The organism is Mycolicibacterium sp. XJ2546, assembly GCF_053483195.1.
Genome location: NZ_JBEFRW010000008.1, coordinates 1 through 227,459 on the forward strand (window position 1 = coordinate 1; position 227,459 = coordinate 227,459).

Sequence of the window (227,459 nt, forward strand, 5' to 3'; positions counted from 1 at the left end):
GCTCCGCTCGGCGTCATCACCCGCCTACGATCCATAAATGGCCGAGGTCACGTCGCGCTCGCGGCTGAGTTCCTGGATGTACGCGTTGCGCACCACCAACCCGCCGCCGGACGCGCGCATCGATTTCGTCACCCGCTGGCTGGTGGTCACCCGCGCGGCCGTCTTGCCGATGACGCTGTTCGCCGGGTTGGTCGCGGCGTTGCTGGCCATCGGACAGCCCGGCCTGGACTGGCGCTGGCTCACCCTCGCCGTCGTCGGAATCGTGCTGGCCCACATCGCCAACAACTTGATGAACGACCTCTACGACACCAGCACCGGGCTCGACGAGGCCACCTATCCGCGGGCGTTGTACGCGCCCCATCCGGTGCTGTCCGGACTGGTCAGCAAGCGCACCCTGGGGCTGTCGATCCTTGCGGTGAACCTCGCCGACCTCGCGATCCTCGTCGTGCTCACCTGGGCGCGCGGATGGCCGGTCCTGGCGTTCGGCCTCGCCGGGTTCGTGCTGTCCGTCGCCTACACCGCGCCCCCGCTGCGGCTCAAGAAGCGCGGCCTCGGCGAACCCGATGTGCTGATCGTGTGGGGCCCGCTGATGGTGTGTGGCACCTACTACTCGGCCGTCGGCTCCGTTGGATGGGACATCGTGCTGGCCTCCATCCCGTACGGCCTGCTGTGCACGACCGTGCTGATGGGCAAGCACATCGACAAGATCCCTTACGACGAACCCCGCGGAATCCGCACCCTGCCCGTCATGCTCGGCGCACCCCGCGCCCGCACCGCGACCCTCGCAATGCTCGTGGGCTTTTACGTTCTGGTCGCGGTCGCCGTGGCCGTCGGTGCGATGCCGTGGCCGGCGCTGCTGGTCCTGCTCGCGCTGCCGCGGCTGGTCAAGCTGTGGCCATACTTTCGGCGCCCGCCGCCCGACGAACCGCCGCCCAACTTCCCGGTGTGGCCGCTGTGGTACGCCGCGCTCGCTTGGGTGCATGTCCGGTTGGCCGGCGCGCTGCTGGTCGTCGGGCTGGCGATCGGCGCGGTGCTGCGGATCGTCTAACTTGGAGGCGTGCGGCTCCTGCTGATCGCAGATACCCATGTTCCCAAGCGGGCCCGCGACCTGCCCGAGCGTGTGTGGGACGAAGTGTCGAAGGCCGACGTCGTGGTGCACGCGGGTGACTGGGTGGACGTCTGGCTGCTCGACAAGCTCGAGAAACGGGCCAAGCGTCTGGTCGCGTGCTGGGGCAACAACGACGACGCCGAGCTGCGCCGTCGCCTTCCCGAACGCGCCGACGCCAACCTCGGCGGGCTGCGTTTCACCGTCGTGCACGAGACCGGCGCCGCGACCGGCCGCGAAGCCAGGATGGCACGGCAGTACCCGGACACCGACGTGCTGGTGTTCGGCCACAGCCACATCCCCTGGGACACCACCGCCAAAACCGGTCTGCGCCTGTTGAATCCGGGTTCACCCACCGACCGGCGACGCCAACCGTTCTGCACCTACATGAGCGCGCGGGTCGCCAACGGCGCACTGTCCGACGTGCTGTTGCACCCGCTCGACCGTCATGCGTGACCGGCCCGCCCGCGTCGCCGACGTCCACGAGATCGCGTCGCGCATGCCGCACACCACCCGCGTCGAGGGACCGAAGGGCAACCCGATCTACCAGGTCGGCGCAAAGTCGTTCGTGTTCTTCCGCACGCCCCAACCCGACGCCGAGGACCCAGACACCGGCGAACGCTACACCGACGTCATCATGATCTGGGTGGAGTCAGAGGCCGACAAGATGGCGTTGATCCAGGACCCGAACTCGCCGTTCTTCACCACCGACCGCTTCGACGGGCACCTCTCAGTCTTGGTGCGCGCCAGCCGGTTACGGGAGATCGGACGCGTCGAGCTGACCGAGCTCATCCAGGACGCCTGGCTGTCGCGGGCGTCCAGGCGACGCGCCGACCGCTGGCTGGCCGAACACCGTCTTTAGCGCGTCACGTTGGCGTGCGACGCGCCGCAGATGAACACCGCCATCCGCGCGGGCGTGTCGCCCGGGTTCTTCCAGCGATGCCGGGTGCCGTTCTGCACGACGGTATCGCCCGGACCCAAGGTCACCTGGGCGCCGTCGTCCAGTTCGAGGACGACGGTGCCCTCCAGCACCACCTCGAAGTCGATGGTGTCGGTGGTGTGCATCCCGGGATCCGAGGGATCCAAGTAGCCGAGCATCCCCGGCAGCACGTCTTCCATCTCCGCCAACCCCGTCTCGATATCGAGCGGCTGGGCTTCGGCGCCGAGCGACGGCGGCAGCGTGAGCATTGCGAACCGGAAGCCGCCGATGGGCGGAAAGTAACTGTGCCACTGCGGCAGCGAGCCATCGCCAGGAAACTCCGGTGCCTTGTCGCCACCCCACAGCTGGTGAAACTCGGCCCCCGGCATCAACATCGGGCGGGCGGGCTGCACCGTGTCGTCGCTGACGAATACCGACTTTCCAGCTGCATCATGGCCGGTCACCACTCGGCGTATGTCCATTGGTGCAGTGAACCATCCACCGGATGCATATTGTGTCGACATGGAACAGAAACCGCCGACCGCGGTCATCGTAGTGGAAGCTGATCCCGACATCGAGGACGATGACCGTCCGGCTCTGGCTCGCATAGCCATGGCACGCTGGCCTCACTCATGACCGATCGCATAACTGTCTCAACCAGTACCGCACCAAAGTTGATGCATTCGGTTTGGCAAACCGTGGCGTAGCGTCGCCCGGACTAGCATCGCTAGATAAACGCGCCATTGGTATTCGGACCAGCCCAGGCCCAGCGCAGGATCCAATCTCGCTACTACAGAGCTAGGCGGAACTGCGGCCTAATCTAAAACTAATGGTATAAGGTATTTACGTCAACGCACAGGTGTGCCTACTGTGTTCGGAGATCTCGCTCCTGTGGCGTCGGTGCGGTGTTCCCGCGGTCGTCATGTACGCGGCTCGGAGTCGAATGCCGAAACTGTCGGGTCGGCCGAGAGCGGGCACCGTCGCAGACGACCTGGGGCTGGTTTTGGAACGCGACGGCTCGATGTGAGTGTGATGACCCGCCCCCATTTCGAAGGGAGACGTTGTGACCTGGGCATCGGTGGAAATGCCATTGAATGGCCTGAGAATCGTCGACATCACTTCGGGGGAGGATGCTCAGACCACGCGCTTGCTGGCAGACCTCGGCGCCGACGTCGTCAAGGTTGAACCGCCCGAAGGATCACCTGAGCGCCTCAGTCTCCCGTCGATCAACGGCAACACTGTCGGCTTCGCGTTGCACAACGCGAATAAGCGCAGTGTCATATTCGATCCTGTATGCGAGGACGATCGGCAGCGTTTCCTCGCATTGGTTGCCGACGCCGACATCGTCGTTGATAGCGGAAAACGCGACCAGTCCACTCTATTTGGGCTGTCTGGCATGGAGCTGTCGGATCGGTTCGAACACCTCGTCGTGATGTCGATGACCGACTTCGGCCAAGACGGGCCTCGCGCGGATTGGTTGGCCGATGATCCTGTGCTGGTGGCGATGTCTTCGGTGCTCTCGCGATCCGGGGCGCCCGGCGGGCCACCGATTTTGCCGCCGAACAGTCTTGCCTCATCCACCGCTGCCGCTCAAGCGGCTTGGGCAGTGCTCGTCGCGTATTACCAACGGTTGCGGACCGGCCGGGGCGACTACATCGACTTCTCACGCTACGAGGCGGTTCTTCAAGCACTCGATCCGCCGTTCGGCGCCCAGGGGCAAGCCGCTGCGGCGCGCGGACTCAGCACGGCCCGCCGCGGCCGACCTAATAACCAGGATGCCTACCCAATCTTTTCCTGCCGCGACGGCTGGGTCAGGATCTGCATCCTCGCGCCACGACAGTGGCGCGCGATGCGCTCCTGGCTGGGAGAGCCGACGGAGTTTCAGGACCCCAAATACGACAGCATCAGCGCTCGCGCGATCGACTTCCCTCGGCTTCGGATACTGATCGCTGAACTGTTCGCCTCGCAGCCGGGAGAAGAATTAGTCGCCCAGGGTGCCTCACGGGGAGTGCCTGTGGCGGCGATTCTTGCACCGGCGGACGTCGCGTCATGTGAGCACTTCATTTCCGTATCAGCGTGGACCGATGTCGATATGGCCGACGGCACGACCATCACCGTCCCCGACGGATGCACGGTCATCGACGGCACCCGCGCCGGCGTTCGTTGGCTGGCGCCGCAGCCCGGAAATGCTGCGTCCACATGGACAGAACGGCCGCGAGCGATGCTTTCCGCAGACCAACCGTCGCGACCGCTGAGCGGTCTGACAGTGCTCGACCTAGGCGTCATCGTCGCCGGTGGTGAACTGGGCCGACTATTTGCCGATATGGGCGCAGAAGTCATCAAGATCGAAAGCCCGACGTACCCTGACGGGCTGCGGCAGGCGCGGCCGGGCCAGATGATGAGTGAATCGTTTGCGTGGACGCACCGTAATCAATTGTCACTTGGGTTGGACATGCGAGCCAAGGGCGGAGGCGACGTGTTCAGCCGGCTGGTGAGCCAGGCTGACATGATCTTCGCCAACTTCAAACCGGGAACGCTGACTTCCCTTGGCTTTTCGTTTGAGGCGCTGCAGCAAATCAATCCGTGCGTCATCCTGACTGAGAGCAGCGCATATGGCGACGTTGGTCCCTGGAGCACCCGGCTCGGATATGGACCGCTGGTGCGCGCATCTACCGGCATAACCCAGCTGTGGGCCACGGAAGACCCCGCCGACCCGGACTCGCAATACCCGTTCTCCGACGCGGTCACCGTCTACCCGGATCACGTCGTCGCTCGCCTGGCAGCGATTGCAACGTTGGCCGTATTGATCCGACGCCGCAGCACCAGCCGCGGCGCACACATCCACATATCGCAAGCCGAGACCGCGATCAGTCAACTCGGTGTGCTCTACGCGACGGCTTGGGCTCGCAACGCAGGAACCGCGGTTGTCGAAGACCTCACTTTGCGCGGTGTCTATCCATGTGCTGGGGATGACGAATGGTGCGTCGTGACGATCGCTTCCGACGATGACTGGAACACGGTGACGACAGCACTCGGCGCGTGCGAGCTTGCGGAGGAACCGCACTTCGCCTCGATGTCGGATCGCTGGCAGCACCAGACCCGGATGAAGGCGTTGCTGGCTGATTTCACAGGGCGATTCGACGCCACTGCCCTGGCGGATTCGCTGCAACGCGGAGGCGTGGCGGCTGCGCCCATGCTGCGCGGAACCGACATCCTCGATGAGCCACAGGTACGTGCCCGCCGCCTCTATTCCGAGATGACGCATCCGCTGTTCGACGTAGCCCTGCCGACCGAAACCGGTCCGGCAAAGTACCGCCACATACGGCCGGTCGATCTGCGCCCCGCCCCGCTGCTCGGGGAGAACACCGTTGAGGTGTGTCAGCGACGGCTCGACATGGATAGCTCAGAACTGGACCGTCTGATCTCTGACGGCGTGCTTTTCGCCGCGAAACGGCCCACCCCCACCGACGAGGAACAGCCGGCATGACTCAGTCGCCCACAGCTGCTGACACCGCTCGACTCTTCATCGGCGGGGCTTTCCGTCCCGCCTTGAAGACAATCCCAGTGACCGAGGCCGCTACCGGACAACTCCTCGCCGACGGCCCGTGCGCAACCGAATCTGACATCGACGACGCAGTCGCCGCGGCCCACGAGCGTCCGGCCGAACAGTGGAGGACCGCCCCGCCGGCAGAACGTGCCGCGGCACTCAACCGCTTCGCCGCAGCATTGCGCTCGCGCGCTGCGGATACCGCCACGCTGGTCTGCCGTGAGAACGGCATGCCGATCACCCTGTCGCGACCGGTAAACGGCGTTTTCCCGGGTGCGCTCGTTGCCTACTACGCAAAGATGATCAAGGAGTGGAATCCCGAGGAAATCCGGTCGGCACTGGTGGGCCACACCATTGTGCGCCGCGAACCGGTGGGCGTGGTCGGAGCGATCACACCGTGGAACTATCCACAGTCCATCGCGATCATGAAGATCGCCCCCGCGCTGGCCGCCGGCTGCTCCGTCGTGCTCAAAGCCGCCCCCGAGACCGCACTGGACGCGCTCATCTTCGCCGAAGCCGCGGCGGACGCAGAACTACCGGCGGGCGTACTGAACATTGTGCCTGGCGATGCAGCGGCGGGGGCGCATCTGGTCACCCACCCGGGCATCGACAAAGTCGCTTTTACCGGATCCACGAATGCCGGCAGGCTGATTGGCGCCGAATGCGGCCGGTTGATCAAACCGGTCACCCTCGAACTCGGCGGGAAGTCCGCAGCCGTGGTCCTCGACGACGCCGACCTCGAAGCGACGATCGCGGGCCTGCGCACGGTCTCGTTCGCGAACAACGGCCAAACCTGTCATCTCAGCGCACGCATCCTTGTCCCGCATTTGCGATACGCTGAATTCATCGGTGCGATAGGTGATTTAGCAAACGGTATGAAGGTCGGGGATCCTCTCCACGACGACACTGAGATCGGACCACTAGTCAGCGCACGCCAGCGCGACACGGTGCTGGAGTACATCGAGATTGGGCGTGAATCAGAGGCGCGCCTGATCGCCGGCGGATCGGTTCCCTCCGATCAGCCGCGCGGATGGTTCGTCGCGCCCACCGTCTTCGCCGACGTCGACAACCAGAATCGCCTTGCCAGGGAAGAGATCTTCGGGCCTGTCGTGACGATCACGCCATACGGCGACGAAGCCGAGGCGATCCAACTCGCCAACGACACGGAATTCGGTCTCGCTGGCACCGTCTGGTCACAGAATGATGCTCGCGCCCGCGACGTCGCACGGGCCATGCACACCGGCTCGGTCGGAATCAATCACTACCAACTCGACATCCGATCACCCTTCGGCGGAGTCAAATCCAGTGGGTTGGGACGCGAACTCGGCCCCGAGGGTCTCCAGGCCTACCGAATCACCAAGTCGATGTACTGCGCCGGCCCGATCGCGCGATAGGCGGTTCGTCACCGACCACGCTGCGTCCTGTTCACCTCTGCGCGAGGCCGACCGCGTCCGGTGCGGTGAACCACATCCCGGAGGGGTCGATACCGTAATGGTCCACGATGTGCGTCGGCATGGCCCGCGGCGGCGAATTCTCAAGCAGGCCTTTGGCTGGGCGGCCGTCCAGGGTGAAACCGGCCAGGGCGTGCACGCAGAACTTGCCGTGAAGGAATGGATAGATGCCCTCCGGACCTCGTGTCCGGCCGGTGAGCCTGAACACCCGACCGTCCTCGTCCCGTAGTTCGGCGTCACAGGCACTCGGCGTCAGCCAGTCGTCGCGGATTGAGTAGCCGGTCGAGTACTCGTTGTCGAGCTTGCGCAGCCGGCCGTCCCGCGCGGCGTAGCCGATGATGTTTCGCGTTTGGCCGTCGGCCGCCAGAACGGGGAAGGCCTGCACGAAGTTGTTTTGGTCCGCGCAGGCGAAAATCCACTTCGAGGCTGGGAAGTGGTTCTTTCGCTCACCCCAGCTGTGGTCCATGTAACCGAAGGCGTCGATCTCGACAACGCCCCGGCCGCTTTCCACGCTGCCGACGGCACGACCGATGGAGTTGTAGTGTCCTCGGGCGAAGCCCACCGTTCCCACGGCTGAATGAACCGAGATCGGCCAGAAGAACGGCGTCCACTCGACCGCCAGCTGATATGTGGGGTGGGTCGCCCGGATGCGGTAGCGCCGCATCGGCTCGATCACCTCGAATTGCAGCCGGTCGACCTGACAGTCGTTGACGGGTGCATCGGGGATCGATCTGCCCGCGACGAAGCTCCGGTCCAACAGGTCGAGCGGTTCCGCCGAGGTGAACAGGTACGCGTTTGCTTGCCCGAGGTTGGGGTGGATTCCGATGCGGTAATAGCCCAGGACGCCGGAGCCCGGATCGCAGATGGTGAAGAGGCTGCTTTCCTGAAACCACACAGATTCGGTGGGCGGGTGGTTGACGTGGTCTTCAGTCGGGGCCGCTTGGAAGTCTGCGCTGATATCCAGGCTCATGGTGACAGCTCCTCGAGTCTGTTCCGGTCCTCGGTGGTGATGATGGGCGCCAAGGCGTCGGTGGCACCACCCCGGCCGTAGGGATCGCGCAGTACCGCCTCCACCAAGCGGGTCATTCGGGCAGGTTTGGGATCCTCGACACCCGGGTTATGGGCACTGCGCACGATCGTCGCGACCGCTGCGCGCACGAGAACCAGCACCCGGTAGTAGCAGATGCTGTCGTAGTCGATTCGGAGCCCGGAGACCCGCGCATATCGGGCATACCATTCGACGAGATCGTCGTCTTTTCGCAGGAAGCACTTGCGGAACCAGATCCAGGCCAGATCGTCCATCGGGTCGCCTACGTGACTGGCCTCCCAATCGATCAGTCCGGTGATCTCGGTGTCGAGATGCAGGAAGTTGCCGGGCCCGGTATCGCCCTGCAGCAACGCCGTGCGCTGCACATGTGCCGGGATGTATTGGTGGAGCCAGTCAAATGCCCGCCGCAGGACAGGTTCGCCGGATCCGAAAATTTCGAAGGAGCGCTGGTGGTGTCGCAGGTCCAAGAGAGCGTGTTCGGCGACGGTGGTCGGCTGTTCCAGTTCGGTGCCGAGCACGGCAGGATCGATCTCATGGAGTTCGACGATGGCGGCGATGAAGTTGTCGATCGTCCGCGCACGGGCAACGTCGTCGACGAACTCGAACGCCGCGGTGCCGGGCAGCCGTGTGATGAGGATCGTGTTGCCGTCCTCGGAAACCGCCGTGACGTCCGGCGTTGGGACGGCACTACCCTGCAGTGCGGTGAGGATGGCGGCTTCCCGGCGGAGGGTGAACGCGGTGCCTGTGAACGTGCCACGGCCGGTCTCCTGGCGCGCGACGTATTCGACGCTGTCACCTGTGCTGTTGCGTCCGGACACGATCCAGATGTTGCGGGAACGGCCGATCGGTTCTGGACGACTGAACCGCAGGTCTTCGAGATCGGTGACCTCGAAAATCCACTGCCGCAGGGCGGGTGAGGCCTCGTGGGCGGTGAGTTGATGGTGCACGTCAGCCCTTCTCTTCTCAGCGGACCCGGGGGAACTGTTCGGCGAGGTGCAGGTACTGGGTCCGGATCGCGACTTTCGAGATCTTGCCGGTGGCCAGCCGGGGCAGCGGTTCCTGCGCTAACACGACGTAGCGGGGAATCTTGTAATCCGCCAAGGCCTTTGCGCACTCCGCGATGATCACCGTCTCGGTCACCCCGTCCCTCGCGTGCACGATGGCGGCGGGGGTTTCGCCGAACTTCGGGTCGGGGGCGGCGATGACCGCGCACTCCACGACGCCGTCGATCGCACCCACCACCTGCTCCAGCTCGACGGGCGAGACGTTGATGCCGCCCGTGATGATGACGTCCTTCATCCGGTCCACGAAGGTGATGCGGCCCTGTTCGTCGACGGTGCCCAGGTCGCCGGTGTGCAACCAGCCATCCCGGAACGTCTCGTCGTCGATTTCGGACGCGTCCCAGTAGCCGGGCGCGACGCAGGGGCCGCGTACCACCAGCTCACCGGTCTCGCCTACCGCCGCGTCGGTTCCGTCGGCCCGGACGACTTTGACGTCGGTGAACACGTTTCCGATCCCGCAGCTGTCCGGGTGCTCGCGGAACTCGTGGGCCAGGGTGGCGGTGGCCGTGCCGCCCGCCTCGGTCATGCCGTAGATCTGGCGAAGCGCTACCTCCTTCTCGGCCCACCGCTGTAGCAGCGGCACGGGCACCGGTGCTCCGCCGACGATGGCCGTCCTGATCGACGACAGGTCGGCCGCGGCGAATTCCGGGGTCGATGCCATCTGCTGGTACAGCAACGGCACCCCGAAGAGGGCCTCAACGCGGTGTTCCTCGATCAGCCGAACTGCCCGGGATGGCACCAGCTCGCGCTCAATGACCAGGGTCCCTCCCAGCACGGTGGACATCAGTACGCCGAAGATCAGCCCGGGCAGGAACGCGAGTTGCACCAGAACGATCGAGGTTGATCCACTGTGGAACCCCTCCTCCACCAGTGATGCCTCGAACACGATGTTCAGCAGGCTGCGGTTGGTGAACACGACACCCTTCGACCGCCCGGTCGACCCGCTGGTGAAGATGATCGCCGTGGGCTCGTGCTCTTCCCGGTCGACCCGGAAGGTGCTCACCCCGCCATCGCGGAGTTCCTCGATGGTGTGGAAGGACACCAAGTTCAGCGGTGCACCCATGTCGCTGGTCTCGGTGACGATCTCGGTCAGCGTATCGTCCGCGATCACAACCGCGGCACCGGCGTCGTCCAGTACTTTGCGAAGCTCGGTGGGCGTGAAGCGGTTGTTCAACGGGACCAGAACCGCGCCGGCCTTCATCACCCCGAGGGCCGCGACGGGCCATACCGGGCTGTTGCGGCCGATGAGGCCGACCCGGTCGCCAGTGACGACGCCGCTGCTGCGCAGATCTTCGGCAATGCGGCTCGACCAGTGTTCGACGGTAGCCCAATCCAGGGTGGTGTCATCGAACACGAACGCCGGGGTGGTGGGTTTGGTCCGCGCCCACCACGACAGGGCGGACCCGATCGTCGCACTCATCGACGACGTTCCCGACCCTCGGCGACAACAAGCGCGCCGCCATCGAAAGCTACCGACATAGCTACCGACATTAGGTAATGCGGGGCGTGACAGCGGGTGCCGCGCGAGATTCGGGTCATGGCGTAGCGGTCCGCGTGGAAGCGCTGCGGGCATCGACGGCGTCAGCTGTCATGTCCGACGGGGCAGGACCGTCTCCGAGTGGCCGGAGGCCGCTTTGTCCGTCACCGAGCCGGTCACCGATGTAGGTGTGGAAGAAATGCAGCGGAGCCTCGTTTCGACCGACGATGGTGTCGGTGAAGGAATGGTTATCGACGCCCTTCTGCACTCGTCGGGCCACCCCCCAGTCCTCGGTGTATCCGACTTGGAGGAACCGCTGCCAGTTCTCCTCGACGTAGGAGTCGTGTTCCTCCTCGGAGGCGAACATATCGGGGCCAGTCAGGATGCGGATGTGCGTGAGGGAACGCTGAGGGTCCCCTGACGGGTGCGGTTCGATGGTCCAGACCTCGAAGTGCCTGCTTTGAAATACCAGGAAGGTATTCGGCAGGAGTAGGTAATTGGGGAACAGGTATTTCGACGGGTTGTCGGCCACGGTGTCGAGGTCGGCCGAGACGATGCTTCGTTTGCTCATCACCAGCCGGGCCGCGGCCGCCGAGAAGGTGTCGAAGACATACACGTTGTTGTTGATGTATCGCCCGACTGTCTCCGGGTGCACGAACTCCGGGTGGTACGGGTCGAGGATCCCGTCCGCGACGACCTTCCAGTTCATCGCCTCATCGAAGGTCTCGTGCCGCACAAGGCGCCATTCGGCGAGCCGGTGTGCATCGAACTCAGCGTCGAGCGCACCCAGCCGCTCGCCGAGGTCGGGCATCTGCCCGCCCGGTGACGGCACCGCCCAGATGAAGCCGTGCCGCTCCGCCACGGGGTAATCCACCAACCCCCACATGCGTTTCTCCATCGGGACGAAGCTGTCGAAATGGTGTGGGACACGCGAGAGTCGACCGTCCTGTCCGTACCGCCAGCCGTGGTAAGGGCAGACGAACGTGTTGGCGACACCGCAGCCGCCGTCCTCGACGAGTTGGGCGCCCCGGTGCCTACAGGCGTTACCCATCGCCCTGACGCTTCCGTCCGGCTGACGCACCAACAGCAACCGGACTCCCAGGAGGGTGACCGCCAGGTAGCTACCGGGGCTCGCAAGGTCGGAGCTCCGCGCAGCAAGCACCGGCTCCCGGCGCAGCAGCTCGGTCAGCTCGCGCTGGCCCCGCTCTGCATCCGTGTAGTGGTCGACAGGAACAAGCCACAGGTCGTCAAGGTAGGTCGTCGTCTTGTCGAGGACGAGCTGACGAAGCCGACGAAGCAGATCGAGCTCGGTCTCCGGACGCATCATTACCTCAATCATCACTGAAGGTAGCGCTCGACCCGCATTTTCCGGGGCGGCCACACCGATTTTATCTAATGGCTTTCGTTATACGTGGGACGTGGGGACGGCGTCAAGCGCTCGCGCAGCACGGGGCCCATCGCCACCAAGTGTGCGAGAATCTAACGGGAGATGGTTAAGAACATCGGAATCAGCACGGGCCAAGGAGGATCGGGATGGCACGGCCAAGCAAGCCGCTGATCAGCCGCGAGGCGACGGTCAAGGCGGCCCTCGCCCTGATCGATGCGGAGGGTCTTGACGCGCTGAGCCTCCCTCGACTGGCGCGGGAGCTCCACGTGAAGGCACCCTCGCTCTACTACCACTTCAGCGACAAGGACGAGGTTCTCGCGGCCGTGGCCCGGGCGGTCGTTGCCAAGACGGTTGTCCCTCGCAAACCTGCGCAGCCCGACTGGTTTCCGTGGTTCACGCAACTTGCGATGAACGTCCGCGAAGCGGTGCTCCGGCACCGCCAGGCAGCGCCGATCCTTCTGCGCCACATGCCACGTGAACTGCTCACCGACATCTACGAGGATGCCGCGGTGTACCTGGTCGAGTGCGGAGTGCCGATGCCGCTTCTCGCCCAGATCCTCGACGGCCTGGAGAAACTCACCCTGGGATCGGCCATCGCCGAGGCGATGGACTCCGTCTCGCGCTGGCGGTTCCGCTTCGAACACGCCGATCCGGGACGCCACCCCGTTCTCACCGCCGCCAGCGACGCCAACCGTCTGACGTCGAAGCAGATCTTCGAGAGAACGGTCCGCAGTTACCTGCTCGGCGTCGCGTCGTTGGGCTTCATCTCCCCCGTTGCTGCTCAGGACGCCCGGGCTGTCCCGGGTGCCTGACCCGCAGCCTCGGACTGGGCGACGCTTCGAGAGGCGGGCGTCCGTCGACCAGCGCACGTGTTGACGTTGGCGAACACGCGTCTATCGGTCCAAATTCGGTGGAGTGTCGCCGCTTTGGGGCTCGCTCGGTGGCGGCGTGTCATCGGCCACAGGCCAACACCGGCCCTTCCCTAGACAGATTTACCTAAAGGCCATAGGCTCGCGGGGCACCCACGATGACGCGCCGGTGGTGATCGCCGACCGGCCCGGCCGTCCGGATGGAAGGAGCTCTGGCATGGGTCGACTCGAGGGCAAGGTCGCGTTCATCACCGGGGCCGCCCGCGGACAGGGCCGCTCGCACGCCGTCCGATTCGCGGAGGAGGGCGCCTCGATCGTCGCGATCGACATCTGCCAGCAGATCCCGACCGTCTTCTACCCGATGGCTACCGCCGATGACCTCGACGAGACCGTCGCTCTGGTCGAGTCTCTCGGTGCTCGCATCGTGGCGAAGGTGGCCGATGTGCGGGACCGCGCGGCATTGCAGGCGGCTTACGCGGCGGGGATCCGGGAGTTCGGACACATTGACACGGTGCTGCCCAACGCCGGAATCATGCCGGTGATCAACGAGGGCGAACAGCGACAGGCATGGTTCGACGTGATCGACACCATGCTGACTGGCGTGTGGCAGACCGTGGAGGTCTGCTTGCCCGCGATGATCGAACGGGGGCAAGGCGGATCCATCCTGATTACCAGCTCGGCGGCCGGCCTGTCGAGCATCGGGCTCAATACGGCGCCCGGCACGGCCGCGTACTCGGCCGCCAAGCATGGCGTCGTCGGGCTGATGCGGCTGTATGCCTCGCAGCTGGCGAAGCACTCGATCCGAGTGAACACGGTGCATCCGACGGGGGTGAACACGCCGATGATCGTCAACGAGCCGTACGGAGCATTCTGCGAGGAGTTCCCTGAGATCGCGGGAAGCCCGAACTACCAGAATCCGATGCCGGTCGAGCTTGTCGAACCGGTCGATGTGAGCAACGCGCTCGTCTATCTCGCTTCGGACGAGGCTCGATACGTCACCGGTGTGACGTTTCCGGTCGACGCCGGCTACCTCAACCGCTAAGGACTGCCGTGGATCTTCGTGGCGAACTATTGATCGATGGCGTGTGGCGCACACCTGTGTCCGCGGTCCGCATTCCGGTTGTGTCGCCCAGCACCGGCGAGGTGATCGGGCAGGCGCCGGACGCTGACGCGGAGGATGTCGACCGTGCGGTTCAGGCGGCGCGCCGTTCGCTTCACCTGGGCGAATGGCGAAACGCATCAGTCGATGAGCGGGCGGCAGTGCTCGATCGCGCCCTCGACCTGCTCATGCCCCGCAGCGCCGAGATCGCTGCGCTCGTCACCTCGGAAATGGGCCTGCCGATCACGTACGCGGGTGTCCAGATTCCCGGGGCGCTGGGGGTGGGGAGATACTTCCTCGACACCGCGCAGAGAATTCCCGCCACCGAGGTACTGCGCACATCGTGCGGCCCGGCGGCGGTGCTGAGGGAGCCGGTGGGGGTCGTCGCTTCGATCGCGCCGTGGAACGGCCCGTTCAACATGGCCGTGGCAAAGATCTGGCCCGCTCTCGTGGCCGGATGCAGCATGGTTTTCAAGCCCGCGCCTGAAACACCTTTGGACGGATACCTTTTGGCTGAGGCGCTCGTCGACGCGGGGCTTCCGCGCGGGGTGTTCAACTACGTCACCGGAGACGCTGACGCCGGGCGAGCGCTGGTCGCACATCCCGACGTGGACAAGGTGAGCTTCACGGGCTCGACCGCGGTCGGCCGTGAGATCGGACGGCACTGCGCGACGAGGTTCGCACGGGTACAGCTGGAACTTGGTGGCAAGTCCGCGGCGATCGTGCTTGACGACGCCGATCTCGAAACGACGATGACGGGCCTGGCCACCGGATCGTTCTTCAATACGGGCCAGGTGTGTGCTTCCTACAGCCGGGTGCTTGTCCCCCGCGGCCGATACGACGAGATCGTCGGTGCACTAGTGGCCACGGCGGAATCGTTTGTGGTGGGCGACCCTTTCGACCCGCAGACGACCATGGGTCCGCTCGTGTCGACGCGCCAGCGCGAGCGGGTGCTCGGCTACCTCGAGATCGGCCGGAGTGAGGGCGCGACGCTGGCGACCGGCGGCCAGATCCCGGACGGGTTCGAGCGGGGAGCGTTCATTCAGCCCGCGGTGTTCGTCGGCGTGCACGGTGGGATGCGCATCGCTCAGGAGGAAATCTTCGGTCCGGTGGCGTGCGTGCTGTGCTATGACACCGTGGACGAAGCGGTCGCGATCGCGAACGATTCAGACTATGGGTTGCATGGCGCCGTATTCACCACCGACCCGGGCCGCGCCGCCGAGGTCGCCCACCGGGTTCGGACCGGGACATTCAGCGTCAATTCCTTCACATACAACCCTGAGGCGCCATTCGGTGGGGTGAAGAGCTCTGGCATCGGTCGCGATACCGGCCCCCAGGCGGTCGAGTCGTACTACGAGCTCAAGACGGTCAACCTCACCGAGGACACGATTGCGCCATTCCTATGACCGCCAATGCGTCCCGCGTCGGCTGCGTGTACTCAACGACCGTTGGTACAGCATGAGAGCGAGTCGCCGATACGATCAAAGCTGGCCTGCTGCCGGGTATTCCAGGATTAAACTATGTATGTTAGTTTTATCTCGCGGTGGACGGCACACTCGTCGTCGTTTGTCGTGTTGCGCGTGACCGCCGACCGAACAGGAGCGACCCATGGGGACCACGATGGCTGATCTCGACCCGGACCTCGTCGTGGATTTCGACGTCTATGACCCCTCGGTCACCATGCCGATCGACCGAATGCAGGAGACGACCGCCGCGCTGGCCGAAATCGGACCGTTGGTGTGGTCGACCGCGCACGGCGGACACTGGCTCGTCACCTCGTACGAGCTTGTGCACACCATCCTGCGCGACCCCGAGACGTTCTCCAGCTACCCAACCAACCTGGTCAACTCGAGCCAGGGCAGGCTTCTCCCAATCGATTTGGACCCACCGGAGCACACATCGTTCCGACGGGCTCTGCAGCCGCTGTTCAACCCGAGCCGGATGAAGGCGCTCGAGCCGCAAATCCGCGAGATCGTCATCGAGCTTATCACCTCCTTTCAGGCGGACGGTCGGGTGGAGTTCGTCGAGCGGTTCGCCCACGAGTTGCCGACCCGCGTGTTCCTGGCGCTGATGGGCTGGCCGTTGGAGCACGCACACCGCTTCACCGAAGCCACCGAGATCGCGTTGAACGGGCGACCGGGAGACACACCCGAACAGGCGGTGGAATCGCGCACCGAAGCCGTCTTCGGCATGTTCGGCTACTTCATGAACGTCATCGCCGAGCGTCGGGCCGCGATGCAGTCCGGTGACGCCTCATCCGCCGACGTCACGAACGCGATTATCAGTACAGAGGTCCTCGACGCCGATAGCGTCGAGCGGCCGCTCACCGACGACGAGCTTGCCCGGATGTTCTTCCTACTGCTCATGGCGGGTCTGCACACGACCCAGGGCTCACTGTGCTGGATGATGCTGCACCTGTCGCAGAACCCCGAGGAACGCGGCCGGATCATCAGCGATCCGACAGCCATCCCCGTCGCGGTCGAGGAGGTCCTCCGCTATGAAGCCGCAATCTCGATGGGTCGCCGGGCCCTGCGCGACGTCGAGATCGGTGGCGTGCGGGTGCGGGAGGGGGACCAGCTGCTCATGTTGTTGTGCGCGGCGAACCGGGACGCGGCGGAGTTCGCCGAACCGAACCGACTGGACGTCACGCGAACTCCCAACCGGCACCTCGCGTTCGGGTCCGGGCCGCATCGCTGCCTGGGGTCGCACCTGGCCCGACAGATGCTGACTACGGCGTGCGAGGAGTTGCACGCGCGGATTCGCGACTACCGGCTGGACCCACAGGACCCGCCGGTCGTGGTGCCCAGCCAGGTGCGGGGATTCGCGCGAATGCCGTTGCTGTTCACGCCCGTTGCCGCGGGCTGACCCGCGCCGAACGAAAGGAGCGGGAATGTTTCAGCGACTCACGGTGGACCGTCGGTACTGCGCCGGGCACGGGCTCTGCTATGGCACCGCCCCGGATCTCGTCGGGTCCGACGAGCAAGGAGATCCGGTCATTCTGGTCGATCCGGTGCCGGTGAGCCGGCTCGACGTGGCCCGCCGGATCGTCGAGCTGTGCCCGGAACGGGCGCTGGCCCTGGAACCTGTGCAACCGAGCTGATCCAGGCTTCGCAGCGGGCTGGCGGTCGGTGACAAGCGCAGCGCCGCAGCCGCTTCACAGCGTCGCCGCGGAGCCCAACACGGTCGCGCTCACCAGTGGCGCCATCGGACCACCGAGCAGCAGGGAGACGTCGGGGGTGTCGACCTGGTTTGCCGAGGTACCTCGGATCTGCCGTACCGCCTCGACGGCCAGCCCGATCCCATGCACGAACCCGTCCGCGATGTTTCCGCCCGATGTGTTGACCGGCAGTCGCCCGTCGGGAGCGCGTAGGTTGTCCACCGTCATGAACTCACCCGCCGCGGCACCTGATGGGCATAGCCCGAGGTCGATCATGGCGGCGACTGCGGGCCCGGTGAAGTTCTCGTACACCTGCGCGACGTCAACCTCGCCCGCACTGACCCCGGCGGCTTCCCACAGTCGCGACACCATGGCCGGATGGAAACCGGCGCTGCTGTAAGGCTCGTCGTTCTCCAGCTGCTCGCTCCAGTTCGGACCGGCGCCCTGCACTCCAGCGAGCACATAAGCGGGGGGCCGGGCGAAATCTTTCGCGCGTTGCGTCGCTACCACGAGCAGGGCGCTCGCGCCGTCGTTCTCACGCGAACAGTCGTAGAGCCGCAAGGGTTCTGCGACCCAGCGCGCGTCCGCGTAAACGTCGGGGGTGAGCGGCTTGTCGTACGCGATGGCGTCCGGATTCTGTTGGGCGTGCAGGTAGGACACCTCGGCCAGCGCCTCCATGGCAGAGCGCGGTACGCCCTCCGCCTGCAGCATCCGCTGTGTGCGCAACGCACAGATCTGCGCAGGCGTGACGATGCCGTGCGCGGTGAGCAGCGGCGGGAAGTGACCCTTGCCGTAGCTCTGCCTCCCATCGTCGGCCTCGGTGATACCGCGGTACACCGCGATGCACTCGGCTTGCCCGGTGACGACGGCGGCGGCCGCCTGGTTGATCGCGGCGGCGACGCCGCCTCCTCCGCCGCCCCAGACCATGCTGGACCAGCGCATCTCGCGCACACCCAACGCGGCGCCAACCGCGAGGCCTTCGTTGAGGTCGTTGGCGTAGGAGACGAATCCGTCGATGCCGCGGGGGTCTGCGCCGGCATCAGCACACGCGGCGAGGATCGCCTTGAGGACGAGCGTCAGCGCGGACTCGGGGCTGGTCCCTCGTTTGTGGTAAGGCGGGCTGGCAATGCCGACGACCGCCGCGGCACCCCGCGACCCTTGTGTTGCAGCCATTTCAGTCCCTTCCCTGCCGGCTCGCGCTCAATCGCCAGCGCAGCACTGGCCAGCCGCCCTCAGGCGCTACCTCGATCTCGGCCTCGACTCGTTGTCCGAGCCGCGGATCCACACCGTCGGCGTCGAGCAGCACGCCGAGCAAGCGTCGACCAGCCGCCAGGGGCAATTCGGCCAGCACGGTCACGAACGGCAGGTGCCCGGAGAATTCCGGTGCGAACGGATGCCACGTTCGAGTCCAGGAGTACACCAGTCCGGTCGGCTCGACCGCTTTCCACGACACCTCAAAGCTGTGGCAGCGGGCGCAGATCGGGCGATATGGCCAGATCCAGTTCGCGCAATCGCGGCACTGTGGCATTCGTAGTTCCCCGTTACGCAAGCCTTCCCAGTGCGGCGCGTCATGACCATCCTCAGCGGGACCGGCGCTGCTCATCCTCGGCGGCGTAGCGGGCATGTTCCGGACCTGGGTGACTCGCCAGCCCTCCGGTAGCCGGGTCCAGCGCGAGCGCAGCACGGTCCGTGACCCGTCCGACGCGGTGTACCGGATGAGGGCGGCGAACAAGCCGTCATCCTGAGGTTTCAGGTCGACCAGTTCCGAGGACACGAGACGGCGCGGCAAGGACGCCGATGCGATCAGCTGTGCGACCCGATCTGCACGGAAATCGGCGAGGATCGCCGTGTTGTCACCGGCTGCGACGTTGCTGCCGTGCCGTTCGACGATCTCGACGAGGTCGGGCGGAACTCCTGGAAACACTCTTCCCTCCACAGTGGTTATCCGTCGGTTCGACAGGCTGCGTGGTTCTGCGTGCAGGCACGCCGGCTATTACCTAGGCGTCTTAGGTACCGTGCCGCATCTGGAACGCGACGACTGACGGGTTCCCTCATAAGTCGAGCCGCAATCGTGGCGTCAGGCTTCGTGATACGCACACGAACATGCAGTCGTCGCACGCCCGCTCCTCCTCGGTCAGGACCGCGTCGCGATGATCTGGAACGCCGTCGAGCACGCGCGTCTCGCAGGTGCCGCACGTGCCTTCCCGGCACGAGACGGGCACGTCGATCCCCGCCTCGTGAAGGACGTCCACCACGGTGCGATTCGCGGGGACATCGAGTGTCTGCCCGCTCTTCGCCAACTCGATCTCGAACGCGGATTGGTCGCGAGTGTCGTGAGCTGCGGCGCGGAAGCGTTCGACGTACAGCGTCCCGGCAGGCCATGCCGCACACCGCTCCTGCAACGCGGTGAGCAGTGACTCCGGGCCGCACCCGTATACGGCTGTATCGGTGACGGGTGTGCCGAGCTCCTTCCCAAGGTCGATCAGACCGAACTCGTCCTGCGGCCACACACAGACATGTTCGCCGTAACCGCTTGTCAATTCGTTTCGGAACGCCATCGATGATCGTGACCGCCCGCCGTAGAGCAGTCGCCACGGCCGCCCCGAGGCGTGCACGGTCCGCACCATCGGCAGGATTGGCGTGATGCCGATTCCGCCGGCGATGAACAAATAGCGTTCGGCGTCCACGAGTGGGAAGTGGTTTCGCGGCCCCCGCACGGTGACCGTGTCGTCCTCGTGCAAGGAGTCGTGCACGCGGGCAGAACCGCCACGACCGGCCGGCTCACGCAACACCGCGATTTCGTAACGCGACCTGTCGCGCGGATCCCCGCACAGCGAGTACTGGCGGAGAACGTCATCCGCTAAAACCAGGTCGATGTGTGCCCCTGCAGTCCACTCAGGCAGGTCGATGCCCGCGGGGTCGATGAGGACGAAGTGCGCAACTGATTCAGCGACGTAGTCCTTCTTTGCGATCGTCAGCTGGAGCTGCCGCTCGTTCGACTGCATGAGAAGCTACGCCTCACTATCCGCTCGGATCCTGTCAACAAAATATTAATCTATATCCTATAGATAAATCCAGCGCTGAGGGCGCCCCGTTCTGTCGGGAGCGGCACGTGAACCGCGAGCAACCCCAGGCGGTGAGGGGTGGTCAACGCCCGAAGGTGATCACTGCCGACCGAGGCGGGCTGCGCTCGGCATGCGATGCTTCGCGGCGCGACTCGCGACGCGACCAAAATCGCCAGGGGAGAGTGGCTTTCACGCCGGAAAACGAGTCGGAGGTCTATCTTCACCGACTAGCCCGACGGCGGCGTCAGCATGCTCTGCCAGGTCTTCTTTCCGCTGTTCGGCGCCAGATCGGATTGTTTGTAGACGCGTCCGTCCGGTCCCAAATAGGTGCCCGTAGCGGGGTCATAGGTCGCTGTCGCGATCGGTGATTCCGGCTCGGGAAGTACCGGCGGCGCGTTCGGTGCGGGGTTCGCTGCTGGCGCGGGCCCGGGCGGGGCCTGGGGGATGTCTTGACCCGACAACGTCGCGTTGGGGTCGCCTTTCCAGTTGAACCCGTCGTTGAGCGGCTCGTACTCCTTATCGCTGTTGCACATCTTCGCGGTAGGGGCGCGCTTGCCGGGCTTGGTCATGCACGGCAAGTTGCGTGCGCCGCGGACTGCGTTCCAGGAGTCCTGGGGGATACGGCAGTACAGGGCGTCGGCGGGTCGATCAGGGGTATCGGTCAACGAGGGCGTGCGTTGCTGTTGCGCCGGAAGGTATCCGGTGGTGCACGGCGGTGGCAGGTTGATATTCAAGTTGAACGACAGGACCTCGCCGGGATGTTTGGTATCGCGGTTGGCCACCGTGCCGGCCTGCATGGCCTGCACCCCCATCGGCACCAGAACGAGCAACTGCTCGATGCCGGGGTGGTACGTCAGTGCCAGGTGGCCGATTCCCGCGAGGTTGGACATCAGCACCGGCACGCTGGGCTGCAATCGATCCACCAGCTGACGCGCCTCATCGGCGGCATTGCTGCCGTGTTGAATGAGGCCTCGGACAGCGCCGTCTTCGGACTTCACCTGCGCGGTGAGAGCGGCCATTTTGGCCGCCCACGTGTCGATGGAGTCCGCCGAGTGAGCTTGGGAGTCGAGAAGTGGCTTGGAGTGATCGATGAGGTTGATCAACGGATCCAAACTCTCACGCGCATCGATCGCCAGTTGTGTGGAACCGTCGACGACTCGGGAGATATCTGGACCTAGACCACCTACCGCCGTGTAGCTTTCATCGATCACCGTCTTGAGGTTGTCTTTTGGTATGGCCAGAAGCCCGCGGTTGGCTGCGTCGAGCAAACCACCGATATCCGGCGGTACCGACGTGTTGTCGATGCCGATGACATCACCGTTCTTCAGCGGAGCGGCGGCTCCGCGTGGCACCAACGCCACATACTGCTCGCCGATTGCCGAGGTGCTGTGAACCTCGGCCTCGAGGTCGGTGGGGATCGCCACATCCGAACGCAGCGACAGCACGGCATCGACACCGTTGGGCGTCAGGCGAACAGCGGTGACCCGGCCGACCTTGGTACCGCGATAGGTGACGTTGGCGGTCTCGTACAGACCGCCCGCCTGCGGCAGTTGAATCGTCACGGTGTAGCGGCCGACGCCCAGCATGGTGGGCACTTTGATGTAACCGAAGATCATCACCGCACCGGCGACGGTGGCCACCGCAGCGAAGATCGCCAGCTGAATCTTGATCCACTTGTTCAGGCGCATGGTTACGGACCTTGGTCGAGTCGGTAGGGAACCACCAGCGGATTGGCAGCCGTGTAGGGACTGGGCAGCTGGCCAATCGTGCGGCCCCATTGCATTTCCAACTCGGTGAGGTCACCCTCCCATCGGGTTCCAGTGAAGAGGTTGTTGTCGATTCGGCTCAGGGTCAGGTCGGCGATAGCGGTCATGTTGGCGTAGTCGCCGCGGATCCAGTTGTCCAGAGTGGCCTTTGGCCAAGGGAAGGTGCCCAGAAAGTCCAGCGATCGGGTGAGATCGGGCCCCGCGTCGGCGAGCGACTGCAACACCGGGGCCACCTGTTGGAGCTCCTTGACCAGGTTCTCTTTGCTCCTGTTGGTGGTATCGGTGGCCAGGGCACTGAACTTCCCAAAGGCATCGGCTGCGTCGACGAGATGGCCCCGTTGTTCAGCCAGCACAGCCAACGCGTCGGGGATCGCGCGGATGGCTTCGTCGAGTACCGGCTTCTGGTCGGCCACCTGGCTCACCAGACCGTTGAAGCTCTCTGTCGCCGAAATGATGTCGTCGGTCTGGTGGTGCAGATGATCGACGAATTGGTCGAGTTGTTTGATCAGCTCGCGCAGATCGGTCTCGCGGTGGGCGAATGCGGTAGCGAAAGCTGCAGTGATGTCCTGGACTTGCCCGATGCCGCCGCCGTTGAGCATCAGCGATAGCGCCGCCAGTGTCTGATCGGTGCCAGGATAGGCGCCGGAACTTTCCAGGGGGATCAGCGAGCCCTCATGCAGCTTTCCCCGCCGGGGAGCGTCCGTCGGCGGCGCAAGTTCGATGTGCAGCGAGCCCAGCAAGCTGGTCTGCCCGACCATGGCGGTGGCGTTCGCCGGCAAGTCGACATCCCCGTTGAGTCTCATCGTGACCAGGGCGTGCCAACCTTGGCGCTCGATCTTGGTGATCGTTCCAACATTGGCGTCTCCGACGCGTACACGTGAATTCGGCTGGATATATCCGACATCGGGCAATTGGGCTTGCACGGTGTAGGAACCGGCGCCGCGGCCCTCGGTGCCAGGCATCGGTAGCGAGTTCAGACCGTGCCATTCGCAGGCTGTCGTGCTGGCGACGATGACGGCGAGGGTGCCGGCGATGGTGCGCCATCGCCGTCCCGCGTCGGAGCGGGTCACGATCCACCTCCCGGGATCATCATTCCGGGCAGGCCGGCTGCTGGGTCGGTGTGCTGTGTTTCTCGTGCGGCATTGGAAACGTCGGGCGCCGTCGGTGCTTCGGCAGCCAGCGGCGCACCGTCGGGTGCATCCGGCGATCTGGCCGGCGGCGGTGTCGCCGGCGGTGTTGGCCGAAAGTCAGGCCGCAACCAGTCCTCGGAATACGTCAGCTCATTGGGCCGTGCGGATTCACCGACGAAGTAGTTCATGCCCAGGGGCGGGAAGTTGAACTGCCGGTTCTTCATGATGGGCGCGAGGTATTGGACACAAAGCTTGGCCGATTGCTCAGCGTTCAACCGGGACGCTGCCTGAATTGCACCGCACAAGAACGAGATCGGGTTCGCAAAGTTCTGCAATGTCAGAGCCCCGGTGATTCCTTGTTGGGTTGGTTGGTAGATGTTGATGAAGTTCTGCAAGGTGTTGGGAAACAGGTGCAGTGCCTGTTCAACTTCGTCGATGCTGTCGTGAATAGCGGAGGTGACCGACGCCAGCTTGTCGGTGGTGGTGCCTAACGCTTCTCGATTTTCGGAGATGAAGCTGGTCGTGTCACCGACCACATCGTTGAGGTTCTTGATCGCTGTGCCGACCGAGCCGGGGGATGAGTCCAAGGCAGCGGTCGCTGCGGCGAAGTTCGCGTTGAGTTGCTGCAGCAGCGCCGAGCTGTCCTGCAGAGCAGAAACCACCACAGAAAGGTTTCTGACCGTGCCGAAGATGTCGTTGCTGTGATCGCCGAGTGCTGAAAACGCTTGCGACATCGTCTTGATCGTCTGGCGCAGGTCGACACCCTGACCGCGCAGGTTGTCTGCTGCGGTGTCGATGAAGGCACCAAGCGTGCTGACCCCACCCGGTTGGGTGGGCTGCAGGGCATCGGTCAGCTTTTCCAGCTGCTGGCGCAGGTCGTCCCATTCCAGGGGAACCGCGGTGCGGTCCTGGTTGATCACGGCGCCGTCGGTCATAGCGGGCCCGCCGGTGTAGGCCGGTGTCAGCTGGATGGCACGTGCGGTGACCAGCTGTGGTGCGATGATCGCCGCCTTCGCGTCGGCAGGTACCCGATATTTGTCCTCGACCCAGAAAGTCACCTTGGCGTGCAGCGGCTGGGGATCGATGCTCTCGATTCGGCCGACGCGAACGCCGAGGATGCGGACCTCATCGCCCGCGAACAGTCCGTTGCTGTTGTCGAAATAGGCCACAACGTACGCGCGGTTGAGCGCACCGATCACGCGGGACTGCAAGGTCATGCCGCCGACGATCAGCAGCGCGAGCACCACCGCGAGGCCGTTACGCAACTTTCGTGACCTCATCGCGGTCCTCCATCAACAGCGTTGGCATCGGGAATGGACGCCTGGTCAGTGGTTGGTGCGGCCGGCGAGGCTGCCGGCGGTCCAGGCGGAGGCCCGCCAGGTGCCGGCGCAGGTGCGAGTTCGCGATACGGGTAGCAGCCGGGCCCTGGCAAGGCAATTCCGGGCGGGCCGCACTGCTGGTCATCGGGATTGCCGGTGATGGCGTCGGGGATCGTCAACCGGGGCTCTCCTGCTTGACCAGTGCGCGGGAACGGCACGGGCATCGCCGGCACGGCCCGCTGTCCCGTTTGCGGATCGGTGCGCTCGGAGGGCAACAACACGTTGGGATCCAGACCCAGGTCCTGGAATGCTGCGTCGATGAAAGGCTGGATGAATTGGCCGGGCAAGAGGTTTGCGATGTACGCCTTGAAGAACGGCCCAGAGGCCACGGATTCGCCCAACGACATTGCGTACTGGTTGAGGTACGTGATGGCCTCCTGCAACCCGGCCTTGTGGTTGTCAACGATCGAGAGGACGACATTGAGCTTGTCCAGGGCCGGCCGCAGCTGCGTCCGGTTGTCGCCGATGAACCCCTTCAGCTGCACCGCCATCGCCGACAGGTTGCCCGAAATCTGTGCCAGCGCATCGGTCTGCGTTCGCAGCGCAGCAAGCAAGGCGTTGCTGTCGGTCACCAGCTTGGCCACCTCTTCTGCTCGGTCAGACAGCACTTCGGTGGCCTTGCTGGTGTTGGACAGGAGCTCGCGCAGCGCGGCGTCGCGGATGCTGAGCGTCTGGGTGAAGCGGCCGACACCTTGCACCGCTGCTTTCAACTCAGGCGGGGACTCTTTGAACGTGTCAGCAAGAGTCGCCAACGATTCCGAGACCGCGGCGGTGTCCAGGCCGTCGATCGTGGCTGACAGGTCCCCGAGGGCATCCGGCAGCTGATAGGGCGCCTTGGTGCGCTCGAGGGGGATCGCCTGGTCGAGGTGGCCGTCACCGCGGGGAGTGATTTGGAGGACCTTGGCTCCGAGCAGGCTCTTGGTCCGGATATTGGCTTCGCTCTGCTGTCCAAGGCGGATGGTTTTGTCGATGTCGAATTTGACGAGTACCCGGGCCGCGTCCAGGTCGACCGACGACACCTCGCCGACGCGGTACCCCGCGACCTCCACTGCCGCGCCCGACTGCAAGCCGCCCGCTTCGCTGAAGTAGGCCGCGTATTCCTTGGAGTCACCGAGGAAGGGAATCTTGTTGTATTGCAGCGATACCCCGGCCAGTCCCACGACGGTGATGACGCCGACGGCACCGATGACGAAGTGATTGCGTTCTGCGAATGATTTCACTTTGGTGCACACCGCCCGGAGGCCTGGCCGACCAGCTTGACGTATACCGGCTGCCCACCCTTACCGTTGACTTTGAGAATCAGGTCGCAGAGGTAGAAGGTGAAAAAGTCACCCATGATCCCCAGGCGGCTGAGCACCTTGTACGAATGGGGAAGGGTCTCAAGGTAATTGTCGAACCATTCATGGTCGGCTGCCACGATCGAGGTCACCCGGTCGGTTTGGCCGACCGTGTCGTTGAAGGGTTGACGTGCCTGGCTGAGCAGGTCGGCGATCGACGCTGCCGCCGAGTTGGTGTAGGCAACTGAATTGGTGATGTCGGTCTTGCGGGCGGAAAGTCCGTCGACCAACCGCGACAGTGAGTCGACGACCTTGCCAAACTGCTCGTTTTGTTCGCCGAATGTCTTCATAACGGCGTTGAGGTTGTCGATGACCTGGCCGATCAGCTCATCGCGGTCGGCCAGCGTACTGGTAACCACCGCGGCCTGGCTCAGAAAGGAGTTGATGGTGGCGCCCTCGCCTTGGAAGGCGCCGATCAATTGGCTTGCCAGCGCGTTGACTTGCTGCGGATCCAACGCGCGGAAAAGTGGCCTGAAACCGCCGAGCAGCGTATCCAGGTCAAGCGCCGGCTCGGTATTGGCCGTGGGGATGGTCCCGCCGGGGTTGAGTTTCCGTTGCTCACCACCGTTTCCCTCGCTCAGTGCCAGATAGCGGTCACCGATGGGGTTCTCCCAGCGGACGGCGACGTTGGTGGACGTCGTGAGAACCGCCGTCGGGTCGGTGGTGAACTCGACGAGAGCCCGGGACGCATCGGTGACAGCGATGTGCTTGACCTTGCCGACTTCGACGCCGGCGATACGGACGAAATCGCCCTCTTTGAGTCCGCTGACGTCAGCGAACTCTGCTCGGTAGGTCTGCTCGCTGGAGAATCTGAACTGCGAGAAGACACCGTACAGTACGAATGTCCCTGTCAGACAGATGATCACGAAGACGACGAAGCCGATCGTCGCGCGTCGGAGATTGTCATGCACGGTCGAGTGTCCTCGGCTTCCTGATCACGGTGACGGGGGAGTGGCTGGCAGCGGTGCCGGCGCGGGAGCCGGCGGCGGCGCCTCGGGAAGCCCGGGATACAAGGGCGTTCCGTCGGCCGCGTACCACGGAGCGCCGTATGGCGGCCCGCCCGGGTCCGGCGGGGGCGGGCCGGGCGCGGGGCCGGGCATGCACCTGCCGACGTGCGGTGGCTCGGGAATGGCGCGCGTGACGGGGAAGTAGTCCACCGAGCAGAGCTGTCCAATGCCGGGGTTGGGACGCCAGTCCAGGCCAGTGCCATACCCGGTGTCGGTGACGAGCTGACGGACCGGGAAGTTCTCGGCGACATCGGGCAGCGAACCGCAACTCGGCTTGCCCCCGGGTCCGCCTTTAGCTGCCACCTTGGGGAGGTTCTTCGGATAGGTGTACAAGTCATCGCCGACCGAGATACCGGCATCCAGGAGGGCGGTGCGGCCGTTCCCTCCGAACCACTCGCCCGCGACGTCGAGGTACACCTTTGCTCCCTTGACGGTGCAGGTGAGCGTGGGGTTGTACTTCAGCAGCAGAGCAGTCGTTGGCTCGAGAACATTGACGGCGTCCACGATGGTGTCCTTGCTGCCGGCCAGCAGGTGAATGCCGCTGTTGGAGAAACCCGAGATGTTGAGCAGCAGCGCGTCCAGGTCCTTGGCGTTGTCGGTGATCGTGGCGCTGGTGGTGGCGGCCGCGTCGAGGGTGGCCATGATGTTTTGGGCGGCGGCGCCGTAGGCGTCGCTGAATCCTTTAAACGAGCGCCAGTTTTCTTTGACAGCGTCCATGCGTGGATTGACCGCCTGCAGAACCTGAAGGGCGTCGGTGGTCGCTTCGCCCATCTTTTCGCCTTTGCCGCGGACGCCCTCGGACAAGGCGGTGAGCACGGAATTGAGTTTGGCCACATCAACTTGGTCGAGGATGCCGACCAGGCTGTCGAAGACCGTGTTGACTTCTGTGCCCACGTTGCGGGACTGCAGTACCGCCCCGGCCGTCAGCCGTGCTCGACTCGGATGATCGGGGACTATGAGATCGACGTACTTGGCGCCGAAGGCCGTAGTGGCCTTGATCTCTGCCTGCACATTCGCCGGAATCATGTCGACTTGGTCAGGAATGATCTCCAGTTCGAGACCGACCGGCCGCCGCCCACCGGCGACGCCGGCGACGCGGCCCACTTCGACGCCGCGCATCTTGACTTTCGCGCCGGTCTCCATGACCAGACCCGTGCGATCCGACGTCAACGTGACCGGCAGGTAGTCCCGGAACGCACCGGCGAATGATGCCAAGCAGGCCGCGACCAGCGCAGTGATCGTCGCGAAAAGCGCTGCAGTCCAGCATAAGAAATGGATCCTTCGGTCCTTTTGCTCCTGGTTCATCGCGCTACCCCGACAGGTGGAAGTTGCCGGACTGCCCGTAGATGGCCAGTGACACGAACAGGACGACCAACACTGCCGAGATCATGGATGTGCGCACCGCACGGCCGACCGCTTCGCCGACCCCCGCCGGTCCGCCGGACGCGTTGAAACCGTAGTACGTGTGCACCAGCATGATGACGATCGCCATCAGCACTGCCTGGAAGAACGACCAGATGATGTCGACGGGATTGAGGAACGTGTTGAAGTAGTGGTCATACACGCCGCTGGACTGTCCGTACACCACGGTGGTGCCCAAGCGGGCCGCCGTGAAGGCCGTGATCATGGCGACGCAGTACAAAGGCATCACGACGATGACCCCAGCGATGACGCGGTTAGAGGCCAGGTATGCGATGGCGTGAACGCCCATCACTTCGAGGGCATCGATCTCTTCGTTGATTCGCATGGCACCGAGTTGGGCAGTGGCCCCGGCGCCGATGGTCGCCGCCAGCGCGATACCGGCGATGACCGGTGCGATGAGTCGGACGTTGAAGAACGCTGATGCGAACCCGGTGAGGGCTTCGACACCGACGTTGGCGAACTGGTTGTAGCCCTGTACTGCGACGAGCGCACCCGTCGACAACGTAAGGAATCCGACAATCACCACGGTTCCACCGATGATGGCCAGTGCGCCTGTGCCGAGGCTCATTTGGGCGATGAGCCGGACCGTCTCCGTCTTGTAGTGGACGAGCGCGTCGCGGATCGCGCTGATGGTGCGGAAATAGAACTGAGCCTGAGCGCCGATCCGGACGAGGCCACTGATCTGGCTGTCGAACGCTCTCTGCAGGCGCGGATGGAGGCTGCTGGGCATAGCGGTGCTCATAGGGTCACCTTCACTCCGACGGCGGTGGCGATGATGTTGATGGCGAACAGCGCAACGAATGTGTAGACGACCGTCTCGTTGACGGCGTTACCGACGCCTGCTGGCCCGCCGCCCACGGAAATCCCTTTGTGACAGGCAATTAGCCCTGCAGCGAGTCCGAAGAGCGTCGACTTGATCAACGAGATCGTCACGTCCGGCGCCTTGGTGATCACCGTGAGACCCCCGATGAACGAACCCGGCGTGACGTGCTGGATGAACACGGAGAAGACGAAGCTACCGATCAGCCCGACGAGGATCACCACCGATGACAACAACGTGGCCACGGCGGTGGCTGCCAACACCCGCGGCACCACCAGAGCCTGAACCGGATTGACGCCCATCACGCGCAGCGCGTCGAGCTCCTCGCGGATGGTGCGCGCTCCGAGGTCAGCGCACATCGCCGTGGCCCCCGCACCAGACACGACCAACACCGTCACGACAGGTCCGATCTGGGTGACCGTTCCGTACGCGGCACCGGTGCCCGAGTAGTCGGCAGCACCGAATTCGACCAACAAGATGTTGAACGTAAAGATCATCAACACCGTGAAGGGGATAGCCAGCATGAGCGTCGGCAAAAGCGAGACGCGAGCGATAAACCAGGATTGCAGCAAGAACTCGCGCCACGCGAAAGGCCGCTTGGGCAGTAGCACCAGTACGTCGAGCGCCATGGCGAAGAATCCGCCCAAGGCGCGCACCGGCTTGGCAGACTTGGCCGAAGATACCTGGGCCAGCCGAGTAGGTAGACGGGTTCCTTTGAGGACCGAGCGAACCCCCGCCGGCGACTCGACCCCAGCAGGGTCACTGACGCCGTGCATCGTCACCCCGCAGTGTCCGTCGGTGTTGACGTGCGCCCGCGCCGGCAGGCGTTTCCCCGGAGTGGCCTGCCGCCGACCTGAACGACGACTCGCCAGAGAGCGCGACCCTTCGGATCGGTCCTGCATCAGTCGGTTGGCTGATGTTCGTGATGATGATCTCCTCACGCGAGATAGCGCTGTAGCCGTGGCTTTTGATTGAGTCCAGCACAGACGGGCGGGTCGAACTGACAATCGTTGGGTCGCTTGCCGTCGCTGCGGCGTGGCATCCAATCAGCCGGCTGCTCTCCTTTGCTTCGGTTGTGCGAGCGTCCCGGCGCGCGCCCGCTATGGCGTCGCTGCGCCCCACCGAGGCCGCGACTGTGACTCAGGCCACTGAGTCGAGTAAACCTTACCCATATAGATAAAAATGGTCAATCACAAACCATGAGGCATTAGGTTTCTGGGGTGAAGCCAAATCGAAAGGCGTTGCCGGAGTGGGTGGCATCCGTACGGTTACCATCAATCACCGCTGGGAACGACCTTCCGAAGGGAGTGCGGGACTGATGGGTCACCCTGCAGGACCTGTCGACCTGGGCAGCCCAACTGGCCGCCATGTCCGGTGACCTGAGCGCAACCATCAGATAGGAGGTCCGAGATGCTCGCGACGTGTCGGTCTGTGTTGACGAGGAAGCGAATCACGATCGTCGGGGTGGCCCTTTTTGCGGGTGGTCTCTTCACTGCGGTGCCGGCTGCTCACGCTGATCAACCTGACGATCGGTGTTCGCCGAGTGAGTCGATTCTCTGCTACTTCTTTCCGATCGCTCCCAACCTCGAGGGCGACATCGATATGACCAAAGACCAGCCGCCGGTCGACCCCTCGCTGCCAGATCTCCCGCAGGCGAGTCTGGCCGAACTTTGCGTGAACAAATGCATGTGACATGCCATGCGGTGGCAGTCGGCCAGAACATCACCGTGTTCATAGGCATGGGCGGCTCGCAGAACCGTTGGCAGTACGACGATCTCCTTCTGGATCATCCCGGGCAGCTTCTCTCCATATTGGCAGGCGCGTGCTCCAGTTCCACGGCGGGCTGTTCGTTGGTGCAGTGAACCACTCCCGCGCCGATGCGCGGGTACATATTGTGTCGACATGGAACAGAAACCGCCGACCGCGGTCATCGAATCCGCCCACCGGCAACAATTCATCGACCTGCCTTTCGGCGACACCGCAGACTTCGACGACGCCGACCGCGGATTCCTTGCGGCGCTGAGCCCCTGCGTGATCAAGGCGGCCGACGGCACCGTCGTGTGGGACAACGACGCCTATGCATTTCTGGGCGGTGACGCGCCGACGTCGGTGCATCCCAGCCTGTGGCGGCAAAGCCAACTGTGCGCCAAACAAGGGCTGTATGAGGTCGTCGAGGGTATCTACCAGGTCCGCGGATTCGACCTGTCCAACATCAGCTTCATCGAGGGCGACACCGGCGTCATCGTCATCGACCCGTTGATCAGCACCGAAACCGCGGCCGCCGCGCTGGCACTGTATCGGGAGCACCGCGGAAATCGTGCCGTCAGCGCTGTTATTTATACCCACAGCCACGTCGACCACTTCGGCGGCGTGCTCGGCGTCACCACCCAGGCCGACGTCGACGCCGGCAAGGTCGCGGTCATCGCGCCCGAACACTTCACCGAACACGCCGTGCAGGAAAACGTCTACGCCGGAACGGCGATGGCGCGGCGCGCCACCTACATGTACGGCACCCAACTGCCGATCGGCGTTCAAGGCCAGGTCGGATGCGGACTGGGCCAACGCACTTCGACCGGTGAGGTGGCGCTGATCGTGCCGACCGTCGACATCACCCGCACTGGCGAGACCCACACCGTCGACGGCGTCGAGATCGAGTTCCAGATGGCGCCCGGCACCGAGGCGCCCGCCGAGATGCACTTCTACTTCCCGCGCTACCGCGCGCTGTGCATGGCCGAGAACGCCACCCACAATCTGCACAATCTGTTGACCTTGCGAGGGGCGCTGGTGCGCGACCCGCACGTGTGGGCCGGCTATCTCACCGAGGCGATCGACGCCTTCGCCGACCGCACCGACGTGGTGTTCGCGTCGCACCACTGGCCGACGTGGGGACACGACCGCATCGTGGAATACCTTTCGGTACAACGCGATCTGTACGCCTACCTGCACGATCAGACGCTGCGGCTGATCAACCAGGGCCACACCGGCGTCGAGATCGCCGAGCAGTTCCAGCTGCCGCCCGCGCTGCACAAGGCCTGGCACACCCACGGCTACTACGGTTCGGTCAGCCACAACGTCAAGGCCGTCTACCAGCGCTACATGGGCTGGTTCGACGGCAACCCCGGCCGGCTGTGGCCGCATCCGCCCGAGACGATCGGACCTCGCTACGTCGAGGCGATGGGCGGTGTCGACCGCGTCGTCGAACTCGCCACGGCCGCCTTCGATGACGGTGACTACCGCTGGGCAGCAACGCTTCTTGATCACATTATGTTCACCGACGAGAACCACCGCGACGCCCGCTCGCTGTACGCGGACACGCTGGAACAGTTGGCCTACGGCGCGGAGAACGCCGTGTGGCGCAACTTCTTTCTGTCCGGCGCCACCGAGCTTCGCGACGGTAACTTCGGCACCGCCACCCAACCGACCTCCCCGACCCTGTTGGGGCAGCTGACGCCCGAGCAGATCTTCGACAGCCTTGCGCTCAATGTAAACGGTCCTCGCGCGTGGGATCTCGATATCGCCATCGACGTGACGTTCCTCGACGCCGGCACGAACTACCGGTTGACGTTGCGCAACGGGGTGCTGGTGCACCGCGAGGTACCTGCTGATCCGGCCACCGCGCAGGCCACCGTCGCGCTCGCCAACAAGCTGCGGCTGCTGGCACTTGCCGTCGGCGACAACGACTCCCCGGGTCTGGAGGTGACGGGCGACACCGCGGCGCTGGAATCGCTGATCGCCGCGGTGGACCGGCCCGACCCGGCGTTCGACATCGTCACGCCCTAAGGAATGCCGCCGTCGACGCGGATGATCGAGCCCGACGTGTAGCTCGACGCGTCGGACATCAAAAACAAAGCGGCGCCGATGATTTCGGGCGGGTTGCCGAGTCGCTTCAACGCGAAGTGCTGTGCCCCCTTGGTCGTCGCGGGGATGTCCCAGGCCTTGCTGATGTCGGTGAGGAACGGGCCCGGCATCAACGTGTTGACTCGCACCGTCGGTCCATAGGCCAGCGCGAGACCCTCGGTCAGCGCGTTGAGCCCGGCTTTGGCGGCCGAATACGGCAATTGCGCCGGCTGCGGACGGCGTGACCCGCTGGAGCTGACGTTGATGATCGACCCGCCGCCGTCGGCAACCATCCGCTCGCCGACCAGAGCGGACAGCCGGAACGGGCCCTTCAGGTTGAGGTTGAGCACCGAGTCGAACAGTTTCTCGGTGACCGAGGTCAGCGATTCGTACAGCGGTGACATGCCCGCGTTGTTGATCAGCACGTCGACCTTGCCGAACTGCTCATAGGACGCGTCGACCAACCCGTCGAGCTCGTCCCAGCGCCCGATGTGCACCTGATACGGGAACGCCTTGCGCCCCGTTGCCTCGGCGATCTCCGACGCGGTGGCCACACACGAGTCGTACTTGCGGCTGGCGATGACGACGTCGGCGCCGCACTGCGCGGCGGCGAAGGCCATTTCGCGGCCGAGGCCCCGGCTGCCGCCGGTGACCAACACCACCCGATCGGTCAAATCGAAAAGTTCGTCGGCAAATCCCTTGTCGGACCCCATCGCTCTATGGTGTCACGGTGCAGTTGCTACTCATCCGGCATGCGTTGCCGCATCGCAGTGAGCCGGGCCAGGGTTCGGACCCCGACCTGTCCGAAGACGGCGTCAAGCAGGCGGCGCGGCTACCCGATGCGCTCGCGCGGTTCCCGATCACCCGGCTGATCAGCAGCCCGCAGCGCCGCGCGCACCAAACCGCGCAACCGGTCGCTGACGCGCTGGGGCTGCCCATCGAGATCGATGCGCGGCTGGCCGAATATGACCGGGACCTGGCCCACTACATCCCGATCGAGCAGATCGCCGCTGAGTTCCCCGAGGAGCTGGCCCGGCTGGCCAGCGGACACCTGCCCAGCAGCGTGGACGAGGGCGCGTTCCTGGACCGCGTCAACGAGGCCGTCCGCGACGTGGTGGCCGCGGGCAACCACGAGGACACCGTCGCGGTGTTCAGCCACGGTGGCGTGATCAACGGGCTGCTGCACACCATCCTGCGCACCGAGAAGGTGCTGTGCGTCAACGTCGACTACGCGGGCGTCACCCGGCTGCTGTCCTCGCGCGAGGGCCCGCTGTACGTGGCCTCGGTCAACGGCACCGAACACGTATGGGATCTGCTGCCGCGGAATCTTCGGTGGTGAGCGCTTGCGCGAACCGCCCATCCAGGCAGGTGGTAGACAAAGGCGGTGACTACACCGTCCCGGGAGGGGCTCGACCTGCAGGCCCTCGACCGCCATCTTCGTTCGGTCGGCATACCGCGCGCCGGTGAGCTGCGCGCCGAGTTGATCGCCGGCGGCCGCTCCAACCTGACGTTTCTGGTGCGCGACGACGCGTCGCAGTGGGTGCTGCGACGGCCGCCGCTGCACGGACTGACCCCGTCGGCGCACGATATGGCCCGCGAGTACCGCGTGGTCGCCGCGCTGGCCGACACCCCGGTTCCGGTGGCGCGTGCGGTGACGATGCGCAACGACGACGCCGTGTCCGGCGCACCGTTTCAGATGGTGGAGTACGTCTCCGGCCGGGTGGTGCGTTACGCCGACGAACTCGAGCAGCTCGGCGACCAGGCCGCGATCAGCGACTGCGTCGATGCGCTGATCAAGGTGCTCGCCGACCTGCACTCAGTGGACCCCGAGGCGGTCGGGCTCGGCGATTTCGGCAAGCCCAGCGGATATCTCGAACGCCAGGTGCGGCGCTGGGGCGGCCAGTGGAAACTCGTGCGCCGCGACGACGACCCGTGCGACGCCGACGTCAAACGTCTGCACGATGCCCTGGCCGGGGCGATTCCGCCGCAGAGCCGCAGCTCGATCGTGCACGGCGACTACCGCATCGACAACACGATGCTCGACGCCGACGACGCCACGACGGTGCTGGCCGTGCTGGACTGGGAGATGTCCACGCTCGGCGACCCGCTCAGCGACGCGGCGCTGATGTGCGTGTACCGCCACCCGATGTTCAACGTCATCCACGCCCGCTCGGCGTGGGCGTCACCGCTGATGCCCGAGGTCGACGACCTCGCCAACCGCTATGCGGTGGCCTCCGGCCAGTCCCTGGACAATTGGGATTTCTACATGGCGCTGGGCTGCTTCAAGGTGGCGATCATCGCCGCGGGCATCGCCTACCGGGCCCGCATGGGCGGCGGCGTCGCCGACGACACCGACCGGGTGGACCAGGCGGTGGGCCCGCTGATCGCCGAGGGCCTCAAGACGCTGGCCTAAGCGCGGCGGGTTGCCACAGCCATTCCGCGAAACGTACGTTAGCGCGGCCGCCTCTCACACTTTTCCGCGTTAACGTACATCTCGCGAACGTGTCGGTGTGCGGATGCAATATTCGCGCGTGGAAGACGTCCTTCTGGGCAGCGAAGCACTCGCCAAAGGCAAGCTCGCTGGGGAAACGCCAGAACTAGCTGCGGGAGCCTAGGTTTTTCTTGGCGGCGCGGCGCAACTGCACCATGCGCGCGGTGCCGATCGCGACGGTCAACAGCCCGCCGCACACCGCGGCCAACAGGATCGCCACGCCCACAGGCAGATTCCACTCCCATGCGAAAAAGTGGATCGTGGTCGTGTCGGTGTTCTGCATGATGAATACCAGCAGCACGATCAGGATCACGAACCCGGTGATCAACGCCGCCCACAACGCCGCGGCCCGGGTGAACTTCACCGCGGACTCCGGGTGCACGAGGTACTCACCGGCGGTGCCCGTAGCTTCTGCCGGAGTTCCCCGCGAGGGCTCCTGGGCAGGGTCGGGTAACGGCCGCTGCGCGGGATCGCTGGTCATGACTCCATCTTCACCCTTTCCCGCGGCGAATGAAACCACCAGTCGATAGTGTCGGCCGAACGATTACGCCGAAAGGACCCGAGAGGATTTGGGCATGCGCAACGTCGGCAGGTGGAGGGTGGCCGTCCTGGCGTTGCTGTTCGGGCTGGTAAGCACCACGGCCGCGTGCGGCAGCTCCAACCCGCTCGGCGGGGGAACCGTCTCCGGTGACCTCAAGACGATCATCGTCGGCTCCGCGGACTTCACCGAAAGCAAGATCCTCGCCGAAATCTACGCTCAAGCCTTGGAGGCCAACGGCTTCACGGTGTCACGCCAGTTCGGCATCGGCAGCCGCGAAACCTACGTACCCGCCGTCCGGGACCACTCCATCGACCTGATCCCCGAATACACCGGTAACCTGCTGAACTACTTCGAGCCCACGTCGACGGTGACGAAACCCGACGCGATCGTCCTGGCCCTGTTGCGGGTGTTGCCCGGCGACCTGTCGATGCTGCCGCCGTCCCAGGCCGAGGACAAAGACACCGTCGCCGTCACCCGCGAAACCGCCGAGAAGTGGAACCTCACCACCATCGGCGATCTGGCCCCGCACGCTGCCGAGGTCAAGTTCGGCGGGCCGTCGGAATTCCTTGACCGCGCCGAGGGCCTGCCCGGGCTCAAGAAGAACTACGGGCTCGACATCCCGCCGGGCAACTTCGTCTCGATCAACGACGGCGGCGGCCCGGCCACCGTGCGCGCGCTGGTCGACGGCACCGTCACCGCCGCCAACATCTTCAGCACGTCACCGGCGATCCCGCAGCACGACTTGGTGGTCCTCGAGGACCCGAAGAACAACTTCCCGGCCGCCAACGTCATGCCGTTGGTCAGCTCGCAGAAGAAGTCCGACGAGCTCAAGACGGTGCTGGATGCGATCTCGGCCAAGCTGACCACCGAAGCACTGATCGAGATGAACAGCGCGGTCACCGGAAACACCGGCGTCGACCCCGACGAAGCGGCCCGAAAGTGGGTTCAGGACAACGGCTTCGACAAGCCGGTGAGCGGATGATCGTCTTCGACCACATCACCAAGAAATATCCCGACGGCACCCTCGCCGTCGACGAGCTCACTCTGGAGGTGCCCACGGGCACGCTCGCGGTCTTCGTCGGGCCGTCGGGCTGCGGTAAGACCACCTCGATGCGGATGATCAACCGGATGATCGAGCCGACCTCGGGCACACTCACCGTCAACGGCGACGACGTTGCCGCCGTCGACCCCGTGAAGCTGCGCCTTGGCATCGGCTACGTCATCCAGAGCGCCGGCTTGATGCCGCACCAACGCGTCGTCGACAACGTCGCGACGGTGCCGGTACTCAAAGGCGAAACCCGCCGCGCCGCACGCAAAGCCGCGCTGGACGTCCTCGAACGCGTCGGGCTGGACCCCGCGCTGGCCAACCGCTACCCCGCCCAACTGTCCGGCGGCCAACAACAACGCGTCGGGGTGGCGCGGGCGCTGGCCGCCGACCCGCCGATCCTGTTGATGGACGAACCGTTCAGCGCCGTGGATCCCGTGGTCCGAGAGGAGCTGCAAACTGAAATCCTGCGGCTGCAAAGCGAGTTGCACAAAACCATCGTGTTCGTCACCCACGATATCGACGAGGCCATCAAGATCGGGGAGAAGATCGCGGTGTTCGGCCGCGGCGGCGTGCTGCACCAGTACGACGCGCCCGCGCGGCTGCTGTCCAATCCTGCCAACGACTTCGTCGCCGGGTTCATCGGCACCGACCGCGGTTACCGTGCCCTGCAGTTCCGGCACTCCAGCGGCCTTCCGCTGCACGACATCCGCTCCGTTGGCGAAGCCGACATCGATGCGCTCACCCTCGGCCCGACCGACTGGGTGCTGGTGACCAAAGACGACGGAACCCCGTATGCGTGGATCGACGCCGACGGGGTCGAACTGCACCGCAACGGCAGCCCGCTCTACGACAGCACCACCGCCGGCGGATCGCTGTTCACCCCCGAGGATTCGCTGCGCCAGGCGCTCGACGCCGCGTTGTCGGCACCCTCGGGCATCGGAGTAGCCGTCGACGCCGACGGTAAGCCGCTCGGCGGTGTGCTGGCCGCCGATGTGCTTGCCGCGCTCCAACAGCAGAGGGGTAGCTGATCCACTACCTGCTGACGCACCTCGACACCGCGTGGGAGCTGACGATCATCCACGTGCGGCTGTCGCTGATCCCGATCGTGTTGGGGTTGTTGATCGCCGTACCGCTGGGCGCGGTGGTGCAGCGGACCACCTATCTGCGGCGGCTGACGACCGTCACGGCGAGCATCATCTTCACCATCCCGTCACTGGCGTTGTTCGTGGTGCTGCCGTTGGTCATTCCGACCCGGATCCTCGACGAGGCCAACGTCATCGTCGCGCTGACCCTCTACACGTTCGCGCTGCTGGTGCGCGCGGTGCCAGAAGCCCTGGACGCCGTACCCGACGCGGTGCGTGACGCTGCCACCGCGGTCGGCTACCGGCCGCTGATCCGGATGCTCAAAGTCGAACTGCCACTGTCGGTTCCAGTGCTCATCGCCAGCCTTCGCGTCATCGCGGTCACCAACATCTCGATGGTGTCGGTCGGCTCGGTGATCGGCATAGGCGGCCTGGGCACCTGGTTCACCGAGGGCTACCAGGCCAACAAGAGCGACCAGATCGTCGCGGGCATCATCGCGATCTTCGTGCTGGCGGTCATCGTCGACACCCTGATCATGCTCGCGGGCCGGGCATTGACGCCTTGGACACGTGCGTCGCGCACCACGCGCATCAGCCGCGCCGACCGCATCAAGGCGGTCGCCGGATGAGCCCGATGACCTTCCTTACCGACGCGCTGGCATACATCTTCACCGCCGCCAACTGGGGCGGGTCGGCGGGACTGGCCGCGCGCATCTTCGAGCACGTGGAGTACACGGTGCTCGCGGTGTTCTTCTCCGCGCTGATCGCCGTGCCGGTCGGGATGCTCATCGGCCACACCGGGCGGGGCACGTTCGTCATCGTCACCGGGGTCAACGCGCTGCGGGCCTTGCCGACGCTAGGTGTGTTGCTGCTCGGGGTGCTGCTGTGGGGGCTCGGGTTGGTGCCGCCGACCGTCGCGCTGATGCTGCTGGGCATCCCGCCGCTGCTGGCCGGCACCTACGCCGGCATCGCCAACGTCGACGCCGCGGTCGTCGACGCCGCCCGCTCGATGGGCATGACCGAACGCCAGGTGCTGCTGCGCGTCGAGGTGCCCAACGCGCTGCCGCTGATCCTCGGCGGGCTGCGCACCGCCACGCTGCAGGTCGTGGCGACCGCGACCGTCGCCGCCTACGCCAGCCTCGGCGGCCTGGGCCGCTACCTCATCGACGGCATCAAAATCCGGCAATTCCACATCGCGTTGGTGGGCGCGTTGATGGTCACCGCGCTGGCGCTGATCCTCGACGCCGCGCTCGCGTTCGCGGTTTGGGCGTCGGTGCCCGGTTCCGGGCGGCTGCAGAAACTGCGCCGCATGCCGCAGCCCTTTCTCGGCGACGAGGTCACGCTCGAATCCCGTCAGCGCACGCCCGCCCACGACACCGCGACCGGCCCGTCGGAGCCGCGGTACGGACGAGGGGACCCGTCGCTTACCGTAGAGGGGTGAGCGATGCAGGCGGTTCCGACGCAGCCCAGAGCGCATGGCCGGCGATTCTGACATGGCAGTCGCACGATGTGGCCCGCATGGAATCGGTCAGGGTGCAGCTGTCCGGCAACCGGATCAAGGCCTACGGCCGCATCGTCGCCGCCGCGACGCCGTCGCACCCGGCGTTCTCAGCCTCCTACAACCTGATCACCGACGAGGCGGGAGCCACCAAGCGGCTGTCGCTGACCGTCACCCTCGCCGAGCGTGAACGCCAGCTGTCGATCGCCCGCGACGAGGAGAACATGTGGCTGGTGCAGGACCACACCGGGCAGACGACCCGCGCGGCCTTCGATGGCGCACTCGACGTCGACGTGATCTTCAGCCCGTTCTTCAACGCGCTACCGATCCGCCGCAGCGGCCTGCACCAGCGCTCGGACTCCGTGTCTTGTCCGGTGGTGTACGTGCGGCTGCCGGAGGTCTCGGTGGACGCCGAAGTCATCAGCTACTCCAGCGCCGCCGACGGGATCAAACTGCACACGCCGGTCGCCGACACCACGATCACCGTCGACGCCGAGGGCTTTCCCCTCGACTATCCCGGGTTGGCAACGCGGATCTGATCACCCCGCCCGCGCGGCCCGCGGCGGCCAGTTCCTCACGCCAGCCTTGCTCTCCGATGGCGATCGTGACGATCTCCGGCCGGTCGAAGCTGTCGTAGCGCACGCGCGCGGCGTGCCCCGCGTCGACCAGATCGCTCAACGGCTGGTTCGCCGCCAGCGCGTCGCGCGCATGGCTGAGCAGCCCCAGCGTGCGCTCCAGCACCGGCACCAGTTGATCGGCGTTGGCCTCACACATCGCCCGCACCAGTTCCGGCGCGGTGGCCGCCACCCGGGTGCCGTCCCGAAACGATCCTGCCGCCAGCGCGAACGCCAGTGGCGCCTCGCCCGCGGTGACGGCCAGCGCCTCGGCGAGTAGGTGCGGGAGGTGTGAGATGGTGGCCGCGGCGGCGTCGTGTTCGTCGGAGCGGGCCGGGACGACGAAAGCGCCGCAGTCCAGCGCCAGCGCCATCACCTCGGCCCAGACGTCGGTTCGGACATGGTCGTCGACGCTGAGCACCCACGGCGCGTCGGCGAACAGGCGGGCGTCGCCCGCGGCCCAACCGGACTGCGCGGTCCCTGCCATCGGATGGCCGCCGACGAAGCGGTCCAGCAGCCCGAACGAGCGGACTTCTTCCAGCACAGCACTTTTCACGCTGGTGACGTCGGTCAGCGGGCACTCGGGGGCGGCGTCGCGGACATGCCCAAGCATCAGCGGCAGTGCCGGCACCGGAACGGCCAGTACGATCAGCGCGTTGCGGTCAGCCGCGCGGGACAGCGCGGCATCGATGTCGTCGGTGGCGTCGTAGCCGTCGGCCTTGGCGGCCTGGACGGAATCCAGTGAGCGGTTGTAGCCGAAGACCTCCCGGTCGGCAGCCGCGGCGGCGCGCATCACCGAACCGCCGATCAGTCCCAGGCCGACCACGCAAACGGGCGTCTTCGTCACCCGTCAAGGTTGGCACATCTTCTGGCATCGGCCGATGTCAGGCTCCGTGCGGTTCCTGGTAAATGGCCTGGTCGGCGACTACCGTAAGCCGACATGGGAGCACAGCGTGCGCCGGCACGAGAGCAGGCCGATATGCCGGACGGCTTCGGCGTTGCGGTCGTGCGCGAGGACGGTAAGTGGCGTTGCGCGCCGATGCGTCGTACGGCTTTGACCAGTTTAACCGCAGCCGAGACCGAGCTGCGCGAAATACGCAGTGCCGGAGCGGTGTTCGGGCTGCTGGATATTGATGACGAGTTTTTTGTCATCGTCCGCCCCGCCCCATCGCGAACGAGGCTGCTGCTGTCGGACGCCACCGCGGCGCTCGACTACGACATCGCCGCCGAGGTGCTCGAGGAACTCGACGCCGACATCGGCCCGGAGGACCTCGACGAAGCCGAGCCCTTCGAGGAGGGCGACCTCGGTCTGCTGTCCGACGTCGGGCTGCCCGATGCGGTGCTCGGGGTGATCCTCGACGAGACCGATCTGTACGCCGACGAGCAGCTGGGCCGCATCGCGCGCGAGATGGGTTTCGCCGACGAGCTCTCGAAGGTGCTCGAGCGCCTTGGCCGATAGGCGATTTGTGTGCGTTTTGTTGCGCACACCGCTCGTGAACGCACACAAATCGTGAAGACGGACGAGGAGCTCATCCGCGACGCGCTGGCGGCGGCGCGCGGTGCCGGCCCCCGCGACGTGCCGATCGGCGCGGTGATCGTCGCGGCCGACGGCACCGAGTTGGCGCGGGCGGCCAACGCGCGTGAAGCGCTGGGTGATCCCACCGCGCACGCCGAGATCGTAGCGATGCGGGCCGCAGCGACCGCGCTGGGCGACGGCTGGCGGCTGGCGGGCACCACGCTGGCGGTCACCGTCGAACCCTGCACGATGTGCGCGGGAGCGCTGGTCATGGCGCGGGTGTCGCGGCTGGTGTTCGGGGCGTGGGAGCCCAAGACCGGGGCGGTGGGCTCACTGTGGGATGTGGTGCGGGACCGACGGTTGACGCACCGGCCGCAGGTGCGCGCAGGTGTGTTGGCCGACGAATGCGCGGCTCCGCTGGAGCAGTTCTTCGCCCGACAGCGATGAGCGCTTGCGCGAAGACCCGACGGCACGAGTTGGAATAGGAGGGCGGGCGCCCGGTAAGCTGCCACACGGTGGCGTGTCCGAGCGGCCTAAGGAGCACGCCTCGAAAGCGTGTGACGGGTAACCCCCGTCCGAGGGTTCAAATCCCTCCGCCACCGCCAAATTCTTCCCAACCGCGCCGAGCGCACGCTTTATTGACGTGAACGCCGGGAAACAGCGTGAACAACCGTACTTTCGGCGTGCGGCGGATCCGAGCGCTATTGTCTGAACCGTCACTAAAGAAGGGTCAGGACGGCCACGGTGACCAACGTGGGAGGCCTGGTTACTGATGCGTGCGCTTTACGACCCCGAGTCGACGGGCGGGAACGTGGTGTCGAAAGGCGGCAGTAGCCGGCCGTTCGCGGTGCTTCTCGTCGAAGACGACCGGGCCGACGCGGTGTTGGTCGAGGAGCTGGTGCGCGACGCCAACGCGACCATTGAACTGACCTGGGCCAAAACGATCGAACAGGCCGAGCAGGAACTGGCCGTGGCCCGGCCCGACTGCGTGCTGCTGGATTTGAACCTGCCCGACGCCGAGGGCATCAAGGCGCTGGACCGCATCACCAAGCGCGACGTCACGCTGCCGATCGTCGTGCTGACCGGCCTGCACGACGAACACTTCGGCGTATCCGCGCTGGCCGCCGGCGCCCAGGACTACCTGGTCAAAGGTCGGGTCGAACCCGAGGCGCTACACCGCGCGCTGCTCTACGCGATCGAACGGAAACGCGCCGAACTGACCGCCGTCGAACTGCACGCCAGTGAGTTGCGCGCCGAGGAAAACGCCCGCCTGGAACGGGGCCTGCTGCCGTCTCCGCTGCTGTCGGACGACCCCGGTGTCGACATCGTCGCCGAGTACCGGCCCAGCCGTCAGCACGCCCTGCTCGGCGGCGACTTCTACGACTTCATCCAGACCCCCGACCGCACCGTGCACGTCATGGTCGGCGACGTGGCCGGTCACGGCGCCGACGAGGCCGCGCTTGGTGTGGCGCTGCGGATCGGCTGGCGCGCGCTGACGTTCGCCGGCCTGCGCGGCAACAAACGGATGCGGGAACTCGAACGGATTCTGAGCACCGAACGGCCCGGCTCCAGCATCTTTGCCACCGTGCTGTCCGTCGCGATGGAACCGCGCGGGCTGGGGTTCGACGTGGTGTCGGCCGGCCACCCCGGCATGTTGCTGCACGGTCCGGACACCGTGGAGTGGCTCCAACCCGAATGTGGACCCGCGCTGGGCCTCAACGGCTACGAATGGCCGTTGAACCGCTTCGAACTGCCGCCCGGCTTCGGTCTCGTGCTGCTCACCGACGGCCTGTTCGAAGGCCGCTCCGGACGCGGCAGGGAGCGCATCGGTGAGGAGGGCCTGCTCACGCTGGCGCGGGGTTACGCCCACCTGCCGCCCGCCGAGTTCGTCAACGCGCTGATCGACGACGTCGAACGGCGTGCGCAATCCGTCGGCGGTATCAGCGACGACATCGCGGTCGTGCGGGTCGCGCGAACGGCGACGGAATGAGATGGCAGCCGACCGTTCAGGGCTGGCAGAACCTGGTGCTCACGATCATGGGCATCGTCGTGCTCGCCGGTGCGATCGGCGTCGTGCTGTTACTGGACCGAACTGACGAGGCCGAGCGGCGGCTGACCGAAGAGATCCAGCCCGCCCGCATCGCGGCCTACCAGCTGCAGGCCGCGTTGCGTGATCAGGAGACCGCGGTTCGCGGATACGCGATCGCCGCCGACCCGCTGTTCCTCGAGCCGTACTACGCCGGCCGGAATGTCGAACACACTGCGGAACAAGAGATCCGGAACTATCTGGGCAGCCGGGCCGAACTGCTCGCCGACCTCGACGCCGTCGAGCAGGCCGCGGCGACGTGGCGGTCGTCCTACGTGGAGCCGCTGCTCAACAGCGTGCAACCGGGTACCCCGGACGTGCCCGACACCCTGTTGACCGAGCGCGGCAAGGCGCAGTTCGACGCGCTGCGGGGGTTGTTCGAGGTACAGAACCAAAACCTGTCGCAGACGCGGCAGGAAGCCGTGGACCGAATCGTCCAGATGCAGACGTGGCGTGACGCCATCCTGGTCGTGTTGGCGGTGGCCATCTTTTTGACCACGATCGTGCTGGCGCTGCTGGTTCGGGCGGCGGTCACCCGCCCGCTGGACGGGCTCGCGCGTTCGTGTCGGGTGATCACCGACGGCAACTTCGACGAGAAGATCGTGCCGCGTGGGCCCAGGGACATCCGCGCCATCGCCGCCGACGTCGAGGACATGCGTCAGCGGATCATCACCGAACTCGACACCACCCGGTCGGCCCAGGTGCAACTGGCCGAACAGGCCCTCGACCTACAGCGCTCCAACGCCGAGCTCGAGCAGTTCGCCTACGTCGCGTCACACGATCTGCAGGAGCCGCTGCGCAAGGTGGCCGCCTTCTGTCAGCTGCTGGAAAAGCGGTACGGCGACCAGCTCGATGAACGGGGGCAGGAATACATCCAGTTCGCCGTGGACGGCGCAAAACGGATGCAGGTCTTGATCAACGATCTGCTGACGTTCTCCCGGGTGGGTCGGCTCAACGCCACGACCGACGAAGTCGATCTGGACGATATGTTGGACACCGCGCTCGGCAACCTGTCCACCGTCATTGAGGAGACCGGCGCCCAGATCGAGCGTCGGGGACAGCCCCTGCCGCGCATGATGGGCGACCCGACCTTGCTCACGATGCTGTGGCAGAACCTGATCGGCAACGCGGTCAAGTTCCACCGCGAAGGGCTCACCCCCCGCATCGTCGTCGAATGCGAAGAGGGCGCAAACGAACATGACGGTGCGTGGCTGATCACGGTGACCGACAACGGGATCGGTATTCCAGAAGAATTCGCCGACAAGGTGTTCGTGATCTTCCAACGTTTGCATGGCCGCGACGTCTACACCGGAACGGGTATCGGCCTGGCATTGTGCAAGAAGATCGTGGAGCACCACGGGGGCAGCATCTGGATCGACAGCTCCTTCACCGGCGGAACGAGGTTTCGCTTCACCATCCCCATCGCTGTCGACGAACCCGTCGCAGCCACATCGGAAGGATCCACCCAATGACGGAAGGCCGCGCCATCGACGTGCTGCTCATCGAGGACGATCCGGGCGACGAACTGATCACCCGAGAAGCGTTCGAACACAACAAAATCAAGAACAACCTGCACGTCGCCCGCGACGGCGAAGAAGGGCTGGACTTCCTCTACCGGCGCGGCGCCTACCAGGACGCACCGCGCCCGGACCTGATCCTGCTGGACCTGAACCTGCCCAAATACGACGGGCGCCAACTGCTGGAGACCATCAAGTCCGACGCCGATCTCAGCCACATCCCGGTCGTCATCCTGACCACGTCGGCGGCGGACGAGGACATCCTGCGCAGCTATAAGCTGCACGCCAACGCCTACGTGACCAAGCCCGTCGACCTCGACCAGTTCATGACCGCGGTGCGCCAGATCGACGAGTTCTTCGTTCAGGTGGTGCGGCTGCCGGGCCGCTGAGCCTCGTCGGCGACGCTGTCCAGTGCGAAGGTGATGCGCACGGTGGTCCCGGCCGACGTGCGCTGGAGGTCCACGTCCTCGCTGATCGCCGCCATGATCGGCAGGCCCCGTCCGCGGGTGGTGGGCTGAGTGGGTGGGGTGCGCCAGGTGCCGAAGTCGGCGACGCAGATCGCAATGCACCCGCCCTCGGATGCCGGCTGAACCGACGCCTCGATCTCGATCAAGCCGGGCTCGCCGTCGCGGTAGGCGTGTTCGATGCAGTTGGTGCAGGCCTCGTTGACGGCGAGCACGATATCGGCGGCGACGACGCCTGAGACGCCGAGCGATTCGAGCCAGGCGGACAATCGGAGACGGATCTCGCCCAGCTGATCCGCTGTTGCCGGCACCTCGAAGCGAAGTGGATCCGGCAGCCGGCGCTGCGCATCGATACCCACGCCCGTCGTTGTACCCGCATTGGACCGATAACTCACGTAGGCCACGCGCCTAGGCGGAACTCCTTTTAGAACGGCACGCTGTAGTCGGAGGTCCACGCACCGCCGATGCAGCTGAGCGGCACCCCGTCGGGTGACTGCGCGACGCCGTTGTCCTGACCGCACGGCAGCCGAATGGGCCGGACCCCCACCAACGGCGGCGACGCGATCCAGGTGCGTTCGGCACTGCAGGCCAGCGTGTTGCCCGCAGCATCGAGGCCGAAGTTGTACCGGGTGTTCGCAACACAGGGCTCGCCTTCGGCGGCGGTGTGGTCGACGTAGGGGACACAACCGGCGCCGTCGCAAATTTGGGGTAACGCCGGTGCGGTCGCCGCGGTCATCAACGGTGCCGACACGAACCCGCACGCCATCGCCACTGCAGCTATCAGCCTCATGTCCTTAGCGTATGTGCAGGACAGAGTCCGCGGGAACGGAATAGGCTGACAACCCATGAAGCTCGCCATTACCGCCATCGCAACCGCGGGAGCCGCCGCCGCGGTGGTCGTCGCCCCGACCGCCAACGCCGACACCGTCGCCTACCTCGTCAACGTGCACGTGCGTCCGGGCTACAACTTCCCCAACGCCGAGGCCGCCATCGGCTACGGCAACAGCATCTGCGACCGGGTCGCGAACAAGATGGGCTACGGGGAGCTCGTCGAACAGGTCAAGGCCGACTTCCACACCACGGACTACTACCAGGGCGCCTACCTGATCAACCAGGCGGTCAACGAACTGTGTCCCGCGCAGGTCTGGCAGCTGCGGCAGTCCGCGGCCGGCTACACGCTGCCGCCCGCCTGAGCCGGATAGCACAACGGCGGCGCCCCACCGGGACGCCGCCGTCTGTCGACCATGCCCTACGGGCAGCTGACCTCGATCTCGAACGGCTTGTTCACCGGCTCCAGCGGGTTGGCCATGTCCACACCCGTGGCGGTGCCGGAGATCTTGTAGGTGTCGCCGTCCTTCTCTACCTGGGCGTCACCCTGACCCGTTCCCGACTGGAAGCCCAGCGTCACCCCGTTGACGTTGCCCAGCCCCACCGACTGCACGGTCGGAGAATCCCCTTCGCTGACCACCGCGCCGATACCGGTGGTCGCATCACCGATCGCGATGTTGGTGTTGCCGCCCATGGAACTGCACACAACGGTGCCCTGAACCTCTTGGTCCTGTCCGTCGATGGTGACGGTTGTCTTGCCCTCGGCGGCCGCAGCCGTCGACGTCTCACCCGTGGTTTCGGATTTTTCGTCGCCCGACCCACAGCCGGAAAGCCCCGCGATGACGATCGCCGCGCTCCCGACGGCAACCAGGAATCCAACCTTCACGACAGTTCTCCTTTTTGTTGTCGTGACCCGTCAAGATCGGCGGATCATCTCGGTCAGTATGGTTTGCGCCCTCAACAAGATCACCGGGTTTTGCCGAAAAAAATTCCAGCTGCGACGGTTCGACCTGCAGCGACGTCAGCAGGCGACCTTGATGGAGAAGGTGCCGGGAACCCGGAAACTCGGGTTGTCGGTGTCGAAACCGTCGGCGGTTCCGGTGATCTCGTAGGTGCGGCCGGTCATCGAGACGTCGGCGGTCGTGTCGCCGAGCCCGGCGTTGTAGCTGCCGGTGAACCCGCCGACGTTGTTGATGCTGACGCTCTCCGCGGTCAGCTCGCCCCGGTTGGACACCATCACGGTGACCCCCGAGGTCTGGTCGCCGGTGGTGATCGTCGTCAACGGTGCGGTCGTGGAGCACTGCACCGTCTTGGTGAGTTCGGGCTCCTGCCCGTTCACCGCGACCTGCGCGTTGCCCGCGACCAGTTCACCGGGTCCCGGTTCGTACTCTGGCGGGTCCGACGAACACCCGGCCAACACCAGCAGGGCCGCACCGCCAAGCAGAAGAATTCTCACAGTGCAGAATCTACGGCGTGACCGCGCCGAATACCGCGAAGCCGAGCGACTCGTCGGCGCCGTTCTTCACTATCGAGGCCGAATTGCCGGGTCGGCTCGGGCGCGCAGGCACGATCCGCACCAGCCACGGCGATATCCACACCCCGGCGTTCATCCCGGTCGGCACCCAGGCCACCGTCAAGGCGGTGCTGCCGGAAGCCGTGAAAGACCTCGGTACCCAAGCCATCCTGGCCAACGCCTATCACCTGTATCTGCAGCCGGGCCCCGACATCGTCGCGGAGGCGGGCGGACTGGGTGCGTTCATGAACTGGCATGGTCCGACGTTCACCGACAGCGGCGGGTTTCAGGTGCTGTCGCTAGGCGCCGGGTTTCGCAAGGTGCTCGCGATGGACACCGACCGGGTGCAGGCCGACGACATCATCGCCGAAGGCAAGGAGCGGTTGGCCGCCGTCGACGACGACGGCGTGACCTTCCGTTCCCATCTGGACGGCTCCACCCACCGGTTCACCCCGGAGGTGTCGATCGAGATCCAGCACCAGCTGGGCGCCGACATCATCTTCGCGTTCGACGAGCTGACCACGCTGGTCAACACCCGCGGCTATCAGGAGCAGTCGGTGCGGCGCACGCACGCGTGGGCGCTGCGCTGCCTGGCCGAGCACCAACGGTTGGCTGCCGCCAACCCGGACAAGCCGCGGCAGGCGTTGTTCGGCGTCGTGCAGGGCGCGCAGTACGAGGATCTGCGCCGCCAGGCGGCACGCGGGCTGGCCGAGCTCGACTTCGACGGGTTCGGCATCGGCGGCGCGCTGGAGAAACAGAACCTGGCCACGATCGTCGGCTGGGTGAGCAGCGAACTGCCCGACGACAAACCCCGCCACATGCTCGGGATCAGTGAGCCCGACGACCTGTTCGCCGCCGTCGCCGCCGGGGCGGACACGTTCGACTGCGTATCGCCGTCGCGGGTGGCGCGCAACGCCGCGGTGTACTCGGCTACCGGACGTTACAACATCACCAACGCCCGCCATCGCCGCGACTTCAACCCGATCGACGCCGAGTGCGACTGCTACACCTGCGCGCACTACACCCGGGCCTATCTGCATCACCTGTTCAAGGCCAAAGAGCTGCTGTCGGCGACACTGTGCACGATTCACAACGAGCGGTTCATCGTGCGGCTCGTCGACCAGATCCGCGCGGCGATCCGGGTGGGGGAGTTCGACGAATTACGCACCCACGTGCTGGGCCGCTTTTACAGGTGACGCCTCCTTCTGGCGCGAACGTGGGTTACCCGCACGTCCTGACCGAAGAAAGCGTGCATTGCGCCCACACTCGCGCCGAAGAGGCGGCGAGAAGGGGGCCGAGAAGAAGCACTACCCCGGCCGGTAGATCCACGGCTGCCGGGGCATCCGGGCGGGGTCGAACACGGCCAGCAGCGCGTCGAGATTTGTCGCTGTCGGCCACCCCAGCGACCCGGCGATCTGCTGCAGCGCCCGCTTCACGCCGATTTCGGCCAGCGTCACCGCGCCGTCGCGCTTGGCCAACCGCGCGCCGTCCTCGTTGAGCACCAGCGGCACATGGGCATACGTCGCCTCGGGATATCCCAGCAGCCTGGCCAGATACGCCTGCCGCGGCGAGGACGGCAACAGGTCGTCGCCGCGCACCACCTGATCGATGCCCTGCGCGGCGTCGTCGACCACTACAGCCAGGTTGTAGGCCGCCACCCCGTCTCCGCGTCGCACCACGAAGTCGTCGACGATGCCGGTGTAGCGCCCGTGCAACACATCGTCGACGGTGTAGGAGAACGCGTCGGTGCGCAACCGCAGCGCGGGCGGTCGGCCGGTCTGTTCACGCCGTTGCCGTCGCTGCGCATCGTCGAGGTCGCGGCAGGTCCCCGGGTACGCCCCCTGCGGTGCGTGCGGGGCACGCGGCGCCTGAGCGATATCTCTTCTGCTGCAATAACATTCATACAGCAAGTTGCGCGAGTCCAACGAGGCGATGACGTCATCGTAACGCTGTGTGTGCTCGGACTGCCACTCGGCCGGACCGTCCCAGGTCACCCCGATCGCGGCCAGGTCCGCGAGTTGCCGGGTGGCGATGTCGCCTGAGGTTCGGTCATCGAGGTCCTCGATACGCATCACGAAGCGACGCTGGGTGGAGCGCGCGAACAACCACGCGAGCACCGCGGTGCGCAGGTTGCCGATGTGCAGGTCCGCCGACGGGCTCGGGGCGAACCGACCAGCGTTCATCCGCGCAATCTATCGGGATCCGCTCATGCGCAGCGGGGCAGGTGCCCGCCAATATTGCGATTCCGCAACCTTCGCCGTTCGCCGGCGTAACGGGCGTGTGGCGGACCGTTTTGGGGTATGAACGGATACGTCCAGCGATGGACAGCCAACAGAACAATCGGCGTGGCCTGTGGTGTCGATGGCAACCGGCCGGAAGCCGTGACGACGGAGACGAGAACTCATGGACGGCAGCGACTCCGAACCCTCCGCCCAAGCGCCGCACCCGGCAGCCGAGCAGGAACAGTCGCCGGCCGTGCTGCGAAAGGCCATCGGCGCCTCAGCAGTCGGCAACGCGACCGAATGGTTCGACTACGGCCTCTACGCCTACGGGGTCACCTATATCTCGACGGCGATCTTCCCCGGCGACGGCGCCACCGCCACCTTGCTGGCCCTGATGACGTTCGCGGTGTCGTTCCTGGTCCGTCCGCTGGGGGGATTCATCTGGGGACCGCTCGGTGACCGGCTGGGTCGGCGACAAATACTGGCGATCACCATCCTGCTGATGGCCGGCGCCACGTTCTGCGTCGGGCTCATCCCCAGCTACGGGGTGATCGGGATGTGGGCGCCGACCCTGATGGTGGTGCTGCGCATGATCCAGGGTTTCTCCACCGGCGGCGAGTACGGCGGCGCGGCGACCTTCATGGCCGAGTACGCGCCGTCGCGCCGCCGGGGGTTGATGGGCAGCTTCCTGGAGTTCGGCACGCTGGCGGGCTTCTCGGCGGGCGCGCTGCTGATGCTCGGATTCTCGCTGGTGCTCACCGAGGACCAGATGAACGTGTGGGGGTGGCGGCTGCCGTTCCTGGTGGCCGCACCGCTCGGTCTGATTGGCCTGTACCTGCGGACCCGGCTGGACGAGACCCCGGTGTTCAAGGAACTCGAGACCTCGGGCAAGCAGGAGAAGAGCATCGGCGCCGAGTTCAAGGATCTGCTCGTCCAATATTGGGGACCGATTTTGCGGCTCGGCGGCCTGGTGGTCGCACTCAACGTGGTGAACTACACGCTGCTCAGCTACATGCCGACCTACCTCGAGATGTCGATCGGGTTGTCGAGCAACATGTCGCTGGTGGTGCCGATCTTCGGCATGCTGTCGATGCTGATATTCCTGCCGTTCGCGGGTCTGCTGTCGGACCGCATCGGACGCAAACCGCTGTGGTGGATATCGCTGATCGGTCTGTTCGCCGCGGTGGTGCCGATGTTCATGCTGATGTCGACCGGCCCGCTCGGAGCCGTCATCGCCTTCGCCATCCTGGGCCTGCTCTACGTCCCGCAGCTGGCGACGATCTCGGCGACGTTCCCGGCGATGTTCCCCACCCAGGTGCGGTACGCGGGATTCGCCATCGCCTACAACGTGTCGACGTCGATCTTCGGGGGCACCGCACCGGCCATCAACGACTGGATGATTCTGCAGACCGAGAACACCCTGATGCCGGCCTTCTACATGATGGCGGCTTGCGTGATCGGGATGATCGCGCTGATCAAGGTGCCCGAGACCGCGCGCTGCCCGATCGGCGGTACGGAGATCCCCGGCACCCCGGAGGCGCCCCCGCCCGTCGACTACGACCGCGAGCTCAGCCCCGCCTGAGCTACAGGACGGCGCTCAACGCATCAGACCAGATGTCGGCCGCCTCGTCGACCTGCTCGGCGGTGACCACCAGCGCCGGAATGAACCGCACCACCTGGCCCCACGCTCCGCACGTCAGCAACAGCAGCCCGCGCCGGGCGGCCTGCTGCTGCACGGCCGCCGCCGCCGTCCCGTCGGGCTTGCCTGCGGCGTCCCGAAATTCGACGCCGATCATCAGACCCAGACCGCGCACGTCGGTGATCGCGTCGTACTTGTCGGCGACCGTGCGCAGTGCCTCGCGCAACTGCACGCCCCGGTCGGCTGAGTTCTGCACCAACTGTTCGTCGGCGATCACGTCGAGGGTGGCCACCGCGGCCGCGCACGCCACGGCGTTGGCGCCGTAGGTGCCGCCTTGGGAACCGGGCCAGGCCTTGTCCATCAACGCCGACGACGCCGCAATGCCCGACAGCGGGAAGCCGGAGGCCAATCCCTTGGCGGTGACCACGATGTCGGGCCGGGCGTTGAAGTGGTCTCCGCCCCAGAACCGGCCGGTGCGCCCGAAGCCGGTCTGCACCTCGTCGACCACCAGCAGGATGCCGTGTGCGTCCGCGCGTTCGCGCAGACCGGCGAAGAACCGTTCGTTGGCCGGCACGTAGCCGCCCTCGCCGAGTACGGGTTCGACCAGGAACGCGGCGGTGTCGGCGGGTGCGCTGATCGTCTGCAGCACATAGTCGAGTTGGGTCAGCGCGAAGTCGGTGGCCTGGTCGACCGGCCAGCCGAAGTGGCCCGGGTCGGGGAACGGCGCGACGTGCACACCGGCCATCATCGGTGCGAACCCCGACCGGAACCTGGTCCCCGAGGTGGTCAGCGACGCCGCGGCCACGGTGCGTCCGTGGAAGCCGCCGTGGAACACGATGACGTTGGGGCGGCCGGTGGCCTGCCGCGACAAGCGCAGCGCCGCCTCGACGGCTTCGCTGCCGGAGTTGGCGAAGAACAGCCGGTCCAAGCCGGACGGCAGTACCTCACCCAACCGTTCGACGAGGGTGAGCAGCGGCCGGTGCATGACGGTGGTGTACTGGCCGTGGATCAACGTGGCGACCTGGCGTTGAGCCGCCTGCACCACGTGCGGATGGCAGTGCCCGGTGCTGGTCACCCCGATACCCGCGGTGAAGTCCAGGTAGCGTCGACCCTGCTCGTCGTGGAGGTGCACGCCCTCGCCACGCGCCGCGAGCACGCCGGTGGCCTGCTTGAGAATTTGCGAGAGTTCTGCCACGACGCGCCCCTTGCCGATGGAATAGTAGATTGTCGACAATCAGACTACCGTCGCACCGCCGGGACGAAGGGGAATTGCCGTGATCGATGCCGTTGACAAGCGCCTGTTCATCGGCGGCAAGTGGGTCGACGCCGCAGCACACGCCACCTTCGACGTGGTCGACCCCGCCACCGGCGACACCCTGTGCGCCGTGGCCGACGCCTGCCCGGCCGACGGTATGACGGCGCTGGAGGCCGCGGTCGACGCGCAGCCGGAGTTCGCCGCGACGCCGCCGCGGGCGCGCGCCGACATGCTGATGGGCGCCTTCGAGCTGTTGCACGCGCGCGTCGACGATCTGGCGCTGTTGATGACACTGGAAATGGGCAAGCCGCTACCCGAAGCACGCGGTGAGATCGCTTACGCCGCAGAGTTTTGCCGGCACTTCGCCGAAGAGGCCACCCGCATCGACGGCGGTTACCAGACGGCGCCTGCCGGGGGCGCACGGTTTCTGATCACCCGTCAGCCGGTCGGGCCGTGCCTGCTCGTCACGCCGTGGAACTTCCCGATGGCGATGGGGACCAGGAAGCTGGGACCCGCGATCGCGGCGGGCTGCACCAGCGTCGTCAAGCCCGCTCACCAGACGCCGCTTTCGATGCTGGCGCTGATGGAGATCCTCGATGAGGTCGGCGTACCTGCCGGCGCGGTCAACTGCGTGACGACAACGCAGGCCGGTGCGGTCATGGAGCCGTTGATCCGCTCCGGGCTGGCCCGCAAATTGTCGTTCACCGGCTCGACGCGGGTGGGCCGGGTGCTGCTCGAACAGTGCGCGCAAAAGGTGCTGCGGACCTCGTTGGAGCTCGGCGGCAACGCACCGTTCATCGTCTTCGCCGACGCCGATCTCGACGAAGCCGTCGACGGCGCGATCGCGGCCAAGATGCGCAACATGGGTGAGGCCTGCACGGCGGCCAACCGGATCTACGTGCACGCGTCGGTCATCGACGAGTTCGGGCGCCGGCTGGCCGAACGGATGCGCGCACTGACCGTGGGCCGCGGCACCGACGACGGCGTGGACGTCGGCCCCTTGATCGACGCCGCCGCGCTGCGCAAGGTGGAATCCCTCGTCGACGACGCCGTCGGGCGCGGCGCACGCGTGCTGACCGGCGGATCACCGATGGGCGGGGCCGGCTTCTTCTACGCGCCGACGGTGCTGACCGGCGTTCCGCGCGACGCGAAGATGGCCGCCGAGGAGATCTTCGGCCCCGTCGCCGCGCTCACCCCGTTCGAAACCGAGCAAGAGGTGATCACCGCCGCCAACGACACCGAATACGGTCTGGTGGCCTACGTGTTCACCAACGACCTGCGACGGGCGTTGCGGGTCGCCGAGGCGCTCGAGAGCGGCATGGTCGGCCTGAACCAGGGCGTGGTGTCCAACCCCGCCGCGCCGTTCGGCGGCGTCAAGCAGTCCGGTCTCGGCCGCGAGGGCGGTGCCGTCGGCATCGACGAGTTCCTGGAGACCAAGTACATCGGCATCGCTTTGAGCTAGCGGGTCAGCCGCTCGATCAGCCGGTCGACCGCATCCTCCATGTGCGCGATCAGCAGCTTGTCGGACAGTTGCACATCGCCCGACCTGATCGCGCTGGCCAGCGCCTGGTGCTCGACCACCCGGTCGTTCGGGCTGTCGTAGGTGTCGGCCAGCGCATGCACGCACATCCGGGTCTCGACCAGGTAGGTCTGGTGCATCCGGGACAGCCGCGGGCTGTCGGCCAGCTCCACCAGCCGTTCGTGAAAGCGGATATCGGCCTCGCTGCCGTCCTCCACATCGGTGGCCTCGGCCATCTCCTCGACGATGGCCAACAACTCGTCGCCGGCGGCGGCGTGGTCGCGCAGCATCAGGATCCGCCGGGCCGCGGCGCGTTCGATGGCCTCGCGCGCCAGGTACATGTCGGAGGCCTCGCCAGGGGTCATGTCGATGACGAACACGCCGCGGTTGCGGATCGCGATGAGCAGCCCCTCCTGGGTCAGGCGCTGCATGCCTTCGCGCAGCGGCCCGCGGCTCACGCCGAGCTTGCGGGCCAGCTCCGCCTCACCCAGCTGGGTGCCCGGTGCCAGCTCCCCGTGGGCGATCGCCTGGCGCAGCTTGTCGGCGACGATGCTGGGCGTCGACTCCTGCTCGACAGGTGCGATGAATTCGGTCACCGGGCCTCCTCGAACAGGCTTCCCATCCCGGGGATCGCCGGTACCTGTCCCGTCAACCGAAGCCCCTTCCAGACGGTGACCTGGTTGGCGGTCAGCACCGGCTTGCCGACGGCGGCCTCGAGGCGGTCGATGATACCGAGCGTGTGCATCGCGGTGTCGGGCACGAGCATCGCCTGCGCGTCGGGATGGTCTGCGGCGGTGACCATTTCGACCACTCGTTCGGGCGCAAGGGTGCCGACCTCGGCGGCGGTGATGATCCCGTGGCTGCCCATCGCCACGACGTCGACGCCGTCGGCGCACAGAAACTCGACGAAATGCGCTGCGACGTCATGGGGATAGGATGCCGCCACCGCGACCCGGCTGATGTTCAGGTGACGCAGTGCATCGACGAACGCGATCGACGTCGACGATGCCGGAACACCCGCGGCCGCAGCAACTTTCGCGACCTGATGTCGTGCGCCCTGTGGTCCGAACACGAAACTGCCCGAGGTGCACGCCCACATCACGGCCTGCGGGCGCGAACCCGCGAGTTGGCTGACCCCGTCGGCGAGGCGTTCGGTGCTGCCGAGATCGAGCAGCGCGTCCACCCGGTGGGCGTCCTCGCCGACGGAGGTGATGACGACGGGCAGGCGCACGTCACCGGCCCGGGCCTCCAGCGTGGTGAAGTCGTCCTCGGCGCTGTGCCCGGGATAGAGCAGTCCTACGGTCGCCATACAGGTCCCCTCTGCTGCTGAGCGGTGTCGATGGGCAGATTGTCGACAATGTTAACAACCGGCATTTGCCGGCCCCGGGTTCGAGGCGGATTCGTTACGCCTCGAGCAGCCGCTGGCCTGGGCCCACGGCTTTGCGGCCGGCCACCCGCAGGGCCGCCCACATCGTCACCTGGTTCGCGGTCACGACCGGCTTGCTCAGTTCGGCTTCCAGCCGGGCGATCAGGTCATATGTTGGCAGGTTTGTGCAGCTGATGACGACCGCCTCGGCGTCGGGCACGTCGGTGCTGTGGACCAGCTCGGCAGTTTCCTCGTAGGGCACCGCCCAGATGTTCGAGGTCAGCCCGAGCCCGGATGTCGCGACCACCTCCAAACCGGCCTCCATCAGGTAGCTCGTCAACCCGATGGTCAGGTCGGCGGTGTAGGGGGTGACGGTGGCGACGCGGTGCACCCCGAGGTGCCGCAGCGCGGCCAGCATCGAACCGCTGGTGGTCACCGCGGCCGGCGCGCCGGCCGCCTGCATCGCCGCGACCAGCGCGGACTCGCCGGCCATCCCCTTGACGAAGCTGCCTGCCGTGCAGGCGTAGGCGGTTACCAACGGCGCGACCGCGAGCACGTTGGCGGCACCGGCGACGACGTTGTCGGCGTCCGAGACGTGCACCGCCATGTCCACGGTCACCGGCAACGGGGCGTATCGCAGCCGGGTCACGTAGAGGCTGACATCGTCGGGCACCCAGCGCCACAATTCGCGGTCCAGGGCGAAGTCATACGGTGTCACAACACCTATGCCGACCTGCTGCAATGGTGGGCGCGGCACCACTTCCCCGAGCGTCATTTCCACAGTGTGAGGCCAGAACGCCCATCCGGCAACAGATTGTTGACAATCATACGGCGTGTCCTTAGCCTTCGGGGCGTGTCGACCACCCGCGAGAGCGACCTGATCGCTGCGCGAGGTGGTTCATCTGGGCAGGTCAGACAGAATTTTGGGGGCTTCGAACGGCCCGTGGTCGCGGTGTTGTGCGCCAACGATTCGGACCGCCCACCGGGTCTGGCCGATCTGCCCGTCGAGTTCCGGTATTGCACGGTCGCCGACCTCGCCGAAGCGGTGCAGGGGGCGCGGGCGTTGCTGCTGTGGGACTACTTCTCCACCGCGGTGCGCGACGTCTGGCGGCAGGCGCGCACCCTGGAGTGGATTCACGTCACCGCCGCCGGGGTCGACACGCTGCTGTTTGACGAGCTGTGCGTCTCCGATGTGGTGGTGACCAACGCGCGCGGCGTCTTCGACCGCCCGATCGCCGAGTATGTGCTCGGCGCCGTGCTCGCGTATGTCAAGGACAGCCGCACCAGCTTCACGCTGCAGCGCGACCGGCACTGGCGGCACCGGGAGACCCGCGGCATCGCCGGCAGCCGGGCACTCGTCGTCGGCACCGGCGCAATCGGCCGGGCGATCGCCCGGCTGCTGCGGGCGGCGGGTATGCAGGTGCGCGGTGCGGGCCGGGTGGCCAGAGCCGACGACCCCGACTTCGGCGAGGTGGTCGCCACCGGCGACCTGGCCGCCGAGGCCGGCTGGTGCGATCATCTGGTGCTCGCGGCGCCGCTGACCGACTCGACCCGTGGCCTCGTGGACGCGGCGGTGCTGGCCGCGATGAAACCCGACGCGCACCTGGTGAACATCGCCCGCGGAGCGATGGTCGTCGAGTCGGCGCTGCTGGACGCCCTGGCAGCAGGCCGCATCGGCGGCGCGACGCTCGACGTGTTCGAGACGGAGCCGCTACCGCCCGACCATCCGCTGTGGGAGGCCCCGAACGTGACCATCACCCCGCACATGTCCGGTGACCTGGTCGGCTGGCGCGAGACGCTGGCCGAGCAGTTCGTGGCCAACCTGCGGCGCTGGCTGGCCGGCGAGCCGCTCGCCAACGTGGTGGACAAAGAGCTCGGCTACGTGCCCACCGGCGGCGCGCGATGATCCCGACCGCTGCCGAGCTGGTGCAGGGATACCGCAGCAAGGCCATCTCGCCAGTAGAGGCCACCCGAGATGCGTTGGCCGCCATCGAATCTCATGATGCTGCGGTGAACGCCTTCGTGCTCGTGGACGCCGAGGGCGCCCTGGCGGCGGCCAAGGCGTCGGAGGCGCGCTGGCATGGCGGCGAACCGCTCGGCCCTGGCGACGGGGTGCCGACGTCGATCAAAGACGCGCTGTGGACCAGGGGCTGGCCCACCCTGCGCGGCAGTTGGCTCATCGACGCCGCGGGCCCGTGGGACGAGGACGCCCCGAGCGTCGCGCGGTTACGCGAGACCGGCGCCGTGCTGCTCGGTAAGACGACGACGCCGGAGTACTCCTGGAAGGGCGTCACCGACTCACCTCGCTACGGGGCGACCGGCAACCCGTGGGACCCCACCAAGACGGCGGGCGGATCCAGCGGCGGCAGCGCGGCGGCCGTCGCGCTCGGAATGGGGGTGTGGTCGGTGGGCACCGACGCGGGCGGGTCGGTGCGCATCCCGGCGGCATTCACCGGGACCGTCGCGCTGAAGCCCACCTACGGGCTGATCCCTGCGTATCCGCCCAGCCCGTTCGGCACCCTGGCCCACCCCGGCCCGATGACCAGGACCGTCAGTGACACCGCGGCGCTGATGGATGTGATCACCGGGTTCGACGCGCGCGACTGGGCGGCGATGCCGACACCGGCGGAGTCGTTTCTGGTCGGCCTCGACGACGGCGTCGCGAGTCTGCGGGTCGCGTTCTCCCCGAACCTCGGTTTCGTGCGCAACGACCCCGAGGTCGACGCCGCCGTGCGGGCCGCGGTGAGCGTCCTGGCCGATGCCGGCGCCCGGGTCGAGGAGGTCGACCCGGGTTTCGCCGACCCACTGGACGCCTTCCAGGTGTTGTGGTTTTCCGGTGAGGCGAAGGTGCTGCAGGGCTACGGCGCACTCGACGACACCTGGGCTCAGCGGGTCGACCCCGGGCTGCGCCGCACCGCCGCGATCGGCGCGAAGTTCTCGGCGTCGGAGTACCTGGACGCGATGGCGGTGCGCATGCGGCTAGGCGAGCTGATGGGCCGGTTCCATCAGAGCTACGACGTGTTGGTCACCCCGACCCTGCCGCTGCCTGCGTTCACCACCGGCGCCGACGTGCCGGACGGCTGGCCGTCACCGGACTGGGCCAGCTGGACGCCCTACACCTACCCGTTCAACATGACCCAGCAGCCCGCGCTGAGCGTGCCCTGCGGCTTCACCTCGGCGGGGCTGCCGGTCGGGCTGCAGATCGTCGGGCGCCGGCACGCGGACGCGCTGGTGCTGCGGGTGGGCCGCGCGTACGAGGCGGCGACCGACTGGCATCGGCGCACCCCGGAACTGATCGCACAAGGAGTTCGATGAGCAGGCTGATCACCGTGTCCCTGGACAAGCGGGGCGTGAGGTGTGTGGCGCGGTTGCTCGACGCCGCTGCCCCACGCACCTGCGCGGCGGTGTGGGATGCGCTACCGGTATCGGCACAGGTGTTCCACGGCAAGTACGCGCGCAACGAGATCTACACGCTGCTACCGGGTTTCGCCGACGTCGACCCCGGACCGGAGAACACCACGGTGACCCCGATCCCGGGAGACCTGTGCTGGTTCACGTTCAACTCCGATCAGCTCGGCAACCCGGCCTACGGCTACGAGAACACCACCGGCACCGGCACCACCGGTGCGATCGTCGACCTCGCGTTGTTCTACGGGCGCAACAACCTGCTGATCAACGGCGACCAGGGGTGGGTGCCGGGCAATGTGTTCGGCGCGGTCATCGAAGGTCTCGACGAGATGGCCGACGCCTGTCAGGACCTGTGGATGGGCGGGGTGCGTGGCGAGACGCTGAGCTTCGCGCGCGCCTGAAGCACTCGCGGCGTCACACCGGCTGCAGGCTGATCGGTTCCTCGCTCTCCCCGGGGTCGGGGTCGCCGCAAGAACCGGGCTCCCACGCGTAACGCAGGCTTCCCGCCAAGCTCGCCGGATCGAACGAGTACGTCAGATCGGCCGGGCCGGTGCTGCCGTCGGCGCACAGACGTCCGTTGAAGACATCGTGGCGCTCGACGAGCCACGGGCCGTCGGCCTGCCTACGGATCTGAGCGATCATCCCGGTGGAGCTCGAAACCGTTCCGCCACAAAAGCCTTCGGCATTGCACTGCGAGGTGATCGACCACGTGTTCGTCGTCGGTCCGTTGACGAACCGGTACTCGCCGTCGAGTCGCCCGTCCGCCCATGCCGGGCTCGCCAATCCGATGGCGGCGCCGGTGAGCGCCACCGCAGCGACCGTCGCGGGTCTGATCACCATGACGCCAGCATCACACGTCCGGCTCGCCGGCATCGCCGCCCAACCCGGGCACGATGTCACCGAGCCTGAACGAGACCGGCTGCTCGAGCTGCTCGTAGCTGCACGAGCGCGGGTCGCGGTCGGGACGCCAACGGTTGAACTGCGCGGTGTGCCGAAACCTTTCACCCTCCATGTGGTCGTAGCGGACCTCGACCACCCGCTCGGGGCGCAGCGGCACAAACGACAGGTCCTTGCCCGCGTTCCAGCGTGAGCCCTCGTTGCGGCGCGGGGTGCGGTCACCGGCCAGCTGCGCGGCCCAGTTCCACGGATGCTCGTCGAATATGGTGACCAGCGGCTGCAGTTCGGTGAACAGCTGCCGTCGCGTGGCCATCGGGAACGCGCCGATCACCCCGACGGAGGCCAGCGTGCCGTCGTGCCGGTAGAGGCCCAGCAGCAGCGAGCCGATGGCGTCGGCGCCCGATTTGTGCAGCCGGTAACCGGCCACGACGCAGTCCGCGGTGCGCTCGTGCTTGATCTTGAACATGACGCGTTTGTCGGGCTGATAGTCGAGGGTCAGGGGTTTGGCGATCACCCCGTCGAGGCCGGCGCCCTCGAACTCGTCGAACCACCGGTGTGCGGTGGCCAAATCGGTAGTCACCGGGGTCAGGTGATATGACGGACCCGAGTCGGCGAGCGCGTCGGTGAGCGCGGCACGACGTTCGGTGAACGGACGTGCGGTGTAGTCGTCGTCGCCCAGGGCTAGCAGGTCGAAAGCGATGAACGACGCCGGCGTTTGTTCGGCGAGCAGGTTGACGCGGCTGGGCGCCGGATGGATGCGCTGCTGCAGCGCCTCGAAGTTCAGGCCGTGGTCGGTCGCAGTTCTGATGGGTAGGACGATCTCGCCGTCGATGACGCACCTGTCGGGCAGTTCGGCGACGGCCGCGGCGACCAGTTCGGGGAAGTAGCGGGTCATCGGCCGCTCGTTGCGGCTGCCGAACTCCACCTCGTCGCCGTCACGGAAGCAGATCGACCGGAACCCGTCCCATTTCGGCTCGTAGGACGCATCGGGTGGGATCGAGGCGACCGATTTGGCCAGCATCGGCCGCACCGGCGGCATCACGGGCAGGTCCATCAGGGGTAGTCACATCTTTTCGCCGGGCAGCTTGCTGGCCTGTTTGATCCATGAGAAGACCTGGTCCTCGTCGAGTTCGTCCTGCTGGATGTCCAGGTAGCGCACCTCCGGGTGTTTGGAGGCCTTCGGCGGCACGGGGTCCAGCGAGGCCCCCTTGAGGAAGGTGATCTGCACGTAGTTGGTGTAGCACCGAAACGACAAAAACCAGCCTTCGTCCTTGTGGCCATAGAACGGCTGGTTCCATTTCACGGCCTTGTGCACGTCGGGGACCGCGCGTTCGATGAGGGCATCGAGGCGCTCACCGACCCCTTGCTTCCAGCCGGGCATCGCCGCGATGTAGTCCTGCACGGGGCCGTTCCCCTCACCCTTGGGGATCTGCGGGTTGCCGCCGGACAGCAGTTTGGGTTTCTTGCGATCGGTCATCGGCTCACCTCCCAGTTAAACCCGTCGGGGTCGGTGAAGGTTCCCGCCGGGCTGTTAACGACGATACGGTGCGATCCAGCACCGTCCGCGGACACGCCCGCGTTCTTGGCCAGCGCGCGACGCTTTAAGAGCGCCAACGTGACCGGTCCGGGTGCGAACGAAACATATTTACGGCCAAAGCTTTTGGCCACCTCCAGCCCACGCTCGACATAGAAGCTCTTGCTGGCTGCGACGTCGTCGACGCCGAGTTGAAGGATGAACTCCTCGATGGTATGGACCTTCTGATCGCCGCTGGGGCCCCGGTCCTTCTTCGATGACGACGCGATGGTCCAGATGGTCCCGTCCGGCCCGGTCACCCCGCCGCCGTAGCCCCACAGCGACTTCTTGGGGGGCTTCAGTTCCGTCGCGCCGGCCTGAAGTGCGGCGTCGACGTACGCGTCGACCGTGGACGGCCGCGACACCACCAACGAGAGCGTGAAACCGCGAAAACCGGTGGTCGCCGCGTCTCCGGCACGCGCGCGCACCGGCAGTTCCGCACCGAACGCGGCCGCGACAAACGCGTCGACTTTCGCGGGGTCAGGGGTTTCGAGAACGACAGCTTCGATGCCCGTCATGCATAGGTCCTTCCGATGTGTGTGGCCCCGCCTCAAATTGAGAGTAACACTCTTGATTTGAGAGAGATAGACTCAATTCGTGGTGAGCACCGGACGACCCAGCCAGGCCAGAACCCGGCTGGCACGGGCAGCCGTCATCGAAGCCGCCCGCACCTTGTTCGTCGAACGTGGTTACGCGGCGACGACGATCGAGGCCATCAGCACCGCCTCGGGCGTACCCCCGGCCACCATCTACCGGCTCTTTTCGTCCAAGCGCGGCATCCTCAAGGCGATCCTCGACGTGTCGATCGCCGGCGACGACCAGCCTGTGGCATTGCCGCAGCGCACGAAGGTTCAAACAGTTCTCGCCCATCCCGATCCTCGTAATCAGGTGGCGGGTTTCGTCGCGATCGCCTCGGAGGTGAACTCGCGCACCGCGCCGGTCTACCGCATCCTCGTCGGCGCGGCGAGCTCTGACCCGGATGCCGCCGCGCTACTGGAGGACCTCAACCGCCAGCGGCGCACCGGTCAGGGGCGGCTGGCCCGTGCGCTGGGCAGGGCCGGCGCATTGCGGCCGGGTCTTCGGGAGGCTGAGGCCGCCGACAGCATCTATGCGTTGATGTCTCCGGAAATCTACCGGCTGCTCGTCATCGACCGGGGCTGGTCGCCGAAGCGCTACGAACGCTGGCTCACCCAGTTGCTCGTCGACGGCCTGCTCGCGCGATGACATTGCTCGTCGTGGGCGGTCTACGTGAGTATGGAACCTGTGGACCTCCCCGTGCTGCCGCCGATCGAGCCGATGCTGGCCAAGGCGCAGGCCAAAGTTCCCGACGCGGCAGGCGTCTGGTCGTATGAACCCAAGTGGGACGGATTCCGGGCGTTGGTGTTCCGCGACGGCGACGAGGTGGTGCTGCATTCGCGCAACGGTAAGGACCTCGGCCGGTATTTTCCCGAGCTGATCGAGGCGCTGCACGACGAACTGAGCAGCCGCTGCGTGCTCGACGGCGAGATCGTCGTCCCGCGCGAGATCGACGGCCGCACCCGGCTGGACTGGGAGTCGCTGAGCCAGCGCGTGCACCCCGCGGCCAGCCGGATCAAGATGCTCGCCGAGCAGACGCCCGCGCACTTCATCGGCTTCGACGCGCTGGCGACCGGAGACACGTCGCTGCTCAAGGAGCCCTTCCGCGTCCGGCGCGAGGCGCTGTCGGAAGCGCTGCACGCCAAGCAGTGGTGCCACATCACCCGCACCACCGAGGACCCCGAAATCGGCGCGCAGTGGCTCGAGGAGTTCGAGGGCGCCGGCCTCGACGGCGTGATCGCCAAACGGCTCGACGGCCCCTATCTGCCGGGCAAACGCGAGATGGTCAAGGTCAAGCACGCCCGCGACGCGGACTGCGTGGCGATGGGCTACCGGATCCACAAGAGCGGGGAGGGTATCGGTTCGATCCTGCTCGGGTTGTACCGCGACGACGGCGAACTGCAGATGGTCGGCGGTGCAGCCTCTTTCACCGCCAAGGACCGGCTCAAGCTGCTGGCCGACCTCGAACCGCTGCGCGAAGGGGACGAGCTTCGTGAAGGTGACCCGAGCCGGTGGAACTCCTCGGCCGACAAGCGCTGGATCCCGGTGCGGCCGGAGAAGGTGTGTGAGGTCGCCTACGACCAGATGGAGGGAAACACCGTGAACGGCAGGCGGTTTCGGCACGCCGTGAAGTTCCGGCGCTGGCGTCCCGACCGTGACCCGCGCAGCTGCACCTTCGACCAGCTCGACGTTCCGATCAACTACGACCTCTACGACGTTCTGGAGTCCTGAAATGGCGAGTGCGGCAGAGGAAATCGATGTCGACGGGGTCAAGGTTCGGCTGACCAGCCCCGGCAAGGTGTACTTCCCAAAACTCGGCAAGAAGAAGGGCTCCAAAGGCGCGCTTGTCGACTACTACCTGGCCGTGGCGAACGGTCCGATGCTAACGGCACTCAAGGACCGACCGACGCACCTGCAGCGCTTCCCCGACGGGATCGAAGGTGAAGAGATCTACCAGAAACGGGTGCCGCAGAAGCGTCCCGACTATCTGCAGACCTGCGTCGTCACGTTCCCCTCCGGGCGCACCGCGGACGCGCTGAAGATCACCCACCCGTCGTCGATCATCTGGGCCGCGCAGATGAGCACGATCACGCTGCACCCGTGGCAGGTGCGCTGCCCGGACACCGAGCATCCCGACGAACTGCGCATCGACCTGGATCCGCAGCCCGGCACCGGTTTTGCCGAAGCCGCCGCGGTGGCGGTGGACGTGCTCAAACCGCTGCTCGACGAACTCGGGCTGGTCGGGTATGCGAAGACGTCGGGCGGTCGTGGTGTGCACGTGTTCCTGCGCATCAAGCCGGACTGGGACTTCATCGCGGTGCGCCGCGCCGGTATCGCGTTGGCCCGCGAAGTGGAGCGGCGCGCACCCGATGCCGTCACGACGGAGTGGTGGAAGGAAGAAAGGGGAGTGCGGGTCTTCATCGACTACAACCAGAACGCCCGCGACCGCACCTTTGCCTCGGCGTACTCGGTGCGCAAAACCCCGATCGCGACGGTGTCCACCCCGTTGGCGTGGAAGAAGTTACGCGACGCCGACCCCGACGACTACACCATGTCCACCGTGCCGAAACTGGTGGCAGAGCGCGACGACCCGTGGGCCGACATCGACAAGACCGCGCAGTCGCTGGCACCGCTGCTGGAGATGGTCGAGGCCGACAACGAACGCGGCCTCGGTGACCTGCCCTATCCGCCGAGCTACCCGAAGATGCCGGGTGAACCGCCTCGGGTCCAGCCCAGCAAGAAGGTGGCCGCCCACTGGGACGAGGACGGCAACCCGGTGGCGGATCGCTAGACGCGAAGCGCCCGTACACGGTTTGCTATGCATATGAAGGTTTCGGTGCTTCGCAAGTTGCTCGCCGCGCTGGCCCTGGTGGCGATGGTGGGCGGCGGCATCGGCATTGCGGCGGTGGTGATCACCGGCGGCCTGTCGCAGGACCCCGCACCGCAGGCCACGCCGCGTACCACGCTTGCTCCGCCGCCACCCAAGGTGCCGACGCCGACGGAGTTCAACGTCGACGTGGTGGTGACCGACCAACAGTGCCAACCCGGCGGCGGCTGCACCTACCAGTACACGATTCAGCCCAAATACATTGGCTTGCATCCGCTCCCGGAAACACCGTTCACGGTGTTCTACGAGGTGATCGGCGGGAACGAGCCGCAGAAGGGCGAGTTCACCGTGCACAAGGACCAGGCCAAAATCCTCAAGGACGTCACGCTGGAAGGCCCTCCGGCCGCGCAGCTCAACGCCAACGTCCTGGACGTGACCGGCTGACGATGAGCACGCCGTCGCTGCTGCGCGCCAAGGAGGGGCTGCCGCGCGGCGTGCTGGGCGCCGCCGACGCGCGGTTTGCGACGGTCGTGCGGATTTTCGCCGGGATGTTCCCGGGTCGGCGGTTCGGCGGCGGCGCGCTGGCGGTCTTCATCGACGGCCGCCCGGTCGTCGACGTCTGGACAGGCTGGTCCGACCGCCGCGGTGAGCAGCTGTGGACAGCCGACACCGGCGCGATGGTGTTCTCCGCGACCAAGGGGGTGGCGGCCACCGTCATCCATCGGCTCGCCGACCGCGGCCTGCTCGACTACGACGAGCCCGTCGCGACGTACTGGCCTGCGTTCGGCGCCAACAACAAGGCCGACATCACGGTGCGTGATGTGTTGCGGCACCGCGCCGGGCTGTCGCACCTGCCCGGCGGCCTCACCAAGGATGAACTGTTGGACCATGAGGTGATGGAGGCCAAGATGGCCGCCGCCGCCGTCGACTACCTGCGCGGCCGGCCCGCCTATCATGCACTGACCTACGGTTGGCTGCTCTCCGGCCTGGCGCGCGCGGTGACCGGATGCGGTATGCGCGAGTTGATCCGCGAGGAGGTGGCGCGTCCGCTCAACACCGACGGGCTGCATCTGGGCCGCCCGCCCGCCGGCTCACCGACCACGGTGGCGCAGATCCTCGCGCCGCAGAGCAGCCGGGCCAACCCGGTGTTCAACTTCGTCGCGCCCAGGGTGGCCGGGCTGCCGCTTTCCGGAGCCTTCGGCGCGATGTTCTTTCCCGGCGTCAAATCCTTTGTCCAAGGCGATATCCCGTTCCTCGACGGTGAGGTCCCGGCCGCGAACGGCGTGGTGACCGCCCGCGCGCTGGCGAAGATGTACGCCGCGATCGCCAACCAAGGCCAGATCGCCGGCACACAGTTTCTCTCCGAAGAGCTGGCCCGCGGGCTGATCGGCAAGCCCAAGCCGTGGCCGGACCTCAACATCGGTTTCCCAATGCCGTTTCACCTCGGCTACCACGAGTCGCCGATCCCCGGTCTGCTCAAGGGATTCGGCCATATCGGACTGGGCGGAACGCTCGGCTGGGCCGACCCGGAAACCGGCAGCGCGTTCGCGTTCGTCCACAACCGGTTGTTGACGCCGATGGTGTTGGACATGGCGTCGTTCGCGGGTCTTGCCGGCCCGTTGCGCAGCGCGATCAGCGTCGCGCGGCGCGCCGGACCGGCTGCCGTGCCGAAATACGGTGCGCGCTACCGAGATCCGATCGTCAAAGCGAAGGGCCGGCCCTAGTTCGCCGGGACGACGCCGCGGGCCTGCGGTAGCGGCAGATCGTTGTAGGTCGCGATGCCTGGTGCGGCGGCGACCACGGCGGGGATCGCGTGGATCGGCGGCATGGCCGTCATGATGTGGCCGAGCTCGAAGAAGTCCTCGATCGAGGCGGCCTGTTCGATCATGTCCTGCGGCGGCAGGAAGCCGACCGTCATGTTGACCGTGGGCCGCCCGTCGATGGTGATCTTCCAGCCGTCACCGTCGATCGGCCAGTCCGGTTCCAGCGTCTGGCCCTTCTTCCACCGCACGCTGATCTCGACCACGTTTCGGCCGTCGACGATCCCCTGCCACCTGACGTAGACACCGGCGACGTGACCCGCAGGGATGGTCCACGACGTCATCACGAGATCCTCGGTGGTCTGCGCGTATTCGGCCACGCACTTGATTTCGTCGAGCTCGACACCGAGCGAATCGGCGACCAGCCGCACCGCCTCGGCGAACACCGCGGTCCCGGTTTCGGCCATCGGCGCCAGATCCGGATCGTCGATCGCCGTGCCGAAGCCGACCGGCCGCTCGGTGTCGGGGGAGTCGTAGAGGGTGGTGTCGGCGGACTCGGCGATGGTGATCTTGTCAACGCGGTCACACGCGGACGCGGCGACGATGGTGAGCAGTTCGGCGAAGCCCGGGCTCACCCCAGAACCGAACAGCGTGGCGCCGCCCTTCTTGCACGCCTCTTCGAGCCGGTCACGGTCGGCGCCCAGGTTGTGCCCGGTGATGAACGACGCCGACGACACCACGTTCACTCCGGCCGACAGGATCCGCACCAGTTCGTCGACGTTGATCCACATCGGGTTGTAGACCACGACCTCGGGCTTCAGCGCGAGCAGCGCGTCGACGTCGTCGGTGGCTTGGACTCCGAGCGGTTCGAGCCCGGCCAATTCGCCGGCGTCGCGGCCGACCTTGTCGTTCGACCACGCGTAGAGGCCGACCAGTTGATAGTTCGGGTTCTTGGCGATCGCCCTCACCGAACTCTTTCCGACGTTTCCGGTGGTCCATTGGACGACGCGGTAAGCAGTGTTTGGCACTTGCACAGCATAAGGTGATCTGGTGTCGAGACGCAGCTTTTTACCGAGCGGCGAAAAGTCATGCGCTTCCGTTTTAGGCTGCAATGATGAGTGGGCGAGCCCGGGGCCGTCCACCCCGGATCAGCCGCAGGAAGATCGTGGCGGCGGCGCGGCGCCTGGCGACCGACGACTTGACCATGCAGGCCGTCGCGGACGAACTCGGGGTCACCCGCAAGGCGCTGCACTACTACGTCGGTGATCGTGAAGGGCTGCTCACGCTGGTGTTGCTCGATCGGTTCGAACGCGAACTCGATACCGTCGAATTGCCGGTCACCGGCGACTGGCGCGCGGTGCTGAGCGCCTACGCCGTCGCGTTTCGCGATGGGCTGGTCCAAGTCGGAATGTCCACCGACTTCACCCAGTTACGAGGTCTCAGCGCGACGGCGGCGCTGTCGCTGGCCGATCGGCTGCTCGACACGCTGCTCACCGCGGGTCTGGATCCCGACAGCGCTCGCCACGCCCTCACGGCCGCCTCCAACATCGCGCAGTCGGCAGCGCAGAGCATCGCCGCGCAGACCGAGTCCGGCGTACACCATCACCGCGCCGAGACCGCCGTCGCGCTGCAACACGAACCCGAGGGAACCTACTCGGCGCTGCGCCGGGTGCTCGAATCCGCGCGGACCGACGTCTACGACGCCGAAGCACAGTTCGATTTCGAACTCGGCCTGCTGATCGCCGGCGTGGCACGGATTCTGATGGATTCTCGAGCCGCCGGCGACTAGCGTCGCCGATCAGACCGTCGGGGTGAGCGCGACCTTGCCCGTGCGTTGCTGACCACCGCGATCGAGCCACGTGACGTCGAGGACGTCACCGGGGTAGTGGCGGTCCAGCACGTAGGTCAGCGCGGTGGCCGAGTCCAAGGGCACGCCGTCGAGGGAGAGCAGGATGTCGCCGTCGACCAACCCCGCACGGTCGGCGGCGCCACCACGCAGCACCTCGGCGATGAATACGCCGGGGCCACGTTGTGCCGTGCGCACGCCGACGCCGAGCAGCACCGGCGGCCCGATGTGCACGCTGTCGGAGGGGATCCGGGCGCGGATCTGGTCGGCGATGGCCATCGCGTCGTTGATCGGGATCGCATAGCCTTCACCGCCCGGGCCGAGCCGGTAGTTCACCGACGCCGCCGTCGTGATCCCGACGACCTGGCCGGCCGCGTTCACCACGGGTCCGCCGGAGTCGCCGGCGACGACGGGCGCCGCGAACTCGATCAGCCCGGTCAGCTCGTCCTTGCTTCCGGTCAGGGTGTCCTCGGCGTTGACGGTGCGACCGAATCCGGTGATGGTGCCGACCTCGCGGGTCAGCGGCCGGTTGCTGCCCATCGCGTTACCCAGCGCGACCACCGGCTCACCGCCCGTCAACGTCGTGGAGTCACCGATCGGGGCGGTGGGCAACCCCAGCGCACCGATCAGTTGAAGCACCGCGATGTCGTGGCGGCGGTCATAGCCGATCAGCTCGGCGGGGTAGGTGCGCCCCGCGACGGTGGCGTTGATGCGGTCTGCGCCCGACACCACGTGGAAGTTGGTCAGCACCTGGCCGTTGGGATCGAGCACGATTCCCGCGCCGTTGCCGATCGCGTTCTGGTAGTCGATCTCGGTGTCGAGGCGCACGACGGCGGGTTCGACCTGTGTTGCCGCCGCCAGCGGGTCTGCGGGTGCGGCCATGGACGTCGCCGGGCTCAGCGGCGCGAACAGCGCCAGAATCGCGGCAAGCGCGATCAGCAGCACCGGTCGCGGGCGACGGTTGGGGTAATTGCCCATGCGCCCATATTGCCCGAAAAGTGCGTAGCTAATCGTCTAGCGCGACGCCACCACGCAGCCGTCGGCGCCGTCGGCGGGTCGGCTCGGCTTTGCCAGAAGGACGCCGGTTGCGAAGTTTCCCGTTGGTGGACGCCGATCCGGCGACGTCGTCGTCATCGCCAGCAGAAGTGTCGTCGCGGTCCGATTCATCGTCGTCGGATGCGTCACCGGCCGAGTCTTCCGCGGTGATTTCCGCAGGGGTGTCCCCGGTGACGTCCTCATCCGCCCCATCGGTCTCTTCGGCCTCGTCGGCCTCAGCTGATGCTTCTGCCTCGTCGTCGACCGAGCCGACCGCGCCGCCCTGCTCGTCGTCCTTCTTGCGGCCGCGACGGCCCCGCGGCTTCTTGGTCTTCAGCGGTTTCGGCGGCGGGGGCGGCAACTCGGCCACATAGGCCAAATAGAACGCGAAGACACCGAGCAGCGCGATCGCGGCGGCCGCGCCGTAGCTGCCGAACAACCACTGGCCCGCAGTGTCGAGCGAAAGCCAGATCTCGCTGATGGCCGCGCCCAGGATCAGCACCCCCGCGACGACGTGCAGCACTGTCGCGGTGACCCGCAGTCGCAGCGCCAACTGAGGTGTGCGCAACTCCGGTTTCCTGGTGCGCACCCATTCGAGCACCGCAGGCAGCGCGGCCAGGCCGATGAGCACGCCGACGACGATGCGCGCCACGGTGCCCAGCGTGTGCGAGGTAGTGCCTACCAGCTCCCACCAGCGGGGCAGCACGAAAAAGAAGTACAGGACACCGGCAATCAGAGAGAACAACGCGTGCCAAATCACCGCGATGGTGCGGCTCATGCCCCTCCTACGCGCCCCGTGAGCGCTGGTCGGTGTTTTCTTGGCCGGGGTGCGACCGTAACCGTCGCACCCCGGGCCGCGTGCGGAGGATGCGGGATTTGAACCCGCGAGGGCTATTAACCCAACCCGCGTTCCAGGCGAGCGCCATAGGCCACTAGGCGAATCCTCCGCGGGCCATGGTAACCGACCTGGCCCATATGGCCGTCAAGTTGTCCGCGGCGGTGGTATTAGACTCGCCTCGGACCCCGCGTGGCGTCCATCCTGTGAACTCCCCCAGGGCCGGAAGGCAGCAAGGGTCAATGGGCTCTGGCGGGTGCGCGGGGTCCCCTCAATTTTTCCGCTCTGTCCATGGCTCGAAGTGAAAGGCGCACTGTGTCGTTTCAGTCGCTTGGCTCCGACGAGCTCGCCGCACAGCATGAGCAGCAACAGCGCAACTACGCCGAGCTGCAGGCCAAGGGCCTCAAGCTGGATTTGACCCGCGGCAAGCCGTCCTCCGCCCAGCTCGATCTGTCCAACGCCCTGCTCGAGCTGCCCGGCTCGGGCCCGGACGCGTTCCGGGACGCCGACGGCACCGACACCCGCAACTACGGGGGCGCGCACGGCCTGCCCGAACTGCGCGCGATCTTTGGCGAGTTGCTCGGCATCGCCGTGCCCAACCTGATCGCAGGCAACAACGCCAGCCTGGAGCTGATGCACGACGTCGTGGTGTTCTCGATGCTGCACGGCGGCATGGACTCGGCGCGGCCGTGGGGCGCCGAACCGGCGGTCAAGTTCTTATGCCCGGTGCCCGGCTATGACCGGCATTTCGCGATCTGCGAAACGCTGGGCATCGAGATGATTCCCGTGCCGATGCGCGACGACGGCCCGGACGTCGACCTGATCGAGGAGCTGGTGGCCGCCGACCCCGCGATCAAGGGCATGTGGTGCGTGCCGGTCTACGCCAACCCGACCGGCGTGACGTACTCCTGGGAGACCGTGCGTCGGCTGGTCCAGATGCGCACCGCGGCAACCGATTTCCGGCTGATGTGGGACAACGCGTACGCGGTGCACACCTTGACCCACGACTTCGAACGCAGCATCGACGTGCTGGGCCTGGCCGAGGCCGCGGGTAACCCGAACCGCCCGCTGGTGTTCGCCTCGACCAGCAAGATCACCTTCGCCGGCGCCGGCGTCAGCTTCCTCGGCGGCTCGCTGGGCAACATCGCCTGGTATCTGCAGTACGCGGGCAAGAAATCCATCGGCCCGGACAAGGTCAACCAGCTTCGCCACCTGCGCTTCCTTGGCGACGCCGACGGGGTGCGGCTGCACATGCAACGCCATCAGCAGCTGCTGGCCCCCAAGTTCGCGGCCGTGCTGGAGATCCTCGAAGACCGGTTCGGCGAGTCCAAGATCGCGTCGTGGACCGAACCCAAGGGCGGCTACTTCATCAGTTTGGACGTGCTGCCCGGCACCGCTCGGCGCACGGTCGCGCTGGCCAAGGACGCAGGCATCGCGGTTACCGAGGCCGGTGCCACATTCCCGTATCGAAAAGACCCGGAAGACAAGAATATTCGGATCGCGCCGACGTTCCCGCCCGAGCCCGAGCTGCGCGAGGCGATCGACGGTTTGGCCACCTGCGCGTTGTTGGCGGCCACCGAGGCGCTTGTCGGCGCGTCTGGGTAGCCTGCGAAGCGTGGCGCTCTACCGCAAGTACCGGCCCGCGACCTTCGCCGAGGTCGTCGGCCAGGAGCATGTCACCGAACCGCTGTGCACCGCGCTGACGGCCGGGCGCATCAACCACGCGTACCTGTTCTCCGGGCCGCGCGGCTGCGGTAAGACGTCGTCGGCGCGCATCCTGGCCCGCTCGCTGAACTGTGCGCAGGGGCCGACCCCGACCCCGTGCGGGGTGTGCGACTCCTGCGTGGCGCTCGCGCCTAACGGTCCCGGCAGCGTCGACGTCGTCGAACTCGACGCGGCCAGCCACGGCGGCGTCGACGACACCCGGGAGTTGCGGGACCGGGCCTTCTACGCCCCCGCCCAGTCGCGGTACCGCATCTTCATCGTCGACGAGGCGCACATGGTCACCCCCGCGGGCTTCAACGCGCTGTTGAAGATCGTCGAGGAGCCACCGGATCACCTGATCTTCGTGTTCGCCACCACCGAACCGGAGAAGGTGCTGCCGACCATCCGCTCGCGCACCCACCACTATCCGTTCCGGCTGTTGGCGCCGCGGATCATGCGTGGGCTGATCGAACGGATCTGCGCGCAGGAACAGGTCCAGGTCGACGACGCCGTCTATCCGCTGGTCATCCGGGCCGGCGGCGGATCACCGCGGGACACCCTCTCGGTGCTGGACCAGCTGTTGGCAGGGTCGAAAGCGGGTGCGACGGGCAACCACATCACCTATTCGCGGGCGCTGGCGCTGTTGGGCGCCACGGATGTGGCGCTCATCGACGTCGCGGTGGACGCGCTGGCGGCCGGGGATGCCGCCGCATTGTTCGGTGCCGTCGAGTCGGTGATCGACGCGGGCCACGATCCGCGCCGGTTCGCCAGCGATCTGCTGGAACGCTTCCGGGACCTGATCGTGTTGCAGGCGGTGCCCGACGCGATCGCCCGCGGGGTGGTGGACGGACCCGAGGACGTGCTGGACCGGATGCGCGAGCAGGCCGAGCGGATCGGCACCGCGACGCTGACCCGCTACGCCGAGGTGGTGCACGCCGGGCTGGGCGAGATGCGCGGCGCCACCGCGCCTCGGCTGCTGCTCGAGGTGGTGTGCGCGCGCCTGCTGCTGCCCTCGGCCAGCGACACCGAATCGGCGCTGCTGCAACGCGTTGAGCGCATCGAGAAGCGCCTCGACGTGTCGATACCCGCATCGGACGCGGTGGGTTCGTCGGCGCCCAAGCAGTTCGTCCGCAAGAGCCACGCGCCGCCGCCGACGCCGCAACCCGAGGCCACACCCGCGGCGCCGCCACCCGAACCCGCGCCCGCGCCGGAACGCCCGTCGGCGCCACCGCCCGCGTCGGCACCGGAACCGCCGTCGTCACCGCCGCCGGTGCGGCCACCGTCGGATCCGGTCGTGGCGGCCCCGCCGGCGGCCACCGGGCTCGACGCCGCCGCGGTGCGCCGAGTGTGGAGCACGGTGCGTGAGAAGGTACGCAACCTGCGGCGCCCCACCGACGTGATGCTCGACGGCGCCACCGTGCTCGCCGTCGAAGGCGACACGCTGGTGCTCAGCCACCCCTCCGCGCCGTTGGCCAAACGCCTTGTCGAACAGCGAAACTCCGACATCATCCGGGAAGCGCTCAAGGACGTCCTCGGTGTCGATTGGAAGATTCGGTGTGAGGCGGGTGCCGCCCCGCCCACCCCCGCTGCGGCCAGCCCCGGTTCCCCCGCGCCCAGCCAGCACCACGACGACGAGGAGAGCATGCTGGCCGAGGCCAGCAGCGAAACCTCCGAGACGCCGCGTCGCGACCCCGAAGAAGCCGCGCTGGAACTGCTGCAGAGCGAACTGGGTGCCCGCCGCATCGACGGCTAGCGACGAAAGGCTAGGCCGTCCACCACGGGCGCAGCGGAAGACCGCCGTCGTCGCCCTGGTTGTTGGGCTTGACCGCAAGCACCTGGTGCAGCTGAACGGTGTTGGTCTCGAAGCCCAGCCGCGAGCCGGCCATGTACAGCCCCCACACCTTGGCGGTCGGCAGGCCCACCTCGGCGACGGCCTCATCCCAGTGCTCGACGAGGTTGCGGCACCAGTCGCGCAGCGTGAGCGCGTAATGGTTGCGCAGGTTCTCTTCGTGCACCACCTCGAGGCCGACGTCCTGGGCTTCGGTGATGATGCGGCCCGAGCCGGTGAGCTCGCCGTCGGGAAACACGTAGCGGTCAATAAAGCCGCCTGCGGTCGGCGCGGACCTGTTGTCGGGGCGGGTGATGCAGTGGTTGAGCAGAAGCCCGCCGGTGCGCAGCTTCGAGCGCAGGAACCGGAAGTACGCCGGGTAGTTGTGCACGCCGATGTGCTCGGTCAGACCGATCGAGGACACCGCGTCGAAACCGGATTCGCGCACGTCGCGGTAGTCGCCGTGGCGCACCTCGGCCAGATCGGACAGCCCGTCCTCGGCGATGGCCTTCTGCGCCCAGATGGCTTGCGCCTTGGACAGCGTCACGCCGACCGCCGACACCCCCTGGCTCGCGGCGTAGCGCACCATGCCGCCCCAGCCGCACCCCACGTCGAGCAGGCGATCACCGGGTTCGAGGTTGAGCTTCTCGAACACCAGCCGGTACTTGTTGTCCTGCGCCTCCTCCAGCGTGGCGTCGGCGTGCGGATAGCAGGCGCAGGTGTAGGTCATCGACGGGCCCAGCACCCACTCATAGAAGGTGTTGGACACGTCGTAGTGGTGGTGGATGGCTTCGGCGTCACGGGTTTTACTGTGCCGCAACCCTTCTGCGATGCGACGCCACCGCGGCAGTGCCTCCTGCGGCGGCGGCGCGATCGGCTTGAGGTGCTCGAAGCCCAGCGATCGCACGATGTTGGCCAGCACCCGCGGCGACGGCCGCTTGAACTCCATCTTGTCCGCGAGCGCCTTGAGTAGGTCATAGGGGTCGCCCGGATGCACACCGCGGGCCTCCAGATCACCTGACACGTACGCCCGCGCCAGCCCCAGATCCCCTGGCGCGGTGGCGAGATACGTTGTGCCGCGCGGTGTCAACAGGTCCAGGCCCAGCGAGGCGTCCTGCGGCCCGGCCGTGCTGCCGTCGTACGCGCTGAACCGCAGCGGCAACCGGCCGCCGGCGAGGATCTCGAGGATCTCGGCGAGCGTGAACTTGCGGGTAGGTGTGGAAGTCGAGTGTTCTTTGAACGTCGTCATCGTCGTTGCACCGCCTTCGCATACAGGTCGAGGAGACGTGAGTCGGGATCATAACTTTTTTTGACGGTCTTGTAGGTTTCACCGCCGTAGAGGTCGTCAAACTCGTCGCGGCTGTAATACGCATCGGAATACAGCGATTTGTGCCCGTCGAGTTCGCTGACCTTACGTTCGATGAGTCGGTTCGTGTGGCCCTGCTCGGCTGGCCAATCCGGGCCGACCGGCACCGACGACCAGAAACCGATGTTGACGTAGGTGCGGTCGGGCCGGATCGGATACAGCGGCCAGGTGTCGCCCGAGTTCTGGTCTCCGCGAAGTTTCAGGGGGCACAACCAGATCGGTTCGATGGGCACGTTGTCGACGAACCAGTGCAGGAACTCGGTGGTCCGCTCGATCGGCACCTCGATGTCTTGGACGACCCGTTCGCGAAGCGGGTTGGCCGGCCTGGAGAGCGTGCGTGCCTCGATGCGGTCTGCGACGTTGAACCGCTGGTCGACTGCGATCAGCTTCCAGTAGAAGCTGCTGCGCCGCAAGCGCCGCGGCCAGATCCGTCTGATCCGCGGGTTCTGCACGCCGAACGCGCGCGAACACCAGAACCAGTCGGTGTCCCATCGCCACAGGTAGTCGTGGATGGTGAGCCGATCGTCCTTGGCGCCCTCGGAATGCTGAATCGAGCGGTAGTAGATCTGCTGGCCGGTGTAGTCGCTGACCGGACCCGGCGTCGAGGTCTGCGTGCCCAACACCAGATAGCTCTCGTCGGTGGAGAACACCACACCGTCGAGGTAGTCCACTGGTGTGCCGTCGTGGTCGCGGGTCGCCACGATGCGCTCCATGGCGGCGACCATGTCCTCGAGCGTGTGAAAACGTAGATGGCGCAACGCGACGAACGGTTTGACGGTCTCCAGCTCGATCTTGAGGCGCACCGAATAGCCAAGCGTGCCATAGGAGTTGGGAAACGCCCGATACAGCTCGACGTGTTGGTCGGGGGAGGCGGTGAGCACCTCGCCGGTGCCGGTCAGGATGTCCATCTCCAACACCGACTCATGGGGCAACCCGTTGCGGAACGACGTTGACTCGATGCCGAGCCCGGTGACCGCCCCGCCCAGGGTGATCGTCTTCAGCTGCGGCACCACCAGCGGGGACAGCCCGTAGGGCAGGGTGGCCGCGACGAGGTTCTCGTAGGTGCACATGCCGGCGACGTCGGCGGTGCGAGCATCGGGGTCGACGGAGATGACACCGGTCAGGCCCGAGACGTCGAGTCCCTTGGTCGTGGTCTTGGCGCGAGCCCGGAACAAATTGGAGGTCGGTTTGGCAAGACGTACGGTGGCGTTCGGCGGGATCGCCCGGTAGCTGGCCAGCAGCCGCTGGACCCCCGCCGCGTGGGCAGCACGTGCGTCGGTCTCATCAGCAGACACAGATATACGCTAGTCGGCGTTCGCAGCCGATGCGACCGCACGATCAAACCAGGAGATATCCAGATGGCACAGGTCAGCGCAGCCAGCACGGTCTTGATCGACGCGCCGCCGGAGACGGTGCTGGCGGCGATCGCCGACTATGCGACCGTGCGCCCCAAGATCCTGTCGGAGCACTACCGCGACTACCGGGTGCTCGAAGGCGGACAGGGTGCGGGCTCGGTCGCGACGTGGAAACTGCAGGCCACCAAGTCGCGGGTGCGTGACGTCAAGGCCAACGTCGACGTCGCGGGCCACACCGTCATCGAGAAGGACGCCAACTCGTCGATGATCACCAACTGGACCGTGGCGCCTGCGGGTCCGGGGTCGTCGGTCACCGTCAAGACGTCCTGGCAGGGCGCCGGCGGGGTCGGCGGTTTCTTCGAGAAGACGTTCGCGCCGCTGGGTCTGCGCAGGATCCAGGACGAGGTGCTGGCCAACCTCAAATCCCACGTCGAGCGGGAATCTCGTTAAGGGGTCGATTAACAAGCACCTGCGGTGCAGGCAATCAACCCCTTAGAGCGCAAAGCGGCTAGCTGGTGGCCAGGAACCCCGCGATGCCGCGCACTACCGCGTCGGCGTACTTCTGTCTGCCTTCGGGCGTCTTCATCAGCCCGGAGTCGACCGGGTTCTTCATATTGCCCAACTCGACCAGGATCGACGGGTACTGCGCGAGGTTCAGGCCCGCGATGTCCGAGCGCGGGTTGAGCCCACCCTCGCCGATGTAGGTGGCGGGCACGAAGCCGGACGCCTTGAGCTGGTCCCGCATGATCTGCGCGAACCGCGGCGACGGCCCCGCCTGCGCCTGGTTGAGCGGCGGCGAGGAGTACAGCACATGGAAACCGCGCCCCGTCGGAGGTCCGCCGTCGGCGTGGATGCTCACGATCGCGTTGGGCTTCAGCGAATTGGCCATCGCGGCGCGCTGGTCGACACATGGGCCGAGCGCATTGTCATTGCCACGAGACATCGCGGTGCGCACGCCGAGCTTGGTGAGCGCCTGGCGGATGCGCAAGGTGGTGTCCCAGGTGAACGTGTGCTCGGCGTAGCCGTCGTCGGTCGACGTGCCGCTGGCCTGGCAGTCCTTGGTGCCGCCGCGGCCGGTCGGCACTTGGCGGCCGATCGAGTCGTCGTTGGCGCCGTTGTGGCCGGGGTCGAGGAAGACGATCTTGCCGGCGATGTTGGACGGGGCGGCGCGGACGTCACTGGCAGGGATGATGAGCGTCGACGCGGCGACGATCAGACCGGCGGCCACCGCGGCTGAGCCGCGTATTGCTGTGGCGGCGCCGACACGCAGGCGGGCAAGCACGGGCGTCACCGTAGCCTCGAGCACGACTACGCTGAAAGGCCAAACCGCCCCATGCGGGCGACAGCAACCAAGTCGAGACCAATACGCAAGGGGACCGTCATGCAACCCGGAGGCATGCAGCCCGGAGGCCAGCCCGATATGTCGGCGCTCCTCGCCCAGGCACAGCAGGTGCAGCAGCAGTTGATGGAGGCGCAGGAGGCGCTGGCCAACTCGCAGGTGCACGGTCAGGCCGGCGGCGGGCTGGTGCAGGTCACCATGAAGGGCAGCGGCGAGGTGGTCGCGGTGTCGATCGACCCGAAGGTGATCGACCCGAACGACGCCGAGACGCTGCAGGACCTCATCGTCGGCGCCATCGCCGACGCGGCCAAGCAGGTCACCATCCTGGCGCACGACCGGCTCGGGCCGCTCGCGGGCGGGATGGGCGACCTGGGTCTGCCGGGAATGTAATTGTTCGAGGGCCCGGTCCAAGACCTGATCGACGAGCTCGGCAAGCTGCCCGGCATCGGGCCGAAGAGCGCGCAGCGGATCGCGTTTCACTTGCTGTCGGTCGAGCCGCCCGACATCGACCGGTTGACCGCGGTGCTGTCGAAGGTGCGCGACGGCGTCAAACACTGCGCGGTGTGTGGCAACGTATCCGACGACGACCGCTGCCGCATCTGCTCGGATGCCCGCCGCGACGGGTCGGTGGTGTGCGTGGTCGAGGAACCCAAGGACGTGCAGGCCGTCGAACGCACCCGCGAGTTCCGAGGCCGCTACCACGTGCTCGGAGGTGCGCTGGATCCGTTGTCGGGCGTCGGACCGGATCAACTGCGGATTCGCGAGCTGCTCAACAGGATTGGTGAACGCGTCGACGGCGTCGACATCACCGAGGTGATCATCGCGACCGACCCGAACACCGAGGGGGAGGCCACCGCGACGTATCTGGTGCGGATGCTGCGCGACATTCCGGGGTTGACCGTGACCCGGATCGCGTCGGGCTTACCGATGGGCGGTGATCTGGAGTTCGCCGACGAATTGACGCTGGGCCGGGCGCTGGCGGGCCGCCGCGCGCTGGCGTAGCGCGGCGAGTTTCCGCGGGTTTTCCGCGAAACGTACGTTAGCGCGGCCGCCTCTCGCACTTTTCCTCGTTAACGTACATCTCGCGAAGGTGTCGGTGCGCGGGTGCAGTATTCGCGCATGGGGGACGTCTTTCTGGGCAGCGAAGCCCTCGCCGAAGGCAAGCTCACCGAGCACCAACTGCGTCGGTGGTATCGGACCGTCTTCCGCGATGTGTACATCTCAAAGGACTCCGAGCTCTCGCTGCGAGATCGGATCAGGGGCGCGTGGCTGCGATCGCATCGTAACGGCGTCATCTCCGGCGTCGCAGCCTCGGCTCTGCACGGTGCTTCCTGGGTGGACGTGGATACGCCGATCGAGCTGATATCGCCACGTCTACGCCCCCAGCAGGGACTCGTGGTGCGCAACGAGACGGTGGCGCCTGATGAAATCACCAAAATCGCGGGGTTACCTGTGACAACACCTGCGCGAACGGCATTCGACCTAGGCCGATATCTCCCCAGAAGTCAGGCGGTCGCCAGACTCGACGCGCTGACACGGGCCGCACCATATTCAACCGAGGACGTAGCACTACTTGCCAAACGCTATTGCGGTGCGCGCGGCCTCAAAGCCTTGCGTATCGCGCTACCGCTTGTGGATGGCGGGGCGGCCTCGCCTAGGGAAACCTGGCTCCGGCTGTTGTACATCGATGCGGGATTGCCCAAGCCCGCCACGCAGATTCCGATTGTCGGTGCGAATGCCCGAGTCATCCGCTGGGCGGACATGGGTTGGGACGACTACATGGTGGTGTCCGAGTACGACGGGGATCAGCATCGCGCTCGCCGGCAATATGCGAAAGACATTCGCGCTTTGCGGCAAGCGAGGAGTCTCGGCTGGATCGTCGATCAGGTGATCAAGGAGGACCGCGACGCCGAGATCATCAAGCGGGCCTGGGATGCGATGGTTTCCCGCGGTTGGCGGCCGACGACGCCGCCTCGATATCCGTGACTGCGGCCTCGCGGGCGCACCGCACCTAGGCCCGGCGGGGGGCGACCAGCCGCTCGCGGCGCAACTGCTCGACCTCGGGCAGCTCCAAGGGCGCCAGCTCGCCGACGACCCGAGACAACAGGTGATCGGCCAACTGCGGGTTGCGCGCCAGACACGGCCCGTGCAGGTAGGTGGCGACGACGCTGCCCTGCACCGCACCGTCGATGCCGTCGCCGTCCCGGTTGCCCGCCCCGCTGACCACCCGGCCGAGGGGCCGAGCCATAGCACCCAAAACCGTTCCCCCGCGGTGGTTCTCGAAACCGGTGAGCCGCTCAGTGAGCCCTTCCAGCAACGGCTGCGACACCACCTCACCGATCGAGCGGTCATCCTGCGGCGCCGTCGTCGCATCCAGGAGGCCGACCCCCTCGACCCGTTCGCCCGACGATGTCTCATACCAATGCCCCAGCACCTGGATCGCCGCGCAGATCGCCAGCACCGGGGCGCCGCGCGAAACAGCTCGCTGCAGACCCGGATAGCGCAGCAAGTGTGTGGTGGCCAGCCGCTGCGCGTAATCCTCCGCTCCGCCCAACGTGTACAGGTCCAGCTCGGCGGGCACCGGATCCGCTAGCGTGATCTCGATGATCTCGGCGTCATACCCGCGAAGCCGCAACCGCTCCCGCAGCACCACCGCATTGCCGCCGTCGCCGTAGGTGCCCATCACGTCGGGCAGCACCAACCCGATCCGCACCCTCGACTCAGCCACGGCGCTCCAATACCCGGTTCAGTTGCAGAAACGCGGTGTAGTTCGCGATCACCTCGACGTGCCCCGGCGGACACGACGCGATCGCAGCGACGGTGTCGTGCACCAGCGTGTGCTCGACGCCCGCATACCCGAGCCGCACCGCGAGATCGGTGCCGCGCTCACCGGCCGCCACCACCTTCGTATCGCCGAAGTGCTCGAAGCGCACATCCCACAGCCACGACAGATCCTCGCCGTCGGGCACCTGCCCGTTGACCGAGATCACCACGCCCGCACCGTGTTTATCGACCATCGACAGCGCCTCCTGCCACCCCGCGGGGTTCTTAGCCAACAGCATGCGCACGGTGTGCTCACCGAGCCGCACCGTGCGGTAGCGCCCGGCGACCTCGTCGACCGCCGACACCGCCGCCACCGCCGCAGCAGGATCGGCGCCCATGGTCACCGCCGCCGCCACCGCCTGGGTGGCGTTGCCGCGGTTCACCGCCCCGGGCAGCGCCAACGTCATCGGCAAGGTAAACCCGTCCGGTCCATAGATATTCGTCTCGTCGAACCACCAGTGCGGGCGGGGACGTTTGAAATCCGTTCCGGTGGAACGCCACTGCGCACCATCACGCACGATGATCTCGCCGGAGCGCGGGCAGCTCACCGAATCGTTGGCCCATCCGCCGCCGGCGGCCACCCACACCACGTGCGGGCTGTCATAGGCCGCCGACGTCATCAGCACGTCGTCGCAGTTGGCCACCACCACCGCCGCGGGATGCCGGGCCAGCCCGGCCCGCAGCGTGCGCTCGATGTGGTTGATCTCGCCGACGCGGTCCAGCTGGTCGCGTGACAGGTTCAGCAGCACGATCACCTCCGGATCGACGGCATCGGCCACGTGCGGCACGTGCATCTCGTCGACCTCCAACGCGGCCAGCGGCGCGTCACGGGCCCCGGCGAGTGCGGCCACCAGCCCGGCGTCCATGTTGGCGCCGGTGTCGTTGGTCGCGACGGTTTCAGCGGCACCGGGTGCCGCGCCGATCGTGCGCAGCGCCGCGGCGGTCATCCGGGTGGTCGTCGACTTGCCGTTGGTCCCGGTCACCACCACGGTGCGACGGCCCCGCCCCAGCTGCCGCAGCAGCGACTTGTCCAGCGTCAACGCCACCAGGCCGCCGATCATCGCGCCGGCGCCGCGTCCGGTGACCCGCGACGCCCAGCGCGCCGCGGAACCGGCCGCCAGCGCGCCGCGCCCTCGTATGGTGACCATTCCCGGAAGTCTATGAGGGCGCCGAAACCGCGGCCGACACGCTGCACCGCCGACCGGCGAGGTCCCTGGTTTGTCGGACTACCGTGCCATCCTCAAACTGTGAGCCACTTGTGGGGCCGACCGGCACACGAGGCCGGCGCCGGCTGGGCGGTCGTCGACGTGGAAACCACCGGTTTCCGCCCCGGCCAGGCTCGCATCGTCAGCATCGCCGCGCTTGCCCTCGGCGACGACGGCAACGTCGAACAGAGCCTGTACAGCCTGCTCAATCCCGGCGTCGACCCGGGCCCCACCCACGTGCACGGGCTGACCGCCGAGATGCTGGAGGGCCAGCCGTGTTTCGGCGACGTCGTCGGGCCGCTGATCGAACTGCTCGACGGTCGCACCCTGGTCGCCCACAACGTCGGTTTCGACTACTCGTTTCTGGCCGCCGAAGCCGAGCTGGTGAACGAGGAGCTGCCCACCGACACGGTGATGTGCACCGTGGAGCTGGCCCGCCGCCTCAGTCTGGGCACCGAGAACCTGCGGCTGGAGACGCTGGCCGCGCACTGGGGCGTCACACAGATGAAGCCGCACGACGCCCTCGACGATGCGCTGGTGCTCGCCCAGATCCTCAAACCCGTGCTGGTGCGCGCACGCGAACGCAAGGTGTGGCTGCCGGTGCATCCGGTGACGCGGCGACGCTGGCCCAACGGCCTGGTCACCCACGACGAGGTCCGCCCGCTGAAGATGTTGGCGTCGCGGATGCCGTGCCCGTACCTGAACCCCGGCCGCCACATCGACGGCAGGCCCCTGGTGCAGGGCATGCGCGTCGCGTTGTCGGCCGAGGTCGACCACACCCACGAAGAGCTGGTCGAACGGATCCTGCACACCGGGCTGGCCTACACCGACACCGTCGACATGTTGACGTCGCTGATCATCTGCAACGAGCCCGAACCCCAGCAGGGCAAGGGCTATCAGGCCAAGACGCTCGGGGTGCCGCTGGTCAACGACGCCGACTTCCTGGCCCGCCTCGACGACGTCGTCACCGGCACCGGTATCGAGGAGTTCACCGACACCCGAGCCGCCGGCGAGCAGTTCGCGCTGTTCTGACCCGAAGCGCTACCGGGGTCGGTTGCGTGTGGGCTTCAGCTCGGCTGAGGGCGTGCGGCCCGGTTCACCGCCGACACCACCGCGCGCAGTGACGCGGTCGTGATCGACGTCGCGATACCGACGCCCCACACTGTGCGGCCGTTGATCGACGCCTCGACATACGCGGCGGCCTTGGCCTCCTCGCCCGACGACATGGCGTGCTCGGAGTAGTCCAGCACGTTGACGTTGATGTCGATCGCGCCGAGCGCGTCGACGAACGCCGCGAGCGGACCGTTTCCCGCGCCGACGATCTCGTGCTCCACACCATCGACGGCAACGACCGCCTCCACGGTGTCGGTGCCACCGTCGACCTCGGCGGCGGTCACCTTCTGCCGGATCCGTTCCAGCGGACGCACCGGCGCCAGGTACTCGTCGTAGAAGACGTCCCACATCTCCTTGGGCGACACCTCGCCGCCCTCGCCGTCGGTGATCGCCTGGATCGCCTGGGAGAACTCGATCTGCAGCCGCCGCGGCAGCGCCAGGCCGTGGTCGGCCTTCATGATGTAGGCCACACCGCCCTTGCCCGACTGCGAGTTCACCCGGATGACGGCCTCGTAGGTGCGGCCCACGTCGCGCGGATCGATCGGCAGATAGGGCACCTGCCACAGGATGTCGTCGACGTCGGAATCCGCTTCGTCGGCAGCGACTTTCATCGCGTCCAGGCCCTTGTTGATGGCGTCCTGATGGCTGCCGGAGAACGCGGTGTACACCAGATCGCCGCCGTAGGGGTGGCGTTCGGGCACCGGCAGCTGGTTGCAGTACTCGACGGTGCGGCGGATCTCGTCGATGTTGGAGAAGTCGATCTGCGGGTCGACGCCGCGGGAGAACAGGTTCATGCCCAGCGTGACGATGCACACGTTGCCGGTGCGCTCGCCGTTGCCGAACAGGCAGCCCTCGATCCGGTCCGCGCCGGCCGCGTAGCCCAATTCCGCTGCGGCGACGGCGGTTCCGCGGTCGTTGTGCGGGTGCAGCGACAGCACGATGCTGTCGCGGCGGTTCAGGTTGCGGCTCATCCACTCGATCGAGTCGGCGTAGACGTTGGGGGTGGCCATCTCCACGGTGGCGGGCAGGTTGATGATCAGCGGCCACTCCGGTGTGGGGGCGATGATGTCGCTGACCGCGTCGCAGACCTCTTTGGCGTACACCAGCTCGGTGCCGGTGTAGGACTCCGGGGAGTACTCGAACCGCCACTGGGTGCCGGGGTATTTCTTGGCTTCCTCGACACACTTACGCGCCCCATCGACGGCGATGGCCTTGACTTGCTCGCGATCGCCCTTGAACACCACGCGGCGCTGCAGGATCGACGTCGAGTTGTAGAAGTGCACGATCGCCCGCGGCGCGCCCTCGCACGCCTGGAAGGTCCGCTCGATGAGCTCCGGGCGGCACTGCGTGAGCACCTGGATGGTGACGTCGTCGGGGATCGCGCCCTGCTCGATGATCTCGCGGACGAAGTCGTAGTCGGTCTGGCTGGCCGACGGGAAACCGACCTCGATCTCCTTGTAACCCATCCGCACCAGCAGGTCGAACATGCGGCGTTTGCGGGCCGGGCTCATCGGATCGATCAGCGCCTGGTTGCCGTCGCGCAGGTCCACCGCACACCACATCGGTGCGGTGTCGATGATCCGGTCGGGCCAGGTGCGGTCAAACGGGATCTGGGCGGTACCTGACGCCGGGTTCCCGCCCGGCACCTCGTCAGTGAAGCTGCGGTAGCGGTGCACCGGCATCGCCGACCCGCGCTGGGTGTTCCAGGCGGGCTGCTTCGGGTTGGGCGGACCCCCGGGTGTGGTGATGGTGCGCACGGACGCAAACGCGTCAGGGGAATCGGGGGAAGATTTCGAGAAAGTGGTCACGATGGTTGCTCCGGGAGTTGGACGGGACTCGACCGGCGCATCGTCGAACACCCGCGACGGGAAGCCGGTCTGGATCAGACCCCGTCGCGGCTGCCGAGAAGGAGCACCCGCTGCACCCGGCCACTCTAGCAAGCCCGCCGGTGCTGAGAAAACCCCTGGTGATGCAGTTGGGCAACGCCGATCGTTAGAGTTCAGGCGGTGAAAGTCGATCGGCGGTGGTGGGTGGCCATCGGGGTGGTGGTTCTGGTCGTGGCGGCCCTTGTCTACAGCATGTTCAACCGCCCGCCCGAGGAGTGCGATGCCGTGCGGGAGTTGTTGGAGTACAACCAGTCTCAGGCTGCGCTGATCGAGTCGAAATCCGGTGAGGGGGACGGCTTGCCCACCATGGCCGAAGAGACCGCGTACCGGGCGTGGGCCGACGGGTTGTCCGAACGGGCGCAGAAGGTCAGCCGAAGCGCACCGGATCTGGAGTGGACCAGCTCACAGTTGGCGAACCTCGCCGACGAGTTCGTCGGCAAGATGTCCATCGTGCGCGCTGAAACCGAAGCGCGCGCCCCCGGCGCCCCGCCGCCGCCGACGTTTTACGAGATGGCGGCCATCAACGCCCAGATCAGCCAGAAGCTCGCCCACCTGGCCGAGGTGTGCGACATCTGACGCCGGCAATAAGGTGACCGGTGTGTGCACTCGAGTGGTCTACCTGGGGACCGGCGAACGGATCGTCACCGGCCGGTCGATGGATTGGAAGTTCGAGATCGGAACCAACCTGTGGGCGCTGCCCCGCGGGGTGACGCGCACCGGGCAGGCCGGTCCCGACTCGGCGACGTGGACGGCCAAGTACGGCAGCGTGGTGGCGACCGGCTACGACATCTGCACCACCGACGGCGTCAACGAGGCCGGGCTGGCCGCCAACCTGCTGTGGCTGGCCGAATCCGAATACCCGTCCAACACCGGGGACCGGCCCGCCGTCGCGCTGTCGTTGTGGGCGCAGTACGTGCTGGACAACTTCGCCACCGTCGCCGAGGCGGTCGCCGCGCTGACCGCCACGCCGCTGCGGGTGGTGACGGCCGAAGTGCCCGGTCAGCACCGGTTGGCCACCCTGCACCTGGCCATGTCCGACGCCACCGGGGACAGCGCGATTGTCGAGTACATCGACGGCGAGCAGGTCATCCACCACGGTCGCCAGTACCAGGTGATGACGAACTCGCCGATCTTCGCCAAGCAGCTCGCGATCACCGAGTACTGGCAGCAGATCGGCGGGACCGTGATGCTGCCCGGCACCAACCGCGCCGCCGACCGGTTCGTGCGGGCGTCGTTCTACATCGACGCGGTGCCCAAGATCGCCGACCCGCTCGAGTCGGTCGCGGTGGTGATGAGCGTGGTGCGCAACGTCTCCGTCCCGTACGGCATCACCACCGCCGACGAGCCCAACATCTCCTCGACCCGGTGGCGCACGGCCGTCGACCACCAGGCGCTGCGCTACTTCTTCGAGTCGGCGCTCTCGCCCAACACGTTCTGGGTCGAGCTGGCCAACCTCGACTTCGCCGAGGGCGCAGCGGCCAAACGGCTGAATCTCGGCGACGGCGAGAAGACCGTGTACGCCGGGGATGCCAGCGCAAGATTCGAGCCGGCCGAACCGTTCGCGTTTCTGTCGGTGGCGTAGGCACCGGGATACGGCTAGGGTCGGCGCCGCTACCGGCGGGTAAATCCGGTTTCGACTAACCGATATCCTGGGTGAGATTCTCCCCCCGACTTTCGAAAGGTTTGCTCAGTGGCGCTCGTCGTACAGAAATACGGCGGATCCTCGTTGTCGGACGCCGAGCGGATCCGTCGCGTCGCCGAGCGCATCGTGGAGACCAGGAAGGCCGGCAACGACGTGGTCGTCGTGTGCTCTGCGATGGGCGACACCACCGATGACCTGCTGGATTTGGCCAGGCAGGTGTGTCCGGCGCCGCCGGCGCGCGAGATGGACATGCTGCTTACCGCGGGGGAGCGGATCTCCAACGCGCTGGTCGCGATGGCCATCGACTCGCTGGGCGCCCAGGCGCGCTCGTTCACCGGATCGCAGGCCGGCGTGATCACCACCAGCGTCCACGGCAAGGCCAAGATCATCGAGGTCACGCCGGGCCGGCTGCGCGATGCGCTCGACGAGGGCTACATCGTGCTGGTCGCCGGGTTTCAGGGCGTCAGCCAGGACAGCAAGGACGTCACCACGCTGGGCCGCGGCGGCTCGGACACCACCGCCGTCGCGCTGGCCGCGGCGCTGAACGCCGACGTGTGCGAGATCTACAGCGACGTCGACGGCATCTTCACCGCCGACCCGCGCATCGTGTCCAACGCGCGCCACCTCGACCAGGTCAGCTTCGAGGAGATGCTGGAGATGGCGGCGTGCGGGGCCAAGGTGCTGATGCTGCGCTGCGTGGAATACGCCCGCCGCTACAACGTTCCCATCCACGTCCGCTCGTCGTACTCGGACAAACCCGGCACCCTGGTGACCGGATCGATAGAGGACATACCCATGGAAGACGCCATCCTGACCGGAGTCGCCCACGACCGTAGCGAAGCCAAGGTGACCGTGGTCGGCATCCCCGACGTGCCCGGCTACGCCGCCAAGGTGTTCCGCGCCGTCGCCGACGCCGACATCAACATCGACATGGTGCTGCAGAACATTTCCAAGGTCGAGGACGGCAAGACGGACATCACCTTCACCTGCCCCCGCGACAATGGGCCCGCCGCGGTGGAGACGTTGTCTGCACTGCAGAAGGAGATCGGCTTCACCAAGGTGCTCTACGACGACCACATCGGCAAGGTGTCGCTGGTCGGGGCGGGGATGAAGAGCCATCCGGGCGTCACCGCGAAGTTCTGCGAGACGCTCGCCGAGGTCGGCGTGAACATCGACCTGATCTCCACCTCCGAGATCCGCATCTCGGTGCTGATCAAGGACACCGAACTCGACAAGGCGGTGGCGGCCCTGCACGAGGCGTTCGGGCTGGGCGGCGAGGAGCAGGCCATGGTCTACGCGGGAACGGGCCGGTAACCGTGGGGCGAGCGCAGCGACGGGAGAGATAGATGGTCGCGATCGGTGTAGTCGGTGCTACGGGCCAGGTCGGCCAGGTCATGCGCAACCTGCTCGAGCAGCGCGATTTCCCCGCCTCCAGCGTGCGGTTCTTCGCGTCGGCGCGTTCCCAGGGTAAGAAGCTGCCGTTCCGCGGCCAGGAGATCGAGGTCGAGGACGCCGCGACCGCCGACCCCTCCGGGCTGGACATCGCACTGTTCTCCGCGGGCGGGGCGATGTCGAAAGTACAGGCGCCGCGGTTCGCGGAGGCCGGCGCCATCGTCGTCGACAACTCCTCGGCGTGGCGCAAGGACCCCGACGTGCCGCTGGTGGTCAGCGAGGTCAACTTCGAACGCGACGTGCGGGGCGTGAAGCTGGCGAAGAACATCATCGCCAACCCGAACTGCACCACGATGGCCGCGATGCCGGTGCTCAAGCCGTTGCACGACGAAGCCGGGCTGGTGCGCATGATCGCCTCGACGTATCAGGCGGTTTCGGGCAGCGGGCTGGCTGGTGTCGAGGAACTCTACGGTCAGGCGCAGGCGGCCATCTCCGGCAGCCGCGACCTGGTGCACGACGGCGGCGCGGTGGACTTTCCCGCCCCGGACACCTACGTCGCGCCGATCGCGTTCAACGTGGTGCCGCTGGCGGGCTCATACGTCGACGACGGCTCCGGTGAGACCGACGAAGACCAGAAGCTACGCAACGAGAGCCGCAAGATACTCGGCATTCCCGACCTCGCAGTCAGCGGCACCTGCGTGCGGGTGCCGGTCTACACCGGGCACTCGCTGTCGATCAACGCCGAGTTCTCCCAGCCGCTTTCGGTGCAGCGCGCCTCGGAGATCCTGGGTGCGGCGTCGGGGGTGAGGTTGGTCGACGTGCCGACACCGCTGGCCGCCGCGGGTGTCGACGACACGCTGGTGGGGCGCATTCGCCAGGATCCGGGTGTGCCCGACGGGCGCGGGCTTGCGCTGTTCGTCTCGGGTGACAACCTGCGAAAAGGCGCGGCTCTCAACACGATCCAGATCGCCGAGCTGCTGGCCGCCGAGCTGTAGCGCGCCGCCTTGCGTCGAAACTGCATTCCAGCAGGCCTTCTCTCGATCTTTCTCTGCTGGAATACAGTTTCGGCGATCGTCGCCGTCGCGCAACCGGCGCCCATCCCTGACCCGGTGCTGCCGCCGCTGGTACCGGGGCAGGTGATCCGCATCGGAACGGCAGCGGGAACCGGCACGCCGACACAGGATTACGGCATCGGCGCCACCGATCTGTGCGAGTTCATGGAGTTCCCCAGCGGAATCCTGCAGATCTGCGGAGACAGCTTCGCGGGTCAGGGCGTCGGCTACGGCGGTTGGTACTCGCCGATCGCGCTGCACGTCGACACCGAATCCATCAACGACGAGGGCGGCGTGCGCTACGACGGCGTCACGGGCATCGACAAACCGCTGCTGGCCGACCCGACACCGCCGGGAGCATCCCAGCTTCCTGCCGGCGTCGTGTCGATAAACCGCGAGAACTACATGATGGTCACCACCGTGCGTGACCTGGACCCGCAGACCTCCCGGCTGGTGAAAGCTGAACCGGGCCAAGGTAACTGGCAGACGGTACCGGGATCGGAACGGCCCGCCGACTACGCGCAGGGGCGGCAGACCCAGATCAGCGGATACTACGACCCGATCCCCAAACCGGACTCGCCGAGCGGCTTTGTCTACATCGTCGCCAACAACTTCGACCGCAGCGGGCCCGCGGTGCTGTACCGGGCCACCCCGCAGAGTTTCCCCGACCGCGCCAGCTGGCAGGGCTGGTCCTCGACGCTGGGCTGGGGGCATCCGCCGACACCGCTGTGGCCCGACCGCATCGGCGAGATGAGCGTGCGGCAGCTCGACGGCAGGACCGTGCTGTCCTACTTCAATGCCACCACCGGCAACATGGAGGTGCGTGTCGCCAACGATCCGACGCAGCTGGGCGCCGCGCCGGTCACGACGGTCGTCGTCGCCGCCGAATGGCCCGAGCCCGCCGAACATCTCGGGCCGCCGGAGAACAACCGGCTCGCCCAGCCCTACGGCGGCTACATCTCGCCGGGCTCGACGATCGACGAGGTGCGGGTGTTCGTCAGCCAGTGGAACACCGGACCGCGCGGCGGTGCGCCATACCGGGTGATTCAGTTCGCGGTCAACCCGTTCAAGCCGTGAGACAGTCAGCGCGCACAGTGTCAGACCCGGTTCGCGAGGTAGATCGTGGCCGCAGACCGACCTCGGGTGATCGGATTGTCGAACCAAATCTGCTGGGCCGCAACGTCGGTGAAGACCGATTCGAGTACGGAGCCGAAGTCGTCGTCCGGTTCGTCGTCGGACCACATCGCGAACGCCCCACCTGGAGTCAGATGTGCTGATAGGGCTCGCAGGCCGTCGACGGTGTAGAACGCGGAGTGCGGATCGTGCAGCACATGCCGCGGCGAGTGGTCGATGTCGAGCAGGATGGCATCGTAGGTCCGGCCGGGATGGTCGGGATCGAATGCGGCCAGATCAGTTGCAGCGGCGAAGAAGTCCGCGCACACCAGCGCGACGCGAGGGTCGGCGGCGAGGCCGACCGTATCCGGTAGCAGGTCGCGCTCGTGCCAGTCGATGACCGCGTCCGAGTATTCGACGACCGTGAGCGATCGAATCCGTCGATCCGCCAAGGCCTCGAGCGCGGTATAGCCGAGCCCTAATCCGCCGATGACCACGTCGAGTTCCGTTCCAGACGTGCGCGCCAGCCCCAGCCGCGCCAGCTCACGTTCGGCAACGGTGAACAGGCTCGACATCACGTGCTCGTCGTCGAGTTTGACCTCGTAGACGTCGGCGCGCACCGTCAGATCGAAGCGACGTCGCAGGCTGATGACACCCATCGGCGTCTGCCGCCAACTCAGCTCCTCGAAACGCGCGCTCACCGAGGCGACCCTAGCTCACGGCCGTCCCGATCAGGCGACGCTGCCGACGTGTGAGGCGGACTCGCCGATCGTGGCGCCGGTGTCGCCGATGATCGTGCGCATCAACACCTTCTGCTCACGGTCACCGCGCGCGGCGGCACGGGCGATCCCGTCGGGCCGAACGACGGCGGCCGCGCTGCGGGCCAGGTTCACCGGCAGCCGCAGCAGCGGATACCACGGCGGCACCCAGCGCGGCAGCCCCAGCGCCGCCATGGTGCGCGGACCCAGGAAGCTGCTCGTGACCGAAAGATGTTGCGCCCGTGCGATACGACGCCGGATGGCGGGCACGGTGTCGTAGTGCCAGATCAACGGGTCGTCGACCATGGGCATCGCCAACTGCTTGGACGAGTCGTCGGGCTCGGCCAGCGCGCCCAGCGTGTGGTACAGCACCCGGATGCTGTCGCGGAAGTCGCGCGGCAGCCACTCGTCCTCGACTCCCATCAGCCAGCCGACGTAGCGTGTCAGGTGTGCGACGGCGGCATAGTCCTTGGGTCGCAACACAACTCCCATACCGGCCACGCCCACCGACGGGGCGACCAGTGCCCCAACGAGCGTCGCCGCCATATCGGTCTGGTTGACCGGCACACCCCACTCGTCGGCGCGCCAATCCGGCATCGCGCCCACATGTTTGCGCACCAACGAATGGATGAACCGCACGCGCAGCGTGGCCTGATAACCCGAGCCCAGCACCTGCAGGCCGCCTTCGGCGATGACGTCCATCGCCCACTGCATCGTCTCGGCGAAACGCTTGTTGGACCCCTTCTCCAACGCGCCGGTGCGCAGCAGCGTCTTGTTGAAGCCGGAGAACTGATAGCCGCCCAGCAGTGACACGTCACGGGCGATGTACATGCCGTCGGCGCCGCCGCGACGCAACGCCTGCTGACCGCGCTCCAACATCGTGCGGTCGACCCACGACGGCACCGTCTCGGAGTCGCCGAAGAACTCGACCAGCGGTTCGGGCGCGTCGGGCACCGCGTCGATGCCCGAGGCGAGCGCGCGGTCGAAGAGCGGGCGCGTCTCTTTCAGTCCCACCGAGGACATCCACGAGACGAGTCGGTCCATCGGCTCGTCGCCGACCGTCAGTCGCTCACCGAGCCTGCGCCACTGCTGCGGGGTCGGCGCGCTGATACGCATCGCCTGAGCCATCAGCCGGATGGTCGCGGGTATCGGCCGGGGCCGATCCGGATGACGGGTCGGGATTGGCCTGCTCATCGCCGCTTTCCCTTCGGTGCGCATTTTGACAACGCCTATAGTCAAACCGTCCGCCGCGCCGTTGTCAAAAGCCACTCACAGCTGATTCTCAGCCGCAACCACAAGCGGCGCCGAGTGTGTAGCGCGATGATCGACGTCATGAGCGAACCAACACCTGAACCGGTCACCACCCCCGTCACGGCGACGACCGAACCCGCGCGGCGCAACCGGCTCACCTCTGCAGCCGCCGTGGTGGGCATCGTCGCCGGCGTGATCTTCATCGTCGCCGTGATCTTCTTCGCCGGCTTCGTCCTCGGCGCGCACTCCGGCGGCCATCACGACGGACACCGGGGCCATCACGGCGACCGCGGCTTCTCGATGTTCCATCGCGGCCCGCCTCCGATGTTCCCGATGGGTCCGAGCGGCGAGGTTGAACGACCGGCCCCACCGTTCGGCCCCGGCGGTCGGATGACGCCGCCACAATCCCCGGAGCCGCCCTCGCCTGCGCCGACGCCGCCCGCCCGACCCTGACTGCCGGCGCGCCCGGCGTTCTCCTCAACCGAGAGCAGACCCGGGACCGACGCCGTCGTGCCACGTTTGGAACCGGTCCACATTGGGGGACTCCGTTACGTGGGCGGCTCAGCCACTTGCCGCCGATCCAAGGAGATGAGCTAGATGACCGAGAACTACACGACCAACGACGCTGGCAACCCTGCCCCGAGTCTCGAGCACTCGCTCACGGTCGGTCCGGACGGCCCGATTCTGCTGCAGGATCACTACCTGATCGAGCAGATGGCCAACTTCAACCGGGAACGCATCCCGGAACGACAACCGCACGCGAAGGGCGGTGGTGCGTTCGGTCAATTCGAGGTGACCCACGACGTCACTAAGTACACCAAGGCCGCGTTCTTGCAACCAGGCTCCAAAACCGAGATGATCGCGCGGTTCTCCACGGTCGCCGGCGAGCGCGGCAGCCCGGACACCTGGCGCGACCCGCGCGGCTTCGCGCTGAAGTTCTACACCGACGACGGCATCTTCGACCTCGTCTGCAACAACACCCCGGTGTTCTTCATGCGTGACCCGATGAAGTTCCAGCACTTCATCCGTAGCCAGAAGCGGTTGCAGGCTAACAATCTGCGCGACCACAACATGCAGTGGGACTTCTGGTCGCTGTCACCGGAAAGCGCCCACCAGGTCACCTGGTTGATGGGCGATCGCGGGATCCCGAAGACCTGGCGGCACATGAACGGCTACTCCAGCCACACCTACAGCTGGCTCAACGACGCCGGCGAGTTGTTCTGGGTGAAGTACCACTTCAAGACCGACCAGGGCATCGATTTCCTCACCCAGGAGGACGCCGACCGCCTTGCCGGCGAAGACAGCGACTACCACCAGCGCGACCTGTTCACCTCGATCGAGGACGGCAACTACCCGAGTTGGACGTTGCACGTGCAGATCATGCCGTTCGAGGAGGCCAAGACCTACCGGTTCAACCCGTTCGATCTGACCAAGGTGTGGCCGCACGGCGACTACCCGCTGCACGAGGTCGGCAAGATGACGCTGAACCGCAACGTCACCGACTTCCACACGGAGATGGAGCAGCTGGCGTTCGAGCCGAACAACCTGGTACCGGGAACCGGGCTCAGCCCCGACAAGATGCTGCTGGCACGCGGGTTCTCCTACGCCGACGCGCACCGCGCCCGGCTCGGGGTGAACTACAAGCAGATACCGGTCAACGAGCCGAAGAACGAGGTGCGCGCATACTCCAAGGACGGCGCCATGCGCATCCGCAACGTGTCCGACCCGGTGTACGCACCGAACTCGATGGGCGGTCCGGCCGCCGACGCGAAGCGTGCCGCCGAGGCGCACTGGGCGTCCGACGGCGACATGGTGCGCATGGCCTACACCATGCGGCCCGACGATGACGACTGGGGTCAGCCCGGGACGCTGGTGCGCGAGGTGCTCGACGACGAAGCCCGGGAACGTTTGGCGCACAACATCATCGGCCATGTGTCCGATGGCGTTCGCGAGCCGGTGCTCTCGCGTGTCTTCGAGTACTGGCGCAACGTCGACCCCGACCTGGGCAAGAAGGTCGAAGAAGGCGTGCGGGCCAAACAGAACGGAGCCGGCGGCTAGCGATCGAGGGGCGTCTTGCCGTTCATGGCCTGGCTGGCATGATCAGAGCCATGAGCATCGAAGTCGTATTCACCCAGGAATCAACTGCAACTGGTGGCGGCCGCGAAGGCCACGTGAAGTCGTCGACCGGCAAGATCGACCTGAACACCAACCACCCGAAAGAAATGGGCGGCAGCGGCGAGGGCACCAACCCCGAGGAACTGTTCTCGGCCGCTTACGCCGCCTGCTTCCTCGGGGCGCTGCGGTTGGTGGCCAAGAACAACGACATCAACCTCGACGACGCGACGGCGATCACTGCGCAGGTCGGGTTCGGTAAGGACGCCGACGGCGGCTTCGCCATCAACGCCCACCTCATCGGTTACCTGCCCGGCCTTGACCAGAGCGGCGCCGACGACCTGATGAACAAGGCGCATCAGGTGTGCCCGTACTCCAAGGCCACCCGCGGCAACGTCGACGTCAAGCTGTCGGCGAAGGTCTGATGCGGATCGCCGCCGCTGTCGGCGTCGCCCTCGTGGGTCTGACGCTGGCGGCGCCGGCCGGTGCCCGCCCGTCAGACCCGGGAGTGGTCAACTACGCGGTGCTGCCCAAGGGCTCGGTCGGCAACATCGTCGGCGCGACGATGCGGTTCGAGTGGACCTTCTCCGATCCGTTCCAGTCCTTCTACGTCGACAACCCCGCCTGCAACAACTGGGCCGACATCGGGCTACCCGACGTCTACGCCGACCCCGACCTGGCGTCGTTCAACGGTGCGGTGACCCAGACCGCGCCGGACGACCAGAGCCACTTCGTCAAACAGGCCGTCGGGGTCTACGCCAACACCGACGCCGCCGAACGGGCGTTCCGCCGCGTCGTCGACCGTACCGTTGGCTGCAACGGGCAGACCACCGCGATGCACCTGGACAACTTCACCACCCAGGTGTGGACGTACACCAGCGGGCCGACCACGGCGACCGAGGCGGACTGGGTCAAGCAGGAGGCCGGCACCGACCGGCGCTGCTTCGTCACCACCCGCAAGCGGGAAAACGTTTTGCTGCAAGCGAAAGTCTGCCAGTCCGGCAACGGTGGTCCCGCGGTGAACGTGCTGGCCGGAGCCATGCAGAACACGCTCGGCCAATAATCGCGGCGCCGGCTTAACCGATAGTTCACAAAAAAGGGCTCGGGATTTGTCGGAGGTCTCCTTCAAGATGGTCTGAACGCCGCGATCGCGCCGGACCCGGAAGGGGATGGGAAAATGGCCTTCACCATCACGTCCGAGGTCGACGACGCACGCACTGGCCCGCCCGAGCTCTCCAGCGCGTACAGCGCCGCGCTGCACATCGGCGGTAACTGCCTGCGCGACGGGCCGGTCGGCCGGGTCGGCCTGGAGGTCGAGGCGCACTGTTTCGACCTGACCGATCCGATGCGACGGCCGAGCTGGGCTGAACTGAGCGACGTCATCGCCGACCTGCCGCCGCTGCCGGGCGGCAGCCGGGTGACCGTTGAACCCGGCGGCGCCGTCGAACTGTCCGGCCCGCCCTGCGACGGACCGATGTCGGCCATTTCCGCGATGACGGCCGACCGCGCGGTGCTGCGCGACGCCTTCGCCCGCGCGGGGTTCGGGCTGGTGCTGCTCGGGGCCGACCCGCTGCGGCCCGCCCGACGGATCAACCCCGGTGCCCGCTACGCCGCCATGGAGACGTTCTTTCACGCCAGCCGCACCGGTGTCGCCGGCGCGGCGATGATGACGTCGACGGCGTCGGTGCAGATCAACGTCGACGCCGGACCGCGCGCCGGCTGGGCCGACCGGGTGCGCCTGGCGCATGCGCTCGGGCCGACCATGATCGCCGTCGCCGCCAACTCCCCGCTGCTGGGCGGAAAGTTCTGTGGCTGGCGCTCGGCGCGGCAACGCGTGTGGAGCCAGCTGGACTCCGCGCGCTGCGGCCCGGTGCTCGGCGAACGCGGCGACGACCCCGCCAGCGACTGGGCGCGGTACGCGCTCAAGGCGCCGGTGATGCTGCTGACCACCCCGCAGGTCGTCCCGGTGACCGAATGGGTTCCGTTCGCCGACTGGGCCGACGGGCGGGTGCCGCTGGGCAACCGCCAACCCACCGAGGCTGACGTCGACTACCACCTCACCACGCTGTTCCCGCCGGTGCGACCGCGTGGCTGGCTGGAGATCCGCTACCTCGACAGCGTGCCCGACGGCAGCTGGCCGGCCCTGGTGTTCACCCTCGTCACGCTGCTCGACGATCGCGCGGCCGCGGCCGTGGCCGCGGAGGCCACCGAACCGGTCGCCACGGCCTGGGACCGCGCGGCGCAACAAGGCCTCGGCGACCGACGGCTGCGGCAGGCCGCGATCCGGTGCGTGACGGCCGCAGCCGAACGGGCGCCGCGCGAGCTGATGGAATCGATGCAGCGGCTGGTGCGTTCGGTCGAACAGGGACGGTGTCCGGCCGACGATATCGCCGACCGGGTGGTCAAGAACGGGCTCGCATCCGCCGTCGTCGACCTGGCGCGAGAGGAGACGTGACGGTTCGCGAAATACTCGCGCGTGAACTGACCGCCGCCCGTGAGCGCACGCTTCGGCTGGTGGACTTCGACGACGCCGAACTCGGCCGCCAGTACCACCCGCTGATGAGCCCACTGGTGTGGGACCTCGCCCACATCGGCCAACAGGAAGAACTCTGGCTGCTGCGCGACGGCAACCCCAACCGGCCGGGCATGCTGCCCCCCGACGTGGAGCGTCTCTACGACGCGTTCGTTCATCCCCGCGCCGACCGCGCCGACCTGCCGCTGCTGGCCCCGACCGACGCCCGCGCCTACTGCCGCACCGTGCGCGACAAGGTGCTCGACGTGCTCGACGCGCTGCCCGATAGCGGTTCCGGGTTCAACTTCGGCTTGGTGATCAGCCATGAGAACCAGCACGACGAGACCATGCTGCAGGCGTTGAACCTGCGGGTCGGGCCGCCGCTGCTGGACGGCGGCGCGGCGCTGCCCGCCGGTCGCCCTGGTGTGGCGGGCACGTCCGTGCTGGTGCCCGGCGGCGCGTTCGTCCTCGGTGTCGACGCGGTGACCGAACCGCACTCGCTGGACAACGAGCGCCCCGCCCACGTCGTCGATATCCCGTCGTTTCGCATCGGCCGGGTGCCGGTCACCAACGGCGAGTGGCAACAGTTCATCGACGACGGCGGCTATTCCCAGCCGCGGTGGTGGTCGCAAGCCGGCTGGGCGCACCGGATGCAGGCCGCGTTGGTGGCCCCGCAGTTCTGGAACCCGGACGGCACCCGCACCCGGTTCGGCCGAGTCGAGGACATCGCCCCCAACGAACCCGTGCAACACATCTCGTATTTCGAGGCCGAGGCGTATGCGGCGTGGGCGGGCGCCCGGCTGCCCACCGAGATCGAGTGGGAGAAAGCCTGCGCGTGGGATCCCGCGGTGGGCGCGCGGCGCCGCTACCCGTGGGGCGCGTCGGCGCCGACGGCAGATCTGGCCAACCTCGGCGGCGACGCGCTGCGGCCCGCGCCGGTCGGGGCGTACCCCGCGGGTGCGTCGGCCTACGGCGCCGAACAGATGCTCGGCGACGTGTGGGAGTGGACCACCTCGCCGCTGCGGCCCTGGCCCGGCTTCACGCCGATGATCTACGAGCGCTACTCGCAGCCGTTTTTTGACGGCGACTACCAGGTGCTGCGCGGCGGATCCTGGGCGGTGGCGGCCAACATCCTGCGGCCCAGCTTCCGCAACTGGGACCATCCGATCCGGCGCCAGATCTTCTCGGGCGTGCGGCTGGCCTGGTCCGTTGCGGAAGGTCAAGCCTGATGTGCCGGCATCTGGGCTGGCTCGGTGACCCGGTGTCGGTGGCGTCGTTGTTATCGGAGCCCGCCAGCGGCCTGGTGGTGCAGTCGTATGCGCCGCGCCGCCAGAAACACGGCCTGATGAACGCCGACGGGTGGGGGGTCGGGTTCTTCTCCTCCGATGTGCCCGACGGCACGCCCCGACGGTGGCGTAGCGCCACACCGCTGTGGGGGGATGCATCGTTCGCGTCGGTGGCGCCCGTGCTGCGCGGCGGCTGCATCGTGGCGGCCGTGCGATCGGCCAGCATCGGCATGCCGATCGAGGCGTCGGCGTCGGCGCCGTTCACCGACGGCCAGTGGCTGCTGTCGCACAACGGCCTCGTCGACCGGGCCGTGCTGCCGCCCTCGCCGCACGCAGAATCCACCAACGACAGTGCGCTGCTGGCGGCGCTGATCTTCGACCGCGGCCTCGACCGGCTCGCCGACACCATCGCGGAAATCGGCGCCGCCGACCCCGACGCACGGCTGAACATCCTGGCCGCCAACGGATCCCGCATGCTCGCTACCACATGGGGCGACACCCTTTCGATGTTGAGCAGACCCGACGGCACCGTACTTGCCAGCGAACCCTACGACGACGACCCGCGGTGGCGGGAGCTGCCGGACCGGCATCTGGTATCGGTCGTCGGCCGCTCGGAGGTCGAGCTGATCCCGTTGAAAGGACCGTCATGACCATCTCGCTGTCCAACCACCTGCCGGCCAACTCGGCCGCGCAGGCGCTGCGCCGTGATGTGCTAGACGGCTTAACGCAGACCCCGAAGACGTTGCCTCCCAAATGGTTCTACGACTCGGTCGGCAGCGACCTGTTCGACCAGATCACCCGGCTGCCCGAGTACTACCCGACCCGCACCGAGGCGCAGATCCTGCGCAGCCGATCCGCCGAGATCGCCGAAGCATCAACGGCAGACACGCTGGTGGAGCTGGGCAGCGGCACCTCGGAGAAGACCCGCATGCTGCTGAATGCGTTGCGTGACAACCGAACCCTGCGTCGGTTTGTCCCGTTCGACGTGGACGCCGGCGTGCTCAACGCCGCGGGGGCGGCGATCCAGCGCGAGTACCCGGGTATCGAGGTTGATGCGGTGTGCGGCGACTTCGAAGAGCACCTCGGCGAGATCCCCCGGGGCGGCCGGCGGCTGATCGCCTTTCTCGGCTCGACAATCGGCAACCTGACCGCGCGAACGCGGGCGCGGTTCTTGGCCGCGCTGGCGCAGACGATGCGGCCCGGCGACAGCCTGCTATTGGGCACCGATCTGGTGAAAGATGCGGGACGTCTGGTGCGCGCCTACGACGACAGCGCCGGTGTGACGGCACAGTTCAACCGCAATGTGCTGGCGGTCATCAACCGTGAACTCGGCGCCGACTTCGACCTCGACGCGTTCGAGCACGTCGCCACGTGGAACGACGCCGAGGAACGAATCGAGATGTGGCTGCGCGCCCGCGGTGCGCAGCGGGTGTATGTGCGCGACCTGGACCTGACCGTCGCCTTCGCCGACGGTGAGGAGATGCTCACCGAGGTGTCGTGCAAGTTCCGCCCCGACGGGGTCGCCGCGGAACTGGCCGCCGCCGGGTTGCGCCGCACCCGTTGGTGGACCGACCCGGCAGGCGATTTCGGCCTGTCCCTCGCGGCCAGATGAGCCTCGCCGAGCAGTGGCGGTCGGCGCGGCCGAAGGTCGCCGGCCTGCATCTGGACAGCGCGGCGTGCTCGCGGCAGAGCTTCGCGGTCATCGACGCTACCGCGCAACACGCTCGCCACGAGGCCGAGGTCGGCGGATACGTCGCCGCCGAGGCGGCCGCGCCGGTGCTGGACGCCGGCCGCGCCGCCGTCGCCGCCCTGACCGGCCTGCCCGCCGACCATGTCGTCTTCACCACCGGCGCCAACCACGCACTGGATCTGCTGCTGTCCAGTTGGCCGCAGAAGCGCACGCTCGCCTGCCTGCCCGGTGAGTACGGACCCAACCTGGCGATCATGGCCGCCAACGGTTTCGACGTGCGGCCGCTGCCCGCCGACGATCACGGGCGGCTCGACGTCGACGCCGCCGCTCGGCAGTTGGGCGCCGACCCGCCCGCCCTCGTGCATCTCACCGCGCTGGCCAGCCACCGCGGTGTCGCGCAGCCGCTGGCCGCCATGGCCGACGTGTGCCGAAACCTCGGTCTCCCGTTGGTCGTCGACGCCGCCCAGGCCCTCGGGCACCTCGATTGTGCCGTGCGCCCCGCAGCGATCTACAGCGCGTCGCGCAAATGGCTCGCCGGCCCGCGCGGTGTCGGCGTGCTGGCCATCGAACCCGAACTGGCGCAGCGGCTCCAGCCCCGGCTGCCGCCCCCGGAATGGGGCGTGCCGCTGACCGTGACCCAGCGCCTCGAACACGGTGAGGCCAACCTTGCTGCCCGCGTGGGGTTTTCGCGCGCGGTGGGGGAGCACCTCGCGGCGGGGCCGCAGCACGTGCGCGACCGGCTGGCCGAAGTCGGACGGTGGACGCGGCAGGCGTTGGCCGGCGCCGACGGCTGGCGGGTGGTCGAACCGCTCGACGAACCCACCGCGATCACCACCCTGGCCCCTACCGACGGCGCCGATCCGCAGAAGGTGCGGGCCTGGCTGATCGCGCAGCGGGGCATCGTCACGACATATGCCGACGCGCAGCGCGCGCCGTTCGAACTGACCACGCCGGTGCTGCGGGCCTCCCCGCACGTCGACACCGCACCTGAGGAGCTGGCGCAGTTCGCCGAGGCACTGACCGCCGCGACCGCCGAGGCCTAAGCTAAGGCTGGTCCCAGGTGTGCACAGGTTCGTTGCTGTGCATGCGTTCGCAGTACAGCCGCAACATCTCGGCCAACGCGTTCGGGCGGCTGAGCCCGCGCTCCTGAAGCGCCTTCACCGTGGCCACCTGCCAGGCCGACCCGTTGCGGCCGGTCTTGGCGCGGCCCTCGATCACCCCGAGGTAGCGGTCGCGGACCTCACCGGCCACCTGCCAGCGGCGCAGCCCCTCGTCGGCCATCGGCACCAGTTGACGCAGCACCAGTTCGTCGGGGGTCACCTCGCCCAGGCCGGGCCAGTACAGCCGGGCGTCCATGCCGTTGCGTGCCGACTCCAGGAAATTGTGTTGGGCCGCAGCGAAACTCATCTTCGTCCACAGCGGCCGGTCCTCTTCGGAGAGCGTCCGTAACGCGCCGTAATAGAACGCGGCGTTGGCCATCATGTCGACCACCGTCGGCCCCGCGGGCAGCACCCGGTTCTCCACCCGCAGGTGCGGGCGGCCCTCCACCACGTCATACACCGGCCGGTTCCAGCGGTAGATGGTGCCGTTGTGCAGCCGCAGTTCGGCCAGTCGCGGAGTGCGGCCTTCCGCGAGTTCACGGGCCGGGTCCTCGTCGGTCAGCTCGGGCAGCAGCGACGGGAAATAACGCACGTTCTCCTCGAACAGATCGAAGATCGAGGTGATCCACCGCTCGCCGAACCATACCCGCGGCCGCACCCCCTGCGCCTTGAGTTCGTCGGGACGGGTGTCGGTGGCCTGCATGAACAGCTCGATGCGGGTCTCATCCCACAACTGGTGGCCGAAGAAGTACGGGGAGTTGGCGCCCAGCGCGAGTTGGGGGCCGGCCAGCACCTGCGCGGCGTTCCAGTTCTGCGCGAAGTCCGCAGGCGAAACCTGAAGGTGCAGTTGCATGCTGGTGCACGCCGACTCCGGGGCGATCGACTCGGTCTGCAGGCTGAGGCGTTCGGGACCGGTGATGTCGATGAGGATGTCCTCGCCCCTCGCGGTGAAGATGGAATCGTTGAGCGCTTGGTAGCGCGTCGATTCGCTCATCCACCGGCCCGACAGATGCTCGGGCATCAGCGTCGGCAGGATGCCGACCATCACGATGTGCGCGTCGTGGTCGTTGGCCTTGGCCTCGGCGGCGTTGAGGCTCGCCCGCACGTCGTTCTCCAGCTCGAGCGCCGCGCGGCCGGGCAGCCGCCGCGGCGGAACATTGAATTCGATGTTGTAGGCGCCTAATTCGGTCTGGTACGCCGGGTCGGCGATCGCCTCGAGCACTTCCTGGTTGGTCATGGCGGGCTGATACGCGTCGTCGACCAGGTTGCACTCGATCTCCATGCCGGTCAGCGGCCGCTCGAACTCGAAGCTGGATTGGTTGAGCATGGTTTCGAACACGTCGAGGCACTGCTGCACCTTGCGCCGGTACTCGCGCCGGTGCGCGCGGCTGAACTCGGTCTGCTTCAGTTGTTCGCCCACACCGCCGATGCTTCAGCGTCGGTGACGCTTGCGCAAGTAACCGGAGCACAAACCACGCGTGAACGCCGCCGTGCGGGGTAGCCCAGGGTCGTGGACATCACCGTCACCTTCATCGGCAACGCCACCACGCTGATCACCGCAGGCGATGTCACGCTGCTGACCGATCCCAACTTCCTGCACGCCGGCCAACACGCCTACCTCGGATACGGGTTGCTGTCCAAGCGGCTGTACGACCCGGCGCTGGATATCGCCGAGCTGCCGCCGCTGGACGCGGTGGTGCTCTCGCATATGCACGGCGATCACTGGGACCGCGTCGCGCAGGCGCAACTGGACCGCGCGCTGCCGATCCTGACCACCCCGCACGCCGCCAAACGGCTGGTACGGCGCGGGTTCGGGCGCGCAGAGCCGATGGCGACGTGGGACAGCCACACGATCACCAAGGTCGCCACGACGGTCACCGTGACGTCGTTGCCGGGACGGCACGGACCCGCCCCGATCCACCGGGCGCTGCCCCCGGTGATGGGGTCGATGATCGAGGCGAGCACGCCCGGTGAGCCGACCCGGCGGCTCTACGTCTCCGGGGACACCCTGGTGATCGAAGAACTCGACGAGATACCCCGGCGGTTCCCCGACGTCGACGCCGGGTTGCTGCACCTGGGCGGCACCCGGCTGCCGTTCGGCAGGCACCTGCCGTTCGGGTTGACGGTCACGATGGACGGCCGTCGCGGCACCGCCCTGACCGAACGGTTGAACCTGCCGCGCGTGATCCCCATCCACTTCAACGACTACGGGGTGTTCGCCTCGCCGCTTTCGGATTTTCTCGCCGAAATGGCGCGACGCGGGCTCGCCGAGCGGGTCATCGAGGTGGGCCGCGGGGAGAGCGTCACGATCTGACGAGCTTGCCGCGTTTGTCGCGCACCGAATCGGGAAGCCGTCGAAAACAGCCACCGGGTCGGGCCGATTACCTGCAGCTGCCGGTCGACCAGCGTGACATGGAACCACTTGCATCCCAGACGCTTTCCGAAGACGACGAGCAGCGACGACAGAGCCTCGGCAAGAACGGGCCGCGCGACGTATCGGATCTGAAGATGACGCACTGCGTGCCGAACGAACGGGTGGTGCTGGCAAGGGACTGATCGTCGTCTCGTAAGCGGCATACTGGCCGGGTGAGCGGGCCGGCAGCCGACGACGTCGACCAGGGCGGGCTGGAGCAGGTCGCCGCCGTCGACCGCGTCGCCTCGCTCACCGGCGTGCGGGCTGTGGCGGCGCTGCTGGTCATGGGCACCCATGCCGCCTACGGCACCGGCACCTACAACCGCGGATACGTCGGGCTGGTGTTCGCGCGCATGGAGATCGGGGTCGCGATCTTCTTCGTGCTGTCGGGCTTTCTGCTGTTCGGCGGGTGGGTGCGCGCCGCCGCGGCGGGCACTGCCGCACCGTCGGTAACCCGCTATGCCCGCAACCGGGTGCGCCGCATCATGCCGGCCTACGTGGTGACGGTGCTGATCGCATACCTGGTCTACGAGTTCCGCGACATCACACCCAACCCCGGCCACACCTGGCACGGCCTGATCCGTAACCTCACCCTGACGCAGATCTACAGTGGCAACTACTTGACCGCCTACATGCATCAGGGCCTGACCCAGATGTGGAGCTTGGCCGTCGAAGTGGCGTTCTACGCGGCGCTGCCGCTGCTGGCGTACCTGCTGCTGGTGGTGCTGTGCCGGCGGCACTGGCGACCCGGATTGCTGTTGGCGGGCCTGGCCGTGCTCGGTGCCGTCAGCCCGCTGTGGCTGCTGGTGATGCATACCACCGACTGGCTGCCCAACGGGGCGGGGCTGTGGCTGCCGCACTACCTAGTCTGGTTCGTCGGCGGGATGGCGCTTGCGGTGTTGGCGGTCAAGGGCGTTCGATGCTACGCCGCGGCGGCGCTGCCGGTGGCGCTGGTGGCCTACCTGATCGTGGCCACCCCGATCGCCGGTGAAACCGACGCCCCCGCATTGGGTTTGAGTGAGGACATCGCGAAGGTGGTGCTCTACGCGGTGATCGCCACCCTGGTGGTCGCGCCGCTGGGGCTCAGCGGGCCGCGCCGGGGCTGGTATGAGGGGATGTTGGGCAGCAGGGTGATGGTGTGGCTGGGCGAGATTTCCTACGAAATCTTCTTGGTGCACGTGGTCGTGATGGAGATCGTGATGGTTTCGGTGCTGCACTGGCCGGTCTATTCCGGCTCGGTGACGGGGCTGTTCGCCGCGACGCTGGCGTTCACCATCCCGGTCGCGTGGCTGCTGCACCGGCTGACCAGGCCTCGGGTCCGACGGTGACCGTTTAAACCGCCTTGCGCCGGGAATTACCTAGCTGTGACTACAGTGCGGCGGGCAGTGTTGACCTACATCGCGGCGCATCCGCAGGTGTACGACATCCTGCATGCGGTGGTCGGCCTCTACGTCGAGCGCAGGCGTTCACCGGCGGACGATCACCACCTGCGAGCTCAGCAGCCCGCCGCGCAGTTCTACGTCGATCGCGGGGTCGGCATGCGTCGCCAGAGCGCGTAGCGCCGACGGGCTGTACGACCGCAGCGAACTGATCACGCCGTCGTGCAGAAACGGGACCACCGGGGCGAGCGGCAGCATCACCGCGAGCCGCATCAGGTGCAGCGGCGACGGCGGCCGAGGCAGGTCGATGATCAGCAGTTTGTCGGCCACCCGGGTGCCCTCGGCCAATGCGAGCGACGCCTGCGGCGGCGACAGGTGATGAAACGACAACGCGAACACCGCCAGGTCGAAGTGGCGGTCGGGCGCATCGATGGCGGTGGCGTCCAACCGGCGCACCGACGCGCGCGGGTGCGCGCCCAGATCCCCGGTTGTCATCGCGACCACCGACGCGGCATCGACGTCGGTGACGGTCAGCTCGGCGGTGGGGTGCCAGTCAAGCAATTTACGGGCCAGCGCACCGTGTCCGGCGCCGAGCTCCAGGATCTTTGGGTCAGGGACGTCGGCCACTTCATCGAGCGCCAGACGCGCGAAATGTTCGGTCTCGCCGAAGAATTGGCCGACCCACTCCAGCGAACGGATCACCGCGCGTTTGCGCGCTTCGCCCGCGGCGTCCCCGACGGTGTCGCGGTCGAGATATTCCAGGCGGTCAGTTTGCAGCAGGCGATCCACACACGACGCGTCCGGGCCGCCGCGGGGCATGCGCGCGATGTCGGCGACTGAACGGGTCATGTAGACCATGATGGACGATTGTGGACGTCCTCAACCAGGTGGAGTGAGAGGAGCACGACGTTGGCCGACTTTGTCGCCGCTATCGACCAGGGCACCACCAGCACCCGGTGCATGATTTTCGACCACGGCGGCGCCGAGATCGGCCGCCATCAGCTCGAACACGAGCAGATCCTGCCCAAGTCAGGCTGGGTCGAGCACAACCCTGTCGAGATTTGGGAACGCACGGCAGCGGTCATCATGTCGGCGCTGAACAACACGAAACTGTCGGCCACCGACCTGGCCGCGCTGGGCGTCACCAACCAGCGCGAGACGGCGCTGGTGTGGAACCGGCGAACCGGGCGGCCGTATTACAACGCGATCGTGTGGCAGGACACCCGCACCGATCGCATCGCCTCGGCCCTGGAGCGCGACGGCCACGGCGACGTGATCCGGCGCAAGGCGGGCCTGCCGCCCGCCACCTACTTCTCCGGCGGCAAGGTGCAGTGGATCCTCGACAACGTCGACGGGGTACGTCGCGACGCCGAGAACGGCGACGCGTTGTTCGGCACACCCGACACCTGGGTGCTGTGGAACCTCACCGGCGGTACCCGCGGCGGCATACACGCCACCGATGTGACCAACGCCAGCCGCACGATGCTGATGAACCTGGAGACCCTGGATTGGGACGACGAACTGTTGTCGTTCTTCGGCATTCCGCGGCAGATGCTGCCGCAGATCCGGCCGTCGTCGTGTCCGGAGTCGTTCGGCATCACCCGCGACGACGGCCCGCTCGCCGGCCAGGTGCCGTTGACCGGCATCCTCGGCGACCAGCAGGCCGCGATGGTAGGGCAGGTCTGCCTCGAAGCCGGTGAGGCCAAGAACACCTATGGCACAGGTAATTTCCTGCTGCTCAACACCGGCGAGAAGATCGTGCGCTCGGAGAACGGGCTGCTCACCACGCTGTGCTACCAGTTCGCGTCCAGAGACGGGGACGCAGCCAAACCCGTTTATGCACTTGAAGGTTCGATCGCGGTCACCGGTTCAGCGGTGCAGTGGCTGCGAGACCAGCTCGGCATCATCAGCGGCGCCGCGCAGAGCGAGGCGCTGGCGCGGCAGGTCTCCGACAACGGCGGCGTGTATTTCGTGCCCGCCTTCTCGGGACTGTTCGCGCCGTACTGGCGTTCGGACGCACGCGGCGCGATCGTCGGGCTGTCGCGCTACAACACCAACGCCCATCTGGCCCGCGCGACGCTCGAGGCGATCTGCTACCAGAGCCGCGATGTCGTCGACGCGATGGAAGCCGACTCCGGCGTGCACATGGAGGTGCTCAAGGTCGACGGCGGCGTCACCGCCAACGATCTCTGCATGCAGATCCAGGCCGACGTGCTCGGTGTGGACGTCGTCAAACCCGTCATCGCCGAGACGACGGCGCTGGGCGCCGCCTACGCCGCTGGGTTGGCCGTCGGGTTCTGGGAGAACACCGATGATCTGCGGTCCAACTGGCACGAGGACAAGCGCTGGACGCCCGCATGGAGCGACCAGCAGCGCGCCGACGGGTACGCGGGCTGGCAGAAGGCGGTACAACGCACGCTGGACTGGGTCGACGTCGAGTGAGCGATTTGTGTGCGTTTACGCGCGCTGACCGCAACAAGACGCACACAAGTCGCTGATTTCAGGCGGGATGGTGTGCATGGTCCATGCCTACACCGCTCCCGCCGGGCTTATTCCGCTATTCCGACTCGCCGAGGATCCGGTAGATCTGGCAGCGGGCGTTGTTGACGATGTCGAGATGCGTTGCTGCTGTTCCTCATCGGCCGTGACGGCCGACTTGGCGTCGATCCAACGCCTCGATCACCGACCGCGCCCACTGCTCTTGCATCTCGTGGGTGCGCAAGCCGTATTCGAGGGCAGCATGCGAATAGAACGACCCGTCGTCGTCGCCCCAGTCGACGGAGTCGCGAAGCGCCTCGAGTCGTTTGATCTCGGCGGCCGCGTTTTCGGCCAGCGCGGTCAACTGTGCGCGGGCCTGGTCCATTGGTATCTCGCCGAGCAAGAACACCCGCAGCAACCCCGCGCTGCGAAACGGCGGATCGTCCTGCGGGTTGGTCACCCACCGACGCAACTCCTCGCGGCCGGCGTCGGTGATGCGGTACTCCTTGCGCCCGCGCGGTCCGATGTCGGAGACCTCGATCAGCCCGGCGCCGGCGAGCTTGTTGAGCTCGCCGTACAGCTGGCTCTGGGTGGCCGGCCACACGTTGGCCATCGACTCTTCGAAGAGTCGCAGCAGGTCATATCCGCTGCCGGGCCGTTGGGCCAGCAGTCCCAATGCCGCAATCCGCAGGCTCACGAACGTGATGATACCTCCACTATTGACATGTCACTACAGACATGTCAGTGTCGGCATGTCGCCGCGTTAGGAGATGCAGATGACCGACACCTCAGAGACCTCGACTGACCAGTTCTTCATGCGGGGCAACTACGCCCCCGTCACCCATGAACTCACCGAATTCGACCTGCCGGTGGAAGGCACGATCCCGACCGAACTCGACGGTTGGTATCTGCGCAACGGACCCAACCCACGGCAGGCCAGCGCGCACTGGTTCGTCGGCGACGGGATGGTCCACGGCGTCCGGATCGAAGGCGGCCGCGCGGCCTGGTACCGCAACCGCTGGGTGCGTACCGAGAGCTTCGAGAACGACTTTCCGCTCTACAACGCCGACGGCACCCGCAACCTGCGCTCCAGCGTCGCCAACACCCATGTGGTCAACCACGCCGGCAAGACGCTGGCGCTCGTCGAATCGTCACTGCCCTACGAAATCAGCAACGACCTGGAAACGCTGGGGGCCTACGATTTTGGCGGCAAGCTGGTCGACTCGATGACCGCTCACCCGAAGATCTGCCCGACCACCGGGGAGATGCACTTCTTCGGCTACGGCAACATCTTCGCACCGCACGTCACCTATCACCGCGTTGACGCCGACGGTGAGTTGGCGGTCAACCGACCGCTGGACGTGCCGGCGCTGACGATGATGCACGACTTCGCGCTGACCGCTAACTACGTGGTGTTTCTGGATCTGCCGATCGTGTTCGACCTCGACATCGCGTTGAAGGCAGAGGCCGATATGCCCTACCGCTGGAACGACGACTACGGTGCCCGCTTCGGGGTGCTGCGCCGCGACGACCCGTTCGGTGAGGTGCGGTGGTTCGACATCGACCCCTGCTACGTATTCCACGTCGCCAACGCCTATGACACCGGTGACCGGATCGAGTTGGCTGCGGCGCGCTATCCCGAATTATGGCGCGGCAGCGGCGGATTCGACGCTGAAGCCGTGTTGTGGAACTGGACCGTCGACCTGTCGACCGGCGTCGTCACCGAGCGCCAACTCGACGACCGCGCGGTGGAGTTCCCCCGCATCGACGACCGGCTGGCCACGCTGCCCGCCCGGTACTCGGTCTCCGTCGGCGACAACCGGCTGGTGCGCTATGACCTGAGCACCGGTGACGCCGTCGAGCACGCGTTCGGCACCGCCGCCTCACCCGGTGTGCCCGGTGAGGCGGTGTTCGTGCCGTCGACGTCGGGGCCCGCCGACGAGAGCAGCGGTTGGTACCTCGCCTACGTCTACGATCCGGCGCGCGACGGCAGCGACCTGGTCATCATCGACGCATCCGAGTTCGCAGGCTCGCCCGTGGCGAGGATCCAGATGCCGCAGCGGGTTCCGTTCGGGTTTCACGGAAACTGGATCAGCGCCTGACGTTCGCGGGGCGCTAGCCGGGCGGGGTCAGCCCGCCCGGCGATGACGACGGCGGCGGCGGCGGTGCTGGCGGTCCGGAGCCCGGCCATGGCGGTTGCGCGGCGGCAGCGGTTGGCTGCAGCCTGGCGAGCTCACGACGATGCCGTTCGGCCAGCACCGCAGCCAGCACCAGCTGCGGAGGAGTGCCGGGCGGCGGTGGCGGCGAAATCTGCGCGACGACCTCACCGGCGATCCGGTAGGCCATCTGGTCGCGCACGGTTGAGTTCAACTGCGATGCGCGACTGAGGAATTGGCGTGCCAGCTCAGCCTGCTCGGGACGTAGTCCGGACAGCTGCAGCGACGACGCCCACCATGCCAGTTGCGGTGGCATCATCGGCGGCGGCGCCAGCCGCGGTGCGCGCTCGCTGATCACCACGGTGCCGGCGAAGATGTCACCGATCCGCTTCCCCTTGGGCGACAACAGGCTACAGATCACCGCTGGCCCGCCGGTGAGCATCCAGATTTCGATCACCCCGGCCAACGCGCGAAACAGCGCTTGGCGAAAGCGTTCCGGGCCGCCGTCCTCGGACACCACCCGCAGTCCCATCACTAACTTGCCCAGCGACCGACCGCGCGTCGTCGTCTCCCAGACCAGCGGGTAGCCCACCAGGGCGAGCACGGTGAAGATGATCAGCACCGCGCCCGACAACGCCGGGTCGAACTGGTCCAGCGTGGTCGCCCACAACACCACCCCGGTGATGTAGAAGATCAACACCACGGTCAGATCGATGAGGGCCGACGCGACGCGAACGGGTAGCTGGGCGATCTGAACATCCAGGACCACGGCGTCACCGGTGACGACGGCGGGTTGTTGCTGGCCGACCATAACGGCAACGCTACTAGGATTCGCGGGTGTGGATGTCGACGCGTTCGTCCAGACGCACCGCCCGACGTGGGCCCGGCTCGAGCAGCTGGTCAAGCGGCGGCGGAAGCTGACCGGTGCCGAGGTCGACGAGCTGGTCGACCTCTACCAGCGGGTGTCGACCCATCTGTCGATGGTGCGCACCGCGTCCAACGATGCGGTGCTCATCGGGCGGCTGTCTGGGCTGGTGGCGCGGGCTCGGTCGGTGGTGACCGGGGCGCACGCGCCGCTGTGGCGGGAGTTCGCGCGGTTCTGGACGGTGTCGTTCCCGGTGGTGGCATACCGGTCGTGGCGCTGGTGGCTGGCCAGCGCGGTGGCCTTCTTGATCGTCGCTGCGGTGATCGCCATCTGGGTGGCCGGCAGCCCCGAAGTGCGGGCCACCATCGGAACGCCCAGCGAAATCGAGCAGCTGGTCAACAACGACTTCGCGTCGTACTACAGCGAGAACCCCGCTGGCTCGTTCGCGCTGCAAGTGTGGGTGAACAACGCGTGGATTGCCGTGCAGTGCATAGCATTTGCTGTCCTGCTCGGCATACCGATTCCCTACATCCTGTTTCAGAACGCTGCCAATCTGGGGATCGGCGCGGGTCTGATGTTCGGCGCGGGCAAGGGCGACATCTTCCTCGGCCTCATCACACCGCACGGGTTGATCGAGTTGACCGCGGTGTTCCTGGCGGCCGCCGTCGGGATGCGGCTGGGGTGGTCGGTGGTGGCGCCGGGCAACCGGCCGCGGTCGCAGGTACTGGCCGAACAGGGCCGCGCCGTCGGGGCCGCGGCGGTCGGTCTGGTCGCGGTATTCCTGGTCGCCGGTGTGGTCGAGGCGGTGGTGACGCCGTCGCCGCTGCCGACGTTCGCCCGCATCGCGATCGGGGTGGCCGTCGAAGTCGCGTTCCTCGCCTACATCGTGCACTTCGGCCGCAAGGCGGAGCGGGCCGGTGAGACCGGAGACCTCGAGGACGCGCCCGACGTCGTGCCCATCCGCTAGGGTCCCGTTCCCTCCGGGAACAGACACAGAAGCGTGTCATTTGGCGACGCATCGCAACCGTCTGCGCCTGCTCGCCGCCAACCGGGCTACAGCCGGCCGGCGGCCTTCATCGCCAGATAGTGGTCGGCCAGCGCCGGTGCGAGATCTTCGGGCGGCGCGTCGACGACGTCGACGCCCGTGCGCCGCAGTCGGGCGGCGATCGACCGCCTGGCGTTGCGGGACCGTTCGGCCGCGGCCGCGTCGTAGACCTGCGCGGCGTCGGCGCGCCCGTCCGCCAGCTTCTCCACCCGGGGGTCGGCCACGGAGGCGAGCAGCACCTCGTGCTTGGCCGACAGCTGCGGCAGGATGCCCATCAAGCCCTCGTCGAGCGCCGATGCGTTGAGGTCGGTCAGCAACACCACGAAGGCGCGGCGGCGAACGCGGCGCTGCACCGCGGAAACCATTGCCCGGGCGTCGGATTCGACCAGGGCCGGCTCCAGGGGCGCCATCGCCTCGACCAGCTGGGCGAGCAGTTCGGTGCGCGACGCGTTGAACACTCCGGCGCGGGTCACCCGGTCGTGGGCCAGGAAGTCGACGTGGTCACCGGCCCGCGACGCCAACGCCGCCAGCAGAAGCGCGGCATCCATGAACCAGTCCAGCCGCGGCCAGCCCGCAGGGTCATTGGCGGTCGGGTCCACCCCGACGCGACCGGCCGACGTGCGTCCGGTGTCGAGCACGATGACCACCCGCTGGTCGCGTTCCGGGCGCCAGGTGCGTACCACCACGTCGCCGCGGCGGGCGGTGGCGCGCCAGTCGATCGAGCGGACGTCGTCGCCGATGACATACTCACGCAGCGAGTCGAACTCGGTGCCCTGGCCGCGGATCAGCACCGGCGTATTACCTTCCAACTCGCGCAGCCGGGCCAACCGCGACGGCAGATGTTTGCGCGACAAAAACGGCGGCAGTATCCGGATCTCCCACGGCACCCGGTGCGAACTCTGCCTGCCCGCCAACCCCAGCGGCCCGACCGAACGCGCCGTGACCAAATCCGAACGCTGGTCGCCGCGGCGCACCGGAGACAGCGTCGTCGAAACCCGAACCCGCTGTCCCGCAGCAATATCGACCGGATGAGTGCGGGGGTGCGCCCGCCCGCTCGGCGGCCACGCGTCGCGGACCGCCCCGCGCAGCCGACGGCCGCTGAGGTTTTCGACCAGCAAGGTGGCGTCCACCGACTGGCCCAACCGCGCCGCCGTATCCCCGGACCGTTCGAATCGCAGCCCACGCGGGCTCGCAGCCAACCCGACATCGGCGCCCACCGCCGCGACGAGTACCGCCAGCAGCAACACGAAAGTAGCTGCTGGCCAGGGCGATACCGCGATCGGCAGCACGAAGAAGAGCGCGACCAGGCCGGCTCGGCCGGTGAGAACCACTAGCGCGGTACCGGCACGGCCGCCAGGATGCCGTCCAGCACACCATCGGGGGTCGCGCCCTCGAGTTCAGCCTCCGGGCGCAGCTGGATCCGGTGCCGCAACGTCGACCGGGACATCGCCTTGACGTCATCGGGCGTCACGTAGTTCCGCCCCGACAACCACGCCCACGACCGGGCGGTCGCCAACAACGCCGTCGCACCGCGCGGCGACACCCCGAGCTGAAGCGATGGCGAATGCCGTGTGGCCGCGGCGATGTCGACGATGTAGCCGAGCACCTCGTCGGCCACCAGCACCTGCTGCACCGCTTCGCGCCCGGCACGCAGATCGGCGGCCCCGGCGACCGGTCGCACCGCCGACAGGTCGCGGGGATCGAAACCGCGGGCGTGCCGGTCCAGGATCGAGATCTCCTGCTCACGGCCGGGCAGCGGAACGTTGAGCTTGAGCAGGAACCGATCGAGTTGGGCTTCGGGCAACTGATAGGTGCCCTCGTATTCGATGGGGTTCTGTGTGGCCGCGACGATGAACGGATCGGGCAGCGGCCGCGCCTCGCCCTCGACGCTGACCTGACGTTCCTCCATGGCCTCCAGCAGAGCGGCCTGGGTCTTGGGCGGGGTCCGGTTGATCTCGTCGGCCAGCAACAAGTTGGTGAACACCGGCCCCTTGTGGAACTCGAACTCCGCGGTGCGGGCGTCGTAGACCAGGGATCCGGTGACGTCACCGGGCATCAAGTCCGGGGTGAACTGGACGCGTTTGAAGTCGAGCTGCAACGCCGACGCCAACGTGCGCACCAACAGCGTCTTGGCCACGCCGGGTACGCCTTCGAGCAGCACGTGCCCGCGGCACAGCAGCGCGATCACCAAGCCGCTGACGACGGCATCTTGCCCGACGACGGCTTTGGCGATCTCTGTGCGCAGTTCCAGCAACGCGTTTCGCGCCTGTTCCGATGCGGCTGTCGGGCCAGCTGGCTGAGTCACGACTGTGCGACCTGCCTTTCGATGTTGTCGAGTTCACGGGCGAGGTTTACCAATTGGGTGTCGTCGGCCGGCGCCGGGCCGAACAGCGAGTAGGCCACCGTTTGCGGTGGCTGCCCGCACCGTTCGGACACCGATTGCACGACGGCGGTCTGGTCAGCGCCGGGCCCGAGGCCCAGCCGCGGCGACATCCGCTGCACGGCGGCCGTCCGCAACGCTTCGGCGGCGCGGTCGCGTGAGCGCGTGGACCGGTACAGCCGACCGCGGCCCTCGACGGTCTCCGACGCGCGCACCACCACGGGCAGCTTCTCGGCGACCAACGGCCCGATGCGCCGGCCGCGCCAAATCGCGAGCAGCAAAACGACCAGGCACAGTTGCCAGACGATCCAATTCACCCGGTCGGGGATCATATCGAAAAGCGATGCCGCCCCGTCTGATTCGCCTTCGGTTTGCTGCGGCGCGTACCAGATCACCCGAGGATTGGTGCCGACGAGGTTCATCGCCAACGCGGCGTTGCCCTCCTTGAGCAGTTCCGAGTTGGTCATGAAGTCGGCGGTGCTGACGACGGTGATGTCGCGTCCGTCAGCGGTGTAACGCACCAACGCGCCGCCGTAGCACCGGGTCACCGCAATGTCACCGGCCGCCTCGAAGGCATCGCTCATGCCGAACTGCACTGACCCGGCGCGGGTGGCCTCCCGCAGGTCGCAGCCCGGCGCATCATTGCCGTAGTCCGTGGTTCCGCTGCGCTTGACCTCGGGCGCCAGAATCTCACGGGTGCGCGATATCGGTTGCACCACAAGACGATCACCGGGAAGAGCGGCCAACCGGTGCATGATCTCCTCGTCGATGAGGAAATAGGTCTGAACCACCACCACCAAGGTGTCGGGCCTGGCAGCGGCTTCGACCGCGGCGATATCGGATGCCTCGACAACCTCGACACCGCGGTCACGAACCAGGCTGACCAGGGCCCGCGCGCCGTCGGCCGATGTGGAGGCCGGGTCCATCCGGGCGCCCGGTGTCGGTGTGGTCAGGTACGTGGTCAGCAGCGCAACACCGCTGATGACGATCAGCGCAACCACCACCCAGCGGGCGCTGCGCAACCGCTGGCGCACCGTCGGCGCCACCGCGGTCTCGGTGTCGGCCGTCATCGCACCTCCGCCCAGCCGCCGGTCGATACCGGCGTGGCCGTGCCGGCGGAGTCGGTCGTCGGCTGGATGCGGCTGAGCTGGTCATCGAGATCCACAACCTGCCGGTAGGCCGCCTCGCTTCCCGGCCGCTCACCGTAGGTGACGTCGTTGAAAGCGGTTGCGGCGGCTTGCAGTTCATCGATGAGGTTCGGCAGCGCGCGCCCCGCGTCGCGGGCGAGTTCGGTGGCCGTGCGGCCGGGAACGGGTTCGAGGACCGCCGACTCTTCCAGTTGGCGCGCGACGGCGCGTAACCGGTGGCGGATGGCCGCAGCCCAATCCTGTGTCATGGCAGCCTGTTCCGCGGAGAGTCGATGTTGGGCCGCGCTCAGATCACGGTCGGAAAGCAGTGCGTACTCGCCTCCCCGGGCGGTGCGCATGGTGCGTCGAAGTACCCGCACCGCGACGATCAACGCCACCGCGACCAGCACCGCGAGGACGGTGATCGTCAGCCAGCCACCCGGTACCGACGCGGCCTCGTTGAACAACCGGTACAGCAGATCGTTGAACCAGTCACCGAGCCGGTCGGTCAGAGATGCCTTGGGGTAGATCGGCTTTGCCAGCTCGCGTTCCGCAGCTTCGTGGGCAGCATCGCGGTCGATGTCTATGGTCGGCACGTCAGCTCTGGCCGGTCAGCCACAGATGGTCGGTCGACTCGGGCGGGGCGCCGGGGCCGTATCCGGCGCCGGTCTGCAACACCAGGTCGAAAGCCTCGGTGCGGATTCGGCTGTCGGTGTACTGCAGCACCACCACACCGGCGCTGAACGGCGCGGTGATGATCTGGCCGATCGCGCTGCCGACGGACAGCACAGCCAGCGCCACCAGCGCCATGACCGTAGATGACGCAGCCATGACGAGCATTTGGCCACCGATACTGAACGGGACCGACACCGCGACAGCGATCATCTGCGCGACGATGGCGGCCAGCAACCGGATGCCGAACACCCGCCAGAAGTTCGGTTTGACCAACCGGAACGACCGCAGCACGGCCGCGACGATGCCGTGGCGCTCCAACACGATGATCGGCGGTACGAAGGTCAGCATGGTGCCGAGATAGATCAGCACCGCGATCAGGGCGAACACCAGCGGGACGGCCAGCACCACCGCTGCCGCACCGCCAGCCGCGTAGCCGATCCACACGATGAGCCCGACCACCGCGGCGACCAACAGGACCGCGCCAAGCACTTCGAGCAGCGAGAAGCCGATCAACGCCCACAGCCGCCCCCGAAGACGTTGCCACGCTTGGCCGATCGTGATCCCTGCGCCGAACACCGCGCGGCCGACGACGACGGTGAGCAGACCGCTCAGCAGGATCGCCGACAGCCCGGTGGCGACGCCGCCGGCGACGCTCGACAAAGACGAGCCGAGCAGCACGTCCGTGGACACCTCTTCGCCGCTGAGGGTCGGATCGAGTTGCCCCGCGATGGCAAGCGGACCCACCGACAACACCAGGGCGAGCAGTTGGGTGATCACCACCACCACGGTGGTCAGACCCAGAGTGGCCTTGGGGTTGGCCCGGATGTAGGTGATGGCGCCGTTGAAGATGTCGGCCAGGGTCAGGGGCCGCAGCGGGATGACGCCGGGTTTGAGCGGCGGCGGACCATAACCCGGCGGACCATAACCCGGCGGACCATAACCCGGTGCCCCGTAACCCGGTGGCGGATATCCGGGCGGCCCACCATAACCCTGCGGCGGGTAGCCCGGGGGCGGGTAGCCCGGCGGCGCGGGATAACCCGGCGGCGGATACCCGGCGGGTGGGTAACCCGGCGTCGGCGGCCCAGGCGTGGCGAACCCACCGGCGTCGGTACTCATGGCCACCATCCTGTCGGCCGCGACGCAAATTGACAACGTGGTCGGGGGTGCGCCGGACCCCGATTTGGGTACGTTTGAACCATGTCCGAAGGTCCTGTCCTCAAGAATCGGTTGCGCTCGGACCTCACGGCCGCGATGAAATCTCAGGACAAACTGCGCACCGCCACGCTGCGGATGCTGCTCACGGCGATCGGAAACGAGGAGGTGGCGGGCAAGGAGTCGCGGGAGTTGACCGACGACGAGGTGCTCAAAGTGCTCGCCAGGGAGTCCAGGAAGAGGGGCGAAGCCGCCGAGATCTACACGCAGAACAACCGCGGTGAATTGGCCGCCAACGAACACGCCGAGGCGCAGGTCATCGATGAGTATCTGCCGACGCCGCTGACGGAGGCCGAACTAGCCGATGTCGCCGATACCGCGATCGCGCACGTCGCCGAGGTGATCGGGGAGCGCCCGACCATGAAGCAGATGGGCGAGGTGATGAAGGCCGCGAAGGCCATCGCCGCAGGTAAGGCCGACGGCGCGCGGCTCTCGGAGGCGGTCAAGGCCCGGCTGTAGCCGGTTTTCCGGTCGTCGACCGGGGTACCCCGATTCCATGACACGGTTCGGATACACCCTGTTTACAGAACAAAGCGGTCCCAAAGAGCTTGTCAATTACGCCGTTTCGGCTGAACGCGTGGGTTTCGACTTCGAAGTGAGCTCGGATCACTACTTCCCGTGGCTGTCGTCGCAGGGCCACGCGTCCTACGCATGGTCGGTGCTGGGCGCCGTCGCGCATGCCACCGAGCGGGTCGAGTTGTTCACCTACGTCACCTGTCCGACCATGCGCTACCACCCCGCGATCGTCGCCCAGAAAGCCGCCACGCTGCAGATCCTGGCAGACGGGCGGTTCACCCTCGGGCTCGGCACCGGTGAGAACCTCAACGAGCACGTCGTCGGCAAACGGTGGCCCACGATCGCCAGACGACAGGAGATGCTGCGCGAGGCCATTCAGATCATCCGTGAGCTGTTCACCGGTGAGCTGGTCGACTGGAAGGGTGATTACTTCGAGGTCGACTCGGCGCGGCTGTGGGACATCCCCGACACACCGGTGGCCATCGCCGCCGCCGTCTCCGGCGAACGGTCCGTGGAGGCGTTCGCACCGCTGGCCGACCATTTGATCGCGGTCGAGCCGAACAAGGACTTCGTCACCGCCTGGCACGACATCCGGCGTGGTACCGGTCTGCCCGGTGATGTGCGCGTTGTCGGGCAGATCCCGATCTGCTGGGATCCCGACCGCGACGCCGCCGTCGCGCGCGCCCACGACCAGTTCCGGTGGTTCGGCGGGGGCTGGGCAGTCAACTCCGATCTACCGACGACGGCCGGTTTCGACGGTGCGACGCAGTACGTTCGGCCGGAGGACGTCGCGGCGTCTATCCCGTGCGGACCGGATCTGGACGCGATCGTCGACGCGGTGAGCAAGTATTGGGAAGCCGGGTTCACCGATATCGCACTGGTGCAGATCGGCGACGAAAGCCAGGACATGTTCCTCAAGCAGGCTGCCGGCCCGCTGCTGGAAATGTTGCGAACCGCATCTTCCTGAACCTGTTTGGCGGTATCTGACGGGGGTACCCCGGCCCGACCTGAACAGTCCAAAAGCCGGGAGGCGATACATGTTCGTTCACAACAAAGATCTGCAGTTCGAGGTGCGGGTCTCCAGGCCTGACCCTCGATTTGCCACGCTGCTCCAGGAGCAGTTCGGCGGCGCCAACGGCGAACTCAAGGCCGCGATGCAGTACTTCACCCAGGCCTTCGTGCTGCGCCAGAAGAGCCCGAAGATGTACGACCTCTTCATGGATATCGCCACCGAGGAGTTCAGCCACCTGGAAATGGTCGGTTCGATGATCACGATGCTGCTCGACGGGCTCAACGACGACCTCAAGATGGCCAACGAACGCTGTGACTGGATGCCCGCGGTGGCCAGCCGCGACGGTCGCGACGAAATCATCCACAGCGTCGCGGTCAACCCGCTGTACTTCACGCTCAGCGGCGGCGGCCCCGATGTGAAGGACTCCGCCGGTGTCCCCTGGCAGGGCACCTTCGTCAACGCCAACGGCGACCCGACCGTCGACCTGCGCAGCAACTTGGCGGCCGAATCGCGGGCGAAGATCGTCTACGAATACCTCAAGCAGTTCACCGACGATCCCGGCGTGCAGGACACGCTGACGTTCCTGATGACCAGGGAGGTCGCCCACTTCCAGCAGTTCACCGCCGCACTCAACGAACTACCGGTGAACTTCCCGCCCGGACAGCTGCCCGGCGACGACCGGTTCCAGAACGTGGCGTTCAACATGTCCGACGGGGCCGGATCGGTACGCGGACCGTGGAACGAGGGCCAGGGCCCGTGGCCCGAGGGCATGAAGTGGGATTACGTCGAAAAGCCAGAGCAGCAGTGGCTTGGGACCAAGAAGCGGGAGAACAAGGGCGACCAGCGGTGCCCCGAGGGCCAGCCCGCTGTGCAGGGCGAAAAGCCGTTCACCCACGAGCAACACACCGCCACCAGCTGATCGAGCCCGGAAAAGGCCGGTGCCCAACGGGCACCGGCCTTTTCAGGTAGCTACTTCATCTGAGGATCGGGTGGGTTCTCGGCTTCCCGGCCGGTGGCGGCATCGCGGATGTGGTCGACCATCGCCGCCCCCATCCCCATCGTCTTCTGCACCATCGGGTTGGCCGGTGTGTCGGGATGCGGTCGCGTCGGCGCCACCTTCTTCGCCGCTTCCAGTTTGTCGCCCAGCTTTTCGCGGTCCTGCGTGCTCACCGCGGCCTCGAACTTCGGCCACACCACCTCTTGTTCGTAGCGGATGTGCTCGCGTCCGATCTTGACGAACTCCTGCAGTGCCTCGTGATAGTCGTCATCCCCGGGTTGACCGTTCTCGAGACGCTGCAGCAGCTCCTTGCCGGCCTGCTCCTGGCTGATCGCCTCATCGGCCAGCTCGTCGCCGTCTTCGAGCGCGTCGCGAACCGCCGGCCAAAAGAACTGCTGCTCGATCGCCTCGTGTTGGGACTCGGCGATCACCAGGTTGGTCACCATGGTTTCCAGCCCACTGCGCTGGGCGCCCTCCCCGGTCGGTGCCCCGTCGAGCACCTCGAGCATCCCCAGAACGCTCTTGTGGTCTTCACGCAGAAACTTCAGTGCGTCCATATTCTTTGCCTCTTACTTTCGCGGTCACGGTCCGCTGCGCATACCCGCGGCCAGGGGGTTGAAACAGGGCCGCTGCGGGTAGTTCGTCCGGTGACGAAAGGACTTTCATGCCGCGCGGAAAAGGGATCTACGACGACGAAGACGCCGACGAGCCCAAGGGTGGTCGGCCAGGTCCGAAGGACGAAGGTAACGAAGGCGGTATGGCTACCCGCGAGAACGCACCCGACGTCGCGGAATCCGGTGGGGAGCCCACCGCCTGAACGTCACTGCGCGTCTCGGCCCTGCCGGCTGCGCTGATACGCCGCCCGGCGAAATTCCCCGAGCCACCGGGGCAGGAGCGTGACATCGGGGTCGCTGTGCAACGTGGGGTCGAAGGCGATGTCGTCGGTGCTGGGGTCGGTGTGGCGAAGCGTCAGCCGCGCCAGCGGCCTGAACCCGTCCGTACCGGGGGCTTGGTCGATATCGAAAACCAGTCCGTCTGAACTGATTCGGTCACGGATCGCGTCCAGCGACAACCCGCGCCCCTCCAGACTGGTCACCAGGCGAGCGCGGACCCACCATGCGGTATCGCGATACTGCAGCGGCATCAGGCTGGAGAACGACGCACCCGCCCACGTCGCGACCGGCGAAAGCACGATCCGACTGTTGGCCACCGTGGAGGCCAACAACACATCCCAAGGCGTGCATCCGTGCAGGTCCTGCGGCGGCGGCAGCCGCCACGCCAGCCCTGCCACATCCGGCAGCGCACCGGGTAACCCGATACCCTTCGACACCCGAGCGATCACGTCGCACGAGGTCATCGGCAGACCTTCACCGTCCGGGGCGATCCGCTCGAGCAGTCCCTCGGCCATCACGCCGTTGGGATGGAATAACCGGCGACCGCGGATCGCCGCCCCGAGTCGGACGGGCAACGCGGCGAACTCAGAAGCGCGCACAGTGATGGGGTGCCCACGCGGCGTTGTGGCAAAACCGGGTTTTAACCACCCCGAGACCGGGCATTAAATCTCCGCTAGTGCTGCGACGGCGCAGTGAACTTTGTCGAAAGGCCGATGTGACTACCGCGTACACCGACCTGGGTAGCCCGATCATCGCCGAGGGTGTCTATGCCCCGCAAGAGGACTCCCAACTGCTCATCGATGTCATGGAGAAAGCCGGCCTGGCAGAAAGTCATCGGGTAGCCGATCTGTGCACGGGCTCCGGAGTCGCGGCTATCGCGGCAAGCGAGCAGAACGCCAAGGAGGTCACCGCCTTCGACATCTGCGCGCGTGCGGTGCACTGCGCGCGTAAGAATGTCGCGGCCGCAGGCGCCGAAGTGGCTGTGCACCTGGGTTCGTGGGCGCGAGCGGTCGAATTCGGGCCGTTTGATCTGGTGATCTGCAACCCCCCGTACGTGCCGCACGATCCGAGTTTCGACGACGCGCTGCCGTCGCACGTCGGCCCGGCCCGCGCCTGGGATGCCGGGTTCGACGGACGCCTCGTTTTGGACCCGCTGTGCGCGGCGGTGCCGGACCTTCTGGCCGACGGCGGATCTTTCCTGGTGGTGCAGTCCGAATTCGCATGCCCGCGTCAGACGCTGGGCGCGTTGGCGGCCGCCGGAATGGACGCCGAAATCGTTGCTTACCAATGGATTGCGTTCGGACCCGTGCTGACGTCGCGAGCCGAGTGGTTGGAGCAGACGGGCCGCCTCCAGCCGGGCCGCCGTGAAGAAGAACTCGTCGTCATCCGGGCCGACAAGCCATGAGCGACAGCCAGCCGCGCACCGTGCGGATCGTTCCGTCAGGGCCGGTGATGGTCCAGGGTCCGGTGCGCATCGAGATGCCCGACGGCCAAGTGGTGGAATCCGACCGGTTCATGGTCGCGATCTGCGCGTGCAAACGCAGCAAGGATTATCCGTTGTGCGACACCAGCCATCGCTGCCGGCGCCGCGCTGAGCCGACCGACAAGCCCTCAGACAAGCGGTCGGCGTAGCGACGAGCGGTTGCCGGTCCAGCAGGCCATCATGTGGTCGGCCAGTCGGTCCTCCACGACGTCGCGGGCCCGAATCCCGAACACCACATCGCGTTCCAGCTGCGGCTCGCGTGCGATGAGATCCCCGACCACGTCGGTGCGCACGACCTGTTCGTGCACGGCGTCGGCCACGACGTGCTCCTGGTAGAAGGCCACACACGCATCGGGCGCGCCCATCCGTTCGAGGGCCTGAACCAGGCGCCGGGAACCGGGTGAGGAGGTGATCTCGGTGGACGCGAAGTGCCCGATCGTCGCCCCGCGCAACTCCCGGTGCAGTCCGAACAGCGACATCAGGTTGACCGACGCCAGCGCGTCGGCCGGCACCGCGTCGAGGTAACCCAGATACGACGCATCCAGCCGCGCGGCGTCCATCAACTCGGCGTACAGCTGCTGGTGAACGTGATCGCCACGGCCGCCGCCGAATTCGTCGAACTCGACCGCGACGAACGCGGCCTTGGAATGTCCGATCAGCCGCGGAATCGCCCATGCGTGCGGGTCGCCCTCCTTGAGGTGGTAGACCGAGCGGTGCACGAAGTACTCCTGCATCTGCTCCCAGGTGCCCTTGTCGCGCAGGTAGTAGGACGGGCCTTCGCCGTCGACCGGCTCGACCGAGAGCTTGTCCATCTCGGCAGCGGCGGTGTCGTCGGCCGTGATCTCACCGACGTCCTGGCGCACCGCGCTGAGGAAGGTCTCTTCCAGGCGGCCACGCAGGTGCAGCAGCGAGGGATTCCACTCCCAGCGGGGGCTGACGCCGGTGAATCCGCGGTAGTGCAGCTCGTAGCAGACGTACAGCGCCAGCTGCAGGTCGAGCCCGTACGGGTCGGCCTCGGCGACCGGCAAGTCGATCGGGCGGATGTGCAGCGCGGGCCGATCCCGGCGCAGCAACTCGATGACGGTGGCGGACAGGGGCCCGACGGCCCGGGGCAGCGCGGGTTCGACAAAGACCGAAGGCATGGAAGACGTGGTCACGACCTTGTTAATTCCCCGCATCGATGCCGGTCAAACACCGTTTATCGACGTCGACGAGGGGGTAGTTCGACTCATACTGGCCGTGGCGAGGGGATCGGAAATGTTCGAGCTGGATGTGCTTCTGGCGATCTATCTCTGCGGCTGGGTCGTTGTCACGCTGGGCCTGTATGTCGCGGGTAAGCGGCTTGCCGCACGCAGGACGACGGCACCACGCACGCTGGGTGTCAGCGCTCTCGGCGGCGCGCTGTGGCCGCTGCTGCTCGTCGGTGTGGTGGAGGCGAGTTCCATCGTCGTGTTGACCAAGCTCGGGACCAAGACGACACCGCAGATGGGTGTGCTCGCGTAGCTGACGCAGTCGGGGTGGCGGGATTCGAACCCACGACCTCTTCGTCCCGAACGAAGCGCGCTACCAAGCTGCGCCACACCCCGCGTGAAGCCACGACAGCGTATCGCACCGGCGGGGTGCGAAGCCAAACGCTATCCCGCGCCCGTTCGCCTCGCGAGTGCTACCGCAGGGCTGTGCAAACCGCCCCGCCCGCGACCCTGGTGTAGCACTCGCGAACTGAACGGGCGGCAACTGTCGGCTACGACACGCCGCGGGATGGAAGTCGTTGTCGGTGGCGTTATGCACACTGACGACAGAGACCCGACGAAGCGAGGCATGAGATGACCGTGTTAGGCGCATCCATCTACGTGGGATTCTTTGTGCTGGCCGCGCTGTGGCTGTTCCTGACGTCCGAGGGCCCCCTGGTCGACCGCTCCGACGATTCCGGCCAGCGCCCCGAGCGCTCGAACTCGGCCAGCACCGACGCGGACTGCGCGGGATCCAGCCGCTGGCTGGTCAGCCACTCGTCGCAGAAGTAGGTGTCGGCGTAGCGGTCGCCGCTGTCGGCCAGCAGTGTGACCACCGAACCGCTGCGGCCCTCGACCAGCATCTCGGCCAGTAACCCGAACGCGCCCCACAGATTGGTTCCCGTCGACGGGCCCACCCGCCGGCCCAGTACGGCGCTGGCATGACGCGCGGCGGCCACCGATGCGGCGTCGGGAACCATGACCATCCGGTCGACCACGTCGGGCAGAAACGACGGTTCCACCCGCGGTCTGCCGATCCCTTCGATGCGCGACGACATCGACGTCACCACGTCGTCGCGGCGCTGCGCGTACGACGGGAAGAACGCCGAGTTCTCCGGGTCCACCACGCACAGCCGGGTGGCGTGGCGGCGGTAGCGGATGAACCGGCCGATCGTGGCGCAGGTTCCGCCGGTGCCCGCGCCGACGACGATCCACTCCGGAACCGGATGGGTCTCCTCACGCATCTGGTCGAAGATCGACTCGGCGATGTTGTTGTTGCCGCGCCAGTCGGTGGCCCGCTCGGCGTTGGTGAACTGGTCGAGATAGTGCCCACCCGTCTGCGCGGCCAGCCGCTCGGCCTCCGCGTACATCTGCGCCGACTCGTCCACGAAATGGCAACGCCCGCCTTGTGATTCGATGAGCTCGACCTTGCTGGCGCTGGTCGACGCCGGCATCACCGCGATGAACGGCAGACCCAGCAACGCCGCGAAGTAGGCCTCCGACACCGCCGTCGACCCCGACGACGCCTCGATGACGGTGGTGTTCTCGTCGATCCAGCCGTTGCACAGCCCGTAGAGGAACAATGACCGCGCGAGCCGGTGCTTGAGGCTTCCGGTGATGTGCGTGGACTCGTCCTTGAGGTACAGGTTCAGGTCGCAGTCACCGGCCCACGCGGACGGCAGCGGATACCGCAGCAGATGCGTGTCCGCGCTGCGCCTGGCGTCGGCCTCGATCAAGCGGACCGCGTTATCGGCCCACGCGCGTGAACGGCTCCGGTCTGCGACAGTCACTCGGCAAGGCTCACCGCACGGACACGCTGGGGTGCGACTGGCCCGCTTTGCTGCCGACGTCACGGCCGCCGATGGGAGCCGGCACCAGCGTGAGCAGCGTGGCCTCCGGACGGCAGCAGAACCGCAGCGGCGCATACGGTGACGTGCCGATCCCCGCCGACACGTGCAGCTGCATATTCGCACCCCACCGCGACGGCCCCTTCGCCCGCGACCGATCCAGGTCGCAGTTGGTCACCAGCGCGCCGTAGAACGGCAGGCAAAGCTGGCCGCCGTGGGTGTGGCCGGCCATCACCAGCTGATAGCCGTCGGCGGCGAAGCGGTCGAGCACCCGCGGCTCAGGCGAATGCGTCAGCCCCAGCTTCAGATCCGCCGCGGCCGGCGCGGCGCCCGCGATCGTCTCGTAGCGATCCCTCGACAGGTGTGGGTCATCGACACCCGCGGCCGCGATCCGCAGCCCGTTGACGGCGAACTCGCGCCGATTGTGGGTCAAGTCCAGCCAACCGCGCTCGGTGAACGCCGCGCGCAGATCCTGCCACGGCAGCGGCTCACCGTGCACCCGGTGGCCAGGGTTGGACAGGTAGTTCAGCGGGTTCTTCGGGCGCGGGGCGAAGTAGTCGTTGCTGCCGAAGATGAACACACCGGGCACCGCGAGCAGTTCGGTCAGCGACTGCACGACGGCGGGCACCGCCTTCGGGTGCGACAGGTTGTCGCCGGTGTTGACCACCAGGTCGGGTTCCAGCGCCACCAGCTCACGCAGAAACGCCTGCTTGCGGCGTTGCGTCGGCCGCATGTGGATGTCGCTGATGTGCAGCACCTTCAACGGCGACGTCCCCGGCGACAGCACCGGCATGGTCACCTCGCGCAACACGAAGGCGTTGCGCTCGATGAGCGAGGCGTAGGCGATGCCGGCTACCAGCGCACCCGCGCCCGCGGCGGCGGTGCGTTTCAAGGTCGACGGTGACGAACGGGGTGAACGAGCAGGCATGCCTGTGAGCCTACTGCCACTCGCCTGCAGTTACCGATTTCCGCGGGCGGTCGTGGGCAACTCCACAGCACGGGTCAGCCCGGTGGCGGCGGCGGAGCCGGAGGCGGGGGCCCGAGCACCGGAACCGTGATCGGCGGCAGGCCCGGGATCTGCACCACGGTCTCGCCGACCGGGGCCGGAAGGCCCGGGATGCCCGGCGGACGGTCGGGCGCGGGCGGCGGCGGCGGCGCGATGCCGTTGGAGACCAGCAGCGTGATGATCGACCCCGGCACCGTATTCCCGGTGGGCGACGTGCCGACCACCGTGCCCCGCGACGATGAACTGTTCACCGGGTTGGCGTCGTCGGCGACCTGGAAGCCGGCGTCGCGCAGCCGCTGCCGGGCATTGCTCTCCGAGAGCCCGGCGACGCTGGGCACCTTGGAGCCGGGCCCCCCGTCGACGAAGCGCGGATCGGTCGGCGGCAGGCTGACCTCGCCGAAGGCGGTGGCGATCGGCTTCATCGCCGCGAACCAGGTGCGGGCGGGCTCGTTACCGCCGTACAGGTTGCCGTTACCGCCGCACTTGCGCAGCGGGAACGAGCACAGCGATCCCGGCGAGGACGAGTCGTCGTAGATGTAGTTCGCCGCGGCCAGCTGATTGGTGAAGCCCAAAAACCCCGACGAGCGGTGTGCCTCGGTGGTGCCGGTCTTACCCGACATCGGCAGATCCCAGCCCACCGAGCCGGCGGCGCCCGCGGCGGTGCCCGCGCCCTCGTCGTCCTTGCTCAACGCGTTGGCCAGCGTGTTGGCCAGCCCGTCCGGCACCACCTGTTCGCACGTCTCGGTGGTGACCGCGACCTGCTCGCCGTGCCGGTCGATGACCTCGGCGATCGGGTTCGGCGGACACCACACCCCACCGGACGCCAGCGTCGCGGCGACGTTGGACAACTCGAGCGGGTTGACCTCGATCGGGCCCAGCGTGAACGACCCGATGTTCTGCCGTTTGACGAAATCGGCGAGGCTCTCGTTGCTTTCGGGGTCGTAGTCCCGTGCGGTGCCGGGCAGCGCATAGGAGCGCAGGCCCAGCTTGACGGCCATGTCGACCGCGCGCGGCACGCCGATCTGCGAGATCAGCTTGGCGAACGCGGTGTTGGGGGAGGTGGCCAACGCGTCGGTGACGTTCATGCTGCCGCGGTAGTTGCCCGCGTTCTCCACGCACCACGTCGCCGGCGGGCAGCCCCTGGCGCCGCCGCTACCCAGGCCCTTGGCCTGGAACCGGGCCGGCGCGTCCAGCTGGGCGTTGATCCCCAGCCCCATCTCCATGGCGGCGGCCACGGTGAAGACCTTGAAGATCGACCCCGCGCCGTCACCGACCAGCGAGAACGGCTGCGGCTGCATCGTCTCGCCGGCCTCGGTGTTCAGGCCGTAGGTACGGCTGCTGGCCATCGCCAGCACCGGGTGGGACTCCTTGCCAGGCCGGATCACGCTCATCACGCTGGCGACGCCCTCGCGCCCGGGGTCGGCGAACTGGTTGACCGCCGCCTTCACCGGTGCCTGCACATCGGGATCCAGCGTGGTCTTGATCAGGTAGCCGCCCTTGGCGACCTGCTCCTTGCTGATGCCCGCGCGGGCCAGATACTCCAACGCGTAGTCGCAGAAGAACGCCCGGTCACCAGCGGCGATGCAGCCGCGGGGCAGCTCCTTGGGCTGCGGCAGCACGCCGAGGGGCTTCTCCTTGGCCGCCCGCAGCGCCGCGGCCTCCTCGGGGATGTTCTCGATCATCGTGTCCAGCACGACGTTGCGGCGCGCCAGCGCACCGTCGGGGTTGGTGTACGGGTTCAACGTGCTGGTGGACTGCACCAGCCCGGCCAGCAGCGCCGCCTGCTCCCAGTCCAGCTCGGAGGCGTCGATGCCGAAGTAGGTCTGCGCCGCATCCTGCACGCCGAACGCCCCGTTGCCGAACGACACCAGGTTCAGGTAGCGGGTCAGGATCTCGGGCTTGGTGAACGTCTTGTCCAGCGTCAACGCCATCCGGATCTCGCGCAGCTTGCGGGCAGGCGTGGTTTCCACGGCCGCGCGCCGTTCGGCCTCGGTCTGCGCGATGACCAGCAGTTGATAGTTCTTGACGTACTGCTGCTCGATGGTGGAGCCGCCGCGGGTGTCGAGGTTTCCGGACAGATAGCCCGACAGGCCGGTCAGGGTGCCCTGCCAGTCCACGCCGTTGTGCTCGGCAAACCGTTTGTCCTCGATGGACACGATCGCCAGCTTCATGGTGTTGGCGATGTCCTCGCTGGACACCTCGAACCGGCGCTGCGAGTACAGCCAGGCGATCACGTTGCCGTTGGCGTCGACCATCGTCGAGACCTGCGGAACCTCGCCCTCGACCAACTGCGCAGAACCGTTGGCAACCACGTCGGAGGCCCGGTTCGAGATCAGGCCGATGCCCCCGACCACTGGGAACATCAACGCGGCGGCCAGCACACTGGCCAGCAGAGCGCACCAGGCGAGCTTGATGAGCGTGACCGTCGTGGGCGGTCGCGTCGGCTGGTGCTCGGGCATGGCTACAGACTAACGACGCGAATTCCGCCGCAAAACGGGCAGCGTGGATCGGGGGACGGAAAAACGCCCAAGCAGCACACATATCCGCGTGGACGTCAATTTCCGGGCCTGACGGCACGGTCGTCCCAAAAAAGTAGGGAAACACCCATTGCGCGAAACCCTCTGACCACCTAAGTTGACAACACAGTGCGATGCAGGTCACATTAGGCCCCCGTACTGTGGCGTAGATCGCAGACGCTTTCTACACCGGACGACATGGCCGCCACGGCGTTGCCGAGGCGACAGGGAAAGAAGGGAAATCTCGGGTGTCAGCAACTAGGCCCGCGGCTCGCAGGACAAGCACGAACTCTTCCGCCCACACTGTTGTCCACGGCGCCGAAGCCGAAGCCCGTATCGCCTGGGTATCCCAGGCTCGATGCCGTCAGACAGATCCCGACGAGCTATTCGTACGAGGCGCCGCGCAGCGCAAAGCCGCGGTCATCTGTCGACACTGCCCGGTGATCTTGGAATGTGGCGCCGACGCCCTCGACAATCGCGTCGAGTTCGGAGTGTGGGGTGGGATGACCGAGCGTCAGCGTCGCGCCTTGCTCAAGCAGCACCCCGAGGTGGTTTCCTGGGCCGATTTCTTCGCCGCCCAGCGCAAACACCGCAGCGCCGTCTAGGCCACTAGGCCACGGAAACCTCACCGGTCATCTGATCGGCGATGGCCCGCAGTGCATCCAGATCCGAGACGTCGAACGGCAGCGACGGCACCCCGACGATCGCCACGTGCGGATTGGCGCCCGTGAACCGCGACAGCAGCCGGATCTCCCGCTTCGCCGTCATCGCGCGGTCGGCGTGAATCCGTAGCACGCCTTCCGTCAACGAGCCCGGGCCGGTCTTCTCGATTTCCTCGGCGGTTTCCTCGGCCTTCTCCGCGTGCAGCTCCTCGCACAGCGTCGGGTGGGTGCGGTTGAGGATCAGCCCGGCCAGCGGCATGTGCTCTTCGGAGAGCCGGTCGACGAAGAACGACGCCTCGCGCAGCGCGTCCGGTTCGGCCGCCGACACCACGACGAACTGCGTCCCGCGACGCTTGAGCAGGTCGTAGGTGCGCTCGGCCTTCTCCCGGAACCCGCCGAACGTGGCGTCCAATGATTGGACGAAACTCGCGGCGTCGGAAAGCATTTGCGAACCCAGCACCGTCGACAGCGCCTTCATGGCCAACCCGACGGCTCCGGTGACGAGACGTCCGAAGCCCCGGCCCGGCGCCAGCAGCAGCCGCCACAGCCGGCTATCCATGAAGCTGCCCAACCGTTTTGGCGCGTCGAGGAAGTCCAGGGCGTTGCGCGACGGCGGAGTGTCGACCACCACGAGGTCCCATTTGTCCTGCGCGAGAAGCTGACCCAGCTTCTCCATCGCCATGTATTCCTGTGTGCCCGCCAGCGACGTGGCGACGGTCTGATAGAACTGGTTGTCCAGAATCGCGTTAGCGCGGTCGGCGCCGGAATACTGGACCACCATCTCGTCGAACGTCCGGCGCATGTCGAGCATCATCGCGTGCAACTCGCCGCGCACCTCCGGCGCCAGCGGTACGCGCTGCGGGGTGTTGCCCAGATCGGTGATGCCCAGCGCCTGGGCGAGACGCCGGGCCGGGTCGATCGTCAACACCACCACCGTGCGGCCGTATTCGGCCGCCCGTAACGCCAATGCGGCCGCCGTGGTGGTCTTGCCGACACCGCCGGCGCCGCAGCACACCACGACGCGGTTGGAAGTGTCCTCGATGATCGCGCGCATATCGAGCGCAGGGGGGTGGGTGCTCATCTACGTCTCCTCTAGTGGTCCGATGCGTCTACCGGACGCCCTGCTGTGCGAGCACTTCGGCGAGTTCATAGAGGCTGCCCAGATCCACGCCGTCAGTGATCTGCGGCAACTCGAGGCGCGCCACGTCCAACGCGTCGAGTTGCTCAGAACTCTCGGCGCGCGCCTTGATCCGGGTAGCGTGCTGGATGGTCTCGGTGAGCAGACCCGCGAAATCACTGTCAGACAATGTGATTCCGTGATCGGCCAGCGTCGCGCGGACCTCGTCGGCGTCGATGTGGCCTTCGGCGGCCTTGGCCAGATCCTGCGGTGACAGGTGGGCCGGGATGTTGCGGTTGACGATGACGCTGCCGATCGGCAGGTCCAGACCCTTGAGTTCGTCGATGGCTTCCAGCGTCTCCTGGATGGGCAGCGCCTCCAACAGCGTCACCAGGTGGATCGCGGTGAGGTCGGAATGCAACACCTTGACGACGCTTTCGGCCTGCCCGTGCACCGGCCCGCCCTTGGCCAGATCCGAGACCGCCTTGGTGACGTCGAGGAACCGGGCGATGCGCCCGGTCGGCGGCGCGTCCACCACGATGGCGTCATACACCGGTTGCTTACCCTTCTCGGCGCGCGTGACGATCTCGCGGATCTTTCCGGTGAGCAGCACATCACGTAACCCGGGTGCGATCGTCGTGGCGAACTCCACCGCGCCGATCCTGCGCATCGCCCGCCCGGCCAGGCCGAGGTTGTAGAACATGTCGAGGTATTCGAGGAACGCCGCCTCGGTGTCGATCGCCAGCGCGTTGACCTGACCGCCACCGTCGGCGGTGGCGATCTTGACCTCTTCGTAGGGCAGCGGCGGGACGTCGAATAACTGCGCAATCCCTTGGCGCCCTTCAACTTCCACCAGCAGCACCTTGCGGCCGCCGACTGCGAGGGCCAACGCCAGGGCTGCGGCGATCGTCGACTTGCCGGTGCCGCCCTTGCCGGTGATGAAGTGCAGGCGCGCCTTGGTCAGGCGAGACGGCCAGCCGACGGATTTGCCGCCATTGGTAGTGGAAGCCACGTGTGCATGCTAAACGACTGGTCTGCGCCTCCATGACGCCCGCAGCCTCATTTGACCGCCCGATAAGCTCGGCATATGACCGAACCGACCCGCTGGGAGTACTCCACCGTCCCGTTGCTCACCCACGCCACCAAACAGATCCTCGACCAGTGGGGCGAGGACGGCTGGGAACTGGTGTCGGTGCTGCCCGGGCCGACCGGTGAGCAGCACGTCGCCTATCTCAAACGACCGAAATGACGCCGGCGCCGGAGGGCCGACATCAGACCCCGGCCGCCCGGTTGGCCGAGCTGGGCATCGAACTGCCCGCCGTGGTGCCGCCGGTGGCGGCCTACGTGCCCGCGGTGCGCACCGGAAACCTGGTCTACACCGCCGGTCAGTTGCCGATGAAGGACGGCGCGCTGCTGCAGGCCGGCAAGGTCGGCGCCGAGGTCAGCCCCGAGGGCGCCAAGGCGCTGGCCCGGGTGTGCGCGCTCAACGCCTTGGCCGCAGTGGACTCGCTGGCCGGCATCGACGCGGTCGCGCGGGTGGTCAAGGTGGTCGGGTTCGTCGCGTCGGCCCCGGGCTTCCACGGCCAGCCGGGGGTGATCAACGGGGCCTCCGAACTGTTCGGTGAGGTCTTCGGCGCCGCGGGCGCGCACGCGCGGTCGGCGGTCGGGGTGTCGGCGCTACCCCTTGATGCGCCGGTCGAAGTAGAAGTCATCGTCGAGCTGACGTGAGCGAACCGGTGACCCTCGAGCACCCCGCGTACCGGCTTCTGCGGCCGGTCACCGAAACCGCGTCGGTGCTGCTGTGCGATAACCCGGGGATGATGACGCTCGACGGCACCAACACGTGGGTGCTGCGCGGGCCGGGCAGCGACGAGATGGTGCTCGTCGACCCCGGTCCCGAGGACGACGACGAGCACGTCGCACGGCTCGCCGACCTCGGCGAGATTTCGCTGATTTTGATCAGCCACCGCCACGAGGACCACACCGGCGCCATCGACAAGATCGTCGAACGAACCGGCGCGGTGGTCCGCTCGATGGGCAGCGGTTTCCTGCGCGGTCTCGGCGGGCCGCTGACCGACGGCGAGGTCATCGACGCCGCGGGGCTGCGGATCACCGTGCTGGCCACCCCCGGCCACACCGCGGACTCGGTGTCTTTCGTCCTCGACGACGCGGTGCTGACCGCCGACACAGTGCTGGGCCGCGGCACCACGGTGATCGACAAGGAGAACGGCAGCCTGCAGGAGTACCTCGACTCGTTGCAGCGGCTGCGTGGCCTCGGCCAGCGCACGGTGTTGCCCGGCCACGGCCCCGAACTCGCGGACGTGGCAACGGTCAGCGACATGTATTTGGCGCACCGCGAGGAGCGGCTCGATCAGGTGCGCGGCGCGCTGCACGAGTTGGGTGAGGACGCCACCGTCCGCCAGATCGTCGAACATGTCTACACCGACGTCGACGAAAAGCTTTGGGACGTGGCCGAATGGTCGGTCCAGGCCCAGGTGGACTACCTGCGAGGTTAGCGAGTTCGGCGCGCTGAGGGACGCTGACGGGCCGCGAGCGCGCCGAAATCGCCGGGAGGACTCAACGCGCGCGGCGGGCCAGACGTTCGGAGTCCGAAATCAGCACGCTCTTGCCTTCCAACCGAATCCAGCCGCGGTGGGCGAAGTCGGCCAGCGCCTTGTTGACCGTCTCACGCGAGGCGCCGACGAGCTGAGCGATCTCCTCCTGCGTCAGGTCGTGCGTCACGCGTAGCGCGCCGCCCTCCTGGGTGCCGAACCGCTGTGCCAGCTGCAGCAGCTGCTTGGCCACCCGGCCGGGCACGTCGGTGAAGATGAGGTCGGCCAAGTTGTTGTTGGTGCGGCGCAGGCGACGGGCCAGCACCCGCAGCAGCTGTTCGGCGATCTCCGGGCGGTCGGAGATCCAGGCCCGCAGCGCGTCGCGGTCCATCGTCACGGCGCGCACCTCGGTGATGGTGGTGGCGCTCGACGTCCGCGGCCCGGGGTCGAAGATCGACAACTCGCCGAACATGTCCGACGGTCCCATGATCGTGAGCAGATTCTCCCGGCCATCCGGCGATCGGCGGCCGATCTTGATCTTCCCGGACACGATGATGTACAGCCGGTCACCGGGTTCCCCTTCGGCGAACACGGTGTGTCCGCGGGGGAAGTCGACGGGTTGCAGTTGCTTGGTCAGCGCGGATACGGCGCTGGGTTCGACCCCCTGGAAGATTCCGGCCCGCGCCAGGATCTCGTCCACGTTGCCCCTCTTAAGCTGTTAGGTGATATGACTGCGCAAAGCCGAGCTCTAGCCTGGTTAGCGAAATCAGTCTAGAGGTACCCCGTTTCGCGACCAGCCCACGCTACACACGATTGGCATGTCGAGTCCGCTGAAACTCAGGATTGACTGCCCGGTGTGGGTAATCGCGCGTGGGCAAATCCGGTGCCGCACCGTTGCGGGTCAGCGCGTGAATCGTCGACTCGTGCGCATGCCTGGGTTGCCGTATCCGGTCCGCGCGGGTCAGCGTGTCGACATCGGCGGCCCCGGTACGGGAGAGCAGGGTGGCCACGTCGGTGGCCGACACCGTGTCTCGGTGCAGGCCCGCTTCGAGACGGTCGAGGCCGAACGTTGCCAGCATCAGCAACCCCGGAATCAATCCGACCAGCAACCATGACACAACGCTGAAGTAAACACGGCCAAGGTCTCAGCGGGATCACAAATTGCCACCGGTCCGCGGCAGCGCCGTTCGGCGATGTCAGACGTCGTCAGTAGGCTTGCGGATGTGACCGTGGGCGACACATCAACGGGTAAGGCGGCCGCGGCCAAACGCGCCCGAAAATGGGACAGCGAAACCCGCATCGGCCTCGTGCGTCGGGCTCGGCGAATGAATCGGACGCTCGCGCAGGCGTTTCCGCATGTGTACTGCGAGCTGGACTTCACCAACCCGCTCGAGCTCACGGTCGCCACGATCCTGTCGGCGCAGAGCACCGACAAGCGGGTCAACCTCACCACCCCGGCGTTGTTCAAGCGCTACCGCACCGCACTGGACTACGCCCAGGCTGACCGTGCCGAGCTCGAGGAGTTCATCCGGCCCACCGGCTTCTTCCGGAACAAGGCCAGCTCGCTGATCCGGTTGGGCCAGGAGCTGGTCGAGCGGTTCGACGGCCAGGTGCCCGCCACCATGGCGGAGCTCGTCACGCTGCCCGGGGTGGGCCGCAAGACAGCCAACGTCATCCTCGGCAACGCGTTCGACATCCCCGGCATCACCGTCGACACCCATTTCGGCAGGCTGGTGCGGCGGTGGCGGTGGACGGCTGAGGAAGACCCGGTCAAGGTCGAACACGCCGTCGGCGAACTGATCCCGCGCAAGGAGTGGACCGACCTGAGTCACCGGGTGATCTTTCACGGCCGCCGGGTCTGTCACGCCCGAAAACCCGCGTGCGGGGTGTGCGTGCTGGCCAACGACTGCCCCTCCTACGGGATCGGGCCGACCGACCCGATGACCGCTGCGCCGCTGGTCAAGGGCCCCGAAACCGAGCACCTGCTGGCGCTGGCCGGGCTGTAGCCCGGCCGGGGTGACACGACATGCGCAGTTCGACCCGGTGGACCGTGGCCGTGCTGGTGATCCTGGTCGCCCTCGGCGTGGCGCTGTGGAGCGAGCTCGGCGGCGACGACGACGGCGCCGACGGGCCGGGCACCGCCCGCGACCGCCGCGCCGCCGACACCGCCGTGGCGCTGGCCGGTCCCCGGGCACGTGCGGATCTTCGGCCGTGCCCGTCATCCGGCGTCGGCGCAGGGCCCGAGGCGCTACGCGGTATCACGCTGGAATGCGCGGGTGACGGTGCGATGGTCGACGTCGCCGAGGCGTTGGCCGGCCGCACCGTGGTGCTCAATCTGTGGGCCTACTGGTGCGCGCCGTGTGCGGCGGAGCTGCCCGCGATGGCCGAATACCAGCGCCGCGTCGGCCCGGAGGTCACCGTGCTGACGGTGCATCAGGACGAGAACGAGTCGGCCGCGCTCGTGCGCTTGGCCGAGCTCGGGGTGCGGCTGCCGACGCTGCAGGACGGTCGCCGGTTAATCGCGGCTGCGCTGCGGGTACCGAACGTCATGCCCGCAACCGTGGTCCTTCGCGCAGACGGTAGCGTGGCCGACGTCCTGCCGCGCTCGTTTGACAACGCCGACGAGATCGCCGCAGCGATCAACCCGTCGATAGGAGTACCGGGGTGAACTGGGTCAGCGAAGACAGTCCGCTGACCCCTGAGGCCGCGCCGTCCTGGCTCAAACCACTGCTCGACAACACCGACCTGGTCAAGCGGGCCTATCGACGCCGGGTGCCCCCCGAAGTGCTGGCCGCGATGGGGGTCAACGCGATGCCCGGCGCCGGCCGCGACGCGGCGGTGCTGGTGCTGTTCTCCGGCCCGCCGCAGGCACCCGGCGACGGGGTACCGCAGGACGTGGACCTGTTGGTCACCGTCCGCGCCGCCACGCTGCGCCACCACGCCGGGCAGGCCGCGTTCCCCGGCGGCGCGGCCGACCCCGGCGACCTCACCCCCGTGCACACCGCGCTGCGCGAGGCCAACGAGGAGACCGGCATCGACGTCCGACGGCTGCATCCGATCGCCACGCTGGAACGGCTGTTCATTCCGCCCTCGGGTTTCCACGTCGTACCGGTGCTGGCGTACTCGACGGACCCCGGCCCGGTCGCCGTCATCGACGAAGGTGAAACCGCGCACGTCGCCCGGGTGCCGCTGCGGGCCTTCATCAACCCCAAGAACCGGATCATGGTGTACCGCAAGGAAAACACCCGCCGGCTGGCCGGGCCGGCGTTCTTGCTCCACGAGATGCTGGTGTGGGGGTTCACCGGCCAGGTGATCTCGGCGATGCTCGACGTCGCCGGCTGGTCGCGGCCGTGGAACACCGCCGACGTGCGCGAACTCGACGAGGCAATGGCGCTCGTCGGCGACGACTCAAGTTACGGTGAAACCCAACCATGACTTCGTCGCAGTGGCTCGACCTCGTTGTCCTCGCCGTCGCCTTCATCGCCGGTATCTCCGGATGGCGCTCGGGGGCGCTCGGTTCGCTGCTGTCGTTCCTCGGCGTGGTGCTCGGGGCGGTGGCCGGTGTGCTGCTCGCGCCGCACCTGGTCGCCAACATCGACGGCCCCCGCACCAAGCTGTTCGTGACGTTGTTTCTGATCCTTGCCCTGGTGGTCGTCGGCGAGATCGCCGGCGTCGTGCTGGGCCGGGCGGTGCGCGGCGCTATCCGCAACGGCGGGCTACGCGCCATCGACTCCCTGATCGGGGTGGCACTGCAGATCGTCGCGGTGCTGGTGGCCGCGTGGATGCTGACCTATCCGCTGCAGACCTCGGATCAGCCGAACCTGGCTGCCGCGGTGCGCGGCTCGCAGGTGCTCAAGGAGGTCAACGACCTCGCACCGGACTGGTTGAGGCAGGTGCCTGCCCGGCTGTCGGCACTGTTGGACACCTCGGGCTTGCCCGACGTGCTGCAGCCGTTCGGGCGCACCCCGATCGTGGCCGTCGACGCCCCCGATGCCGCGCTGGCCGTCGACCCCGTCGTTGCGGCCTCGCGGCCCAGCGTGGTGAAGATCCGCGGCGTCGCGCCGGGCTGCCAGAAGGTGTTGGAGGGCAGCGGATTCGTCGTGGGTCCCGACCGGGTGATGTCGAACGCGCACGTGGTGGCCGGTTCCGACAGTGTCACGATCGAGGCCGACGGCCGGACCTACGAGGCCTACGTGGTGTCCTACGACCCCGACGCCGACATCTCGATCCTCGACGTGCCCGACCTGGCGTCCGAGCCGCTGCAGTTCGCCGAGACGCCGGCGTCGACGGGAACCGACGCGATTGTGATGGGTTATCCCGGCGGCGGTGACTTCGTCGCGACACCGGCCCGGGTGCGCGAGATCATCGAGCTGTCCGGACCCGACATCTACCGCACCAACACGGTGGAACGTGAGGTGTACACGATCAGAGGCACTGTGCGCCAAGGCAATTCAGGCGGACCCATGATCGACCTGGACGGCAACGTGCTGGGTGTGGTGTTCGGCGCCGCTGTGGACGACGCCGACACCGGGTTCGTGCTGACCGCCAACGAGGTGTCGCGTCAGCTCGCCGCGATCGGCAACACCGAACGCGTGCCCACCGGCACCTGCATCACCTAACGCGGTACACCTGCGCCACAAAGCGCGACAGTTGCTCGTTGACCGCTTCCGGCGCCTCTTCGTGGGCGAAATGGCCTGCGCCGGCGATCGATACGTAGCGACCGTGCGGTGCGTAGTGCTGGGTGCGATACACCGGATCGGCCAGCACGTACGGGTCGGCGTCCCCGCGGAGGTGAAGCACCGGAACGTTGAGCGGGCGCCGCATCGACTGCATGAACCGTCGGCCTTCCCCGCGCAGCTGGCTGCGTACGGCCCAGCGCTGGTACTCCAGCGCCGAATGCGCCGCCGACGGGATCTGGAACGCGCGCCGCAGATGGCCGATGGTCTCGGAAAAATCTTCTGACGCAACCCATTTCGCGCCGGCCCTGCTGCGCACCAGACGTTCCAGTTCCTCGGCGTCGTGCCGGGTCAACGCCCGCTCGGGCCACATCGGCACCTGGTAGCGCAGCAGCCACGGCAGCAGGGCCGTGCGCTGGTCGCGCCGCCGCAGCACCGAGGCGCGAAGGGCGACCGGATGCGGTGAGCTGACAACGGCGATCGCCCGCACCGCGCGCGGGTGCAGCACCGCGGTGGCCCAACAGACCAGCCCGCCGTCGGCGTGGCCCACCAACGTGGCCTCGTTGTGGCCGAGCGCGCGCACCAGGCCAGCGGTGTCCCCGGCCAGGGTCCAGCCGTCGTAGCCGCGCGGCGGTTTGTCGCTGCCGCCGTAGCCGCGCAGATCAACGGCCACCACCCGCGCGCCGGTCAGCCCGCGCAACTGGTGGCGCCACGACCACCAGAACGATCCGAAGCCGTGCAGCAGGATGACCAGCGGCCGTTCGGTTGCCAGCGTCGTGGACGCGTCGGGGGAGTCGGCCTCCACGACGTGGAAGCGAATTCCGTTGGCGTGCACATCACGATGACGCCATGGGCCGTCGATTCGGACTACCGACGGATCGGGCGGTGGCCCGGAGGGCATTACCAGCCTGATGGGTCGGTCGCCGGCTTACCGTCGCCGGCGGCGGTCTTGGCCTTGTCGTGGCCCGGGGTCAGCGCTTCGGGGATCTCCTTGACCGATTCGATGGTCTGCTGCGGACCGCGGATGCGCCGCACCTTGAGGTAGCCGAGCAGGCCGAAGATCGCGGTGACCACGACCATGATGCCGAACACGATCAAAAACGCCGCCCAGCGCCAGATCCAGGTGTCGAGCAGTTCGGCGACGAAAAAGAAGAAGAAGAACGTGGAGTAGAACAGCACCACCAGCGCCAGGATGAAGTAGACGCTGCCGGTCAGGCCCTTCTTGACGTCGCGGGTGATCTCGGCCTTGGCGAGTTCGACCTCCGCGCGTACCAACGTCGATACCTGCGTCGTGGCGTCCTTGACCAGGTCCCCGATGGACGGGTCGGCCTTGGCGGCGTGCGGGTCGACCAGTGGTATCGACGTCACGGTGGTCGGCGCGCCATTGCTGCGATCGCTCACGGACAGTTCCTCCCGCCTCGGCTATCGGTCGCGGTTCATGTTGCCATGTCGGGTGGTGGCATGTGGCGTGCGGCCAACCGCGGGCCGACCGGCGATAGACTGGCTGGGTTCCAGCACGGCAGGTCGGGCTCGCGATTGAGGAGACATCTTTGAGGACCAGCGGCCGCTGCCTGCGTCGTCTTGCTACCACGTTCGTCGCCCTTGCCGGGCTGATGGGACTCGTCGCGTTCGCCCCCACCGCATACGCCGCCGACCCGGTGGTGCTGGGCGGCGGGTCGGGTCTGGTCGTCAACGGCGAGACGATGTGCACGCTGACCGCGATCGGCCATGACAACCGCGGAAGCCTGATCGGCTTCACCTCCGCGCACTGCGGCGGACCCGGAGCACAGGTGGCGGCCGAAACCGCGCCGAACGCCGGTGTGGTGGGCACGATGGTCGCCGGCAACGACGCGCTGGATTACGCGGTCATCCAGTTCGACCCGGCCAAGGTGCGACCGGTCAACAACATCGACGGGTTCCAGATCGACGGGCTCGGCCCCGACCCGGTCGTCGGCGACGTCGCCTGCAAGCTGGGCCGTACCACCGGCTACTCCTGCGGGGTGACGTGGGGCCCGGGCACCGAGCCCGGCACCTTCGTCAACCAGGTGTGCGGTGGGCCGGGTGACTCCGGTGCACCCGTCACCGTCCACAACCGGCTTGTCGGCATGATCCACGGTGCGTTCTCCGAGAACCTGCCGACGTGCATCATCAAGTACATCCCGCTGCACACGCCCGCGGTGACAATGTCGTTCAACACCCAGCTGGCCGATATCACCGCGAAGAACCGGCCGGGTACGGGTTTCGTTCCGATCGGCGCGTCGTAGCGCGCTTACTTGCTGGTCCGGATGTTCTCGAAGACGCTGGGGTCCACCAGGGTTGAGGTGTCTCCGAGATCGCGGCCCTCGGCGACGTCGCGCAACAGCCGACGCATGATCTTGCCGCTGCGGGTCTTGGGCAGCTCGGGTACGACGTGGATTTCGCGGGGCCGGGCGATCTTTCCGATCTCCTTGGCGACCTGCTCGCGCAGCACGTCGACCATCTCGTCGCCGCTGGACTTGGCGTGCGCCTCCAGGATGACGAACGCGCAAATAGCCTGTCCGGTCTGCGCATCGCTGGCGCCCACCACGGCGGCCTCGGCGACGTTCTGGTGCCCGACGAGCGCCGACTCCACCTCCGCGGTCGAGATGCGGTGTCCGGACACGTTCATCACGTCGTCGATACGGCCCAGCACCCAGATGTCGCCGTCGGCGTCGTAGCGCGCCCCGTCGCCGGCGAAGTACCACCCCTGCTTTTCGAACCGCTTCCAGTACGTGTCCTTGTAGCGCTCCGGGTCGTTCCAGATGCCGCGCAGCATCGCCGGCCAGGGCTGGTCGAGCACCAGGTAACCGGTGACCGGTTCGGCGTCGGGCGGGCTGGGCGGGATGCGCTGGCCGTCCTCGTCGACGATCTGCGCCGAGATGCCCGGCAGCGCCGCCATGGCCGCACCCGGCTTGGCCGCCGTCACGCCGGGCAGCGGGGAGATCATGATGGCGCCCGTCTCGGTCTGCCACCAGGTGTCGACCACCGGTGTCTTGTCCGCGCCGATCACCTTGCGATACCAGCGCCACGCCTCGGGGTTGATCGGCTCGCCGACCGAGCCCAGCAGCCGCAGGCTGGACAGATCGTGCGCGTCGGGAATCTCACGACCCCACTTCATGAACGTTCGGATCAACGTCGGCGCCGTGTAATAGACCGTGACACCGTACTTTTCGATGATCTCGAAGTGCCGATGCTCGTTGGGCGAGTTGGGCGTGCCCTCGTAGACCACCTGGGTGGCGCCGTTGGCCAACGGTCCGAACACGATGTAGCTGTGCCCGGTGACCCACCCGATGTCGGCGGTGCACCAGTACACGTCGGTGTCGGGTTTGGAATCGAACACGTAGTGCTGGGTGTAGGCGGCCTGGGTCAAAAAGCCGCCGGTGGTGTGGACGATCCCCTTGGGTTTGCCGGTGGTGCCCGAGGTGTAGAGCAAGAACAGCGGATGCTCGGAGTCGAACGCGTCAGGCGCGTGCTCGGGTGAGGCGCTGTCGACGACGTCGTGCCACCACACGTCGCGGCCTTCGGTCCAGGGCACATCGATGCCGCAGCGGCGCACCACCAGCACATGCTGCACCGACGGCTGGTCGGCCACCGCCTGATCGGCGCCCTCTTTGAGCGGCATGGCCTGGCCGCGCCGGTATTGGCCGTCGGAGGTGATCACCAACTTGGCTTCGGCGTCCTGGATGCGCGCGGCGAGCGCGGAACTCGAGAAGCCGGCGAACACCACCGAATGCAGCACACCCAACCGCGCGCATGCCAGCATCGCAACGAGTGCCTCCGGGACCATGGGCATGTAGATCGCCACGCGATCGCCGGTGGCCAGGCCGAGATCGGTCAACGCGTTGGCCGCCTTGCACACCTGCTCCTGCAGTTCGGCGTAGGTGATCGAGCGGCTGTCGCCGACCGGTTCACCCTCCCAGTGCAGCGCCACCCGGTCACCGTGGCCGGCCTCGACGTGGCGGTCCACGCAGTTGTAGGCGACGTTGAGCTTGCCGCCCACGAACCACTTCGCGAACGGTGCGTCCGACCAGTCCAGCACCTCAGTGAACGGCGTGGCCCAGTGCAGTCGCTCGGCCTGTTTGGCCCAGAACGCCAACCGGTCGCGCTCGGCCTCTTCATACATCTCGGCCGTCGCGTTCGACTGGGCGGCGAACTCATTGGAGGGCGGATAGACGGCAGGTGCTTCGGTGTGCGTCTCGGTCATATCTGTGAGGGTAGTCACCGAACGCGACGCGCGGTGAGCATGTCACAACGGATGGGCGGGCCTGCGATACGCGGCGGCTGACGCAGGTGTCGGTTCGGCTAGCGTGGGCTGCCGTGACCGCTTCCGCCGATCCGTTGTCCCCGCTCGTCGAGTTGCCCGGGGTGGCGCAGGCGTGCGAGGAAGCGGGTGAGGCGCTGGGCCGCGCGCACCGGCACCGCACCAACTTGCGCGGCTGGCCCGCGACCGCCGCGGAGTCCGCACTGCGCGGTGCGCGGGCGTCGTCGGTGCTCGACGGCGGCTCGTTGAAGTTGGGCGACGGCGACGACATCGACCCCGTGCTCGCCGGCGCGATCCGGGTGTCCGAAGCGCTCGAGGGTGGCGATACCACGCTGGTGCGGGTGTGGCGGCGCGCGCCGCTGCAGGCGCTGGCCCGGTTGCATGCGCTGGCGGCCGCCGACCTTGTCGACGACGACCGCCTCGGGCGTCCCCGCGCCGACGCCGACGTGGGGGACCGGCTTGCGCTGCTGTCCGACATCGTGACGGGTGGCACGCGGGTGCCCGCCGCGATCCTGGCCGCCGTCGCGCACGGTGAACTGCTGACGCTCGCCCCGTTCGGCAGCGCCGACGGTGTGGTGGCCCGGGCGGTGTCGCGGTTGGTGACCATGGCCAGTGGCCTCGATCCGCACGGGCTGGGCGTGCCGGAGGTCTATCTGATGCGGCAGTCCGGTGACTACACGGCCGCCGCACGCGGCTTCTCGTCCGGGACGCCGGACGGCCTGACGGCATGGCTGTTGTTGAGTTGCCGGGCGCTGCACGCCGGTGCGCGCGAAGCGTTGTCGATCGCGCAGGCGATGGGTTCGTAGGCGTCTGTAGAACAACAACGTGAAGCGGGCGGCGTTCCGAGTGATTCGGCTCGCCGCCCGCTAGCGCGGGGACCCGGTTACCAAGCGTGCTGTGGTGGGCTGCGTGGGTGGCCTCGGCGTCTTGTCGATGCGCTCCGGCTGCGACCCCACCCAAAGGGTCATCTTGGGAAAACTCCCGTGGGAAAGCTCCCGCCGTCCGCTTTTCGCAAATACGCAGGCCCGCAACACTTCTGCCTATTTCGCGGCATGTGCTCCGCGTGGGTGCCGGGATCCGCGCTAGGGAGCCTGGTTCGGGAGTCCGAGCCTTCTCTTCCGGCTCGGCCTTGGCCTTGCCAAGCTTCCGTGCTTCCATTTGTACCCCGTGACCGCGGTCACAGCAAGGGCTAAAACCGGCACCGGGTCCGGATCGTTACGGATCGCGAAACCGGGTGCCCGGACGGCTCAGAATGCGAAGCGCCGCAGCAGCGAATAGGTAAGTGCGCCAGCCGCCAACGCGCTCACCCCGACCGCTGCGGTGGTAGCCACCGCGGCGCCCGACGGCGCGGGGATGCGGTCGCGCAGCGACACCGGTTTGGAGAACGTGAGCACCGGCCAGTTGCGCGCGGCGGCTTCTTTGCGCAACGTGCGATCCGGGTTTACCACGGCCGGGTGGCCGACGATTTCGAGCATCGGCAGATCGGTGATCGAGTCGGTGTAGGCGTAGCAATGCTCCAGGGCGTAGCCCTCGGTGGAGGCGAGCTGGCGAATCGCCTCAACTTTGCCTTCGCCGTAGCAGTAGAAGGCGATTTCACCGGTGTAGCGGCCATCCTCGACGACCATCCGCGTGGCCATGGCGTGGGTGGCGCCGAGCGCCCGAGCGATCGGCGCGACGATTTCCTCACCCGACGCCGAGACTACGACCACGTCGCGGCCGCAGAGCTTGTGATCGGCGATCAGCTCGGCGGCTTCTGCGAACACCAACGGGTTGACGACCTCGTGCAAGGTCTCGCCGACGATCGACTTCACCTGCTCGACATCCCAGCCGGCGCACATGTTGGTCAAGTACGCGCGCATCCGGTCCATCTGGTCGTGGTCGGCGCCCGACATCAGGAACAGGAACTGGGCGTAGGCGGACTTGAGAACGGTTCGCCGATTGATTAGCCCTTGGGCGAAGAAGGGTTTGCTGAAAGCCAAGGTGCTCGATTTGGCGATCACCGTCTTGTCGAGGTCGAAGAACGCAGCGGTTTTCAGCGGCTCGCCCGCCGGGCGGGCCGGTTGCGGAACTGTCGACCGTCCGGTCGGCGGTTGCAGTTCTGTCACGGCGCCAGCATAGGTGCCCGCGCGTGACACCAGCGAGGCGTCTGTACAAACTGGCAGTTCACGACACGTGGCGGTGACTGTAACCTTTCGCGTTTCCGCTGCTTTCTTCGGCAATCAACTCTTGCGCCCCGCCATACTGGCGTGTGTATAGTGAGGCTTACCCGGCTTGTGTCGGGTGTGCATCAGCCCGACCCCCCGGGGCTGATACACGACGACCTCCGCCTCCTCCCCCCCTGGCGGGGGTCGTCACTTTTTCCGGAACCTTTCGCATGGCGGATAAGCAGGGCAGTTATCCAAGGTTGCGGAACGCAGTTTTCGCGGGCGGCCGATTCGGGCGTTATCCCCAACGGCGAACCCATCCCCAGATCTCGGGTGCACCCATGGCGCGGTGTCGGGTTTGCCCGCAATGGTTGCCCCATGGGCGCACCCAACGGCATCCTCGCGCTGATCCACGACCCCACCCTGCGGGCCGATATCGACCGGGTCTGCGCTGCGGTGGGCCTGCACGCCGTGTATGCATCCGAGCCGTCGAGCCGCAAAGTGTGGACCGCCGCGGCGGCCGTGCTGCTCGATCTCGGGGCCGCCCGCCGCTGTGCCGAGCGGGCCCTGCCCCGGCGTGCCCGCGTCGTCCTGGTGGGCCGGTGCGAACCCGTTGCCGCCGAGTGGGAAGCCGCGATCGCGGTCGGTGCACAGCGGGTGATCGCGCTGCCCGACCAGGACGCCGAACTGATGGCGGAGTTGGCCGACGCGGCCGAACAGGTCCGCGAGGATGCACCCCGCGGAGCCGTGGTCGCGGCCATCGCCGGCCGGGGCGGCGCTGGGGCTTCGGTGTTCGCTACCGCACTCGCCCGCACAGCATCACAGGTCACTCACGCCTCAGGAGCACTGCTCGTCGACGCCGACCCGTGGAGCGGCGGCATCGACCTGGTTTTGGGCAGCGAAGCCGTGCCCGGGCTGCGCTGGCCGGACCTGATGCTGCAGGGCGGCAGGCTCACCTACACCGCGCTGCGCGACGCGCTGCCACACCGCCACGGCGTGACGGTGCTGTCCTGCACCCGCGCCGGCGGCGACATCGACCCGGCCCCGTTGGGCTCGGTGATCGACGCGGGTAGCCGCGGCGGGGTGACGGTGGTCTGCGACGTTCCGAGGCGATCGACGACGGCCGCTGAAACCGCGCTGGCATCCGCCGATCTCGTCGTCATCGTGGTCCCCGCCGACGTCCGGTCTTGTGCCGCGGCGGCCGCGACGGCGCGTTGGGTCACGACGGTCAACCCCAACGCGGGACTTGTGGTCCGTGGTCCCGCGCCGGGCGGCCTGCAGTCGCGTCAGGTCGCCGACATCGTCGAGTTGCCGTTGTTGGCCGCGATGCGTCCGCAGCCGTCGGTGGCGCGCATCCTCGAATGCGACGGCCTGCGGTTGCGTCGACGATCGCCGCTGGCGCTGGCCGCCGGCCGGGTGCTGACGGTGCTGCGCAAGCATCCGGTGGTGGCCGCGGGATGAGCGGGTCGCTGATCGACCGGGTCCGTGAACGCCTGGCGGTCGAGTCGGCGCCGCTGCGCCCCGATGTGGTCGCCGAGGCGATCCGCGCCGAATCGGGCGGGCTGCTCGGCGACAGCGAGGTGTTGCGCGGGCTGCGGGCGGTACAGACCGAGCTGACCGGCGCCGGGGTGCTGGAGCCGCTGCTGTGCGCCGAGGGCATCACCGACGTACTGGTGACAGCTCCTGATGCGGTGTGGGTGGACGACGGGGCAGGGCTGCGTCGCAGCACGATTCGGTTCGCCGACGAGACCGCGGTGCGTCGGCTGGCCCAACGGTTGGCGTTGGCGGCGGGCCGGCGCCTCGATGAGGCCCAGCCGTGGGTGGACGGCCAACTGCACGGGTTGGGCACCGGCGAGTTCAGCGTGCGGTTGCACGCGGTGCTGCCGCCCGTCGCCGTCGGCGGGACGTGTCTTTCGCTGCGCGTGTTGCGGCCCGCGACCCAGGATCTGGCCGCGCTGATCCGGGCCGGCGCCATCGAACCGGCCGCCGCGGCGCTGCTCGACGACATCGTCGGCGCGCGCCTGGCCATGCTGATCTCAGGCGGCACGGGCGCCGGCAAGACAACGCTGTTGTCGGCCCTGCTGGGTGCCGTGCCCGCCGACGAACGCATCGTCTGTGTGGAGGATGCCGCCGAACTCGCCCCCGCCCATCCACACTTGGTGAAGCTCGTGGCCCGCTGCCCCAACGTCGAAGGGGTCGGCGAGGTGACCGTGCGCGACCTGGTGAAGCAGGCGTTGCGGATGAGGCCCGACCGCATCGTGGTCGGCGAGGTGCGCGGCGCCGAAGTGGTCGACCTGCTCGCGGCGCTCAACACCGGCCACGACGGTGGCGCGGGCACCGTGCACGCCAACAGCCCCGCCGAGGTGCCGGCCCGGCTCGAGGCGCTGGCCGGTCTCGGCGGACTCGACCGCGCCGCGCTGCACAGCCAACTCGCCGCTGCGGTCCAGGTGGTCGTGCACGTTAGCCGTGACCGCAGCCGAAGCCGCCGATTGACCGAGATCTCGGTGCTCGAGCGCGGTCCCGACGCCAGGGTGCAAGCCGTAACGGCCTGGCACGTCGACCGTGGGCCCGGGTGCGGCGCAGAGCAGCTGCGACGCCTGATCGACGACCGGCGGCGCGGATGAGCGCGGCGGCCCTGGCGCTCGCGCTCGCCCTGTTGATCGCCCCCGCACCGGCCCGCCACGTCGCCCTGCGGCGCCACGCGCAACGCCCGCCATGGACACGGTTCCTGAGGCTGACGTGGCCGGTGGTTACCGCGCTGGTGTTGGCGGTCATCGCGCCGCTGGGCATCGTGGTGGCCGCCGCGATCGTCGCCACCACCGTGGAAGTGCGCCGTCGACGCCGGGTCTGGAAACGAGACAGCGCGGCCGAGGCCGTCGCCCTGCAAGGCGCGCTGGACGTTCTCGTCGGCGAGCTTCGCGTCGGCGCGCACCCGGCGGCGGCGTTCGCCACGGCCGCCAAAGAGGTCGACGGCGGTGTGGCGGCGTCGCTGCGCACCGTCGCTGCGCGGGCCCGGATGGGTGGCGATGTCGCCGCGGGGTTGCGTAGCGTCGCGGCGCGCTCGGCGCTGTCGACGCACTGGGAACGTCTCGCGCTGTGTTGGCAGCTGGCGCAGGCGCACGGCTTGGCGATCGCGACGCTGATCCGCACCGCCCACAGCGACATCGTTGAGCGCGAGCGCTTCTCGGCTCAGGTCACCGCCGCTATGGCAGGCGCGCGCACCACCGCGGCGGTGCTGGCCGGACTGCCGGTCCTCGGCATCGGCCTCGGCCAGTTGATCGGCGCCGATCCGCTGCGCTTCCTGTGCTCCGACGGCGCGGGGCAATGGTTGTTGGCCATTGGTGTCGCGTTGGCGTGTGCCGGGCTGGCGTGGTCGGACCGCATCACCGATCGGGTTTCGACATGACGGCCGCGGCGCTGTTGTTGGCGGCGGCCATGCTGGTCGGTCCGGGTGCAACGCCCAGGCTGGCACCCGTGGCGCCGAAACCGGTTCAGCCGCACCGCGACCACGGTAAAGATCCGTTGGCCGCCGCTTCCGCGCTCGACGTATTCGCCGCGTGCCTGCGTTCCGGTATGGCGGTGTCGACGGCGGCGGCGGTGTCGGCGGCGCTGGCTCCGCAACACCTGGGCCGGGTACTGACGCGGGCGGCCGACCTGCTGGCGCTGGGCTCGGATCCGGCGGTGGCGTGGTCGGAGCCCACCGCACACCGCGACCAGCACACCGACGCGCTGCTGCGGTTGGCGCGCCGCTCGGCCGCATCGGGTGCCGCGCTGGCTGACGGCATCACGGACCTGGCCGCCCGAACCCGTGACGACGCCGCAGCCGGCGCCCGGGCGGCGGCCGAACGCGCGTCGGTGTTGATCGCCGGACCGTTGGGGCTGTGCTACCTGCCGGCCTTCCTGTGCCTGGGCATCGTCCCGGTGGTTGTCGGGTTGGCCGGTGACGTGTTGCGGTCAGGAGTCCTGTGATTGAAAACAAGGAAGGGAAACACCATGCTGGCGAACAAGATTCGGGCGGCCCAAGCGCGGTTCACGCTTTTGTTGGTCGACGAGCAGGGGATGTCGACCGTCGAGTACGCGATCGGGACGGTGGCCGCGGCGGCGTTCGGCGCGATCCTGTACACGGTGGTCACCGGCGACTCGATCGTCAGCGCGCTGACCAACATCATCAACCGCGCACTGAGCACCAACGCCTAGGTGGGGAGTCCGGGGCCGCGACGGTGGAGGCGGCGTTCGCGCTCGCGGGTCTGGTGGCGGTGCTCATCGTGTGCGTGGCCGGGCTCACCGCGGTCTCGATGCACATCCGCTGTGTTGACGCCGCGCGGGAGGCCGCGCGGCTCGCGGCGCGCGGTGACGACGGCGCGGCCGTCGCGCGCCGCGTCGCACCCGACGGCGCGGAAGTGGAGATGCGGCGCGACGGCGGGTTCGTCGTCGCGACGATCAGGACTCGGTCGGTGCTGCTGCCGGGGATCACGGTGGCAGCGCGGGCGGTGGCCGCCGTGGAGCCCGGCGCGCGGTGAGGACGGATCGGCCACCTTGCTGGCCGTCGCGGCGATGGCGGTGCTGTTGGCGGTCACCGTCGGCGCGGTGTATGTCGGTGCGGCGGTGATCGGGCGACACCGCGCGCAGGCGGCCGCCGACCTGGCTGCGGTGGCGGCCGCGACGTCTCTGGCCGACGGCGCTCCGGCGGCGTGCACACGGGCGGGCGCGATCGCGCACGCCATGGAGGCCACCGTTATCCGCTGTGACGTCGAGGACTTGGATGTCGTTGTGACCGTCGACGTTCCCGTTGCGGTGGGACGGCTCGCAGTCGGCCCTGCCCGCGCCGTCGCGCGCGCCGGACCGGTCGAAATGAAGCCTTGAGGCTGCGGAGAGCAGGGGAGGGGGCTATGGCATCGGCATTTCGGTTCACACCTTCACCACGGATAGCGCAGGACAGGCGCGGGCGATCTGGTCGAAGTCGGCATCCTGCGTGACGACGGGAAGACCGTGCTCGATCGCCGTGGCCGCGATGAGAGCGTCCGTCAGCTTCACTGCTCGATGCACGCCTGCGGCTCGGCAGTCCGCCACAAGTCGGGCCCACGAAACCATCACCGCTTCAGTGATCGGGATGGGGTCTGCCGCGCGCGCCAGCGCGAGCGTATCCGCCCGACGGGCTCGGGTCGCGGCATCGCCTGCGTTCAGCATGCCGAGTTGTAGTTCGCCGATCGTGATGACCGAAAGCGCCACTCTTTCAGGAAGTTTCGCCATGGCGCGGCAGCCCTCACGAGTGATGAAGACTGACGTGTCCAGCAAGCCAACTGAAACCTCGACGTCGATCACAGGTCGTCGATGGTCTGACCGGCAAGGTGGACGAGTTCGTCGGCCAAGCGCGCGTCTGCCGAGCGTTCGACGAGTTCGCTTTGTAAACGCTCCCCCGACAGCCACCGGCTGCGACGCGTATGCGGCACGATATCGGCGACCGGCTCGCCATGCACCGTCAGCGTTACCTGCTGCCCGGCCTTCACTGCGTCGATCACCCGGCTCGTGTGATTCCGCAGGTCCCGCACACCAACCTCCATGTGCGACAGCGTAGCACTGTAGCTGCCACTTCCGGTTTGAGGCGGCTGCGTCCAACCAGGTCATCGTGTATTTCGGCCTCGTTCAGGTGGGTTGGCGGCGGCGAAGGCGGCGCGGCTGAGTCCACACCAATCGCGAAACTGTATTCCGGCAGGCCGCTACTGCGAACTGTTCCAGCTGGAATACAGTTTCGCGGCACAATGGCCTAGCCGCCACCTGGCATCGCTATTCCCCGGTGAGTTCGTCGGCGCTGGGCTGACGCAGCATCGCCAAGCCGGCGTAGGTGCCTTCCTCGAGCTCGATCCGGTTGACCGTGATGTGCACCGGCGTCCATCCGCCGTCGGTCGCGGTCATCCGCAGCACACCCGACGCGGTGCCGGACGCGAATTGCCGTGCCATCTCATCCATCCGGGGACGGTCATCGGGGTGCACGGCGTGTTCACCGGCCATGCTGGTGCGCCAGTCGAAGAACGGCGCCGGATCGTCGAGCCACTTGAGCAGCGTCCAATCGGTCAGATCGACCAGCGCGCGGTGCACACCCGGCTGGGCCAGCCCGGCGAGGATCCGCTGGGCCAGGTAGTCGGGCGGTTGGCTCGCTTCGTCACGCTCGGCGCGCCAGTTCATCGCCCGGCACAGCAGGCGTGCATCGTCGTCGTCTTCGTCGGTTTCGAGCACCGCGCGCACCACGAACCCGACGGTGATCGGCTCGCCGCGATAGTCGGTGATGTCCCAGGTGCTGCAGAACGTCGTGCCGGGCTCGCGCCCGATCACCATCGACAACACCTTGGCCTCGCTGGGGTTCAAGTCGCGCTTGGGCAGATCGTCGGCGAACGTGCGGCCCTGCGTCGGTTCGACCTCGGGGTCCCACCCGCTGTTGGTCAGCGATTCGGTCGTGCCGGTGGCCAGCCCGCTGGCCAGATCCCACACCAACGGCCCGACGACCGGACGTTCGGGCGGCTCCATATCGGGCGGGCCCGCCCACACCTGCACGCCGTGGATGCGCCCGTCGGTCATCTGCACGACCTCGGTGCTGATCACCCGGTCGTTCTTCGGGGTGATGCTGGACAGCCCCTGGCCGGCGCGCACGGTCTCACCGATGGCCGTCTGGATCGCCATCAGGTGCGGATTTCGCCGTAAGAACGTGCTGATGGGAATCAAGTTGTGGGTGCGACGACCCTGGGCGACCACCGCAGGCTCGCTGCCGAGAGTTTCCACGAGCAGCCAGTCGTGGGTCATGGCCGGAAGTTTACCGGCGCCGCGTGGGCCCGAACCGCCCGACCGACCGCTGCGCGGGCTCATCAGCGCGTCCCCGAAATCGCGGTCAGGACCAACCGCAGCACCCGCAGCGCGCCGTCTTTGTCCAACGGGTCATTTCCGTTGCCACACTTCGGTGATTGCACACACGACGGGCAACCCGACGGGCACTCGCAGGCCTCGATGGCCGCCGCCGTCGCCGACCACCAGGTGTCGATGCGCCGGAAACCGCGGTCGGCGAAACCGGCGCCGCCGGGATAGCCGTCGTAGACGAAAATCGTTGGCAGCCCGTCCACCGGCCCGATCGCCGTGGACACCCCACCGATGTCGCCGCGGTCGCAGCTGGCGATCAGCGGCAGCAGCCCGATCGCGGCATGTTCGGCGGCGTGCAACGCCCCCGGCACCCGCAACAGATCTAACCCGTTGCGCTGCAGGGCTTCCGCGGTGATGGTGCACATCACCGCGGTGGTGTCCAGGGTGCGGGTCGGCATGTCGAGTTCGACGAAGTCGATCACCTCCCCGCTCAACCGGCGGCGCAGATACCCGATCACGGTGTTGGTCACCGACACCGGCACAAGACCGATGGTGACCTCACCGTGGTGCGTTCGTTCACCGTCGCCGGTGACCACGATGTCGGTCAGCTCGCGCGCGAACGTCGTGTATCCGGGGTCCTCGGCGTGCACGAACGCCACCCCGTCTTCGAGGTCCAGGGAGTCGACCACGTAGCTCTCACCCTGATGCAGATAGACCGCCCCGGCATGCACCGATGCGTAGGCCTGACCCACCGCGGTGCTGCCCAGCATCCGGCCGGTGTCGGCCTCCAGGATGGCGATCTGGCCCCCCGATGAGCCCCGGATGTCCACCGCCGGATGGGGATCGACGCCTGGGGTGGGGAAGTAGCCGTTGGTGCGTCGGCGCAGCAGCCCGTCGTCGACCAGCGACTCGGCCACCACCTCCGCGTTCCACATCCGCACCTCCGCATCGGCGAGCGGCAGTTCGGTGGCCGCGCAAAGCAGTTGGGGGCCAAGAACGTACGGGTTGGTGGGGTCGATGACGACACGTTCGATGGGTTTGTCCAGCAGCGCTGCCGGGTGGTGCACCAGGTAGGTGTCGAGCGGATCGTCGCGCGCGATCAGCACGATCAGCGCGCCCTGACCGCGCCGCCCCGACCGGCCCGCCTGCTGCCAGAACGAGGTCACGGTGCCGGGAAACCCGGCCAGCACCACGGCGTCCAGGCCGGCGATATCGACGCCCAGCTCCAACGCGTTGGTGGTCGCCAGCCCGCGCAGCTCACCGTCGGACAGGGCACGCTCCAGCGCGCGGCGGTCTTCGGCCAGATAGCCGGCCCGGTACGACGCCACCCGCTCGACCAGTTCGGGCGCGAGTTCCTCCAACCGGGACCGCGCGCCGAGCGCGGTGAGTTCGGCACCGCGTCGGGACCGCACGAAGGTCAGCATGCGCGCGCCCTCGGCGACCAGGTGCGCCATCAGCTGCGCGGCCTCCGCTCCGGCCGAACGCCGTACCGGCGCGCCGTTTTCACCGACCAGTTCGGCCAGCAACGGCGGCTCCCACAGCGCGACGGTGCGCGCCCCCTGCGGGGAGCCGTCGTCGACGACCTCGGCGACCGTCTGACCGATCAGCTCCGAGGCGGTGGCGGCGGGTTCAGAGGTGGTCGCGCTGGCGAAGATCACGGTGGGTGACGACGAGTAGCGCGCGCACAGCCGGAGCAGCCGGCGCAGCACCATCGCCACGTTGGATCCGAAAACACCACGGTAGTAATGGCATTCGTCGAGCACGAGGTAGCGCAAGTTGCGCAGGAACACCGCCCAGCGGCCGTGGTTGCGCAGCAGCGACAGGTGGATCATGTCGGGGTTGGAGAAGATCCACCGCGACCGCTCGCGGGCGAAGCGGCGCACGTCGGCCGGGCTGTCACCGTCGTACGCGCTCGGCGCGACGTCACGCAGTGGCACCGCCTCGGTGAGCTCCACGGCGGCCCGCAGTTGGTCGTGGCCCAGCGCCTTGGTCGGCGACAGGTACAACGCCCGCGCCCGTGAATCGGTCCGCAGAGCCGTCAGTATCGGTAGTTGGTACGCCAGCGATTTACCCGACGCGGTCCCGGTGCTCAGCACCACGTGGCGTCCGTCGTGGGCGAGGTCGGCGGCGAGGCGTTGGTGTGACCACGGCGCGGCGATACCGCGATCAAGGAACGCCCGCACCACATCTGGGTCGGCCCACGGTGGCCACGTCTGCGGCCGGCCCTGGCGCGCGGGTAGATCCGCGACGTGACGCAACGGACTGGCCCCGTTGGCGGTGATGTCCTCGACCACGCCGGCGAGTAGCTCGCGGCCGAAATCCGCCATTATTTGGCCCTCCTGAAGAGTCTCCTAGCGCAATTGTGCCCACTTGCTTGTGCCGAGAACTGTCGCAGCAGCGCCGAACGTGGTTGACTAACGGCGGTCGCAGCTTCTGTGTTCGTGTATTTGCACTCGCAGGATCGACGTTGCGATCGCGGTTCCTGCGAGGGTTGTAGGTCGGGTCGAGTTCCGAACACTCCACGAAGGTATGGCGGTCGGAACGGGCCCGGGCTACCGAACCACGGTGGACCGCACCCGGAGAATAAGAGAAGGAAACAACAGGAAATGCCACAGGGAACTGTGAAGTGGTTCAACGCGGAGAAGGGCTTCGGCTTCATTGCGCCGGAGGACGGCTCCGCTGACGTTTTCGTCCACTACACGGAAATTCAGGGCAGCGGATTCCGCACCCTGGAGGAGAACCAGAAGGTCGAGTTCGAGGTCGGCCAAAGCCCCAAGGGGCCGCAGGCCACGGGTGTTCGGGCCGTCTAGAAAGACCACCCCAAACCAGGCAACACCCCGCACGAATCCGGAACCGGATGACGCGGGGTGTTCTCTTTTGCCTGCCGCTGCGGCCCGGCGCACCCGGCTGAGGCCCGAAGCTGGCTTACTGTCGGCATGTGAGCCAGCTGTCGTTCTTCTCGGCAGAGTCGGTGCCGCCCGCGGTGGCCGACCTGACGGGGCTGCTCGCTGCGCCCGGCCAGGCGGTGCTCGTCGGGGCCGGGAAAGACCAGGCTGCGCGCCTTTCCGTGGTGGTCGAGGCGATGTGGCGGGCCGAGGGCATCGCCGAAATGGTGATCGAGGCCGGTCTGCAGCCCGAGATCACCCGCACCGAGGAGCACACGCCGTTGGTGCGCACGGCGGTGGACCCGCTGCTGGTGCCGATGGCCCTGGCGTGGACCCGCGGGGCCGTCAAGACGGTGCCGCCGCAGTGGATGCCTGGACCCAGGGAGCTTCGGGCCTGGACGCTGGCCGCGGGCACCCCCGAGGCCGACCGATATCTGCTCGGGCTGGATCCGCACGCACCCGACACGTACGCACCGCTGGCGTCGGCGATGATGCGGGTCGGCATCGCTCCGACCCTGATCGGCACCCGCGGAGCCCATCCGGCGTTGCGGATCAGCGGGCGCCGACGGCTATCGCGCCTGGTAGAGAACGTGGGGGAACCGCCGGACAACGTGGACGCGTTGCCCCAGTGGCCACGCGTATAACGGTAGACAGATAGGGGGGCAGTTTGCGTCGGCTCGCGCGGGGTGCCAAATTGTCAGTTGCCTTTCGCGGCGACGATCCGTCGATGCATGGATTGCGCCGCGGATGGGCAACAGAGAAGTGGAGCGTAGACACAAGTGGTTGACGGGGACCGCGGCAGCGGCCGCAATGGAAGCGTCCGGCGGCTCGTCATAGTCGAGTCGCCAACCAAAGCACGCAAAATTGCTGGTTACCTCGGCTCGGACTACATCGTGGAGTCCTCCCGCGGCCACATCCGTGACCTGCCCAGAAACGCCGCCGACGTGCCCGCGAAGTACAAATCCGAGCCGTGGGCGCGCCTCGGGGTCAACGTCGAGCAGAACTTCGAGCCGCTCTACATCATCAGCCCGGAGAAAAAGAGCACGGTCAACGAGCTGAAAGACCTGGTCAAAGATGTCGACGAGGTCTATCTGGCCACGGACGGTGACCGCGAGGGCGAGGCCATCGCCTGGCACCTGCTCGAAACCCTCAAACCGCGTGTGCCGGTCAAGCGCATGGTGTTCCACGAGATCACCGAGCCGGCCATCCGCGCAGCCGCCGAAGACCCCCGCGACCTGGACAACGACCTGGTCGACGCGCAGGAGACCCGCCGGATCCTGGACCGGCTATACGGCTACGAGGTCAGCCCCGTGCTGTGGAAAAAGGTCGCGCCGAAGCTGTCGGCGGGCCGGGTGCAGTCGGTGGCCACGCGCATCATCGTGCAGCGCGAACGGGAGCGCATGGCGTTCCGCAGCGCCTCCTACTGGGACGTCACCGCGGAACTGGACGCCAGCGTGTCCAACGCCCAAGCCACCCCGCCCACGTTCACCGCGAAGCTGAACACCGTCGACGGGCGCCGGGTCGCCACCGGACGCGATTTCGACTCGCTGGGCGCGGTGCGCAAGCCCGACGAGGTGCGGGTGCTCGACGAGGCCGCGGCCACCGCGCTGGCCAACGGGCTGCGCGGCGCGCAGCTGACGGTGTCCTCCGTCGAGCAGAAGCCCTACACCCGGCGGCCCTACGCGCCGTTCATGACCTCCACGCTGCAGCAGGAGGCCGGGCGCAAACTGCGGTTCTCCTCGGAGCGCACGATGAGCATCGCGCAGCGGCTCTACGAGAACGGCTATATCACCTACATGCGCACCGACTCGACCACGCTGTCGCAGTCGGCCATCACCGCGGCCCGCAACCAGGCCCGCCAGCTCTACGGCGAGGAGTATCTGCACCCGTCGCCGCGCCAGTACACCCGCAAGGTGAAAAACGCCCAGGAGGCCCACGAGGCCATCCGCCCCGCCGGTGATGTGTTCTCCACGCCCGGCCAGCTGCACAGCCAGCTCGACACCGACGAGTTCCGGCTCTACGAGCTGATCTGGCAGCGCACGGTGGCCTCGCAGATGGCCGACGCGCGCGGCACGACGCTGAGCCTGCGTATCTCCGGTGCCTCCAACGACGGCCAGCAAGTGGTGTTCAACGCCAGCGGGCGCACCATCACGTTCTCGGGCTTCTTGAAGGCCTACGTCGAGAGCATCGACGACCAGGCCGGCGGCGAGGCCGACGACGCCGAGAGCCGACTGCCCCAGCTCGAGCAGGGCCAGCGCGTGGATGCCAAGGACCTGACCGCCGACGGGCACCACACCAGCCCGCCGGCGCGCTACACCGAGGCGTCGCTGATCAAGGCGCTCGAGGAGCTCGGCATCGGAAGGCCCTCGACCTACAGCTCGATCATCAAGACCATCCAGGACCGCGGCTACGTGCACAAGAAGGGCAGCGCCTTGGTGCCGTCCTGGGTGGCGTTCGCGGTCATCGGACTGCTCGAACAGCACTTCAGCCGACTGGTCGACTACGGGTTCACCGCCGCGATGGAGGACGAGCTCGACGAGATCGCCGCCGGCAACGAGCGACGGACCAACTGGCTCAACAACTTCTACTTCGGCGGCGATCACGGGGTGGAGGACTCGATCGCCCGCTCGGGCGGGCTGAAGAAGCTCGTCGGCGTCAACCTCGAGGAGATCGACGCCCGACAGATCAACTCCATCAAGCTGTTTGACGACGAGCAGGGCCGCCCGGTCTATGTGCGGGTGGGCAAGAACGGCGCCTACCTGGAGCGGATGGTCACCGGCGACGACGGCGAGCCTACCCCGCAGCGGGCTAACCTCAAGGACGAGCTGACGCCCGACGAGCTGACCCTGGAGCTTGCCGAAAAGGCCTTCGCCACACCGCAAGAAGGCCGGCTGCTGGGCATCGACCCGGCGACCGGGCACGAGATAGTCGCCAAGGACGGCCGCTACGGTCCGTACGTCACCGAGGTGCTGCCGCCATCGTCCGAGGGCGACGACGGTTCGGCGGGCAGTACGGCCAAGAAGGGCAAGAAACCCACCGGACCCAAGCCGCGGACGGGTTCGCTGCTGCGGTCGATGGACCTCGAGACGGTCACGTTGGACGACGCGTTGCGGCTGCTGTCGCTGCCGCGGGTGGTCGGTGTCGACCCGAACACCGGTGAGGAGATCACCGCGCAGAACGGCCGCTACGGCCCGTACCTGAAGCGCGGCACCGACTCCCGGTCGCTGGCCACCGAAGAGCAGATGTTCGACATCACGCTCGAGGAAGCGTTGAAGATCTACGCCGAGCCCAAACGTCGTGGTGGACAGCGGGCTTCGACTCCGCCGCTGCGCGAGCTGGGTGAGGATCCGGCGACCGGCAAGCAGATGGTGATCAAGGACGGCCGGTTTGGTCCGTACGTGACCGACGGCGAGACCAACGCCAGCCTGCGCAAGGGCGATGACGTGCTGTCGCTGACCGACGAGCGTGCGGCCGAACTGTTGGCTGATCGCCGCGCCCGCGGCCCGGTGAAGCGGACGAAGAAGGCCGCCAAGAAGAAGGCGCCGGCGAAGAAGAAAGCCGCCAAGAAGTAGCTTCCGTGTTTCTCGCCGAAACCGACGTTTGGGCGGGAAAGTTCGAGTAAAACTCACCAAAACGTCGATGTCGGCGCTGCGGGATGGCTCGGCTAGGGCTGCGGGGAGGTCGCGTCGGCGTCGACGGGCTCGGTCGACGCCCGGTTCAGCGGCCGGGCCAACTGGGTCGGCGCGACACGGCCGCGTAACTCCACCACCTCGCCGACGTCCCAGCACAACGCCTCCGCGTCGAGGGCACCGCTGACGGCCACCGCCGACGCCAACACGTGGCCTTCCTCCAGCTTGGCCAGCTCGGTCAGCCGGGCGGCCTCGTTGACGGGGTCGCCGATCACGGTGTACTCGAAGCGGGCCTTGGCGCCGATGTGTCCGGCGATGGCGCGACCCGCCGACACCCCGATGCCGAACTCGGTCTGGCCCAACACCTCGATCAGCTCGTCGTGCAGCTCACGCGACGCGGCCAGAGCCGCCCCGCACGCGTCGGGATGCTCGATCGGCGCGCCAAAGATCGCCAGCGCCGCGTCGCCCTGGAACTTGTTGACGAACCCGCCGTGGCGGTTCACCGTGTCGACGACGACGCGGAAGAAGTCGTTGAGCAGGTTGACGACGTCGGCGGCGGGGATGGTCGCGGCCAGCTGCGTCGAGCCGACCAGGTCGACGAACAGCACGGCGACGTCGCGTTCCTGGCCGCCCAGCTCGGTGCCCCGCTCCAGCGCGCGACGGGCCACGTCCTCACCGACGTAGCGACCGAAGAGGTCACGCAGCCGCTGCCGCTCGGCCAGATCGCGCACCATGTCGTTGAAACCCGCCTGCAGCAAACCCAATTCGCTGGCGTCGTAGATTTGCATGTGAGCGTTGTAGTTACCGCGCTGCACTTCACCCAGCGCCCAACGCAACTGCCGCAGCGGGTCGGCGATCGACATCGCCACCAGCACAGTGCCCGCCAAGCCGACCACCAGCGCGGTGATCGCGAGGATCAGGATCGGCGTGTTGAGCCGGCTTGCCGGAGCGGTCAGGATCTCGAACTTGCTGGCCACCAACGCCAGCACGATCGCCAGAATCGGGACCGCGGTCGACAGCACCCACGTCATCACCTGGCGCCGCACCACGCCTGGGGCGCGGAAGTTCTCCGGAACCCCGCCGCGCAACGCGGCCACGGCCACGGGGCGCAGGATCCGCTCGGACTGCAGATAGCCGATGATCGCCGTCGCGGTGGCACCCAGCCCGCTGGCGACCGCGATGACCGGCGCCGACCTGGCCGCCACCGGCCAGCTGGCGACGATGAACACGATCGAACCGAGGAACCAGTTCATCACGTTGATCAGCGACCGGTAGTACGGCATCCGAAGCGCCCTGGTGCGGGCGAGCTCGGTTTCGGCCGGATCGCGGTCGCCGAGCAGCATGTCGCGCCGTTGCCAGCGCATGACCGGGATCAGCAGCCGCAAACTCAGGTACGACGCGGCGGTGAACGAGACGAAAAGGAAGCCGAGGAACACCGCCAGGTTGAACACCGGCAGGTCCTGCAGCTGGATGCGGTCCTCGGGCGGTAGGCCGAACCGCAAAAAGCTCACGACCAGCAGCGCACCGATGATGTCGGCCTGCAGCATGCCCAGGGTGAATACCGGCCACGGGGTGCGCGCCACCCATCGGACGAATGCGCTGATCCGCCCGATCGGCAGTGCTTCTGCGGCCACGCGTCAACCGTATCGGGCATCGGCGACGACGACGGATGGTGTGAGACGGACGTGTCGGTTCGCAGCACTACTGTTATCTGCGATGACGGGTGTTTTTTCGCGTCTGGTTGGCCAGGACGCCGTGGAAGCGGAGCTGGTAGCTGCGGCGCAGGCGGCACGCGGTGATTCGCCTCACAGCGACGGTTCGGGGGTGTCCACGCCACACACGATGACGCACGCCTGGCTGATCACCGGGCCGCCGGGGTCGGGCCGCTCGGTGGCGGCGTTGTGCTTCGCGGCGGCGCTGCAGTGCACCTCCGACGGTGTGCCCGGGTGCGGGGAATGCCGGGCCTGCGCGACGACGATGGCCGGCACCCATGCTGACGTGCGCCGGATCATCCCGGAGGGGCTGTCGATCGGCGTGGGTGACATGCGGGCGATCGTGCAGATCGCCTCGCGGCGGCCCGCGACCGGCCGCTGGCAGATCGTGTTGATCGAAGACGCCGACCGCCTTACCGAAGGTGCGGCGAACGCGCTGCTCAAGGTGGTGGAGGAGCCCCCGCCGTCGACGGTGTTCCTGCTGTGCGCGCCGTCGGTGGACCCCGAGGACATCGCGATCACGCTGCGCTCCCGGTGCAGGCACGTCGCGCTGGTCACGCCGCCCGTGGACGCCATCGCCAGGGTGCTGATCGAGACCGACGGGTTGGCTGACGACGAGGCCCGGTGGGCGGCGTCGGTCAGCGGCGGTCACGTCGGCCGGGCGCGACGGCTGGCCACCGACGACGACGCCCGCCAGCGCAGGCAGCGGGCGCTGGGGTTGGCCCGCGACGCCGCGACGCCGACGCGGGCCTATGCGGCCGCCGAGGAATTGGTGGCCGCCGCGGAGGCCGAGGCCCTGGCGTTGACGGTGGACCGCAACGAGTCCGAGACCGAGGAGTTGCGCACGGCGCTGGGCGCCGGCGGGTCGGGGAAGGGTACCGCGGGGGCATTGCGCGGCACCGCGGGCGCGATCAAAGACCTTGAGAAGCGCCAGAAGTCACGACAAACTCGGGCTTCGCGCGACGCGCTGGATCGCGCGCTGATCGACCTGGCCACCTACTTTCGCGATGCGCTGCTGGTGGCCACGGAGGCCGGCGATGTTCAGGCCAACCATCCCGACATGGCCGAGCGGGTCGGCGCGATGGCCGCGCACGCGTCACCGGAGAGGCTGCTGCGCTGCATCGAGGCGGTGCTGGAGTGCCGCGAGGCGTTGGCCGTCAACGTCAAGCCGAAGTTCGCCGTCGACGCCATGGTGGCCACCGTCGGTCAGGCGCTGCGCGACTGAGTTGGGTCCGCGCCGGGGCCTGCCGTAGACTCGTGCCGCCGCAGTGCGGTCTGCTCTTCGCGCAGGCGCTCATCGCGGGCACGCCACCTTAGCTCAGTCGGCAGAGCGGCTCACTCGTAATGAGCAGGTCAGGAGTTCGATTCTCCTAGGTGGCTCCATCACCTCCGTGCAGTACCTCCTGGGCGACCCGCATCGCCGAGTTGGCCGCCGGGAATCCGGCGTAGCCGGCAGCTACCTCGGTGCCACGAAACCGACCGGCCCCGAGGCGACGCATACCGACAACGCGGCCGTGTTCGCGCGCACGTCGATTGCCTCGCCCGCGCCGGGCAGCCGGACGTAAACCCTGTTCAAACCCGGTCGCACCGGCACCTTGACCTCCTGGCCCTCCGACAGCGACATCGTCATCGACCCGTCGCTGTTGGCCAGGTAGTTGATCTCGGCCGTCCAGTCCGCCGGCAGTAGCGGACCGTCCAGCGCCATCCGCACCGGCGCATCGGGCTGCACCAGATATCCGCAACCCGGCGCCGGACCCTCGGTGATGGTGCGCACCCAGGTGACCTTCGCGTCCACCAGCCGACCAGAGCTGTCGAGCATGCGCAGATCCGTTGTCGCCGCGGCGAACTCGGGTCGATCCCGTACCAACGCGAACATTCGGCTGGCGCGGTTCTCCGGCCCGACGACGCGCTGCAGCACCATCGGGTCGACCTCCTGGTCCAGTATCGGCGCGCTGGACCGCCGCGCGGCCTCGCCCAACCCCGCCACTGCGTTCTGCAGATACGGCTTCGCCGGGTTGTCGCGCCAACTCGTCAGGAACGTCGCGGTCGAATACATGCTGCTGGCCACGAACGCCGCGGCCAGCACGCACACCACCACCGTGCGACGCCGCGACGCGTCCAGCCAGCCCGTGCCCGGCCGGTTCGGCGCGCATAGGCCGACGGCGGCCAGCAACGTCAACACCACCACCAGGTCCGGCAAATACCGCAGCGTCTGCGCCAACTCCAACGCCGTGAAGCGCGACGACCGCATCAGATAGATCGGGATCTGACACGCGGCCGCGTAGCCGAGCGCGGCCAGCCACACCGGAGCGATGCGCTGCTTGCGGATAAAGCCGACCGCCACCAGCGCGGCCAGCGCCACCCAGCCCAACACCATCACCGTCACCGGCGGCGTCCCCCACGGCGACGCCGGCGCCCAGCGCTGCCACTCCCACGGCCCACCGACCAGGCCCGGGATGATGCCGTGCGTCACCGAGCGGTGCAGCAGTTCCCACGTCATCGCCACATCGCCGCTCCAGCGCTTCTGATCCACCACGATGACGTACACGACGATCCACGCCGCCGTCACCGCCAGACACGGCATCCACAGCCGACTCCCGCGGCGCCACACCGCCGCGACCGACCCGGAGGCGGTGACGTGCGCCAGCAGCGCGGCGATCGTGAACGCGACTAACGGGATGACGGCCGCCTTCTCGAAGAACAACAGGCCACCGAAGTAGACCAGCGTGCCCGTCACCGCGTAACGCCGATTGCCGGTGCGTACCAACAGGACCGCGTCCCCACACACCCAAGTCAGCGCCGCCAGCATCGGCAGCGAGTTCAGCGCCGCCGCCCACCACGCGAACCCCGGCACCGCCAGCGGAGTGAACAACGCGAACGTCAACGGCAACAACAGGACCGGACGCCAGCCGAGGATGACATGCAAGGTACGCAGCAACGCCAGCGAAGCCAGCAGCTGCAGCACCACCAAGCTGATCGCCGGTCCGAACCAATTCAACGGGGCCAACCTGGTGATGCCGCCGGCCAGCAGGAACGCCGCCGGCATGACGTGGCCGTCGTGGTCGTCGAACAAGTACTGCGGCGACAGCAGGTTGTGCGTGCCCGCCCGGCCGATCAGGATCAGATCGTCCCAGTAGAAGTAACCGCCGAACGCCAGCGTCGCCCGGACGGCCAGCTGCACCAGGATCAGTACCACCGCAGCGCAGGCCACCCGGTTGCGAAGTAGGGCCCTAGCCGGGATAGGCCTCTCCTGCCTGCTGACGGGCGACCCACGCCGAGCGCACCATCTCCTGCAACGAATGGCGCATCTGCCAGTCGAGATCGCGGGCGGCCAGGTCTTGCGACGCGACGATGCGGGCGGGGTCACCGGGTCGGCGCGGCCCGACGGCCGGTTCGAAGTCGACGCCGGTGACCTCGCGGATGGCGGTCATGATCTCGCGCACCGACGTGCCGCTGCCGCTGCCCAGGTTGTACACCACCTCGACCGGCGCGCCCGCCTCCAACCGCCTGGCCGCGGCGACGTGCGCGGCCGCCAGGTCCGACACGTGCACGTAGTCACGTACGCAGGTGCCGTCCGGGGTGGGGTAGTCGTCGCCGTTGATCCGCGGTGTCTCGCCGCGGTAGAGCATGTCGAAGACGACGGGAAAAAGGTTGTGCGGGCTGACGTCGAACAACTCCGGTGAACCCGACCCCACCACGTTGAAGTAGCGCAGGCTGGTGTGTCGTAACCCGGTGGCGCGTGCGACGTCGCGCATGATCCATTCGCCCACCAATTTGCTTACCCCGTACGGTGATTCGGGTGTGGTTGGGGTCTGTTCGGTGACGGTGTCGACGTCCGGGGTGCCGTAGGTGGCGGCGCTGGAGGAGAACACCAGCTTGTCGGTCCCGACGGTCGTCATCGCCTTGAGCAGGTTGACCATCGCGGCGACGTTCTGCTCGTAGGTGTGTAGCGGTTCACGCACCGAAACACCGGCGTACTTGAACCCCGCGATGTGGATGACGCCGGAGACCCGATGGTCGCGCAGGGTCTGCGCGACGAGGTCGGTGTCGAGCAGGGTGCCGCGCACCAACGGCACGCCGGGCGGGACGAACGCCTCCAGACCGGTCGACAGGTCATCGATCACCACCACCGGCAGGTCGGCGTCGCGCAGCGCACGCACCACGTGCGAGCCGATGTAGCCGGCCCCGCCGGTCACCAGCCAGGTCATCTGCTCTCCGTTGCCGTTTGGTGAGCGAATGTGAGTTCTGCTCATCGTTAGGCTGCCTCGCCTTGCGGTGAGGCGGTCCCCGTCTGATCCACCGGTTGGTGGTGCGGGGTTGACGCTTCATCGCCTGCTGCTTCGCCCGCTGGCGCGGGTTCGGTCTCACGCGTGGCTCCACGTCCTGCCACCGGGCCACTCCCGGCGGGACTCTGATCACCCGTCTGTGTGGGTACGCCGAGTCGGGCGAGGTTGATCGCAGCACCCAGATCGCGGTCGATCTGCACGCCGCAGCCGTCGCAGGCGAAGACTCGATCGGCGAGGGTGAGGTTTGGCTTTCGCCTCCCACACGCCGTGCACGTCTTCGACGACGGAAAATATCGGTCAGCCTGCACCAAATGGCTGCCGTACCAACGAGACTTGTAGCTCAGCATGCGCCGGACCTCGGCCAGCGCCGCATCAGCGAGCGCACGGTTGAGCCCCCGTTTGTGGGCCCCACCCTTGGCGCGCATACCGGCGGCGTTCAAGGTTTCGACCACCACCACGTCGTGCTGCTGGGCCAACGCGGTCGTGGCCTTGTGCAGCACATCACGGCGCACCGCCGCAGCATGGGCGTGCCTGCGGCCGATCCGCGCCTGAGTGGCCCGCCACCGCTTCGACGGCTGCCGGCGGGTCCTGGTCTGCGCGTCATACGGGCCGTGCTGGCGGGCGGCGCGGCGCTGCAGGACCCGCAACCGCGATTGCGCGCCGGTCAACGACTTCGGCGCCGCGATGCGGTCGACCTCGATCCCGTCGGGGGTCGCGATGACCAGCAGACTGTCGGCCTTGACCCCGACGTCGACTCCGACCACCGGATGCGCCGACCTGCGCACGTGGACGGGCCGCGCCTTGGCCGCGACGAGCGTCTGCAGTGCGCAGTGCCAGCGCCCGGCACTGTCCTGACGCACGGTGGCCGACAGGATCCGCGCCGTCGAAGCCTCGATGCGGCGAGCCAACTTGCGGGTCGACTCATGGGTACGCAGCGCCCCCGTCCGAGGCAGGGTGACGTGGCGGCGGTCGGCCTCGACCCTGATGGCGCCGGTGGTGAATCGCACCGAGCGCGGCGCGCGGGCGGACTTAAATCGAGGGAAACCGACGGCGCGCCCGGCGCGCTGTTCGCGCCGCGAGGCCGACCAGGCGTGCAGGGCGCGGGCCAGACCGTCCAGGCCGGTGTTGTAGGCCTCCTTGGAGTTCCGCGCCCACCACGGCGCGCAGTCGACCTTGCGCTGATTCCAGGTCTTGCGCAGCGCCGGCAACGACCACCCCACCACCGGGGTCAGCTGATCATCGGGGATGTCGTAGCTGCGTTCGGCGCACCGCTGATCCATCACGGCCTTCACCAACGCGAGCATGTGGTTGTGCGCGAACCGCGCCGCACCAGCGTGAGACGCCAACGCCCGCAACTGTGCCGGTGTGGGATCCAGTGCGAAGCGGTAGGCCTGTACCACCCATCCCTCGGGCACCTCGAACCTAGCCATCATCGCCACCTGCGTGAGCCTGCTTGGCCGCGCTCACCGCGCGCATCGCCCGGTTGCGGGCCCCTCGGCGGCCATACAGTCGCGCGCACATCGAGCTCAGCACCTCGATCATGTCACCCACCAGATCATCGGTGCTCTCACCCTGATCGGCGACGATGATCTTCCGGCCTTGCGCGGACAACGCCGCTTCGGAGTGTTCGACTCCCAAGGACGCCAACGATCACGGTGCTCCACAACCACCACCGAAGCACACGGGTCCGACAGAACCCTGCGCAACTTCGGCCGTTTCCCGCTCAATCCCGAGCCGACCTCGCTCACCACCTCGCCGACCAGATGGCCGTTGGCGGCGGCCCACAGGGTCAAACGTGCCACCTGGCGATCCAGATCAGCCCACTGATCATGCGACGACACCCGCGCGTAGACGACAGTGCGACCAGTCTCCCCGCTGGCCGCAGCGTCGACCCAGATCGTTCTCGACTTCAACCGGCGTACAGGCACCGGCATCCGATCCTCACGGAACCACCGATACGCGGTCTGCGGGTGAACACCGCTCGCGCGCGCCCACTCAGCCAACTTCACACCACTCACAAAACCTACATTCGATCACGAACGATCACATTCACCGAGCAGTTGAAAACCCTCGCGATCGATGGAATTCGCACCTCGGCAGCATAGGTGCGGTTCGTCACCGGGTGCTCTTGGCCAGCGCGCCCAGGTGCATGGCGATGCCCAGCAGCGGGCCGCACAGCAGCGCGATCACCGTGCGGGTCTCCAGGTCCAGCGGAAGCAGCAGCAGAAGCGTCGAGGCGACCGTGGCCGACATCCAGCCCACCGAGTACGCCCGGTGCAGGGCCGCCGCGACGGCCGCCGCGCCGGTCAGCGTCAGCAGCGCGATGGCCACCGCCGCGGCGGTCAGCCAGGCCAGCAGCGCACCGTCGGCCAGGTACTCGGGCCCGAACCCGACGCGCAGCAGCGACGGCCCGAACACCCCGGCCGCCAGCACCCCGACCAGCCCCACCCCGGTCACCACGGCCGCCGGCGCCACCAGCGCCCGCAGCCGTTCGGTGCGCTGGTCGACGAAGTGGGCGATCAGGTTGCCCTGCATCGCGGTCAACGGAACCAGAAGCGGGGCGCGGGTCAGCGTGACCGCCAGGATCACCACCCCGCCGGCCGCGCCCAGCTCACCCGTCGTCGCCTTGAGCAGCACCGGAAAACCCATCACCAGGACCGCGCTGGCCCCTGCTGCGGCGATGGAATGGGCGGCGCCGCGCAGAAACGTCGCCGTGCCGCCCGGGGTGCGCAGCCCGGCGGCCGCCCGGGTGGTCGGCGACACGACCAGCATGATCAGCCATGCGACCGCACCGGCCACGGTCGCCCACAGGTAGCCGACCAGCCCCCAGCCGACCACGAACGTCACCGCGGCCACAACCACCCGAAGCCCCGCATCGGTGACCATCAGCGACCCGTAGGGGGTCCACCGGTTCAATCCCGCCAACATGCCCAACAGCGCGGCGTGCAGGCAGAAACCGGCCAGGCCGACGGCCAACAACACCACGCTCAGCCAACGGGCCTCGACGAACACCTGCGCCGCCCACAGCGGCGAGCTGACGACGATAAGCGCGGCCGCGGCCACCCCCACCATGGCCGCCACCCTGACCGGATGGGTGCGCGGGCCCTCGACGACCGCCACGTAGCCGGCCGAGCGCACCTCCCTGGTGGCCTCCTGCAGCAGGCCGAACGCCGCCCCGGTGACCAGACCGAACGCGCCCCAGAACACACCGAACACCGCGAACCCCGACGGCTCCAGATCGCGCGCGGCCAGATACAGCACCGCGTAGCCACACAGCGCCGACACCGCGGTCGCCGCACCCACCCGCGCCACGCTGCCTTTGGTGACCGGGCCGGTGGGGGTGGCGGCGTCGGTCATGGCGGCGCATCCAGCGCAGGCAACGCGGCGGAGTACAACCACACCTCGAACAGGGAGCCCAGCGACTCGTCCGCGTACTGCGTTGCCAGCGCAGTGAAGTCGTCGGTGACCACCGTGCTGTGCCGGTAGCGTCGGGTCCAGTCCCGAAGCAGCGCAAAGAAACGCTCGTCACCAAGGCGCCCGCGTAGCGCGTGCAGGGTGAGCGCGCCGCGCTTGTACACGCGGTCGTCGAACAGACCCCGGACCCCCGGGTCGGCCAACACCAGGTCCTGCGGCGCATCGGCCAGCCGCTGGTGGTAGTGCCGCGCCCACGCGTCGGCGCTGCGGTCTCCGGAATGTTCGGACCACAACCACTCGGCGTAGCAGGCGAAGCCCTCGTGCAGCCAGATGTGTTGCCATTGTTTGGCGGTGACCGAGTTGCCGAACCACTGATGGGCCAGTTCGTGTGCGATCAGCCGTTCGGCGCGCCGACCCCGGCCCGCGCAATGGTTGGCCCCGAAAATTGAAACACCTTGTGCCTCAAGGGGTATTTCGAGGTCATCGTCGGTGACCACCACCGTGTACCCGGCGGCGAGCGGATAAGGTCCGAACAACTCGACGAACAGCTGCATCATCTGCTGCTGGCGGGCGAAGTCGGAGGCGAAGTTCTTGCGCAGCCGGTCGGGCAGCACTGCGGCGATCGGCACGCCGTCGTCGGACACCGGATGCCGCTGGTACCTGCCGATCTGCAGCGTCACCAGATACGTCGACGTCGGCTCCGGCTGTTCGTAGGTCCACGTGGTCATCCCGGCGTGTGCCCGCCGGGAGACCAGTTCGCCGTTGGCGACCGCGTAGTAGGGGCTTTCAGTGCGGATCCGGACGCCGACGCTGGCTTTGGCGCCGGGCTGGTCGTCGCACGGAAACCACGAGGGGGCGCCGTTGGGCTGGCCCGCCACCAGCGCGCCGTCGGTGAGTTCCTCGAATCCCACGTCACCCCAATAGGATCGGACCGGCCGAGGGTTGCCGTTGTAGCGCACGACGATCGTCATCGTGGTGTCGGCGGGCAGGGCGTCCGCCAAGGTGATGTGCAGCTTGCCCGCGGAGGTCCGGAACCTGGTCGGGCGCGCACCGTTGACGGCCACCTTGGTCACCGACAACGCATCGGAGAGATCGAGCGTCGCCGTGCGCAACTGCGCCGTCGTCTCCGCGGTGATGGTGGCGGTACCCGACAACCGGTTTGTCGCCACCTTGTACTCCAGGTCGAGTTCGTAGCGCGCGACCCGGTAGCCGGAATTGCCATTGTCGGGCAGGTACGGATCGACGACGCGGTCGGTGCTCTCGGCGTCGGTCACGCTGCGGTGTCTTCTGGCTTCTTGGACTTGCCCGCCGATTCGCCTTCCCGCTTCTTGCCCGGGGATTTCCACGGCGCGATCGGGTTGCCCAGCCAGCGGGTCGAGGCGGGCACCTCGTCGCCGCGCATGACGAGCGAGGCCGGTCCGACGGTGGTGTTTCGGCCGATGCGCGACGCGGGCAGCGCCACGCAGTGCGGTCCCAGCGTCGAACCTTCCTCGAGGGCAACGGTGTCCATCGCCATGATCCGGTCGTGGAACAGATGGGTCTGGACCACGCATCCGCGGTTGACGGTCGCCCCGTCCTCGATCGTGACCAGGTCCGCCTCCGGCAGCCAGTACGTTTCGCACCACACCCCGCGCCCGATCGACGCGCCCAGCGCGCGCAGCCACCAGTTCATCACCGGTGTGCCGCTGGCCGCGCGGGCGAACCACGGTGCGGCGACCGTCTCCACAAAGGTGTCCGACACCTCGTTTCGCCACACGAACGACGACCACAGCGGGTGCTCACCCGGGCCGATCCGTCCGACCACAACCCATTTCGCGAGAATCGCGACGGCACCGGCCGCTGCACCCGCTGCCAGCAGCACCACGCCGCTACCCAACGCCGCCCACAGCCAACCGAATTCGACCGCCAGCCACTGCAGTCCGAACAGCACCGCGACACCGATCGCGAACGTCACCACTACCGGAACCACTCGGCAGGCTTCCACCAGCGCGCGTAGCGTCTTCAGCTGCAGCGGCGGGTCGAAGGTGCGCACCGTGTCGGTCGCGGCCGGCTTGCGGCGCAACCGAACCGGAGGGCTGCCCAGCCATGACGAGCCCGCCTTGGCCTTGTGCGGCGCAGCCGACAACACCGCGACCAGGCCGTCGTCGGGCACCCTGCGGCCCGGCTGGGTGATACCGGAGTTGCCGAGGAACGCGCGCTTGCCGATCGTCGCCTGCGCGACGTGCAGCCAGCCGCCCCCCAACTCGTAGGACGCCACCATCGTGTCGTCGGCCAAAAACGCGCCGTCTTCGACCACCGTGAACCTCGGCGTCAGCAGCACCGTCGAGATCTCCGTTCCGCGACCGACTTTCGCACCCAGGACCCGCAGCCACCACGGCGTCATCAGGCTTGCGTACATCGGGAACAAATAGGTACGCGCGGCGTCCATGAGCCGCTCGGTGGCCCAGATCTGCCAGCCGACGCGGCTGCGCACCGGGTGATAGCCGTCGCGCAATCCCAGCGACAACATCCGCACACCGATCACCGTCAGCAGCGCGTAGGTGAGGACCGCGGCCAGTGTGGCCACCGGCGCCCACAGCAGCGCCGGCCCGACTGCCGCGGTCACCGACGCGGTATCGCGCACGGCCCAACCGATCACCGCCAGGCCGACGCCCAGCGCCAGCAGCGGCAGACCGGCCAACAGAACCGACGTCACCCCGTAGACCGCGACCCACCCCGGTGCCCGCGGCGGCCGATGATCGGGCCACGGATGGCGGGCCTTGCCCGACTTGGCCGCCGGCGAGCCCTTCCAGTACTGGCCGTTCTTGACCTTGCCGACCACCCCGGAACCCGGTGCCACATCAGCGTTCTTGCCGACGACAGCCCCGGGCAGCAGCGTGGTGCGCGCCCCGATGCTGGCGTCGTTGCCGACCGTGATCGGGCCGACGTGGAAGTCGTCGCCGTCGATCCAGTACCCGCACAGATCCACCTCGGGTTCGACCGAGCTTCGGTGCCCGAGCTTGAGCATTCCGGTCACCGGCGGGGTGGAGTGCAGATCGACGCCCTTGCCCACCCTGTTACCCAGGGCGCGTGCGTAGTACACCAACCACGGTGCGCCCGCGAGGTTTTCGGCACCGCTGGCCTGCGCCAGCCGTTCGGCCAACCACACCCGCAGATGCACCGGGCCGCCGCGGCGGTAGGTGCCCGGCTGCAGCCCGCCGAGCAGCATCCGGGCGCACAGGGCCGCGATGCCCATCCGGCCCAGCGGGGTGACGAACAGCACGAAACCCGCTGCCACCCACCACCAGCTGAGCGGGCGGGCCCACGTCACCATGGTGGCCGCGATGTTGTTGGCGATGGCCAGCCACACCACCCACTGCAGCCCGGTCAGCGTCGCCAGCGGCAGCGAAAGCGCGATCTGGGCAGCCTGGGTCAGCCGCGACACGGGGTTGACCGTGCGCGGCGCGACCGGCGGCGGCGCCCCGAGCTCGTCGAGGAAACCCGCGAGCGACCCGAGCCGGGGATGGTCGTACAAATCGCCGACTGTGACCTGCGCATAGCGTTGGCGCAGCGCCGACACCAGCTGCGCCGCGGCCAACGAGCCGCCGCCGAGCGCGAAGAAGTCGGCTTCGGGGCCGGTGACCGGCGCCGCCAGCACCTCTTGCCACAGCCCGGCGACCCAGCCCGCTGTTCCGGACAGATCCGTCGCCTCCTCGCCGGTGTCGCCGGGCACGGGCCACGGCAGCGCGTCGCGGTCGACCTTGCCCGAGGTGCGGGTCGGCAGTTCGTCGACCTGCACCAGACGCGGCACCAGCGCGGCGGGCAGGCGCTGGGCCAGCGTGGCGCGGGCTTCGGCGAGGTCGAACGACGCGTCGGTGCTGACGACGTAGCCGACCAGAACCGGTGTGCCGTTCGTCGTTTGCCGTACCGCGGCCGCGCCGCCGCTGACCCCGGGCAGGTTGACCAACGCGGAGTCGACCTCCCCGAGCTCGATGCGGCGTCCGCCGAGCTTGACCTGGTCGTCGGCGCGTCCCACGAAGTACAGCCCGTCGGTTTCCAGCCGCACCAGGTCCCCGCTGCGGTAGGCGCGCTGCCACGCCAGCCTGGTGATGGGCGCGTATTTTTCGGCGTCCTTCTCCGCGTCCAGATAGCGCGCCAGGCCGACCCCGCCGATCACCAGCTCGCCCACCTCGCCGTAGGACACCTGCGCGCCGTCCCCGTCGACCACGGCCAGATCCCACCCGGCCAGCGGCAGCCCGATGCTCACCGGGCTGCGCCCGTCCAGTTTGGCCGCACACGCGACGACGGTGGCTTCGGTCGGACCGTAGGTGTTCCACACCTCGCGGCCGGCCGAGTCGGGACCCGCGGCGAGCCGCTCGGCCAGCTCCGGCGGGCAGGCCTCACCGCCGAAGATCAGCAGCCGCACGGATTCCAGCGCTTCGGCCGGCCACAGCGCCGCCAGCGTCGGCACCGTCGAGACCACGGTGATGTCGCGCGCCACCAGCCACGGCCCCAGGTCCATGCCGCTGCGCACCAGCGAGCGGGGCGCGGGGACCAGACAGGCGCCGTGCCGCCAGGCCAGCCACATCTCCTCGCAGGACGCGTCGAACGCCACCGAGAGCCCGGCCAGCACGCGGTCGCCCGGGCCGATCGGGTTGTCTTGTACGAACATTCGCGCTTCGGCGTCGACGAAGGCCGCCGCGCTGCGATGCGTCACCGCCACGCCTTTGGGGGTGCCGGTGGAACCCGAGGTGAAGATGATCCACGCGTCGTCCCGGGCCAGCGGACGCACGGCGCGCCAACCCCGTGACGAGCCGGGTCCGCGGATCAACCCCTGCTCGGTGATGACCGCCACCACCTGCGCCTCGGTGAACACCAACTCGGCGCGCTCGACGGGATCGTCGGCGTCGACCGGCACATAGGCGGCACCGGTCGCCAGCGTCGCCAGGATCGCGACGTACAGCGCGTAGCTGCCCGACGGCATCCGGATGCCGATGCGGTCACCCCGGCCGATCCCGCGCGCGGCCAGCCATTCGACGGTTTCCTCGATATCGCCGATCAACTCCGCATAGGTCAGCTGCACCGCGCCGTCGTCGAGCGCGGGCGCGTCCGGATAGCGCTGCGCGGTCTCGTAGAGGATGTCGATGAGCGTGCGCGGTTCGGGTGCGTACGACGACAACGCGTACTGAGGCGGCACCTCGGAAACAAAATCCCCAGTCACGCCTACAAAGTACTAAGCCGACCCGGCCGCGCCGCCGCGCCGCACACGACGGCTGATCACAATTGCGACAACGGCGGCGGTGCCGCATCGGGCTGCGGTGTAGCCGCTGGTTCTGGGGGTATCCCCCGGTCGGGATTACCCGTCGGGACGACCGACCTGGCAGACTCGCCGCTGGAGGGGAGTATTCCTTCGCCGCGGTATCGTCATCACGTTGGCCGTCATCGGACGACCGGTGCCGCGGGCTGACACGACGGTTTCGTGCGGTGGAAGAGACCTCCGGCGCTTTGACGACCGGAGGTTTTGGTGAACGTAAGCGGACTCGAGTGGGCGATCACGCTGAGCGTGACGATCGCGATCCTGCTCTTCGACGTGATCGTCATCGGCCGCCGCCCGCACGAACCGACCAAGCGCGAAACCGGAACGTACCTGTCGATCTACATCAGCCTCGCGATCGCGTTCGGGCTGTGGACCTGGTTCTTCCACGGCAGCCAGTACGGGTTGGAGTTCTTCGCCGGGTGGCTGACCGAATACAGCCTGTCGGTGGACAACCTGTTCATCTTCTTGATCATCATGGCCAGCTTCAAGGTGCCTCGGATCTACCAGCAGCAGGCCCTGCTCGTCGGCATCATCCTGGCGTTGATCTTCCGTGGCATCTTCATCGCGCTCGGTGCCGTCGCGATCAACCAGTTCTCTTGGATCTTCTACATTTTCGGTGCCTTCCTGCTCTACACCGCGGTGGGACTGGTGCGCGACACCGATCATGACGACGACGCCGAGAACCGGGTGGTGCGCTTCGCCCGCAAGCACATGAAGTTCACCGACACGTGGGATGGCCTGCGGTTGTGGGTGCGGGAGAACGGCAAGCGCGTGATGACGCCGATGTTCCTCGTCATCGTCGCGCTGGGCACCACCGACCTCATCTTCGCGCTGGACTCGATCCCGGCCATCTACGGTCTGACCCAGGAGCCCTACCTGGTGTTCACCGCGAATGTGTTCGCGCTGATGGGCTTGCGCCAGCTGTACTTCCTGCTCGGTGATCTGCTCAGACGGCTGGTCTACCTGTCGAAGGGGCTGGCGTTCATCCTCGCCTTCATCGGCGTGAAGCTGGTGCTGCACGCGCTGCACGAAAACGAGGTGCCGTTCATCAACGGCGGTGAGCATGTCCCGGTGCCCGAGATCCCAACCCTGGTCAGCCTGGGCGTGATCGTGGTGACGTTGGTCATCACCACGGTGGCCAGCCTGTACAAGACGCGGGTGCGCGACGTGAAGAAGAACGGCGCCGAGGTCCCGGAGAATTCTGAGGAATCGGAGCCGCACTCGCACAAGGGTTAGCTATATCTAGCTAGGGCAACTAAAAACCCTGTTCGTAGCTCTAATTAATGGGCTGGAGATATAACTGGGAATTTGCTCAGCAAATGGCACTTCCCTGGTGCTGCGGTGCGGATTCTTCGGCGGGGTTGATCGGCGAAATTCCGGCTCGCGAAATTTGCGGGGTTGGTCCTACGATGGCGACGGCTTAGCTGTCTCGGATCACCTTGAAGAAAGCGGGGACCCTTTCGTGTGTGACGCCACTTCTGGCACCGGCCGTCGACCGCGGTGACGGCCGAGACGACGAAAGGCGCCGCACAATCCGGGGTACCCGCACGCGCCGACGTCGGCCGAAACCACAAGCGGGCGCGGATAATCGGCCTAGACGGCATCCGTGGTCTACTGTGCCTGAGCATCGCCATCACCCATGTGACCGGCTACTACACGAAAAACACGGCCGACACGTGGAAAACCAACCTGTTCGGCTTCTCGTTGGTGTATTTCTTCGTGCTCAGCGGGTTTCTGCTGTTTTTGCCATATGTGCGAAACCTCGTTGCCCGGTCGGACATGCCGGATGTGCGTAATTACGCGATACACCGCCTGGCCCGAATTATGCCGGCATACCTCGTCATTTTCTTGATCGTCAATTTTGTGTTGCAGCTTTCCTACGTCGGCAATGCGGCGATGATGCCCGACGACGCCCGCACCGGAATCGGCATGATCACCGATCCGGCGGAGTTGCTGGCCAACCTGGCGTTGGTGCAGACCTACATCCCGGCCTTCATCCAGACCGGTATCGGCCCGTCGTGGTCGCTGACCCTGGAGTACGCGTTCTACCTCACGCTTCCGCTGCTGGGCTGGGTGATTTTTCGGACGGGCACCCGCAGCAGACGCAATCCGTTCCTGGTCGCGCTGCTCGCACCCGCCATCCTGCTGGGCATCGGGTTGCTGGGCCGTGCGCTGACCCCGTTGGTCAATCGGTACGCGGGCACCTCCGACTTCATCCTGCTCAACTGGGGCCCGAACATCGCCGCGGTGTTCACCAGGAGCATCCTGACCAACGCCGACAACTTCGCGATGGGCATGCTCGCCGCGGTCGTGTTCGTCGCGATCGAGCACGGCGTGCTGTCCGAGCGCGCGAGCCGACGCGTCCGGACGCTCAGCGCCGCGGCGATCTTGCCCGTGCTGGTGGTGGGCGCGGCGATGTTCGCCTTCGCGGTGTCGTTCGTCACCGCCGTGGTCGGCGTGGTCGCCGCGCTGATGATCCTGGTCGTCGTGGTTCCGCTGGCCCGGGGCGAGAAGTCCAAACTGGCGCGCACGCTCGATGTCCGGCCGATCCGCTATGTCGGCGAAATCTCGCTGTCGGCCTACCTGTGGCATTTCCCGCTGCTGCTGCTGCTCGGCCAACTCGGCTGGATGGCCGGCGACACGCTACCGGGAATGCTCTACAACATCGTGGTGCTGCTCGCCGTAACGGTTCTCGCCGCGACCGTGACCTACTACCTGGTCGAGAAGCCGGCGATGAACTACGCCAGAAGGCGCCGCACAAGCGTGCGCCGCCAGGCCGAGGCGGCGTAGCTCGGCCTCACACTGCTCACACTTCAATGGGTGGGTACAGCCGCTCGATTGTGTACTGCCGGTTGCGTCGCGCCGACCACGCGGTGGCGGCCAGCGACGCCGCGGTGATGGCGGCCAGCACCGCGATCGCCACCCACAGCCGCGAGTCGATACCACCCACAGTCAGCTGGCGTAACCCGTTGACGGCGTAGGTCATCGGGTCGACGTGGTGAATGATCTGGAACGGCTTCGGCGTGGTCTCCACCGGATAGATACCGCCGGCCGAGACCAGCTGGAACATCAGGAACGCCAGCGTGACCACCCGGCCGACCGCAACGCCGAACAGCGCGTTGAACGCCTGGATGAGCGCCAGGAACGCGCCCGCGACCAGGATCAGGAACGCGACGGTGGCCGCCGGGTAGACCGCCTTCAAGCCCACGCCGAAATGCACCACCGCGTACATCACCAACACCTGGCACACCACGATCAGCAAACCCGGCCAGTAGGACGCCAGCGCGACGCGCAGGGCGCCGAGGCCGTTGACGATCGGGCGAGGTTGCAAGGGCGTCAACAACATCCAGATGATCAGCGCCCCGATGAACAAAGCCAACGACAGGAAGAACGGCGCGAACCCGGTGCCGAACGTCGGCGCGGCGTTGTGGGTCACCTCATCGAGAGCCACCGGCTGGGACAGGGTTTCGGCGACCTGGTTGCGCTGCTGATCGGTCCAGTGCGGAACGCGTTCGGCCCCTTCGCGTAGGCCGTGCGCGAGTTCCACGCTGCCGCTTCGTAGTTGGCTGGTTCCGGCGGCCAGCTTCGCCGCGCCCGCCGACAGCCGCTCACCCCCGTCGGACAGCGCCACCAGCCCGGCGCGAAGTTGGTTCGCCCCGGTGCTCAACTGGTTTGCGCCGTCGCGCAGAGCCACCACGTCGTCGAGAAGACCGCCGTCGAGCGCCTTGGTCAAAAACGTCCGCAGCTCACTGCTCGGGTCGGCAAGCTCGGTTTCCAGTGCAGCGGCCTTGTCCCGCAACGCGATCAGACCTTCGTCGGTGGTCGGATCGATGTCGTTGGCGCGCAGTAGCCGCTGGGTGCCTGCCAACGTGTCACCCAACGCCCGCACCGCCGGGTCGGGATTCGCCCGCAGCGCGCCGACCACCGTGTCGACGACGGCCGCGGCCTGCGCCTGATCGACGTTGAGCGCGGCCACCCGGTCACTGGTCGACTTCACCAGCCGGGACAGCCCGACCGCCAGGTCGCCGACCTCCGCCGGGTCCAGACCAAGCCCGCTCACCCGGTCCAGTACAGACAGCAGCGGATCCGTTGCGGTGCCGATGCCTTCGGACAACTGCGCGGCACCGGCGGCCAGCGCGGCCGAGCCGTCGCGTGCGGTCACCAACCCGTCCGACAGCGCACGCGACCCGCTCGCCAGCTCGTGTGCACCGTCGTCGGCCTGCGCCAGGCCCGCCGACAACCGGTCGGCGCCGTCGGCGGCCGTCACCAGCCCGGCGCCCGCCTCGGTCACACCGGTGAGCACCTGACCGACCGTCTGCTGCCCGACGCGCGCGTTGACCTCGTTGAGCACCTCACGCGCGGCGTTCTGCCCGATGATCGACGCCAGATAGTTGTTGGAGTTGTCGAAGGTGAACCGGATCTTGGCCGGGTGCGGATCAGAACCCGCCGGCGATGCCACCGCGGCGCTGAAGTCCTCCGGGATCGTGATCGCGAAGTAGTAGTGCCCGTGGCGCACCCCGTCGGCCGCCTCTGCGGCCGACATCTCGTGCAGGTCGAGCTGCCCGGAGTCCAGCAGCGAACGGGCCACCTGGTTCCCGGCGTTGACCTGCTGGCCCTGGCTCTGCGCCCCGCGGTCCTCGTTGACCAAGGCCACCGGCAGCTTGTTGACCTCACCGAACGGATTCCAGAACGCCCACAGGTACATCGCGCCGTACAGCAGCGGCATCAGGATGATCGTGGTCAGCGCCAGTCGGGGCAGCACACCGCGGGAATAGCGTTTGAGGTCGGTACCCAGAGACATCCCCGCAAGCATCGTCATCGACCTTTCTGCCGGGCCTTCTGGTCGGCTACCAGCTCTTCGCGCGAGGTGTTGGCCACCTCGATCTGCGCATGAACACCGTCGTGGCTGATTCCATTGACGGTCGTCGTCACGACCGTCTGCGTCTCACCCAACGAGATCAGCCGGTTCAGCACGGTCTCGCGGTGACGATCGCTGGTGACGTGGTCGAGGTCGCCCACCACCAGCAGCGGCGGCCGTCTGGTGTTGGCCAGCGCGATCCGCAACAACAACCGGTCGCCCTCGCCCAGCTCCTCGACGAACTCGTCCAGCGGCGGTAACGGCAGCTCCCCGAACACCGGGCCGCAAACCGCGTCGACGTCGGCCTGGCCGGCGCGGCGCACCAGGCGGTACCACGCGGCGTCCCAGCGCAGCTGTTCGGTGATCAGGTCGGCCACGGTGACCGATTCGGCGACAGCGTCGAGCTCATCGAACCCGGCCAGCGCCGCGCACCGGAAGATGTCGTCGACGGCGGTGCGGCCGAACACCGAAAGCGAGCCGCTCTGCGGTTTCATCCGGCCGGCCAACGTCATCAGCAGCGCGGTGCGCCCCGAACCGCTCGGGCACACCACGACGGTCACCCCGCCTGCTTCGATCTCCAGATCGACGGGGCCGTACACCGGCCCCCACGGCCCCGACACGGTGATGCCGCGAGCAATTACCTTGTCCGACACCGCGACCTCCCGCGCCCTGGGCGCGCTTTAGTGACCCTGCGTTTTGAACCGGTCGATCGACGCCTTGACCTCGGCCTCGGCCTTGTCGCGGCCCACCCAGTCGGCGGCCTTGACGTACTTGTTCGGCTCGAGGTCCTTGTAGTGCACGAAAAAGTGCTTGATCTCCTCGAGCACCTGCCCGGGCACGTCGGCCAGATCCTGGATGTGATCCCAGCGCTTGTCGCCCGCGGGCACACACAGCACCTTGTCGTCGCCGCCGGCCTCGTCGGTCATCTGGAACATGGCCACCGGGCGGACGTCGACGAGGCAGCCGGGGAACAGCGGTTCGGGCAGCAGCACCAGAGCGTCGAGCGGGTCACCGTCCTCGCCGAGCGTGTCTTCGATGAATCCGTAATCAGTCGGATAGCCCATCGAGGTGTAGAGGTAGCGGTCCAACTTCACCCGCCCGCTCTCGTGGTCCACCTCGTACTTGTTGCGCGAACCCTTCGGGATCTCGATGACTACCTCGAACTCCACCGGCGGCTCCTTGCCCTGTGCAAACGGTCTTGGGGACGGGCATCACCCTAATAGAGCGATACGCTGCACTACGGGGCGGTCGACAGATCAGGAGAGTTATGCGGCCCACGAAGTGGGGGCCATCCACACATGTGCTGGTCGGGGTGGCAGTACTGGTGCTGGTCGCCGTAGTGGTGGCGACGGCGGCCGTGCTGACGACGGGACACACCGACGCCGCGGCGGTCAAGCCGACGCCGCCGGCCGTCACCGCCGACCCGGCCGTCGTGCCGGTGTCGGACTCCGCGCCCAAGCCCACACCTGAGCTGCTGGCGGCGCGGCTGGCCCCGGCGCTGGCCGACCCCAACCTCGGGCACTTCACCGGGCGCATCGCCGACGCGATCACCGGCACCCAGCTGTGGGAGCAGGGCGCCGACGTGCCGATGCAGCCCGCATCGACCAACAAGACGTTGACGACGGCCGCCGCGCTACTGGCCCTCGACCGCGACGCGCGGTTGACTACCCGGGTGCTCACCGGCGACCAACCCGGCGTGGTGGTACTCCAGGGCGGCGGCGACCCGACACTGTCGGCGGCGCCGGAAGGCAAGGACACCTGGTACCGCGACGCCGCGCGCATCAGCGACCTGGCCGAGCAGGTCCGTCGCAGCGGCATCGACGCCACCGCCGTGCAGGTCGACGTCAGCACGTACAGCGGCCCGACCATGGCGCACGGCTGGGACCCCGCCGACATCGACGGCGGCGACATCGCGCCGATGCAGCCGGTGATGCTCGACGCCGGGCGCACCCAACCCGTCAGCGTCGACTCGGCCCGGTCGCACACGCCCGCACTGGACGCCGGGCGCGCGCTGGCGGTGGCGCTGGAGGTCGACCCGGCCAAGGTCACCGTGTTACCCGGCCCCGCACGCGGCGGTAAGGAGATCGCGGCGGTGCAGTCGCCGCCGCTGATCAACCGGCTGCGCGAGATGATGAACGCCTCCGACAACGTGATGGCCGAGGCGATCGGGCGTGAGGTCGCCGCCGCGGTCGGCAAACCGCAGAGCTTCGACGGCGCCGCCAGCGCGGTGCTGGGCGAGCTGAAGGCCGCCGGCGTCGACACCACCGGGGCCAGGCTGTTCGACTCCAGCGGGTTGTCGGTCGACGACCGGCTCACCGCGAAGACGCTCGACGAGGTGGTCAGCGTCGCGGTTGGCGACGAGCACCCCCGGCTGCGGCCGCTGGTGGACCTGATGCCGATCGCGGGCGGCAGCGGCACGCTGTCCAACCGCTTCCTCGGCACCGAACCGGGCCGGGAAGCCGCCGGATTCCTGCGGGCCAAGACCGGATCGCTGACCGGAACCAACACGCTGGCCGGCTTTCTCACCGACGCCAGCGGACGGGTGTTGACGTTCGCGTTCATCTCCAACGACGCGGGGCCCATGGGCCTCGTCGCGTTGGACACCCTGGCCGCCACCCTGCGCTCGTGCGGATGCAGCCCATGAGCCCGGCCACCACCAACGAGGTGACGGTCGGACGCGCTGTCGACTGGGAGTTCGCCGCGACCGTCGGCGCCAAACTGGCCAGGCCCGGCCCAGCCACCACCGACTACACCCGCCGCCAGGTCATCGACCAACTCAGCGAAGCGTCGCGGTCGGCCGAACTGCCGGTGCGTGAGGTCACCGGGCTCACCGAGGGCGGCGAGGTTCCCGACGCGCGCATCGTCGACCGCGCCCAGTGGGTGCGCGCGGCCACCCACTCGATGCGCGTGATGACCGGCGGGCAGGACAGCGACGGACAGCGGCCGAACATCCTCACCGGCCGGATCACCGGCGCGCAGACCGGTGCCGTGCTGGCGTTCGTGTCCTCGGGCATCCTCGGCCAGTACGACCCGTTTGGCCGCGACGGCGGTGAGCTGCTGCTGGTGTACCCCAACGTCATTGCGGTGGAACGCCAATTGCAGGTGCAGCCTTTTGATTTCCGGCTCTGGGTATGTCTGCACGAGGTCACCCACCGGGTGCAGTTCCGGGCCAACCCGTGGTTGGCCGATCACATGTCGCGCGCTCTTGGGGTGCTCACCGACGAGACCGAGAACGACGTCACCGAGGTGGTCGGCAGGCTCGCCGAGTTCGTCCGCGGCCGTCGCGGTGACACCGGAAATGGTGCGGTCGAACCGAATTCGGAGGGTGTGCTCGGGCTGCTGCGTGCCGTGCAGTCTGAGCCGCAGCGCAAGGCGCTGGACCAGCTGCTGGTGTTGGGCACGCTGCTGGAGGGCCACGCCGACCATGTGATGGACGCGGTCGGTCCGACGGTGGTGCCGTCGGTGGCCACCATCCGACGCCGGTTCGACGAGCGGCGCCAGCGCAAACAACCGCCGCTACAGCGGCTGCTGCGGGCGCTGCTCGGGTTCGACGCGAAGCTCAGCCAGTACACCCGCGGTAAGGCGTTCGTCGACCACGTCGTATCCAAGGTGGGCATGGAGCGGTTCAACGCGGTGTGGTCCGGACCCGAAACCCTGCCGCTGCCAAGCGAAATCGATGAGCCACAGCGATGGATCGACCGGGTGCTCTAGCCGCGCTGCACGAAGCGGTCAGCGGTTTTGCCCGCGACTTCTGCGCAGCCGACGAGCGTTGGTGTGTGGCACTCTCCGGCGGCGCCGACTCGCTGGCGCTGACGGCAGCGGCGGCGAAGGTCAAGCCGACCACCGCGCTCGTCGTCGATCACCAACTGCAGCCGGGCTCCGCGGCGGTCGCCGCCACCGCCCGCGACCAGGCGATGACGTTGGGATGCGTTGACGCCCAGGTGCTGCGCGTCGACGTCGGCGCTCGGGGCGGGCCGGAAGGCGCGGCCCGCACGGCGCGCTACCGGGCCTTGGACGGGGCCCGCGGCAACGCGCTGGTGCTGCTGGGTCACACCCTCGACGATCAGGCCGAGACCGTGCTGCTGGGGCTCGGCCGCGGCTCGGGGCCGCGGTCTATCGCCGGGATGCGATCCAGCGACCCGCCGTGGGGTCGTCCGCTGCTGGGCGTGCGGCGCAGCGTGACGCAGGCGGCGTGCACCGAACTGGGCGTGACACCGTGGCACGACCCACACAACAGCGACCGGCGTTTCACCCGGGTGCGGTTGCGCGCGGAGGTGCTGCCGCTGCTCGAGGAGGTCCTCGGCGGCGGGGTGGCCGAGGCGTTGGCGCGCACCGCGGGTGCGCTGCGCGCTGACACCGACGCGCTCGACGCGTTGGCACGGCAGGCGTTGACGGACGCTCGCGATGGGGTAGGGCTGGACACGTCGCGGCTGGCGGTGCTGCCGGAGGCGATCCGGCGGCGGGTCATCCGCGGCTGGCTGCTGGCGGGCGGGGCGAGCGGGCTGACCGACAAGCACATTCGGGGGGTCGACACCCTGGTGGTGGCATGGCGGGGCCAAGGCGGGGTGGCCGTGGGATCGCCGCTGCGCAATCAGCGGCTGATCGCGTCGCGGCGTGACGGCGTGCTGGGACTGCACACCGAACCGGTCTAGACACCGCGCCTTGGTCGGCGGATCGGCCGCATGGCACGCTGTGGGCGTGGCTGAGCGATCCACCGAGCTGTACAACGGCGACATCAAATCGGTTCTTCTTCCGTCCGACGAGATCCAGGCGAAGGTCGCCGAGCTCGGCTCCCGCATCGCTGACGACTACTGCGAAACCATCGGTCCCGGCGGGCAGGATCTGCTGCTGGTCACCGTGCTCAAGGGCGCGGTGTTCTTCGTGACCGATCTGGCGCGCGCGATCCCGCTGCCCACGCAGCTGGAGTTCATGGCGGTCAGCTCCTACGGCTCGTCGACGTCGTCGTCGGGGGTGGTGCGCATCCTCAAGGACCTCGACCGCGACATCCACGACCGCGACGTGCTGATCGTCGAGGACGTCGTCGACTCCGGGCTGACCCTGTCCTGGCTGCTGCGCAACCTGGCGTCGCGGCGGCCGCGCTCCCTGCGGGTGTGCGCGCTGCTGCGCAAACCCGATGCGGTGCGCGCCGACGTGGAGATCGCCTACGTCGGCTTCGACATTCCCAAGGAGTTCGTCGTCGGTTACGGGCTGGACTATGCCGAGCGCTACCGCGACCTCAACTACATCGGCACGCTCGACCCCAAAATCTACGAACAAGGCTGACCCGCTTTGGTGCCCAACCGGCGCCCGGGGAGCCAACGGGACAAACGGGCGGGAAAGTGCGAGAAGAATCGTGCAAAACGTCGATTTCGGCGGAGGATGGGGTGATGACCCAGACAGCTCTGCGGATCTGCCCGCTGTGTGAGGCCACCTGCGGCCTGACGCTGACGATCGCCGATGGCCGGGTCACCGGCGCCCGCGGTGACCGCGACGACGTGTTCAGCCACGGGTTCATCTGCCCGAAGGGTGCCAGCTTCGCCGAACTCGACAACGACCCCGACCGGCTCGCCCGCCCGCTGGTTCGGCGCGACGGGAAGCTGACCGAAACCAGCTGGCAAGAGGCGTTCGAGGCGGTCGCCGAGCGCCTCGGTGCCGTCGTCGCCGAGCACGGCGGCCCGTCGGTCGGCGTGTACCTGGGTAACCCGAACGCCCACACCGTCGCCGGCGCACTGTACCCGCCGGTGCTCGTACGGGCGCTGGGCACCCGCCAGGTCTACTCCGCCAGCACCCTGGACCAGATGCCCAAACACGTCGCGTTGGGCCACATGTTCGGCAGCCCGGTCGCGTTCACCGTCCCCGACCTCGACCGCACCGACTACCTGGTCGTCATCGGTGCGAATCCCCTTGTCTCCAACGGTAGTCTGGCCACCGCCGCCGACTTCCCCGGCAAGCTGCGCGCGCTGCGCAGGCGCGGCGGCCGGCTCGTCGTCATCGACCCGGCCCGCACGCGCACCGCAGAGCTCGCCGACCGCCACCTGGACCCGCGGCCGGGCACCGACGCCGCGCTGCTGTTCGCCGTCGTGCACACCCTGTTCGACGAGGATCTCGTCGCCCTCGGCGCGTTGGGCTCCGTCAACGGCGTCGACGACGTGCGTGCGCTGGCGGCCGACTTCGCCCCGGACGCCGTCGCCGCGTACTGCGGGGTGGCCGCCGACGACATCCGCGTGCTGGCCCGCGAGATCGCGGCGGCGCCGTCGGCGGCGGTCTACGGCCGAATCGGTACGTCCACAGTGGAATTCGGCACGATCGGCAGCTGGCTCGTCGACGTCGTCAACGTGCTGACCGGCAATCTCGACCGGCCCGGCGGCGCGATGTTCCCGCTGTCGGCGGCCGCGCCAGCGCCCCGACCGCCGAAGGCAGGCCGCGGATTTCGCACCGGACGCTGGCACAGCCGCGTCTCCGGACACCCCGAGGTGCTCGCCGAGATCCCGGCCGCGGCCCTCGCCGAGGAGATCGACACCCCCGGCCACGGGCAGATCAAGGCGCTGATCACCATCGCAGGCAACCCGGTGCTGTCCGCCCCCGACGGCGACCGCCTCGACCATGCGCTCGCCGGGCTCGACTTCATGCTTTCGGTCGACCCGTACCTCAACGAGACCACCCGCCACGCCGACGTCATCCTGCCGCCACCGCCGCCGTCGCAAAGCGCGCACTTCGACGTCGCGCTCAACAACCTCGCCGTACGCAACAACGTCCGGTACTCGCCGCCGGCACTGCCGCTGGCCGAGCGCCCCGACGAACCCGAGATCCTGTCCCGCATCGCGCTGATCCTGTACGGTGTTGGGCCAGAAGGTGATCCGGCGCTCGTAGACCAGCAGGTGATCGCGACGACGCTGGCCAAGGAGGCCGCCGATCCGCACTCGCCCGTCGCCGGGCGCCCCGTCGAGGAACTCACCGCGATGCTCGACGAGGCCCCGGGTTACGAGCGGCGCCTCGACATGATGCTGCGACTCGGACCGTACGGCGACGCGTTCGGCGCCAACCCCGACGGCCTTACGCTGGCCCGGGTCAAGGCCGCCCCGCACGGCATCGACCTCGGCCCGCTGCAACCGCGACTGCCCCAGGTATTGCGAACCCCAACGGGCCGAATCGAACTCGCCCCCGAGCCGTTGGTCGCCGACGTGCCCCGGCTGCGCGAGGCCCTCGGCGTCCGCCCCGACGGGTTCATGCTCATCGGCCGCCGACATCTGCGCTCGAACAACAGCTGGATGCACAACCTGCCCGCGCTGGCCGGAGGGACGAACCGGTGCACGCTGCGGATCCACCCAGCCGACGCCGCCGAGTTGGGCCTCACCGACACCGGCACCGCGGTCGTCAAGGGACCCGGCGGTGAGCTACTGGCGCCCATCGAGTTGGCGCCCGGCATGCGCCGCGGCGTGGTGTCGCTGCCGCACGGGTGGGGCCATGACCGCGACGGCACCGGGCAGACGGTCGCCTCGAACCGCCCGGGCGTCAACGTCAACCAGATCAACGACGGCAACCGGCTCGATCCGTTGTCGGGTACCGCTGTGCTCAACGGCATTCCGGTGGACATCGCCCCTGCGGGCTAGGTGAGCTCCCACACCACCGTCACCGTAAAGCCGACCGTCTCCTCGCCGGGTTCCAGTGGGACGGTGGCCATTTCCGCGCCGCGCGGAGCTTGCAGCGGCGTCGGTGGCGGCGGCTGCTGACCGGTCGCCTCCGAGATCGATATGACCTGGCCCAGCGCCGAACCCGACAACTCGGCGTACTGTTCGGCGCGGTCTCTGGCGTCGTCGAATGCCCGGCTCCGGGCATCGCGGACCAACTGTGAATCGTCCTCGAGCGAATAGTTCACCGAGTTGATCCGGGTCGCGTCGCCGCCGCTGCTGACGATCAACGCCAACGCCTGCGACGCGGCGTCGAGTTGGCGGATCTTGATGTCGATCGAATTGGTCGCACGGTAGCCGACGATGGCCTGCGGATCGTCGCCGCCGCCGGCGAACTGCGGCTGCAGGCTGACCTCCGCGGTGCTGATGTCCCTGTGCTCCACACCGGCGTCCACCAGCGCGTCGATCACCGCCTGCTGACGTTCGCTGGTCTGGTTCATCGCACCGGTCACATCGGGAGCGACGGATGCGATGGACGCGTTGATGTTGAGGGTGTCCGGCTCGCCCTGCACCTCACCGGAACCCTGCACGGTCACGTGTCGCGCATCGCCTTGCGCGCTGGTCGTCGGCCCCGATGTCGCGTCGCAGCCCGCTACGACGAGGATGAGCCCCGCGGCGAGGGCGAGCAGTCTGGTCGGCGTCTTCGCCCGTACAGCGGTCGGCATGCCTGGCACGATACCGGCACGGTGTCCCCAGTACCTTGGGCCAGGTCGTCGCGCAGTACGGCGGCGCGCATCAGCCCTCCCGGTCCTTGAGTTCGTCGGTGTGCTCGGTGATCGCGTTGACGATCGCTTCGCCCGCCCGGCCCAGCAGTTGGTCGCGCATGTCCTTGGCCCAGTCGTGCGACGCCCGCGGTGCGGTCAGCTGGCCCTTGAAGTGCGGGATCACTTGCCGAGCGAACAGTTCGTAGGAGTGATACGTCGCCGGTGGCGAGGCCCAGTCGTGGCCCAGCAGCAGTAGCGTGCCGAAACCGCCGGACTGTTCGAGCAGATCGTGAATGTGGGTGATCGCGTCACCCGGTGTGCCGATGCAGCAGTTGCCCTTGCTCGCATACTCTTCGACGAACTCGCGCGGAGATTGTTCACCTTCGACGTTGTTGGACAGCGGCACGAACCCGGCCGCACCGAAGTAGTTCGCGAAATCCGGTAACCCGTAGGTGCAGTCGTCGATCGCCTGCTCGCGGGTATCGGCCAGGTGCATGATCGACAGCACCCGCCAGTTGTTGCGGTCCGGTGCCGCGCGTCCCGACTTCTCGGCCTGATCGACGACCACCTGCCAGGTGTTCTCCAGTGCGGCGTATCCGCCCGGCACCGACATCGACAGCGAAAGCAGCGACGTGCCCAGCGCCCCGGCCAGTCGCGGTCCTGACGGCGAAATCATTGCTGCGGTGGATATTTCGGGATACGGCCAGGTGTAGGGCCGGATGTGTAGGGCGGCGTCGCGCAGGGTGAACCAGTCCGACGTCCTGGTGATTCGTTCGTCGGGTGCCGCGCGGAACAGTGCCAGGATCGCGTCCAGCGACTCCTGCATCATGCGGCGCTGGTCGACCGGATCGATGCCCATCATGTAGGCGTCCGACGGCAGCGCGCCCGGCCCGGTGCCGAACATCACCCGGCCGCGGGTGATGTGGTCCAGCAGCACCCAGCGGTCGGCGACCATCAGCGGATGGTGGTAGGGCAGCGACACCACACCGGTGCCGAGCCGGATGTGTTTGGTGCGTTCGGCGGCCGCGGCGATGAACACCTCGGGGCAGGCGATCAGCTCGTAACCACCGGAGTGATGTTCACCGAACCAGACCTCGTCGTAGCCGAGACCGTCCAGGGCGACGGTACGGTCCAGGTCGTATTCCAATGCCAGCGTGGGGGATTGGCCCACCGGATGAAACGGCGTGATGAACACTCCGAAGTTGAGTGGCCGCGTCATCTATAGCTCCAATCGCTTGAGGAATTCGACGAGTTCGGCGTTCACCTCGGTGGGACGCTCCTGCTGAATCCAGTGCCCCGCACCCTCGATCATCACCTCGCGGTACTTCCCGGTCACCAGGTGGTGGACGCGGTGGCGGGGCGTGTAGGCAAGCGTCGGGTCGGCGGTGCCGCCGATGAACAACGCGGGCACGGTGATGGTGGCGGCCGGTGTCGACGCCGTCAGCTCCCAGTTGCGGTCAAAGCAGCGATACCAATTCAGCGGTGCGGTGAACCCGTGGGCGGTGAACTCGGCGACGTAGTGGTCGAACTCCTCCTGGCTCAGCCAGTCGGGCAACCCGCCCGGTTCGGGGATGCGTTCGATGAACCCTTCCGGCCCGGGTTGGACCATGCGTAACGCGGCCGCCTCGTCTGCGGGCGTCGTCAGCGACCCGAACAGCTTGCGCATCGTGGTGGCCGGATCGCGGTTCAGGTCGGCGTCGGCGGGCCCGGGCTCCTGGAAGTAGAGGATGTAGAAAAAGTTGTCGCCGAAGATCTTGCGGAACGCCTGGGTGGTCGCAACCCGCGAGCGCGGCACCGGCGGCACGCTCAACCCGGCCACCCCGGCGAACCGGTCCGGGTGCAGCAGCGGTGCCGACCACGCCACCACCCCGCCGAAGTCGTGGCCCACGATCGCCGCCCGTTCGGCGCCGACGTCGTCGAGCAGACCCACCAGGTCGGCGCTCAGGTCGACGACGGTGTAGGCGTCGATTGCGTCGGGCTTCGACGAGCCGCCGTAGCCGCGCTGGTCGGGGGCGAGCACGTGAAAGCCCGCGTCGGCCAGCGCCGGGATCTGATGCCGCCACGAATAGGCCAGCTCGGGAAAGCCGTGGGCGAGTAAGACGAGCGGGGCGCCGCGCTCGCCCGCCTCGATCACCCGCAGGTGCACGCCGTTGGTTTCGACTAACCGTTCGGTCGAGGTCCGCACGGTCACTACCAAAGCACAGTTCGGCCGCGGCGCGAACGTGGATTACCCGCACGGCCCGAGCGCTCGGCGCGTGCCGGTAACCCACGTTCGGCGCACTACGCCCCGGATAGGGCGGCACCCGTCGGGAACCTTGACTCGTTGGTATAGCGGTAGCCTGGAAGTTCCCAGCTGCACGTATCGGAAGGAGACCGGCCGCGGGCGGCCGAAAGACATGACGCCGACGAAGGCCGAGGCTTGATGAACCGCAAAAATGTGATCCGCACGCTGACCGTGATCGCGGTGCTGTTGTTGCTGGGTTGGTCCTTCTTCTACTTCAGCGACGACACCCGCGAGTTCAAGCCCGTCGACACCTCGGTGGCGATGGCGCAGATCAACAACGACAACGTCGAGAGCGCGCAGATCGACGACCGTGAACAGCAGCTGCGGCTGGACCTGAAGAGCGGCAACCCCGACACCTCCGACAGCGACAAGATCATCAGCAAGTACCCGACCGGCTACGGCGTGACGGTGTTCGAGGCGCTGCAGAGCAAGGGCGCAAAGGTCAACACGGTCGTCAACCAGAGCTCGATGCTGGGCTCGCTGTTGATCTACCTGCTGCCGCTGCTGCTGCTGGTCGCCCTGTTCGTGATGTTCACCCGCATGCAGAGCGGTGGGCGGATGGGCTTCGGGTTCGGCAAATCGCGTGCCAAGCAGCTGACCAAGGACATGCCCAAGACCACGTTCTCCGACGTGGCAGGTGTCGATGAGGCCGTCGAAGAGCTCTACGAGATAAAGGACTTCCTGCAGAACCCGAGTAGGTACCAGGCGCTGGGCGCCAAGATCCCCAAGGGTGTGCTGCTCTTCGGCCCGCCCGGCACCGGTAAGACGCTGCTGGCCCGTGCCGTCGCCGGCGAGGCCGGGGTGCCGTTCTTCACGATCTCGGGTTCGGACTTCGTCGAGATGTTCGTCGGCGTCGGCGCCTCCCGGGTGCGCGACCTGTTCGAGCAGGCCAAGCAGAACAGCCCGTGCATCATCTTCGTCGACGAGATCGACGCAGTCGGCCGCCAGCGCGGCGCCGGTTTGGGCGGCGGCCACGACGAGCGCGAACAGACGCTGAACCAGCTGCTGGTCGAAATGGACGGCTTCGGCGACCGCCAGGGCGTCATCCTGATCGCCGCCACCAACCGCCCCGACATCCTCGATCCGGCGCTGCTGAGGCCTGGCCGCTTCGACCGACAGATCCCGGTCACCAGCCCCGACCTGGCGGGCCGGCGGGCCGTGCTCAAGGTGCATTCGGCGGGCAAGCCGATGGCGCCCGACGCTGATTTGGAGGGCCTGGCCAAGCGCACGGTCGGGATGTCCGGCGCCGACCTGGCCAACGTCATCAACGAAGCGGCGCTGCTGACTGCGCGCGAGAACGGCACCGTCATCACCGGGCCGGCGCTCGAAGAGGCCGTCGACCGCGTCGTGGGCGGGCCGCGCCGCAAGAGCCGCATCATCAGCGAGCACGAGAAGAAGATCACCGCCTACCACGAGGGCGGGCACACCCTGGCCGCGTGGGCGATGCCCGACATCGACCCGATCTACAAGGTCACGATTTTGGCTCGGGGCCGCACCGGCGGGCACGCGATGTCGGTGCCCGAGGACGACAAGGGTTTGATGACCCGCTCGGAGATGATTGCGCGGCTGGTGTTCGCCATGGGCGGACGCGCCGCCGAAGAGTTGGTGTTCCGTGAGCCGACCACCGGGGCGGTGTCCGATATCGAGCAGGCCACCAAGATCGCGCGCGCGATGGTCACCGAGTACGGCATGAGCTCCAAGCTCGGCGCGGTGCGCTACGGCACCGAACACGGTGACCCGTTCTTGGGCCGCACCATGGGGACCCAGGCCGACTACAGCCACGAAGTGGCCCGCGATATCGACGACGAGGTGCGCAAGCTCATCGAGGCCGCCCACACCGAGGCGTGGGAGATCCTCACCGAATACCGCGACGTGCTCGACACCTTGGCCGGCGAATTGCTGGAGAAGGAGACGCTGCACCGCCGCGAGCTCGAGGCGATCTTCGGCGACGTCAAGAAGCGTCCGCGGTTGACCATGTTCGACGACTTCGGTGGCCGGGTGCCGTCGGATAAGCCGCCGATCAAGACGCCCGGCGAGCTGGCGATGGAACGTGGCGAGGAATGGCCCAAACCGATGCCCGAGCCGGCGTTCAAGGCCGCCATCGCGCAGGCCAGCAAGGAAGCCGCTGCCCGGCAGGCCCAGAACGGCGCCAACGGTCACGGCAGCAACGGAGCCCCCGGCCCCGGTGCGACCCAACCGGACTACGGCGCGCCGGCCGGCTGGCACGCCCCCGGGTGGCCGCCGCAGCCGCAGCACCATCAGCCGTCGCATCAGCAACCGCACCCGCAGCAGCAACAGCCGCAGGGCTACTGGTATCCACCGCCGCAACCTCCCGGGTGGCATAACCCCGGTGCCGGCGGGGCCCCGCCCTATCCGCAGTATCAGCAGCCCTATCCGCAGCCGTCGGCGCCGAACCCCAACGACGATTCGCAGGACAACGAACGGTCCGGCGATAGGTCCAACCCGCCGGCGCACGGCTGACTGCCAGCAGGCTCTCACAGGAGGCGTATATGACGCGGTCGCAGCGCAGTTCGGCCACGATCTTCCCCAATGGCTTCACGCCCGCGACGTTCGACCAGACGCGGGCCGAGGCGGCGGTGCGCGAGCTGCTGCTCGCCGTGGGGGAGGACCCCGACCGCAACGGGCTCGAGGACACCCCGGCCCGGGTGGCGAGGGCGTACCGCGAGCTGTTCGCGGGCCTGTACACCGACCCGGACGCCGTGCTGGACACCACCTTTGATGAACAGCATGACGAAATGGTGCTGGTCAAGCAGATCCCGTTGTACTCCACGTGTGAGCACCACCTGGTGTCGTTTCACGGCGCCGCGCACGTCGGCTACATCCCCGGCGCCGACGGCCGGGTGACCGGGCTCTCCAAGATCGCCCGCCTCGTCGATCTGTACGCCAAGCGTCCACAAGTACAAGAACGGCTGACCGCACAGATCGCGGATGCGTTGATGCGCAAGCTCGATCCGCGCGGTGTGATCGTCGTGATCGAAGCCGAACACCTCTGCATGGCGATGCGCGGTGTCCGCAAACCCGGTGCCATCACCACCACCTCGGCGGTCCGCGGCCAGTTCAAACATGATGCGGCGTCGCGGGCCGAGGCGCTGGATCTCATCCTTCGGAAGTGAGACCGGCCAGCCCAATGCCCCCTTCGGGAACGCGCGTGCAGGTGATGGGCGTCGTGAACGTCACCGACGACTCATTCTCCGACGGGGGGCTTTTTCTCGACCGCGACCGCGCGATCGAGCACGGACTGGAGATGGCATCCGACGGCGCCCAGATCATCGACGTCGGCGGTGAGTCGACCCGGCCCGGCGCCACCCGCATCGGTCCCGAGATCGAAACCGCCCGCGTCTTGCCTGTCATCAAAGAACTTGCCGGACAAGGTCTTACGGTCAGCATCGACACCATGCACGCCGAGGTTGCCCGTGCGGCGCTCGAGAACGGCGCCAAGATCGTCAACGACGTGTCCGGCGGCCGCGCCGATCCGGACATGGCGCAGTTGTTGGCCGACGCGAAAGTGCCATGGGTGCTGATGCATTGGCGATCGGTGGGCGCAGAACGCCCCCATGAGGTGCCTGCCTACCGCGATGTGGTCGCCGACGTGCGCGCCGAACTGCTCGCCGGTGTCGACGCGGCGGTGGCCGCGGGCGTCGACCCGGGCAAGCTGATCATCGACCCGGGTCTGGGATTCGCCAAGACCGCCGAACACAATTGGGCGCTGCTGCGCGCGCTGCCGGAACTCGTCGGCACCGGGATTCCGGTCCTGGTCGGCGCCTCGCGAAAGCGCTTCCTCGGATCGTTGCTGGCCGACGCCGACGGCCGACCACGCCCACCCGACGGGCGTGAGACCGCGACCGCGGTGATCTCCACGCTGGCCGGTATGCAGGGCGCATGGGGTGTGCGGGTGCACGACGTGCGCGCCTCGGTCGACGCGCTCAAGGTGCTGGAGGCGTGGTCAGGGGCGCGGGGGCACCACCCGCGCGAAGCGCAGGGGGACGGAGCGACGGGAAGCAATTCGAGTGGCTGACCGAATCGAGTTGCGCGGCTTGACTGTCCGCGGGCACCACGGTGTTTTCGAACATGAGCGCCGCGACGGTCAGGATTTCGTCGTCGACATCACGGTGTGGGTTGACTTGGCGCCGGCCGCGGCCAGCGACGACCTCGACGACACCGTCGACTACGGCGGCTTGGCAAAGCTGGCCGCCGACATCGTCGCGGGCCCACCGCGCAACCTGATCGAGACGGTGGCCGGCGAGATCGCCGACGCGGTCATGGTTGACGCGCGGGTGCATGCCGTCGAGGTGGTGGTGCACAAACCCGGCGCGCCCATCCCGCTCGAGTTCGCCGACGTCGCGGTGGTGGCGCGACGGTCCCGGCGCGACGGCCGCCGCGCATGACCACAGTGGTGTTGTCGATCGGGTCGAACCTCGGTGACCGTCAGGCCCGGCTGCAGTCGGTGGTCGACGATCTCGCCGAGGCCGTGCGGGCGGTCTCACCGGTCTACCAGACCCAGCCGTGGGGTGGGGTCGAGCAGGAGCCCTTCCTCAACGCCGTGGTCATCGCTGAGGACCCAGGGCTCGACGCGACGGGCTGGTTGCGCCGTGCGCAGGGACTGGAACGCGCCGCCGAACGAGTGCGCGGTCAGCGCTGGGGTCCTCGAACGCTCGACGTAGACCTCATCACCTGCCATGCGGGTCAACGCGAGGTGCGTTGCAGCGACGACGATCTGACGTTGCCGCACCCGCGCGCCCACCAGCGCGCGTTCGTGCTCGTACCGTGGCTTGCCGTCGAACCCGATGCGACGCTCACCGTCGGCGACGTTGGCCGCCCGGTGCGGCAGTGGCTCGCCGAACTCGATGCCGCCGAACGTGACGGGGTACGGCCCGTCGGTGAATTGCACTGCTGATGGGCCCGACCCGCAAACGTGACCTGGCAGCGGCGACGGCGATCGCGGCCGTCGTCGGCTACCTGCTGGTGCTGGTGCTTTACAAATGGTTTCCGCCGATCACCGGGTGGACAGGTTTGTCGCTGCTCGCGGTGGCGATCGCCGAGGCGGGGTGGGCGTTCTACATCCGCGCCAAGATCCGCGACGGGCAGATCGGCGACGGCCCCGGCTGGCTGCACCCGCTGGCGGTCGCCCGCTCGGTGATGATCGCCAAAGCCTCGGCGTGGGTGGGCGCGCCGGTGCTCGGCTGGTGGTTGGCGGTGCTCGCCTACCTGTTACCACGACGCTCGACTTTGCGGGTCGCGGCAGAGGACACCCCCGGCGTCATCGTCGCGGCCGCGTGCGCATTGGCGTTGGTGGTCGCCGCGCTGTGGCTGCAGCATTGCTGTAAGTCGCCGAACGAACCCCAGGACAACGCCGACGGCGCAACCGATTAACGCCGCATCGGCGCCGACGCGCCGAATCGCCGCCGCGGTCGACACGCGCAGTGACCTGTGCCGGGTACAGTCGGCGCATGACCGATCTGCCCCGCAGCGCCCGCCCGCGGCGCAGCGGCCGCAGGCCGGGTTGGGTCCTGCTGAGTGCGTTGCTGGTCCTTGCGATCGCGGCCAGCTCTGCGTTGGTGTTCACCAACCGGGTGGAATTGCTCAAACTCGCTGTGATCCTGGCGTTGTGGGCCGCTGTGGTGGCGGCGTTCGTATCGGTCATTTACCGCAGGCAAAGCGACACGGATCAGGCCAAGGTGCGCGACCTCAAGCTGGTCTACGACTTGCAGCTGGAGCGCGAGATTTCGGCCCGCCGCGAGTACGAGCTGTCGGTGGAGACCCACCTGCGTCGTGAGCTCGCAGCCGAGATGCGCGCCCAGGCCGCCGACGAGGTGGCCGCCCTGCGGGCCGAACTGGCCGCGCTGCGCAGCAATCTGGAGATCCTGTTCGACGCCGAACTGTCGGACCGGCCCGCGCTGGAGACCGAACGCACGACCGTACGGGCCTACAGCGACTGGGCGCGTGACGACGAACGCCCCGGCCGCGTCGACGCCGACTACGGCGACGACCTCACCACCCGCACCGATGAAAGCCCGATCATCGACGTCGCCGCCGAACCCCATCCGCCCGAGTTCGAATGGGTGCCGCCGGCCAGCGCCGGAGGCGCGCACCGCAGAACCTCCGAGCCCGGGGAACGGCCTCAGTACGCCGAAGAACCCAGAACGTGGACACCACCACCCCCGCCGCCGCCGCCACCGCAAGCCGCGCCGCCGCCCCCGCCTGCGCCCGAACCTGAGCCGGCCGCACCCAGCAGCGCCCATTTCGATTGGGCCCCACTGGAAGAGCCCGAACCATCCCCGACCGGGTGGCGGCCCGCACCGGCCGACGGACAATGGCTGCCCCCTGGATCGCCGGGTAGCAACTGGGCGGCTCCGGTCGAGCAGGACCGCCCCACCGAGGAGTACGTCGGCAGGCGTCGCGCACCGGAACCGCCGCAGGCCCCGCCGCCACCGGTCGACGACCTGCCGCGCCGGGGCAGGCACTCGGTGCCGGCCGAGGCCGCCGACCCCGGTCGCCCGGCCGCGCCGCCCCAGGCGCCCGCCGAACCCGAGCAGCCCATGCCGCGTCGGCGCCGACGCAGCGCCGACGACGATACCGGCGGTCAGTCGGTCGCCGAACTGCTCGCCCGGCTGCAAGCCAGCCCGACCGGAGGCGGCCGTCGGCGCCGCCGCGAAGAGTGAGTTGATCAGTCAGTTATTATTTGGTCTGACCGTCTGGTACCCGCATCGCGGGACTGGAACGTAGGTATTTCTTACACTCAGCGAGGTCGCTGCATGCCGACGCCCGACGTCTTCCGCCCCGCGCGGCTCACGATCGGCATCATTTCTGCTGGTCGGGTGGGTTCTGCGCTGGGAGTGGCGCTGGAGCGGGCAGAGCATGTCGTGGTGGCCTGCAACGCCATCTCGCACGTATCCCGCGACCGCGCCAGCCGTCGGCTGCCCGACACCCTGGTGCTGCCGGTCGACGAGGTCGCCGCCCGCGCCGAGCTGTTGTTGCTCACCGTGCCCGACACCGAACTCGCCGGGCTGGTGTCGGGGCTGGCCACCACCGGGGTGGTGCGTCCGGGCACCATCGTCGTGCACACCTCCGGCGCCAACGGGGTGGCTGTGCTGGCCCCGTTGACCAAGCAGGGCTGCATCCCGCTGGCAATCCATCCGGCGATGACGTTCACCGGCGCCGACGAGGACATCGACCGGCTGCCCGAGGCCTGCTTTGGCATCACCGCCGCCGACGAGGTGGGGTACGCGATCGCCCAGTCGCTGGTGCTGGAGATCGGCGGTGAGCCGTTCCGGGTCCGCGAAGACGCCCGCACGCTATACCACGCAGCGTTGGCGCACGCCAGCAACCACCTGGTCACCGTCGTTCTGGACGCGCTCGAAGCGCTGCGTTCGGCGCTGTGGGGCCAGGAACTGCTCGGCCAGGAACTCGTCGACAACGCCCCGGGTGGTATCGCGGAGCGGGTCGTCGGGCCGCTCGCGCGGGCCTCGCTGGAGAACGCGCTGCAGCGCGGACAGGCCGCGTTGACCGGTCCGGTCGCCCGCGGCGACGCACCCGCGGTCGCCGGCCATCTGCAGGCCCTCGCCGAAGTGGAACCGCAACTGGAACAGGCTTATCGCGCCAATTCGCTGCGTACCGCGCAGCGCGCCCACGCCCCCGACGAGGTGTTCGCGGTATTGCAGGAAGCCGGACGCTCATGACCGGGCGCACACCGCAGTTCACCGCCCGCGAGTTGAACGTCTACTCCGACCCGCGCGACGTCTCCGCCGTCACCAGGGCGTTGCGCGCCACCGGGCGTCGGGTGATGTTGGTGCCGACGATGGGTGCCCTGCACGAGGGCCATCTGACGCTGATCCGCACCGCCAAACGCGTCCCGGGCGCTGTCGTGGTGGTGTCGATCTTCGTCAACCCGCTGCAGTTCGGCGCCAACGAGGACCTCGACGCCTATCCGCGCACGCTCGACGACGACCTCGCCGCGCTTCGCAAGGAAGGCGTGGAGATCGCGTTCACCCCGACCGCCGCCGATATCTACCCCGACGGTGTCCGCACCTGCGTGCAGCCGGGACCGCTCGGCGGGGAGCTTGAAGGCGCTTCGCGGCCTACGCATTTCGCGGGTGTCCTGACGGTGGTCCTCAAGCTGCTCAACATCGTCAAACCGGACCGCGCGTACTTCGGCGAGAAGGATTACCAGCAGCTCGTCCTTATCCGCCAGATGGTCGCCGACTTCAACCTCGACGTTGCGGTGGTGGGTGTCTCGATCGTGCGGGAGGCCGACGGGCTGGCGCTGTCGTCGCGCAACCGCTACCTCGACCCGGTGCAACGTGAGCAGGCGGGCGCGCTTTCGGCAGCGCTGCTGGCAGGCAGGTACGCGGCGGGAGAAGGAATGGCCGCGGCGCTGGACGCCGCCCATGCGGTGCTCGACGAGGTGCCCGCCATCAAGGTCGACTACCTGCAGGTGCGGGATCCGACGCTGGGGCCAGCGCCCACCACGGGTGCGGGCCGCATGCTCATCGCCGGGCGGCTGGGCGACACCCGGCTGCTCGACAACATCGCGATCGACATCGGGGTGCCGTCGGGCCCGGGCCCGCACGTGGAATACGACGAACACGAACTTCCATGGAGAAATTGATGTTAAGGACCATGCTGAAATCGAAAATCCACCGTGCGACGGTCACGCAGGCGGATCTGCACTACGTTGGGTCGGTCACCATCGACGCCGATCTGATGGACGCCGCGGATCTGCTCGAAGGTGAGCAGGTCACCATCGTCGACATCGACAACGGTGCCCGGTTGGTGACGTATGCGATCACCGGTGAACGCGGCAGCGGGGTGATCGGGATCAACGGTGCGGCTGCACATCTGGTCCACCCCGGTGACCTGGTGATCCTGATCGCCTACGGCACGATGGAAGACGCCGAAGCGCGCAGTTACCAGCCCAGGATCGTGTTCGTCGACGCCGACAACAAGCAGGTCGACCTCGGACACGATCCCGCCCATGTGCCGGCCGACGCGGCCGAGCTGATGTCGTCGCGGTGATCGTGTGCTGCTCGCGATCGACGTTCGCAACACCCACACCGTCGTCGGCCTGATATCCGGTTCCGGTGACCATGCAAAGGTGGTGCAGCACTGGCGGATTCGGACCGAACCGGAGGTAACCGCCGATGAGTTCGCGCTGACCATCGACGGCCTGATCGGTGACGACTCCGAACAGCTGACCGGGGCGGCCGCCCTGTCCACCGTGCCGTCGGTGATGCACGAGCTGCGCGAGATGCTCGGCCAGTACTGGCCGTCGGTGCCGCACGTGCTGATCGAACCGGGCGTGCGCACCGGCATCCCGCTGCTGGTCGACAACCCCAAGGAAGTCGGCGCCGACCGCATCGTCAACTGCTTGGCCGCCTTCCACAAGTACGGCACCGCGGCCATCGTCGTCGACTTCGGTTCGTCGATCTGCGTCGACGTGGTCTCGGCCAAGGGCGAGTTCCTCGGCGGGGCCATCGCGCCGGGACTGGAGGTCTCCTCGGACGCCTCGGCCACCAGATCGGCTGCCCTGCGCCGCGTCGAGCTGACCCGGCCCCGGTCGGTGGTGGGTAAGAACACCGTGGAGTGCATGCAGGCCGGTGCCGTGTTCGGGTTCGCCGGCCTGGTCGACGGCCTGGTGCAGCGGGTCCGCGACGACGTGGACGGCTTCGCGGGTTCCGACGTCGCCGTGGTGGCGACGGGTCACACCGCGCCGCTGCTGTTGCCCGATATGCGCACCGTCGAGCATTACGACCAGTATCTGACGCTGGGCGGTCTGCGCCTGGTGTTCGAACGCAACCGCGACAGCCAGCGGGGCCGCCTCAAGCAAGCCCGTTAGGCTGGCACGACGTGACCTCAGCTGATTCCCCCGACGCCGCCGACATTCCTGAGCAGTACCGGATCCGTCAGGCCAAGCGCGAGCGGCTGCTGGCCGACGGTCCAGACCCCTACCCGGTCGAAGTCCCCCGCACCCACACCCTGGCCGAGATCCGGCAGGCCTACCCGGATCTGACCGCCGACGCCGAGACGGGCCAGCTCGTCGGCGTCGCCGGCCGGGTGATGTTCGCGCGCAACTCCGGCAAGCTGTGCTTTGCCACGCTGCAGGAAGGTGACGGCACCCAGCTGCAGGCGATGCTGAGCCTGAACAAGGTCGGCCAGGAATCGCTGGACGCCTGGAAATCCGACGTCGACCTCGGCGACATCGTGTACGTCCACGGCGAGGTGATCAGCTCCCGGCGCGGTGAGCTTTCTGTGCTTGCCGATTCCTGGCAAATTGTTTCCAAAGCGCTGCGCCCACTTCCCGTCGCACATAAGGAAATGAGCGAAGAAGCGCGGGTGCGGCAGCGTTATGTCGATTTGATCGTGCGCCCGGAAGCACGCACGATCGCTCGTCAGCGAGTCGCGGTGGTACGGGCGGTGCGTTCAGCGCTGGAACGGCGCGGCTTTTTGGAAGTCGAGACGCCGATGCTGCAGACATTGGCCGGTGGCGCGGCCGCGCGACCTTTCGTCACCCACTCAAATGCCCTCGACACGGACTTGTATCTACGGATCGCGCCGGAACTGTTCCTCAAACGGGCCCTGGTCGGCGGTTTCGAGAAGGTCTTCGAGTTGAATCGGGTGTTCCGAAACGAGGGCGCGGATTCGACGCATTCGCCAGAATTCGCGATGCTCGAGACATATGAGGCGTACGGCACCTACGACGATTCCGCCGCCGTCACCCGTGAGCTTATTCAGGAGGTCGCCGACGAGGCTCTCGGCACCAGAAACGTGCCATTGCCGGATGGCAGTACCTACGATCTGGACGGTGAATGGCAGAGCATTCAAATGTATCCATCTCTGTCGGAAGCCCTCGGAGAAGAGATCACCCCCCAAACACCGGCCGAGAAGTTATGGGAGATCGCCGACCGACTCGATGCGGAGATTCCTCGCGACCGCGGGTATGGGCATGGGAAATTGGTCGAGGAACTGTGGGAACACACCGTCGGCAACACGCTTTGGGCGCCCACGTTCGTCCGCGACTTTCCGGTTGAAACGACACCGTTGACCCGTGCGCATCGCGACATCGAGGGGGTCACCGAAAAATGGGATCTCTACATCCGGCGCTTTGAACTTGCCACCGGATACTCTGAACTCATCGATCCGGTAATACAGCGCGAAAGGTTTGAAGCCCAAGCCCGCGCCGCGGCCGCCGGTGATGACGAAGCAATGGCCCTCGATGAGGATTTTCTCACCGCGTTGGAGTACGCGATGCCACCGTCGACGGGTACCGGAATGGGTATTGATAGGTTGTTGATGGCATTGACGGGCCTATCGATTCGGGAGACGGTTTTGTTCCCGATTGTTCGACGCCACGGGTCCTGAACCGGTTCGATTTCCGGTCTTGTTGAATGGTGCCGCCGCATATGGCAGATTGGTTCCAGGGTTTCGAGAACTAAAGTATCATTCTAGTTCTCAACGAGAAGGGCGTAGGTAAATGGCGAAGAAAGTGACTGTCACGCTGGTCGATGATTTCGACGGCGAAGGCACCGCCGACGAGACCGTTGAATTCGGCCTTGATGGTGTGAGTTACGAGATAGACCTTTCTTCGAAGAACGCCGCGAAGTTGCGCAACGACTTGAAGCAATGGGTGGAAGCCGGTCGTCGAGTGGGTGGTCGCCGCCGTGGCCGCTCGGCGGGGTCGGGCCGCGGTCGTGCGGCCATCGATCGTGAGCAGAGCGCCGCGATCAGGGAGTGGGCACGTCGCAACGGCCACAACGTCTCGACCCGCGGACGCATCCCGGCCGACATCATCGACGCCTTTCACGCGGCAACGTAGCCAGCCATCGCCCAAACGCCCAGGGAAGATCGAGCTCCACCAATCGTTCGCTTACCGCGAACCGGTCAGCGCCGATCGCCGGAAACGTTTTGGGCGACGTGGGCGTTGGCATAGGCAGCGCCGGGTACAAGGCCTATGGCGCACAAAGTCGTTACTGCATCGCCCCTCCGTACCGATCGGCAGGCGACGCAGCTGCGGCGGACGCCCTCTAGACTTGGGTGGCAGGTACGGCGTGCATGCGCAGTACCTATGTGATGGAGAGCAGGTATACACCGATGTTTGAGAGATTCACCGACCGTGCCCGCAGGGTCGTCGTCCTGGCTCAAGAAGAGGCCCGGATGCTCAACCACAACTACATCGGCACCGAGCACATCCTCTTGGGACTTATTCACGAGGGCGAGGGCGTAGCGGCCAAGTCGCTGGAATCGCTGGGCATCTCGCTCGAAGGCGTGCGCAGCCAAGTCGAGGAGATCATCGGCCAGGGCCAGCAGGCGCCGTCCGGACACATTCCCTTCACGCCGCGCGCCAAAAAGGTGCTGGAGCTGAGCCTGCGCGAGGCGCTGCAGCTCGGCCACAATTACATCGGCACCGAGCACATCCTGCTCGGGCTGATCCGTGAGGGCGAAGGCGTGGCGGCCCAGGTGTTGGTGAAGCTGGGTGCCGAGCTGACCCGGGTGCGTCAGCAGGTCATCCAGCTGCTGAGCGGATACCAGGGCAAGGAAACCGCGGAGGCCGGTACCGGCGGCCGCGGCGGCGAGGCGGGCAACCCGTCCACCTCGCTGGTGCTCGACCAGTTCGGCCGCAACCTGACCGCCGCCGCGATGGAGGGCAAGCTCGACCCGGTCATCGGCCGGGAGAAGGAAATCGAGCGGGTGATGCAGGTGCTGAGCCGGCGCACCAAGAACAACCCGGTGCTGATCGGTGAGCCCGGCGTCGGCAAGACCGCCGTCGTCGAGGGCCTCGCACAGGCAATCGTGCACGGCGAGGTCCCCGAGACGCTGAAGGACAAGCAGCTCTACACGCTCGATCTCGGCTCGCTGGTGGCCGGCAGCCGCTACCGCGGTGACTTCGAGGAACGCCTGAAGAAGGTGCTCAAGGAGATCAACACCCGCGGCGACATCATCCTGTTCATCGACGAGCTGCACACGCTGGTCGGGGCCGGTGCCGCCGAGGGCGCCATCGACGCGGCCAGCATCCTCAAGCCGAAGCTGGCCCGCGGCGAGCTGCAGACCATCGGCGCCACCACGCTCGACGAGTACCGCAAGTACATCGAGAAGGACGCCGCCCTGGAGCGCCGCTTCCAGCCGGTGCAGGTCGGGGAGCCGACGGTGGAGCACACCATCGAGATCCTCAAGGGGCTGCGCGACCGCTACGAAGCCCACCACCGGGTGTCGATCACCGACGGTGCGGTGGTTGCGGCGGCCACGCTGGCCGACCGCTACATCAACGACCGGTTCCTGCCGGATAAGGCGATCGACCTGATCGACGAGGCCGGCGCCCGGATGCGGATCCGCCGGATGACCGCGCCGCCCGACCTGCGCGAGTTCGACGAGAAGATCGCCGACGCCCGCCGGGAGAAGGAGTCCGCGATCGACGCGCAGGACTTCGAGAAGGCAGCGCGGCTGCGCGATCAGGAGAAGCAGCTGGTCGCTCAGCGTGCCGAGCGGGAGAAGCAGTGGCGCTCTGGCGATCTGGACGTGGTCGCCGAGGTCGACGACGAGCAGATCGCCGAGGTGCTGGGCAACTGGACCGGTATCCCCGTGTTCAAGCTGACCGAGGAGGAAACCACTCGGTTGCTGCGCATGGAGGATGAGCTGCACAAGCGGATCATCGGCCAGGAGGACGCCGTCAAGGCCGTCTCCAAGGCGATCCGGCGTACCCGTGCCGGGCTGAAGGATCCCAAGCGGCCGTCGGGCTCGTTCATCTTCGCCGGCCCGTCCGGCGTCGGGAAGACCGAGCTGTCCAAGGCGCTGGCCAACTTCCTGTTCGGCGAGGACGACGCGCTCATCCAGATCGACATGGGCGAGTTCCACGACCGCTTCACCGCGTCGCGGCTGTTCGGTGCCCCGCCGGGGTACGTGGGCTACGAGGAGGGCGGTCAGCTCACCGAGAAGGTGCGGCGTAAACCGTTCAGCGTGGTGCTCTTCGACGAGATCGAGAAGGCCCACCAGGAGATCTACAACAGCCTGTTGCAGGTCTTGGAGGACGGCCGGCTCACCGACGGTCAGGGTCGCACGGTCGACTTCAAGAACACCGTGCTGATCTTCACGTCCAACCTGGGCACCAAGGACATCTCCAAGGCGGTCGGGCTGGGCTTCACCCAGGGCGGCGGTGACAACGACTACGAGCGGATGAAGCAGAAGGTTCACGACGAGCTCAAGAAGCACTTCCGGCCGGAGTTCCTCAACCGTATCGACGACATCATCGTCTTCCACCAGCTCACTGAGGATGAGATTGTTCGGATGGTCGACCTGATGATCAGTCGGGTCGGCGAGCAGCTCAAGACCAAGGACATGGCGATGGAGCTGACCGACCGGGCCAAGCAGCTGCTGGCCAAGCGGGGGTTCGACCCGGTGCTCGGCGCTCGGCCGCTGCGGCGCACCATCCAGCGCGAGATCGAGGACCAGCTGTCGGAGAAGATCCTGTTCGAGGAGATCGGACCCGGCCAGCTCGTCACCGTCGACGTCGAGAACTGGGACGGCGAGGGCGCTGGCGAGGACGCGGTGTTCACCTTCACCGGCACCAAGAAGCCGGCCAAGGTGGAAGAGCCCGACCTCGCGCAAGCCGGTGCGGCAGGCGCCACCAGCGTGGCCGAATAACTCCATTACGCGAAGACCCCCGAGCTGTGGTTCGGGGGTTTTTGCGTTCCCGAGTCTCCATTCGACAGGCGATTGCTTAGGATGTGCGATGTAATCGGCAGGCAGAGGAATCTGGTGAGAATCCAGAACGGTCGCGCCACTGTGTCAAGTCAGACCCCACGCCTGTCGTCCACCTTGAACCGGGACGCGAAAATCCCCGAAAGGACACCGAAATGACCTCACCTGAGGCCCGCAGGTCGATCGCCCCTGCCATCGACTTCTCGGCGGCCAAGGCAGTCGCCTGGCTGACGTTGACCGCGTTCTTCGCCCTGCTGGTCATCTACTTCGTCGGGATGGATCAGGGCGCGACTTCGGTGTTCGGCAACAACACCGTCCTTCACGAGTTCGTACACGACGCCCGCCACCTGCTTGGCTTCCCCTGCCACTGATCGCCTGGTCGAAAAGAATGGAAAAGCAGATAATCGGGCGCGGGCTGCTGGCCGGCGCCGTGGCTGGCGTGTTCGCATTCCTGTTCGCAAGGATCTTCGTCGAACCCGTCATCGAACGGGCGATCGGCTATGAAGAAGGCGTCGGTGCCGCACAGGAGGCGATCGGCGGCCACGGCGGCCATCACCACCACCACGGCGGTGACGCGTTCGAAGGGTTCACCCGCGGCGTGCAGGCCAACATCGGTATGGGCTTCGGGGTGCTGGCGTTCAGCGTCGCGATCGGAGCGCTGTTCGCGGTGGTGTTCGCGGTGACGTACGGCCGTGTCGGCAACATCTCGGCGCGGCTGCTTTCGCTGTACGTGGGAGGCGGAATGGTGTTGAGCCTCTTCGTCGTTCCGGCGCTGAAGTATCCGCCCAGCCCGCCCGCGCTGAGCCTGGACGAGACCCTCCGCCAGCGCACGCTGTTGTACCTGCTGATGGTCGTGGTCTCCGCCGCGTTGTTGGTGGGCGCGGTGTATGCGGGGCGGCGGCTCGCCGAGCGGCTGGGCGCGTGGAACGGCGCGCTGGTGGCCGCCGGTGGTTACGTGGTGGCCGTCGCGGTGGTGATGCTGATCCTGCCGACCATCGACGAGACGCCGGGACCGCTGCTGGATGCGGCCGGAAATATGGTCTACGAAGGCTTCCCGGCCAATGATCTGTACGAGTTTCGGCTCTACTCGCTGGGCACCCTGATCGTGCTGTACCTGACGATCGCGTTGGTGTTCGGCGCCATGGCGGCCCGGCTGCTGGAGCCCAAGCGGCAGGAGAACTCCATCCCGGCATGACCGAAGTCGTCCGGCTGACCCTCGTGTCACACGCCATGACCGACGCGATGGCGGCTGGCCGGTTTCCCACCGACGAGGCGCTGAACTCCGTGGGCCATCGTCAGATCGCCGCGTCGACCGACCTCGGCACGGTCGACGCCGCGGTCTGCGGGCCCGAGAAGCGGACCCGCCAAACCGCGGATCTGCTCGGCCTGCAGGCCTCGGTCGAACCGCGGCTGTCTGACCTCGACTGCGGCCGTTGGCGAGGCGATGTGCTGGGTCGGCTGCGCCCGGATGACCTGGCGATCTGGTTGACCGACCCGACGCGGGCCCCGCACGGTGGTGAGAGTGTCGTCGAATTGACCGATCGGGTGCGCGACTGGATGGGCTCGCTGCCCGAGCGTCGCGGCGGGCTGGTCGCGGTCACCCACCCCGCCGTGGTGCGAGCGGCCGTGCTGGCAGCGCTCGACGCGCCTCCGAAATCGTTCTGGCGCATCGACATTGCACCGATGAGCCGCACCGTTCTGCACTACCGCGGGCACGCCTGGACGCTGCGCTCCGGTCGGTAGGTCAGCCGATCGGCACCAGGTCGAAGGTCTGGTGTGCGATCGACAGCAGCCAGCCCGCCGCGGTCGGGCTGCGGAATTGCGGCCAGTTCAGCTGGAAGCTGACGACCCAGGGCTGGCCGGTGTGGTCCACGGCGTACCAACTGAACGTCAAGTCCCCTGGCAGGTTTCCGCCCTTGGCGCCGATATACGTCCACTTCGACCGGTCCAGGTCGATGCCGGGGATGGCGGAAAGGATGTCCTTCACCGGTGCGGCCTTGCCGACCGCGCCGGCTTGCAGAGCGGCGTGCACCCGGCAGATGTCTTCGGCGCTGCCGTACCACTCGGCCCCGAACTCGGATGCGGGTGTGTGGGTGCGCTGCGGATCCGGTTCATAAGGACGCGAATTGGTCTGCTGCAGCAGGGCGGCACGGCCCTCCCGGGAGGCGCTCTTCCACTCGTCGCGCAGATCGGGTTTGCCCCATCCGACCGAGAACAACTCGTGCATCGTCGGGAACGGGGTCATGCTCGCCGGGTCATGGTGGCCTGCGGTGATGAGCGCATGTTCGACGGCGCCCGTGCCCACCCGATCGATCAGCAGATCGGTGGCCATGTTGTCGCTTGCCGAGATCATGTGCTGGGCAGCGGTTCTGACCGATATCTGAGCACCAGGCGGAAGGTCCTCGAGGGCGGCCGAGCCGACGGCCTTAGCCCGTTCGGTGATGGTCAGTGAGTCGGTCCAGTCCAGGGTGCCCGCGTTGACCGCTTCGGAAACCGCCAGCAGCACATAGAGTTTGAAGATCGATGCCAGCGGCAACGACAGGTCGGTGTTGGTGCCTTCCACCACGGTGCAGTCGCGGCTGCCGGGCCGCACCTTGGACACCTGATAGGAGTAACGCGCCCCGGACTTCGTCAACTCGGCGTCGATGTCTGACCAGCTGTCGATCGCCGGTGGCTGCAGCGACACGTCCAGCTCGTCGACCATGCCTGCGTCGTCGGTGTGCAACGTGATCTGCTGCTCGACGCCGTAGGACGTCACGACGTCGAGTGTGGCCTGGCCGGCACCGATGTCCACACCGGTCACGGTGAACGGACGATCCCACCAGATCTTGTCGAGCTGCACCCCGATGTCGTCGACCTCGCCTGGTGCGGCCAGGGTACGCACGCTGACCTCACCGATCGGCCAGTCCGAGTTCAGCATGTCCATGGTCTGCTTGGCCCGCAGACCCTGTGGAGTGTTGATCTCGATCGGCACGCCGTATGCCGCATCGGCCGGTGGAGGAGCGCTCTGGGCGCATCCGGCCAACGCGATGACGAGCGCGACCGCAACCGCTAGGCCGGTGGCGCGGCGCGGGTCAGCCTTGCCGTTATTTACTGCCACCCGCAACGTCAAGGACGACCTCGAACTCCAGTAGGGATGCGCCGGTAGCCACCGGGTTAGCCTGTTGACCCTTGTGCGCCTCGATGGCTGGCCCGGTCGCCCACGCCTGGAACGCCTCTTCGGACTCCCATTGGGTCACCACGAAGTAGCGGTCCTCACCCTTGATGGGACGCAGCAGCTGAAAGCCAAGAAAACCGGGTTGGTTGTCGACGGCGTGAGCCCGGTTAGCGAAGCGTTTCTCCAGTTCGGGGCCTGCGTCGGCAGGGACTTCGATTGCGTTGATCTTCACCACGGGGTTTTGGCTTGGCATGCGAATCAGGCTACCGAATGGGTGCGACGCCGTCGGAGGCGTGATGATGTCGGCATGCTGTTGACGTCGCGCGGCGGCCGGGGCCGTCCGCTGGTGCTGGTGCATGGCCTGATGGGACGCGGCAGCACCTGGTCTCGTCAGCTGCCGTGGTTGACCCGGCTCGGCGCGGTGTACACCTACGACGCGCCGTGGCACCGGGGCCGCGACGTCGACGACCCGCACCCGATCAGCACCGAGCGGTTCGTCTCCGACCTCGGCGACGCGGTGGCAGAGATCGGCAGGCCCGCGATTCTGATCGGGCATTCGATGGGCGCGCTGCACTCCTGGTGTCTGGCCGCGACGCACCCCGACCTGGTCGAGGCCCTTGTCATCGAGGACATGGCGCCCGACTTCCGCGGCCGCACCACCGGCCCATGGGAACCGTGGCTGCACGCCCTGCCCGTGGAATTCGAATCGGCCCAACGGGTGTACGACGAGTTCGGACCGGTCGCGGGCCAGTACTTCCTCGAGGCCTTCGATCGCACGGAAACCGGTTGGCGGCTGCACGGGCACCCGAAGGTGTGGATCGAGATCGCCGCCGAATGGGGCAACCGCGACTACTGGCGCGAGTGGGAGGCCGTGCGCGCACCCGCCTTGCTGATCGAGGCGGGTAACTCGGTCACACCGTCGGGGCAGATGCGGCGTATGGCCGTGACCGGTTGCCAGACAACGTATCTGGCTGTTCCTGAGGCCGGCCATCTCGTCCACGACGATGCGCCGGACGTCTACCGGCAGGCGGTGGAGTCGTTTCTGTCGCCCAATCAACGCGAAAAATCAGTGGCAGGAAAGGTTCGTTGAGATAAAATGCTGCCATGCCCTTGAAGAGCGTATCCACGCTGGTGCTCGACGGTCTGGCGATGTTTGAGTTCGGCGTCATCTGCGAGGTCTTCGGCATCGACCGGTCCGCAGACGGCGTGCCGAACTTCGATTTCAAGGTCTGCGGGCCCCAACCGGGACGGCCCATCGCCACCTCGATCGGCGCGACGCTGACGCCCGAGCACGGCCTGGACGACCTGGTCGGTGCGGACCTGGTGACCATCCCCGCGATCGGGGGCTCGGAGTACCTGCCCGGCGCGCTGGCCGCCGTCAGGGCGGCCGCCGATGCCGGTTCGATCATCCTCACGGTGTGCTCGGGTGCGTTCGTCGCCGGGGCGGCCGGCCTGCTCGACGGCAGACCGTGCACGACGCACTGGATGCATGCCGACGAACTGGCCCGCGAGTATCCGACCGCCAAGGTCGACCGCAACGTGCTCTACGTCGACGACGGCAACCTCATCACGAGCGCGGGCACCGCCGCGGGGATCGACGCCTGCCTTCATCTGGTGCGCCGCGAACTCGGTAGCGAGGTGACCAACAAGATCGCCCGGCGCATGGTGGTGGCACCGCAGCGGGACGGCGGTCAGCGCCAGTACATCGATCAGCCGATTCCGGTGCGATGTTCGGAACGCTTTGCGCCGCATCTTGATTGGATATTGGCCAACCTCGACCGGCCGCATACTGTCGCGGCCCTGGCGGCGCGTGCGCACATGTCGGCTCGCACGTTCGCCCGCCGGTTCGTCGAGGAGACCGGGCGTACCCCGATGCAGTGGGTGACCGACCAGCGGGTGCTGTACGCGCGCCGGTTGCTCGAGGAAACCGACCTCGACGTCGACAGGATCGCCGAGCGGTCGGGCTTCGGCACCGCGACGCTGCTGCGACATCATTTCCGCAGGATCATCGGGGTGACACCGTCGGACTACCGGCGCCGGTTCGCCTGTGGCGCAGCAGGCGAAGCGGCCAGCGCCTGACGCTCGGCGTCAGGACTCGCTTTCCCCGGCGAGCGCGAAGCGGCCATCGGGGGTTTGCTCCACCAGCCCGTCGACCAGAAGCGAGTCCAGCGCGCGGTCGCGCTGCGCGGTGTCGGTCACCCATGCGACGTCCAGCTGGGCGCGGGTGACCGGAGAGTCGTTGCCGCGCAACACGTCCAGTAGCCGACCGCGGACCTGACGGTCGGTGCCCGCATATCGCTGCGGCCGTCGCGCAGGGGTCGGCAACGCCGGATACCCACGTGAACGCCAGGCGCACGTGGTCAGCGGACACCCGCCGCACCGCGGGGCGCGCGCCGTGCACACCGTCGCACCGAACTCCATCAACGCAACCGAAAACTTCGGCGCCGCGTCGCTTTCCGGCAACAGCGCCGCGACGTCGGCAAGGTCGCGCGCCGAGGCCGCGGCGTCCGCGCGGCCGTGGATCACCCGCGTCACCACCCGGCGGACGTTGGTGTCGACCACAGGCACCCGCTGCTGGTAGGCGAAACAGGCGACGGCGCGGGCGGTGTATGCGCCGATGCCGGGCAGCGTCAACAGGGTTTCGACATCCGAGGGCACCGCGTCGTCGTACTCGGCGGCGATCACCGTCGCGCACTCGTGCAGCCGCTTGGCGCGGCGCGGATAGCCGAGCTTGCCCCACGCGCGCAGCACGTCGGCGGCGCTGGCGGCGGCGGTCGCCGACGGCGTGGGCCAGCGCGCCACCCACGCCTCCCACACCGGCTGTACCCGCGCGACCGGCGTCTGCTGGAGCATGAACTCGCTGACCAGAACCTGCCACGGCGTCACGCCAGGTCGCCGCCACGGCAGATCGCGACACGCGCCGTCATACCAATCGAGCAGGTGGGGCACAATATCAGTCATGCCCCACACCAGCCCGGTAACCGCTTGGAAAGCACTCAAAGAAGGTAACGAGCGGTTCGTGGCGGGCAAACCCGTGCATCCGAGCCAGGGAATCGAGCACCGCACCAGCCTGGCCGAGACGCAGACGCCCACCGCGGTCGTGTTCGGATGCGGGGACAGCCGGGTGGCCGCCGAGCTGATCTTCGACCAGGGCCTCGGCGATATGTTCGTGGTGCGCACGGCCGGACACGTCATCGACGCCGCGGTGCTCGGCTCGATCGAGTATGCGGTGGCGGTGCTCGACGTGCCGTTGATCGTGGTGCTCGGCCACGACAGCTGCGGGGCGGTCAAGGCGACGCTGGCGGCCCTCGACGACGGTGTGGTGCCCGGTGGGTACGTCCGCGACATCGTCGAGCGGGTCATGCCGTCGATCCTGCTGGGCCGTCGCGACGGCCTGACCAGGGTCGATGAGTTCGAAGCCCGGCACGTCATCGAGACCGGCGCACAGCTGATGGCGCGTTCGACGACCATCTCCGACGGGGTGGCGGCGGGCACGCTGGCAATCGTCGGCGCCACCTACCACCTGGCCGACGGGCGGGTCGGGTTGCGGGATCACCTGGGCGACATCGGCGAAGCCTGAGCGCGACACGCCGGGCCGCCTCGGACAACTGGGCGTGACCTGGACTTATCGTGAGCCTGTGCTGGATCTGGAACCGCAAGGCCCGCTACCTTCGCAGATTTACTGGCGGCGCAGGGCGCTGGCGCTTGGCCTGGCGGTCTTGGTGATCGGCGTGATCTCGGCGATCGTGGTGGCGATCGTGGCCAACACCGGCTCGTCGGAAAGCGCCAACGCCGAGCAGGCGGTCCCCAGCGCCGAGGCGCCGCCGCCGCTGCCCGGTGAGGACCCCGAGGTCAAGTCGCCGGTCATGCCGCCGCCGCAAGCGGCTCCGCAGCTGGAACCGACGCCGACCGCCGCGGTGACCCCGCCGCCGGTGCTCAAGGAGGGCGACGACTGCCCGGACTCGACACTCGCGGTCAAGGGGATCACCAACCAGCCGCAGTACATCGTCGGCGATCAGCCGAAGTTCACCATGGTCGTCACCAACATCGGCTTGGTGTCGTGCAAACGTGACGTCGGCGCCGCCGTGCTGGCCGCCTACGTGTACGGCTTGGACAACAACCGGCTGTGGTCGAACCTGGACTGTGCGCCGTCAAACGAGACGCTGGTCAAGACGTTCCAGCCGGGTGAGCAGGTGACCACCGAGGTGACCTGGACCGGGATGAGTTCTGCGCCGTCATGTCCGCTGCCGCGTGAGCCCATCGGGCCCGGCACCTACAACCTGGTTGTGCAGCTGGGCAATCTACGGTCGGCGACGGTGCCGTTCGTCCTCGCCGAGCAGGCCCAGGTGCCGCACGCCGAGGGCGCACCGCTGCCCGGCCCGGCCCCGACCGCCGGCTGACTCCCTTCGCGCCGAAAGGGACAAACGAGCGGGAACGTGCGAGGAAATCGCGCCAAGACGTCCATCTCGACGCAGAAATTACGCCAGCCGGTCGGCGATCGTGGACTCGGCCAGCTGCGACAGGCCCTCGCGGATATGGCGCGCCCACATCGAGCCGATGCCATCCACCGACTGCAGATCGCCCGCGCTGGCCGCCAACAAGCCCTGCAGTGAACCGAACGAGCGCACCAGCAGATCGACGTGTGCGAACTGCAGCCGTGGAATACCGGCCATCGCCCGGTAGCCCCGCGAGCTCATCGCTGAATCCTGCGCCTCGGCCGTCGATGGATATCCGAAAACCCTTGCCAGCGTGGTGAAGTCGAGCAGCTCGTTGTCCGATAGCCCGTCGAGTTCTTCCAGCGTTGCGCTCACCTGCGCGGCGGTCGGCGGATCCGGGTTGGCGTGGTAGTCGCGCACGATCAGCTCGCGCGCGGCATCGTTGTCGCCGACCAGCTCTTCGACCTGAAGCTTGAGCTGACGTCCGTCGGTGCCCAGCTCGACCACGTCGGCGTCGATCTCCAGGCTGATGCGGCGCACCATCTCGAGTCGCTGCACCACCGTCATCACATCGCGCAACGTCACGAAGTCCTCGATCTCGGCCGTCGACAACTGCCTGCTGACCTCGTCGAGGCGGGTCTTGTAGCGCTCCAGCGTGTCGATGGTCTGGTTGGCGCGCGACAGGATGGTCGCCGAATCGGGCACCACATGACGCTCACCGGCGACGTAGACCGTCACGATGCTCATCGAATGGCTCACCGAGATCACCGGATAGCCGGTCTGGATGGCCGTGCGCTCCGCGGAGCGGTGCCGCGTGCCGGACTCTTCGGTGGGGATCGACGGGTCGGGCACCAACTGCACGTTGGCCCGCAGGATGCGGCTGCCGTCGCTGGAGAGCACCACGGCGCCGTCCATCTTCGACAGTTCACGCAGCCGAGTCGGCGCGTAGCGCACATCCAGCGAAAAACCGCCGTCGCAGATGGCCTCCACGCTGTCGTCGTACCCGATAACGATCAGGGCCCCGGTGCGGCCGCGCAGGATGCGTTCCAGGCCGTCGCGCAGGGCGGTACCTGGGGCGAGCCGGGCAAGCGTCTCGCGCATGGTGGGTCTGGCCAACGGCACCACAGTGCGCCCAGACCGGCCGCCCGCTTTCACGGCCATCGTCCCCTCCTAGGATCGGCCGCCGTTAACCGTTATCTTTGCTGATATCCCGCAAAACCCGCAATGCCGCGCCGATGTTGTCGGCCGTGATCGCGCGCAACCCGGCCGGCACCGATGACACCCCCGGCGGCACCACGGCGCGGGTGAATCCCAGCCGCGCGGCCTCCGCCAGCCGACGATCCATCCCGGCGACGCGGCGCAGGTCTCCGGCCAGGCCGACCTCACCGATGGCGACCACGGCCGCGGGCACCGGCAGGTTCATCGAGGACGACGCGATCGCGACCGCCACCGCCAGGTCCGCCGACGGATCGGTCAGCCGCATGCCCCCGACCGTGGACAGGTAGATGTCGTGACCGCTGACGGCCAGCTGGGCGTGTTTGTCGAGCACGGCGGTGATCATCGCGGCGCGTGCGGAGTCGATGCCGCTGACCGCGCGGCGCGCCGTCCCGTTGGCCGCGGGTCCGATCAGCGCCTGTACCTCACCGACCAGCGGCCGCTTACCGTCGAGCGTCACCGTGATCGCGGTGCCCGCCACCGGTTTGGGTCGCTGGTCGCGAAACAGCCCCGACGGATCGGCCACACCTTCGATTCCGTTGTCGTGCAACAGAAAACAGCCGACCTCGTCGGCGGCACCGAACCGGTTCTTGACGCCGCGGACCATACGCAGCGCCGACGCGCGGTCACCCTCGAAGTGCAACACGACGTCGACGAGATGCTCCAGTGAGCGCGGACCGGCGATGGCGCCGTCCTTGGTGACGTGGCCGACCAGAATCAGCGCGACGCCGGATGTCTTGGCGGCGTTGGTCAGCGCGGTGGTCACCGCGCGCACCTGGGTGACGCCGCCGGTGACGCCGTCGGCCTCGGTGGTCGACATGGTCTGCACCGAGTCGACGACCACCAGGCTGGGCTGCACCACCTCGATGTGGCCGAGTGCTGTCGACAGATCCGATTCGGCGGCCAGGTAGACCTCGTCGTGTGTGCAGCCGGTGCGCTCGGCCCGCATCCGGATCTGGCCCGCGGACTCCTCACCGGACAGATACAGCGCGCGTTTGCCCGCCGTCGCCCACTGGTGTGCGACCTCCAGCAGTAGCGTCGACTTGCCGACGCCGGGATCGCCGGCCAGCAGCGTCACCGAGCCGGGCACCAGCCCGCCGCCGAGCACCCGGTCGAGTTCGGCGACGCCGGTGTGGAAGTGCCGGGTGCGGCCCGGGTCGATGGAGCTGATCGGAACGGCCGGTGAGGTGGGGGCGACGGCGCGCCGAACAGGGGCTCCGGCGACCGCGGCCAGCACGGTCGTCTCGTCGACGGTGCCCCACGTGCCGCACTCCGGGCAGCGGCCCACCCACTTCGGTGTCAGATGGTGGCATTCCGAGCAGCGATACTGCGCACGCTGAGCTTTGGCCACGCTGTGACGTTAGCGTCGCGTACCGACAGAACCGGCGCGCTGAACTGCCGTGTCGCCTCTTGACGCGGTCAGTGACCGCCCGAGTGGCCGCCTGCCTCGCCGCTGTCCTGCACGGGATCGCGGCGCGGTGCCTCACCTGCGGACAACGGCACCGCGACGGTGGCTTCGCCGGCCTTCTCGAAGTTGAAGGTGAAGTCGTAGGTCAGCCCGTTGGTGATCGGCTTGGTCAGCGACACCGTGGCCTCAGCTGCCTCGGCGGCCTCCACACCCTCCAGCGGCGTGATCTGCCCGTCCGGTGCACCCACGACCAGCACACCGCCCGCCGGAACGGCGGTGTCACCGGTCAGCGTCACCGAGCCCACCTCGGAGCTCACGGCCAACAGTTTGTCGTCGACCTCCCGCGACTGGTTGGACGCCAGGAAAACCAACTCGACGTCGGTGCCGGGCTGGACGTAGTCCGACGTCTGCGTGATCTGCAGGTGGATGTTGCGCAGCGCGATCTCGCCGACGTTTGCGCTGGTGCCGTTGACCGCCGGCTCCTGCGTCGCGGTCTGCGAAACCTGCCCGGCGCTGCAGCCAGCCAGCGCTCCGCCGACTAAGACGGCGGCGGCCAGCCCGCTAGCGGCCATTTTGAAACGGTCCACACGTGCCTCCTGCTCGACCGTCGAGGCGACCGAACACGGTCGCGGGATTCGACTATGCACAGTAGTAGGTGCTCGAAGCAGGCGGTAGCCGAGGGCGGACCCAACCTCAGGTGGGAGCCCTAAAGGGTCGCGGCCTTGCACGTATTCATCAATGTGTCAACCCCTGACCGCCACCTGCGGTGCCCCTGACCTGCACAGTTGGTGCACGCGTGTCTTGCCCCCGTGCTAACATTGAGATGTGAAAGGGGCTCGAAACTGATGATTTTCAAGGTCGGAGACACCGTTGTTTATCCCCACCACGGTGCTGCGTTGATTGAAGCGATTGAAACCCGAACCATTAAAGGCGAGCAAAAGGAATATCTCGTCTTGAAGGTTGCCCAAGGGGACCTCACGGTTCGAGTGCCCGCCGAGAACGCTGAGTATGTCGGGGTGCGCGATGTGGTCGGCCAGGAGGGACTGGACAAGGTGTTCCAGGTTCTCCGTGCTCCGCACACCGAAGAACCGACCAACTGGTCGCGCCGGTACAAGGCCAACCTGGAGAAGCTGGCTTCTGGGGACGTCAACAAGGTCGCCGAAGTGGTTCGTGACCTGTGGCGCCGGGACCAGGAACGCGGTCTGTCCGCAGGCGAGAAGCGGATGTTGGCCAAGGCCCGCCAAATTCTCGTCGGTGAGCTAGCACTGGCTGAGAACACCGACGACGCCAAGGCGTCGAGCATCCTCGACGAGGTTCTGGCCGCCGCCTCCTGACGGCTGAGATGTCGGCGAAGAGCCTGCCGAGAGTCGGGCTCGGCACCGACGTTCACCCCATCGAAGCCGGGCGGCCGTGCCGGCTGCTGTGTCTGTCCTTCGATGACGCCGACGGATGCGCCGGCCATTCCGATGGTGATGTGGCCGCGCATGCGTTGTGCGACGCGCTGCTTTCTGCCGCCGGGCTGGGCGACATCGGTGAGGTTTTCGGCACCGGCCGGCCGGAATGGCGCGGTGTGAGCGGTGCCGACATGCTGCGCCATGTGCGCGGACTCCTCGAAAGCGCCGGCTTCCGCGTCGGCAACGCCGCCGTCCAGGTGATCGGCAACCAACCCAAGGTCGGTCCACGACGCGGCGAGGCGCAGAAGGTGCTCTCGGAATTGTTGGGCGCCCCGGTTTCGGTGTCGGCGACGACGACCGACGGCCTCGGGTTCACCGGGCGCGGTGAGGGCCTGGCCGCGATCGCCACCGCCCTCGTGGTCACCGATGCGGGATCTGGACAAATAGGCCGGTAAGCTGGCGCGTCGTGACCAATCGCGCCGGAGCCCCTGCCATGCGGCTCCACGACACCATGAGCGGTGCCGTCCGCGATTTCGTGCCGGTCAAAGCCGGTCACGTGTCGATCTACCTGTGTGGCGCGACCGTGCAGGGCCTGCCGCACATCGGGCACGTCCGCAGCGGCGTGGCGTTCGACGTGCTGCGACGCTGGCTGATGGCCAAGGGCTACGACGTCGCGTTCATCCGCAACGTCACCGATATCGACGACAAGATCCTCACCAAAGCCGCCGACGCGGGCCGGCCGTGGTGGGAATGGGCCGCCACCTACGAACGCGCGTTCACCGCCGCCTACGACGCGCTGGGTGTGCTTCCGCCGTCGGCTGAGCCGCGCGCCACCGGCCACATCACCCAGATGGTCGAGTTGATCGAGCGGCTGATCGATCGCGGCCACGCCTACGCCGCCGGCGGCGACGTGTACTTCAACGTGCTCAGCCTTTCCGAGTACGGCAAGCTGTCCGGTCACAGGATCGACGACGTGCACCAGGGCGAGGGTGTGGCTAGCGGTAAACGCGACCAACGTGACTTCACGCTGTGGAAGGGCGCCAAACCCGGTGAGCCGTCCTGGCCCACGCCGTGGGGGCGGGGCAGACCGGGTTGGCACACCGAGTGCGTGGCGATGTGCGAGGCCTACCTCGGCGCCGAGTTCGACATCCACGCCGGCGGGATGGATTTGGTGTTCCCGCACCACGAGAACGAGATCGCGCAGGCCGAGGCCGCAGGCGATGGGTTCGCGCGGTTCTGGCTGCACAACGGCTGGGTCACCATGGGCGGCGAGAAAATGAGCAAGTCGCTGGGTAACGTGCTCGCGATTCCCGCTGTGCTGCAACGGGTCCGGGCCGCCGAACTGCGGTACTACCTGGGCAGCGCGCACTACCGCTCGATGCTCGAGTTCTCCGAGACCGCGTTGGCCGACGCCGCCCGCGCCTACACCGGCGTCGAGGACTTCCTGCACCGGGTGCGAAACCGCGTCGGCGCCGTCACGCCCGGTGAATGGACACCCGCGTTCGCTGCCGCGCTCGACGACGACCTCGCGGTCCCCGCAGCGCTGGCCGAAGTACACGCTGCGCGCGCGGATGGAAACCGGGCGCTGGACGCCGGTGACCACGAAACCGCGCTCACCCAGGCGATGTCGATCCGGGCGATGTTGAGCATCCTCGGCGCCGACCCCCTCGACGAGCGCTGGGAGTCCAAGGACGAGACGTCGGCCGCGCTGCGGGCCGTCGAGGTGCTGGTCGCCGGTGAGATCCAGCGCCGCCAAGACGCCCGGGAACGACGGGACTGGGCGGAGGCCGACGCGATCCGCGACCGGCTCAAGGAAGCCGGCATCGAGGTCACCGATACCGCCGACGGACCGCAGTGGACGCTGCTGGACGGGTACACGAAGTAGATGGCTGGAAATTCACGGCGCCGCGGAGCGGTGCGCAAGCCCGGGACCAAGAAGGGGCCGACGGTCGGGTCCGGTGGTGTACGCCGACGCGGGCTGGAGGGCCGCGGTGCCACCCCGCCCGCCCACCAGCGGCCGAATCACCCCGCGGCCAAACGAGCCGCCAAGGCTGCGCGGCGCCCGGCCCGCAAAACCGACGACACCGAGGTCGTGTTGGGCCGCAACCCGGTGCTGGAGTGCCTGCGCGCTGGCGTACCCGCCACCGCGCTATACGTTGCGCTCGGGGCGGAGGCCGACGAGCGGTTGACCGAATCCGTTCGCATCGCTGCCGATTCGAACATCTCGATCCTCGAGGTGCCCCGTCACGACCTCGACCGCATCGCAGCCAACGGGTTGCATCAGGGTCTGGCGCTGCAGGTGCCGCCATACGTCTACGCCCATCCCGACGATCTGCTGGCCGCCGCGACCGCTGATGGCGGCCCGGCGCTGCTGGTGGCATTGGACAACATCTCCGACCCCCGCAACCTCGGAGCGATCGTGCGATCGGTCGCCGCGTTCGGCGGCCACGGCGTGCTGATCCCGCAGCGGCGGTCGGCATCGGTCACGGCGGTGGCGTGGCGCACCAGCGCAGGCGCGGCGGCGCGGCTCCCGGTGGCACGGGCTACGAATCTCAATAGGACGCTGAAGAATTGGGCCGACGCGGGCCTGCAGGTGGTGGGCCTGGACGCCGGGGGCGACACCACGGTCGACGGACTCGACGGCTCCGGGCCGATGGTCGTGGTGGTCGGTTCGGAGGGCAAGGGATTGTCACGCCTGGTCCGCGAGAACTGCGACACCGTGGTATCAATTCCGATGGCGGGACCGACGGAGTCGCTGAACGCGTCGGTGGCCGCCGGTGTGGTGCTCGCCGAGATCGCCCGCCAGCGCCGCAGCTGAACTACTGCGGCAAAGGGGGAGTCACACGCCGAACAGCTTGATGCTCAGCCACAGCGCCAGCACCGAGACCACGAGGGTCAGCGGAACGGTGCACAGCCCGACGCGGCTGAATTCTCCTGCGCGCAACGGGATCTCGCGACGGACCACACCGCGCCACAGCAGATTGGCCAGCGACCCGATGTAGGTGAGGTTAGGTCCGATGTTCACCCCGATCAAGACGGCCAGCACGGCCGCAGGCGAGGACACCAGCGGCAGCAGCACCAGCACGGCAGGCAGGTTGTTGACCACGTTGGAAAGCACCGCGGCCACCGCCGCGAGCCCCAACAGCGCGGCCAGGCCGTGACCGCTCGGCAGCACGTCGCGCAACGCGCCACCGAGACCGTTGGTGATCACCGCGGCGACCACCACACCCAAACACAGCACAAACACCAGGAACGGCACATCCGCGGCCGCTGCCATGCCGCGCACGCTGCTGGTGCCCCGTCGAAGCCCGCGCCCGCCGAGCACCACCACCCCGGCCAGCGCCGCCCATGCCGGCGAGAACCCCAACATCGAGACGACACCGAAACCGAGCAGCGTCAACCCCAGGATCACTAGCGGAACTACGGGCACGTGCACCGGTTCGCCGGTGCTCAGTTGTGGCGCGGCGACCGAAAGCTCGTCGGCGAAAACCCAACGCAGCACCACGAACTCGACGGCTATCGCCGCGAGCCAGGGCAGTGCCATCACGGCGGAAAAATGCAGAAAGGAGATCCCGGCCGCGGTGAACGCCAACAGGTTCGTCAGGTTCGATACCGGAAGCAGCAGGGAGGCGCTGTTGGCCAGGTGCGCCGTGGCGTAGGCGTGGGCTTTGGGCGGCACGGAGAGCATGCGCGCTGTCGCCAGCACCACCGGGGTGAGAAGGACCACCGTGGCGTCCAGGCTCAACACCGCGGTCGTCATCGCCGCGGCAACGAATACCCTTGAGAAAAACCGACTCTGGTTACCGGCGCTGGTGCGTGCCAGGGCTGCCCCGACGGCGCGGAACACTCCTTCGTCGTCGCACAACCGGGCCAGCACCAGCACCGCCGCCAGAAAGCCGACGACCGGCAGCAGCCGGTTGACCTCCTCGAGTGCGTCGGATTCGGAGATCACCCCGAACCCGATCAGTATCGCGGCCGCGGGTACCGCGACGATCGCCTCGGGCCACCGATGCGGGCGAACAGCCGCGAAGAACACCACGACCACCAGCGCGAGCAGCGCCAGCGTCAGATCCACGGATCGGTGCGCTGCCAGAGCGTGGGCAGATGCAGCTTGACGCCGTCCTCGGCGGCCAGTCGCGACAACACCCGCACCGAGACATCCAGATCGTCGACCGCATACGGAAGCGTCCGCAGCGGCTTGTGCAGAGGCCGGAAGAAGTCGTCCCAATGGATGAGCAGCACCCGGCGGGCGCCAACAGTGCGAACGGTCTCGGTCCAGTAGTCGACGAGGTAGCGCTCCGGCTGCAGACCCAGTTGGCCGACGCCCAGGCAGACCACCTCGGCCCGCTGACCCGCCAGCGCGCCTCGGACGAAGCCCGCGCTGCCCTGGATCAGCAGGCGCCGCCCCGATGCGCGGTGGTGCAGCAGCGTGGACCACGCTTCGCCGCACCGGTATGCCGACACCTTCACCGGCGGCACGACCGGTTCGGTGATGACGCCGGGGTAGCGGTCGGGCGGGCTGTGCCGGCTTTCGACCAGCGTCACGTCGTAGCCGCCGAGGCTGACCTGTCGGCCGGGGTCGACGACCAACAGACGGTCTTCCGGCAGCCGCCCACCACGACCGACATGGGCCGCCGAGGTGCCGCCCACCAGCTTGGCTCCGGTGCGCTCGGCGACGACCGCGCAGTCCATCGCGTGGTCGTAGTGGGTGTGTACGGGCAGCACGGCGTCGAGCCGGTCGACACCCATGCGGGCCAGGTAACCGTCGATGCGCGGCGCCGACGGTGACAGCTTGCGCAGGCCCAGTTGCAGCAGCCCGGGGCGAGAGAAGAAGCCGTCGGTCATCACCGCGGAGCGGCCGTCGTCCACGAGCAGCGTGGCGACCCCGGCCCAGGTCACGGTCAGCGCCGAGTCGGCGCTCGCCGCGGGCGCGTCGAAGTACCGCGCGTAGTGCTCCAACTTCGGGCGTCCGGGCTTCAAACGCATGACGCAACTCTAAGCGCAGCTTGGGCATCCGACCCCGGGTTCTTACTGAAAATGATTATCGTTTACAGTACGGGTGGGAAAGGAGGGCGAATGTCGGACCATCGTCCGGCCGACTGGCAGCGTCATGCACGCTGCCGCGGCATGCCCACCGAGGTCTTCTTCGTCGCCGACGGCGTACGCGGCAGGCGCAAGACCGAGTGCGAGGAGCACGCGAAGCGCATCTGCCGGGCGTGCCTGGTCCGTCGCGAATGTCTGCGTTATGCGGTCACATCCGGGGAACCGCACGGTATCTGGGGTGCGACGACCCCGATGGAGCGTGCGGCGGAATCGACGCGTCCAAGCGACGGCGAAGCCGGGGAAGCCGGTGGAAGTCCGGCGCGGTCCCGCCCATCCGGCGGTGCCATGTCACGACTGCGGGCTCAAGAAAACGGCTTGAGCTCGACACCCTCTTTGAGCAATCGCGCGCGAACCGCGTTGGCGATCTCCACCGCGCCCGGCGAATCACCATGAATACACACCGATTCCACGCTGACCGGGATCTTCGACCCGTCGACCGCGTCTACCCGCCCGGTCGCGACCATCGACGCCACCCGCTCGGCGATCTCGTCTATGTCGTGCAGCACCGCGTTGCGTTCGCGCCGCGAAACAAGTTGTCCGTCAGGGCGGTACGCGCGGTCGGCGAACACCTCCGACACCGTGCGCAGACCCAGCTCGTGCGCCTCGGCGAAGAACGCCGAACCGGCCAGCCCGAGCACGGGCAGCTCGCGGTCGACGGTGTGCACCGCCTCGGCGACCGCGCGGGCCTGCTCCCGGTTGGTGACGATCGCGTTGTACAGCGCGCCGTGAGGCTTGACGTAGCGAACCGTTGATCCGGCCGCCTGCGCGAGCGCCTGCAGTGCCCCGATCTGGTAGATGACGTCGGCGGTCAGTTCCTCCGGCGCGACGTCGATGAAGCGGCGACCGAAACCCGCAAGGTCCTGGTAGCCGACCTGCGCGCCGATCCGCACCCCGCGCTCGACGGCCGCCCGGCAGGTGCGCGCCAGCGTCGCCGCATCGCCGGCGTGAAAACCGCACGCCACGTTGGCGCTGGTCACCATGTCGAGCATCGCGGTGTCGTCACCGAACTGCCACACGCCGAAACTCTCCCCGAGGTCGGCGTTCAGGTCGATGTGCAGGGCATTGGCGTCAGCCATGTCTCCAGCCTAATGCGGCCGACCGCCACCGGTTCTCGGAGACAAAATCGGCCAGCGGCCGCGCTTGTGCCCAGTCATCTATCTCGAGCGCGGGCCGGTCGGGAAACTCCGGGACCGGGCCCAGGCACAGGATCGCGACCGGATCGGCGCCCTCGGGGATGTCGAGCAGTTCGGCGAGCCGCGCCGGTTCGAAGATCGACACCCACCCCATGCCGAGCCCTTCGGCGCGGGCCGCCAGCCACAGGTTCTGGATCGCGCACGACACCGACGCCAGATCCATCTGCGGCAGCGTGCGCCTACCGAAAACGTGCGCATCGCGGCCGTCACCCAGCGCCACCACGAAAAGCTCGGCGCATTCCAGGATGCCCTCGACCTTGAGCGCCAGGAACTCTTCACCGCGCGGCCCCAACGCGCGTGCGGTACGCAACCGCTCCTCGTCGACGAGGGCGTGGATCTGCCTGCGCAACCGGCGGTCGGTGATCCGGATGAACCGCCACGGCTGCATCAGCCCGACGCTGGGCGCGGCGTGCGCGGCGTGCAACAACCGGGCCAGCGCGTCCTCGTCGACCGTGCTGTCCGGCACGAAGCGCCGCATGTCACGGCGCTCGGCGATCGCCCGGTAGACCGCGCGTCGCTCGGCGGGACTGAACGCGTGGCTGCTCACCCCGGCCAGCTTAGGTGGCACGATCATCGGGTGACCCGTGAGCATGTCCTGATCGACGCCACCGCGCTCGCGCAGCGCCTCGAGGCGGGTGAGCGGCCGACGATCCTCGATGTCCGTTGGGAGCTGGCAGAACCCGATGGCCGCGCCGCATACGTGCGCGGCCACATCCCCGGTGCGGTGTACGTATCGCTGGAGGACGAACTGTCCGATCACACCGTGACCGGACGGGGGCGCCATCCGTTGCCGTCGGGTCGCGACGTCGAGGCCGCGGCGCGACGCTGGGGTGTGCGGGCGGGGGTGCCGGTGGTGGTGTACGACGACTGGAACCGAGCGGGTTCCGCGCGGGCGTGGTGGGTGCTGACCACGGCAGGCATCGCCGACGTGCGCATCCTCGACGGCGGGCTGGCGGCGTGGACGGCGGCAGACGGCGCGCTGGAAACCGGCGTCGTCACACCGGAACCGGGTGATGTCACCGTCGCGCACGACGATCTGTATGCCGGTGCGCGCCGCACATTGACCGCGGCGCAGGCCGCGGGTGTGCCGCTGCTCGACGCGCGTGCCCCCGAACGGTTCCGCGGGGACATCGAGCCCATCGACCCTGTGGCCGGGCACATTCCGGGTGCGCGCAACGTGCCGAGCACCAGCCTACTGGCCGAGGACGGCACGTTTCTGCCCGACGCGGAGCTCATCTCGCTGACCGGCGACGACGCGGTCGGCGCGTACTGCGGGTCAGGCGTCACCGCGGCGGTCGTCGTCGCGGCACTAACCGCAGCAGGCCGAGACATCGCGTTGTACCCGGGATCGTGGTCGCAATGGTGTTGTGATCCAACGCGTCCGGTCGAGCGCGGCTAGCCGGGCGAGGACGCGCGGGTACGACGGCCCAGCGCCCAGCACACCAGGAAGATCGCGAACGAGATAATCGTGACGAAAACCGACACCGGCACACCGGGCGCCAACGACAGCACGATGCCGCCGACCGCGGAGATCTCGGCGAAGACCACCGACGCCGCGATGGTGGCGCCGGGGGAGACGAACACCCGCGCCGCCGCGGCCGCCGGGGTGATCAGCAGCGACATCACCAGCAGCGCGCCGACGATCTGCACACCCTGTGCAGCGGTGACACCCACCAGCGCAGCGAACACAATGCCCAACGCCCGCACCGGAACACCGCGCCCAGCTGCCACCTCGGGGTCGACGGTCGCGAACAGCAGCGGCCGGTAGGACACCACCAGCACCGCGACCACCGCCACCGATACCATCGCCAACAACGCCAGCCCCGAGTAACCCACACCGACGATCTGGCCGGTCAACAACGCGAAACTCGTGCCCGTGCGTCCCGGGTACAAGTGGATGAACAGCACCGCAAGTCCGAGGCCGAAGGCCAGCACCACGCCGATCGCCGAGTCCCGTTCGCGCGCACGCTGACCCAGAAAGCCGAACAGCACAGCGGCCAACGCGCAGCCGACCAGTGCGCCGATCCCGACGTTGAAGCCCGCCAGCAACGCGAAAGCCGCTCCGGTGAGCGATAATTCGCTGGACCCGTGTACCGCGAACGACATCTGCCGCATCACGATGAACGGACCGATCAGCCCCGACACCAGCGCCAGCAGTGCGGCGGCCAGCAGGGCCTGCTGAACGAAGTCGCGGTGCAACAGGTCCGCGGTGATTTCGAACGACAGCAGGTTGTGCAGCAGATCGGTCAGCCGGTCAGTCATGCACGTGTCCGCTCGCATGGGCGGAGTGGTCGATGTGCTCGCCGACGACGACGTAGCGGCTGCCGACCTTCACCACTTCGATGTCGGCGCGGTACAACTCCGACAGCGTGGCCGAGGTCATCACCTCTTCGACGGTGCCGATCCGGAACCTGCCGTCGACCAGGTAGAGCACCTTGTCCACATACGGCACAACGGGGTTGACCTCGTGGGTGACGAACAGCACCGCGGTGCCGGCCTCGCGTCGTCTGGCGTCGATCAGCCTCGACACCAGCCGGGCGTTGGCGGGGTCGAGGTTGAGTAACGGCTCATCGCACAGCAGCAGGGCCGGGCCGGTGGTCAGCGCCTGGGCAATTCGCAGCCGCTGCAACTCGCCGCCCGACATCACCCCGACCGGCACCGGCGCCAGCGCCTGCCCGTTGACCTGTGCGAGAGCCCGCTCGACTGCGCCGCGTTTGCTGGCCCGGCTCCGCAACGTGGTGATGCCCCACCGGTGCCCGTCGTATCCGAGCCCGACGAGATCTTGCCCGCGCAGTGCCAAACCCTGGTCGACGGATCGGTGCTGAGGCACGTAACCGATTCTCCGGCTGCCCTTTTCGACCGCACTGCCGCAGACCGTCACGGTGCCCGCGGTCAGCGGCAGCTGGCCGAGCAACACCTTGAGCAGCGACGTCTTCCCCGTGCCGTTGGGGCCGAGGATCGCGAGGAATTCACCGGCGCGCACCACCAGGTCGAGCTGATCCCACAGCACGCGGTCGCCGAACGCCAGGCGCGCGTCGGTCAGCTCGGCGACGACGTCCACGGCCACAGATTATCGGCCCGACAGGGCCGACTTATCCAACTGGCTGGCCAACTGCTCGACGGTCTCCCGCTGCCAGGTCAGGTAGTCGGTGTCCTCGGGAAGGGTTTCGGTGACCGTGACGACCGGTACCGAGGCGCGGGTGGCGGCCTGGTGCAGCTGTTTGGTGACCGGGGTTTCGGTCTGCGGGTTGAACAGCAGCGCAGCCACTTCGCGGTTGGTGATCAGGTCGAGCATGGTGGCCAGGTCGGCCGGCGCGGGGTCGGCGTCTTCTTCGATCGCGTTGGTAAATCCCTCGGGGGTCTTGTCGGTGATGCCCGCATTGGCGAGCAGGTAGTGCGCGACGGGTTCGGTCGCCACCACCGACGCATCGGGATGGGCCTGTCCGATGGCCCGCTCACTTGCCAGGATCGCGTCGGCACCTGCGCCGAATGCGGCGGCGTTGGCGCGGTAGGCGTCGGCGTTGTCAGGGTCGCTCTCGGCGAGCCGGTCGGCGATGCGGGCGGCGACGACCCGCGCCGTGGCGGGGTCGTAGAAGACGTGTTCGTTGGCCGACGGCCGCGGGTCGGCGCGTAGCGAGTACGCGTCGACGGTCGCCACGTCGGGGTTGTCGGCCAGCACCTCGTCCACCCAGTGGTCGTAATGGCCGCCGTTGTAGACCACCAGCGACGCGTCGGTGATCGCGGCGGCGTCGGCGGGGGTGGTCTGGAACGAGTGCGGGTCGGCGACGGTGCCGGTGACGATGGAGGTGACGGTCGCGTGTTCGCCGGCGACGGCGTCGGCGACGCTGCCCCACACGTCGGTGGAGGCGACGACGGTGACGTTGCCGTCGTCTTCTGCAGGCGGTTGGGTGCACCCGGCCAGCCAGACCGTCATCGCCACGGCCGCGACGGCGGCCACCGCTGCACGCATGCGCAACTCCTAAGACATCCAGATAACAATGAAAACCGTTTCCAAAAACCTTAACCCACGGTAGCCGGGAACGCGCAAGTCGATCGGCTAACGTGGCAGAGCATGTCAAGGAGTCCCGCGCCCAGGCGGCGTGCGACCCTGGCCTCGCTGGCCGCCGAGCTCAAGGTCTCGCGCACCACGGTCTCCAACGCCTACAACCGCCCCGACCAGCTGTCGGCTGACCTGCGGGAACGCGTGCTCGCGACCGCGAAGCGGTTGGGCTACCCGGGCCCTGACCCGGTGGCGCGCTCGCTGCGCACCCGCAGGGCCGGCGCCGTCGGTCTGATGATCACCGAACCGCTCAACTACTCGTTTAGCGATCCGGCGGCCCTGGACTTCGTCGCCGGGCTCGCGGAATCGTGTGAAGAGGCCGGTCAGGGGTTGCTGCTGGTGGCGATCGGGCCGAACCGCACCGTCAGCGAGGGGTCGGCCGCGGTGCTGGCGGCGGGCGTCGACGGCTTCGTGGTGTATTCGGCCTCCGATGACGATCCGTACCTGCCCGTCGTGCAGCAACGGCACCTGCCGGTGGTGGTCGTGGATCAGCCCAAGGATGTGCCGGGTCTGTCGCGGATCGGCATCGACGACCGCGGCGCCATGCGCCATCTCGCCGAGTATGTTGTGGGCCTTGGCCATACCGAGATTGCTTTGTTGACCATGCGGTTGGACCGCGACTGGCCGCACCGACCGTCGCAGCCGACGGTGGCCGATCCGCAGCGGTTGGGCATGCCGCACTTTCACGTGCAGCGCGAGCGAATCCAGGGTGTCTACGACGCGATGACGGCCGCCGGGCTGGACCCCGCGTCGCTGACGGTGGTCGAAAGCTATGAGCACCTGCCGACGTCGGGCGGCGCGGCCGCCGAGGTTGCGCTGGCGACCAACCCGCGGGTGACCGCGCTGATGTGCACCGCCGATGTGCTGGCGCTATCGGCGATGGACTACCTGCGGGCCAAGGGCATCTACGTGCCGGGCCAGATGACGGTGACCGGCTTCGACGGGGTGCCCGAGGCCCTGCGGCGCGGCCTGACCACCATCGTGCAGCCCAGCATCGAAAAGGGCCGTCGCGCCGGTCGGCTACTGCACCATCCGCCGCGATCCGGGCTGCCGGTCGTCGACGTGCTCGACACCGAGGTGGTGCGGGGCCGCACCAGCGGTCCGCCCGCCTAGAGCGCGCGCAACTCGGGGGTGTCGCGCCACACGTCGATCATCGGTGCGACGGCTTCGACGAGCATCGGCAGTTCGGGCGCCATCGCGAGCGCGGCGACGATGCCCAGCCGGGCCGCCGCCTCGGTGACCCGCAGCACCCCCTGGTCGAGCGGACGCAACCCGAGCGCGACGGCTGCCGCGTCGTACGTCGCGACGCCGTCCGGCCCGACCAGCGCCAGATCGGATTCGACCGCGCCCACCGTGACCAGTTCGAAGTCCGACCACAATTCACCGTCGGCCGTGGTGATCATGTTGTGGTAGGGCGCATCCCCGTGAATCGCCTGCAGGTTGACGCCCGGGAACGCCGCGGCGAACATGGCGCGGGAGGTGAGCATCGGGCCGATCAGCGCCCACTCCCGTTGTGCGCGAACAAGATCCGATTCAGGGAGCAGATCGTCGCGGTGTTGCAGGGCGGCCAGCCCGTCGGGAATGTACTTGCCGAAGGGTGTCCAGAACCCGAGATCACCGTCGTAGTCGCGCAGCGCGGCGTGCAGCCTAGCGGTTTCTTTGATGCGCGTAGCCATTTCGGGTTCGACGTCCGGCAGCTGTTCGACGAACTGCCAGAACGTCATCGAAAACCCGTCGCGACGAACGGGTTTGGTCGGAACCAGCGGGCTCGGCGGTACCACCGGATGGCCGCGTTCGGCTAGCCAGCCGGCCACCGCGAGTTCGGCGCGCTGCTGGGCGGTCTGGGCTTGCGGAAATTTCGCGTACGACGGCGGCAGCACGGTCGGTACCCGCACCACCACAGGCGACGGCGCCAGGTGCACGACGACCGAGAACGCCTGGTAGAGGATCCGGGCATCGTCGACCTGCAGTCCCAAGTCGGCGCCCGCCGCCGCCGCGGCCGACACCGCCCGCGCGGTACGGGCGGCGATCTGATCGGGGGTGAGCACGACGCCTAGCGCGCCGACTTTGGCGCCGAGGTCGACGCAATGGTGAGTTTTACTCGCACTTTTCCGCCCGTTTGTCCCTTTCGGCAAGGAGAAACTGCAGCGCGGCGGCGACGTCGTCGGGTGAGTCGACGCGGTAGTTCGCCAGCGACTCGCCCGGGCCCACCTTCACCCCGACGTCGGAGTCACCCAACCGGCGAAACACCTTCTCGTCGGTGACGTCGTCACCGAAATACACCACGGCCGAGGCGTTTTCCTGCTCACGCAGGATGTCGAGCGCCAGCCCCTTATCGGTCTGGATCACCGCGAACTCGAGCACCGCCTTACCCTCGGTGGCCTGCGCATCCCACGACCCGGACGCCGCGCGCGCCGCATGCAGCGCCGCCTCCCCGTCAGCCGTCGACGCGTTGCGCACGTGCAGCGCGACGCTGGCCGGCTTGGTTTCGACTGTCACGCCGGGTTTGTCGGCTGCGATCGCGTTCAGTTCCGCGGTGATGCGATTCAGCAACGCGTGGTCGATGTCATGGGTGAACCCGGACGTGAACTCGGCGCCGTGGCTGCCGACCAGGTGCACCGACGACGCCTGCGCATACCCCGACAGGCCGCGCAGCACCTCCAAGGCGCGCCCGGAGATCAACGCCGCCGCGGTGTCGGGCAGTGCCGCGAGGCGGTCAAGGGCATCGGCGGCGTCGGCCAGCGGGCGGGCATCGGGCGGGTTGGCGACGATGGGGGCCATGGTGCCGTCGAAATCGGACGCGACCAGCAGTCGCGGCACGGCGGCGGCCGCGGTCAGCGCACGCTGCAGGTCGGCTAAAAGCACGCCTAGATCTTAGGGTGCTCGCCGTCGCCGATGAGCAGTCGCACCGCAAGGTCCAGGCGCTTGGCCACGTCGGTCGCCGAGGCGCGCCGCGTCAGCCACGCCAGCAGGTTCGACAGCCACACATCCGAGATGACCCGCGCGATGTGGTACTGGTCTTCGGTCGGTTCACCGTCGCTCATGGCGCGGGCGAACATCGAATCCATCAGCTTCCCGACGTGATCAACCTCACCGGCCGCCGATGCGTCTGCGAACACGAACGCGCGCGTCATCGCCTCGGTAAGCAGCGGGTTGCGCT

General features: G+C 67.6%; 221 protein-coding genes, 4 tRNA genes, 1 other RNA gene and 6 pseudogenes (1 of these 232 running past the window's edge). 130 read left to right on the forward strand and 102 right to left on the reverse strand.

The genetic code is table 11. The features are described 5' to 3' along the window. Positions 1–37: 37 nt before the first annotated feature. Genes ABQE44_RS14670 through ABQE44_RS14680 form a run of 3 tightly spaced genes read left to right on the forward strand, consistent with a single transcriptional unit; the run spans position 38 to position 1,967 of the window. The gene (locus ABQE44_RS14670) at positions 38–1,048 is read left to right on the forward strand and encodes a prenyltransferase (protein WP_448430551.1); all 1,011 of its coding nucleotides are present in this window, start codon (positions 38–40) and stop codon (positions 1,046–1,048) included. A gap of 9 nt (positions 1,049–1,057) precedes the next feature. Then, positions 1,058–1,561 (forward strand): metallophosphoesterase family protein, encoded by a 504-nt coding sequence (locus ABQE44_RS14675; RefSeq protein WP_448430553.1) that lies wholly within the window; start codon positions 1,058–1,060, stop codon positions 1,559–1,561. Then, positions 1,554–1,967, forward strand: a complete 414-nt coding sequence (locus ABQE44_RS14680; RefSeq protein ID WP_448430555.1) for a hypothetical protein — start codon at positions 1,554–1,556, stop codon at positions 1,965–1,967. The genes ABQE44_RS14675 and ABQE44_RS14680 overlap by 8 nt, the downstream gene beginning before the upstream one ends. Here ABQE44_RS14680 and ABQE44_RS14685 read toward each other — a convergent pair. After that, the gene (locus ABQE44_RS14685) at positions 1,964–2,506 is read right to left on the reverse strand and encodes a cupin domain-containing protein (protein WP_448430557.1); all 543 of its coding nucleotides are present in this window, start codon (positions 2,504–2,506) and stop codon (positions 1,964–1,966) included. The genes ABQE44_RS14680 and ABQE44_RS14685 overlap by 4 nt on opposite strands. A 602-nt stretch (positions 2,507–3,108) precedes the next feature. Between ABQE44_RS14685 and ABQE44_RS14690 the strand changes: the two genes are divergently transcribed. Both ABQE44_RS14690 and ABQE44_RS14695 read left to right on the forward strand, forming a co-directional pair. Beyond that, the gene (locus ABQE44_RS14690; protein ID WP_448430769.1) at positions 3,109–5,511 is read left to right on the forward strand and encodes a CaiB/BaiF CoA-transferase family protein; all 2,403 of its coding nucleotides are present in this window, start codon (positions 3,109–3,111) and stop codon (positions 5,509–5,511) included. Next, entirely contained in the window at positions 5,508–6,965 is a 1,458-nt protein-coding gene (locus ABQE44_RS14695) for an aldehyde dehydrogenase (RefSeq protein ID WP_448430559.1), read from the forward strand. The genes ABQE44_RS14690 and ABQE44_RS14695 overlap by 4 nt, the downstream gene beginning before the upstream one ends. 31 nt (positions 6,966–6,996) lie before the next feature. On the opposite strand, the gene ABQE44_RS14700 is transcribed toward ABQE44_RS14695, so the two are convergent. The 4 genes from ABQE44_RS14700 to ABQE44_RS14715 form a co-directional block, all read right to left on the reverse strand. Further along, on the reverse strand, positions 6,997–7,992 hold the full coding sequence (locus ABQE44_RS14700) for a DUF7064 domain-containing protein (protein WP_448430561.1): 996 nt from the start codon (positions 7,990–7,992) through the stop codon (positions 6,997–6,999). After that, positions 7,989–9,017: a phosphotransferase family protein gene (locus ABQE44_RS14705; protein ID WP_448430563.1), complete on the reverse strand. Its 1,029-nt coding sequence runs from the start codon at positions 9,015–9,017 to the stop codon at positions 7,989–7,991. The genes ABQE44_RS14700 and ABQE44_RS14705 overlap by 4 nt, the downstream gene beginning before the upstream one ends. A gap of 16 nt (positions 9,018–9,033) precedes the next feature. After that, positions 9,034–10,551, reverse strand: a complete 1,518-nt coding sequence (locus tag ABQE44_RS14710; RefSeq protein ID WP_448430565.1) for a class I adenylate-forming enzyme family protein — start codon at positions 10,549–10,551, stop codon at positions 9,034–9,036. Positions 10,552–10,666: 115 nt separating this feature from the next. Continuing rightward, positions 10,667–11,935, reverse strand: a complete 1,269-nt coding sequence (locus tag ABQE44_RS14715; protein WP_165614122.1) for an aromatic ring-hydroxylating oxygenase subunit alpha — start codon at positions 11,933–11,935, stop codon at positions 10,667–10,669. A gap of 206 nt (positions 11,936–12,141) precedes the next feature. On the opposite strand from ABQE44_RS14715, the gene ABQE44_RS14720 reads away from it, so the two are divergent. From ABQE44_RS14720 to ABQE44_RS14740, 5 genes are all read left to right on the forward strand, one after another. Then, complete coding sequence (locus tag ABQE44_RS14720) at positions 12,142–12,807, forward strand: TetR/AcrR family transcriptional regulator (RefSeq protein WP_069405166.1); 666 nt, start codon at positions 12,142–12,144, stop codon at positions 12,805–12,807. A 274-nt stretch (positions 12,808–13,081) separates the two neighbouring features. Then, positions 13,082–13,906 (forward strand): mycofactocin-coupled SDR family oxidoreductase, encoded by an 825-nt coding sequence (locus ABQE44_RS14725; RefSeq protein WP_069405165.1) that lies wholly within the window; start codon positions 13,082–13,084, stop codon positions 13,904–13,906. 8 nt (positions 13,907–13,914) lie between these two features. Next, positions 13,915–15,369: an aldehyde dehydrogenase gene (locus ABQE44_RS14730; protein WP_069405164.1), complete on the forward strand. Its 1,455-nt coding sequence runs from the start codon at positions 13,915–13,917 to the stop codon at positions 15,367–15,369. A 202-nt stretch (positions 15,370–15,571) separates the two neighbouring features. Then, positions 15,572–16,828: a cytochrome P450 gene (locus ABQE44_RS14735; RefSeq protein WP_448430567.1), complete on the forward strand. Its 1,257-nt coding sequence runs from the start codon at positions 15,572–15,574 to the stop codon at positions 16,826–16,828. Between the two features lie 25 nt (positions 16,829–16,853). Then, positions 16,854–17,063, forward strand: a complete 210-nt coding sequence (locus ABQE44_RS14740) for a ferredoxin (RefSeq protein ID WP_069405162.1) — start codon at positions 16,854–16,856, stop codon at positions 17,061–17,063. 54 nt (positions 17,064–17,117) lie between these two features. Here ABQE44_RS14740 and ABQE44_RS14745 read toward each other — a convergent pair whose 3' ends face one another. From ABQE44_RS14745 to ABQE44_RS14795, 11 genes are all read right to left on the reverse strand, one after another. Continuing rightward, positions 17,118–18,293: a thiolase C-terminal domain-containing protein gene (locus tag ABQE44_RS14745; protein WP_448421051.1), complete on the reverse strand. Its 1,176-nt coding sequence runs from the start codon at positions 18,291–18,293 to the stop codon at positions 17,118–17,120. 1 nt (position 18,294) lies between these two features. After that, complete coding sequence (locus tag ABQE44_RS14750) at positions 18,295–19,056, reverse strand: Zn-ribbon domain-containing OB-fold protein (protein ID WP_448430569.1); 762 nt, start codon at positions 19,054–19,056, stop codon at positions 18,295–18,297. Between the two features lie 115 nt (positions 19,057–19,171). Next, a complete protein-coding gene (locus tag ABQE44_RS14755) occupies positions 19,172–20,125 on the reverse strand; it encodes a PDR/VanB family oxidoreductase (protein WP_448430571.1) in 954 nt (317 codons plus the stop codon). Between the two features lie 287 nt (positions 20,126–20,412). Further along, positions 20,413–21,873, reverse strand: a complete 1,461-nt coding sequence (locus tag ABQE44_RS14760) for an MCE family protein (RefSeq protein WP_448430573.1) — start codon at positions 21,871–21,873, stop codon at positions 20,413–20,415. A 2-nt stretch (positions 21,874–21,875) separates the two neighbouring features. Next, the gene (locus tag ABQE44_RS14765; RefSeq protein WP_069407167.1) at positions 21,876–23,021 is read right to left on the reverse strand and encodes an MCE family protein; all 1,146 of its coding nucleotides are present in this window, start codon (positions 23,019–23,021) and stop codon (positions 21,876–21,878) included. Then, entirely contained in the window at positions 23,018–24,361 is a 1,344-nt protein-coding gene (locus tag ABQE44_RS14770; RefSeq protein WP_448430575.1) for an MCE family protein, read from the reverse strand. Before ABQE44_RS14770 ends, ABQE44_RS14765 begins: the two co-directional genes overlap by 4 nt. Beyond that, entirely contained in the window at positions 24,358–25,680 is a 1,323-nt protein-coding gene (locus tag ABQE44_RS14775; RefSeq protein WP_448430577.1) for an MCE family protein, read from the reverse strand. Before ABQE44_RS14775 ends, ABQE44_RS14770 begins: the two co-directional genes overlap by 4 nt. Then, a complete protein-coding gene (locus tag ABQE44_RS14780) occupies positions 25,677–26,708 on the reverse strand; it encodes an MCE family protein (RefSeq protein ID WP_448430579.1) in 1,032 nt (343 codons plus the stop codon). The genes ABQE44_RS14775 and ABQE44_RS14780 overlap by 4 nt, the downstream gene beginning before the upstream one ends. A 24-nt stretch (positions 26,709–26,732) precedes the next feature. Beyond that, the gene (locus ABQE44_RS14785) at positions 26,733–28,109 is read right to left on the reverse strand and encodes an MCE family protein (RefSeq protein ID WP_069407171.1); all 1,377 of its coding nucleotides are present in this window, start codon (positions 28,107–28,109) and stop codon (positions 26,733–26,735) included. Between the two features lie 4 nt (positions 28,110–28,113). Continuing rightward, positions 28,114–28,968 (reverse strand): ABC transporter permease, encoded by an 855-nt coding sequence (locus ABQE44_RS14790; RefSeq protein WP_069407172.1) that lies wholly within the window; start codon positions 28,966–28,968, stop codon positions 28,114–28,116. Then, positions 28,965–29,675, reverse strand: a complete 711-nt coding sequence (locus ABQE44_RS14795) for an MlaE family ABC transporter permease (RefSeq protein ID WP_069407174.1) — start codon at positions 29,673–29,675, stop codon at positions 28,965–28,967. Before ABQE44_RS14795 ends, ABQE44_RS14790 begins: the two co-directional genes overlap by 4 nt. 835 nt (positions 29,676–30,510) lie before the next feature. Between ABQE44_RS14795 and ABQE44_RS14800 the strand changes: the two genes are divergently transcribed. Together ABQE44_RS14800 and ABQE44_RS14805 are read left to right on the forward strand one after the other, a co-directional pair. Next, positions 30,511–30,738: a fibronectin-binding protein gene (locus tag ABQE44_RS14800; protein WP_131815154.1), complete on the forward strand. Its 228-nt coding sequence runs from the start codon at positions 30,511–30,513 to the stop codon at positions 30,736–30,738. 210 nt (positions 30,739–30,948) lie between these two features. Next, complete coding sequence (locus tag ABQE44_RS14805; RefSeq protein ID WP_448430581.1) at positions 30,949–32,826, forward strand: alkyl/aryl-sulfatase; 1,878 nt, start codon at positions 30,949–30,951, stop codon at positions 32,824–32,826. On the opposite strand, the gene ABQE44_RS14810 is transcribed toward ABQE44_RS14805, so the two are convergent. After that, positions 32,823–33,596, reverse strand: a complete 774-nt coding sequence (locus ABQE44_RS14810) for an SDR family NAD(P)-dependent oxidoreductase (RefSeq protein WP_448430583.1) — start codon at positions 33,594–33,596, stop codon at positions 32,823–32,825. The genes ABQE44_RS14805 and ABQE44_RS14810 overlap by 4 nt on opposite strands. Positions 33,597–33,613: 17 nt before the next feature. Between ABQE44_RS14810 and ABQE44_RS14815 the strand changes: the two genes are divergently transcribed. Both ABQE44_RS14815 and ABQE44_RS14820 read left to right on the forward strand, forming a co-directional pair. Continuing rightward, positions 33,614–34,222, forward strand: a complete 609-nt coding sequence (locus ABQE44_RS14815; protein WP_448430585.1) for a histidine phosphatase family protein — start codon at positions 33,614–33,616, stop codon at positions 34,220–34,222. Between the two features lie 45 nt (positions 34,223–34,267). Then, a complete protein-coding gene (locus tag ABQE44_RS14820; RefSeq protein ID WP_448430587.1) occupies positions 34,268–35,296 on the forward strand; it encodes a phosphotransferase family protein in 1,029 nt (342 codons plus the stop codon). A gap of 184 nt (positions 35,297–35,480) precedes the next feature. On the opposite strand, the gene ABQE44_RS14825 is transcribed toward ABQE44_RS14820, so the two are convergent. After that, positions 35,481–35,855 (reverse strand): LapA family protein, encoded by a 375-nt coding sequence (locus tag ABQE44_RS14825; protein WP_448430589.1) that lies wholly within the window; start codon positions 35,853–35,855, stop codon positions 35,481–35,483. Positions 35,856–35,949: 94 nt separating this feature from the next. Here ABQE44_RS14825 and ABQE44_RS14830 point away from each other — a divergent pair, with 94 nt between their 5' ends. From ABQE44_RS14830 to ABQE44_RS14850, 5 genes are read left to right on the forward strand one after another with little or no spacing between them, the layout of a single operon-like run. Further along, the gene (locus ABQE44_RS14830; protein ID WP_448430591.1) at positions 35,950–36,897 is read left to right on the forward strand and encodes an ABC transporter substrate-binding protein; all 948 of its coding nucleotides are present in this window, start codon (positions 35,950–35,952) and stop codon (positions 36,895–36,897) included. Then, complete coding sequence (locus ABQE44_RS14835; protein ID WP_448430593.1) at positions 36,894–37,991, forward strand: ABC transporter ATP-binding protein; 1,098 nt, start codon at positions 36,894–36,896, stop codon at positions 37,989–37,991. Before ABQE44_RS14830 ends, ABQE44_RS14835 begins: the two co-directional genes overlap by 4 nt. Further along, the gene (locus ABQE44_RS14840; protein ID WP_448392032.1) at positions 37,991–38,674 is read left to right on the forward strand and encodes an ABC transporter permease; all 684 of its coding nucleotides are present in this window, start codon (positions 37,991–37,993) and stop codon (positions 38,672–38,674) included. The genes ABQE44_RS14835 and ABQE44_RS14840 overlap by 1 nt, the downstream gene beginning before the upstream one ends. Before the next feature lie 5 nt (positions 38,675–38,679). Beyond that, positions 38,680–39,486: an ABC transporter permease gene (locus ABQE44_RS14845; RefSeq protein WP_448392033.1), complete on the forward strand. Its 807-nt coding sequence runs from the start codon at positions 38,680–38,682 to the stop codon at positions 39,484–39,486. Continuing rightward, entirely contained in the window at positions 39,483–40,082 is a 600-nt protein-coding gene (locus ABQE44_RS14850) for a putative glycolipid-binding domain-containing protein (RefSeq protein ID WP_448430595.1), read from the forward strand. The genes ABQE44_RS14845 and ABQE44_RS14850 overlap by 4 nt, the downstream gene beginning before the upstream one ends. On the opposite strand, the gene ABQE44_RS14855 is transcribed toward ABQE44_RS14850, so the two are convergent. Next, on the reverse strand, positions 40,024–41,004 hold the full coding sequence (locus ABQE44_RS14855; protein ID WP_448391817.1) for a prephenate dehydrogenase: 981 nt from the start codon (positions 41,002–41,004) through the stop codon (positions 40,024–40,026). The genes ABQE44_RS14850 and ABQE44_RS14855 overlap by 59 nt on opposite strands. Before the next feature lie 93 nt (positions 41,005–41,097). On the opposite strand from ABQE44_RS14855, the gene ABQE44_RS14860 reads away from it, so the two are divergent. From ABQE44_RS14860 to ABQE44_RS14885, 6 genes are all read left to right on the forward strand, one after another. Continuing rightward, positions 41,098–41,616, forward strand: a complete 519-nt coding sequence (locus ABQE44_RS14860) for a tRNA adenosine deaminase-associated protein (RefSeq protein ID WP_448430597.1) — start codon at positions 41,098–41,100, stop codon at positions 41,614–41,616. 51 nt (positions 41,617–41,667) lie between these two features. Continuing rightward, on the forward strand, positions 41,668–42,120 hold the full coding sequence (locus ABQE44_RS14865; RefSeq protein ID WP_448391819.1) for a nucleoside deaminase: 453 nt from the start codon (positions 41,668–41,670) through the stop codon (positions 42,118–42,120). A gap of 67 nt (positions 42,121–42,187) precedes the next feature. Continuing rightward, positions 42,188–42,278: transfer RNA gene (locus ABQE44_RS14870), tRNA-Ser, on the forward strand. A 167-nt stretch (positions 42,279–42,445) separates the two neighbouring features. Next, complete coding sequence (locus ABQE44_RS14875) at positions 42,446–43,663, forward strand: PP2C family protein-serine/threonine phosphatase (RefSeq protein ID WP_448391820.1); 1,218 nt, start codon at positions 42,446–42,448, stop codon at positions 43,661–43,663. Continuing rightward, complete coding sequence (locus ABQE44_RS14880; RefSeq protein WP_448430599.1) at positions 43,660–45,231, forward strand: sensor histidine kinase; 1,572 nt, start codon at positions 43,660–43,662, stop codon at positions 45,229–45,231. The genes ABQE44_RS14875 and ABQE44_RS14880 overlap by 4 nt, the downstream gene beginning before the upstream one ends. Continuing rightward, positions 45,228–45,665 (forward strand): response regulator, encoded by a 438-nt coding sequence (locus tag ABQE44_RS14885; protein ID WP_448391822.1) that lies wholly within the window; start codon positions 45,228–45,230, stop codon positions 45,663–45,665. The genes ABQE44_RS14880 and ABQE44_RS14885 overlap by 4 nt, the downstream gene beginning before the upstream one ends. Here ABQE44_RS14885 and ABQE44_RS14890 read toward each other — a convergent pair. Together ABQE44_RS14890 and ABQE44_RS14895 are read right to left on the reverse strand one after the other, a co-directional pair. Then, entirely contained in the window at positions 45,638–46,099 is a 462-nt protein-coding gene (locus tag ABQE44_RS14890) for an ATP-binding protein (RefSeq protein WP_448391823.1), read from the reverse strand. The two genes, ABQE44_RS14885 and ABQE44_RS14890, sit on opposite strands and share 28 nt — an antisense overlap. A gap of 65 nt (positions 46,100–46,164) precedes the next feature. Further along, positions 46,165–46,530, reverse strand: a complete 366-nt coding sequence (locus tag ABQE44_RS14895; protein ID WP_448391824.1) for a hypothetical protein — start codon at positions 46,528–46,530, stop codon at positions 46,165–46,167. Between the two features lie 55 nt (positions 46,531–46,585). On the opposite strand from ABQE44_RS14895, the gene ABQE44_RS14900 reads away from it, so the two are divergent. Further along, a complete protein-coding gene (locus ABQE44_RS14900; protein WP_448391825.1) occupies positions 46,586–46,933 on the forward strand; it encodes a DUF732 domain-containing protein in 348 nt (115 codons plus the stop codon). A gap of 56 nt (positions 46,934–46,989) precedes the next feature. Here the strand turns inward: ABQE44_RS14900 and ABQE44_RS14905 are convergent, their stop codons facing one another. Together ABQE44_RS14905 and ABQE44_RS14910 are read right to left on the reverse strand one after the other, a co-directional pair. Next, positions 46,990–47,454: a lipoprotein LpqH gene (locus ABQE44_RS14905; RefSeq protein ID WP_448391826.1), complete on the reverse strand. Its 465-nt coding sequence runs from the start codon at positions 47,452–47,454 to the stop codon at positions 46,990–46,992. A 135-nt stretch (positions 47,455–47,589) separates the two neighbouring features. Further along, positions 47,590–48,024 (reverse strand): lipoprotein LpqH, encoded by a 435-nt coding sequence (locus tag ABQE44_RS14910; protein WP_448391827.1) that lies wholly within the window; start codon positions 48,022–48,024, stop codon positions 47,590–47,592. Positions 48,025–48,041: 17 nt separating this feature from the next. On the opposite strand from ABQE44_RS14910, the gene tgt reads away from it, so the two are divergent. Then, positions 48,042–49,277, forward strand: a complete 1,236-nt coding sequence (gene tgt / locus ABQE44_RS14915) for a tRNA guanosine(34) transglycosylase Tgt (RefSeq protein ID WP_448391828.1) — start codon at positions 48,042–48,044, stop codon at positions 49,275–49,277. 111 nt (positions 49,278–49,388) lie between these two features. On the opposite strand, the gene gluQRS is transcribed toward tgt, so the two are convergent. Further along, entirely contained in the window at positions 49,389–50,264 is an 876-nt protein-coding gene (gene gluQRS, locus ABQE44_RS14920) for a tRNA glutamyl-Q(34) synthetase GluQRS (RefSeq protein WP_448430601.1), read from the reverse strand. Between the two features lie 220 nt (positions 50,265–50,484). On the opposite strand from gluQRS, the gene ABQE44_RS14925 reads away from it, so the two are divergent. Beyond that, positions 50,485–51,885 (forward strand): MFS transporter, encoded by a 1,401-nt coding sequence (locus tag ABQE44_RS14925; RefSeq protein ID WP_448430603.1) that lies wholly within the window; start codon positions 50,485–50,487, stop codon positions 51,883–51,885. Between the two features lies 1 nt (position 51,886). On the opposite strand, the gene ABQE44_RS14930 is transcribed toward ABQE44_RS14925, so the two are convergent. Then, a complete protein-coding gene (locus ABQE44_RS14930) occupies positions 51,887–53,137 on the reverse strand; it encodes an aspartate aminotransferase family protein (RefSeq protein ID WP_448430605.1) in 1,251 nt (416 codons plus the stop codon). A gap of 73 nt (positions 53,138–53,210) precedes the next feature. Between ABQE44_RS14930 and ABQE44_RS14935 the strand changes: the two genes are divergently transcribed. Continuing rightward, positions 53,211–54,659: an NAD-dependent succinate-semialdehyde dehydrogenase gene (locus tag ABQE44_RS14935; protein WP_448430771.1), complete on the forward strand. Its 1,449-nt coding sequence runs from the start codon at positions 53,211–53,213 to the stop codon at positions 54,657–54,659. Here ABQE44_RS14935 and ABQE44_RS14940 read toward each other — a convergent pair. The 3 genes from ABQE44_RS14940 to ABQE44_RS14950 form a co-directional block, all read right to left on the reverse strand. Beyond that, complete coding sequence (locus ABQE44_RS14940; protein WP_448430607.1) at positions 54,656–55,312, reverse strand: GntR family transcriptional regulator; 657 nt, start codon at positions 55,310–55,312, stop codon at positions 54,656–54,658. The two genes, ABQE44_RS14935 and ABQE44_RS14940, sit on opposite strands and share 4 nt — an antisense overlap. Then, on the reverse strand, positions 55,309–56,025 hold the full coding sequence (locus ABQE44_RS14945; protein ID WP_448430609.1) for a maleate cis-trans isomerase family protein: 717 nt from the start codon (positions 56,023–56,025) through the stop codon (positions 55,309–55,311). Before ABQE44_RS14945 ends, ABQE44_RS14940 begins: the two co-directional genes overlap by 4 nt. 94 nt (positions 56,026–56,119) lie before the next feature. Then, entirely contained in the window at positions 56,120–56,857 is a 738-nt protein-coding gene (locus ABQE44_RS14950) for a maleate cis-trans isomerase family protein (protein ID WP_448430611.1), read from the reverse strand. A 105-nt stretch (positions 56,858–56,962) separates the two neighbouring features. On the opposite strand from ABQE44_RS14950, the gene ABQE44_RS14955 reads away from it, so the two are divergent. Genes ABQE44_RS14955 through ABQE44_RS14965 form a run of 3 tightly spaced genes read left to right on the forward strand, consistent with a single transcriptional unit; the run spans position 56,963 to position 59,891 of the window. Next, entirely contained in the window at positions 56,963–57,988 is a 1,026-nt protein-coding gene (locus tag ABQE44_RS14955; protein WP_448430772.1) for a D-2-hydroxyacid dehydrogenase, read from the forward strand. Further along, positions 57,985–59,397 carry an amidase gene (locus ABQE44_RS14960; RefSeq protein WP_448430613.1) on the forward strand — a complete coding sequence of 471 codons (1,413 nt, stop codon included), beginning with the start codon at positions 57,985–57,987 and terminating at the stop codon, positions 59,395–59,397. Before ABQE44_RS14955 ends, ABQE44_RS14960 begins: the two co-directional genes overlap by 4 nt. Then, the gene (locus tag ABQE44_RS14965; protein ID WP_448391836.1) at positions 59,394–59,891 is read left to right on the forward strand and encodes a DUF3830 family protein; all 498 of its coding nucleotides are present in this window, start codon (positions 59,394–59,396) and stop codon (positions 59,889–59,891) included. Before ABQE44_RS14960 ends, ABQE44_RS14965 begins: the two co-directional genes overlap by 4 nt. 13 nt (positions 59,892–59,904) lie before the next feature. On the opposite strand, the gene ABQE44_RS14970 is transcribed toward ABQE44_RS14965, so the two are convergent. Genes ABQE44_RS14970 through ABQE44_RS14985 form a run of 4 tightly spaced genes read right to left on the reverse strand, consistent with a single transcriptional unit; the run spans position 59,905 to position 62,478 of the window. After that, positions 59,905–60,330, reverse strand: a complete 426-nt coding sequence (locus ABQE44_RS14970; RefSeq protein WP_448391837.1) for a hypothetical protein — start codon at positions 60,328–60,330, stop codon at positions 59,905–59,907. Between the two features lie 10 nt (positions 60,331–60,340). Further along, positions 60,341–61,441 (reverse strand): ATP-dependent DNA ligase, encoded by a 1,101-nt coding sequence (locus ABQE44_RS14975; protein WP_448430614.1) that lies wholly within the window; start codon positions 61,439–61,441, stop codon positions 60,341–60,343. A gap of 9 nt (positions 61,442–61,450) precedes the next feature. Further along, complete coding sequence (locus ABQE44_RS14980; protein ID WP_448430615.1) at positions 61,451–61,864, reverse strand: DUF1801 domain-containing protein; 414 nt, start codon at positions 61,862–61,864, stop codon at positions 61,451–61,453. Next, complete coding sequence (locus tag ABQE44_RS14985; RefSeq protein ID WP_448391840.1) at positions 61,861–62,478, reverse strand: glyoxalase; 618 nt, start codon at positions 62,476–62,478, stop codon at positions 61,861–61,863. The genes ABQE44_RS14980 and ABQE44_RS14985 overlap by 4 nt, the downstream gene beginning before the upstream one ends. Before the next feature lie 79 nt (positions 62,479–62,557). Between ABQE44_RS14985 and ABQE44_RS14990 the strand changes: the two genes are divergently transcribed. Genes ABQE44_RS14990 through lipL form a run of 5 tightly spaced genes read left to right on the forward strand, consistent with a single transcriptional unit; the run spans position 62,558 to position 67,087 of the window. Further along, positions 62,558–63,184 (forward strand): TetR/AcrR family transcriptional regulator, encoded by a 627-nt coding sequence (locus ABQE44_RS14990; RefSeq protein ID WP_448430617.1) that lies wholly within the window; start codon positions 62,558–62,560, stop codon positions 63,182–63,184. A 30-nt stretch (positions 63,185–63,214) separates the two neighbouring features. Next, a complete protein-coding gene (locus ABQE44_RS14995) occupies positions 63,215–64,267 on the forward strand; it encodes an ATP-dependent DNA ligase (protein WP_448430774.1) in 1,053 nt (350 codons plus the stop codon). Position 64,268: 1 nt separating this feature from the next. Next, positions 64,269–65,327, forward strand: a complete 1,059-nt coding sequence (locus tag ABQE44_RS15000) for a DNA polymerase domain-containing protein (protein ID WP_448391842.1) — start codon at positions 64,269–64,271, stop codon at positions 65,325–65,327. A gap of 33 nt (positions 65,328–65,360) precedes the next feature. After that, complete coding sequence (locus tag ABQE44_RS15005) at positions 65,361–65,807, forward strand: hypothetical protein (protein WP_448391843.1); 447 nt, start codon at positions 65,361–65,363, stop codon at positions 65,805–65,807. A gap of 2 nt (positions 65,808–65,809) precedes the next feature. Next, a complete protein-coding gene (gene lipL / locus ABQE44_RS15010; RefSeq protein ID WP_448430619.1) occupies positions 65,810–67,087 on the forward strand; it encodes an esterase/beta-lactamase LipL in 1,278 nt (425 codons plus the stop codon). Here the strand turns inward: lipL and ABQE44_RS15015 are convergent. Further along, on the reverse strand, positions 67,084–68,151 hold the full coding sequence (locus ABQE44_RS15015) for an NAD(P)H-dependent amine dehydrogenase family protein (protein ID WP_448391845.1): 1,068 nt from the start codon (positions 68,149–68,151) through the stop codon (positions 67,084–67,086). The two genes, lipL and ABQE44_RS15015, sit on opposite strands and share 4 nt — an antisense overlap. A gap of 86 nt (positions 68,152–68,237) precedes the next feature. On the opposite strand from ABQE44_RS15015, the gene ABQE44_RS15020 reads away from it, so the two are divergent. Next, positions 68,238–68,912 (forward strand): TetR/AcrR family transcriptional regulator, encoded by a 675-nt coding sequence (locus ABQE44_RS15020; protein WP_448391846.1) that lies wholly within the window; start codon positions 68,238–68,240, stop codon positions 68,910–68,912. 9 nt (positions 68,913–68,921) lie between these two features. Here the strand turns inward: ABQE44_RS15020 and ABQE44_RS15025 are convergent, their stop codons facing one another. From ABQE44_RS15025 to ABQE44_RS15035, 3 genes are all read right to left on the reverse strand, one after another. Beyond that, positions 68,922–69,947 (reverse strand): S1C family serine protease, encoded by a 1,026-nt coding sequence (locus ABQE44_RS15025; RefSeq protein ID WP_448391847.1) that lies wholly within the window; start codon positions 69,945–69,947, stop codon positions 68,922–68,924. 28 nt (positions 69,948–69,975) lie between these two features. Continuing rightward, on the reverse strand, positions 69,976–70,782 hold the full coding sequence (locus ABQE44_RS15030; protein ID WP_448430621.1) for a lipid uptake coordinator LucA: 807 nt from the start codon (positions 70,780–70,782) through the stop codon (positions 69,976–69,978). Between the two features lie 83 nt (positions 70,783–70,865). Then, a tRNA-Ser gene (locus ABQE44_RS15035) sits at positions 70,866–70,951 on the reverse strand. Between the two features lie 68 nt (positions 70,952–71,019). Between ABQE44_RS15035 and ffs the strand changes: the two genes are divergently transcribed. The 3 genes from ffs (at position 71,020) to ABQE44_RS15050 (ending at position 74,296) form a co-directional block, all read left to right on the forward strand. Further along, positions 71,020–71,114, forward strand: an RNA gene (gene ffs / locus ABQE44_RS15040) — signal recognition particle sRNA small type. A 40-nt stretch (positions 71,115–71,154) separates the two neighbouring features. Next, positions 71,155–72,444, forward strand: a complete 1,290-nt coding sequence (locus ABQE44_RS15045) for an aspartate aminotransferase type Ic (protein WP_448392037.1) — start codon at positions 71,155–71,157, stop codon at positions 72,442–72,444. A gap of 10 nt (positions 72,445–72,454) precedes the next feature. Then, entirely contained in the window at positions 72,455–74,296 is a 1,842-nt protein-coding gene (locus tag ABQE44_RS15050; RefSeq protein ID WP_448430623.1) for a DNA polymerase III subunits gamma/tau, read from the forward strand. Between the two features lie 10 nt (positions 74,297–74,306). Here ABQE44_RS15050 and ABQE44_RS15055 read toward each other — a convergent pair whose 3' ends face one another. Further along, positions 74,307–75,620 carry a class I SAM-dependent methyltransferase gene (locus ABQE44_RS15055; protein WP_448430625.1) on the reverse strand — a complete coding sequence of 438 codons (1,314 nt, stop codon included), beginning with the start codon at positions 75,618–75,620 and terminating at the stop codon, positions 74,307–74,309. Next, a complete protein-coding gene (locus tag ABQE44_RS15060) occupies positions 75,617–77,032 on the reverse strand; it encodes an FAD-binding oxidoreductase (RefSeq protein WP_448430627.1) in 1,416 nt (471 codons plus the stop codon). The genes ABQE44_RS15055 and ABQE44_RS15060 overlap by 4 nt, the downstream gene beginning before the upstream one ends. A gap of 63 nt (positions 77,033–77,095) precedes the next feature. On the opposite strand from ABQE44_RS15060, the gene ABQE44_RS15065 reads away from it, so the two are divergent. Next, a complete protein-coding gene (locus tag ABQE44_RS15065; RefSeq protein ID WP_448391852.1) occupies positions 77,096–77,542 on the forward strand; it encodes an SRPBCC family protein in 447 nt (148 codons plus the stop codon). A 58-nt stretch (positions 77,543–77,600) separates the two neighbouring features. Here ABQE44_RS15065 and ABQE44_RS15070 read toward each other — a convergent pair whose 3' ends face one another. Then, positions 77,601–78,374: an Rv3717 family N-acetylmuramoyl-L-alanine amidase gene (locus ABQE44_RS15070; protein ID WP_448391853.1), complete on the reverse strand. Its 774-nt coding sequence runs from the start codon at positions 78,372–78,374 to the stop codon at positions 77,601–77,603. A gap of 114 nt (positions 78,375–78,488) precedes the next feature. On the opposite strand from ABQE44_RS15070, the gene ABQE44_RS15075 reads away from it, so the two are divergent. The 3 genes from ABQE44_RS15075 to ABQE44_RS15085 all read left to right on the forward strand — a co-directional run bounded on the left by ABQE44_RS15075 (position 78,489) and on the right by ABQE44_RS15085 (position 80,417). Next, positions 78,489–78,821: a YbaB/EbfC family nucleoid-associated protein gene (locus ABQE44_RS15075; protein ID WP_448392038.1), complete on the forward strand. Its 333-nt coding sequence runs from the start codon at positions 78,489–78,491 to the stop codon at positions 78,819–78,821. Further along, positions 78,822–79,433: a recombination mediator RecR gene (gene recR, locus ABQE44_RS15080; protein ID WP_448391854.1), complete on the forward strand. Its 612-nt coding sequence runs from the start codon at positions 78,822–78,824 to the stop codon at positions 79,431–79,433. It abuts the gene before it with no gap. A gap of 117 nt (positions 79,434–79,550) precedes the next feature. Further along, positions 79,551–80,417 carry a type IV toxin-antitoxin system AbiEi family antitoxin gene (locus ABQE44_RS15085; protein ID WP_448392039.1) on the forward strand — a complete coding sequence of 289 codons (867 nt, stop codon included), beginning with the start codon at positions 79,551–79,553 and terminating at the stop codon, positions 80,415–80,417. A 25-nt stretch (positions 80,418–80,442) separates the two neighbouring features. Here the strand turns inward: ABQE44_RS15085 and ABQE44_RS15090 are convergent, their stop codons facing one another. Further along, on the reverse strand, positions 80,443–81,159 hold the full coding sequence (locus tag ABQE44_RS15090) for a type 1 glutamine amidotransferase (protein WP_448391855.1): 717 nt from the start codon (positions 81,157–81,159) through the stop codon (positions 80,443–80,445). Further along, positions 81,152–82,402: a Mur ligase family protein gene (locus ABQE44_RS15095; protein ID WP_448391856.1), complete on the reverse strand. Its 1,251-nt coding sequence runs from the start codon at positions 82,400–82,402 to the stop codon at positions 81,152–81,154. The genes ABQE44_RS15090 and ABQE44_RS15095 overlap by 8 nt, the downstream gene beginning before the upstream one ends. A 99-nt stretch (positions 82,403–82,501) precedes the next feature. Here ABQE44_RS15095 and ABQE44_RS15100 point away from each other — a divergent pair, with 99 nt between their 5' ends. Continuing rightward, on the forward strand, positions 82,502–83,491 hold the full coding sequence (locus ABQE44_RS15100) for a DEDDh family exonuclease (RefSeq protein WP_448391857.1): 990 nt from the start codon (positions 82,502–82,504) through the stop codon (positions 83,489–83,491). 35 nt (positions 83,492–83,526) lie between these two features. Here ABQE44_RS15100 and leuA read toward each other — a convergent pair whose 3' ends face one another. Then, entirely contained in the window at positions 83,527–85,380 is a 1,854-nt protein-coding gene (leuA, locus tag ABQE44_RS15105) for a 2-isopropylmalate synthase (protein ID WP_448430629.1), read from the reverse strand. A gap of 198 nt (positions 85,381–85,578) precedes the next feature. Between leuA and ABQE44_RS15110 the strand changes: the two genes are divergently transcribed. The 5 genes from ABQE44_RS15110 to ABQE44_RS15130 all read left to right on the forward strand — a co-directional run bounded on the left by ABQE44_RS15110 (position 85,579) and on the right by ABQE44_RS15130 (position 90,621). Further along, entirely contained in the window at positions 85,579–86,034 is a 456-nt protein-coding gene (locus ABQE44_RS15110) for a hypothetical protein (RefSeq protein ID WP_448430631.1), read from the forward strand. 22 nt (positions 86,035–86,056) lie between these two features. After that, positions 86,057–87,040 carry a bile salt hydrolase gene (locus tag ABQE44_RS15115; protein ID WP_448430633.1) on the forward strand — a complete coding sequence of 328 codons (984 nt, stop codon included), beginning with the start codon at positions 86,057–86,059 and terminating at the stop codon, positions 87,038–87,040. 108 nt (positions 87,041–87,148) lie between these two features. Then, positions 87,149–88,414 carry an aspartate kinase gene (locus ABQE44_RS15120; RefSeq protein ID WP_448391860.1) on the forward strand — a complete coding sequence of 422 codons (1,266 nt, stop codon included), beginning with the start codon at positions 87,149–87,151 and terminating at the stop codon, positions 88,412–88,414. 32 nt (positions 88,415–88,446) lie between these two features. Continuing rightward, positions 88,447–89,487, forward strand: a complete 1,041-nt coding sequence (locus ABQE44_RS15125) for an aspartate-semialdehyde dehydrogenase (RefSeq protein WP_448391861.1) — start codon at positions 88,447–88,449, stop codon at positions 89,485–89,487. Between the two features lie 45 nt (positions 89,488–89,532). Beyond that, a complete protein-coding gene (locus ABQE44_RS15130; RefSeq protein WP_448392040.1) occupies positions 89,533–90,621 on the forward strand; it encodes a DUF4185 domain-containing protein in 1,089 nt (362 codons plus the stop codon). A gap of 20 nt (positions 90,622–90,641) precedes the next feature. Here ABQE44_RS15130 and ABQE44_RS15135 read toward each other — a convergent pair whose 3' ends face one another. Both ABQE44_RS15135 and ABQE44_RS15140 read right to left on the reverse strand, forming a co-directional pair. Continuing rightward, positions 90,642–91,358, reverse strand: coding sequence for a polyamine aminopropyltransferase (locus tag ABQE44_RS15135; protein ID WP_448430635.1), 717 nt, complete (start codon positions 91,356–91,358; stop codon positions 90,642–90,644). A gap of 30 nt (positions 91,359–91,388) precedes the next feature. Then, positions 91,389–92,609, reverse strand: coding sequence for an oxygenase MpaB family protein (locus ABQE44_RS15140; RefSeq protein ID WP_448430637.1), 1,221 nt, complete (start codon positions 92,607–92,609; stop codon positions 91,389–91,391). A gap of 138 nt (positions 92,610–92,747) precedes the next feature. On the opposite strand from ABQE44_RS15140, the gene ABQE44_RS15145 reads away from it, so the two are divergent. From ABQE44_RS15145 to egtE, 9 genes are all read left to right on the forward strand, one after another. Further along, on the forward strand, positions 92,748–93,119 hold the full coding sequence (locus ABQE44_RS15145) for a hypothetical protein (protein ID WP_448430639.1): 372 nt from the start codon (positions 92,748–92,750) through the stop codon (positions 93,117–93,119). A 144-nt stretch (positions 93,120–93,263) separates the two neighbouring features. Beyond that, entirely contained in the window at positions 93,264–94,724 is a 1,461-nt protein-coding gene (locus ABQE44_RS15150; RefSeq protein ID WP_448430641.1) for a catalase, read from the forward strand. 50 nt (positions 94,725–94,774) lie between these two features. After that, positions 94,775–95,203, forward strand: a complete 429-nt coding sequence (locus ABQE44_RS15155) for an organic hydroperoxide resistance protein (protein WP_448391866.1) — start codon at positions 94,775–94,777, stop codon at positions 95,201–95,203. Continuing rightward, on the forward strand, positions 95,203–95,841 hold the full coding sequence (locus ABQE44_RS15160) for a sensor domain-containing protein (protein WP_448430643.1): 639 nt from the start codon (positions 95,203–95,205) through the stop codon (positions 95,839–95,841). The genes ABQE44_RS15155 and ABQE44_RS15160 overlap by 1 nt, the downstream gene beginning before the upstream one ends. A 114-nt stretch (positions 95,842–95,955) precedes the next feature. Next, the gene (egtA, locus tag ABQE44_RS15165; RefSeq protein WP_448430645.1) at positions 95,956–97,233 is read left to right on the forward strand and encodes an ergothioneine biosynthesis glutamate--cysteine ligase EgtA; all 1,278 of its coding nucleotides are present in this window, start codon (positions 95,956–95,958) and stop codon (positions 97,231–97,233) included. Further along, the gene (egtB, locus tag ABQE44_RS15170; RefSeq protein WP_448430647.1) at positions 97,230–98,519 is read left to right on the forward strand and encodes an ergothioneine biosynthesis protein EgtB; all 1,290 of its coding nucleotides are present in this window, start codon (positions 97,230–97,232) and stop codon (positions 98,517–98,519) included. The genes egtA and egtB overlap by 4 nt, the downstream gene beginning before the upstream one ends. Next, positions 98,519–99,226 carry an ergothioneine biosynthesis protein EgtC gene (gene egtC / locus ABQE44_RS15175; RefSeq protein WP_448430649.1) on the forward strand — a complete coding sequence of 236 codons (708 nt, stop codon included), beginning with the start codon at positions 98,519–98,521 and terminating at the stop codon, positions 99,224–99,226. Before egtB ends, egtC begins: the two co-directional genes overlap by 1 nt. After that, the gene (egtD, locus tag ABQE44_RS15180) at positions 99,223–100,188 is read left to right on the forward strand and encodes an L-histidine N(alpha)-methyltransferase (RefSeq protein ID WP_448430651.1); all 966 of its coding nucleotides are present in this window, start codon (positions 99,223–99,225) and stop codon (positions 100,186–100,188) included. Before egtC ends, egtD begins: the two co-directional genes overlap by 4 nt. Further along, positions 100,185–101,309 (forward strand): ergothioneine biosynthesis PLP-dependent enzyme EgtE, encoded by a 1,125-nt coding sequence (egtE, locus tag ABQE44_RS15185; protein WP_448430653.1) that lies wholly within the window; start codon positions 100,185–100,187, stop codon positions 101,307–101,309. The genes egtD and egtE overlap by 4 nt, the downstream gene beginning before the upstream one ends. Before the next feature lies 1 nt (position 101,310). Here the strand turns inward: egtE and ABQE44_RS15190 are convergent, their stop codons facing one another. Then, a complete protein-coding gene (locus ABQE44_RS15190; RefSeq protein ID WP_448430655.1) occupies positions 101,311–102,786 on the reverse strand; it encodes a glutamate-cysteine ligase family protein in 1,476 nt (491 codons plus the stop codon). A gap of 90 nt (positions 102,787–102,876) precedes the next feature. Here ABQE44_RS15190 and ABQE44_RS15195 point away from each other — a divergent pair, with 90 nt between their 5' ends. The 3 genes from ABQE44_RS15195 to ABQE44_RS15205 all read left to right on the forward strand — a co-directional run bounded on the left by ABQE44_RS15195 (position 102,877) and on the right by ABQE44_RS15205 (position 105,107). Then, positions 102,877–103,680, forward strand: a complete 804-nt coding sequence (locus ABQE44_RS15195; RefSeq protein ID WP_448391874.1) for an MBL fold metallo-hydrolase — start codon at positions 102,877–102,879, stop codon at positions 103,678–103,680. A gap of 98 nt (positions 103,681–103,778) precedes the next feature. Then, positions 103,779–103,922 (forward strand): hypothetical protein, encoded by a 144-nt coding sequence (locus ABQE44_RS15200; RefSeq protein WP_448391875.1) that lies wholly within the window; start codon positions 103,779–103,781, stop codon positions 103,920–103,922. Between the two features lie 30 nt (positions 103,923–103,952). After that, complete coding sequence (locus tag ABQE44_RS15205) at positions 103,953–105,107, forward strand: acyltransferase family protein (RefSeq protein WP_448391876.1); 1,155 nt, start codon at positions 103,953–103,955, stop codon at positions 105,105–105,107. Positions 105,108–105,245: 138 nt separating this feature from the next. On the opposite strand, the gene ABQE44_RS15210 is transcribed toward ABQE44_RS15205, so the two are convergent. Further along, entirely contained in the window at positions 105,246–106,016 is a 771-nt protein-coding gene (locus ABQE44_RS15210; protein WP_448430657.1) for a class I SAM-dependent methyltransferase, read from the reverse strand. 51 nt (positions 106,017–106,067) lie between these two features. Between ABQE44_RS15210 and glpK the strand changes: the two genes are divergently transcribed. Continuing rightward, positions 106,068–107,600 (forward strand): glycerol kinase GlpK, encoded by a 1,533-nt coding sequence (gene glpK, locus ABQE44_RS15215; protein WP_448430659.1) that lies wholly within the window; start codon positions 106,068–106,070, stop codon positions 107,598–107,600. 193 nt (positions 107,601–107,793) lie between these two features. Here glpK and ABQE44_RS15220 read toward each other — a convergent pair whose 3' ends face one another. Further along, on the reverse strand, positions 107,794–108,333 hold the full coding sequence (locus ABQE44_RS15220) for a PadR family transcriptional regulator (RefSeq protein WP_448391879.1): 540 nt from the start codon (positions 108,331–108,333) through the stop codon (positions 107,794–107,796). Positions 108,334–108,412: 79 nt separating this feature from the next. Here ABQE44_RS15220 and ABQE44_RS15225 point away from each other — a divergent pair, with 79 nt between their 5' ends. Beyond that, positions 108,413–109,738: a carotenoid oxygenase family protein gene (locus ABQE44_RS15225; RefSeq protein WP_448391880.1), complete on the forward strand. Its 1,326-nt coding sequence runs from the start codon at positions 108,413–108,415 to the stop codon at positions 109,736–109,738. Positions 109,739–109,751: 13 nt separating this feature from the next. Here ABQE44_RS15225 and ABQE44_RS15230 read toward each other — a convergent pair whose 3' ends face one another. Then, a complete protein-coding gene (locus tag ABQE44_RS15230; RefSeq protein WP_448430661.1) occupies positions 109,752–110,603 on the reverse strand; it encodes an RDD family protein in 852 nt (283 codons plus the stop codon). Positions 110,604–110,631: 28 nt separating this feature from the next. Here ABQE44_RS15230 and ABQE44_RS15235 point away from each other — a divergent pair, with 28 nt between their 5' ends. After that, complete coding sequence (locus ABQE44_RS15235; RefSeq protein ID WP_448391882.1) at positions 110,632–111,624, forward strand: stage II sporulation protein M; 993 nt, start codon at positions 110,632–110,634, stop codon at positions 111,622–111,624. A gap of 86 nt (positions 111,625–111,710) precedes the next feature. On the opposite strand, the gene ABQE44_RS15240 is transcribed toward ABQE44_RS15235, so the two are convergent. The 5 genes from ABQE44_RS15240 to ABQE44_RS15260 are packed head-to-tail and all read right to left on the reverse strand — an operon-like array spanning position 111,711 to position 117,000. Further along, positions 111,711–113,033: a DUF58 domain-containing protein gene (locus tag ABQE44_RS15240; protein ID WP_448391883.1), complete on the reverse strand. Its 1,323-nt coding sequence runs from the start codon at positions 113,031–113,033 to the stop codon at positions 111,711–111,713. Further along, positions 113,033–114,007, reverse strand: a complete 975-nt coding sequence (locus ABQE44_RS15245) for an AAA family ATPase (protein WP_448391884.1) — start codon at positions 114,005–114,007, stop codon at positions 113,033–113,035. Before ABQE44_RS15245 ends, ABQE44_RS15240 begins: the two co-directional genes overlap by 1 nt. Continuing rightward, on the reverse strand, positions 114,004–115,152 hold the full coding sequence (locus ABQE44_RS15250; RefSeq protein ID WP_448430663.1) for a DUF4350 domain-containing protein: 1,149 nt from the start codon (positions 115,150–115,152) through the stop codon (positions 114,004–114,006). The genes ABQE44_RS15245 and ABQE44_RS15250 overlap by 4 nt, the downstream gene beginning before the upstream one ends. Further along, entirely contained in the window at positions 115,149–115,805 is a 657-nt protein-coding gene (locus ABQE44_RS15255; protein ID WP_448430665.1) for a DUF4129 domain-containing protein, read from the reverse strand. Before ABQE44_RS15255 ends, ABQE44_RS15250 begins: the two co-directional genes overlap by 4 nt. Position 115,806: 1 nt before the next feature. After that, on the reverse strand, positions 115,807–117,000 hold the full coding sequence (locus tag ABQE44_RS15260; protein ID WP_448430667.1) for a hypothetical protein: 1,194 nt from the start codon (positions 116,998–117,000) through the stop codon (positions 115,807–115,809). A gap of 81 nt (positions 117,001–117,081) precedes the next feature. On the opposite strand from ABQE44_RS15260, the gene ABQE44_RS15265 reads away from it, so the two are divergent. From ABQE44_RS15265 to ABQE44_RS15275, 3 genes are all read left to right on the forward strand, one after another. Continuing rightward, positions 117,082–117,555, forward strand: coding sequence for a GatB/YqeY domain-containing protein (locus ABQE44_RS15265; RefSeq protein WP_448391888.1), 474 nt, complete (start codon positions 117,082–117,084; stop codon positions 117,553–117,555). 37 nt (positions 117,556–117,592) lie between these two features. Then, entirely contained in the window at positions 117,593–118,579 is a 987-nt protein-coding gene (locus ABQE44_RS15270; RefSeq protein WP_448391889.1) for an LLM class F420-dependent oxidoreductase, read from the forward strand. Positions 118,580–118,649: 70 nt separating this feature from the next. Beyond that, positions 118,650–119,543, forward strand: coding sequence for a manganese catalase family protein (locus tag ABQE44_RS15275; protein ID WP_448391890.1), 894 nt, complete (start codon positions 118,650–118,652; stop codon positions 119,541–119,543). 50 nt (positions 119,544–119,593) lie between these two features. Here the strand turns inward: ABQE44_RS15275 and ABQE44_RS15280 are convergent, their stop codons facing one another. After that, on the reverse strand, positions 119,594–120,178 hold the full coding sequence (locus ABQE44_RS15280; RefSeq protein ID WP_448430669.1) for a hemerythrin domain-containing protein: 585 nt from the start codon (positions 120,176–120,178) through the stop codon (positions 119,594–119,596). A gap of 107 nt (positions 120,179–120,285) precedes the next feature. Here ABQE44_RS15280 and ABQE44_RS15285 point away from each other — a divergent pair, with 107 nt between their 5' ends. Next, positions 120,286–120,438, forward strand: a complete 153-nt coding sequence (locus tag ABQE44_RS15285; RefSeq protein WP_448391892.1) for a hypothetical protein — start codon at positions 120,286–120,288, stop codon at positions 120,436–120,438. A gap of 3 nt (positions 120,439–120,441) precedes the next feature. Here the strand turns inward: ABQE44_RS15285 and ABQE44_RS15290 are convergent, their stop codons facing one another. Continuing rightward, positions 120,442–121,113: a phosphodiesterase gene (locus tag ABQE44_RS15290; protein ID WP_448391893.1), complete on the reverse strand. Its 672-nt coding sequence runs from the start codon at positions 121,111–121,113 to the stop codon at positions 120,442–120,444. A gap of 116 nt (positions 121,114–121,229) precedes the next feature. Here ABQE44_RS15290 and ABQE44_RS15295 point away from each other — a divergent pair, with 116 nt between their 5' ends. Together ABQE44_RS15295 and ABQE44_RS15300 are read left to right on the forward strand one after the other, a co-directional pair. Then, positions 121,230–121,919 (forward strand): HemK2/MTQ2 family protein methyltransferase, encoded by a 690-nt coding sequence (locus ABQE44_RS15295; protein WP_448430671.1) that lies wholly within the window; start codon positions 121,230–121,232, stop codon positions 121,917–121,919. Next, positions 121,916–122,146, forward strand: coding sequence for a CDGSH iron-sulfur domain-containing protein (locus ABQE44_RS15300; protein ID WP_448391895.1), 231 nt, complete (start codon positions 121,916–121,918; stop codon positions 122,144–122,146). The genes ABQE44_RS15295 and ABQE44_RS15300 overlap by 4 nt, the downstream gene beginning before the upstream one ends. On the opposite strand, the gene ABQE44_RS15305 is transcribed toward ABQE44_RS15300, so the two are convergent. Further along, a complete protein-coding gene (locus ABQE44_RS15305) occupies positions 122,126–123,139 on the reverse strand; it encodes an iron-containing redox enzyme family protein (RefSeq protein ID WP_448430673.1) in 1,014 nt (337 codons plus the stop codon). The genes ABQE44_RS15300 and ABQE44_RS15305 overlap by 21 nt on opposite strands. Here ABQE44_RS15305 and ABQE44_RS15310 point away from each other — a divergent pair. Next, positions 123,138–123,500, forward strand: a complete 363-nt coding sequence (locus ABQE44_RS15310) for a hypothetical protein (RefSeq protein WP_448430675.1) — start codon at positions 123,138–123,140, stop codon at positions 123,498–123,500. The two genes, ABQE44_RS15305 and ABQE44_RS15310, sit on opposite strands and share 2 nt — an antisense overlap. 9 nt (positions 123,501–123,509) lie before the next feature. Here the strand turns inward: ABQE44_RS15310 and ABQE44_RS15315 are convergent. The 4 genes and pseudogenes from ABQE44_RS15315 to ponA2 form a co-directional block, all read right to left on the reverse strand. Next, positions 123,510–123,583: transfer RNA gene (locus tag ABQE44_RS15315), tRNA-Pro, on the reverse strand. Between the two features lie 344 nt (positions 123,584–123,927). Next, positions 123,928–125,016 (reverse strand): annotated as a pseudogene (locus tag ABQE44_RS15320) (PLP-dependent cysteine synthase family protein); the annotation flags it as partial. 10 nt (positions 125,017–125,026) lie between these two features. Further along, a complete protein-coding gene (locus ABQE44_RS15325; RefSeq protein WP_448391897.1) occupies positions 125,027–126,001 on the reverse strand; it encodes a metallophosphoesterase in 975 nt (324 codons plus the stop codon). Positions 126,002–126,075: 74 nt separating this feature from the next. Continuing rightward, positions 126,076–128,538 carry a transglycosylase/D,D-transpeptidase PonA2 gene (ponA2, locus tag ABQE44_RS15330; RefSeq protein ID WP_448430677.1) on the reverse strand — a complete coding sequence of 821 codons (2,463 nt, stop codon included), beginning with the start codon at positions 128,536–128,538 and terminating at the stop codon, positions 126,076–126,078. Positions 128,539–128,843: 305 nt separating this feature from the next. Between ponA2 and ABQE44_RS15335 the strand changes: the two genes are divergently transcribed. Beyond that, positions 128,844–129,200, forward strand: coding sequence for a WhiB family transcriptional regulator (locus ABQE44_RS15335; RefSeq protein ID WP_448411238.1), 357 nt, complete (start codon positions 128,844–128,846; stop codon positions 129,198–129,200). Positions 129,201–129,204: 4 nt separating this feature from the next. Here the strand turns inward: ABQE44_RS15335 and ABQE44_RS15340 are convergent, their stop codons facing one another. After that, positions 129,205–130,338, reverse strand: coding sequence for an ATPase BagB (locus ABQE44_RS15340; RefSeq protein ID WP_448391900.1), 1,134 nt, complete (start codon positions 130,336–130,338; stop codon positions 129,205–129,207). Positions 130,339–130,366: 28 nt separating this feature from the next. Further along, positions 130,367–131,386, reverse strand: coding sequence for an ATPase BagA (locus tag ABQE44_RS15345; RefSeq protein ID WP_448430679.1), 1,020 nt, complete (start codon positions 131,384–131,386; stop codon positions 130,367–130,369). A 75-nt stretch (positions 131,387–131,461) separates the two neighbouring features. On the opposite strand from ABQE44_RS15345, the gene ABQE44_RS15350 reads away from it, so the two are divergent. Genes ABQE44_RS15350 through ABQE44_RS15360 form a run of 3 tightly spaced genes read left to right on the forward strand, consistent with a single transcriptional unit; the run spans position 131,462 to position 132,890 of the window. Beyond that, complete coding sequence (locus ABQE44_RS15350) at positions 131,462–131,623, forward strand: Sp36 family protein (protein ID WP_109747120.1); 162 nt, start codon at positions 131,462–131,464, stop codon at positions 131,621–131,623. Then, a complete protein-coding gene (locus tag ABQE44_RS15355; RefSeq protein WP_448391902.1) occupies positions 131,620–132,102 on the forward strand; it encodes a RidA family protein in 483 nt (160 codons plus the stop codon). The genes ABQE44_RS15350 and ABQE44_RS15355 overlap by 4 nt, the downstream gene beginning before the upstream one ends. Before the next feature lie 8 nt (positions 132,103–132,110). After that, positions 132,111–132,890: an MBL fold metallo-hydrolase gene (locus ABQE44_RS15360; RefSeq protein WP_448430776.1), complete on the forward strand. Its 780-nt coding sequence runs from the start codon at positions 132,111–132,113 to the stop codon at positions 132,888–132,890. Between the two features lie 61 nt (positions 132,891–132,951). Here ABQE44_RS15360 and crp read toward each other — a convergent pair whose 3' ends face one another. After that, positions 132,952–133,626, reverse strand: a complete 675-nt coding sequence (gene crp / locus ABQE44_RS15365; RefSeq protein WP_069405269.1) for a cAMP-activated global transcriptional regulator CRP — start codon at positions 133,624–133,626, stop codon at positions 132,952–132,954. A gap of 103 nt (positions 133,627–133,729) precedes the next feature. Further along, entirely contained in the window at positions 133,730–134,005 is a 276-nt protein-coding gene (locus tag ABQE44_RS15370; RefSeq protein ID WP_448392043.1) for a hypothetical protein, read from the reverse strand. Positions 134,006–134,149: 144 nt separating this feature from the next. Here ABQE44_RS15370 and nth point away from each other — a divergent pair, with 144 nt between their 5' ends. Genes nth through marP form a run of 4 tightly spaced genes read left to right on the forward strand, consistent with a single transcriptional unit; the run spans position 134,150 to position 137,545 of the window. Continuing rightward, positions 134,150–134,932 (forward strand): endonuclease III, encoded by a 783-nt coding sequence (nth, locus tag ABQE44_RS15375; protein ID WP_448430681.1) that lies wholly within the window; start codon positions 134,150–134,152, stop codon positions 134,930–134,932. Positions 134,933–134,952: 20 nt separating this feature from the next. Beyond that, positions 134,953–135,594 (forward strand): TlpA family protein disulfide reductase, encoded by a 642-nt coding sequence (locus ABQE44_RS15380; RefSeq protein ID WP_448430683.1) that lies wholly within the window; start codon positions 134,953–134,955, stop codon positions 135,592–135,594. Continuing rightward, entirely contained in the window at positions 135,591–136,361 is a 771-nt protein-coding gene (locus tag ABQE44_RS15385; protein ID WP_448430685.1) for an NUDIX hydrolase, read from the forward strand. The genes ABQE44_RS15380 and ABQE44_RS15385 overlap by 4 nt, the downstream gene beginning before the upstream one ends. Continuing rightward, positions 136,358–137,545 carry an acid resistance serine protease MarP gene (gene marP, locus ABQE44_RS15390; protein WP_448430687.1) on the forward strand — a complete coding sequence of 396 codons (1,188 nt, stop codon included), beginning with the start codon at positions 136,358–136,360 and terminating at the stop codon, positions 137,543–137,545. Before ABQE44_RS15385 ends, marP begins: the two co-directional genes overlap by 4 nt. Here the strand turns inward: marP and ABQE44_RS15395 are convergent. Both ABQE44_RS15395 and ABQE44_RS15400 read right to left on the reverse strand, forming a co-directional pair. Continuing rightward, the gene (locus tag ABQE44_RS15395) at positions 137,538–138,503 is read right to left on the reverse strand and encodes an alpha/beta fold hydrolase (protein WP_448430689.1); all 966 of its coding nucleotides are present in this window, start codon (positions 138,501–138,503) and stop codon (positions 137,538–137,540) included. The two genes, marP and ABQE44_RS15395, sit on opposite strands and share 8 nt — an antisense overlap. Continuing rightward, the gene (locus ABQE44_RS15400) at positions 138,503–139,009 is read right to left on the reverse strand and encodes a phage holin family protein (RefSeq protein WP_448392044.1); all 507 of its coding nucleotides are present in this window, start codon (positions 139,007–139,009) and stop codon (positions 138,503–138,505) included. Before ABQE44_RS15400 ends, ABQE44_RS15395 begins: the two co-directional genes overlap by 1 nt. A gap of 206 nt (positions 139,010–139,215) precedes the next feature. On the opposite strand from ABQE44_RS15400, the gene ABQE44_RS15405 reads away from it, so the two are divergent. Continuing rightward, a complete protein-coding gene (locus ABQE44_RS15405; protein ID WP_448430778.1) occupies positions 139,216–139,866 on the forward strand; it encodes a S1 family peptidase in 651 nt (216 codons plus the stop codon). A 5-nt stretch (positions 139,867–139,871) separates the two neighbouring features. Here ABQE44_RS15405 and acs read toward each other — a convergent pair whose 3' ends face one another. Next, on the reverse strand, positions 139,872–141,824 hold the full coding sequence (gene acs / locus ABQE44_RS15410; protein ID WP_448430691.1) for an acetate--CoA ligase: 1,953 nt from the start codon (positions 141,822–141,824) through the stop codon (positions 139,872–139,874). Between the two features lie 113 nt (positions 141,825–141,937). On the opposite strand from acs, the gene ABQE44_RS15415 reads away from it, so the two are divergent. Next, complete coding sequence (locus tag ABQE44_RS15415) at positions 141,938–142,687, forward strand: Fic family protein (protein WP_448430693.1); 750 nt, start codon at positions 141,938–141,940, stop codon at positions 142,685–142,687. Positions 142,688–143,128: 441 nt separating this feature from the next. Here the strand turns inward: ABQE44_RS15415 and ABQE44_RS15420 are convergent, their stop codons facing one another. Beyond that, positions 143,129–143,977 carry an HAD-IB family hydrolase gene (locus ABQE44_RS15420; protein WP_448392046.1) on the reverse strand — a complete coding sequence of 283 codons (849 nt, stop codon included), beginning with the start codon at positions 143,975–143,977 and terminating at the stop codon, positions 143,129–143,131. Positions 143,978–144,403: 426 nt separating this feature from the next. Between ABQE44_RS15420 and ssd the strand changes: the two genes are divergently transcribed. The 7 genes and pseudogenes from ssd to ABQE44_RS15455 all read left to right on the forward strand — a co-directional run. Then, a complete protein-coding gene (gene ssd, locus ABQE44_RS15425) occupies positions 144,404–145,486 on the forward strand; it encodes a septum site-determining protein Ssd (protein WP_448430695.1) in 1,083 nt (360 codons plus the stop codon). After that, a complete protein-coding gene (locus ABQE44_RS15430) occupies positions 145,483–146,649 on the forward strand; it encodes a TadA family conjugal transfer-associated ATPase (protein WP_448430697.1) in 1,167 nt (388 codons plus the stop codon). Before ssd ends, ABQE44_RS15430 begins: the two co-directional genes overlap by 4 nt. Further along, entirely contained in the window at positions 146,646–147,431 is a 786-nt protein-coding gene (locus ABQE44_RS15435) for a type II secretion system F family protein (protein WP_448430699.1), read from the forward strand. The genes ABQE44_RS15430 and ABQE44_RS15435 overlap by 4 nt, the downstream gene beginning before the upstream one ends. After that, entirely contained in the window at positions 147,428–147,994 is a 567-nt protein-coding gene (locus ABQE44_RS15440) for a type II secretion system F family protein (protein WP_448391913.1), read from the forward strand. The genes ABQE44_RS15435 and ABQE44_RS15440 overlap by 4 nt, the downstream gene beginning before the upstream one ends. Positions 147,995–148,018: 24 nt before the next feature. Continuing rightward, positions 148,019–148,222: a DUF4244 domain-containing protein gene (locus ABQE44_RS15445; RefSeq protein ID WP_448391914.1), complete on the forward strand. Its 204-nt coding sequence runs from the start codon at positions 148,019–148,021 to the stop codon at positions 148,220–148,222. A gap of 23 nt (positions 148,223–148,245) precedes the next feature. Further along, a complete protein-coding gene (locus ABQE44_RS15450) occupies positions 148,246–148,545 on the forward strand; it encodes a TadE family type IV pilus minor pilin (RefSeq protein WP_448391915.1) in 300 nt (99 codons plus the stop codon). Positions 148,546–148,555: 10 nt separating this feature from the next. Next, a pseudogene (locus tag ABQE44_RS15455) lies at positions 148,556–148,888 on the forward strand (Rv3654c family TadE-like protein); the annotation flags it as partial. 135 nt (positions 148,889–149,023) lie between these two features. Here ABQE44_RS15455 and ABQE44_RS15460 read toward each other — a convergent pair. From ABQE44_RS15460 to ABQE44_RS15475, 4 genes and pseudogenes are all read right to left on the reverse strand, one after another. Next, positions 149,024–149,347 (reverse strand): annotated as a pseudogene (locus ABQE44_RS15460) (PIN domain-containing protein); the annotation flags it as partial. Beyond that, positions 149,344–149,586: a type II toxin-antitoxin system Phd/YefM family antitoxin gene (locus ABQE44_RS15465; RefSeq protein ID WP_448391916.1), complete on the reverse strand. Its 243-nt coding sequence runs from the start codon at positions 149,584–149,586 to the stop codon at positions 149,344–149,346. The gene ABQE44_RS15465 and the pseudogene ABQE44_RS15460, both read right to left, overlap by 4 nt. Before the next feature lie 223 nt (positions 149,587–149,809). Next, positions 149,810–150,820 (reverse strand): PAS domain-containing protein, encoded by a 1,011-nt coding sequence (locus ABQE44_RS15470; protein WP_448391917.1) that lies wholly within the window; start codon positions 150,818–150,820, stop codon positions 149,810–149,812. Positions 150,821–150,882: 62 nt separating this feature from the next. Next, on the reverse strand, positions 150,883–153,198 hold the full coding sequence (locus tag ABQE44_RS15475; protein WP_448430701.1) for a DNA 3'-5' helicase SftH: 2,316 nt from the start codon (positions 153,196–153,198) through the stop codon (positions 150,883–150,885). A 279-nt stretch (positions 153,199–153,477) separates the two neighbouring features. On the opposite strand from ABQE44_RS15475, the gene ABQE44_RS15480 reads away from it, so the two are divergent. From ABQE44_RS15480 to topA, 3 genes are all read left to right on the forward strand, one after another. Further along, complete coding sequence (locus ABQE44_RS15480; RefSeq protein ID WP_006243848.1) at positions 153,478–153,681, forward strand: cold-shock protein; 204 nt, start codon at positions 153,478–153,480, stop codon at positions 153,679–153,681. Between the two features lie 128 nt (positions 153,682–153,809). Continuing rightward, positions 153,810–154,400 carry a hypothetical protein gene (locus tag ABQE44_RS15485; RefSeq protein WP_448391919.1) on the forward strand — a complete coding sequence of 197 codons (591 nt, stop codon included), beginning with the start codon at positions 153,810–153,812 and terminating at the stop codon, positions 154,398–154,400. 135 nt (positions 154,401–154,535) lie between these two features. Beyond that, positions 154,536–157,328, forward strand: a complete 2,793-nt coding sequence (topA, locus tag ABQE44_RS15490; RefSeq protein ID WP_448391920.1) for a type I DNA topoisomerase — start codon at positions 154,536–154,538, stop codon at positions 157,326–157,328. A gap of 92 nt (positions 157,329–157,420) precedes the next feature. Here topA and ABQE44_RS15495 read toward each other — a convergent pair whose 3' ends face one another. Beyond that, complete coding sequence (locus tag ABQE44_RS15495) at positions 157,421–159,019, reverse strand: adenylate/guanylate cyclase domain-containing protein (protein WP_448391921.1); 1,599 nt, start codon at positions 159,017–159,019, stop codon at positions 157,421–157,423. Between the two features lie 82 nt (positions 159,020–159,101). On the opposite strand from ABQE44_RS15495, the gene ABQE44_RS15500 reads away from it, so the two are divergent. After that, positions 159,102–160,322, forward strand: coding sequence for a DNA polymerase III subunit delta' (locus tag ABQE44_RS15500; RefSeq protein WP_448391922.1), 1,221 nt, complete (start codon positions 159,102–159,104; stop codon positions 160,320–160,322). Positions 160,323–160,404: 82 nt separating this feature from the next. Next, positions 160,405–160,480: transfer RNA gene (locus ABQE44_RS15505), tRNA-Thr, on the forward strand. Between the two features lie 73 nt (positions 160,481–160,553). Here ABQE44_RS15505 and ABQE44_RS15510 read toward each other — a convergent pair. From ABQE44_RS15510 to ABQE44_RS15540, 7 genes and pseudogenes are all read right to left on the reverse strand, one after another. Continuing rightward, positions 160,554–162,338 (reverse strand): hypothetical protein, encoded by a 1,785-nt coding sequence (locus ABQE44_RS15510; RefSeq protein ID WP_448392047.1) that lies wholly within the window; start codon positions 162,336–162,338, stop codon positions 160,554–160,556. Beyond that, entirely contained in the window at positions 162,328–163,305 is a 978-nt protein-coding gene (gene galE, locus ABQE44_RS15515) for a UDP-glucose 4-epimerase GalE (protein ID WP_448391923.1), read from the reverse strand. The genes ABQE44_RS15510 and galE overlap by 11 nt, the downstream gene beginning before the upstream one ends. Positions 163,306–163,352: 47 nt before the next feature. Further along, a complete protein-coding gene (tnpB, locus tag ABQE44_RS15520) occupies positions 163,353–164,813 on the reverse strand; it encodes an IS607 family element RNA-guided endonuclease TnpB (protein ID WP_448430703.1) in 1,461 nt (486 codons plus the stop codon). Further along, positions 164,806–165,392 (reverse strand): annotated as a pseudogene (locus ABQE44_RS15525) (IS607 family transposase). The gene tnpB and the pseudogene ABQE44_RS15525 overlap by 8 nt, the downstream one beginning before the upstream one ends. A gap of 106 nt (positions 165,393–165,498) precedes the next feature. Next, on the reverse strand, positions 165,499–166,740 hold the full coding sequence (locus tag ABQE44_RS15530) for a hypothetical protein (RefSeq protein ID WP_448430705.1): 1,242 nt from the start codon (positions 166,738–166,740) through the stop codon (positions 165,499–165,501). Beyond that, on the reverse strand, positions 166,737–168,071 hold the full coding sequence (locus tag ABQE44_RS15535) for a M1 family metallopeptidase (RefSeq protein ID WP_448430707.1): 1,335 nt from the start codon (positions 168,069–168,071) through the stop codon (positions 166,737–166,739). Before ABQE44_RS15535 ends, ABQE44_RS15530 begins: the two co-directional genes overlap by 4 nt. Next, positions 168,068–171,997 (reverse strand): Pls/PosA family non-ribosomal peptide synthetase, encoded by a 3,930-nt coding sequence (locus ABQE44_RS15540; RefSeq protein ID WP_448430709.1) that lies wholly within the window; start codon positions 171,995–171,997, stop codon positions 168,068–168,070. Before ABQE44_RS15540 ends, ABQE44_RS15535 begins: the two co-directional genes overlap by 4 nt. A gap of 303 nt (positions 171,998–172,300) precedes the next feature. Between ABQE44_RS15540 and ABQE44_RS15545 the strand changes: the two genes are divergently transcribed. Continuing rightward, positions 172,301–173,329 carry a TerC family protein gene (locus ABQE44_RS15545; RefSeq protein WP_448430711.1) on the forward strand — a complete coding sequence of 343 codons (1,029 nt, stop codon included), beginning with the start codon at positions 172,301–172,303 and terminating at the stop codon, positions 173,327–173,329. 264 nt (positions 173,330–173,593) lie between these two features. Further along, positions 173,594–174,883: an acyltransferase family protein gene (locus tag ABQE44_RS15550; protein ID WP_448391928.1), complete on the forward strand. Its 1,290-nt coding sequence runs from the start codon at positions 173,594–173,596 to the stop codon at positions 174,881–174,883. A 16-nt stretch (positions 174,884–174,899) separates the two neighbouring features. On the opposite strand, the gene ABQE44_RS15555 is transcribed toward ABQE44_RS15550, so the two are convergent. From ABQE44_RS15555 to ABQE44_RS15565, 3 genes and pseudogenes are all read right to left on the reverse strand, one after another. Continuing rightward, on the reverse strand, positions 174,900–176,894 hold the full coding sequence (locus tag ABQE44_RS15555; protein WP_448391929.1) for a YhgE/Pip family protein: 1,995 nt from the start codon (positions 176,892–176,894) through the stop codon (positions 174,900–174,902). Between the two features lie 14 nt (positions 176,895–176,908). Continuing rightward, positions 176,909–177,604 carry an ATP-binding cassette domain-containing protein gene (locus ABQE44_RS15560; RefSeq protein ID WP_448430713.1) on the reverse strand — a complete coding sequence of 232 codons (696 nt, stop codon included), beginning with the start codon at positions 177,602–177,604 and terminating at the stop codon, positions 176,909–176,911. Positions 177,605–177,631: 27 nt separating this feature from the next. Continuing rightward, a pseudogene (locus ABQE44_RS15565) lies at positions 177,632–178,129 on the reverse strand (inorganic diphosphatase); the annotation flags it as partial. 89 nt (positions 178,130–178,218) lie between these two features. Between ABQE44_RS15565 and dacB the strand changes: the two are divergent. The 5 genes from dacB (at position 178,219) to ABQE44_RS15590 (ending at position 184,561) form a co-directional block, all read left to right on the forward strand. Then, positions 178,219–179,595 carry a D-alanyl-D-alanine carboxypeptidase/D-alanyl-D-alanine endopeptidase gene (gene dacB / locus ABQE44_RS15570; RefSeq protein ID WP_448430715.1) on the forward strand — a complete coding sequence of 459 codons (1,377 nt, stop codon included), beginning with the start codon at positions 178,219–178,221 and terminating at the stop codon, positions 179,593–179,595. Then, positions 179,583–180,662: an Rv3626c family coenzyme F420 biosynthesis-associated protein gene (locus tag ABQE44_RS15575; protein WP_448430780.1), complete on the forward strand. Its 1,080-nt coding sequence runs from the start codon at positions 179,583–179,585 to the stop codon at positions 180,660–180,662. Before dacB ends, ABQE44_RS15575 begins: the two co-directional genes overlap by 13 nt. After that, on the forward strand, positions 180,641–181,603 hold the full coding sequence (gene tilS, locus ABQE44_RS15580) for a tRNA lysidine(34) synthetase TilS (protein WP_448430717.1): 963 nt from the start codon (positions 180,641–180,643) through the stop codon (positions 181,601–181,603). The genes ABQE44_RS15575 and tilS overlap by 22 nt, the downstream gene beginning before the upstream one ends. Continuing rightward, a complete protein-coding gene (hpt, locus tag ABQE44_RS15585) occupies positions 181,566–182,234 on the forward strand; it encodes a hypoxanthine phosphoribosyltransferase (RefSeq protein ID WP_448430719.1) in 669 nt (222 codons plus the stop codon). Before tilS ends, hpt begins: the two co-directional genes overlap by 38 nt. Positions 182,235–182,338: 104 nt before the next feature. Continuing rightward, entirely contained in the window at positions 182,339–184,561 is a 2,223-nt protein-coding gene (locus ABQE44_RS15590; protein WP_448430721.1) for a molybdopterin-dependent oxidoreductase, read from the forward strand. Here the strand turns inward: ABQE44_RS15590 and ABQE44_RS15595 are convergent. The 3 genes from ABQE44_RS15595 to ABQE44_RS15605 all read right to left on the reverse strand — a co-directional run bounded on the left by ABQE44_RS15595 (position 184,558) and on the right by ABQE44_RS15605 (position 187,528). Next, a complete protein-coding gene (locus ABQE44_RS15595; RefSeq protein ID WP_448391934.1) occupies positions 184,558–185,304 on the reverse strand; it encodes an SIMPL domain-containing protein in 747 nt (248 codons plus the stop codon). The two genes, ABQE44_RS15590 and ABQE44_RS15595, sit on opposite strands and share 4 nt — an antisense overlap. A gap of 70 nt (positions 185,305–185,374) precedes the next feature. Continuing rightward, positions 185,375–186,562: an LLM class flavin-dependent oxidoreductase gene (locus ABQE44_RS15600; RefSeq protein WP_448430723.1), complete on the reverse strand. Its 1,188-nt coding sequence runs from the start codon at positions 186,560–186,562 to the stop codon at positions 185,375–185,377. After that, a complete protein-coding gene (locus tag ABQE44_RS15605; protein ID WP_448430782.1) occupies positions 186,563–187,528 on the reverse strand; it encodes an alpha/beta fold hydrolase in 966 nt (321 codons plus the stop codon). A 237-nt stretch (positions 187,529–187,765) separates the two neighbouring features. On the opposite strand from ABQE44_RS15605, the gene ftsH reads away from it, so the two are divergent. The 17 genes from ftsH (at position 187,766) to ABQE44_RS15690 (ending at position 204,076) form a co-directional block, all read left to right on the forward strand. Next, entirely contained in the window at positions 187,766–190,108 is a 2,343-nt protein-coding gene (gene ftsH / locus ABQE44_RS15610) for an ATP-dependent zinc metalloprotease FtsH (protein WP_448391936.1), read from the forward strand. A 29-nt stretch (positions 190,109–190,137) separates the two neighbouring features. Next, positions 190,138–190,761, forward strand: a complete 624-nt coding sequence (folE, locus tag ABQE44_RS15615) for a GTP cyclohydrolase I FolE (RefSeq protein WP_448391937.1) — start codon at positions 190,138–190,140, stop codon at positions 190,759–190,761. Positions 190,762–190,805: 44 nt separating this feature from the next. After that, positions 190,806–191,663 (forward strand): dihydropteroate synthase, encoded by an 858-nt coding sequence (gene folP, locus ABQE44_RS15620; RefSeq protein ID WP_448430725.1) that lies wholly within the window; start codon positions 190,806–190,808, stop codon positions 191,661–191,663. Continuing rightward, the gene (gene folB / locus ABQE44_RS15625) at positions 191,656–192,033 is read left to right on the forward strand and encodes a dihydroneopterin aldolase (RefSeq protein WP_448430727.1); all 378 of its coding nucleotides are present in this window, start codon (positions 191,656–191,658) and stop codon (positions 192,031–192,033) included. The genes folP and folB overlap by 8 nt, the downstream gene beginning before the upstream one ends. Further along, entirely contained in the window at positions 192,030–192,542 is a 513-nt protein-coding gene (folK, locus tag ABQE44_RS15630; protein ID WP_448391939.1) for a 2-amino-4-hydroxy-6-hydroxymethyldihydropteridine diphosphokinase, read from the forward strand. Before folB ends, folK begins: the two co-directional genes overlap by 4 nt. Next, positions 192,542–193,018 carry a DUF3180 domain-containing protein gene (locus ABQE44_RS15635; RefSeq protein WP_448391940.1) on the forward strand — a complete coding sequence of 159 codons (477 nt, stop codon included), beginning with the start codon at positions 192,542–192,544 and terminating at the stop codon, positions 193,016–193,018. The genes folK and ABQE44_RS15635 overlap by 1 nt, the downstream gene beginning before the upstream one ends. A gap of 77 nt (positions 193,019–193,095) precedes the next feature. Further along, positions 193,096–194,307, forward strand: coding sequence for a DUF6779 domain-containing protein (locus tag ABQE44_RS15640; protein ID WP_448391941.1), 1,212 nt, complete (start codon positions 193,096–193,098; stop codon positions 194,305–194,307). A 93-nt stretch (positions 194,308–194,400) separates the two neighbouring features. Next, positions 194,401–195,324 (forward strand): Rossmann-like and DUF2520 domain-containing protein, encoded by a 924-nt coding sequence (locus ABQE44_RS15645; protein WP_448391942.1) that lies wholly within the window; start codon positions 194,401–194,403, stop codon positions 195,322–195,324. Continuing rightward, complete coding sequence (gene panC, locus ABQE44_RS15650) at positions 195,321–196,253, forward strand: pantoate--beta-alanine ligase (protein ID WP_448430729.1); 933 nt, start codon at positions 195,321–195,323, stop codon at positions 196,251–196,253. Before ABQE44_RS15645 ends, panC begins: the two co-directional genes overlap by 4 nt. After that, a complete protein-coding gene (panD, locus tag ABQE44_RS15655) occupies positions 196,253–196,660 on the forward strand; it encodes an aspartate 1-decarboxylase (RefSeq protein WP_448391944.1) in 408 nt (135 codons plus the stop codon). Before panC ends, panD begins: the two co-directional genes overlap by 1 nt. Before the next feature lie 4 nt (positions 196,661–196,664). Then, complete coding sequence (locus ABQE44_RS15660) at positions 196,665–197,480, forward strand: type III pantothenate kinase (protein ID WP_448391945.1); 816 nt, start codon at positions 196,665–196,667, stop codon at positions 197,478–197,480. Positions 197,481–197,491: 11 nt separating this feature from the next. Then, on the forward strand, positions 197,492–199,003 hold the full coding sequence (gene lysS / locus ABQE44_RS15665) for a lysine--tRNA ligase (protein WP_448430731.1): 1,512 nt from the start codon (positions 197,492–197,494) through the stop codon (positions 199,001–199,003). Positions 199,004–199,115: 112 nt separating this feature from the next. Beyond that, the gene (lsr2, locus tag ABQE44_RS15670; protein ID WP_427059480.1) at positions 199,116–199,457 is read left to right on the forward strand and encodes a histone-like nucleoid-structuring protein Lsr2; all 342 of its coding nucleotides are present in this window, start codon (positions 199,116–199,118) and stop codon (positions 199,455–199,457) included. Between the two features lie 275 nt (positions 199,458–199,732). Beyond that, complete coding sequence (gene clpC1, locus ABQE44_RS15675) at positions 199,733–202,276, forward strand: ATP-dependent protease ATP-binding subunit ClpC (RefSeq protein WP_448391947.1); 2,544 nt, start codon at positions 199,733–199,735, stop codon at positions 202,274–202,276. A gap of 212 nt (positions 202,277–202,488) precedes the next feature. Beyond that, complete coding sequence (locus ABQE44_RS15680) at positions 202,489–202,704, forward strand: CbtB domain-containing protein (RefSeq protein ID WP_448391948.1); 216 nt, start codon at positions 202,489–202,491, stop codon at positions 202,702–202,704. Positions 202,705–202,721: 17 nt separating this feature from the next. Beyond that, entirely contained in the window at positions 202,722–203,528 is an 807-nt protein-coding gene (locus ABQE44_RS15685; RefSeq protein ID WP_448430733.1) for a CbtA family protein, read from the forward strand. Next, complete coding sequence (locus ABQE44_RS15690) at positions 203,525–204,076, forward strand: histidine phosphatase family protein (protein ID WP_448430734.1); 552 nt, start codon at positions 203,525–203,527, stop codon at positions 204,074–204,076. The genes ABQE44_RS15685 and ABQE44_RS15690 overlap by 4 nt, the downstream gene beginning before the upstream one ends. A gap of 1 nt (position 204,077) precedes the next feature. Here ABQE44_RS15690 and ABQE44_RS15695 read toward each other — a convergent pair whose 3' ends face one another. Continuing rightward, positions 204,078–205,433, reverse strand: coding sequence for a serine hydrolase (locus ABQE44_RS15695; protein ID WP_448391951.1), 1,356 nt, complete (start codon positions 205,431–205,433; stop codon positions 204,078–204,080). After that, on the reverse strand, positions 205,420–205,743 hold the full coding sequence (gene mhuD, locus ABQE44_RS15700; protein ID WP_448391952.1) for a mycobilin-forming heme oxygenase MhuD: 324 nt from the start codon (positions 205,741–205,743) through the stop codon (positions 205,420–205,422). The genes ABQE44_RS15695 and mhuD overlap by 14 nt, the downstream gene beginning before the upstream one ends. Positions 205,744–205,797: 54 nt before the next feature. Here mhuD and ABQE44_RS15705 point away from each other — a divergent pair, with 54 nt between their 5' ends. Together ABQE44_RS15705 and ABQE44_RS15710 are read left to right on the forward strand one after the other, a co-directional pair. Then, positions 205,798–206,580 carry an alpha/beta fold hydrolase gene (locus ABQE44_RS15705; protein ID WP_448430736.1) on the forward strand — a complete coding sequence of 261 codons (783 nt, stop codon included), beginning with the start codon at positions 205,798–205,800 and terminating at the stop codon, positions 206,578–206,580. A 14-nt stretch (positions 206,581–206,594) separates the two neighbouring features. Next, positions 206,595–207,569 (forward strand): GlxA family transcriptional regulator, encoded by a 975-nt coding sequence (locus ABQE44_RS15710; RefSeq protein WP_448391954.1) that lies wholly within the window; start codon positions 206,595–206,597, stop codon positions 207,567–207,569. A gap of 9 nt (positions 207,570–207,578) precedes the next feature. Here ABQE44_RS15710 and ABQE44_RS15715 read toward each other — a convergent pair whose 3' ends face one another. Then, the gene (locus ABQE44_RS15715; protein ID WP_448391955.1) at positions 207,579–208,451 is read right to left on the reverse strand and encodes an HhH-GPD family protein; all 873 of its coding nucleotides are present in this window, start codon (positions 208,449–208,451) and stop codon (positions 207,579–207,581) included. Between ABQE44_RS15715 and ABQE44_RS15720 the strand changes: the two genes are divergently transcribed. Together ABQE44_RS15720 and ABQE44_RS15725 are read left to right on the forward strand one after the other, a co-directional pair. Continuing rightward, entirely contained in the window at positions 208,450–209,070 is a 621-nt protein-coding gene (locus ABQE44_RS15720) for a carbonic anhydrase (RefSeq protein WP_448391956.1), read from the forward strand. The two genes, ABQE44_RS15715 and ABQE44_RS15720, sit on opposite strands and share 2 nt — an antisense overlap. Positions 209,071–209,128: 58 nt before the next feature. Beyond that, a complete protein-coding gene (locus tag ABQE44_RS15725; protein ID WP_448391957.1) occupies positions 209,129–209,890 on the forward strand; it encodes a hypothetical protein in 762 nt (253 codons plus the stop codon). Between the two features lie 78 nt (positions 209,891–209,968). Here ABQE44_RS15725 and disA read toward each other — a convergent pair whose 3' ends face one another. The 3 genes from disA to ABQE44_RS15740 form a co-directional block, all read right to left on the reverse strand. Continuing rightward, a complete protein-coding gene (disA, locus tag ABQE44_RS15730; RefSeq protein ID WP_448430738.1) occupies positions 209,969–211,087 on the reverse strand; it encodes a DNA integrity scanning diadenylate cyclase DisA in 1,119 nt (372 codons plus the stop codon). A 25-nt stretch (positions 211,088–211,112) separates the two neighbouring features. Beyond that, positions 211,113–212,492: a DNA repair protein RadA gene (gene radA / locus ABQE44_RS15735; protein WP_448391959.1), complete on the reverse strand. Its 1,380-nt coding sequence runs from the start codon at positions 212,490–212,492 to the stop codon at positions 211,113–211,115. Positions 212,493–212,560: 68 nt separating this feature from the next. Then, positions 212,561–213,136 (reverse strand): copper chaperone PCu(A)C domain-containing protein, encoded by a 576-nt coding sequence (locus ABQE44_RS15740; protein ID WP_448391960.1) that lies wholly within the window; start codon positions 213,134–213,136, stop codon positions 212,561–212,563. Between the two features lie 258 nt (positions 213,137–213,394). Here ABQE44_RS15740 and carD point away from each other — a divergent pair, with 258 nt between their 5' ends. From carD to rlmB, 4 genes are read left to right on the forward strand one after another with little or no spacing between them, the layout of a single operon-like run. After that, positions 213,395–213,883, forward strand: a complete 489-nt coding sequence (carD, locus tag ABQE44_RS15745; RefSeq protein WP_046752935.1) for an RNA polymerase-binding transcription factor CarD — start codon at positions 213,395–213,397, stop codon at positions 213,881–213,883. 8 nt (positions 213,884–213,891) lie between these two features. Beyond that, entirely contained in the window at positions 213,892–214,398 is a 507-nt protein-coding gene (gene ispF / locus ABQE44_RS15750; protein WP_448430739.1) for a 2-C-methyl-D-erythritol 2,4-cyclodiphosphate synthase, read from the forward strand. 38 nt (positions 214,399–214,436) lie between these two features. Beyond that, positions 214,437–215,828: a cysteine--tRNA ligase gene (cysS, locus tag ABQE44_RS15755; protein WP_448392052.1), complete on the forward strand. Its 1,392-nt coding sequence runs from the start codon at positions 214,437–214,439 to the stop codon at positions 215,826–215,828. After that, the gene (rlmB, locus tag ABQE44_RS15760; protein ID WP_448391962.1) at positions 215,829–216,761 is read left to right on the forward strand and encodes a 23S rRNA (guanosine(2251)-2'-O)-methyltransferase RlmB; all 933 of its coding nucleotides are present in this window, start codon (positions 215,829–215,831) and stop codon (positions 216,759–216,761) included. Positions 216,762–216,782: 21 nt separating this feature from the next. On the opposite strand, the gene ABQE44_RS15765 is transcribed toward rlmB, so the two are convergent. Together ABQE44_RS15765 and ABQE44_RS15770 are read right to left on the reverse strand one after the other, a co-directional pair. Beyond that, complete coding sequence (locus tag ABQE44_RS15765) at positions 216,783–218,018, reverse strand: SLC13 family permease (protein ID WP_448430741.1); 1,236 nt, start codon at positions 218,016–218,018, stop codon at positions 216,783–216,785. After that, positions 218,009–218,929: an MBL fold metallo-hydrolase gene (locus ABQE44_RS15770; protein ID WP_448391964.1), complete on the reverse strand. Its 921-nt coding sequence runs from the start codon at positions 218,927–218,929 to the stop codon at positions 218,009–218,011. The genes ABQE44_RS15765 and ABQE44_RS15770 overlap by 10 nt, the downstream gene beginning before the upstream one ends. A gap of 111 nt (positions 218,930–219,040) precedes the next feature. Here ABQE44_RS15770 and ABQE44_RS15775 point away from each other — a divergent pair. After that, positions 219,041–219,250, forward strand: a pseudogene (locus ABQE44_RS15775) (WhiB family transcriptional regulator); the annotation flags it as partial. Positions 219,251–219,348: 98 nt separating this feature from the next. Here ABQE44_RS15775 and ABQE44_RS15780 read toward each other — a convergent pair. After that, positions 219,349–220,122 (reverse strand): LamB/YcsF family protein, encoded by a 774-nt coding sequence (locus ABQE44_RS15780; RefSeq protein WP_448391965.1) that lies wholly within the window; start codon positions 220,120–220,122, stop codon positions 219,349–219,351. After that, on the reverse strand, positions 220,115–220,786 hold the full coding sequence (gene bluB, locus ABQE44_RS15785) for a 5,6-dimethylbenzimidazole synthase (RefSeq protein ID WP_448392053.1): 672 nt from the start codon (positions 220,784–220,786) through the stop codon (positions 220,115–220,117). Before bluB ends, ABQE44_RS15780 begins: the two co-directional genes overlap by 8 nt. Positions 220,787–220,816: 30 nt before the next feature. On the opposite strand from bluB, the gene ABQE44_RS15790 reads away from it, so the two are divergent. Further along, positions 220,817–221,638 (forward strand): sulfurtransferase, encoded by an 822-nt coding sequence (locus ABQE44_RS15790; RefSeq protein WP_448391966.1) that lies wholly within the window; start codon positions 220,817–220,819, stop codon positions 221,636–221,638. Here the strand turns inward: ABQE44_RS15790 and ABQE44_RS15795 are convergent. Genes ABQE44_RS15795 through ABQE44_RS15805 form a run of 3 tightly spaced genes read right to left on the reverse strand, consistent with a single transcriptional unit; the run spans position 221,635 to position 224,209 of the window. Beyond that, on the reverse strand, positions 221,635–222,501 hold the full coding sequence (locus ABQE44_RS15795; protein ID WP_448430743.1) for a metal ABC transporter permease: 867 nt from the start codon (positions 222,499–222,501) through the stop codon (positions 221,635–221,637). The two genes, ABQE44_RS15790 and ABQE44_RS15795, sit on opposite strands and share 4 nt — an antisense overlap. Next, the gene (locus ABQE44_RS15800) at positions 222,494–223,306 is read right to left on the reverse strand and encodes a metal ABC transporter ATP-binding protein (RefSeq protein ID WP_448430745.1); all 813 of its coding nucleotides are present in this window, start codon (positions 223,304–223,306) and stop codon (positions 222,494–222,496) included. Before ABQE44_RS15800 ends, ABQE44_RS15795 begins: the two co-directional genes overlap by 8 nt. 3 nt (positions 223,307–223,309) lie before the next feature. Beyond that, the gene (locus tag ABQE44_RS15805; protein WP_448391969.1) at positions 223,310–224,209 is read right to left on the reverse strand and encodes a metal ABC transporter solute-binding protein, Zn/Mn family; all 900 of its coding nucleotides are present in this window, start codon (positions 224,207–224,209) and stop codon (positions 223,310–223,312) included. A gap of 102 nt (positions 224,210–224,311) precedes the next feature. On the opposite strand from ABQE44_RS15805, the gene ABQE44_RS15810 reads away from it, so the two are divergent. Beyond that, on the forward strand, positions 224,312–225,412 hold the full coding sequence (locus ABQE44_RS15810; protein WP_448430747.1) for an Rv3575c family transcriptional regulator: 1,101 nt from the start codon (positions 224,312–224,314) through the stop codon (positions 225,410–225,412). Here ABQE44_RS15810 and ABQE44_RS15815 read toward each other — a convergent pair. The 3 genes in view from ABQE44_RS15815 to kstR are tightly spaced (at most 49 nt apart) and all read right to left on the reverse strand, a layout consistent with a single transcriptional unit that may run on beyond the window. Next, complete coding sequence (locus tag ABQE44_RS15815) at positions 225,409–226,347, reverse strand: aminoglycoside phosphotransferase family protein (RefSeq protein ID WP_448391971.1); 939 nt, start codon at positions 226,345–226,347, stop codon at positions 225,409–225,411. The two genes, ABQE44_RS15810 and ABQE44_RS15815, sit on opposite strands and share 4 nt — an antisense overlap. Before the next feature lie 49 nt (positions 226,348–226,396). Then, on the reverse strand, positions 226,397–227,164 hold the full coding sequence (gene otsB, locus ABQE44_RS15820) for a trehalose-phosphatase (RefSeq protein WP_448430749.1): 768 nt from the start codon (positions 227,162–227,164) through the stop codon (positions 226,397–226,399). Positions 227,165–227,166: 2 nt separating this feature from the next. After that, positions 227,167–227,459, reverse strand: the 3' end of a protein-coding gene (gene kstR / locus ABQE44_RS15825; protein ID WP_448391973.1) for a cholesterol catabolism transcriptional regulator KstR. Its footprint extends 388 nt past the window's final position; 293 of the gene's 681 nt are visible here — the last part of the coding sequence; its start codon lies off the right edge, out of view — the gene reads right to left on this strand; the stop codon is at positions 227,167–227,169.

Bases quoted from the DNA above. Each gene is read 5' to 3' on its own strand.
- ABQE44_RS14670 (WP_448430551.1), top strand. From the start codon at position 38: ATGGCCGAGGTCACGTCGCGCTCGCGGCTGAGTTCCTGGATGTACGCG.
- ABQE44_RS14680 (WP_448430555.1), top strand. From the start codon at position 1,554: ATGCGTGACCGGCCCGCCCGCGTCGCCGACGTCCACGAGATCGCGTCG.
- ABQE44_RS14685 (WP_448430557.1), bottom strand. From the start codon at position 2,506: ATGGACATACGCCGAGTGGTGACCGGCCATGATGCAGCTGGAAAGTCG.
- ABQE44_RS14690 (WP_448430769.1), top strand. From the start codon at position 3,109: ATGCCATTGAATGGCCTGAGAATCGTCGACATCACTTCGGGGGAGGAT.
- ABQE44_RS14695 (WP_448430559.1), top strand. From the start codon at position 5,508: ATGACTCAGTCGCCCACAGCTGCTGACACCGCTCGACTCTTCATCGGC.
- ABQE44_RS14700 (WP_448430561.1), bottom strand. From the start codon at position 7,992: ATGAGCCTGGATATCAGCGCAGACTTCCAAGCGGCCCCGACTGAAGAC.
- ABQE44_RS14710 (WP_448430565.1), bottom strand. From the start codon at position 10,551: ATGAGTGCGACGATCGGGTCCGCCCTGTCGTGGTGGGCGCGGACCAAA.
- ABQE44_RS14715 (WP_165614122.1), bottom strand. From the start codon at position 11,935: ATGATGCGTCCGGAGACCGAGCTCGATCTGCTTCGTCGGCTTCGTCAG.
- ABQE44_RS14720 (WP_069405166.1), top strand. From the start codon at position 12,142: ATGGCACGGCCAAGCAAGCCGCTGATCAGCCGCGAGGCGACGGTCAAG.
- ABQE44_RS14725 (WP_069405165.1), top strand. From the start codon at position 13,082: ATGGGTCGACTCGAGGGCAAGGTCGCGTTCATCACCGGGGCCGCCCGC.
- ABQE44_RS14735 (WP_448430567.1), top strand. From the start codon at position 15,572: ATGGGGACCACGATGGCTGATCTCGACCCGGACCTCGTCGTGGATTTC.
- ABQE44_RS14740 (WP_069405162.1), top strand. From the start codon at position 16,854: ATGTTTCAGCGACTCACGGTGGACCGTCGGTACTGCGCCGGGCACGGG.
- ABQE44_RS14745 (WP_448421051.1), bottom strand. From the start codon at position 18,293: ATGGCTGCAACACAAGGGTCGCGGGGTGCCGCGGCGGTCGTCGGCATT.
- ABQE44_RS14755 (WP_448430571.1), bottom strand. From the start codon at position 20,125: ATGCAGTCGAACGAGCGGCAGCTCCAGCTGACGATCGCAAAGAAGGAC.
- ABQE44_RS14760 (WP_448430573.1), bottom strand. From the start codon at position 21,873: ATGCGCCTGAACAAGTGGATCAAGATTCAGCTGGCGATCTTCGCTGCG.
- ABQE44_RS14770 (WP_448430575.1), bottom strand. From the start codon at position 24,361: ATGAGGTCACGAAAGTTGCGTAACGGCCTCGCGGTGGTGCTCGCGCTG.
- ABQE44_RS14785 (WP_069407171.1), bottom strand. From the start codon at position 28,109: ATGAACCAGGAGCAAAAGGACCGAAGGATCCATTTCTTATGCTGGACT.
- ABQE44_RS14790 (WP_069407172.1), bottom strand. From the start codon at position 28,968: ATGAGCACCGCTATGCCCAGCAGCCTCCATCCGCGCCTGCAGAGAGCG.
- ABQE44_RS14795 (WP_069407174.1), bottom strand. From the start codon at position 29,675: ATGGCGCTCGACGTACTGGTGCTACTGCCCAAGCGGCCTTTCGCGTGG.
- ABQE44_RS14805 (WP_448430581.1), top strand. From the start codon at position 30,949: ATGGAACAGAAACCGCCGACCGCGGTCATCGAATCCGCCCACCGGCAA.
- ABQE44_RS14810 (WP_448430583.1), bottom strand. From the start codon at position 33,596: ATGGGGTCCGACAAGGGATTTGCCGACGAACTTTTCGATTTGACCGAT.
- ABQE44_RS14825 (WP_448430589.1), bottom strand. From the start codon at position 35,855: ATGACCAGCGATCCCGCGCAGCGGCCGTTACCCGACCCTGCCCAGGAG.
- ABQE44_RS14830 (WP_448430591.1), top strand. From the start codon at position 35,950: ATGCGCAACGTCGGCAGGTGGAGGGTGGCCGTCCTGGCGTTGCTGTTC.
- ABQE44_RS14835 (WP_448430593.1), top strand. From the start codon at position 36,894: ATGATCGTCTTCGACCACATCACCAAGAAATATCCCGACGGCACCCTC.
- ABQE44_RS14845 (WP_448392033.1), top strand. From the start codon at position 38,680: ATGACCTTCCTTACCGACGCGCTGGCATACATCTTCACCGCCGCCAAC.
- ABQE44_RS14860 (WP_448430597.1), top strand. From the start codon at position 41,098: ATGGGAGCACAGCGTGCGCCGGCACGAGAGCAGGCCGATATGCCGGAC.
- ABQE44_RS14875 (WP_448391820.1), top strand. From the start codon at position 42,446: ATGCGTGCGCTTTACGACCCCGAGTCGACGGGCGGGAACGTGGTGTCG.
- ABQE44_RS14880 (WP_448430599.1), top strand. From the start codon at position 43,660: ATGAGATGGCAGCCGACCGTTCAGGGCTGGCAGAACCTGGTGCTCACG.
- ABQE44_RS14885 (WP_448391822.1), top strand. From the start codon at position 45,228: ATGACGGAAGGCCGCGCCATCGACGTGCTGCTCATCGAGGACGATCCG.
- ABQE44_RS14895 (WP_448391824.1), bottom strand. From the start codon at position 46,530: ATGAGGCTGATAGCTGCAGTGGCGATGGCGTGCGGGTTCGTGTCGGCA.
- ABQE44_RS14900 (WP_448391825.1), top strand. From the start codon at position 46,586: ATGAAGCTCGCCATTACCGCCATCGCAACCGCGGGAGCCGCCGCCGCG.
- gluQRS (WP_448430601.1), bottom strand. From the start codon at position 50,264: ATGAACGCTGGTCGGTTCGCCCCGAGCCCGTCGGCGGACCTGCACATC.
- ABQE44_RS14925 (WP_448430603.1), top strand. From the start codon at position 50,485: ATGGACGGCAGCGACTCCGAACCCTCCGCCCAAGCGCCGCACCCGGCA.
- ABQE44_RS14945 (WP_448430609.1), bottom strand. From the start codon at position 56,025: ATGGCGACCGTAGGACTGCTCTATCCCGGGCACAGCGCCGAGGACGAC.
- ABQE44_RS14950 (WP_448430611.1), bottom strand. From the start codon at position 56,857: ATGACGCTCGGGGAAGTGGTGCCGCGCCCACCATTGCAGCAGGTCGGC.
- ABQE44_RS14960 (WP_448430613.1), top strand. From the start codon at position 57,985: ATGATCCCGACCGCTGCCGAGCTGGTGCAGGGATACCGCAGCAAGGCC.
- ABQE44_RS14965 (WP_448391836.1), top strand. From the start codon at position 59,394: ATGAGCAGGCTGATCACCGTGTCCCTGGACAAGCGGGGCGTGAGGTGT.
- ABQE44_RS14970 (WP_448391837.1), bottom strand. From the start codon at position 60,330: ATGGTGATCAGACCCGCGACGGTCGCTGCGGTGGCGCTCACCGGCGCC.
- ABQE44_RS14975 (WP_448430614.1), bottom strand. From the start codon at position 61,441: ATGGACCTGCCCGTGATGCCGCCGGTGCGGCCGATGCTGGCCAAATCG.
- ABQE44_RS14980 (WP_448430615.1), bottom strand. From the start codon at position 61,864: ATGACCGATCGCAAGAAACCCAAACTGCTGTCCGGCGGCAACCCGCAG.
- ABQE44_RS14985 (WP_448391840.1), bottom strand. From the start codon at position 62,478: ATGACGGGCATCGAAGCTGTCGTTCTCGAAACCCCTGACCCCGCGAAA.
- ABQE44_RS14995 (WP_448430774.1), top strand. From the start codon at position 63,215: ATGGAACCTGTGGACCTCCCCGTGCTGCCGCCGATCGAGCCGATGCTG.
- ABQE44_RS15000 (WP_448391842.1), top strand. From the start codon at position 64,269: ATGGCGAGTGCGGCAGAGGAAATCGATGTCGACGGGGTCAAGGTTCGG.
- ABQE44_RS15005 (WP_448391843.1), top strand. From the start codon at position 65,361: ATGAAGGTTTCGGTGCTTCGCAAGTTGCTCGCCGCGCTGGCCCTGGTG.
- lipL (WP_448430619.1), top strand. From the start codon at position 65,810: ATGAGCACGCCGTCGCTGCTGCGCGCCAAGGAGGGGCTGCCGCGCGGC.
- ABQE44_RS15020 (WP_448391846.1), top strand. From the start codon at position 68,238: ATGAGTGGGCGAGCCCGGGGCCGTCCACCCCGGATCAGCCGCAGGAAG.
- ABQE44_RS15025 (WP_448391847.1), bottom strand. From the start codon at position 69,947: ATGGGCAATTACCCCAACCGTCGCCCGCGACCGGTGCTGCTGATCGCG.
- ABQE44_RS15030 (WP_448430621.1), bottom strand. From the start codon at position 70,782: ATGAGCCGCACCATCGCGGTGATTTGGCACGCGTTGTTCTCTCTGATT.
- ABQE44_RS15055 (WP_448430625.1), bottom strand. From the start codon at position 75,620: ATGACGACGTTCAAAGAACACTCGACTTCCACACCTACCCGCAAGTTC.
- ABQE44_RS15065 (WP_448391852.1), top strand. From the start codon at position 77,096: ATGGCACAGGTCAGCGCAGCCAGCACGGTCTTGATCGACGCGCCGCCG.
- ABQE44_RS15075 (WP_448392038.1), top strand. From the start codon at position 78,489: ATGCAGCCCGGAGGCCAGCCCGATATGTCGGCGCTCCTCGCCCAGGCA.
- ABQE44_RS15085 (WP_448392039.1), top strand. From the start codon at position 79,551: ATGGGGGACGTCTTTCTGGGCAGCGAAGCCCTCGCCGAAGGCAAGCTC.
- ABQE44_RS15095 (WP_448391856.1), bottom strand. From the start codon at position 82,402: ATGGTCACCATACGAGGGCGCGGCGCGCTGGCGGCCGGTTCCGCGGCG.
- ABQE44_RS15125 (WP_448391861.1), top strand. From the start codon at position 88,447: ATGGTCGCGATCGGTGTAGTCGGTGCTACGGGCCAGGTCGGCCAGGTC.
- ABQE44_RS15140 (WP_448430637.1), bottom strand. From the start codon at position 92,609: ATGAGCAGGCCAATCCCGACCCGTCATCCGGATCGGCCCCGGCCGATA.
- ABQE44_RS15145 (WP_448430639.1), top strand. From the start codon at position 92,748: ATGAGCGAACCAACACCTGAACCGGTCACCACCCCCGTCACGGCGACG.
- ABQE44_RS15150 (WP_448430641.1), top strand. From the start codon at position 93,264: ATGACCGAGAACTACACGACCAACGACGCTGGCAACCCTGCCCCGAGT.
- ABQE44_RS15155 (WP_448391866.1), top strand. From the start codon at position 94,775: ATGAGCATCGAAGTCGTATTCACCCAGGAATCAACTGCAACTGGTGGC.
- ABQE44_RS15160 (WP_448430643.1), top strand. From the start codon at position 95,203: ATGCGGATCGCCGCCGCTGTCGGCGTCGCCCTCGTGGGTCTGACGCTG.
- egtA (WP_448430645.1), top strand. From the start codon at position 95,956: ATGGCCTTCACCATCACGTCCGAGGTCGACGACGCACGCACTGGCCCG.
- egtC (WP_448430649.1), top strand. From the start codon at position 98,519: ATGTGCCGGCATCTGGGCTGGCTCGGTGACCCGGTGTCGGTGGCGTCG.
- egtD (WP_448430651.1), top strand. From the start codon at position 99,223: ATGACCATCTCGCTGTCCAACCACCTGCCGGCCAACTCGGCCGCGCAG.
- egtE (WP_448430653.1), top strand. From the start codon at position 100,185: ATGAGCCTCGCCGAGCAGTGGCGGTCGGCGCGGCCGAAGGTCGCCGGC.
- ABQE44_RS15200 (WP_448391875.1), top strand. From the start codon at position 103,779: ATGGAACCACTTGCATCCCAGACGCTTTCCGAAGACGACGAGCAGCGA.
- ABQE44_RS15210 (WP_448430657.1), bottom strand. From the start codon at position 106,016: ATGGTCTACATGACCCGTTCAGTCGCCGACATCGCGCGCATGCCCCGC.
- ABQE44_RS15225 (WP_448391880.1), top strand. From the start codon at position 108,413: ATGACCGACACCTCAGAGACCTCGACTGACCAGTTCTTCATGCGGGGC.
- ABQE44_RS15230 (WP_448430661.1), bottom strand. From the start codon at position 110,603: ATGGTCGGCCAGCAACAACCCGCCGTCGTCACCGGTGACGCCGTGGTC.
- ABQE44_RS15250 (WP_448430663.1), bottom strand. From the start codon at position 115,152: ATGACGGCCGACACCGAGACCGCGGTGGCGCCGACGGTGCGCCAGCGG.
- ABQE44_RS15260 (WP_448430667.1), bottom strand. From the start codon at position 117,000: ATGAGTACCGACGCCGGTGGGTTCGCCACGCCTGGGCCGCCGACGCCG.
- ABQE44_RS15265 (WP_448391888.1), top strand. From the start codon at position 117,082: ATGTCCGAAGGTCCTGTCCTCAAGAATCGGTTGCGCTCGGACCTCACG.
- ABQE44_RS15270 (WP_448391889.1), top strand. From the start codon at position 117,593: ATGACACGGTTCGGATACACCCTGTTTACAGAACAAAGCGGTCCCAAA.
- ABQE44_RS15275 (WP_448391890.1), top strand. From the start codon at position 118,650: ATGTTCGTTCACAACAAAGATCTGCAGTTCGAGGTGCGGGTCTCCAGG.
- ABQE44_RS15280 (WP_448430669.1), bottom strand. From the start codon at position 120,178: ATGGACGCACTGAAGTTTCTGCGTGAAGACCACAAGAGCGTTCTGGGG.
- ABQE44_RS15285 (WP_448391892.1), top strand. From the start codon at position 120,286: ATGCCGCGCGGAAAAGGGATCTACGACGACGAAGACGCCGACGAGCCC.
- ABQE44_RS15300 (WP_448391895.1), top strand. From the start codon at position 121,916: ATGAGCGACAGCCAGCCGCGCACCGTGCGGATCGTTCCGTCAGGGCCG.
- ABQE44_RS15310 (WP_448430675.1), top strand. From the start codon at position 123,138: ATGGAAGACGTGGTCACGACCTTGTTAATTCCCCGCATCGATGCCGGT.
- ABQE44_RS15305 (WP_448430673.1), bottom strand. From the start codon at position 123,139: ATGCCTTCGGTCTTTGTCGAACCCGCGCTGCCCCGGGCCGTCGGGCCC.
- ABQE44_RS15325 (WP_448391897.1), bottom strand. From the start codon at position 126,001: ATGCCTGCTCGTTCACCCCGTTCGTCACCGTCGACCTTGAAACGCACC.
- ponA2 (WP_448430677.1), bottom strand. From the start codon at position 128,538: ATGCCCGAGCACCAGCCGACGCGACCGCCCACGACGGTCACGCTCATC.
- ABQE44_RS15340 (WP_448391900.1), bottom strand. From the start codon at position 130,338: ATGAGCACCCACCCCCCTGCGCTCGATATGCGCGCGATCATCGAGGAC.
- ABQE44_RS15350 (WP_109747120.1), top strand. From the start codon at position 131,462: ATGACCGAACCGACCCGCTGGGAGTACTCCACCGTCCCGTTGCTCACC.
- ABQE44_RS15355 (WP_448391902.1), top strand. From the start codon at position 131,620: ATGACGCCGGCGCCGGAGGGCCGACATCAGACCCCGGCCGCCCGGTTG.
- ABQE44_RS15370 (WP_448392043.1), bottom strand. From the start codon at position 134,005: ATGCTGGCAACGTTCGGCCTCGACCGTCTCGAAGCGGGCCTGCACCGA.
- ABQE44_RS15380 (WP_448430683.1), top strand. From the start codon at position 134,953: ATGCGCAGTTCGACCCGGTGGACCGTGGCCGTGCTGGTGATCCTGGTC.
- marP (WP_448430687.1), top strand. From the start codon at position 136,358: ATGACTTCGTCGCAGTGGCTCGACCTCGTTGTCCTCGCCGTCGCCTTC.
- ABQE44_RS15395 (WP_448430689.1), bottom strand. From the start codon at position 138,503: ATGCCCTCCGGGCCACCGCCCGATCCGTCGGTAGTCCGAATCGACGGC.
- ABQE44_RS15405 (WP_448430778.1), top strand. From the start codon at position 139,216: ATGGGACTCGTCGCGTTCGCCCCCACCGCATACGCCGCCGACCCGGTG.
- acs (WP_448430691.1), bottom strand. From the start codon at position 141,824: ATGACCGAGACGCACACCGAAGCACCTGCCGTCTATCCGCCCTCCAAT.
- ssd (WP_448430695.1), top strand. From the start codon at position 144,404: ATGGGCGCACCCAACGGCATCCTCGCGCTGATCCACGACCCCACCCTG.
- ABQE44_RS15430 (WP_448430697.1), top strand. From the start codon at position 145,483: ATGAGCGGGTCGCTGATCGACCGGGTCCGTGAACGCCTGGCGGTCGAG.
- ABQE44_RS15435 (WP_448430699.1), top strand. From the start codon at position 146,646: ATGAGCGCGGCGGCCCTGGCGCTCGCGCTCGCCCTGTTGATCGCCCCC.
- ABQE44_RS15440 (WP_448391913.1), top strand. From the start codon at position 147,428: ATGACGGCCGCGGCGCTGTTGTTGGCGGCGGCCATGCTGGTCGGTCCG.
- ABQE44_RS15445 (WP_448391914.1), top strand. From the start codon at position 148,019: ATGCTGGCGAACAAGATTCGGGCGGCCCAAGCGCGGTTCACGCTTTTG.
- ABQE44_RS15465 (WP_448391916.1), bottom strand. From the start codon at position 149,586: ATGGAGGTTGGTGTGCGGGACCTGCGGAATCACACGAGCCGGGTGATC.
- ABQE44_RS15470 (WP_448391917.1), bottom strand. From the start codon at position 150,820: ATGACCCACGACTGGCTGCTCGTGGAAACTCTCGGCAGCGAGCCTGCG.
- ABQE44_RS15475 (WP_448430701.1), bottom strand. From the start codon at position 153,198: ATGGCGGATTTCGGCCGCGAGCTACTCGCCGGCGTGGTCGAGGACATC.
- ABQE44_RS15480 (WP_006243848.1), top strand. From the start codon at position 153,478: ATGCCACAGGGAACTGTGAAGTGGTTCAACGCGGAGAAGGGCTTCGGC.
- ABQE44_RS15500 (WP_448391922.1), top strand. From the start codon at position 159,102: ATGACGGGTGTTTTTTCGCGTCTGGTTGGCCAGGACGCCGTGGAAGCG.
- galE (WP_448391923.1), bottom strand. From the start codon at position 163,305: ATGACCTGGCTGGTGACCGGCGGGGCCGGCTACATCGGCTCGCACGTG.
- tnpB (WP_448430703.1), bottom strand. From the start codon at position 164,813: ATGGCTAGGTTCGAGGTGCCCGAGGGATGGGTGGTACAGGCCTACCGC.
- ABQE44_RS15530 (WP_448430705.1), bottom strand. From the start codon at position 166,740: ATGACCGACGCCGCCACCCCCACCGGCCCGGTCACCAAAGGCAGCGTG.
- ABQE44_RS15555 (WP_448391929.1), bottom strand. From the start codon at position 176,894: ATGTCTCTGGGTACCGACCTCAAACGCTATTCCCGCGGTGTGCTGCCC.
- dacB (WP_448430715.1), top strand. From the start codon at position 178,219: ATGCGGCCCACGAAGTGGGGGCCATCCACACATGTGCTGGTCGGGGTG.
- ABQE44_RS15575 (WP_448430780.1), top strand. From the start codon at position 179,583: ATGCAGCCCATGAGCCCGGCCACCACCAACGAGGTGACGGTCGGACGC.
- tilS (WP_448430717.1), top strand. From the start codon at position 180,641: ATGGATCGACCGGGTGCTCTAGCCGCGCTGCACGAAGCGGTCAGCGGT.
- ABQE44_RS15590 (WP_448430721.1), top strand. From the start codon at position 182,339: ATGACCCAGACAGCTCTGCGGATCTGCCCGCTGTGTGAGGCCACCTGC.
- ABQE44_RS15595 (WP_448391934.1), bottom strand. From the start codon at position 185,304: ATGCCGACCGCTGTACGGGCGAAGACGCCGACCAGACTGCTCGCCCTC.
- ABQE44_RS15600 (WP_448430723.1), bottom strand. From the start codon at position 186,562: ATGACGCGGCCACTCAACTTCGGAGTGTTCATCACGCCGTTTCATCCG.
- ftsH (WP_448391936.1), top strand. From the start codon at position 187,766: ATGAACCGCAAAAATGTGATCCGCACGCTGACCGTGATCGCGGTGCTG.
- folE (WP_448391937.1), top strand. From the start codon at position 190,138: ATGACGCGGTCGCAGCGCAGTTCGGCCACGATCTTCCCCAATGGCTTC.
- folP (WP_448430725.1), top strand. From the start codon at position 190,806: ATGGGCGTCGTGAACGTCACCGACGACTCATTCTCCGACGGGGGGCTT.
- folK (WP_448391939.1), top strand. From the start codon at position 192,030: ATGACCACAGTGGTGTTGTCGATCGGGTCGAACCTCGGTGACCGTCAG.
- ABQE44_RS15635 (WP_448391940.1), top strand. From the start codon at position 192,542: ATGGGCCCGACCCGCAAACGTGACCTGGCAGCGGCGACGGCGATCGCG.
- ABQE44_RS15640 (WP_448391941.1), top strand. From the start codon at position 193,096: ATGACCGATCTGCCCCGCAGCGCCCGCCCGCGGCGCAGCGGCCGCAGG.
- ABQE44_RS15645 (WP_448391942.1), top strand. From the start codon at position 194,401: ATGCCGACGCCCGACGTCTTCCGCCCCGCGCGGCTCACGATCGGCATC.
- panC (WP_448430729.1), top strand. From the start codon at position 195,321: ATGACCGGGCGCACACCGCAGTTCACCGCCCGCGAGTTGAACGTCTAC.
- panD (WP_448391944.1), top strand. From the start codon at position 196,253: ATGTTAAGGACCATGCTGAAATCGAAAATCCACCGTGCGACGGTCACG.
- lsr2 (WP_427059480.1), top strand. From the start codon at position 199,116: ATGGCGAAGAAAGTGACTGTCACGCTGGTCGATGATTTCGACGGCGAA.
- clpC1 (WP_448391947.1), top strand. From the start codon at position 199,733: ATGTTTGAGAGATTCACCGACCGTGCCCGCAGGGTCGTCGTCCTGGCT.
- ABQE44_RS15680 (WP_448391948.1), top strand. From the start codon at position 202,489: ATGACCTCACCTGAGGCCCGCAGGTCGATCGCCCCTGCCATCGACTTC.
- ABQE44_RS15685 (WP_448430733.1), top strand. From the start codon at position 202,722: ATGGAAAAGCAGATAATCGGGCGCGGGCTGCTGGCCGGCGCCGTGGCT.
- ABQE44_RS15690 (WP_448430734.1), top strand. From the start codon at position 203,525: ATGACCGAAGTCGTCCGGCTGACCCTCGTGTCACACGCCATGACCGAC.
- mhuD (WP_448391952.1), bottom strand. From the start codon at position 205,743: ATGCCAAGCCAAAACCCCGTGGTGAAGATCAACGCAATCGAAGTCCCT.
- ABQE44_RS15705 (WP_448430736.1), top strand. From the start codon at position 205,798: ATGCTGTTGACGTCGCGCGGCGGCCGGGGCCGTCCGCTGGTGCTGGTG.
- ABQE44_RS15710 (WP_448391954.1), top strand. From the start codon at position 206,595: ATGCCCTTGAAGAGCGTATCCACGCTGGTGCTCGACGGTCTGGCGATG.
- ABQE44_RS15720 (WP_448391956.1), top strand. From the start codon at position 208,450: ATGCCCCACACCAGCCCGGTAACCGCTTGGAAAGCACTCAAAGAAGGT.
- ABQE44_RS15715 (WP_448391955.1), bottom strand. From the start codon at position 208,451: ATGACTGATATTGTGCCCCACCTGCTCGATTGGTATGACGGCGCGTGT.
- disA (WP_448430738.1), bottom strand. From the start codon at position 211,087: ATGGCCGTGAAAGCGGGCGGCCGGTCTGGGCGCACTGTGGTGCCGTTG.
- carD (WP_046752935.1), top strand. From the start codon at position 213,395: ATGATTTTCAAGGTCGGAGACACCGTTGTTTATCCCCACCACGGTGCT.
- ispF (WP_448430739.1), top strand. From the start codon at position 213,892: ATGTCGGCGAAGAGCCTGCCGAGAGTCGGGCTCGGCACCGACGTTCAC.
- cysS (WP_448392052.1), top strand. From the start codon at position 214,437: ATGCGGCTCCACGACACCATGAGCGGTGCCGTCCGCGATTTCGTGCCG.
- rlmB (WP_448391962.1), top strand. From the start codon at position 215,829: ATGGCTGGAAATTCACGGCGCCGCGGAGCGGTGCGCAAGCCCGGGACC.
- ABQE44_RS15770 (WP_448391964.1), bottom strand. From the start codon at position 218,929: ATGCGTTTGAAGCCCGGACGCCCGAAGTTGGAGCACTACGCGCGGTAC.
- ABQE44_RS15780 (WP_448391965.1), bottom strand. From the start codon at position 220,122: ATGGCTGACGCCAATGCCCTGCACATCGACCTGAACGCCGACCTCGGG.
- ABQE44_RS15795 (WP_448430743.1), bottom strand. From the start codon at position 222,501: ATGACTGACCGGCTGACCGATCTGCTGCACAACCTGCTGTCGTTCGAA.
- ABQE44_RS15805 (WP_448391969.1), bottom strand. From the start codon at position 224,209: ATGCGTGCAGCGGTGGCCGCCGTCGCGGCCGTGGCGATGACGGTCTGG.
- ABQE44_RS15810 (WP_448430747.1), top strand. From the start codon at position 224,312: ATGTCAAGGAGTCCCGCGCCCAGGCGGCGTGCGACCCTGGCCTCGCTG.